This is a genomic window from Acinetobacter guillouiae, from assembly GCF_002370525.2.
Classification (GTDB): domain Bacteria; phylum Pseudomonadota; class Gammaproteobacteria; order Pseudomonadales; family Moraxellaceae; genus Acinetobacter; species Acinetobacter guillouiae.
Genome location: NZ_AP014630.1, coordinates 2,941,247 through 3,171,932, shown reverse-complemented (window position 1 = coordinate 3,171,932; position 230,686 = coordinate 2,941,247). Strand labels below are relative to the sequence as shown.

Below are 230,686 nucleotides of genomic sequence, written 5' to 3'. Positions count from 1 at the left end.
TTTGGTGAATATGGGGTGATGTACAAACGTGCAGGTACATTTGTTGCGCAAGATAACTTCAATGCAGCAGTTTACTATTCACCGAATTATCTTTTTGGTTCAGGCAACGAATATTATTTTAGTAGTGAATACAGCTTTCCTGTTGTTGAAAATGTACAACTGTTTGGTTCGGCAGGTTATACCAAGCAGGACAGTGTGGCTGAATTTCAGCTAGGCTCAGTCCCAGATAGCAAGAAAGACAGCTACTTTGATTATAAAGTGGGGGTACGTGGTGACTACAAAGGGGTAACCACTGAGCTGGCTTGGGTCGGCAATAATATTGACAGTCAAATGGATATATTTGATGACCGCTTATATGTCAGTGTGACCAAGAATTTTTAAACAATCGTATTGTTTTTTTAGGAGGTAGCGTTGTATCAATTTAGCGAGATCTGTTTTCATTTCTGCTAAGAAACTAATGTCACAAAGTATTGCATCAGTATTCAATATGGATTTAATGAATTAATCATCAAGCTGCATGAGGGCATAATCTATGCAAATAAAAGAATTCAATTATAGTATCTGTGGTACAGGTTTGACTGGTGAGTGATGTTGATCGACCAAGCGTGATTGATTGTATACCCAGTGGCAATACCAATGCACCCACGATTGCCATCGCTGAAAAAGGTGCTGATTTATTAATTCAGTCTCGCTAGATCCCAGACATGAACGGTTCATTTAAAACTGGAATATACGGTCGCTATGTGCTTACGCTGATAACGCCGTATATTTAAAAATTTATGCTTATTTGGGGTTTTAGTATTGTTCTAGATGCTCAACTTCTTCTCGTTGAATTTGGATTTCATCCACTTCGATTGAGTGATGCTTCGGTTTTGGAGATGAGACAATCGATTGAGTTAGATTTTTTGCAGTCTCCAATAAAATCTCAATAATGGTTTCTTGGCGTAATAAATTAAATTGTTGATCAGAGCCCACAACACAGACACTATGAGTCACTTCTTTCGAATCAAAATCTGAAAAAATCGGGGCCGCGATCCCGATATTGCCAACGTTTAATTCATTATTGGTTGCGCAATAGCCATTTTTACGAATGTTCTTGGAAATTTTTAATACATCTTCAAGTGAATAAATATTCAGTGGATCTTTGGAAATTTGGGTTTCATACAGTTGCTTAATTTTTTTTATACTTCGATATGAAGTCAAAACTTTGGCCTGTGCACCCCTAAACAGTGGCAGAGGTCGTCCACGTCCAAAACTAAAATGCATGTCATTATTGGGGCTTAAAATAAAAGTATTAATAATTTTACTGTCATAAAAAGCACTGACAAAAACAGTGAGTCCAGTAATTTGGCTTAAGTTTTCTAGATATGGACGGCCTGTACTTAGCACTGGATCATATTTTCTCATCATCCAGTCAAGCTCAATGACACGAGGGCCAAGGGCATAACCGCCCGGCCCACGTTTTACAATCAGCCCAGCATCACATAATTCTTTGATATAGCGATAAGAGGAAGTTCTTGATAAATCGAACTTTTGTGCGATGAGTTCAGCATCAATTTCTAATTGTTCAGGACCAAAGAGGTTGAGTACATTCAGTATTCTGGCCAGACTGCTATTCATATTTTCTCGATTAAAACGGCAAATTACTTTTTATATCTTTCACGAGTTATGCGATCTGGTCAATTGAAATATTAAAATTGTAAAAAATCCCGTATTATGAAAATAACTATTGAAATAATAAATTTTATGTTTTATAAATCTCTTAATAAGGGAATAACTAAATTTTTCTGGTGAAGAAGATGATCGGTGCGGAATATTTTGTAAAAACGGCTGCGCAACTTGGCTTTGAATATTGTTTTGCTAACCCAGGAACAACAGAAATTCCGATGGTTGCGGTGATGCAAGCGGAAACTAAAATCAAACCTATCCTTTCTCTATTTGAGGGTGTGTGTTCTGGCGCTGCTGATGGATATGGTCGGGTGGCGGCAAAACCTGCTTTGACCCTGACCCATTTGGGGCCTGGCTTTGCCAATAGCATGGCAAATTTGCACAATGCTCGCCGTGCCAATACACCGATCGTCAATATTATTGGGGATCATGCCTCATGGCATGTGAACTATGATCCACCACTTGCCAGTGATATTGAAAGCATGGCAAAAACCGTGTCAGGTTGGGTGCGGATGACCCGCAATGCCAACAGTATTGGTGATGATTTACAGGATGCAATGAAAGCCGCTTGGCAAGCCAAAGGACAAATCGCTACGCTGATCTTACCCATGGATTTTCAAGCCCAACAGATTCAGGGTGTTGGGAAGCATTTTCAGGTTGCCGCACCACAACGTCACTTTATCGCCAGTAAGGTTGAACAGGTTGCTCGGTATTATCAGCAGGGTAAATCGCTGGTGTTTATTGTGGGAGATACTGGTGTAAATGATGAGGGTTTAAAAGCAGCAGGACGTTTGGCGCAATTAGCACATGTGCGTATGTTTGCTGAAACATTCCCATGGATCAGTCATCGAGGTGGTGGTTTGCCAGATCTGGATCGTTTGCCCTATTTTCCTGAAAAGGCGATCGAGGTGTTGGATCAATATGATTATGTGGTGTGTGCAGGTGTTATTGATCCAATTAGCTATTTTGGCTATGAGGGTTTGCCATCGCGCTTGGCAGAACCAGATCGTTTACTTTATCTGGCTGATGTTGGTGAGGATGTACCTGCTGCACTCAATGCACTGGCGGATGAACTGAATGCGCCTGCCTTTGTACCTGTTGCGACGAATGCAATCGACTTACCACCCGCACAAGCAACCTTGAGTCCAGTATCTATTGCGAAAATTCTATCTGCAAGTCTGACCGAGGATTGTATTGTCTCGATTGAGGGCGGGACTTGTGGTTATCCATTTTTTACTGCTTCGAATGATGCGCTAAAACATCGGGTCATGACCAATACCGGTGGTGCAATTGGACAGGGCATTCCTGCTGGTTTTGGTGCTGCATTGGCTGAACGCGGAACACGGGTATTCTGCTTACAATCTGATGGCAGTGCGCAATATACCATTCAAACATTGTGGAGCATTGCCCGTGAAAATTTACCAGTCACAATTCTCATTGCTGCCAATCATCGTTATGCCATTTTGCAAAATGAATTAAGACGTTTTGGTGTCGAAGAATTCAGTGAAACGGCATTGTCTTTAACCGAACTCAATCAACCGAAAATAGATTGGACAGCCTTGGCTAAGGCATATGGCTTAGCATCTACTGTGACGCGAACCAATCAAGAATTACAAACTGCATTGACTCAAACCAATCAAGCAATGCAACCCCATCTAATCGTAATGGAATTATGAGGTGTATCCCATGGCTATAAATGTGATTTTTCCAGAAGTGCATCGTTTTTTAGCGAAACCACAACAATTATTTATTGGCGGTCAATGGACGGACTCAGTCAGTAAACAGACCTTTGATGTTGAAAATCCAGCAACACAAGAGGTGATTGCTCAAGTGGCAAAAGGCGCTGCAGCGGATGTTGATTTGGCAGTCGATGCTGCCAATCAAGCGTTTAAAACGTGGCGTTATGAGATCCCAGCAACACGTGCCAGATTGTTGTATCAATTGGCAGATTTAGTGGAAAAACACACTGAAGAGTTGGCCCAGATTTTAACACTGGATAATGGTAAACCATTATTGTATTCACGTCATGAGTGTGGCGGTGCTGCACATATTTTACGTTACTTTGCGGGTTTTGCGACCAAGGTTGAAGGTCGACAAGTACCAGTTTCAGGTGCACCACAAGGCGCATTTTTAAACTATACCTTACGTGATCCTGTGGGCGTTTGTGCTTTGATTGTGCCATGGAATTTCCCACTGACCATGTGTATTTGGAAACTTGCACCTGCAATGGCTGTGGGCTGTACCGCAATTTTAAAACCTGCTGAACAAACACCATTGATTGCAGTGCGCTTAATGCAGCTTTTTCAAGAAGCAGGTTTTCCAGCAGGGGTGGTTAATCTGGTCACAGGTACAGGGCGTGATGTTGGTGAACCGCTGAGTGCCCATATGCAAGTCAATAAAGTGGCATTTACCGGTTCAACAGTGGTGGGTAAAGCCATTGCCCAACAAGCAACCTCGAATATGAAACGTGTTACTTTAGAGTTAGGCGGTAAGTCACCCAATATTATTTTAGCTGATGCAGATTTGAGTAAAGCGATTCCTGGCGCAGCGCAAGCCATTTTTTATAACCAAGGACAGGTGTGCACCGCAGGTTCCCGTTTGTATGTGCATGAAAAAGTGCTGGATGAAGTGTTGGATGGTTTATGCAAACAGGCGCAGGGCATGAAGATTGCCAATGGTCTAGATGAAAGCTCAACCATGGGGCCACTGGTATCTGAACGCCAATATGCGACAGTCAATCGTTATATTCAGCAGGCATTAGCGGAAGGTGCTGAATTACTGACAGGTGGTCAACGTCCAGCTGGTTTTGATCAAGGCTATTTTGTTGAGCCAACCATTTTCCTTGATCGTGAAGAAAAAGCCTGTATTGCCAAAGAGGAAATATTTGGCCCTGTATTAACGGTGATGAGTTGGTCAGATACGGATGAGTTGATAGAGCGTGCCAATAATTCAATTTACGGTTTAGCAGCTGGAATTTGGACACAGGATCTATCACAAGCACATCAGATTGCAGCCAAATTAGAAGCAGGATCCGTATGGGTAAATTGCTATAACGTGGTGGACCCAGTTTCTCCATTTGGTGGTTATAAACAATCAGGTTGGGGACGTGAAATGAGCCATGATGTGATTGAAGCCTATACTGAAACCAAAAATGTTTGCGTGAATTTGTATTAATTAAGGTCCCTGTGAAACTCCCTTAAAAAAGGGCGTCACTTTCCCACTCAACGTGGGAATGGGGGATTTTTGACTCAAAAAAAGGACTAAAAAATGGATTTAGAATTAAAAGATCGAGTTGCAATCGTTACTGGTGGTGGGATGGGAATTGGTAAAGATGTAGCCCGTCTTTTATCGCAAGAAGGCTGTAAAGTCGTGATCTGCGCGCGCCGTATGAGTTATTTGAATGAGGCGGCCAAAGAGATTGCAACTGAAACGGGTAATGAGGTGTTGCCATTATTTTGTGATACCACAGATATGAAAGCGGTACAGTTTATGGTTGATCAGGCCGTGCAGCATTTTGGACGAATTGATATTTTGGTCAATGGTGCAGCAGCCCCGTCTGGTGTGGTACGTAATGATATTGAACATGCAGAAGATCATGAGCTATTGGGTGATTTAGATACCAAAGTTATTGGCTATTTCCGTTGTATCAAAGCGGTTACACCCTATATGAAAAAGGCTGGTTTTGGTCGGGTCATCAATATTGGTGGCTTAACAGGTCGTGGCAGTAAGGTCATGTCAGGGATGCGTAATCTTGCGATTGCCCATTTGACCAAGACCTTATCTGACCAACTTGGTCCATCGGGGATCACGGTAAATCTGATCCATCCAGGAGTTGTTGATACACCACATATCCAAGAGCTTTATGAACGTGAAGGGATCAAGCAGAACAAAACACCTGAGCAGGTGCGTCAGGGTTATATCGACAGCACACCAATTCGCAGGACACTTGCACCTATTGAAATGGGCTACTTGATTGGTTTTCTGGCTTCACCAAAAGCGGGTGCAATCACAGGTGAGTCGATTGGGATTGATGGTGGTTTGACCCGTGGCATCTTTATCTAAGGAGCAGGCATTATGTCAAATGGAACATTATTAGTGGCGACCGTTGGACAAGCGGTGATCCGTAGTGGTGATGATGGCAAGTTATGGCATCGTTTGGGTGTGGGGCAAGATCTAGAATTTGATGCGATTACTCGCGCTTTATCACAGGATCCTGAACAAGCCAACATCATCTATGCAGGTACAGATATTGGCTTATGTGTCAGCCATGATTGTGGTGGGACATGGCAGCAAATGGATACACCGTTTAAAGGTCAGACCGTTTGGAAAGTTGTTGTTGATCCGCAAAACCGACAAAGAATTTTTGCAGGAACAGGAGCACCTTCACGTGCTGTGCTTTGGCGTAGTTTAGATGGTGGTCAGACTTGGGATGCTGCGCCCGTAGAAATTCCAGAATTTTGTGCAGGGGTCAGTCGTCCACGCTTACTGGCTTTTGCTTATGATCCAACCGATGCCAATAAAATTTGGTTTGGTTTGGAAGAAGGCGGACTCTTTCATTCACAAGATGGTGGTGATACTTGGCAGCGGCTAGATGATCGTTTGCTTTGGGATTTTAATTCTGACGTGCATGCGATTGCGGTGTTGCCAAATCATGGTCAAAAAGTGGTGGTGGTGGTCTGTGTCAATGCGGTGTACCGCAGTTTTGATGACGGACAGACATGGACAGGAATTATTGCCAAAGAAACTTTTGGTTTGTATTACGTGCGTGCAATGTCAGCACATCATCACAGTCAAAGTACCGTGTATATCAGTATTTCGGACGGAACGCCGGGCACCACCAGTAAGATTCTGGTTTCTAAAGATGCAGCAGCAACATGGGAAGTCTTGCCTTTACCGCAACAACCCAACTCATGTATCTGGGCGATTCAGCAAAACTTTAACAATCCAGCGCAGATGGTTGCTGGCACAAAGTATGGTCATCTATTTACCAGTGAAAATGGCGGTAATAGCTGGATTAAACATTGGCGTGAATTTAGTGAAATTGCAGATGTGTTATGGACCCCTGCAAATACTGAGATCAAGGCGCTACATCAATCTGTGATCGAAAAATAATGCGAGCTAAAGATGAAAATAAAAGTATTACGGACGCATCTTTCACTCTTTGTCAGAGATCCTGAAGCATCAGCTCAATGGTATGCCGATGTCTTAGGGATGGTTGAGCATGCGCGTGGTCCAGCATGGATCATGATGAGTTTTGGTGTAAAGCATCATGACATTGCCTTGATCAAGGCGGCGCCTGATGCACAGCAAGGTGGACTCGGCTTGCAGCACTACGGTTTGGAAATAGAGGGAACATTTGAAACCCTGCAGAAATTGCATGGCATGCTGATCCAAAAAGGCGTGGAAGTGGTCAAAACCACAGACCATACCGTAGGCAATGGCCTGTATTTCAATGACCCAGATGGCAATCGTTTAGAGTTCTTTTTAGAAACCATTCATGATGATACAGAAGCGATTAAAGCTTTCCATGATGCTGGGGCTCCAAGCAATCCGATTGAAATAAAACCTATTTTTTAAAGGATTCTGATATGAAAAAAGCAAATTTTGAACAATATCATATTCGTAAATGGTACAGCTTTGTAGAAGAAACACTGGCAAATGAAAGCGGTGTGTTGGCAGATGGTGAACCGGTTTATAAATATGCGGTTGCTGTTGCGATCCATAATCCATTTGCGGGTCAGTTTCAGCAAGATCTCAATGCACTGATTGAAAAATCACCTGAACTGGGGCGTGAATTTGGTCGCCGTATACAGGCTTTGGCACAGGGTCGCGCCATTGAAAGTTATGGCAAAGCCATTTTGGTTGGTATGAATAGCGAATATGAACATGGCAATGCATTTTTAACCAATCCTGCGGCTAACCCAGTACGTGAGGCCATTGGTGGTGGTAAATCATGGGTGCCATCGACAGGTAAACGGGGTGTTGCAGGAACCATTATTGATGTTCCTTTAGCACATAAAGATGCGCTTTATGTACGTTCGCACTATGACACATTTTCTTTATCTTTTAATGATGCACCCAATAACGATGAAATTATCGTGATTTGGGCTTTTGCGACTCGTGGACGCTTACATGCCCGCTTAGGTGGCTTAAAAGCCTCTGAAATTAAAGGTGAAGATGGTCTGAATTAAGCCAGCGATAACGCAGCTCAATCTTAGGCATCGCGCATACATATAAGGATATGAGATTATGCGAATAGGAAGCCATTTTTTTAAAAACCGCAGTGGACTTGGTCTGCATTATTTAACTTGGGGCGAACCTGAGCAGCCTGTCTTAATCATGCTGCATGGATTGCGTTCCTACGCCGCAACATGGCACCTGCTTGCACCACTGCTTGCGGAGCATTTTTATGTGGTGGCACTGGATCAGCGGGGACGTGGACAAAGTGATTGGGCGGAATATTCAAGCTACCAAACTGAATATTATGTACATGATCTTGAAGATTTGATTGCTGAATTAAAGGTAGATCAAATCATCTTATTGGGTCATTCATTAGGTGGAACGAATGCACTTGAATTTACCCGTTTGCATCCTGAGCAGGTTCAGGCATTGATTGTTGAGGATATTGGTCCAGGCTCCTCGATACAAGGCGATGGTGCAGCGCGGATTCGACATGAAATGCAGACTACTCCATTATCTTTTGCTTCATGGGATGAGGCCACAGTATTTTGGCAAAAGCTTCGCCCATTGATTGATGAGCAGGGGATTCAGTCACGTTTGCAACATACCTTAGTGGAAAAAGATGGCCTGATTCATTGGCGCCATGATCAGGAAGGGATTGCCAAGGCACGTTTGAGTTTTCCATCGATCGACCTGTGGCCTGCGGTTAAAAGGTTGACTTGTCCTACGCTATTTATCAAGGGCGGCTTGTCAGATTTCTTAACCACTGAGATACTCGAAAAAATTAAGGAAAACAACAAACTGGTAAAAACAGTGGAAATTGCAGGGGCATCACATTATGTCCATGATGATCAAACTGAGCAATTTAATCAGACCGTACAGGATTTTTTAAGACAGTTTGCTTAGCTGTATAAGGAAGTCAAAGCAAGGGAGCAATAGGGATGAAGCAGGAACACACACAGGTTGTTATTGTTGGCGGTGGGCCAAATGGAATCGCGCTGGCGCATTATATGGGAATGTATGGAATTCAAAGCATTGTGCTTGAAATGAGTCCAGATATTTTACCGTACCCTCGTGCAGTGGGCATGGATGATGAGGCCTTACGTGTCTTGCAAACTATTGGCGTTGCTGATGAAGTTGTAAAAGACATGATCCAAAATGTACCGTTGCGTTATTACAATGCTCGTGGAATTTGTTTTGCTGAAGTGAAACCGTCTGTTGCTGATTATGGTTGGCCGATGCGCAATATCTTTATGCAGCAGCTTTTAGAAAAATCCATGCGGGAAATGTTGCAAGTCTATACACAGGTTGAATTACGTTCTGGGCATGAAATGCTCGATATTACTCAGAGCGAAGAATCGGCAACGGTCAAGGTTAAAGACAGCGATGGTGAAATTTACCAAATTTCAGCCAAATATGTGATTGGTGCAGATGGTGGACGTTCCTGTGTCCGTAAAAAGGCAGGAATTCAGCTTGAGGGCTTAACTCATCCACATAAATGGATTGTGGTGGACGCTGCGCATGATTCTCTGGATGCACCATATACCGCTTTACATGCAGACCCTAACCGCCCATTTGTCTGTATCTATTTGCCTTATCAACAGCGCCGTTGGGAATTTATGCTGTTTGATGGTGAAGACGAAGAAAGCATGTGTAAGGAAGACAACATTCGACAACTGATCCGTAATCATATTGGTGATGCTGTAGATGAACTGGAAATTATTCGAATTCGTGCCTATACCCATAATTCAAGGGTTGCCAATCGCTTTATTCAGGGACGAATTATCCTGATTGGAGATGCGGCACATATTACGCCACCTTGGGCAGGGCAAGGCTTAAACTCAGGTATTCGTGATGTAGGGAACATCGCATGGAAATTGGCTGCGGTATTAAAAAACTACGCCTCCGAAAAAATCATCGCCAGTTATGATGATGAACGCCGTACCCACGCGACAGAATTAGTTGCCTTGGCAGACAATATGGGCATGGTTTTGGGATTGACCAATCCACTTATGGCAGGGGTACGTGATTGGCTATTTCAAGCTTTTAACAATGTCGATGCCTTACGCAGCCATCTGGTTGAATTTAAATTTAAACCGAAACCCTTTATTCATAAAGGTTTGGTCTATCATCCACGTCCGCACATCAAAGAAACCGATGTTGTTGGGAAAATATTTATTCAACCCTATGTCGAAGATGCTCAAGCCCATAAGCTGAAATTTGATGAAATTCTCGGTCAATGGTATGCCGTGATTGCATTTCGAAAAGATCCACTAAAGCATTTATCCGAGCAGACGCGGCAATTTTGGCAAAGTCGGGAGACTCGCTTTATTCAGATCAATCGCGCTAAAAGTGGTCTAAATCGTAAGCAACCTTTAAACGCTTCCGAGCAGGTGATTTGTGTAGAGGATGTGGAGCGTAAACTCGAAGACTGGTTTGATCTTGCCCGTGATGAAGTAGTGATTGTACGTCCTGACCGCTTTATTGCAGCCACCTGTGCTTTGGAAAAGCTTGAAGAAACTCTGGAGAAATTGGCATGTCAGTTGATCAATTAACCGAGTTACAACATCGCTTACTCGATGCGCGTATTGTGCGACATGTATTGGATGCCAATGAGTTTGAATCTCTTGAAACCGATCAGGCTTATCTTAGTCAGGCTCAAATGATCCAACATTATTGTCAGGAAACTGACACTACAGTTTCAGGTTGGAAAGTGGCTCTTTCGGGTGCGCCTGCTCAAGCCAAATATGCTTTGCAACATCCTGTTTATGGTCATCTTTGCTCAGATATGCAATTGGAAAATGAAAGTTGTATAGCGCTGGCAAATCTGTACCAGCCGAAATTAGAAGTTGAATTAGCCTTTATTTTAAAACAAACCATCACCACTGCGGATTTAACCGATGCTGAATTGTTGGCAAAAGTTGGACAAATACGCCCAGCAATTGAAATCGCAGATACGCGCTGGCAAAACTGGCAATTTAATCTCGCTCAATTCTTAGCAGATAATGCTGCGGCACAGTTTTACATACTGGGTGATGAAATAGAGGTCGCTATAGCTGATTTAGATAATCACCCGCTTATAGAGCATACCAACCTAGATGTCACAGTGACCACACAATCTGAAGATCACCCAATCCGCAACTATCTTTGGTTGGTTCGTACCCTCTTGCAACAGGCTAAAAGCTTAAACGCAGGTGATGTGATTTTAACAGGTTCCATCATTCGTCCGATGGATTTAAACATAGGGCAATATGATTTTTCAGTGCTTGGTCAAAAACTCTCGTTGCAAGTGATTTAAATCGGGAAAGTATTGTTGAAGATGTAAAAAAGTTTGGTGTTTGGCACAAATTTAAAAAATAGGAAAACAATAAAATGGCACAACTAAACGACGTGGGTTTATTAAAATCACAGGCATTGATCAATGGTCAGTGGCGAGATGCTGACACGAAACAAACTTTTAATGTGATCAATCCTGCCACAGGTGAAATTATTAGCACTGTACCGAAAATGGGGCAGCAGGAAGCCTTGGATGCCGTTACTGCCGCTGAACAGGCTTTAGCGCTATGGCGTAAAAAAACTGCCAAACAACGTAGTCAGATATTACGTCAATGGTTTGATTTAATCATGCAGCATCAAGATGATCTGGCCTATATATTAACCTTGGAACAAGGAAAACCTTTAGCAGAAGCCAAGGGTGAAATTGCATATGGCGCAGCTTATATCGAATGGTTTGCCGAAGAAGCCAAACGGGTTTATGGCGATATCATTCCCTCTAATGCCGCTGATCAGAAAATTTTAGTCAACAAACAACCCATCGGGGTTTGTGCGGCAATTACCCCGTGGAATTTTCCCAATGCCATGATTACCCGTAAAGTTGCACCGGCCTTAGCGGCAGGTTGTACCATAATTGTCCGTCCAGCCTCGCAAACGCCATTATCAGCCTTTGCCATTGCTGAGTTGGCACAACGCGCAGGTATTCCAGCGGGGGTATTCAATGTCATCACTGGAAGCTCTAGCGAAATCGGTGAGGTATTGACTACAGATGAACGCGTGCAGAAGTTTAGTTTTACAGGTTCAACTGAGGTGGGTAAAAAGTTGATTGCACAATGTGCGTCAACAGTGAAAAAAGTGTCGATGGAGTTGGGTGGGAATGCTCCATTTATTGTATTTAATGATGCCGATCTTGATGCTGCTGTAACAGGTGCGATTGCAAGTAAATTTCGCAATGCAGGGCAGACCTGTGTCTGTGCCAATCGAATATATGTGCAATCAGCGGTCTATGATGTATTTATCGAAAAATTAGTTGCGGCGGTAAAACAGTTTAAGGTCGGTAATGGTATGCAGGCTGGCGTAGATTTTGGACCCGTCATTGACGCTGCAGCGATTCGCAAAGTGACAGAACATATTGACGATGCAGTAAGTAAAGGTGCCCAGATTGTATTGGGTGGAAAGCCTCATCCATGCGGGGCACTGTTCTTTGAACCGACCATTGTCAAAGATGTTACTGCTGAAATGAAAGTTGCCAAAGAAGAAACTTTTGGTCCATTGGCGCCTGTATTTAAGTTTGAAACAGAAGAAGAGGTCATCGCCTATGCCAATGACACTGAGTTCGGTTTGGCATCTTATTTTTATACTCAGGATTTAGGCAGGGCAATGCGTGTATCTGATGCCTTAGCGTATGGCATGGTGGCACTGAATACTGGAATATTGTCCAACGAAGTGGCGCCGTTTGGTGGGATAAAGCAATCTGGATTAGGACGAGAAGGCTCCAAATATGGAATAGAAGACTATTTGGAAATTAAATATGTGTTGTTCGCTGGATTAAGCAAATAATCAATTGTGAGGACTAAGCAAATGAGTAATGAAAAATTTGAAAAAGGACTGGCGATCCGTAAACAAGTACTCGGCGAAGAATATGTTAATCATTCTATGAACAATGCTGATGATTTTAACTGGCCATTACTAGAGTTAACCACTGAGTATTGTTGGGGTGCAGTTTGGGGGCGAGAGGGGCTGACTAAACCTGAACGAAGTCTGATTAATCTGGCTATGATCTCAGCACTTAACCGCCCAAATGAGCTTAAGTTACATGTGAAAGGTGCGTTACGTAATGGCGTCCCAAAAGACAAAATTCGAGAAGTCCTATTGCAAGTCACAATTTACTGTGGTGTGCCTGCTGGTGTAGATAGCTTCCGTATTGCCAAAGAAGCGATTGCAGAATATGAACGAGAAAATGGTTAGTGTTTATTTTAGATCGATAATCTAATTTGTTTTGATCTATAGGCATCTTTCAGAAGTCTTTTTTTAAACCATAAATCAACATAAAATTCCCCTCATCCTAGTCTTCTCCCAGCGGGAGAAGGAACTTTCAATACGACTATGAATCACTCCATATGATTGTTTTTTGATTTATAAAAGCGTTCTAATCAAATATTTAATTAATGACAATTTTGTAATAAAAATGCTTTATCGAATATTTACCAATATCTTGTTTCTTTTTTGTGTAAATGTAATTGTAAATTTAAAAAACTATTATATAAAATTAATCATTGACTTTTAAAATGAGTAGGATCGTGTAAGTTCACACAGATATGGAATCGCTTTAGTATTATTTTAAACTAATTTATTGAAATCTATTTTTTCATTTGTAGAGCAGTAACTTACTTGGTTGAGTTTTTAAATATCATGAATATTGTTTACAGAAAGTTGTAATGGGAAAGAAGCTGTTTTTTGTTTGGCTATTGGTGTTTCAATTTACATTTCAGAATGTCTGGTATGTTGTTGAATCTTTATGTCTTAATGAAATTTCAACGCAAACCCATATAAAACAAAATATCAATGATAAAGAATTACTTATAGCCATGAGCGATGTTGAAAGAAATATTGAAAAAATAAGATATAACAATGAAATAAATCAGTTTTGTCAAAATATTTGTTTAAATGATAAATGTAATTTCATATCGAACTTTGCTGATTTAAAAATTGAGCGTAAATTTGAAAATACATTCAACCCATTTTTTAATCTTCTGACTTTTCAGAGATACAGATGGTTGAATTTATATCAATCCCCTGAATTAAATAATTTATCTCCTCCTCCTAAATTCAAGCAGCTATACGGTGGTTAGCTAAAGCAGCTCCCACCATTTTATATTTTTTGTATATGCTGAGGAGTATTTAAATGTTTAGTCAAAAAAAATATATATGTTATTTTGTGAAATCATTATCTTTAAACTCTGTTTTTAAAATAAATATTTTACATTATTTAATTTTGATAAGTAACCACTTGGAACTTTATCTAAAAGATGATGTGTATTTAATTTATTGTGGGAGGAAATAAAATGAGTATTATATTTTCTTCCAGAATAAGGACCATGGGCTCAAGAGTTATTGGTTTTATATTGGCATTTATCATTGCTGTTAGTTTTGGTCTATGGCACGACACTTTCCCCTTGATTGAGCATCTTTTATGGTTACTCGGTTGGTTTTTAGTGGGGATCGGAGCAATGGGGCGGATATGGTGTAGTATCTATATTTTAGGCCATAAAAACGCGAAGTTAGTTATGGATGGTCCGTATTCCATCTGTCGAAATCCACTCTATTTCTTTAGTTTTTTAGCTGCGCTGGGGATTATGTTTTTAACCGAAACCTTGTTCTTTCCTGTGGCTTTTAGCGTGTTCTTTTTAGTTTATTATTACTTTGTCATTCGTCAAGAAGAGCGTTTTTTGAGGAAAAAATTTGATCAATTGTATTTGAATTATACTCAAACCACACCACGCTTTTGGCCGAGTTTTAAAAACTATTCTGAACCGCAATATTGTCAAGTCTCATCAAAACATTTTAGGTTGTTCCTCACGCAGGTGATCTGGTTTTTCTGGATTGCTGCGTTTGTACAACTGTTTGAAGAGCTTCGCTTGTTAGGGGTTTTCCCTATTTATTTTAATATATTTTAATCCGATTTTATTTTATTTTATTAACCTGAATTGAGGGCAGTTTATACTTAGAGTATCCAGTAAAAATCATGTTATTGGGTACGCTATGGTGAATATATTGGATGGATGATTTTTAAACTGAATATGCATAAATCCAGATAAAATCCCCTCATCCTAGCCTTCTCCCAACGGGAGAAGGGACTTTCAATACCGATATGATTTACTCCAGATGATCATTTTGTGATTCATGAAAAAGATCGAATATATTTTTATTCTTTTTTAATTTAAAGAAACTTTCTCGCTATTTTTCCCTATTTTATTTTTCTTTTAAAATGAAGAATTCAAGAGAGCCGATATTTTTAATCAATTTATCAAGGGTTTTCCTTCATCTGTCTAAGCAATGGATGAAGAATTAAAAGATCATAGTTGCTGGGTTCTTCTCATTTTTAATCGCTTTAAACACCAATAGTAAATGCTGTTGATCCATGTCAAAAAGCACTTTTTAAATAGATCAGAAAAAAACCGCTTGAAAATTAATCTAAGTGGATTATTATATTTAATCTAAGTGGATTAAAAGCCAGTCCATTTAAGTGATCAATTAAAATTAAAATGAAATCGCCATCGTTCTAGGATTGAAGGGCATGGTACATAGGAAACATAAGTTATGGAAAAGATGAATAAATTAAAAGTAGGGATACTGCTGACAACGGTTATGGGTTCAATCACTTTAAGTGCTTGTAACGACAATGATGATTCAGAACGTGTAACTCAACCGCCTAAAGCAGAACTGACGGATTGTATGTGGCAAAATGCTGTTTCGAGTAAGGATGGAACAGGTGGTGCCAATCCAATGAATTATGCGCTTCCAGACTCCAATGTAAATTACTGGTCGAGTGAATTTACAGTGCCAGAAGGTGCAAAAGTTTTTATCGATGGTGATTATCCTTACGCTCGTCACACCTCTCTGGTTAGCTATACAGCCAAAGGAGAGCGAGTTAATTCTCTGGTAGATGTCAATATTAAACCCAATCAAGGTGTGACCAATCCCTTCATTGTGGGTAATAACCGCTTAAATAAAGAAAGAGGATTTAAAGCTGAGTTGGTGTTAGGTGATCTACCTGCATCACCTAAAGAAAATACTTTATATGCGCCTAAAACAGACAGCAATGAAGTGGCGTTAATCTATCGTGTTTATGTGCCGAATAAAGGCTTTAATGAGAAAGGCGGAGTCAATTTCCCACGCTATAAAGTACAGTTAGCCAATGGTGAAATCAAAACAGGCGCTGAGGTCTGTACAGTCCTTAAAGTCAAAGAAAAAGCTTTGGATAATGTACAAACACCTTTGAGCGTGATTTTAAGTTTATACAATAAACAACCTTATGTGGGTTTCCCTGCGCAATTGAAGCCAACATGGTATACCGCCTATAACGGACCTGCGAATATTAGTTGTATTTATAAATATAACTTAGAGCAGTGTGAAGGGTTTAAAACAGAACGTAAGCTAAACCAGTGGGCTACGCCAGATAACGAATATACCTTCTCTGTGATTAGCCGCAAACTTGGTAAGGTGGTCGTGATAAAAGGTAAACTGCCACAAATCGCTGCAACCTCTGGTAACGAAACTACTTTAGCCAAAGGCGATATTCGTTATTGGTCGATTTGTACCAATGAACTGATTTCGACAGCAACCAACTTCTGTATTTATGACGAGCAAATGAAGCATAAAGACAAAAATGGTTTTTATACCCTTGTTGTATCATTACCCGAAGATCGTCCAAAGAATGCCACAGAAGAATGTGGGATTTCTTATTTGCCTTTAAGCCCGCGTGGTGATGGTTATACTGGTCCAGATGCTGTGGAGAAAGGGCATAATGATGTTGGTTTCTTGATTATGAGAAATTTATTACCGTATTCAAGCTTTAATCAAGCGATCCAGAACACGAAAGTTTGGGGAGATGAAAAAACGGTGATGGGTGATTATTTACCAGAGCTTAACTATACATCTAAAGAGGAATTTGAAGCCAAAGGTTGTTCGTAATTCATCCGTTAAAAATAAGCCAATCTGATTCGAGATTGGTTTATTTTTTATCATTTTTGATATAAAAGAGACCTCTCTTTTTATTTTCTCTATGGAATGTGATGAGTAATCAAACCAAAGAAAAGCTTATCGAGGCAGCGATTGTTCTGTTTTCGCAGAACAATATCGAAACTTTGTCTGTACAGAAAATTAATGAAACTGCAAAAGTAGCCAACAAATCAGCTTTATATTACCACTTCAAATCGAAATGGGGATTGGTTGAAGCTGCACTAGATCATGTCATGACACCCTATGTCAAAGACAGTCTAGCGCTATTAAATGCAATTCAACCTGAACAGGTACAAGTGTCTGATGTGGTAGATGCCTTGATGAAACCGATGGTGAAGATTCTTTTACAGGAAAATGGCATACATTATTTAAAGTTCTTTTCTAAAACCATTAGTGCTGGAGATGAAGGGCGGATCATTGTTGTAAAAACACTGGTACCTATTTCAGATAAAGCAGTCGAATTATTACAACTGGCTTTGCCCGATGCGGAGCCTGATGCGATTGCATTAAAAGTACTGTTTACCTTCAATACCATTCTCAATGTGGTTAGTGATATTGGTCTTGAGCATTTTTGGCCGACCAAGGTGAAAGATCACAAGCTACTGGGTAAATATTTAAAAGACTATATTGAAGGTGGAATTCGTTTTAAGGTAAATCAACATTATGATTAGCCTAAACTGATCATTGATTAAAAATGTTGCTACTAAAAACGATGTAAGTCAAAAATGATGTGAGCTAAAGACGAGCATGAGTTAATTAACGATCATGAATGAACTTATGGAGGAAAAAGGATTTTATAGCGAGATTAAGTCATCGTATTAGATGCCGAATGAAAAGAACAGTACAGATCAGAAAATCAAAAATTATGGATATTTTGAAGAAGGAACGACAATGAAAATTAAATTTTTAACGGTCTCATTGATGTTTATTTTGCCATTTTCTGTTTTTGCAGCAAATGGACAAGTCGAAAAAGCGGTCATTGAATCAAATAATGCGTATAAAACGAAATATAATTTAGACGATATGACTGAGTTTAATTATGCGCAAAAAGGCTTTATTGCCAAGCCAACAGGTCAAATTAAAAGTGAAAAAGGCAATGTAATCTGGGATTTTGATGCGTTTAATTTTTTAAATGATCCAGCACCAAATACTGTTAATCCTGCGCTATGGCGACAAGCAAAGCTCAACAATAATGTTGGTCTATTTAAAGTCACAGATCGAGTTTGGCAAATTCGTGGTTTTGATTTGGCAAATATGACCATTATTCAGGGCGATACTGGCTGGATTATTGTGGATACATTGACCTCGAAAGAAACGGCAGAAGCAGCACTTAAATTTGCGAGGCAGCATTTAGGTGAGCAAAAAATTTCAGCCATTATCTTTACCCATAGCCATATCGATCATTTTGGTGGTGCGTTAGGGGTTCTTTCTACAGAAGAAATTAACGCTAGAAAAACCCCAATTATTGCGCCACAAGGCTTTATGGAAGAAGCGACCAGTGAAAATGTGATGGCAGGTTCAGCCATGATACGTCGTGCGACTTATATGTATGGAACTTTTCTATCTAAAAATGCAGAAGGGCTGGTGGATACAGGTTTAGGTAAGGCTGTTGCTGTGGGGAAAATGGGCATCCTTGAGCCTACACAATTGATCACTCAAGCAGAACAGAAAATGAGCATTGATGGTTTGGATTTTGTGTTTTATAACGTGCCAGGTTCAGAAGCACCAGCAGAGTTAACCTTCTCTATTCCATCACTGAAACTTTATAATGGCGCAGAAATTCTTTCGCATACCATGCATAATCTTTATACCCTCCGCGGTGCTAAAGTCCGTGATGCCTTAAAATGGGTAGGGTATTTAGACCAAGCAATGCAGCATGCCAAAGCATCCGATGTATTGATTGCACAGCATCATTGGCCTGTCTGGGGCAATGACAATATTCAAGATTTTATTAAAACCCAGCGAGATGTTTATAAGTTCACGCATGATCAGACGGTAAGATATATGAACTCTGGTTTTAATGGTGCTGAAATTGCTGAGAAAATTCAGCTTCCAGCGGCACTTGATCAAAAACTATATGCGCATGGCTATTATGGAACCCTTAAGCATAATGTAAAAGCGGTATACCAATACTATATGGGATGGTTCGATGCTCATCCTTCCAATTTAGATCCATTACCGCCTAAAGCTGTTGCAAAAAAATATATTGAGTTGGCAGGCGGGGAGAACAATGCATTGAAAAATGCGCAGGATGCTTATGCTCAAGCTGACTATAGATGGGCTGCCGAGATTTTAAAACATATTGTATTGAATAACCCTCAAAACCAGCAAGCAAAAGACTTATTGGCAAATACGTATCGTCAATTGGGCTATGCTGCTGAGGCTTCAACTTGGCGTAATTTCTTTTTGGTGGGCGCTCAAGAGCTACAAAATAATATACCCCTACAAAATACGTCTGATCCGAGTGATTTATTGATTCACACGCCAACTGAAAGATTTCTTGAAGCCATGGCGACAAATTTAGATGTGGAAAATTTAAAAAATGAAAACCAGTGTATCAATCTGGTTTTGTCGGATACCCAAGAGAATTTTTCATTATGGATAGAAAATTCAGTCATGCAGTTTAAACGTCATGATGACAGTAATGGTTTGGCATCGGATTGCCCAACATTAACCGTAACCAAGCCCTTATATCTAAAAATGATTACAGGTCAAATAGAAGGGGTAAAAGTCCTGCTTTCTAAAGACAGTAAAGTCAAAGGTAATCCATTGAAAATTGGAAAATTCTTTGCAATGTTTAAACGTCCAGATTCAATTTTCCCAATTGTGACTCGACCAAATGGTTAGGGGAAAATGACGAAGCTTAAATGTTTAGGCTTGAATCAATAGAGCTGAATAAAATGGGAGGACTTATAGACAAAGTTCTCTCATTTTTTATATCAGTATCTCAATAAAAGCTCTTGTTTCATCAATCAAAAATGATGATGTGCAGTGAATCATATTGGTATTAAAAATTCCTTCTCGTTTTGAGATAAAGCTAGTATGGGTGGACGATTTTAGTATGAGGGGGATTTTATATTGCGCTATGCTTATAGCTACATTGATGTAATCAGTGACTCGTATTGGCTTGAATTGTGAATTAGCTAGGGCTCCTCTATAATTAAATTCTTGTGTGTAGAAAATAGAGAAGTATGTCATCACAATCTCAAGTCGCTTCTACTCAGGTGACAAAAAGGCAAACCAAGCCAGCAGAAGTCCGAATTGATGAGCTGATGAATGCTGCACAAACGCTTTTCTTAGAAAAAGGTGTGGAAGCTACCACCATTAGTGAAATTATTGCCAGTGTGGGCGTTGCTAAAGGAACCTTTTATCATTACTTTGAATCGAAACAGCATATTGTTGAAGCCTTAAAAAAACGTTATATCGATTTTTTTATCGCGGCCTTAGACAAGGCAGTTGCAACATGTGATGCTGAAGATTGGGTCAGTCAATTTAAGGTTTGGATCTCTGCCAATATACAAACCTACCTCGAAAGTTATCCTATACATGATATTGTTTTTGGTGCACATCACCATGAACGTAAAAATAATGAAAAAAATATGATATTGGAACAATTGCTGCAAATCTTAAATGGAGGGCAGCAGGCGGGTATTTGGCATTTAGAACAGCCAAGATTGACTGCGTTATTGATTTATTCTGGTGTGCATGGGGTTGCAGATGAAGCAATTGCCAATCAACTGCACGATAGCACAGATTTTTCTCAGCAAATTGCGCTGCAATATTTAAAAATGCTCCATCATGAAGGCTGACTTTCAGCATTATCTTGAATCGTATAAATCGCTTCTCGTCTGATATTCTTTTATTATCAGTTTTAATTAGAACCCTAAACGATGCATTTTAAAGCGAACTATTCTGCTTAAGTTGTGATCAGTAGTGATCTTTAAAAGCGCTTTCAAGACTGTCTATAAAAATGAAAGGTTTGGGTTTTGAGTAGGTTTTATACATTGACCGACCGTCGGTCAATGTATAATATAATGATTCTCATTTAAAAGATCTAGGTGATGTATGAATGCATCTCGCCAGCCGATTTATCTTATTTTAGCGCTCTATATCAGTACCTTTCTGTGTTTGGTGGATTTAAGCAGTGTCAATCTTGCACTTGGAAGCATTCAAAATGAATTTGATAGCGACATGGCAGATCTACAGTGGGTGATTGATAGCTATGCTTTAAGTCTATCGAGTTTAATGTTAGCGGTGGGGGCATTAAGCCAGCGTATAGGGCGTAAAAAATTATGGTTGCTAGGTGTGATCATTTTTATTGTGGGTTCATTGATTTGTGCAATGGCAAGCAATTTTAGTTTATTGATTATTGGACGAATGATTCAAGGGGTGGCTGGTGCAGTTTTAATCCCTTTGGCATTGGCGATCATGGTGCATCATTTTCATCAACCGCAAGACAAAGCACGTGAAATCGGTCGTTGGAGTTCGTTTAGTGCGTTTTCATTAATTGTCGGCCCATTGATGGGTGGGTTGCTGGTACATCATTTTGGTTGGCAAAGTATTTTCTGGCTCAATCTTCCTGTTGGGATTCTAACGATTTACTTGGGCTATTATGGTATTGAGGCAGATCAGAAATCGGTGCCTGTACCTTTTGATTATCTGGGTTTGCTTTACAGTGCAGTGGCGATCGTCACATTAACGTATAGCATTATTGCATTACAACATGTGCATTTAGCGTACTGGTTTATGCTGAGTATTTTCTTATTTATCATGGCAAGTATGGCGTTTGTATGGCAACAAAAACATGCTACCCATCCATTGATTCCCAATCATTTATTTAAAAATAAACGCTTTTTAGCCTATAACGCGATTTCTTTTATTTTAGGGTTTGCAGGATATAGTTCGTTATTTATCTTTGCTTTGTTTTATCAAAATCAGATTGAGTTAACTGCAGCACAGGCGGGCTGGTTGATTGCACCACAGTTTTTAACACAGGCATTTGTTTCCATTGCTTTTTCTAAACTACACCAACGTTTTACTGTGGCAAGCCTGTTAACGCTGGGCTTAGCAATTGCAGGCACAGCCTTGTTGGCGATGATGAGTTTTCAAACCGATTCATCTTTTGCGCTATTTATCTTTTGTAGTGGACTTATGGGAATTGGTATGGGATTGATCGTACCGGGCTCAAGTACATTGATCATGGGCAGTGTACAAGTGCAAGATGCAAACTTTGCCGCAGCTATTTTAAATACACTACGTCAATTGGGAATGACAATTGGGATTGCAGTATTAGGTACAGCGATGACCTTTGTGACGACTTTATCTCAACAGCAGGGCAATAGCTTACAATCTGCTGAACTGATGGCTTTCCATGTCACGGTCATGTTGATGGGCGGACTCTTTCTACTGTCTATTTTGTTTATGTTGTATAGCCAAAAACAAGCGAAATAGCCGAGTGGAGAGATGTTGAATATGACTTGGCGGATACGAAGCTCAAAAAAACTTATGTCTTTTTTTGGTGCTTGGGAATTTTTCGCAAACTACTCTATTTAACGTGAGTTCGACTTAACTATACCTTTAACTTATTGAAAAACAATGATCTTGACGGAGTCTTGCTAAACTGTCATTCAATTTCAGGATCAGCCTGCGGCTCGCCCTACTTTTGTTTCGGCATGAGGAGCTAAGCTCCGCAAGGGCAACCATCTTGCGCAGCTACATCGCTGCTCACCGCAAAACTCGACGACGACCAGCAACGCATTCAATGAATCGCAGAAACAATACTTTATGAATGAAGTCCTGCCTCAGACAGTTGCGGATGACGTTTCCGCGTATCATATTTCATCAAGAACTTATATCGAACTCAGGTTATTTAATTTATCTGTACCTAGAAGTTAGTTCATCGTTTTGGAAAGTAAATTATAAATTGATAGGAATTCGTTTGCCCTAGTTGACGGAATAACTTTATGGAATTCAATAGATTTCATACTCAAGTTGTGACTTAAACTTGAGTATGAAATCGTTGTACCTCCTTAAAGTTCATATAGTAAAGTCACTAAATCCTAAGATATTGTAATTAAATGACTTTAATCTAAATAAGTATTTACATATGTCCAGATAAATTTGACTTTTTTGTGTGTATAATGTCCAGATGAATAGCACTATTATGTATGTCGATTGATGAAGGAGAGTTTTATGCATAAGTCTTTTAAGCTTTCTGGTTCTTGTACTCAAAATGAACGTCAAACATCAAGTGTTGCTAAACAAGTTCAGTCACAAATCAGTAAATACCATGGTGGGCGTATATTCACTGCTGAGAATTTTAAAGTTGTAGGTTCGCATGATGCCATTCTACGTTCCCTTTCTAGATTGGTAGAAAAAGGCGAGATTAAACGTATTCATAAAGGCATTTACTATAAGCCTGAGATTAGTCATATCTTAAAAGGTAAAGCTTTACCTCCAGACCTGAATGAAACAATCAAGGTGATCAGTCGCTCGAATAAAGAGAAGTTGCAAGTACACGGAGCGATAGCAGCCAATACGTTGGGAATATCGAATCAAGTACCAATGACAAAGGTGTTTTATACCAGTGGAGCATCACGAGAGATCATTATTGCAGGATCTAGAGTGAAGTTTATTCACACTGAAAGCAAAATTTTATTGCAATCAAGTAGTACAGAAGTGGGCCTAGCAATCTCTGCTATGTACTTTTTAGGAAAAGAATTGGTTAATGAGAAAGTGATTTTTCAAATCAAATCCTATTTAACAGAAGAACAGTTTGAAGACCTAAAGAACTTAAAATTAACCAGTTGGATGAAATCAGCATTAGATAAGAAAGAATATAATCATTATGATGTCTACGCCTAAATCGTTCATGCACCTGACAGAAAAAGACCAATCTGAAATTTTTCGTGATTACGCTTCAATCACACCTAATCGGGGGATAGAGATAGCCGAAAAAGACTTGTGGGTATGCTGGGTACTCAAAATGTTATTTGAAATGCCAAATCACTTAGATATGGCTTTCAAAGGTGGGACGTCTTTATCTAAGGTATTTAATGTGATTGATCGTTTTTCTGAAGACATTGATATTACTTTGGATTACCGTCAATTTAAGGCTGTTGATGAGTTGCATTTAGGCGAAAATCAAACTGCTCCAAAACATATAGGTTCGGCTGTGAGTAGAAGGATTAATAAAAAACTTGAACTCGAAGTGCGTTCTTATGCTGCAGATGTTGTAGCTCCCTATCTGAGAGAAATGGTTGCCCAATTGCCAAGAAGTGAACTTTTTAAAATTGAACTAAATGAAAAGGGTGATGCTATTGAATTTACTTTTCCTTCAATTCAGAAAAGTGATCAAAGACAAGGCTATATGCTGCAATATATATTAATTGAGTTTGGTGGTCGTAATATCATTGAACCGAATGATATATGTCATGTTGCTCCTTATATGGCAGATTCTTACCCAGATTTTGAATTCCCTTCCAGTATGGTTACTGTGCTTTCAGCACATCGAACATTTTGGGAAAAAGCGACTTTGATTCATGTTGAGTGTCATCGTGGCGTAAGACAAGATGCGGCTCGACTATCAAGGCATTGGTTTGACTTGATGTCTCTTAGTAATCACACAATTGGCCAGAATGCCATTCAAGACGTTAATTTACTCAAAGATGTAGTCGAACTGAAAAATATTTTTTTCAATGCGGGTTATGCAAATTACCCTAAGTGTCTTTCAGGTGATTTTGTTTTACTTCCTGATGATTTGGGTATCCGTCAGCTTAGAGTTGATTATGAAAAGATGATTGAATCTAATTATTTAAACGATTCCACGATCAGTTTTGATCAAATTATTCAATCTACACAACTAACGCAAGATCTAATTAATCAGGTCATTAAAGATCATAACTTAAACGTATAAAAATGTTGCATCTATAGTTAACCTGTTGAAAAACTTAGATACAAGAATATAATTTCTGTTAATTAATATTTTTAATTAAATCAATTGCATGAGGCAATGAGTTGTTTGATTGTAAAAAGTTTGCAATGCCACACCTTACATTCAAAGTTTAAATAGCTTTGTGTAGGCGATGTAGGGGGAGTGCAAAGATAAGACAGTACAAAAGTGAGGCATTAGACTTCTTTCATCAGTCCTTTTTAAGACTATAAATCAACATAAAAACCCCTCATCCTAGCCTTCTCCCAGTGGAAGAAGGGACTTTCAATAGCAAAATGATTTAAGCCATATAATCATTTTTTGATTTATGAAAGATCAATTGTTTACGCAAATTAAATTTAAACTTTTCACTGTAATAAGTGGCTGTGCAAGCCCTTACCATCAGATGAAGTAACTTATCTGCAATAGAATTACTTAAGCTGCTCTAAATTGATTAAGGCATTGCCAAAATAATTAAATGCATCCAGTGCACCTTGAATAACCTCATCTTTCTGGCTAGGGCTGAGTTCGGCTTGATCTAAAGCTTGCACAAATCGTTTCCAGACCTTTGCTCGACCTTCAGGGTAAGCTGCCAAATTGCGCGCACCATTTTCAGCGCTTAAACCTAAACGTTGCTGCGCTTGCTTAAATAAGAATGCCGCGCCTAAAGTTGACCCTTCTGAAACGTAAATCCAGCCTAAAGCAGCAGGGAAAGTCACATTTAAACTTTCTAAAGTTTGACCTTGGGGGTGAATACCTAAATCCTGTAGATCTAACAGTGCTTGTGCAGAACGACCACGAATATCAAGGTCGGTAATATGTAAAGCCACTTGATCCTGTTGAAATAAATGTTCGATTTCCAATTGAAAATAATACTGAGACAGGGTGAATAAGGCGTATTTTTCTACACTAGAAAATACGTCTGCCTTTGCCATTAGCGCGTGCATTCTTTCATGCTCATCTGCGGTCTGTAATTTGAGGCGCATGGCTAAACTGAGTTCTTGTTGCGGATTGGGTTCAGTGATCAGTGCTTGATTCATGTAATTCTCTTATAAAAAAGTCTATGAAAAAATGGGTTATATGAGAGATGACGAATGAACTGGATAAAAACCGCAACAGCGCCTACAAAAAAAGTTCTTTAGGAATAGCATTTACAAATCACAAAATGTAAACGATAATTATTATTGTTTAGAAATTTTAATTTAATTCTATGATTCCAATTCTCCCCACACCGTCGCGGCAACAAATACTGCAAGAGATGTATTTGGATCACCATGATTGGCTGAAACAATGGCTCAACTCGCGTGTCAGATATCCTTTTACTGCCGCAGATCTGGTTCAAGATACGTTTGTTAAATTGCTGCAAAGCAAACAGCTTTTTTCAATTCAGGAACCGCGTGCATATCTGGTCAATGTGGCAAAACATGTGCTGATTGATAAGCATCGTCGCTATATTTTAGAGCAGAATTATTTAGAAACACTCAAACAGCATGCAGATGATCAAGATCTTTTAATCACTTCAAATCAAATTGAAGAGGCTGTAGTTATTTTAGATTTTCTGACTATCGCTTTACAGAATACGACGGCGCTGACTCGAAAAGCCTTTATCATGTATTACTTTGAAGGCTATAGTCAGAGTGAAATTGCCACTGAGATTGGTAAATCATTACGCACGACACAGCTCTATTTAGCCGAATGTTTACAGTTATGCTATGAGGCGAAAAACAATTTGCTTGAGCTAGGGCTAGATGAACGCTAAACAGCTACAGAAAGAAATGGCTTTATGGATTGTTCGTTTAAATACCGATGATTTGCATGAGCGCCAACAAGCGCAAATTGAGTTTGAAGCATGGCGAAGCAAATATCCTGAACATCACGATCAACTCGATCAGATGCTTAATTTTTCTGAAACGATGCAGCAGTTTTCGACAACGCATGGCATATCCAGTCAAAACGTTCGCAATTCAATGAAAGTCAGTCAGCAAAGTAAAAAACATATTTTACAATTATTTAGCAAAGTCTTGCTGTTTTGTGTGAGTATCGGTGGTGTTGTTTATTTCACTGCGAATTCAACAATGATGTCTTACTACACGGCTGATTATAAAACTGAGATTGGGCAAATGCATTCGATCACCTTGGAAGATGGTTCCAAAGTGACTTTAGCTGCAAAATCTGCCATTAAACTTGATTTTACTGCTGAAAAAAGACAAATCAATTTAGTTCAAGGGGATATTTATATTGATGTTGCCAAAGACCCACAACGACCTCTGATCGTTCATACAGCTCAAGCGGATTTTAAAGCGCTCGGTACACGATTTATAGTTTATCAGTACGCCAACAGCAGTGTGTTAAATATGTTGCATTCAAAGGTTGAAACCCGTTCATTGGCTAAAAATTCTCAAGTAAAAGTGGTTAAGCAAGGGGAAAAAATTAGCGCTGACGCACTTGGTTTAAGCCCGATTTCTGAGTTGGATATTGCATCGACCGAGTTTGCTTGGGATAAACATCAGATCTTGGCAGATCAACTTCCTTTAGCTGATTTACTGACCAACTTAGGGCGTTATCATCATCAATATTTAATATTTAATTATTCGACCTTAAAAGATTATAAGGTCAGTGGTGTGATTAATGCGAAGCAGGATTTAGATCAAACTTTACGTTTATTGTTAACTCAATATCCAATTAAAATAACCAAGCTTGGCGCTCATGTGATTTATATTACTTCAAAATAACAAAAATGTTATTTTGGTTGGGTTAAATATCTTATTAAATGTGGTTTATTTATGTTTAGTCACATTTTTATATGTTGGAAATACTGTTTAAAACTAAAATAATGACTTAAAATTTACCATTTAATTTATTTATAGTATTGAATTTAAATAATAAAATTTATACATGATTTTATGTAATGTGTTCGTATGATAAAAAGTCAACTTATAAACTATTGTGGTATAGATATATTTTTGTCAGCATAAGGTTTTATTTTAAATTAACTTAAATTTAAAATAAAAATAGATGTTGAGTGGCTAAATTTTTTAAATCAGCATAGGCTTAAAATAAACAGAAACATAGTTTACCCATATTTAGTTGCATTTATTTATATTGGAATTTTTTCCTATAATGTGAATAAGATAATATTTATCGCAAATTATTGATACAAAATTTATAAAGGGGTAATTCAATGAAGAAACTAACTTTAGCAACATTGAGTACTTTGGCAAGCACAAGTATATTTGCGCTAGATGGCACCATCACCGTTAATGGGGCGGTGACGGATCAGACCTGTACATTACAATCTGAAAATAATATTGGAGTAAGCGGTTTAAAAGATATAACAGTCACCATGCCGACTATGCCTAAATCATGGCTTAATCCTCCAAGGTCATTGGTGAGTGTTATAAGATTTGCACTAAAACTATCAAATGCTGAGGGTACTGGTCCTTGTGATGCAGCAACAACTCAAGCCTTTAAAGGGGTCCATCTCAGTGCGATTTCGCCAGATCACTTGGATACGGCCGATAAGACTTTATTAGTGAATCAAGCCAGTGGTGCTTCTACGAAAAATCCTATTTTTATGCGAATTCACGTTAGAGATAGCAACCTCAGCCCTGTAGATTTTTTAGCGCCTTGGGGAGATCAAGCGCAAGGTATAATTGGTTCTGGTGGGATAATAACATACCAAATACAGACTTTTACCAAGACTGGGATTGTAGATGCTCAGAATTACACGGCAAAGATAAATTATACATTGCACTATAATTAACTTTTGTGTGTTGGCTTAATGGGTGAGGCATAGATTTAATGATGATTGAGCAAGTTAAAAATAATTAAAACTTTATAAAGGGGTAATTCAATGCAGAAACTAACTTTAGCGACATTGGGTGCTTTGGCTTTCACTTTGGTATCTACCAACGTGTTTGCAGTAGATGGCACCATTACAGTTAATGGGGCTGTGACGGATCAGACCTGTACATTACAACCTTGGAGTAGTATTGGTGGGATCACTAGTGGCTTGAAGAATTTAACACTTACCTTACCCACTCTGTCTAAATCAAGCTTTACGCCTTCAAGTCTAAGATCAATGTTGTACATCTTTTCTTTGAAGTTAACAAATGCTACGGGTACAGATCATTGTGATGTAGCCACAACTCAAGCCTTTAAAGGGATACATTTTAGTGTAACCTCACCAGCAACTAACTTGGATGCAACGGATAAGACTTTATTGGTCAATCAAGCCACAGATGCTTCTATTACCAATCCTGTATTTATTCAATTTCTTGCTGGTGCTGGTGAAGGTAGTTTGCCAGTAGATTTTTCTGCACTTTGGGGAGCTCAGGCAAAAGCCCAACTTGATACTATCGGTATTATTTCACACGTATATTACGCTGTAAGGTACGTTTCCAAGACTGGAATTGTCGATGCTCAAACTGTGCAAGCAACTGTCAATTATACATTGCACTATAATTAATTTTTTTGTGTGTTGGCTTAATGGGTGAGGCATAGATTTAATGATGATTGAGCAAGTTAAAAATAATTAAAATTTTATAAAGGTGTATTTAATGAAGAAACTAACTTTAGCAACATTAAGTACTTTGGCTTTCACTTTGGCGTGTACAAATGTATTTGCAGTAGATGGCACCATTACAGTTAATGGTGTTATCGCTGATGGAACATGTACATTAAATGGTGGTGGTTTTGCAATGGGCTTAAAAGATATAAGCGTTGACGTGGGCACTATACCTAAATCAAAGTTTACACCTACACTTCCAGACCCAAGGAAGTATGCATTTACTCTGTACTTCACAAATGCTGCGGGTACTGGTGCCTGTGATGTAGCAACAAGTAAAGCCTTTCAAGGAATCCATCTCAGTGCGATTTCGCCAGATCACTTGGATGCAACCGATAAAAGGTTGTTGGTGAATAAAGCCACTGGCACCGGTGGTGCTTCTAGTAAAAATCCTATTTTTATTCAAATACATACTAAGGAAAATAGGATTGTCAATTTTTCTGCACCTTGGGGAGTTCAAGCAAAAAGTGCAATTTATACGCTTGGAGATGAAACGTATTTACAATACGATGTAGTGCCTGCTTCCAAGACTGGAATTGTCGATGCTCAGAATTACGCCGCAAAAATCAATTATACTATTCACTATAATTAATTTTTTTGCCTGTTGGCTTAATGGGTGAGGCATAGATTTAATGATGATTGAGCAAGTTAAAATTTAAAAAAACTGCAATTGATTGCGGTTTTTTTTGTCACTCGGCTTGTTGTATAAGTCCTTTTTAAAAGCATAGATCAATATAGAAATCCCTTTCATCCTTGCAAAGGGAGAAAGCACTTTCAATACAAATATGATGCACTCCACATAATAATTTTTGACCTATGTAAAGAAAGCGATTGAATATCATTTTATAAAAAGAAAAAAGTGGTTTAATTAATATTCAGTGAATGATGTTGATGGGTAACACTTTGGATGGGTATAGAAGATTTTAATAAGGAAGCTGGATGATAGGGTCATTTATATGATTGCAAAATGATAAAACATATTATTTTAGTCGGGTTAAATCGCTTATGAGAAAAATGATTTTACTGATGTTTAGTCATATTTTGATATGTTGTAAATGCTGTTTAAAATTCAAATAAAATTAAGTTTTTGATCATTTTTTTTACTTATATTGATGAATTTTAACAATAAAATCTATACATGACTTTATGTAATGAATTTGCATGATAAAAAGTAAACTTAAAAATATTGTGGTATGGAAATTTTTTTGTCAGCATGAAGTCTTATTTTAAATTGACAGAAATTTAAAATAAAAACATCTATTAAAATAGACTCCAGCTTGAAATAAGCAGAGGTTTAAAGTTAACAACAGCGTTTATATATTTGATGTATCTATTTTCGTTGAAATTACCATGTCTCCTAATGTGAATAACAGCATCGTTAAATTATCGCATTTATTAAAGCTTTATAAGGCTGATTCAATGAAGAAACTGAGTTTACCCACATTGAGCACTTTACTTTTAACTTTGGTATGTACAAACGTTTTTGCTGTAGATGGAACTATTACCGTCAATGGTCTTGTGACTGATGGAACATGCACTTTACAAGCTGGTAGTGGTGGAGTAAGTGGCGTAAAAGATCTAACAGTTAATATGCCAACGATCCCTAAATCAAGGTTTACTCCTCTATATCCAACATCAGTGGGTATCAAATTTAGTATGCAACTAACAAATGCTACAGGTAACGATGCTTGTGATGCAGCAACAACGAATGCCTTTAAAGGGATACACCTCAGCGCAATTTTACCAACTGACTTGGATGAAACCTATCAGAGCTTATTGGTTAATAAAGCCATGGGTGAAGGTGGTGCTTCTGCTAAAAATCCTATTTTTATTGGAATAAGCACAGAAGACTTTGAATATGTAGATTTTTCTGAACCCTGGGGAGATCAGTCGAAAAGTTTAGTTTCTAGTGATGGGCGTGTAACGTACTATGTAGTACTTATTTCCAAGACTGGGATTGTCGATGCTCAAAATGTCACAGCAACTGTCAATTATACATTGCACTATAATTAAATTTGCCTCTGTTGTTTTTAACATGGAAAGCATGCGTTTACTGTAAATTGTGCAATTTAAAATGATTAAAAATTTATAAAGGGGGGGATTCAATGAAGAAACTGACTTTACCCACATTGAGCACTTTGATTTTAACTTTGGTATGTACAAACGTTTTTGCTGTAGATGGAACCATTACCGTCAATGGAGTTATCACGGATCAAACTTGTACATTGCAAGGTGATGGTGGTTATGTAACTGGTTTGAAAGATATCGTATATCCATTAGGTATTGTACCTAAATCGTGGTTTACGCCTACACTTCCAGTGCCAATGCGTTATGGACTTACTCTACAGTTAACCAATGCAACAGGTACAGCTCACTGTGATGTGGCAACAAGTAAAGCATTAAAAGGAATACATCTGAGTACAATTTCACCAGATGATTTGGATATAACGGATAAGACTTTACTCGTGAATAAAGCCAAAGGTGCGGGTGGTGCTTCTGCTAAAAATCCTGTTTTTATTCAAATGCAGACTGAAAACAGTAGGCCTGTAGATTTTTCTGCGGCTTGGGGAACTCAGGAGAAAAGCTTAGTGCGTATCCGTGCTGATGGTGAAACATATGTATATTACATAGTCGCGGTTGCTTCCAAAACGGGGATTGTCGATGCTCAAAATTTCACGGCAACTGTAAATTATACAATGCACTATAATTAAATTTCGTGTGTTGGCTTAAGCGGGGAGAAGCTTAGGTTTATTGATGATTGAGAAAATTAAAACTTATTCAAATCTTATGAGATTTATTTAATGCAGAAACTGACTTTAGCCATATTAAGTGCTTTAGCTTTAAGTTTGACATCCAGTAGCGTGTTTGCTGTAGATGGAACCATTACAGTCAATGGTGTAGTGACTGACGGAACATGTATATTATATAGTGCTGGTGGTGATGCAAGCGGTACTAAAGATCTAACGCTTAATTTGCCCACTGTACCTAAATCAGAGTTTTATCCATATGTACCGTTAAGGAAAAAACTCATTTATATGGAGTTAATGAATGCTACAGGTACGGGTGTTTGTGATGTAGCAACATCTAGAGCTTTTAAAGGGATACATTTGAGTGTAATTTCACCAGATCACTTGGATGCAACAGATAAGACCTTATTGGTCAACAAAGCCTCAGATGCTTCCACTACAAATCCGATTTTTTTTCAAATTACGACTAGAAATGGAATACCCGTAGATTTTTCAGCACCTTGGGGAGCTCAGGCGAAAAGTCCTGTTTTTGAGGGTGCTTATGCTGCGGCATATTTAAGTTATTTTGTAGCATATATTTCTAAGACTGCAATTGTCGATGCTCAAAATGTGCATGCGGTCGTCAACTATACATTGCACTATAATTAATTTTTGTGTGTTGGCTTAAGCGGGAGAAACTTAGGTTTATTGATGATTTAGCAATTTAGAAAAAATTAAAACTTTATGAGAGGTAATTCAATGAAGAAACTGACTTTAGCAACATTGAGTACTTTGGCTTTAACTTTGTCATCTACAAGTGTATTTGCGCTAGATGGTACTATCACCGTAAATGGTGCTATCACTGATCAAACATGTACATTACGAGCTGATGAAAATAGCATTCTAAGTGGGTTAAAAGATCTAACGGTTAGCTTACCCACGCTACCTAAATCAACCTTTACACCGTCAAATCGCGTGCCATTTTTTATGGGCTTTAATATCTATTTAAGAGATGCGACGGGTTCAGACTTCTGCGACATAGCAACAAGAAGAGCATTTAGAGGTATACATCTCAGTGCGATTTCGCCAGCTTACTTGGATACAACCGATAAAACTTTATTGGTCAACAAAGCCTCTGGTGCTCCTGTTGCGAATCCTGTTTTTATTCAATTTTATACGTTGGATTCAGTACCTGTGGATTTTTCTGCGTCTTGGGAAGCTCAGGCAAAAAGTACAGTTCAGCATGTTGGTAATCATACATTTGTATATTACCGTGTACAGTATGCCTCTAAAACGGGGATTGTCGATGCTCAAACTGTGCAAGCAAAGATAAATTATACATTGCAATATAATTAAATTTGCCTCTGTTGTTTTTAACATGGAAAGCATGCGTTTACTGTAGATTGTGCAATTTAAAATGATTAAAAATTTATAAAGGGGGGGGGTTAATGGAAAAACTGACTTTACCTGTATTGGGTGCTTTGGCTTTAAGTTTGCTATGTACGCAAGTGTTTGCGGTAGATGGAACAATCACAGTCAATGGAGTGGTGACTGATCAAACATGTACATTAGAAGGTTATGTTTATGCAACGGGCTTGAAAGATATAAAGGCTAACTTGGGCGCTATACCTAAATCAACATTTAAGCTCGGTGAACCTACAATAGCAGGATATACCACATACATTCCCATGAGATTAAGAAATGCTACGGGTACAGATAACTGTGACTTGGCAACAAGTCAAGCCTTTCAAGGGATACATCTGAGTGTAACTTTGGCAACTGACCTGGATACAACCGATAAAACTTTATTGGTCAATAAAGCCCCTGATGCATCTACAACAAATCCTGTTTTTGTTCGAATTTCGACAGATGATGACATTATAGTGGATTTTTCCGCACCTTGGGGAACTCAGGCAAAAAGTTCGTATCGTAATAACAATATGCATTACAGCGCATATTTTTTTTCCAAAACAGGAATTGTTGATGCTCAAACTGTGCAAGCAAAGATAAATTATACCTTGCAATATAATTAATTTTTTGTTTGTTGGCTTAAGCAGGTGGCGCTTAGGTTTTTTTGATGCTTTCGAAAGTTAAAATTTAAAAAACTGCATTTCATTGCGGTTTTTTTGTTTCTGCTTCGTCATATAACTTAGAACACATGAAAACACAGATTATTTTAACTGAATGAAGTTAATGATTATCATTTAACCTTGGGTGGGTAGAGAATGTCTCAATCTTTATATCAGAATGCAATAAAGCCAGTTGCATTGGCTGTTGCAATCGCACTGTCTATGAGTGCAATCAGTATACAAACACATGCAAATAATGCTTCGCCTGTTGGTTTTTATCAAGTGCAAAGCGGTTCATTGACTCAAGCTTTAAATAGCTTGGCACAGCAAGCCAATGTGTCGTTGTTATTAGATCCTGCAAAAACCAATCGTTATCAGGTAAAGACGCTTAAGGGTAAATATCGCTTAGATCAAGCTTTTGCATTATTGGTGCAAAATACCCCATTTCAGATTCAAAAAACTTCCGCAGGCTATCTACTTATTGAAAAGCCTGTCACTGTGCAAACACCTGTAGTCAATATAGCAACAGGGAAAACAGCAACAGAAAAAACAGCAACATCAACCACAAATGCTGAAAACCAAATTTATCAGATGACTCCGATTGTGGTTGAGGCGGTAAAAAAAGACACTATACAGTTTGGTCAGAGCGTATTGAATCAAAAAGCGATTGATCGTTATCAGGCCAATAATGTTGCACAATTGCTCGATCATATGCCCAGTGTCGGTTCAGCAGGATCTCCACGTCCGGGAGGACAAACGATTAATATTTTGGGGATGGGCGGGGTCGCCGATGTACCCATCACCTTGGACGATTCTGTTAAAACCTTTGATAAATATCGACAAGGTTCAGTCTTTATTGAACCAGAGATTTTAAAGAAAATCACCGTGGATAAAGGCCCACATAACGTTGAAGTCGGAAATGGTGGTTTTGGTGGTAAGGTCACACTGGAAACTAAAGATGCCACTGATTTACTAGATGATGGTAAAAATCTTGGCGCATTCTTAAAATATTCGCGTTTTTCCAATAACAGCCAAAATACCTATACTGGCGCAGTATATGCTAAAGCCGACAATGGGCTGGTCGATGGTTTGTTTTACTATACCAACCGAGACAGTGGCAATGTAAAGCGCCCTGATGGCAGTGAGTTTTTATATTCTGGGCAAGAGCAAGAAACCTATTTAGCTAAACTGAATGTTTATCCTGCCGATGGTCACAAAATTTCTTTAAACGCCATGCGCAGTGGGCATGAGGGCTGGGAGCCTTTTGCTGCCATGCGTGATCAAGATGCAGTACCGACTGAGGCAGATATTGCCAAATATGGCTATGATGAAGCTTGGAAACGTCGTTTGGTCGACCGTGATCAGGAAGATACCAGTTACTCTGCAAGTTATGAATTCAATCCTGACGCTAACCCATATCTAAATTTAAAAGCTGTCGCATCCTATTCCAAGACTTATCAGCATGATTTACGTTTGCCAAGTGTGACAGGTTCAGCGGCACTATTAGGCAATGAAAGTTGGGTAACTTATACCAATACAGCATTAAAAATGAGTAATATCAGTGATATTGCAACAAAACTGGGGACGCATAAATTAAAAGTCGGCGCGCAATACCAGAAAATGGAACAAAACTCGCTGATTTACGACAAAAACAATGCCAAAAAGCCAGATTATAATTTTGGTTATTATGAACCGAACTATATGCCCGCTGGCGATCAGCAAATGCTGAGTGCATTTATTGAAGACCAATATCAGATTAACAATTTCGTCATTACCCCATCACTCCGTTATGATCATATTGAAAATAACGGCAAGCCAAATCGTGCATCACGATTTAATGATCCAGCGGCAGGGCATGATTATTCCAGTAAAACCTATACGGGTTGGTCTCCACGTTTGGCAATGTCTTGGAAACAGGCCGACTATATGACATGGTTTGCAAATGTCAGTAAAACATGGCGTGCGCCTCGTGTAGATGAACAATATTATGTGCAATCTGCAGCGACCACGGTTCCATCGACCAGTCGTTATTTACTGCCTGAAAAAATGTTGGCAATTCGTGTCGGAAATGAGATGAATTTTGATGATGTGTTTAGCAATGAAGATCATCTGCAAGTGCGTTTAACCTATCATCATAATCGCGGGGGCGATGAGATATTTCGCAATCGTTCAACATTTTGTCAAGCACAAGCCGAAAATAATGCCAACACTGGAAAAGGCAGCGTAGCAGATTGTAAAGGTAACTATGATCGTGGTTTTTATCGTAATGTGACCGATTACACCATCAAAGCCTATGAAGCCGAAGCTTTCTATAATCAGCCGACTTGGTTTGCTGGTTTAACCTATGCTTATATTCGCGGGCAACGTGATAATTCCCCTGTAAATCCGTGGTTTGATCAAAAAACATGGATGACCAATATTCCACCGAAAAAAGCCACAGCGACTTTAGGGGTAAATGTGCCTGAACATCACTTAACCATGGGATGGAGAGGGATATTTGTTGCTGCACAAGACCGAAGCCTTTCAGATAATGATAAATCGATCGCGGCATCTTCGTTTTCATTACCGAAAACCAAGGGCTATTCACTGCATAGCGTTTATGCCGATTGGCAGCCAATTGGTGTAAAAGGTCCGACGCTGAATTTCTCGATTGATAATTTATTTAATCGTGATTACAAAATGTATTTGGGTGAATATATGACAGGTACAGGTCGAGATTATAAGGTGAGTATTTCGCAGAAATTTTAAAGTTTCTGTATCCAATATTTGATATCCCAGCAAGATATCGCGAGAAGTCAATTTGATTTAAGGATTAAATTTTACTTCTCGCTTTTTTATAGAATAGTTTTCTTATAAAAGTATATTTTTTAGATGATTTCTAAATGAGGTGAAGTCTTATAAATCATGGAATTTATAGCATTTGATAAAAGATAATTCATAAGACTGAAGAATTTGCACTGCCACATCTTATATTCAAAATTTAAATAGATTTGTGTAGGCGATGCCTAACCTTGCGCTGCAAACAAAGCAGTGCTTTGTTTTTGCTCATGGGCGAGGGGTACGTCCTGTACCCCCGCCCAACAGCGACATCCATGTCGCCACACGGTAGGACAACTATCGAGGATTCAAGAATACAAAAACTTATTCATAGACAATAACTTCTAAAAGTTTATAAAAAAATAAGCTTCATTTCTGATCAATGACTTAATAGAAATCGCTTGTATGAATAATTAGGTGGTTTGACTATAGATGATTTCTAAATGAGGTGAAGTCTTATAAATCATGGAATTTATAGCATTTGAGAAAAGATAATTCATAAGACTGAAGAATTTGCACTGCCACATCTTATATTCAAAATTCAAATAGATTTGTGTAGGCGATGCCACACAATAGAACGACCTTGTATGATTCAACAATACAAAAACGCAGGTTAATTTATATAGTAGTCATGACATGGATTGATATTCATTGCTCATTTTCCCACTTAGGCAATGTTTAACAAATCACCATACATTCAAGTGGCTAAAATAATAATTTTTTATCAGCGATTTACCGATCTCGGTGCGATATATATCCATTTGGTTATGAATCCTCATCGAAAGATGATTGGACTTTGGCATCTATTCATTCAAAAAATACCTTCAGGCTAAACAGATAAATCACTGTTTATAAATGATCACCAGAGGATTGGTGTATTGGGATCTGTATAAAAGGGACGATGATGAATACAAATAAAAATAGTTCACAGAACGTAAATCAGGCTGGATCCACCATCGCACAAGCTGTAGAGGATCATGCATTGGTCAGTGTGCCCATGGCAGAACGCCAGAGTGGGTTTAAATTGGCGATGAGTCCAATGGGCGTTGCAACAGCGCTGGTCATTTTTGCCATAGGCGGTTTTACAGTATTACTTTCAGGCTTTTGGATTGGGCTACTGGCAGGATTTATCGCAACTCTTGTTGGTTATAGCATGGGTTATTACCTTGGAAAGATGACCTTTCAGACGGGTATGTCGAGTACGGTCACATCACGATTTTTCGGTTTTGGTGTCAAAGGTTCATCACTGGGGGCAGCTATTTTTGCCTTTATGATTCTGGGCTTTCTGGCATTGGAAAGTGCCTTGTTGTATGAAGGAACGCTGCTGATGTTCGACTTGCAAGATACCATACTGGTCAAAATATCCTTGTATGGAGTGCTGACCCTTGCATGGATTTTGCTGGCGATATTTGGTTTGCAACTTGCGTTAAGGGTTTCAAAATACATGATCGTGATTACGCTGGTGGTCACGTTCTATATGATTTATCACCTTTATGCTGTGCGTGGTATGGACCCGATGCTGGTTTTTAATTCTACGGGTTCAGTTGCTGGTGGGTTCTGGCCAAAACTCAGCACGGCACTGGTTTTGATGGGGGCAACTGCGGGCACAATTGCACTGGTCACGATAGATTTTGCTAGATATTGCCGTAATACTCAGGATGTTAAAGTTCTGGCGATGGCTGGGCCGATTATGCAAAACCTGATCATGATTGTATTGGGTGGGCTGGTGGTGATTGGTGGCATACCCGAAGTGGCTGAATACCTGATGCATCGTCAAGCGGGTCTGTCACCACAACAGGCGTCTGAAGCCGCTGCTGGTTTTGCCATGACCAATACCGGTGCATTTTTTGTGGTGCTTGCAGGCTGGGTTGGATTTGTCACCATTTATGCTGCACAGGCTAAAGCGCAAGCGATCAATGCTTATTCGGGCTCACTTGCATTGGTCAATTTGTTGGATGCGCTGACTGGGAAAAAACCAGGGCGCGCCTTTATGGTGGTGCTTGGTAATGTTTTTGCTTTGATGATGATCGGGGCAGGGATTCTGGGGCAATTTGTCGCTTGGCTCTCCTATCTGGGTTGTATGACCATGGGCTTGTGTGGCGTGATGCTTATTGACTATTACTATGTGAGGAAAGGGCAGTTTTCATTGCAGACGGCAAAGGTTGAAAGCTGTAATTGGGCAGGCGTGATTACTTTGATTATTGCTTCGGGTATTGGGATCGCATTGATCGCAAGTAAAATGTTTGAACTGGGTTTCTTTGTGACATTGGGCTTAACTTTCTTGTTGTATCCTATACTTAGAAAATTGATGCCAGAAGGAACAGCAACCCACTTTGTCGAGGCTGATGTTGCACTTGATGCAGCAGATTGACACTTAAAATATTTTATAGCTTACTTTTTATTAGACTTCTTTTATCAATCATCTTTAAAAGCATCATTCAAGATAAAACAATCCTCATCTGAGTCTTTTCCAAAAGGGAAAAGGCTCTTTTAATATCAATATGATAAAAAATAATATTAATCGCTTAAACACAAACTTAAAGACGGAATTTAGCCGCTGCATTTTAAAAATCACACTAAAAAGCTCATGCTGATTCATTTTGGATTTTTAAATCCTTCCTTTGCAAAGTTAATACTTCTCAGGTTTTTAGAAGGTGGGCTTTTTTACTGCTTAAGCAATAGAGCTTACGAAAATAAGCTTCGGGATGATTTTTAAATGTGGTTAAGCTCTATCAGCCATGAAACTTTTACCATTATATAGAAATTAAGTCTATGAATATCAAGTTTGCAATGCCCCATCTTACATTGAAAGTTTGAATACATCTGCGTAGGCGATGCCTCCCTTTTCATAGAAGATGCCAAATCTTGCGCTTCAAACAAAGCAGTGCTTTTTTTTTGCTCATGGGTGAGGTGTACGTCCTGTACCCCCACCCAACATGGCGACATCCATGTCGCCTCACGATAGAAAGACCATCTATGTTTCATCAATACTTAAAAGTAGGCATGTATTGAATACTTATTTTTGACCAACGTAAGAAGACTAATTTTTATTCATAATAAAAAGGTTATATATGTGAACTAAATACATGATTGGACGCATATAAATAACCTTGTTAACCTCATTTTATGCTTAAAGATTAGGCAATTATAAATAAAGTGAATATAAGGATATGGGACATGAATAGTAAATTAGATACTGAAAGTGTTGCAGTGAACAAGGACTATATTCCATTTACAGGACAGGAGTATTTAGACAGTCTCAATGATGGGCGTGAAGTATGGATTTATGGTGAGCGGGTAGAAAATATTACCGAGCATCCCGCATTTCGTAATTCAGCACGTATGATTGCCAGAATGTATGATGCCCTACATGCACCTGAAACCAAAGATATTTTAACCACACCGACAGAGTGGGGTGGTTTTACGCACCGTTTTTTTCGTGTTGCCCATAATGTTGAAGAGCAAGTGGCTTCTCGTGATGCGATCGCGGCATGGCAACGTATTTCATGGGGATGGATGGGGAGGTCGCCTGATTATAAAGGCTGTTTTATTGGCACACTGGGGGTAAATGCAGATTTTTATAAGGGTTTTGAAGAAAATGCCCGCCGTTGGTATCGAAAAGCACAAGAAAAAACTTGGTTTATTAACCATGCATTGATGAACCCACCTGTTGATCGTGGTCTTGGCGCTGACGCTGGTAAAGATGTCTTTATTCGTGTCGTTAAGGAAGATGAGCAAGGCATTTATGTGTCTGGCGCCAAAGTTGTTGCCACAGGCTCAGCTTTAACCCATTTCACCTTTATTGCACATGTTGGGCAGGTGATGTTTCAAGATCCAGCATTTGCCCCTGTATTTATTGTACCGACCAATGCACCGGGTGTGAAATTACTTTGCCGCACCTCAAATGAGTATCGTGCAGCGGTGCTTGGCAGTCCATTTGATTATCCATTGTCAAGCCGCCTTGATGAAAATGATGCCATTTTGGTACTGGATAATGTCTTTATCCCTTGGGAAGACGTCTTTATTTATAACAATTTACAACAAGCAAATGCGTATAACACCGAAGCGGGTTATTTAGAGCGAGCCTCTTTACATGGCTGTACACGTTTTGCGGTCAAACTTGATTTTTTAGTCGGTACTTTAGCAAAAGCACTCGAAATTACAGGTGCAGATAAATTTCATGGTGTGATGTCTCAGATGGGCGAAGTGATTGCATGGCGCAATACCTTTTGGGCCTTGTCAGATGCCATGGCGAAAAGTGCTGAGCCATGGAATGGCATGATTCGTCCAGATCCACATCATGCAGGTGCTTATAGAGTCATCAGCCAATTGGCGATGCCAAAAATCAAAAATATCATTGAACAAATAGTGGCAAGCGGCTTGATCTACCTCAATTCCCATGCCGATGATTTTAAAAATCCACAGATTCAGGGTTATCTCGCCACCTATCTTCGTGGATCGAATGGTAAAGATGCAATTGAGCGTGTCAAAGTCATGAAAATGCTCTGGGATGCGATTGGTACTGAATTTGGCGCACGGCATGAGTTGTATGAAATTAATTATCTTGGCAGTAATGATGTGACCCGTCAGACCAATCTGTTTGCGGCACAGTCTAGAGGGATGCTCGATTACTGTAAGGACTTTGCTCAAAAAGCCATGGACGAATATGACATTTATGGCTGGACGGTACCCGACCTGATCAACCCTGATGATGTGAGTATTTTAAATAAAAAATAATTCAGCAGCATGCGTCAATAGAAGGACCAAGCAAATGACAGTTGCGAACTTACAGCGAACAATACTGGGTGAAATGGTGAAGATCATGCAAGCAAACCAGACCGATGTGGATTTTACGCCACTTGAATTTCGCAAGGCGATGGGAAAATTTGCAACAGGTGTGGTGGTGATTTCTTCTTGTCATGATGGACAAACCCATGCCATGACAGCAAATGCTTTTATGTCAGGTTCATTGGAACCCGCCATGGTGCTGGTTTCAGTTGGCAATAGCGCGGCATCACATGAAAAAATCAATTTGGGTGAACATTTTGGTATCAGCATTTTGCATGAAGATCAAATACAGGTCAGTCATCATTTTGCTGGGAAGCACGATGAACATTTTAAGCCCGAATTTGAATATATCGCGGATTTTCCTGTAATCAAAAATGCTGCTGTTCAGGTGGTGACCAAACTACAGTTTAGCTATCCATGTGGTGATCATACCTTATTTGTTGGACTGGTCACGCATTTACAGCAACAAGATGGGCTAAAACCACTGGTATTTCACAGTGGGAAATACGCTCAGATTGCGGGCTAAAAGTAAAAGGAATTGAAATATGGTGAAACCTATTGAAATTGCTCAGGTGACGTATGCCGCGCCAGATTTGGCGGTCATGGAAAAGTTTATGACAGATTTTGGTCTGAGCTGTGTCAATAAAACCGATGAGGTGTTGTATATGCGGGGCAGTGGCGAGCAACACCATATACATGTGACCTATCGTGCGGAAAAGCAGCATTTTATTGGTGCTTCAATCGAGGTGTCTTGTCTGCAAGATCTGGCTGAATTGGCCAAACTTGAGGGATCTTCAGCAGTTCAGCTTTCATCTGAACAAGGCGGTGGCTATGAAGTGGTCATGCACATGCCAGACGGTTTTGAAATCAAAGCCATCTGGGGGCGAGAAAAACATGCTGATATCACAGAGCGTAAGGCTTTTGACTTAAACAATGCCACATCTAAACCACGTTTGAATGAATCTATACGGGTAACGTGCAAACCTTGTCAGGCCATCAAACTTGGGCATTTTGTACTGCATGTCAGTCATCATGATGCATCGGTGCAATGGCTTGAGCAACGTTTTGATTTGCTTCCCTCAGATTACTTTGTCCCACCCGGTGAAGACGGGCCGATTGTGGGAACGTTCTTGCGCTTTAACCAAGGTGCAGAAAAAGTAGATCATCACTCGATTTTGATTTTGCAGTCAGACTGGGTGGGTGTGCATCACTGTTCTTTTGAAGTGATTGATTTGGATGCGGTGATGACCGCACATGATTATCTTGTCACTCAGGGTTATCAACTGGATTGTGGGGTTGGGCGGCATATGTTGGGCAGCCAGATTTTTGATTACTGGAAAGACCCCTTTGGTTTTAGGGTCGAGCACTATACCGATGGTGACATGCTTGATCAGCATGCACAGCCGATGAAATTCAACGGTACTGCAACCGAAACCACGCAATGGGGCATGGCACCAGAACTGGAGTTTTTCCAGTAGGAGATCTTATGACATACGCGTTAAAGGCTCCGACCCGTGAAAAACTGATGCGGGTGGGTACGGCGAATATTGCCAACGTTTTACTGAAGCATGGTTTTAGTAACGTGATTATGCAGGGTATTTATCCCATTAGTACGACTCAAGAACAATTGGTGGGACCTGCTTATACCTTGCGCTTTATCCCTGCACGTGAAGATTTGAGCAGGATGAGCAATTACAGTCGTGATGACAATCTGCATCGGCGTGCCATTGAGGAATGTCCTGAAGGGGCTGTACTGGTCATGGATGCGTTTGGCTGCACTCGTGGCTCCAGTATGGGTGACATGATGGCAGCCCGACTGAAATACCGAGGTGTTGCAGGTGTAGTCACCGATGGTGGCTATCGTGATTCTCCCGCAATTTCTGCAGTGGGTTTGCCTTGCTTTCAGAAACACAATGCACCACCAGCAACGCCGATTGCATTGCATCCGATCTCTTTGAATGAACCGATTGGATGTGGTGGTGTTGCCATCTATCCCGGTGATGTTGTGGTGGGGGATGGGGATGGTGTGGTGGTCATTCCACAGGCACTGGTGGATCAGGTTGCGGATGCAGCATTGGACGCTTGCGAATATGAAGCTTTTGCTGCGATGCATATTCGGCAAGGAAGATCTATTTTTGGACTTTTCCCCGCCACAGCAGAAAGTCGTCTGGAATACAGCAGATGGAAATCTGAGCAAAAACAGGAGCAACAAGAATGAATATTAATACAGGAACATTTAAAAGTTTGGAAGTGCTACTCAATACCACTGAACTCAATGATGATGAATGGATTAATTTTCCTGAGTATGGATTTCGTCAGTATTTCCTTTGGAAGAATGTAGACACTGGTGCCACGATTGCACTGCTTGAATTTCAAAAAGGTGGTTGTATCCCGATCAAGCATATCCATGCGTCCAACCAGTTTATGTTCTGCCTTGAAGGTGAATACGAATATATCGATGTGGGTTTTATGCTGAAATCTGGCTGCTTTTATATGAACCCGGAAGACCATCCGCATGGCCCTACGCTGGCACATCAGTTTAGTCGACTGATCGAGATTTATGATGGTCCACATTATTACGAAAAGCCTGCATATCACACAGATGAAAGTATTGGTGATTTTGTAAAGAAAGAAAATCAAGAGAATAGGTTAAAACAATGATGAATATTGCACAAAAAAATTATGTAGAAAATGCACGGTTTGATACACAACAGGTGTTAAAAACCTTTGGTCTGGATCAACTGCATGCAGGTTCCTTTGGTGTAAAACAAGGCTGGTCTATGCTTGAAGGGCGTGAACTGATCCATGCAGTTTGTCCTGCTGATAATGAAACAGTGGGTCAGATTGCATCGTCTAGCGCAGAAGATTATGAGGAAATTATACAGGCAGCAGTGGCGTATCAGAAAACATGGCGTATGGTTCCAGCGCCGCGCCGTGGTGAATTGGTGCAACGTATTGGTCAGTTGGTACAGGAAAACATGGAGGCCTTGGCAGGTATCGTTGCGCTAGATACAGGTAAATCCGTGATGGAAGCCAAAGGTGAGCTCAAAGAAGTGGTCGAGATGGCAACCCTTGCGACAGGGCAATCCCGCATGATGTACGGTTTCACTTTACAGTCGCAACGAGTGAAACACCGAATGTATGATCAATGGTTGCCATTGGGTGTGGTGGGGGTGATCAGTGCCTATAATTTCCCCGCAGCGGTTTGGGCGCAGAATGCTTTCCTCTCAGCCATTGGTGGCAATACGGTGATATGGAAACCCAGCCCTAAAGTCCCTTTGACCGCAATTGCCTTACAGAAACTGGCCAATCAAGCCATGCTGGAAATGAATTTGGAAGGGGTTTTTTCTTTGTTTATTCCAGCGGATAGCGCTGTAGCTGAATTGATGATCCGTGATCGACGTATCAACATGGTGTCATTTACAGGTTCTACAGGTGTAGGAAAAAAAGTGGCAAGTATTGTGAGTGAAACATTGGGGCGTAAATATATGCTCGAATGCTCAGGTAATAATGGCTGTATTGTCGATGAAACGGCCGATTTACAACTTGCAGCGCGTGCCATTACTTTTGGGGCGATGGGAACCACAGGCCAGCGTTGTACAAGTACTCGTCGCCTGATTGTGCATCGCAGTGTCATGCATGAACTGATTGAATTGCTCAAACAGGCGTTTGAGCAGATTCGTATTGGTGACCCGCGTGAACAAGAGACCATCATCGGTCCACTGATTGACGCAACTGCTGTAGCGCAATATCAGGCAACGATTCAACGTGCTCAGGAACTTGGCGCTAAAGTGGTTTATGGTGGTCAGCGCATTGACCGTCCGGGGCTTTATGTCGAGGCATGTCTGATTACGGATGTCGAACCAGAATGGGATTGTGTACAGCATGAAACTTTTGCACCGATTGTTTTTGTGATGCCCTATGACGACCTTGAACAAGCCATTGCTATTCATAACAACGTTGCACAGGGGCTTGCTTCAGGTATTCACAGCTCCAACCTAAGCAACATCGAACTGTTCTTGTCTGCGGCAGGAAGTGATTGCGGTATTGTTCGGGTCAATATGGGCACAACCGGAGCAGATGTTGGTGCGGCATTTGGTGGCGAAAAGGAAACCGGTGGTGGGCGTACCGCTGGATCGGACTCATGGAAAGGTTATGTGCGTCGTCAGAGCGTATGCATTAACTGGAGTAATGAAAGTGCTTGGGATTCACACATTCATCTTTCATCAGGAAAAGCGGACTAGGAATATTGAATTAAAAAATATCGAGTTAGAAATATTGTGTCAGGAATATAGGGAAAACAACATGTTAAAAGAAAGGATTATTTCTCCAACAGTCAAAGAGCCAGCACCGGGCTTGTGGTCAAACTGCCTGAAAGTGGGCAATCAGGTATTTATCTCTGGAATGACCGCACGGCAGCCAGATGGCGAAACCGTACTGGGTGATGAATATGAGCAGTCGCAAGTGATTTTCCAGAAAATCAAGGATTTAATTGAAGCGTCTGGAGGCACGATGAACAATATTGTCAAAATGACCATCTTTGTCACCAATATTGCCAATAACACCGCCGTGTGGAAAGCGCGTAAGGAATTTTTTGAAGGTGATTTTCCAGCGTGTACGCTTGTGGAAGTGAAGGCATTAGCCAAAGCTGAAATTCTATTGGAAATTGAAGCAACTGCAATTCTGGGTTAATCCCTTGATTGGGGCAGTAACAAATGCCCCAATTGTTTTGATGAATTAAAAAATGAGGAATATCAGAATGTCAGTTGAAACTCTTTTTCCAGTTAAAGCACCTGTTCTTATACCGATCGTCAATCAATCCAAAAAATTTCCAGTCAACCGCATCTTTTGTATGGGGCGCAACTATATCGCGCATGCTGCGGAAATGGGGGTGAGTGTAGATAAATCGACGCAATCGCCTTTTTATTTTTTAAAAGATGCGGCAACTTATGTTCCATCGGGCAGTGAGATTCCTTATCCGCTTAAAACCCAAAATTATCACCATGAAATTGAACTGGTAGTTGCGATTGGTCGCTCTGGGGTAAACATTCAGGCTGATCAGGCTTTTGATCATATTTATGGCTATGCCTGTGGTCTGGATATGACACGCCGTGACGTACAACTTATCGCACGTGATCAAGGAAAACCGTGGGATCTGGGTAAAAATTTTGATCAGTCCGCAGTATTATCCGATATTGTTCCAGCGTCGGATGTAAAAGTGGATGTAAATGCGGTAAATATTGAATTAAGGGTAAATGGTCAAACGACTCAGCGTTCAAATACCCAGCATTTGATTTGGAATATTGCTGAGATGATTGAAGATCTTTCCACTTATTATGCGTTGCAAGCAGGAGATTTAATTTTTACTGGTACGCCAGAAGGTGTGGGGCCTGTGGTGGTAGGAGATCTGCTAGAAGGTTCTGTCGAGGGAGTGGCAGAGATTAAACTGAAAATCCGTTAAGATAAAAGAATCGTTAAAATAAAAATCCAGAATTTAGACAATGGATTCTGGTTTTTAATTGATTTGAATAGGTAGAAACAATCAAGTCATCACCAATGGAATGACTTGATTGTCGACTTAGAAAACGTAACGAGCTGCAATAAATGGAGCACTATGTAATGCATTTCTATAGGGATCTTTTCGGTTATCAACCTGATATTTGTTTCGGAAATATTCATAACCGAAACCAAGTTTAAGGCCGTCTTTAGCGCCAACATCGTACATATAATTCATCTGAAACAGAGTAGCAGGTTTGGCATCCTCGTTAAAATAACCTGGACCGGTACTGCCAATAAAGTCCACAAAACCATCGATAAAATCTTTGTCATGTAATGGAAAACCAAAGTTGGCCCACAGCGCATAGGTTGGATCGAAATTGAACCGACCATTGGCCAAATTATTATTTGCACTTTCATAATACCAGTCTGCACCGACTTCAAAATAACCTTTGGGAACATTGAAATCCATGCTTAAACCCGCACGAGCTTTAGTTGGGTTAGGTTCCATTGCTGAGTTTTTTAGCCCCTTATCTACTCTTAAAGTCAGGTTGATATCACGGAGAAGCTTGTTTTCAATTTTATGGTCAAAAATTGAATTATAGGAAAAGTAACGACGATAGAACGCATAGTATTCAGTCGCGCCACCATCACCATTCGCTTTAGGGTCTTTGTCATTGGATAGAAAAACGTTAGCAACCAATACATTGCGTCCAAACTTGTCACCACTTAAATGAGTGAAATTTAGAATGGTTTTAGATACTTGATCGGGGTTGGCAGGCTCTCGGTATTGATTACTCCATGAAACACTTGCCTGATTGCTTTGCCAGAATTCGGCATAGGTGGTTAAACTGAAACAGCTTAGGGTCACGCCATATAAAATATGTTTGGCGATATTATGCCTTAAATATTTAAAATACATAGATACATCCTTGATCTTTATATCTGAATTATAATTTTGACTGAATCTATTTATAGGTCTATTTATATTTAAAGATTGATTTATAATGAAATGGTTATGGGTTTAATTGGATTATTTGTATAAGTTATATATAGTGGGGTTAATCTAAAATAAATGGATTTTATATTAGGGAATAATATTATGGCAAAGATCGACCATTATTTACGCTCAAACCTGAAATTAAAACATTTGCAATTATTGGTGACACTGGATGAAATGCGCCATATTGGAAAGGTCGCAAATTATCTCAATGTGACTCAACCCGCGATTTCAAAAACGTTGGCAGACTTTGAAGAAGGGTTAACAATCAAACTCTTTGACCGCACCACAAGGGGAATGTTACCCACAGAAGCAGGTGTATGTTTGGTGAAATATGCTAAAAAAATTCTAAATGAAATTGCCTCTGCACGGGATGATCTGGTGGCAATCAGTGAAGGGCGGGCTACCCGTATTGCCATAGGATTGTTGCCCGCGGTTTCACTGTCCATTCTTCCAAATTTTATCGCAAGAGTGGAAAATGAAATGGTTTCCACAAGTATTAACGCACGAGAAGGCAGCTCAGACGTCTTAATTTCATTGCTTCGTACAGGTGAGTTAGATGTGATGATCGGAAATCTGGCCGCAAAGCCACTGGGCATAGAATTTAGAACCAAGCATTTGTATAAAGATCCGATTGTGGTAGTGGTCAAAAAAGAGCATCCACTGGTAACCAAGCAGGATCTCTCTTGGACAGATCTGTCAGAATTCCCAATGGTACTTCCACCTGAATTTGCCACTACTCGAATTGTGATCGAAGAATTCCTATTGTGTCATCAAGTCAATTTATCCAAACGTTATGTAGAGTCTTTATCCACACTGACCAATATCGGGGTGCTTCTGGCAACGGAATCGATTGGTTTTTTATCTTTTCAACTGGCCGATTATTTTAAAAAAGCCAATCTTGTGGAAATTTTACCTTTGACGATGAAAAATATTTATATTGATATAGGCTTAGTTTGGTATACGGAAAGAACATTAACCCCATCGCAATTGAATATTATTTCAATGCTTGAGGATACTGTTTGTATCAGTAACTTAAAATAATATAAATGTTCTATTTAATGATTTAATTTAAATTATAAATCACATTATTTTTTAGTGTTAAATCATCCTATTATTCAAGAAAATATTTTTTTAATGATGACCTATTTAGATTTAGCACAAAATAATAGGATGGCGTACAAGTTTCTTCAGCATCATGAGATTAAAATTTTACTTCTCGCTTTTTATAACCTATTTCCGCGCAATCAGTACATCAACCGGCGCAACAGGAAATTGCACATTCTCAATCGTTTCAATGTGCTGACAACCCAGTTGCTTTAAGCTGCGATAAATGTCGTCCTTTTGTGGAACGTAATTGCCTTGCATACGCATATTTAAATAATAGCTTTGAATACCTGCAGCATATTGAGATGGGTCAATTTCGGCATGACAACAAATCAATACGCCATTGGGTGATAGAGCTGCAAGCAGTCTTTGTAAAATTAAAGCATAGTCATCGACAAAATGAAGTACAGATGAGCACCAAATAATGTCGTATTGAGGTTGAGGTTGAGGTTGAGGTTGAGGTTGAGGTTGAGGTTGAGGTTGAGATTTTAAAGTTTGAAAGTCCAAAGTTTGAAAGTCTAAGCTTTGCAAGTCAGCAGCTAAACCATGTAAGCGTTGATGTGCTGGATGGTTTGCTAAAGTGGGATGAATTGCCTCGATGACCTGCGGAAGTTCTAAAAGTGTACATTCGAGTTGAGTAAACTTTTCAGCCAAATGCATCGCAACCCGTCCAGCGCCAGCACCGACATCAAGAAAATGCCTTGCTGTTTTAAATTCACGGACTACGTCGGAAAGCACATCTGCAATGTGAACTGTAACAGCGTTTTGTTCTTGGGAAATTTGTATTTGAGCCGCTTGCGCCCATGCGGATTCAATCGTTTCAGGTGTTCTGGTTTGAACTTGGAAATCACCAGAAAAAGACACAGAAAGTTGACCAGCAACAGACTGAATCACTTGTTGTCGATATAACAACGCATCAACACAATACTGATCTGATATTGGATCAAAGTAGTCTTTAAGTGTTGGTTTAATACGATAAAGCATAGCCTGTCTGTTTGGGTCAAACTGGGTATCTAACAGCTGTAAACTGGCCAAGAGCTGTAACAGATAATCGGTATTTTGCGGATGCAAAGCATGTTTTTCTGCCAATACTGTGGCATCTTCAAATTGAAATAATGATGCAAAGAGCTTTTTTTCAATTGAAAAATCTATGACTTGCGCCTGTATTTGTGACAGGTAAATTTGCCAAATGGAATGTAAAGGATGAGGTTGAGTCAGTATTTGTACAGCCTGATTTAAAGAAAGATTCATTAAAAGCACCTTTTAAAATTGCATAGAGAATGCCGAGAACATTCAGTCTAGACATTCGATCCAAAGATACGATATGATGGCTCAATAAGTGAGAATGATTATTATTTATTATATGAGAATTATAGAAAATACTATGCGGAATGAAGTTTTCGGCTAGATGGAGTATTGAGTGATGACACAATTACATCATCGTGTGCGGGTTGATGTAGCGCGTTCGGTTCAAGAGATCTCTTCACGGCAACAACGTATTGGCTTGCCTGAAGATTTTGGTTATTGCTATGCAGACACTTTACAGATTGAAGCTGGATTGTTGATTAACCAATTACACTATTGCCCTCAATATGCATTAGAAGAAGAAACCCAAGCAACACACCGAAACCCCGTGATGGTATTGACGGTTGGATTACAAGGGTGCTCAAAATATCAGAGTAAGAATGCAGAGCAGCTCAGTTTCAAAGCGGACCATATCAGTATCAACACTTTTCCAGCGATTGAAGGAATACGTCACTATCAAAAACAACAGACGGTTTCTCAACTTCGCTTGATTATGACTTCGGAATTTTTGAGTAAATATCTAAGCTCAAAACAGCTCAAGACATTATTTTTCCCAAACCATATCAATCCAATCGCTTTTCAGCCTGTTTCAATGACCAGTAAAGTCCATGCTTGCGCATTGGCACATTCACTCGTACAGCGCAACAACCAATCACAACATAGCTTACAACAACATATTCATGCCTTGAGTTTGTTATCAGAACAGTTGCCGTTAATTGCGCCTGATGAATCAGCAGTCTCATCTGCAAACTTGAGTATGCAGGATGTAGAAAATCTGGAAAAAGCCAAAGCTTTAATGATCAACCAATTAGATCAAGCATTGACGATGCAGTATATCGCCAGTGTGATCGGTATGAATGTATATAAATTTAAAGCCTGTTTTATCAAGCTATATGGGGTAAATCCGACTGAATATTTATTGCAATTGAGGATGCGAAAAGCCCATAGCCTCCTTGAGTCAGGTTTACACGTGGCTCAAGTGGCGTGGCAGGTGGGCTATCAATATCCCAATAATTTTACAGTTGCGTTTACTCGTTTTTATGGCAAATCACCCAAAGCTTTATTTGCAAAAAAATAAATCTAAATGACATGAGGAATGCTTAATGGAAAAAATATCGCTTAAGTTGCAAGATGACATTGCCGATACGCTACTGATTACCTTGTATGCCAAATCCGTTGAAACGCAGAAAAAAAATCCCTTAATCAATGATCGAACAGCCTGTGAGTTGGTGGAAAAAATTGATTATGATTTTTCCAAGTATAAAAATAAAAAGGCCACGTCTGTTGGTGTTGCATTGCGTTCCACGCATTTTGATCAAAAGGTTAAAGAATTTATTCAACTTCATCATTATCTTAATCATCAACCGATTATTGTATTTGTCGGCTGTGGTTTAGATACTCGTATACAACGTATCGGTCAGTATGCTAAACAAGCAGAATTTTATCAGTTGGATATTGCAGAAGTCATTGAACAACGTCAGCAACTGATACCAGCGCAAGAAAATGAACACTTCATTGCAAGTTCAATGTTATCGACCACATGGATGGATCAATTAAAAGACAGTCATCCCAATGGTAAATTTATGTTTGTGATTGAAGGGGTATTGATGTACTTCAATCAAGCACAAAATCAACAGGTGTTAACCGCTTTAGCTGAGCGTTTTTCAGGGGCTGAACTGCATTTTGACATGCTCAATGCATGGATGAGTACTAAGTCTGATTTACATGATACTGTAAGTAAAACCAAAGCCACATTTAAGTTTGGTTTGGATGATGAAAAAGACATTGAAACATGGCATCCCAAGCTTAAACATGTGCGGACTTATTTGTTTAATCAATTTAAAGGTTGGCATCGAATGGGGCTAATCTTAACGACACTGATGTCAATTGTTCCAAAACTGAAAACTTCTTCACGGATAGTCATATTTAAAATTAGCTAGTGTATTTAAATTTTTCTTGATCGAGCCATAGATCAAATTTAAAAGTATCAGCGTTCTATAAAAATGGATTTGTATGATTATAAAGCTTGCAATGCCACACTTTTCGTAAGGTATGCCAAACCTTGCGCTGCAAACAAAGCCGTGCTTTGTTTTTGCTCATGTTGAGCGAGGTATACCCCCGCTCAACGGCGACATCCATGTCGCCACACGATAGAACCACCATGTATGATTAAACAATACAAACAAAACCGCAGATTAATTTATATGTATAGGGGGGATTAACTGTTCATTTCTAGGCAACGCAAGATATGTTCATTTGAATCATTTTTCTTGGCTGTGCGTCTGTTAAATCGCCCACTAGCTCCAAAACATTTGGGCGCAAGACATAAGCCTCAAGTCTGTATGGCACCTGTCTCCATTATTGAAATAAAATACTGATCAAAACCAGCATGAGTAATAGGATATAACCTCGTTCATGCATTTGATTAGACAATTTTCCCGTCCATTGTATTGCCAATTTCATGCCTAAAAAGCCACCTATAATCAATGCAATTAAAGCAGGGTAGTAAAAATAACCAACAAAATGCGTGCCTAGATGTTGTGGTTGGATAATTTGCCCAATGATAAAGGTGATACAACCTGCTATGGCAACAGGCATACTCAAAGGATTGGCAAGCGCAACGGCTGAAGACATATCCAAGCCACAGCGACGGAACAGCGGAACAGTCATCACACTGCCTCCAACACCCAACGCTGAAGCAATCCCGCCGATAAAGATTCCGCCTAGACCTTGTTCTGTTTTGGTGAGTAGTCTTACAGATTGAGGATTTGAATGCGGCTGTTTAAATTGGCGAATAAGACAATCAAAAATTGTAAAACACAAATAGAGTGCAAAAGCCCATTTTAACACGTGTGATGAAATATTTAGGGCGAGTACAGTGCCTAAAATTGCGCCAGCGCCTATCCAATATGCGATTGGGAAGAGGTATTGCTTGTGTATTTTTCGCTGTTTATATTGCTGATAAGTTGCCAATCCAGAGTTGATCACCATCAATAATAATGAGGTTGCAACTGCACTTTTAAAAGCTAAGTCATAGGCGGTAGAATGAATTGGATATTGCATACGAATTGTCGAATAAACCAAAGGAACAACAACAAAGCCACCGGCAAAACCAAATAATATGGTGAGTATGCCACTGACAAATCCTGCAACCAATAAAATAAGATAGAGTTCCATACACAGAGATCTTTGAAAATAAATACCAGTTTAAGGATTTCTCGATCGATAAAATTTGTTATATTCCGCATTTAATTACTCAAATCAGACAGGGATATGAAACAAATCTCGATTCATAGTGTTGAGCATTTAAAACATAAAATGATTGCGATCGAAACGCAGTACGCTGAGTATTATGTGTTGAAGATGCACAGCCATAAACGAGCACAATTACTTTATGCAGCTCAGGGTGTGATGCATGTAGAAACACCACAAGGAAACTGGATCATTCCTCCTGAAAGGGCGGTTTGGATTCCACCGCAAGTTCCGCATCAACTGACTTTGTTTAATGTTAAAACCTGTAGTTTGTATATTCTTGCTGAATACGTCCCGAGGCAGATTGAATGTTGCGAAGTGCTGTCAATTTCGCCTTTGCTTCGACAATTACTTTTAAAAGCACCAGCGTTAAATGAACCGCTTTCAAGACATGATGAGTTGATTCAAGAGTTGATTTTAACTGAGCTGGCAATTTCCGAAAAAATTGAACTGCATTTACCTTTGCCAGCAAATAAAGCCATTTTAGAAATTTGCCAAAAGTTCTTAAAGCAGCCCAATATTCATTTATCACCTGAAGAAATTGCGACACAACTTTATATCAGCGAGCGGCATTTTAGTCGGCTGTTTAAAAGTGAAGTGGGGATGTCATTTTCAAAATGGCGACAACATGCTTGTGTATTGTTAAGTCTTGAAAAATTGATCCAAAATCAGCCGATACAGCAAATTGCCTATGATTTTGGCTTTAAAAATCCTGCTGCATTCACCACCATGTTTCACCGAGTTCTAGGTTTAAGTCCGACTCAATATATGAACCATCTACACGATAAAACATCCATATAAATTGCAACCTTGTTTTTTGACCGATCGTTATAAAAAATAAGAACAACTTATCAGTGCTGTGATTGATACAGTCGAATCATTAGAAAAATCATGTTTTATTTAAAGCGTGCTTCTTTTCAAACTTATATCATTAAAAGGAAAGCGTAAAAAATAGTGATAAATATAAATGAAAATGATTATAATTATGCTTCAAGTTTTTAGGTCATTGTTTAATGCAATTTAATAAATCCTCCCTCGCATTTTCAGTTTTTGCCATCATGCTATCCACCGCTCATGCTGAGTCAGAATCAGATATAACGCAAAATGCTGTAAGCAATAAATTGCCAACGATTACCGTACAAGCAGACAGTGATAAAAAAGCCTATGCAGCAAAAACAGCAAGTGCGGTATTGCGATCTAAAGCGCCTTTATTTGAAACAGCTCAGTCGATTAGTGCGATCACCAATCAGCAAATTGAACAAAAGCAAGCAAAAACAGTAGCCGAAGCTTTAGAAGGTGTGGCAGGTGTGACCTCTGGTCAATATGGACGAAGAGGCTGGGATGATTTTATTATTCGTGGACAAATATCCAGTTCACAAACTTATATTGATGGGTTGCGTATTCAAGCATCAGATAATGTTTTAAGAGCGGAAGATATTTCTGGCTTAGAGTCTATTGAAGTGGTCAAAGGCCCAACCTCAGTTGGTTTTGGTTTGGCACTACCAGGCGGTCTAGTCAACTTAACCACCAAACGGCCGCAAGCAGAAACCGCTTACAAAGGCACATTAAGTTATGGAAGCTATGGTTTAAAAGAAGGTACATTTGACCTAAATTATGCCCCTGATAATCGTGCAAAAGGCGCTTTTCGTATAGTAGGACGGATCTCTGATCAAGATGACCCGACTGACCATGTTTATTTTAAAAATCAATATATTGCTCCATCTTACAATTTTGATTTAGGCGATAAAGATGATTTATCCGTCATTGCCAGCTATCAACACCGTGAATACATCCGTCAACAGGGCATTCCTTATAGTAAAGGCGATTATAAAAAATACCCTTCAAGCCTATTCTTTGGTGAACCTGATCATGGTTATGATGTCGATGTTTATCGTCTTGGTGCAAATTATGCACACTACTTTGATAATGCTTGGGTGTTTAAACAAAACTTTGCGGTTACCAAAACTGATACCCAAGGCAATCCGATATTGGCATCAGGTACAAACACATTGCCAATCATTAAACGTTCTGTAAATAATCAAGATAAACAAGATACCAACTACACCTTGGACAGCAACCTGCAACGTAATTTTGATTTTGGAAAGATCAACTACGATGTGATGGTGGGTGTCGATATGATGCGAGAGCGTAGTGATTACTATCGTAGAAACGATACCATCAATTCTTTTAATGCTGACCATCCAGTCTATGGAATCACCAGTACCAAACTGGGGACGCCAACACAACAATTAACCTATAGCCAATTTACGGGTCTCTATCTACGCAATACAATTAAAGTAGATGATCACTGGATTATCGGGTTGTCTGGTCGACATGATTGGACTCAGGTTGAAATTGACGATGTATTAAAAAATAGCAGCAGCAAAAACTCAGACAATGCATTTACGGGCAGTGGATCGGTGATGTATCGTATCAACGATATGTTTGCACCATATATCAGTTATTCAACCTCGTTTATGCCTGTAACAGATGCCGGTGAAAATGGTCGATTGTTGAATCCTGAAGAGGGTAAACAGGCCGAAGTTGGGGTCAAGTTACAAGCACTGGATCAGCGTTTACAAGGCTATATTGCCTATTATGATCTGACCCGTAAAAATGTAACTGAAGCAGATATTTCTGGAAACTTCTCAATCCAAACAGGCGAACAAGTCACCAAAGGTTTTGAAGCAGAAATTGCGGCGGCATTAACCGATCAATGGAATGCCACAGCAACTTATAGCTATATCCCAACGGCAAAAGTCACTGAAAGTGTGATTGCTAGTGATATTGGCAAACGTACCAATCATGTACCTAAAAATGCCAGTTCGTTATCTACCCAGTACTATTTTAGCCCAGATAAATTAGGTTGGAATATTGGTGCAGGGATTCGTTATCAAGGTTCTCGAACAGCGCAACGTAATACAGATTTTGTCTACTTGCCAAGTTATGCCTTATTTGATGTAAATGCGGGTTATGAAGCCAAGAATTGGGGCGCAGGTTTAACAATTAAAAACTTATTTGATAGAGAGTATCTGGCAGGGACCACACCAAATGCACAATTGGTTAATTGGGGAGATCCTATGATGGTTCGTCTGAATGTGAAATTTAAATATTAACTGTAGCTTAGTTTAGATGTTGTTTTCACTATTTGAATTTAATGCTAAGACATAAGCTTTATGGGTATTGGAGACAATACCCATTTTTTTCAGTATAAAAAAGTTAAAATTAAAGATACTCGGATTTATTAAAATATTAGCGAATCGAGAGAATAATCATACGTATCGTGGTACAAAAAACCCGCCATTTGTAGGCGGGTTGCTTGTTTAGATTATAAGCTGGGGTTGTTTGCCTAAAGCTTTTAATGCATCAACAACAGTATCAATTTTTGTTGAGTGATGTAGATCTACAATACGAGTAATCTCTTGTTTAGGTTTATGGAGCAATTTAGCGAGTTCTACTTGAGTTACTTTTTTCTCAAGCATTAAGTTTAAAAGTAAAACTTTAGATGTAATACTTATTGGAACTTCAATAAATACTTCACCTTCTTCAAGGTTTTTACTCGGTAAAGGAATAGACCTCTGATCTTCAAAATAAAAGTCCATAGCGGTTATAAGTGCATCTTGAGCCATTTCTTTGGCTTCGTCTAAAGTATCACCTTGGGTAATAGCTTCAGGAATATCTCTAAACTCTACAACATAACCACCATCTTCTAGATCTGGTTTAAGTTTAGCTGGATAAAACATGTATTAAATCTCCGAAATAATGTGAACAACAATCTCATCTTAAGAAAGGTTTGAGGGCGAACTCTCAAATTCCTAGTTGCTTTCTTATTGCTTTTACCAGTCCTGTTTTTAACTCAGTATGGCGAGGTATAGTGCTTTGTTTCTCATTTAAATAAACCTTGGTGTGTTTACTACCTTCTACAAATGTTGCGCCCAAACCTTTTAACTCTTTGATGAAATCACTTCTCTTCACACTTAGCTCATTTTATTGAACATAAGCATATAGTAAACAAAAATGATGACCAAGTAAACAAAAATGTTTACTTGCCGGAGCTAAGCATTTTTATCAAGATTATTTTGAAAGCATTTTATGATTACAGCAATTCGTTTTAAAACATTCTATAATTCAGGCCTATTTATTTTGCTGTATTTATCTAAATTTTTTTATGTCTCAGCTTTCCCAATACTTTGCTCAAAACCAATTTTGTTGTTTGGTGGAATATTTGCCTTCGATGCAAGAGGTATTGCCTGTAGCAACACAACTGGCGGGCTTTCCTGTATGTATGACTTTGTCAGATCGAGTACGTTCAGATGAAGATATTGCACCATTAATCGCCGCACAATCTTATCCACAGCAGATTGAAAAAGTATTGCACTATGCAGGTAAAGGCCGAGATATTCATGATTTCAATCTGTTTTTAACGCAAGCCAAACAACACGGACAGCAAAATTTATTGTTACTGACTGGCGATAAGTTAAAACAACATCATGATGGACAAGGTAGCCACGCTCGAACACGCTATTTAGAATCGGTGAATGCGGTCATCGCTGCCAAACAACAGGGCGGCTTTCATATTGGCGTTGCTTTGAATCCGTTTAAATATAGCCAAGCAGAAAAACAAGCGCAGTATTTAAAATTACATAAAAAACTACAAGCCGGCGCTGATTATATTATTACCCAGTTGGGCTTTGACCTCGTGGCACTTAAACAAGCGCATGAGTTTTTAATTGAAGAAAACTATACACAAAAAATTCTTGCTTGTGTGATGCCGCTGACTTTAGCACGAGCGAAATTTATGCTGAAACATAACGTTGCAGGTATTGTGATTACACCACATATGCTTGAAGTGTTGGCTCAAGAACATGATTCTGATCAAACTGAAAATACTTATTTACGTTGTGCTTTGCAAATTTTGATTTGTCAGCATATTGGTTATGCTGGTGTGCATCTTTCTGCGTGCCATAAAGCCGATGAGCAAGCGATTTTAACTAGTTATATTGAACAGTATCGACATCTTGATCTTAAACAATGTCAACAATTATGGACTCAATTATGGCAGCTTAAAACGGGCAATGAATTACGTCCAGCTGTTGTAGAAAAGTCTAAGCTGAGTAATTTGCATCAGAAAGTGAAATATCAATTTTTAGATACCATTCACAGTACCATGTTTAATTCCAGTTTGGTCAAAGGGCTGGGTGCTTATATTTTTAGTGCGGGTTTTTGGAATAAAGCCCTTGCAGCAAAATTGCTGTTACAAGCGGAATATTTGAGTAAACATTTTATTGTCGGGTGTGAGAGTTGTGGTCAGTGTAGGCTGGCTGAAACCTTATATATTTGCCCTGAAACTTGCCCCAAAGGTCTGGCAAATGGGCCATGCGGTGGCACACATTTAGACCGTTGTGAATTTGGGGATCGAGAGTGTATACATTCTGTCAAAGCTCGATTGGCTGAAGAGGTCGATCAAATTCAGGTATTAAAAAAGCAGCTGATTCCAACTGTACCGATAGAAATACGTGGAACCAGCTCTTGGAAAAACTGGTATGTGAAGCAGTGATAAGGGGGAGGTGTCTGGATAAATTAATTTTCCTCATCCATCACGTTGGTATAAAACTTTTCACCTAATTTGATCCGGTCACGACCATTTTTCATGCGCCAGCGATTGGTATCTCGCAGTGAATAAACACAGCCACAGTATTCTTGTTGGTAAAATTCTTCACGTTTGCTGATTTCGATCATACGATGTGCACCGCCGCTTTTGCGCCAGTTATAATCCCAATATTCAATTTGTGGGTAATGTGCGGCAGCGCGGATTCCACAGCCGTTAATTTGTTGCATATCTTTCCAACGCGATATGCCCAATGAACTGCTGATTAAACTAAATCCATGTTCGTGTGCGTAGAGTGCGGTTCTTTCAAAACGCATATCGAAACACATGGTACAGCGGATGCCTTTTTCAGGCTCATTTTCCATACCTTTGGCCCGTTCAAACCAATTATCTGTATCGTAGTCACAGTCAATAAATGGAATATTATGCTTCTCAGCAAAGCGAATATTTTCTTCTTTGCGAATTAAATATTCTTTGACTGGATGAATATTGGGATTATAGAAAAAAATTGAAAAGTCGATGCCTGATTCAATTAAAGTTTCCATGACTTCACCTGAGCACGGCGCGCAACATGAATGCAGCAACAATTTGTCGTGGCCTTGGGGGAGTGTGAGCTTTTGGCGTTCCAGAGTCATGCTAAACAATATAAAAAATGAATAATATTCTATTGTAAAAGTTTTAACGTCTTGTGGTGTTTCAATTCACTGAAATGTTTTCAGTCTATGCTGAAAGTTTTTAAGGATGATATTTTAAATCACCAGATTTAGTTCATTCAAAAATGGAGTGATTCAATTGTATGGATGAGTAAGAGCATCCTCAATGTTTTGCGTATTATTTAAAAGTGAATAAAAATAACAAATTTGAAATTTAAGTGAAAATAATTAAACATAAACGTCATCAATCCGTTATGCTATAGCCAGATCACCTTTAACATATTAATTTGGTAATGACGGAATGTTAGAACTTCGACATCTAAAAACACTCACTGCTTTACGTGAACATGGTTCATTGGTTGCAGCAGCAGGAGATTTGTGTTTAACACCTTCTGCTTTATCACACCAGCTTCGAGAGTTAGATCAATGGTTTGGTGTCGAAGTGGTGAATCGTCGCTCTCGTCCAGTGAGTTTTTCTAATGTTGGTCAACGATTACTGAAACTTGCTGATGATATTTTGCCACAAGTGCAAATTGCCCAGTCTGATATTACCCGTATTGTACATGGGCAAACAGGCCGAATCGTTTTCTCTTCTGAATGCCACAGTTGTTTTGATTGGCTTATGCCATTGCTAAACCAGTATCGTCAACAATACCCAGATGTAGATTTGGATTTTGCCTCAGGATTTGAAGCCAATCCGCATGAGTTATTACAAACCGGTGAATTTGATTTGTTAATTACAGCAGATCCAATTGCGCTAAAAGGGGTAGAGTATTTTCCAATTTTTGAATATGAATCGAGATTGGTGCTCTCAATCACACATCCTTTAGCGCGAATGAAAGAAATTACGGTGCAAGAGTTGGCGGAAGAAACCTTGGTGACCTATCCAGTGGATAAACATCGACTGGATATCATGTCGAGATTATTTATTCCTGCCAATATTCAGCCAAAACATATTCGCACCACAGACTTGACCCAAATGTTGATTCAACTTGTGGCAAGTGGTCATGGTATCGCAGCACTGCCTGATTGGGTGGTTAATGAATATGAGCAAAAGGGCTGGGTGGTTTCTCGCCGTTTAGATTGTGTTGCGCCTGAAGGTTTACGTCGTACCTTATATGCCGGTTATCGTGTAGAAGAAAAAGAAAAAGATTATTTTGATGGTTTTCTTAAGCAATTGGATAAATTCTCGAAAAAAAGAGCAACGTATTATTAAAACATATTATTAATGATTCATCGTGTAGCACCGACTTGCTGAGTACGATGAATCATTTTAGCACGCGCTGACTCAGGCTGGTTTTGGCCTGAATAAGCGCGTGTTTCTTATCGTGTGTTTCCGCTATATCTCTGAATTATCTTCTTAAGCAGAATATGAGCAAAAAAAAGCTTGGCTTTGTTTGCAGCGCAAGGTTTGCCATGCCCTGCGCCAACCTATCGACGAACTTAAATATTTTGCGCCGTGTTGTTTCTTTGACACGTTTCTTTTAGAAAAGGAGTTTATTAGAGATGGCTTTCAATTAGAGACCGTTTTATTTAGAACAGGTTTTTATTTAGCACATCGCCATTTTTTAGCTCATTAATAACTCATTTTTGTTTTCTATGTTCTGAAATGCACTCTTATCGCACAAAATTAGTATTACTAAATCCTAAAAACGTAATATTCAATTGGCACATCCTTTGCATCAAATAAAATTATAAAAAGTGATCTAGGGTTCCGATACTTGTCTAAAAGAGTATGTCTGGACCGAGAGTTCGCGGTTCGAAAGAACTACACGGAGGGATAAAAGCCCGGGAGGAAGTCAATAAACTATCCGAACAGGAGTGGCTATGCATACGACAAATTATCATGATCAACAGGTCATTTGGTCTGAAAAATTACCCGGTGGACATCACTGGTCAGGTCGCATTCCCAAAGGAAGCGTACTTCGATTTAAAGCTTTATCTGCCGATGCCAATGTCTCTTTATTTTGCGTGAATGCCCATGACAGACTTGAGCGTTTTAATATGCCAGATAGTTTAAAAGGGCAACATACTGCTTTTTTAACTCAAGGTCATGTGTTGTATTCCGATTTGGGTCGGGTTATGGCCTCAATTATTCATGATGATCATGGCTGGAATGACGCTTTGTGTGGTCCAAGTCGTCCAGAACAAATCCAAGCTACTTTTGGAATAAAGACATTCCAAGATGCCCGAAATCAAATGATTCAAAATGGTCTAGATGGTTTGCTGATTGAAATGAGCAAATATTCACTTGGGCAAATCGACCTCAGCGCAACAGTGAATTTATTTTCAAAAGTGACCCCAGATGATGCGGGTGCATTGTCTTATATTGGCTCAGACAATACTGGGCAAATCATTGAACTGCGTTTTGAAATGGATTGTTTTGTATTCTTATCGGCTGCACCGCATGGCTTAGATCATTCAGCGCAATATGCCCCCGCTGATATAGAAATGGGTCTTTTTGCCGCATTGCCCTTAACGGATAAGGATATTTGTCGAGACTCATGTCCGCAAAATCAACGTGCATTTGACAATAACCAGCGTTATTACGCGCTGAGTTCATCTCACAACACACGCATTTAAGGACGATCATCATGAGCATTATAACTTCAATCGAAAAACCTATTTTAGATCAAGCCTTGTTAAATGAAATTTGTCCTGCGGGTGAAGCATGGATGGGCGAAGTAAAAAAAGGCCAATATTTCCGTATTGTTGATTTAGAAGGCAACCAAGCCGTCGATACCTTATTTATTTCAGCAGAGAACCCAGCAGAACGTTATAGCGCAACGGATACCTTGGCCATTAATCAGCATGTTTACCTTGAAAAAGGCACGACCTTATACAGTAATTTAGGCCGCCCAATTGCGGTGATTGTCGATGATAACTGCGGTCGTCATGACACCTTAGGTGGTGCCTGTTCATGTGAAAGTAATACTGTTCGCTATGCACATGACACCTATCCGATGCACAGTTGTCGTAATAATTTTATGTATGCATTAGCCAAGCATCCGATTGCACAAAAACATCAGTTAAACGTTCAGCACATTGGCCCCAATATTAATTTCTTTATGAATGTGCCTGTCAGCTCGGACGGCCATTTAACCTTTGCTGATGGTATTTCTGCCGCTGGCAAATATGTCGAAATTCAAGCCGAGATGGATTTGATCGTACTGATTTCAAATTGCCCACAATTAAATAACCCATGCAATGGCTATAACCCCACGAAAATTCAATTGCTGGTACACAATGGTATGGGAGCATAAATATGTTTAAAAAAGTTCTTATTGCCAATCGTGGTGCAATCGCTTGTCGTGTGATTCGTACACTTAAAAAACTTGGCATTGCTTCCGTTGCTGTCTATTCAGAAGCTGATCAGGATTCTTTACATGTGACTTTAGCCGACGAGGCATTTTGTATTGGTGCTGCACCAGCACAACAAAGTTATTTAAATATTGAAAAAATTCTTGAAATTGCCAAACAAACTGGCGCTGAAGCAATTCATCCGGGTTATGGTTTTTTGTCTGAAAATGCGGAGTTTTGTGACCTATGTGAAAATCAGGGTATTGCCTTTATTGGGCCAACCTCAAGCCAAATGCTGGATTTTGGTCTAAAACATACGGCGCGCGAACTGGCGATTAAAAGCCAAGTACCGTTGTTGCCGGGGAGTTCTTTGCTTTCAGGTGAACCAGAAGCCGTCATGGAAGCAGCACGTATTGGCTATCCTGTGATGTTAAAAAGTACTGCGGGTGGTGGTGGTATCGGTATGCGTTTGGTTTGGGATGAAGCTGAACTCAAAGAAGCTTATCAAACCGTTTCGTATTTGGCCCAAGCCAACTTTAAAGATGCAGGTTTGTACTTAGAAAAATTTGTACAGCATGCTCGACATATTGAAGTGCAAATTTTTGGTGATGGAAAAGGGCAGGTATTGGCTTTAGGAGAACGTGACTGTTCTGTACAACGTCGAAATCAAAAAGTCATAGAAGAAACGCCCGCACCACATTTAACCGATGAGCAACGTGACTATATTCAAACTGTCGCAATTCAACTGATGCAATCTGTGAATTATCGTTCAGCAGGTACAGTTGAGTTTGTGATGGATACTGAAACCGAGCAGTTCTATTTCTTAGAGGTGAATACCCGTCTGCAAGTTGAGCATGGTGTGACAGAACAAGTCTATGCTGTAGATCTGGTTGAATGGATGGTGACTTTGGCCAGTGGCGATTGGACAGCACCCACTGAAAAATTAGCGTCAAAAGGACATTCGATTCAAGTTCGTTTATATGCGGAAGACCCGATTAAACAATTTCAACCCAGCGCAGGCTTATTGACCTATGTGCAATTTGATCAAAATGCACGGGTCGAAACATGGGTCGAAACTGGTTCAAATGTATCTTCATTTTATGATCCTATGCTTGCCAAAATCATTGTGACGGCGTCAGATCGAGATGCAGCGATTCAAGCCATGCAATCTAGTCTGGCAGATACACAGATTGCAGGAATCGAAACCAATCTGGAATACCTACAAAATATTATTGCGAGTGAGGTGTTTAATTCAGGGACACAAACCACACGCTTCTTAAATAGCTTTGTATGGAAAACCCAAAAAATTGAGGTTTTACAATCGGGCATTCAAACCGCAATTCAGGATATTACTGGTCGTTTAGGGTATTGGGATGTGGGTGTACCACCATCCGGAGCAATTGATCCTTTAAGTTTAAATGTTGCCAACCAACTTTTAGGCAATCCTTATAATACTTCTGGATTGGAATGTACCTTACAAGGACCAAGTTTAAAGTTTCATTGTGATAGTCAAATTGTGATTACCGGCGGCGATATGCCATCTAAACTGGATGGCGTACTGGTTCCAATGTGGCAAACAGTGAATGTTAAAAAAGGTCAGGTGTTAAAGTGTGGCACAATGAGCACTGGATGCCGAAGCTATATTGGGATCAAAGGTGGTTTCCATGTTCCCGAATATTTAGGATCAAAAGCAACCTTTACTCTGGGACAGTTTGGTGGGCATGCAGGGCGTAATTTATTAATTGGGGATATGCTTGCGATTACCGAATATTCATCTGATCAAAGCAAAAGTTTAGCCGCAGATCAAATCCCTAAATTTGCGCGTCATTGGGAAATTGCGGTGATGTATGGTCCGCATGGCGCACCAGATTTCTTTACCAAAAACGATATTGATAGATTCTTTAGCAACCAGTTTGAGATTCACTATAATTCCAGTCGTACCGGTATTCGTTTAATTGGCCCAAAACCAGAGTGGGCACGTGAAGATGGTGGTGAAGCAGGTTTGCATCCATCAAATATTCATGACAATGCTTATGCAATTGGTGCGATTGATTTTACAGGCGACATGCCGATCATCTTAGGACCTGATGGTCCAAGCTTAGGTGGCTTTGTTTGTCCAGCAGTGGTGATTCATTCTGAACTTTGGAAAATTGGTCAACTTAAAGCAGGTGATAAAGTTAAATTTATTCCTGTCAGTTATGCGCAAGCAAAACCCTTGGATCAAACATATCATCAAAGTCTTATTGCTTCTGACACAGATCAGGTGAATTTTAATCCTATTTTCCACGCGGAAAATGACACATTAGAAAATGCTGTTTTAGCCACACGCGTAGGACAAGCACATTTACCAAGTGTGACTTACCGACCTGCGGGGAATAGCTATTTATTAGTTGAATATGGTGATCTGGTTTTAGACTTAAATCTACGTTTCCGTATTCATGCTTTGATGCAATGGGTAAAAGAGCAGAATATCCACGGAATTATTGATCTCACTCCGGGAATTCGTTCATTACAAATTCATTTTGATTCAATTCAAATCGATCAACTTGAGCTATTGGAAAAACTTCAAAACGCAGAAGCTGAACTGCCTGATATCCACAATATGCAAGTGCCTTCACGGACGGTGTATTTACCACTGGCATGGGAAGATTCACAAACCCAATTGGCGACTGAACGCTATACACAAATCGTCCGTCCTGATGCACCGTGGTGCCCTGATAATATCGAGTTTATTCGTCGTATCAATGGCCTAGCATCAAAGCAAGCGGTAAAAGATGTGGTCTATAGTGCCAATTATCTAGTCATGGGATTGGGTGATGTCTATTTAGGGGCACCCGTTGCTACGCCACTTGATCCGCGTCAGCGTTTGGTCACCACAAAATATAACCCTGCACGGACTTGGACACCGGAAAATGCTGTTGGTATCGGTGGGGCATATATGTGTGTTTATGGTATGGAAGGTCCCGGGGGTTATCAATTTGTGGGACGTACTACACAAATGTGGAGCCGCTATCGTAAAAATGCCAATTTTGAAAATGGTAAGCCGTGGTTATTACGCTTCTTTGATCAAGTTAAATTCTATGAGGTTTCAGAAGCAGAACTACTACAAATGCGTGAAGATTTTAAAGCAGGGCGTTTGCAGCTGCGTATTGAAGATGGTGTACTTAATCTTAAAGAATACAATGATTTCCTTGCTGCAAATCAGGACAGTATTCATGCTTTTAAACAGACGCAACAAGCCAACTTTGAAGCAGAGCGCCGTCGTTGGCATGCCGCAGGTTTACAAGAATATGTATCAGAAAGTTTAGATACTGTAGAGGATGGTGAAGCAGTCAGTATTCCTGAAGGCGGTTGTGCCGTTGAATCACATATGCCTGGTTCAATTTGGAAAATCGAATGTGCTTCAGGAGATATTGTTGAAGAAGGTGCAACCCTTGCAGTGATAGAAGCGATGAAAATCGAAATTCCGATTGTTGCACCTGAACGGATGAAGGTGGAAGCCATCACTATTGAAAAAGGCCAGACGGTTAAGACTGGACAGGTGTTGTTTACCTTGGCACCTGTAGCCTAATAAAAATCAACAAAGGAGCACCAGTCATGATGCTCCTTTTCTGTTTCAAACATAGATTTAATTTTTTCTATTTGCTTTACAGCCATAATCCTATGAAGTGTCATAAGTTATAAAGACTTTGCCGATTAAAATTAAAATAAAAGAGGCTTTTACTGTTAAACCTATATAACGCTTCGCGCTATGCTTGTGCATTTAATTTATTTTTGCCCAAAAATCATCCATAAATACACGCTAAAATCAGCAAAAACTTGGTTAAAAACTGGCACATTTTCTGCATTGTTATATCGGTAATACAAAAACCTAATTTGGTAATACTGAGATGGAGTTGTGCTATGAATCAGGTTAAAAAAACAGTCAAAAAAACACATCCACTGAAAGCATTTTTTATAGATTTATTCAGTGTACGCGCAGGCGTATATATCAAACAAAACATTCAAAACACTTCCGTCAACAAGGTAAAAGGATAAGTTTGTGGCTAAACAAAAGTTGGCTCGAATCAGCATTACTGTACCTGAAGCAACGCTAAATGCACTCGATCAGAAAATCGTTGATCAACACTACGAAAGTCGTTCTCAAGCGATTGTCGACATGATCAACAAACACTTGATTGCAGAACAGGCTCAGGCAAATGAAGTTATGGTGGGCACTTTGACCATACTTTATGATGCAGGACAAATGCCACTTCGAAATCAACTGATTGATTTACAACAACAGTTTTTAACACAAGTGATCAGTTCACTGCATATTCAACTTGATCAACAAAAAATCTTACAAGTCATGCTGATGCAAGGAGCCAGTTCTGAGCTACGGCATATTAGTCAACAATTTACAGCACTCAAGGGTGTGATCAAAGGGCATCTGGAGCTGATGGATGCTGTGATGCCACCAATTCTGCAAAATGATTAAATCGGGAGTCGGTGATGCCAAGATCAGGTCTGCAATGTGATGCAACAGGAATTTTAATTGAAGTTGCGGTTTGGGATATTCCATTGGCAAATTTTGGGGCAATCGTTGCAGAGCTTTCAGCGCCGTTGGGAATCGGTAATTTACAACTTGAAGATGGCAGTTGGCGAGTATATACAGTCGCTAAATCACACCAATACACAATTTAAAGGCGAGAAAATCGGGGGAGTTTCTGTATGATCCATAAATCTTTATTATCAGTATCACTATTATCTGCAATGTTGTTCGCTGGTTGTGATAACACGGCAAAAATTCCTGAAGCGAAAGAAGGCTCTCAAACTTCAGCAAATGTTAAACCAATCACCATTGGCTATAGTGATTGGCCCGGTTTTGTGGCGTGGCAGGTTGCGATTGAAAAAGGCTGGCTAAAAGAAGCAGGTCTCAATGTTGAGTTTAAATGGTTTGATTATTCAGCATCACTCTCAGCCTTTTCAGCCAATCAATTAGATGCGGTATTTGTCACCAATGGCGATAACTTGGTGACGGCGTCAGGTGGTACCCAAGGCATGATGATTATGGCGACGGACTATTCTGCGGGCAATGATGTGATTATTGCCAAAGATGGGATCAATAGTATTCAGGATTTAAAAGGTAAATCTGTTGGCGTTGAAAAAGGTTTGGTCGATCACTTGCTCCTTGCAACAGCAATGTCAGATCAAAAAATCCCAATCAATGAAATCAAATTGGTCAATTCTGCCACCAATCAATTACCACAAGTCCTCTCCAGCCCCGATGTTTCAGCGATTGCGGTATGGCAACCTGTTGCCAGTCAAGCATTGAAAGCAGTTGCAGGGTCCAAAATCATTTATACCTCGAAGGATAAACCGGGTTTAATTTATGACACCCTGACCGTAAATATGAGTCATTTAACTGCACATAAAGATGAATGGAAAAAGATCCTTCAAGTGTGGGACAAGACGGTGAAATACATCAATGATCCTGCGACACATGCAGATGCTGTAAAAATTATGGCAATTCGTTCTGGGGTCGATCCAAAACAATACGAAACAATGGTGAATGGTACCCATTTACTTGATTTAGAAGCCAATCAAAAAGTCTTTAGCAAAGGCAATGGCTTTGATTCGATCTATGGCTCGTCTTATCACGTCAATAAATTTAACGTGGAAAATGGGATTTATAAAACTGAACAAAATGTCGATGGTTTAATTTATCCAACATTGTTACAAGAGCTAAAATAGCGCTTTTAAAAGATTAGGATAGTTTGACAAATAGCCTAAGCATGTCTCGGGCTATTTTATTTTAGCTGCAAAAATATTATTTAGAGCTTAATCACATTAAAATATGATTATCCATTGATTATATTTCTGTGCTTTTTGAAAAAAGATGAATAATTAAAATTCCAATAATCATAAAGACCAAACCGATGATTGCAGCTAAATCTAAGTGTTGTTTGTAGTAAAAGAAGCCGACTAAAGACACCAAAATAATACCCGCGCCCGACCAAAGCGCATAAGTAATACCGACAGGAATCGTTTTCATGGTGAGTGATAAAAAATAAATGGCAACCGCATATCCGACCACGGTGATGATCGATGCAGACAACTGGCTAAAACCATCAGATGCTTTCATGGCAGAAGTGGCGATGACTTCTGCCACAATGGCAATGATTAAATATAGAAAAGACATTGCTTGAAAATATTCCTTATAAGGCTATTTTTGCATGATGGAAAAGGTGATTTTCTTCATGATCAAACCAACTTTGGCTAGCAGTTGAAGTGCCCGTAAGTGTTGTAAAACAAAAATCTGCCTGAAATACATCGAGTGTGAAATATAAACGGCAATGTTCACCATCGATAATTCGCTGTTGAACCAGTGTGTTGTGATCAAGCTGTTGGAAATTTTCAAGATCAATCTTGCTCCCAACTTTGTTGGTGACGGTGCTAAGATCAATGATCTGTTGATCAAAACTGATCGAAACCTCATAGTCTTGGATAGCTTCTAGACTGATCTGTTGCTGAGAAACAGCATCTGTTAAGGTCTCAGCGGATTTAAAAGCCTGTTGTATATCGGGATGTCGAGACTTGGCAAAGGCAATAAAATGATCACACAGGATCAAGCCGCCATCCGCAGGATAACTGCTATTTAACTCAGTATTTTCAATTTTAAATAAACGTAAGCCAAGATAAATTCCACGCGTCGCTTGTTGACGCCAATCCTCAACATAAGCATGGCTCGGTGAAAACTCGAGTATGGCATTACCAATCGAATATAATTTTGCAGGTTCAGGCCATTGGGTATGATTTTGATAATTGCTACTGAGATGCCATGAAAGCAATTGATTTTCAGCATCCCAAATCGTATCGCCAACCCAACCTTGTCGTTCTAAAACAGGTGTTGATCGAGGGTCTTTTAAGCGTAAATCAATGGTAAATGTCTTGGATTGAAACCAATAGACCAGAGTATTTTCATCAGTTAAACCATTGGCAAAGGTAATGCTCTTACGGCGAAAAGCACCCAATAAATATTGGGGCAATAAGCAGGTTGAATCATCCGTTGGCTTAAGTTGTGTACAGAGTTCTAATAAGTTCATCACGACTCCTCATTTTGGCTTAAACCAAATGAATAAAGCGGGCGGGCATTTTCAAGTTGAATTTCGCCTCGTGCCACTTTTTCTTTGAGATACTGAAAGGTTTGTGCGGTTTGATTAAAAAGATGTTCACCGCCTTTTAAAGGCGCATATTGTGCCGGCTGATCTTTGATCAAAGGCTGAATCACATAGTCATAATCACAAGAAAAGAAAAAGGGGAATGAATAGCGTTCTTCAGACACTTTTTTAACACGATGTTTGGTTGCCAAATATCGACCATTGGATAAAATTTCCATCATATCGCCAATATTCATCACCAATGTATTTTCAAGCAGGGGAATATCAATCCATTGCCCCGTTTTATCAAGCACTTGTAATCCGGGCGCTGTGGGTAATAGCAAAGTAAAACATTCATAATCGGTATGCGCACCGATACCTTCTTTATCCTGAATTTCAGGATGGTAAGGATAGTGAATTAGGCGAAGTTGGCTGGGGGCTTTGGAAATATGTGCATCAAAATAATGCTCATCTAGACCGAGTGCCAGTGCAAAACTTTGGAAAATTTCATGTCCAATCGCTTTAATATGTTGATAATAGGCTGAGACTTGTTGCTTAAATATCGGGTCATCAGGCCACTGTGTCGGGCCAACCAAGGGGCGACGATCTGCTTGGCTCTGGTGATCATAATTGACATCATAGGCCTCTTTGAGATCATAACTTGTTTCAACAAAGCGTTCTTCACCGATCGGCACATAACCACTATGATTTTCTGATAAGCCAATATAATGCTGCATCTTAATGTCAGTATCTTGGGCAAAGTATTGCTGGGCAGTGTGATAAAGCTTTTGAAATAACTCAGGTTTAAATTGTTCTCCTGTTAAATATAAGAAACCAACATCTTTACATGCCTGATCTAAAGCGTGTGCGACCGTGAGTCGATCTTGAAGCTCAGGGCTGGAGAGTAGAGAAATGTCCACAAGGGGTAAAACATATGTACTCGACATGAATATCACCAAGGTTGGCCGTCCAACAAAGAACTCAGCGATTTGGGTCGTCCCAAAGGCTATAAAAATTAATCTGCTTATTTATCTGTACTGACTTGGGTCATACGCGGTATTTTGGGTAAGTCTTGTAGTGATGGATCAAGCTCATCTTCATGCGCATGGACCAACTGATCCACTCGCGCTCTTAAATGTTGAAAAGCGGGCGTTGTCATAAGATCTAATGAACGCGGGCGTGGTAAATCTACTTCAATAATTTCTTTAATTTCACCGGGATTGGCTTTTAGCGCGACAATACGGTCAGCTAATAAGATGGCTTCATCCATATCATGGGTAACAAAAATAATGGTGATATCAATGTTTTGCCATAAATCCATTAAATGTTTCTGCATCTTCTGGCGGGTATGCGGGTCAAGCGCACCAAAAGGTTCATCCATCAATAAGATTTTTGGTTCATTGACCAAAGCTCGTGCTATGGCAACACGCTGTTTCATTCCACCTGAAAGTTGATGTGGATATTGGTTTTCGTACTTGTCTAAGCCAATAATATTGATCCATTCCCGTGCATGGGCTTCCGCAGTCATTTGGCTGGCACCTTTCATGCGTGGGCCGAACATGACATTTTCTTTAACGGTTTTCCATGGAAATAGGGTATATCCCTGAAATACCATGCCACGTTCAGGGCTTGGTCCTGTAATAGCTTTGCCATCCACCAAGATCTCACCACTATGGTATGGATCTAAACCTGCAATCACTCGGCTTAAGGTTGATTTTCCGCAACCTGATGGACCGATCACACAAATAAATTCACGCTTATGGATTTTAAGATCCAGTTGATTTAAAACGGTTCGTTCAGTTTTACCATGTTTAAATACTTGGCTCAGTCGTTTGGCCTCTAAGATGACAGGGCGTGCATAAATTTTTTGAAAATATTCAGCTGAATTAAAAGTTGAGTCATTCATTATTTTGCCCCTGCTTTCCATGCGAACATACGCTCGCCCAATTTCATTAATAACACGTCACAAACCAGCCCAATCACCCCGATAATCAAGATCGCGGAATAGACATTGTCAAAGTTTTGATAGCGTGCTTGTTGGGTAATAAACCATGTAATACCAGAGGTCGTACCAATCAATTCAGACACAATCAAATAGGTCCACGCCCAACCCAGCAAGACACGTAAATCACGGTAAATGTCTGGAAAAGCCGCAGGAATCACCACATTGAATAGGCTTTTAAGTTTATTGGTTCCAAGGGTATAGCCCGCTTCAATTAAGCCTTTATCAACCATACGTGTCGTATTGGCAATAATTAGGATTTGTTGAAATAGTGTTCCAACTACAATAATCGCAATCTTAGGCGCATCATTGATTCCGAGAATGGCAACAGCAAGCGCACCAAATGCAGGTGCAGGTAAATAACGGAAAAATTCGACAAAAGGTTCTGTAAGCAGCGATATTTTTTGTGAGAAACCACAGAGAATACCCAATGGAATACCAAAAATTGAAGAAATTAAAAAAGCTGAAAAAACGATTTTAATACTGTGCCATAAGCTTTGATGAAACCATGGTGTATCTGGTTGTTCTGGTGGTGTGGTAAATGCAGTAACCAAGGCTTTAGCTACTTCATGTGGTGCGGGTAAGTAAATGGGATTAACTAAAATACCTTGTGGTGGTGCAGAATGGTGATCGACCGCATTTTGTGCCTCACTATAGAACACACTTTTTTCAACACGGCTTCCGACCTGTAAATACGGAACACTACCAGAATCTGTAATTTGCACTTGAGGGTGCCAAATAAAAGGTAAATAACTGACCGCACACCAGAGCAATATAGGGATCAGAAAAGAACACAAGCTGAGTAATAGCTTGTTCTTTTGACCAATTTCCTTTGCGACATAACCCATATTTACCGCCCTCATTTTAGCTTGAGTATTACGATTATTGAAAAACGTAATATTTATTAAGCAAAATAAGTGCCATGAATAAACAGGGTGATTGAATTGATCTGAGTATTTCAGCAGCTCGCAAATACGAGGTGATCAATGATCTTTATAAGTGACTGATAAAACGCTCAGTAGAAGCTCAATAAAAGGGCAAGACAATCAAGAAACGAAAAAGCAGGAAGAACGAAAAGGAATAATCAAACAAGAGATCATGGGTGGTAAGCAGTTGATTCAATAGTTCAGTGCTTATGACAAACATTTAAACACAATCGATAGCATGATCAATTGAAAATTAAATCGTCGTTGTATCGAGGGGAATACAACGACATTTTAATCACGAAATACATATCAAATCATAAACTTCAGTTGAATATCACAGCATATCCAATTTTATTAGGTTGGTATCCGCTTAAAGTGGAAGAGGTTCTAAACCTTTAACAATATCACTAAATTCAGAACCATTGAGCCAAAATGATTTCTTTAAAAATAATGTGGTCATGATACTTTCAGCGATATCGCTATTGGTATTTTCACAAAATAAACCATATTGGCTACCTAATACATTATTGTCTTCAATCAAACGAATATAGTAAGCATGTTGTTCGTCTGCATAACCAAGAATTGCATCACGTTGAGTCGCCATTTTTATGTCTCCACATAGAAAATCAATCAATTAAGTGCTTAAGTGGGATCAGAGAACTTATTCAAAAAAATATCAATAAATTAACAAGATGTCTGTATTCTAAATTATTGATTTATGATAAGTATATTGATTATCTTTGTCGTCCTTGTTCAAATAGATGTATCAAAACTGATCGATAGAGTTATTGTTATTCAAAAAAAACTTGCCGTCAACTTGAATTTGTAACTTTTTCAAGCTATATTGATTTTACAGGCTTTTATGAAGCATATAGGATAAATAATGTCTAAGAAAGTAGAATTTGAACACGGAGGTGCGAGAGCCAATGCTGGGCGTAAGGCACAGTTTAGTGAACCGACCAAAGTCATCCGTGTCCCAGAGTCACAAGTTGATTTTATCAAAAACTGGTTACTGAAAAATTTCAAAAACGGCCAGCTTAGTGATTTAACCACTAGCATGAATATCCAAACCATTCAGCCAAAGAATGATAAGGTCTATCAGATTCCACTCGCGACAGAAAGGGTTGCAGCTGGTGTACCATTTTCTGTTCAAGATAGTATAGAACAATCTTTGGATATGAATGAATATTTAATTCGAAATGAAAGTTCGACCTTTATTGTCAAAGCAAACTCACTTTCAATGTTGGATGTTGGTATCGATATCGAAGACCCTTTGATTGTAGATCGTAGTATTTCTGCGAAATCTGGTGATATTGTCATTGCGCGTATTGATAATGATTTTACCGTGAAGCGCTTGATGATTGATAAACAGTTTGATCCACCGAAAGTTTGGTTAAAAGCTGAGAATCCAGAATTTAAAAATATTTATATTGAAGAAGGGCAAGAGTTTGAAATCTGGGGTGTTGTAACCTATAACTTAAAACGGATGCGTTGATTGATTGAAACAATATTTAAGTAAAACGCTGAAGTTGTATGTGTTTTCAAGCAGCATTTTTGTTGCTTTTTTTATGACCAAATTAATGGATTTAAGCAAACATTTAAATTTTAATGTGCAGGACTATTTTTTGATATCCAATTGTCTTAAATAAAAGATTCATTCACAATTGTGTTTAGCTTCCGTCTAAAAGCTATCTATAGCTGCTTAAGCTGTAATCATAAGATAGAAACCCAACTATTCACATTCACCATCAAAACACCTAAAAAAACCAACTTAAACATAACAAGAATTCGGCATATTTTTTGCTGTTATTAAATCAACAAATTGATCAAATGGTAAAACAATGAGCTATCAAATTTTCCCTTGTATCACTCAACAAGATGCAGAGATTGTTGTCTTATCTTCTGGTTTAGGTGGGCATGCCTCTTTCTGGCAACCACAAATTGAAACGCTAACCCAATATTTTCAAGTACTTGTTTATGACCAAGAAGGTTGTCATGCAGATTCTGAAGCATTGCCTAGCGTATATTCGATGAAGAATATGGCAAAGCAAGTTTTAGAGATTCTGCAACAACAACAGATCAAACAGTGTCATTTTATTGGGCATGCTTTGGGTGCGGTGATTGGGGCAGAATTGGCGGTCTTGGTTCAGAACACAGATATATCATTAACCAGTCTTACTTTTATTAATGCTTGGGATGCGCTTGATCCGCATACACAAAAGTGTTTTCAGGCACGTATTACTTTGTTAGAAAATGTAGGGGTTGAAGCCTATATACGGGTACAAGCTTTATTTTTATATCCACCTGCCTATATTTCAAAGCATATACAAAAAATTCAAGAAATCGAAAATTCAGGATTTAAAGATTTTCCACCGATTAACAATGTCTTGCTACGCTTAAATGCGCTAATGAATTTTAAAATTTTACCAGAACATATCGCTGCTTTAGCGAAAACTGACGTGTATTACATTGCCAACAAAGATGATTTTTTGGTGCCTTATCAAAAGAGTATCGATCTTAAAAAAGCATTGGGACATGGCGTATTAACATTGTTGGAAACAGGCGCACATGCATCCTCAGTAACGGAGAGTAAGACAGTCAATCAGATTTTAATTCAAAATTTAGTAGAAGAGGTGCTATAAACCACAACCTAAATATGGATTCACATCAATTGTGCTTAGCGGCCACAACCTACAATGGCTGGTTGGATAAAGCAATGACTTGCCAATCAAACTACTTTAACAAATAGCTCGATCCAAGCTGTATATCTGATTATGGTATGTCAACGTTTAGGCTTGGACACATGATCAATGACTGGACTTGATCCTAAGCAAGTAAATGAGGCTTTTTTTAAAGACAATGATTATTCGATTAATATAATTATTCATATAGGTTATGGTGAACATTCAAAAATATATGTAAGATTGCCTCGATTAGCTGTTGAGGATGCTTATAAAATATTATAAATATTGATTTTGTTATAGTTTTAATTGCGGTTTTAATTTTGATTATTAAGGGGTTATTAATTGTATTAAAATACTGGTTTATTAAAAGCCAATTGTTATGCCATCGAGCCGCATTTTTATGCGGTTTTTTATTTTTTGTTAAATCAGATTTTAGAATTTTCAATGATCTAAAATGATGCATTTATGCACTATTTTAGATTAATTTTTTTGCTTAAGAAAATCATAAATTTTACCAAAAGGTAAAATAAAAAATTATAATTAAAATTTAAACAATAAAAACAATAAATTAAATTTAGTGGCATGCAGTATGCATTATTAATCATTATAAGCTGAGTGAAGGTTTAAATTTTTTATCAGATATTTTTTAGAATATTTTTTGTCCAGTGAGGTTAAGCTATGAAAATTGGTGTGTTTTGTCCGATTGGAAATAATGGCTGGTTGCTTTCAGAAAATGCACCGCAATATAAGCCAACATTTGAGTTAAATAAACAGATTGTACAGCGTGCGGAATATTATGGTTTTGATTTTGCATTGTCGATGATTAAACTGCGTGGTTTTGGTGGGAAAACTGAATTTTGGGATTATAACTTAGAAAGTTTTACATTAATGGCGGGTTTAGCCGCAGTCACCAGTAAAATTAAAATTTTTGCGACAGCCGCGACTTTGGTGATGCCACCAGCCATCGTGGCACGTATGGCGTCTACGATTGATTCAATTTCAAATGGACGTTTTGGGCTAAATGTTGTGACGGGTTGGCAACCACCAGAATATACCCAGATGGGGCTATGGCCAGGGAATGATTATTTCTCTAAACGTTATGACTATTTATCTGAATATGTTGAAATTTTACGTGAGCTTTGGGCAACAGGAACATCTGATTTTAAAGGTGAGTTTTTCCAAATGGAGGATTGCCAAGTAAAGCCAAAGCCACAAGCTGATATGAAAATTATTTGTGCAGGCCAGTCTGATGCGGGCTTAGCGTTCTCTGCAAAATATGCAGATTATAATTTTGTCTTTGGGAAAGGGTTAAATACACCAACTGCCTACGCTGAAATTAATGACCGTTTAAAAGCACATACCGACCAAACTGGAAGAGATGTACAAACCTATGTGTTGTTTATGGTGATTGCTGCAGAGACAGATCAACACGCCATGGCGAAATGGGAGAACTACAACCAAGGCGCAGATCTAGAGGCGATTAATTGGTTAATGAACCAAGGCGGCAAAGATCAAACATCGGGTACAGATACCAATATTCGTCAAATGGCTTCAAGTGTTTCACCCGTCAATATCAACATGGGAACAATCGTCGGTTCTTATGAAAATGTGGCCAAGATGCTGGATGAAATTTCTACAATTCAAGGTACTGAAGGGATTCTTTTAACTTTTGATGATTTTATACAAGGGGTTGAGGATTTTGGACAACGTATTCAGCCCTTGATGAGTTGCCGGAAAGAGGTTGTTGCAAGCTATCAAAAACCAGCTCAACCCGTTTTGGAGAAAAGCGCATGACTATGATGAATGACGCTAAAGCTGTAGAACATCTGGTCTGTACAGATTTTACCGCGTATGCAGGAACGGGCAGAGTTTTAAAAGCAGAACCAGAATCGATTCAGCTTGCACCAGAACAAACGGCGCTTATCGTGATTGATATGCAAAATGCCTATACCTCAATCGGTGGCTATTTAGATTTGGCTGGTTTTGATGTTTCAGCCACTCAACCTGTGGTCGCCAATATTAAAAAAAGCATTGATGCAGCACATACCGCGGGCATTCAAGTGATCTATTTCCAAAACGGATGGGATGAGCAATATGTAGAAGCAGGTGGCCTAGGTTCTCCTAACTTTCATAAATCCAATGCCTTAAAAACCATGCGTAAAAACCCTGACTTACAAGGCAAGTTATTGGCAAAAGGGGGGTGGGATTTTGCATTAATTGATGAGTTAAAGCCTCAAGCTCAAGACATTGTGATCGAGAAACCACGCTATAGCGGCTTTTTTAATACAGCGCTGGACAGCATTTTACGTGCCCGTGGTATTCGAAATTTAGTGTTCGTGGGCATTGCCACCAATGTTTGTGTGGAATCAACCCTCAGAGATGGTTTTTTCTTGGAATACTTTGGTGTGGCGCTTAAAGATGCATGTTATCAAGCGGGTCCTCCAGCAGCGCAAGAGGCCGCCTTATATAACATTCAAACTTTTTTTGGATGGGTGTCTGACACGGAAGCATTTGTAAAGACTTTTAATACTCAACAGGCACAACCCAATTCTGTGACTTTCAGTCAATCGGCTTAGTGGTTTTCAACAGCTTATGTGTCTTTTGCCATCTCTCGTATCGAAGTCTTTGGTGAAGATACTTTCAGGAAAATTAAAGGAATTCAAAATGTCGAAACAAGTTGTGATCCCAGCAGGTACGGCTAAGCCGCTTGCACCTTATGTGCCAGCAACCAAAGCAGATAATATTGTTTATGTCTCAGGTACGTTGGCTTTTGATGAAAATAATAATGTGGTCTGTGTCGGTGATGCTGCAGGGCAAACCCGACACATTTTAGAAACCATTAAAAGTGTCATCGAAACTGCAGGTGGGACAATGGATGATATTACCTTTAACTCAATATTCGTCAAAGATTGGGCAGATTATGCCGCAGTGAATGTGGTCTATGCTGAATATTTTCCCAATGATAAACCCGCTCGATATTGTGTACAGGTCGGACTGGTTAAACCTGAAGCCTTAGTAGAAATTGCATCTGTAGCACATGTGGGATAAAGCATGTCTAGATTTGTCTATGCGTTTTAATCATTTTTTCAAAAAGAATTTTAACCTCGATGAACATTTGCGCATTGGGGTGGGAGCGTCATGATGCAAATGATCAAACAGGAAAGTGCACTTGCTGGTGAAATAATTGAATTTAACCAGCCGTGTGAAGCCAATGTCCATTTAGAAATCGATCAAGCTATCTTTAGACAAGGTATGTCTAATCTGGGTGCAGCGGTCAATGTGATCACCACCAAAGGTGATGCAGGGCAGGCAGGTTTTACCGCATCCGCAGTGTGTAGTGTAACGGATTCACCTCCAACCTTATTGGTATGTCTCAATCGGGCAGCATCGGTATATACGATTTTTTCAAAAAATAAAGTTTTATGTGTCAATACATTGGGTTCAAATCAAGCCGAATTGTCGAATCTCTTTGGTGGCAAAACACCGATGCAACAGAGGTTTGCACAAGCTGAATGGAGTGAACTGGTGACAGGTTCCCCCGTGTTAGATAACGCCCTAATTTCATTTGACTGTGAAGTGGTATCAAGTCAAGTGGTCGGCAGCCATGATGTATTGTTTTGTCAGGTCAAAGCAATTCGTCACAACCCAAGTTTAAATGCGCTTCTATATTTCAAACGCAGTTACTGTGAACCTCAAAATGTATGTTGATCTCTCAATATGGGGAATTAGAAAATGGCGACAAAAGAACCATGGTTTACATCATTTAAACCATACACAGGAAATTTAGATCAAACCCCTGTGCAAATTGATGAATATTTGCCTGCTGGGAAAAGTATTGTTTTGGGCTTGCAACATGCATTTGCAATGTTTGGTGCAACGGTTCTCGCGCCTTTGCTGATGGGCTTTGATCCCAATTTAACCATATTTATCACGGGTATCGGCACGATTTTATTTTTCCTGATGACCGGTGGAAGAATGCCGAGTTATCTCGGATCGAGTTTTGCATTTATCGGTGCTGTTGCAGCTGCAACGGGCTATGCAGGTGTGGGGTCAAATCCGAATATTGCCTTGGCTTTGGGAGGAACCATCGCTTGTGGTTTGCTGTATGCCGCGATTGGTTTAATTGTCATGAAGACGGGAACGGGTTGGATTGAAAAGTTGATGCCACCGATTGTTACGGGGGCAATCGTGATGATCATTGGACTAAATTTGGCACCTGTCACCATTAAAAGTGTTTCAGCAAATTCATTTGATACTTGGATGGCAATTCTAACCATTCTTTGTATCAGTGCGATTGCTGTATTTAGCCGAGGCATGATGCGTCGCTTATTACTGTTGTTGGGCTTGGTCTGCGCATATGTGTTGTATTTTATCCTTGCCAATGTAATGGGGCTTGGCAAAGCTATCGATTTTGCAGTCATCAGCAATGCAGCATGGTTGGGGCTACCACATTTTGTTGCACCCACGTTTAATGCCAATGTCATGCTGTTAATTGCGCCTGTGGCAATAATTCTGGTCGCTGAAAATTTAGGTCACTTTAAAGCAGTATCTGCAATGACAGGTCGTGATTTATCACCTTATATGGGACGTGCTTTTTTTGCCGATGGTGTATGTACCAGCTTGTCAGCTTCTGTTGGTGGGACAGGGATGACCACATATGCTGAAAATATTGGGGTTATGGCCGTCACTAAAATTTATTCAACCACTGTCTTTGTGATTGCAGGCATCTTTGCCATTTTATTGGGCTTATCACCCAAATTTGGTGCTGTGATCAGTACTATTCCTGTTGCTCTTTTAGGGGGTGCTTCAATTGTGGTGTTTGGTTTAATCACAGTGGCTGGTGCAAAGATTTGGATTGATAACAAAATTGATTTCACTAAAAACAGTAGCTTAATTATTGCTGCGGTCAGCTTGATCATGGGGGCAGGTAATTTTAGTGTACATATTGGATCATTTGATCTTGGTGGAATTGGTACAGCAACTTTGGCCGCAATTTTATTAAATCTATTTTTAAATCGTGGAGAAAAACAACCCGATGAGATCAAGCTAGAATCAAGTGATGCTGAAAAGTCCTTATCGCAGTCTTCTTAAGGCAAAGGGATAAGATTGTGACTTCAAATGATTAAACAGCAGATTTTACCGTGAAAAGCGTGGCATTCATTGGTTGTGGGGAATGGGATTACGTATAACATCTCATTGAGCAAAAGTTTGTACACGAGTGAAATATGCAATAGTGATTTTGCAAAGGCCAATCGTATGCACAAAAATTGGGACGCTCGCAGTGAGTTTGTAAGAAGCGCTACAAGCAGAGGTGATTTTTCCTTGTTTGGCTATAAGCACGAGAACAGCATATAGGGTATGAATTCAAGCTTGAATATTGCAATTTTAAAGCGATTGTCGGGGAAATTCTGATTCATATTTATGGATGAAATTTATACAGATATTGTGGTTTTTTATAGTGATGCCCTATGCGACAAATTTTGTCGCATATGGCATTTTTCTATCTAGCATTTAATTCTCCAATAAATATAATAGAACCTGTAAGCACGATGAGATTTAAAATATGAAAGACTGGATTAAGATACGCGAAATTTTAAAAAACATTCAAAATCGACAAAATAAAAATCAGGCTATTTACTTAGTCGGGATGGTCGACTTAAACGAACTGGATATTTCATGGTTGATTGATGAAGACTACATTGAAATTGATGATGCTATTTCTTACTTAGATAATAGAGATATTGTTTTTATTAAGGATTTAACTTTTAAGGGTAAGAAATTGCTCTATCAGCTCAGTATTTAAATCTATTTTTTATAACAACGAGTGAGGGCGTTTTATAACAATAATGAAGAATTAAAATAAATAATAATTTAATTTTTTAATTTAATAAAAAAAAATAAAAGATAAAGCTTTATTATAATAATTTAATAAGTATAAATAATAATAAAAAATATGATAATTAATAATTTTAATCCAAATCAATATTCAATTATTGGTTTGGATTTTTTATATTCTGTAACCCAAAAATTGATGCTTTAGTCGCCATTCACGAATTAAAACTTGTTAATTTGTTGAACTCTCGTTAAAAGTAATGATGTTTTATACATTGGCAATAAAAAGGATTTTAGGATGAAACGTCCAAAGCATATTGATAAGGCTGAATGGGAAGCACGTTGTCAGTTGGCAGCACTGTATCGTTTAATTGCACACTATAGAATGACCGATTTGATTGATACCCATATCAGTTTACGTGTCCCGCATGAGCCTGATCATTTTCTGATTAACCGCTATGGGGTGACATTTGATCAGATGAAAGCATCAGATTTGGTGAAGATTGATCATGAAGGGAATATTGTGGCCGACTATGACCAAGGGAAAATGGTCAATGTTGCAGGTTTCGTTATTCATTCTGCCTTGCACCATGCCAAAGATGATATTCACTGTGTTATTCATACCCATACGGCAGATGGGATCGCGGTGTCTGCACAAGAAAAAGGTTTATTGCCTTTGTCGCAACATGCACTGAAATTTTATAATAATATTGCTTATCATGAATATGAGGGCATCGCTTTTTCCACCGCAGAGCGAGAGCGTTTGGTTGAGGATTTAGGCAATTATCGTTGCATGATTTTACGTAATCATGGTTTGTTAGCCACTGGTAATAGTATTGCTAGAGCATTTCATGAAATTTATTTTTTAGAGCGGGCTTGTCAAGTTCAGATCAAAGCCATGAGCAGCTCAAAATTGCATTATCCGAGTAAGCAAATATGTGAATATACGGTGAAGCAATTTGAAAGTGATGCTGCTGAACCAATTATTCAGGCCGCTTGGAATGCTGCTCTATCATTGATTAAAGATCAGAAAAAAGATTATTGTGCTTAAACACTGCTGCTAACTTATTCAACAAGCTCGACATAAAAAAAACCTCCATATATTGTATACGGAGGTTTTTTATTGCATACGGATTAGCTGTTTAAATCAAACCAAATAAACTGGCTATCTTCATGTGCAGTGAGTGTTGAATCTTCGTCAAATAAATAAGCATCACCTGCTTTAACGACTTGACCCGCAATATCAATCTCACCTTCGATCATATGTACATAGTTAAATTTTTGGGTTGCTTTCACTTCAAGTGTGTGACCTTTTTCCAAATATGCCGCTTTAATTTCAGCATCTTGACGAATATGCATCGGCGCATTTTCATTTGGACCCACAATCAATTGCCATTCATTGGGTGATTTTTTAGGATCACGTTCAATTTGTTGATAATTCGGTTCAGCATCTTGAATATTTGGAATCACCCAAATTTGTAGCATATGAACGGCTTCATCACCTTGGTTGATTTCACTGTGTTGTACACCTGTACCCGCACTCATCAATTGCCATTCACCGGCATGGATATGACGTTCATTTCCCATGCTGTCTTTGTGTGAAATGGTACCTTTGAGCACACAGGTCAAAATTTCCATATTGTCATGTGGGTGAGTACCGAAACCTTTATGTGCTGCAATGGTATCGTCATTGATTACACGTAAAGAACCGACACCCATATATTTAGGATCGTACCAGCTACCAAAAGAGAAACTATGTTTGGTGTCTAACCAACCCATTTTTACGTGACCACGGTTTTCGCTGTGATGTAAAAAAGTATTCATCTCAAGTCTCCAATTCTTTATTTTTTAACATGAGTGAATATTAATATTTAAGTAATTGGGATGAAATAGCAAAATAGCAACATGTTGTTTTGTTTTTGGAACGATGGATATAGTCAACATCTCAAAAAACTTAGGTACAATAATATAATTTCTCTTAACTAATATTTTTAATTAAATCAAATATATGGGGGATAAATTGTTTGACTCTAAAAAAACTGGCAATGCCACATCTTACTTTGAACGTTTAATTCGCTTTGCGTAGGCGATGCCTCACTTTTCAGAGATGAAAAGTGACAAAAATCTTCAGTTGGGCGAGGGGTACATCCTATACCCCCGCCCAACGGCGACATCCATGTCGCCACACGATAGGATAACCACCTAGGATTCAAAGGTACAAAAAATGAATTGATAACCAACAGTTTCTATAAGTTCATACAAAAGATAAGCTTTATTGATGATCAATGACTTGATGAAAATCACTTGTATGAATAAATAGGTGGTTTGATTATATTTTTAGCTTTTGCAATAAAAAACCAGTGTATGCACACTGGTTTTCATTTCATCAAGTATAAGATTATTCTAAGAATTTAACCGTTACACCTGATTTAACTTTTTTACCTAAGTCATTGGCATCCCAGTTGGTCAAACGAATACAACCATGTGATGCTGTTTTCGAAATTGCAGATGGGTTTGGCGTACCATGAATACCAAATGATTTCTTACTCAAGCCAATCCAGATATTCCCTACAGGGGCATTTGGACCAGGTGGTAATGATAATGGTTTTAAGTTTTTACCTTGTACAAAGTTACTTGGCGAGTAGCTATACCACGGGTTGCGAGCAACACCGGTAACTTTATAGGTTCCTGTTGGTGATGGCGTATCAGAACTACCAATCGTGGCAGGGAATGAGCCGACCATTTGGTTTTGCGCATTAAATAAATACAATTGTTTCGCGCCTTTATGCGCCACAATTAAATGGATATTTTCAGGCAATTCGTTACGGATATTGGTGACAACGATCTTTTCACCAACTTTGTTAAATGTTGCTTTAGGATTAAGTTTCTTTAAGAACTCTTCATCCATATGGAATTTTTCACCCAACATTTCGGTGACACGGGTGTAATACAAACCAGGCATTTTTGCTTGTAAAGCATAATCACGTGGAATTGATTTTGCATACGGACCTTTTAGATCTTCAGCAGTTATCGTGTATTCCACAAAAGCAGGTTTATTGCCTTGTTGAGACACTAATGCATCCCAAGTTTCTCTGGTCAACTCACCCGTTGGTTTAATGCCATTCATCTGTTGGAATGAAGCAATGGCTTTTAGCGTATTCATACCGCTTGAACCATCAATTGCACCAGGTGAAGCATGTGCATTATTTAACATGACATGGGCACGAGCATAGACAGGGAATTGACCCTTGCCAATATTTTCATACCATTCTGCATTGTTGATTCCATCTAAAGACCAAGATGCTTTAGGTGCATTTGGATTGCTTACCGTTTTTGCAGTCGTGGTCTGTGGTGAAGATGGGGCAATAGCAGTACCTGAGTTTTTATCCTCAGTTTTTTCTAAATTTTGTAGCGTGTTTGCAGCTTTGTCTAAGTCTTGTTGCTCTTGCTGGCTTATCTGTGTTTCTACACTAGAAGCAGAACTGTCAATAGCAAGTGGATCAATAGGATCTTCAACGGGAGCAGCAACTTTTTTAGGCGTTAGAGGTTGCTCAGCTGTAGATGCAGCAAAAGCTGTACCTGTTAATAAACAGCTTAAACTCAAAGCAAGAATTGAGCGAACGAACATGTAGATCAACCTTAAGAATTATTCATAATTTATGACTAAAAATCTGTGTAAGTATTGCAGAAATTATAAGGTGTTGCAGTATTTGTTTTGTGTTAATCATTTTTTTCTATAGACATTTTCTCTGTCAGTAGGTTTTGTTTTATTTTCGTATACCAAACGAAATTTAAATCAAAGTTATAAAATCGGGTCTGTTGACAATTCGTCTACGTTTGCGACTACGTGTGTTTTTTAGGCGACACTAGGCGCGAAATACGAAATTTAGTCATTCTAAATGATGAGAAACATCGTTTCGCAAGGTAACGACGTAGCGGCAAAAAACACGCTAGTCCCCCACTGCGCCTTGCGCTGCAAACAAAGCAGTGCTTTGTTCTTGCTCAGGGTTGTGGCTAAAATTATCTCAGCCTGTGTTATGAAACTCGAAAATAGTCTCGCTATTTTCATTCATGCTTTACGACGTATACGTCTCATGCTCAATTTTAACCTACAACGCAAGCCATTTATGAAATGTCAACAGACCCTAAACTTTATTGAGAAAAATTTTCTAGAAATGGTTATGTAGCAGGCCTTTTTGCTATGATGGGGCGAATTTAATTTTTGATTGGGAAAGTAAATGACGACCTTAAAAAATGATCGTTTTCTACGTGCCTTATTGCGTGAGCCTGTAGATACGACTCCAGTTTGGATGATGCGTCAGGCTGGGCGTTATTTACCAGAATATCGTGAAACACGTGCGAAAGCAGGTGATTTTCTTTCTCTTTGTAAAAATACAGAATTTGCTTGTGAAGTGACTTTACAGCCTTTACGCCGTTATGAGCTTGATGCCGCAATTCTATTTTCAGACATTTTGACTGTTCCTGATGCTTTAGGTTTAGGGCTTTATTTTGAAACAGGCGAAGGCCCTAAATTCCATAAAACAGTTCGTACTGAACAGGATGTGGCAAATTTACCCAAATTCGATGCCAAATCTGACCTGGCTTACGTCATGAATGCTGTTTCAACCATTCGTTCAGCTTTGGGTGGTCAGGTGCCTTTAATTGGTTTTTCGGGTAGTCCGTGGACCTTGGCAACCTACATGGTGGAAGGTGGTTCAAGTAAAGATTTCCGTTTTACCAAACAGATGATGTATGCACAACCTGAAGTTTTACATGCTTTATTAGATCGTTTAGCCGATGCTGTAATTGACTATTTAAATGCTCAAATTGAGGCTGGTGCTCAAGCTGTACAAATTTTTGATAGCTGGGGTGGCGCATTAGCGCATCGTGAATATCTAGAATTTTCACTCAAATATATGCAGAAAATTGTTGCAGGATTAAAACGAGAGCATGAAGGGCGTAAAGTACCTGTGATCTTATTTACCAAAGGCGGTGGTCAATGGTTAGAGCCAATGATTGCTACAGGTGCAGATGCATTTGGCTTGGATTGGACAACCCCATTAAACGTGGCTCGCCAAACAGTCAATGGACGAGCAGCGCTACAAGGAAATCTAGATCCTGCAACATTGTATGGTTCAGCTGATTCTATTGAAAAAGCAACCAAAGCCATGTTGGATGATGCATATGCCAATGGTGAGAAAACAGGTTATATCGCTAACTTAGGTCATGGTATTACCCAATGGGTTGATCCTGAAAAACCAAAAGCATTTATTGACACTGTACACCAATACAGTGCCAAATATTTAGGTTAACTTATTGTTGTAAATGCATTTATGATCTATTTTAAATCATTATATGAATTTCTATTTAAGGCAGCATCGGCTGCCTTATTTGGTATTTTATTGCTGATTGCATTTGTCCTTACGGCAAGGATGGGTAGCCATGAATTTTATGGTTTGTTTCGTTATGACTGCTTATTGTTTTATGCGTTGATCATTCAAGCCTGCTTATTGTATTTAAGACTAGAATCCTGGGCAGAAGCGAAAGTTATTGTTTTATTTCATATCATGGCCATGGGGATGGAAATATTTTTAACACACCCGCAAATTGCTTCTTGGCAATATCCGCAACCTGCCGTTTTTAAAATTTTGACCGTGCCTTTATTTGCAGGATTTATGTATTCGGCAGTCGGTAGTTTTTTTGCACGTTCACTGCGTTTGTATCAGGTTTCATTTTTAAATTTGCCCAGTTTTGCCAATATGTTGAGTCTGGCACTATTGTCATATATCAATTTTATGAGCAAATTCTTTATTCCAGATTTTCGAAATGTACTATTCATTTGGAGTGTAGTGATTTTTTGGAAAACAAAAATTCATTTTCAATTACAACAGCATGAATTTCAGCTTCCGATATTGCCAGTATTGGTTGTTTTGGCATTTATAATTTGGGTAGCTGAAAATATTAGCACTTTTAATAAAATTTGGTTGTATCCAAGTCAAGTGGATGCATGGCATATGGTGGGGTGGGGTAAGCTAGGCTCGTGGTATTTACTGTTACTTTTAAGTCTAGTTTTGGTGCTTAAGATTCTTGGAGATCGTAATAAAAAGGGTGAATGGTCACTAAAAAAGTACAATAAATAATTTCGTAATTGTCACATTTAGATTTGCATATCTGAATTTATGTGATAAATCTAAATAGGTGTAATCAAACTTACACATAATGGAAAATAACAATTTACATATGTTGAATTAAAACAATGCATATGAAAATTCTGGAGAATTATATGTTAAAAAAAATCGCTTTAGCTGCTGTATTGGCTGCGGGTTCAAGTGTTGCTATGGCTGATCCAGATGTGGGTTGTGGTGTAGGTTCACAAGTTTGGGCTGGTCAATCTGGAAAAGTACCGAAAATTTTAGCGGCGACCACCAATGGTCTTTTTACTAACCAATTATTAGGTATTACGTTTGGTACTTTAGGTTGTAATGGCAATGGTAAAGTGACTGCGCAAGTTGTGACCTTTACCAATGAAAACTCAGAAGCACTTGCACGTGATATGGCTGTAGGTCAAGGTGAAAGCCTAAACGTACTTGCTTCATTGTTAAATGTTAAAGATGCAGATAAAGCACGTTTCAATGCTGTAGCGAAGTCAAACTTTGCAAGTATTTATTCAGCAGAAAATCAAAATTCTCTACAGGTATTAGCGTCACTTCAACAAGTGATGGCAAAAGACGAAGTGTTAAAAGCTTACGTTTAATTGCGTCAAAAACCCTGCCTTGTTGCAGGGTTTTTTTATTTAAATTTTATCAAATATACATTATTGAGAAATGAATCGAACATGAGTGAACATTGAGCGAACTCTTGTATTGAGCTGACATTTCTTAATTGCGCAGTTTTATAATATATCTATATAAATTGATGATTGAATGAAATATTTAGCACTTAGTTTAAGCTTACTCAGTTCATTGTTTACCGTTCATTTACATGCGGAATCCGCTTTAGAGAATCAGCATGCATTAGAAAATGCGTTAAAACTGGCACAACAAAAACAATTAGCCAGTCATATCACCTGGAAACGTTTACTTTATGCAGAAGATGCCTCTGCTAAAGACTTAAATCACAATAACACAAGTCACAAAAGCACAAACCAAAGCGAAGTCAGTTATTCAGGTTATTTCTTTGCTCAAGATGGTCGCCAGAACATCCAAAATGAAATGAATGCAGATATCACTGCACTGTTTCAAGTCGCCGATGCCAATCAATCCATTCATTGTAAATTTCCTGCACGTAGCCAATGGTTGATACAACAACTAAATATTTCACAACAACAATTACCTGTTGTGTTCTGTCCTGAGTTTGATCAATGGTATGCACAAATCAAACCCTACCAAGTGACCTTGATTTATGCGACTGATTTTATGGGTAATCCAAGCTCAATGTTTGGACATACCTTGCTTCGTCTCGATCCTAAAGATCAAAAGCAGCTCAACTTAGTCTCTTATGCTGTGAATTATGCAGCCACAGTAAACAGCGATGACAATTGGTCTTATGCATGGAAAGGGTTAGTTGGGAAATATCCTGGCGAATATTCTTTAATGCCTTATTATCGCAAAGTGAAAGAATATGGTGATTTTGAAAGCCGTGATCTTTGGGAATATGAACTGAATTTAAATCCTGAAGAGACCGCTTTTTTAGTCAAACATATTTGGGAAATGCAAAAGGTCAGTTTTCCTTATTATTTTGTCAGTGATAATTGTGCCTATCGTTTATTGGGGTTGATTGATTTAGTCCGTCCAAGCTCGAATTTACGCAAGCAATTTACATATGCAGCGATCCCGATTGAAACCATTAAAGCCGTAGAGCAACAAGGATTAGTACGAGAAGCGGTATATCGTCCAGCGTTAGAAACACAATTAAATTCGCAGGCCAAACAACATGGTCATGCATTGGCAAAAAAAGCTCATGCAATTGCGGTATTAGAACCACAACAGATGCAAGCGGCTATCGCTGATTATGATGATCAAGATCGTGCAAAAATATTAGAAATGGCCTATGACGATTTATATTTACAATTCGTTGCTCGTCAGGTCGATGCAAGCTTTACTCAACCGCGTTTTAGACAACTGCTAGGCTTACGTAGTCAAATCCCTATAGAGAAACAACGTTTAGCACCTGTGCGTCCGAAAGTTGATCCAGTCAATGGACATGATTCACGTAAGTGGTCCGTGGAAGCAGGTGAGGTTCAGGGTGAAAAATTTGTACAAATTGGTCATCGTCAGGCCTATCACGAACTAAAAGATCCGCAGGGTGGCTTCCGTACAGGCACGCAATTGTTGTTTCTGGATGGTGCTGCGCAATGGCGAGATGATCGACTTAAACTGGAACATCTCGATGTATTAACGGTAAACTCTTATAACCCCATCACCCCGTTTAAAATGCCAATAACCTGGGGGTTTACTTTGGGCTGGCAGCAAGAAGCCATTCAAAATGGACAATTTAGTGACCAGCAACAACATGGCGTGGTCAGTGCAAAAGCCCAATCTGGTTATACCCTTGCAGATGATGATCGTAAGCATCTTTGTTATGCAGAACTACAAACACAGCTTCAAGCAGGTATATCATTGGATAAAGGCTGGCGCGTTGGACTGGGACCAACATTAGGCTGCCAAAATGTATGGTCAGATCGTTTAAACAGTATTGTTCAAGTCGAATTACCCTATTGGCAAGATTCCAGTGAGTGGAATTTACGTATCCAGAGTACACTGCAATATTCGCTCAATCGTCAAAATTCATTAAACGTCAATTGGGAGTACCAACAACAAAACCAACTTGATTGGCAAAAAATTGGTTTAGGTTTTGTACATTATTTTTAAAGATAGATCTGGCAAATCGGATTTTGAGAATGTTATTTCGAGATAGAGCTTTGAGAATGACATGTTGAGATAGGTATTAATCGATCGCAAGCCAAGGAGGTTTATACAAGGAGATTATTAATTCTCATACGTAGAATCTGTTGCCAATTGTTTAGAAAAGGACTTTTGGTTTTTATAAAGAAATGACCTTGGTAGAGTTGCTTGACTGTATCAAGATAACCCGCATCGACAGCATCTTCCAACTCTTTAAAATCTGCGTGAATTTCTGCCTGTATCTGATAAGTTCTTGCACAGATTAATTCACCCACCTTATTTTTTAAATAAGAAATCTCAGATTTAAGCGTATTTAAACTGATCTGTTCATCGCCATAGAGATAAATATGTAGCTGTTCTAGGGTTAAGCCCAAAGGATTTAGAATCAAAATACAGATGATTTCAAACTGCCGTGGCGTTAAAAGTATCGACTGATCATTGATCATTATTTTCTGTGGTACTGAAAATGCATGGATAGTTAAACGATTGAAGGGCTGAGTATATAATTTTTGTGCAATGATCTCGGCGCATTGTGTAACAGCCAATTGTCCAAAAATATTTGCTTGATTTAAGCTGTGAAATAAAACCACTTCACCACATGCTTGCCCTGATGTTAAATCAAGAATAGGCGCACTATAAATATAGTGATCTGGCTTTGTTTCTAAATCTTGATCTTGCTGGAATTCGGCGCATGGATCTGTATTGGCTGAACACCACAGTAGATTTTTTTGCAGATCTCTGATTTGTATAACAACAGCAGCGAGCAGTGCCGTGTTGAGTAAATCCTGCTGACATTGAATCAGTGCTAATTGTAAAGCTTGCTGGGAACGTGAGTTTGCTTGAGTAGAGGTTAAATTTTCATTTTTGATTGTTGGCTTTTTAGCATGTGGTTTTGAGCCCATCGCATAATCCATTTATGCATATATACTAAATAATATCTTAAATTAAATAAACAAATAACAAAGTAAATAAAATATATAAATTTCATTATTTTTCTTTTAATTATTCAATTTTCAATAACTTTTTCCGATTCTCTAGTTTGGTGCTATTCAACTTTTCTCCTACCTTTGTTTGGTAGATTCATTTAAAAGCAGTTTTTAACAACTGACAAGACGTGATGTTCATGGGATTGAACAAAAAACATTGACGTCATCCAAGGAAAGGCACTTTTTTTGCTTATACAAAAGAAGGCAAATTAAAAAGGAACGATGATGGACGCTCGAAATGAACAATCAACTATCGTAAAAACAGAAGATTCCAAAGAATATTTTGCTCAACGAGAATTAAAAAAGGGTGCTGTTGGCTGGTTACTCTTGGTCGGTTTAGGGGTTGCCTATGTGATTTCAGGTGACTTTGCTGGATGGAACTTTGGTATCGCACAAGGCGGTTGGGGCGGTATGTTCGTCGCAGTGATTTTTGCTGCGATTATGTATCTATGTATATGCCTCTCAATGTCAGAAATGTCGACCATGCTCCCTACAGCAGGTGGTGGGTACAGTTTTGCCCGTATGGCTTTTGGACCATTTGGCGGTTATTTAACAGGAACAGCGATTCTGATCGAATACGCTATCGCACCGGCAGCAATCGCGACCTTTATTGGTGCATATTGTGAATCCTTATTTGGAGTGGGTGGATGGTTAATTTATTTAATCTGTTATTTGGTTTTTATGGGGATTCATTTAAAAGGTGCAGGTGAAGCACTTAAAATCATGTTTGTGATTACTGCGATCGCAGTGGTTGCAGTGGTGGTGTTCCTTGTTGCGATGATTCCTCATTTTAACAGTGCTAATCTATTCGATATTGCAGTTGATTCATCTAAAGCCGGTGCGAGTAGCTTTTTACCCCAAGGTTATTTAGGGATCTGGGCAGCAGTTCCGTATGCAATCTGGTTTTTCCTTGCTGTAGAAGGCGTTCCTTTAGCTGCTGAAGAGGCCAAAAATCCAGCACAATCATTACCACGCGGTTTGATTGGTGCAATGTTGATCTTGGCTGCTTTTGCCATCTTGATTTTAATATTGAGTGCGGGTGCAGCAGGTGCAAGTGTACTTAAAGATTCAGGTGCACCTTTGGTGGATGCGTTGGTTAAAGTATATGGGCACGGCATGTTGGCGAACTTTGTAAACTTTGTTGGCTTGGCTGGTTTAATCGCGAGTTTCTTCTCAATTATCTATGCCTATTCGCGGCAAATTTTTGCACTTTCTCGTGCGGGTTATTTACCGACGTCTTTATCATTGACCAACAAAAATAAATCGCCATATTTAGCCGTGATTATTCCGGGGATTATTGGCTTCTTATTGTCATTAACCAAACAGGGAGATTTACTGATTTTGATTGCAGTATTTGGTGCGACGATTTCTTATGTTTTAATGATGATGGCGCATATCAAATTACGTATTTCACAACCTGATGTATATCGTCCATATCGAACACCCGGTGGTATTTTTACTTCCAGTATTGCGTTGATCTTATCAATTGTCGCCGTGGTTGCGGGTTTCCTGGTTGATCCTAAAGTCTGGTTTATCGCTTTGGGTATCTATGTGGTCTTCATTGTTTATTTTCTTGTTTATAGTCGCCATCATCTGATTTCAGGCACACCAGAAGAAGAATTTGCCAGCATTAAGGCAGCAGAACAGGAATTATAATTATGAGTTATCGTTATAGCGTTGCTCAGCAACAATATATTTTCCAAGATTTAAAGACCTTAATGGCTAAGGCAACCCCATTACGTTCTGGTGATGAGTTGGCTGGTGTTGCAGCCAGTAATGCAACGGAGCGTGTGGCAGCACAGATGGCCTTGGCTGAAGTCCCGTTAAAAACTTTTTTAAATGAAACGGTCATCGACTATGACAAAGATGATATTACGCGTTTAATTATTGATGAACATCGTGCTGATTTATTTGCGCCAATTGCGCACTTTACTGTAGGTGATTTTCGCAATTGGTTGCTGAGTGAAGATGCAACTTCTGAAAAATTGGCCAATTTAGCCAAGGGTTTAACGCCAGAGATGGTTGCTGCTGTGAGTAAAATTATGCGTAATCAGGATTTAATTCTGGTTGCGAGTAAATGTGAAGTGGTGACGCAATTTCGCAATACGATTGGTTTAAAAGGTCATTTATCAACCCGCTTACAACCGAATCATCCAACCGATGATGTATTGGGGATTTCCGCCAGCCTATTGGATGGCTTGATGTATGGCAATGGTGATGCTGTGATAGGAATTAATCCTGCCACAGACAACTTACATAATTTGTCAGAGTTATTGAAGTTACTCGACCATATTATTCAAGAATATGAAATACCAACACAATCTTGCGTGTTAACCCATATCAGCTCAGGGATTCAACTTGCAGAACGTAATATTCCAATTGATTTAATGTTCCAATCCATTGCGGGTACGCAATTGGCCAATGAAGGCTTCGGTGTTACCTTGGATTTACTTCAGGAAGGATATGAGGCGACTTTAGCACTCAATCGAGGCACAATTGGTCAAAATGTGATGTATTTTGAGACTGGACAGGGCAGTGCCTTATCCAGTAATGCGCATCATGGTGTGGACCAGCAAACCATTGAAGCACGAGCTTATGCAGTGGCACGTAAATACAATCCATTATTGGTCAATACTGTGGTTGGGTTTATCGGTCCAGAGTATTTGTATGACGGGAAACAGATTATTCGTGCAGGGCTAGAAGATCACTTCTGTGGCAAATTACTCGGTGTACCTATGGGTTGTGATATTTGTTATACCAATCATGCCGACGCAGATCAAAATGATATGGATGTGTTACTCACGCTATTTGGTGCTGCGGGAATTAACTTTATCATGGGAATTCCAGGTTCAGATGATGTGATGTTGAATTATCAAACCACATCTTTCCATGATGCTTTATATTTACGTCAGTTAATGGGATTAAAACCTGCCCCAGAGTTTTCGGCTTGGTTAGATCAGCAAGGAATTTTGCACCAAGAACAACGGCAAATTCATTGGCCAAGCAGTATGCCAAAAAACTTTGCTAAATTATTATCATAAAAAGGAGAGTAAACCATGAAGCTCTCAAAACTTGAAACTTTTCCAAATGGTTTTCATGAAGATCCTTGGCATAAGTTAAAACAATATACTGATGCCCGAATTGCGATGGGAAGAGTAGGATGTAGCATTCCAACTCAGGAATTGCTTAAGTTTCAACTCTCGCATGCACAGGCCAAAGATGCTGTTTTTCACCAATTAGATACTGAAAATATGCAAGCTCGGCTTAGAGATTTAAAATTTGAAAGTCTCATTGTGGAAAGTAAAGCAACCGACAAAGAAGTATATTTAAAGCGCCCTGATTTGGGCCGCGAGTTATCGGATCAGGCTCAAACTCAACTCACGACTTATGTGCAACAGCACTCACAGAAATATGATGTATGTATCGTGGTTGGTGATGGCTTATCTGCACGTGCAATAGAAGAGAATGCTATTGCCTATATCAATGCCTTACGTGAACATATTGATGCTGAGGGCTGGAAACTGGCGCCAATTGTACTTGCTACAGGGAGTCGTGTGGCATTAGGCGATGAAGTGGCACAAAGTTTTAATGCACCGTTATTGATTATGTTGATTGGCGAACGGCCTGGTCTAAGCTCACCTGACAGTATGGGGGTGTATTACACTTGGAAAGCGCGAAAAGGCAGTATGGATTCAAGCCGGAACTGTATTTCCAATGTACGACCTGCAGGGCTGAGTATTCAAATTGCCACACAACGTTTAATGGCGTTGATGCGAAATTCATTTAAATTACAACTTTCAGGGGTTGATTTAAAAGATGACCACGTTGTTCCATTACAAAGCGATGAGCATCGCAAAAAATTATTATTCTAACGGCCAAATTTTTATATCTTGAACAAAGCAGTGCCTTGATGTTTAAGGCATTGCTTTGTAAATACTAGAGTATTTGTTCAAGCTTAAGTGTTGTGTAAACCTTCAAGTTTAAAAAATAAATTAAAAAACTAAGTGTACTTCTCTTAAATATCCTACATTTAATTCCAGTCATAGCTCAGCGTTTTTATTGAATATGCTTGATGTGGCATTTCAGCAAAGTCTATTTTTGAACTGAAAAAGACATTTAGACGATCCACTTTTTACACAATTTAGATCATGCTGTTGATGGTATCGCAAGCATATATCGACATACTTCGAGAGACTTATTCGATCAAAATATCATGAAATAGAGATGCAATGACATGTAAATGAGTCGAAATGACCTATGGAATTAAACCCAGTTAAGTAAAATTCTAATAAGCGCACAAGCTAAATTAAAAAAATGATAATCAGCCAGAGGCAGGATCAACCATGGGCATTTTAAAAAAATTTATTAAATCGAGTGTGTATCATGAGCCATTACCTATTCGCCGTGATGTCAGATTTAATTTACCCGCAGAGCGAATCGCAGATTGGCATACCGCCGCAGGTCCAATTTTTACCGCATTGCTAAATACGTTTTCTATTGTCTTGCCTATTGGCGAACGCTTCTTTATTGATGCTGTAAGGGCACATCGTGATTTAGTCCAAGACCCAGAATTACAAAAAGCGGTGACGGCTTTTATTGGTCAAGAAGCAATGCATGGGCGTGAGCATGAAGAATATAACCAAGCCTTATTTGCACGCTCACCGATTGCACCAAAATTTGAAGCATTGGTTTTAGAGATTTTTGGTCTGCTTAAACAGCATTTACCTGCATATTTTTGGCTCAGTGGAACAATTGCATTAGAACATTTTACCGCTTTATTGGCAGATTCTGTATTACGGACACCTGAATTATTTGAAGGAGCTGAAGAACATTATGCCAATATCTGGCGTTGGCATGCTTTTGAAGAAACAGAACATAAAGCGGTGGCTTTTGATGTATGGAATACCGCAATGGGGCATGGTCCTTATGCCTATGCCGTTCGTAGCTTTGGATTGGTGGTCGCAACGATTGTGTTCTGGGGCTTAGTCATCCCTGTATTCTTGACCATTGTGAAAGGAGAAGGGAAGTTAAGCGATTTATCCAGCTGGAAAAAGACCTATCATTATACCTTTGGTGGCATTGGTGTATTGAGAAAGCAACTGGGAAATTATATCGATTATTTCCGTCCAAACTTCCATCCGTGGGACCATGAGAACCGACAATACATGCAACAAATGGAACAATTGATTTATCAATTGGCTGAAAAAAAATAATCAAATATCATATTTAAAGGATTGGCTGTGTGTTTGTGATATATCGCACAGCACATGATTTTGAACAGCTTATCGAGCAGTTCATCAGGTGATTTGCTCGACTAGCTTTAAATCTGTATGAATTAGAAAAAACTTGAGAAAAATGATTCAGCTCAATCATTGATACAAACTATTTAAATAATTTGCCTGCTTGAGAAAGGATCTTTTTGCCTTTTTGAGTGACTTCTAAGGTGACATCTGGTGTTTCACTTGCACCTAAAACATTACGATAAACCACATATTGATATGTACCACTGTTAAAAATGTAGTGGTGATTACCGCCTGAACCATCCATTTCAACACGACCCTGATTTAAAATAAGATCAGGTTTTGTCGCTTGGGATTGTTTTGTTCCCCAAGATGCATAACGGTATTTACCATTGGGCATAGCATCTATACGAACTTGAAATTTGGCGGTTTTAAACTGTAATTCAGGTGTTTTAAAATTTTTAAGTGATGAATGTAATTGATTTTTCTGTTGTGAAATCAATTGCGCTTTATATTTTTCTTCAGCATCACTACTGTAGTTGATGGCTTTAATTTTATGACCATCTAACCATAGTGTGCCACCATTGAGCATCACACCACGCCAACCCATACTTTCCCATTGTGATGGTTTTGAGTTGGCGATCTCTTGAATAAGTTGAGTATCAAACACTTGGTTAAAGCGTTGTTTCATCTGGGTTGCATTGGCAATACTTGGGATGGGTTCTTCACGATGTAAGGGATAGACAACGTTGTTTGAAATCGCGGTGATATTTTTATTTTTAAATAATTTAATGACAGTTTGCACATCTTTTAATTCGTTGGCATTTAGATTGTCGGCAAAGGCGCTAGTGGCAGTCAACGCTGAAATAAAGATCACTAAATTTTTCATTTAAAATACGGTATAGGGCTAAGATAATTTAAATCATATAGTTTTAAGGGAAGAGTTAGCTTATATTTTACAAATATAAGCTATAGGAAAGCAAAAAATATAAAAAATCTTATATTTGAATGCGCTGATCATCAAAAAGATAATTACAAGTTTTGCTGACTTAAACTTCAACCACAACAAAATATTTTTTAACTGCTTCGAGCACTTCAAATGTACCGATAAATGAAGGTGGGATAATTCCTGCTTCACCTGCTTTAATTTCTACAAATGATGATGTGTTTTTATCATGCAAACGAACAGTACCTTGAATCACCTGAAAAAATTCCTGCTTATTGTCTGCAAATTGAATATCCCATGCACCGACCTCGCATTGCCAAATACCACAATTCATATTGGGATGTTCATATAAGCTTTGCGTGAGTCGTTTGGGATTTCCTTTAACTAAACGTTCTGCACGAGGATAATCGATAGTAGTTTCACTGCTCGTTAAACCATCACCTGCCAACCAAATTAAAGACATTGTAAAACCCTATCGTAAAATAAAGCCTCAATAAAATGAGGCTTTGATATTTATATTACTTACTGAATGATCAGTCTTAATGTGCTTCAGGCACGGCAGATAAAAACTCACGACGTGCTTCTTTATCTGTTTTAAAATCACCCACAAATGATACAGTACGTGTGGTCGATTCTTGTTTGCTGACACCACGCATCATCATACACATGTGCGCTGAATCAATGACCACCGCAACACCACGTGCTTGAGTAACTTCAGCCACTGCATCTGCAATTTGCTTGGTCAATTGTTCTTGAATCTGTAAACGGCGAGCAAACATTTCTGTAATACGGGCAAATTTAGACAGTCCTAAAACATTGCCTGAAGGGAGATAGGCAATATGTACACGACCATGAAAAGGCAATAAATGATGCTCACATAACGAATAAAATTCGATATTCTTTACCAAGACCATTTCATCATTATCAGAAGGGAAGACCGCATTATTGGTCACTTCTTCCAGCGTTTTGCTATAGCCAGACGTCAAGTACGAAAAAGCTTTAGCCGCACGCATAGGCGTATCTTTCAGACCAGGACGGTCTAAGTCCTCGCCAACGGCAGTTAAAATATTCGCGTAGGATTGCTGCATAGACATAAAACGTGTTCACTTATACGGTTTGAACAAGGACGGCATTGTATCAGAAAAATGAATAATATTTTCTAATTACAAGATAAACCGACACTTAAGAGAGTTTTGATCATTTAAAACAAATGATCATGGATTTCCATTTGATTTTGGATTTCTTTCAGCACGTTTCAGTAAAACCAAAACTGCGCCTGTGCCACCTTGTTTTTCAGGAGCACTGACAAAAGCTAAAACATCACGATGTTGACGAAGCCAGCCGTTCACATAAGTTTTCAGTATGGCTTCTGGACCTTTGCCATGGACAATTTTAATGACATTTTGGTTTTCATCTTTTGCCATTTGAATGATTTGCAATACAGCAGAGCGTGCTTCTTCAACAGTACAACCATGTAAATCAACAGCTTCAAACCAGCGTAGATTACCAGCTTTTAAGTCTTCAAAAACTTTATGTTGTAGTGTTGCGATGCGATAGCTTAAAGCCGCCTGACTTGCAACAGGATTTAAAATCGCTTGAGTATCTGACAATTCTGCATCATTAATTTCAAATGCACCTTCAGCTGCCGCGCGTTTGGCAAGGGTTTTTGCATCTGGTTTTTTGCGCAAATCACTACGCTCGATTTTGGCAATATTGCCGTTATCGAGTTTGGTTACACCGCCGAGTGCGGTTTTAAACAAATCAGCATCATCTAACTCTTCAGGTGCTGTTACTTGTGCATTCTTACTTTCAGGTTGCACTGCAACTTTTGAAGCATGTGGAGGAGTGATTTGTTTTTTGAATTGTTTTAATAAATCAAGCTGTGATTTAGAGAATGTGGAATCAGATTTACTCATAATTGCAAAAAACAGTAAATGGACGGTATTAGGCGCTCAGTATAGTCTGAATCTTGTCAAATTTGAACTGAATTGAATTCACACAGTTATATCTGCGTTGATCGTGACTTGAATGTTGGGAGTTGAAAAATTTATAGGGGGAGTGGGGGAAATATGAAAACAGGGTGAGCGAACTCACCCTTTGACTTTTAATTACACTGTTTCAGGCAGACCAAACAACGCATTAAATGCATGATCAGGGCGTGGTTGCTTCATAAAGCTTTCACCCACAAGGAACGAATGAATATCGTGTTCTTGCATCATGCGCACATCATCTGGTGTTGCAATACCACTTTCAGTGATCAGTAAACGTGATGGTGGAAGTAACTTCTTCAAACGCAATGAGGTATTTAAATCCACATCAAAGGTTTTTAAATTACGGTTATTCACACCCAGTAAACAACGCTCTGAAAGTTGCAATGCACGTTCCAGTTCAGCCTCATCATGAACTTCAACCAAAACATCAAGGTTCTGCTCAAATGCGGTCTTTGACATTTCTTCAAGTTGTTGATCTGACAAACAAGCCACAATTAATAAAATACAGTCGGCATGTAAAGCACGCGCTTCGATAACGCCGTAAGGATTAATCAAAAAATCTTTACGTAGCGCAGGTAATTCACAGTGACTACGTGCAATCTGAATATTTTCATCAGCACCTTGAAAGAAATCTAAATCTGTTAAAACAGATAAGCAGGCTGCACCGGCTTGCTGGTATTGTTGAGCAATTTCAGCAGGGTTAAAATTTTCACGAATGATCCCTTTTGATGGTGAGGCTTTCTTTATTTCAGCAATCACACCTGGGCGTTTACTGTATAAAGATTTGGCAAAACCACGCACAGGTGTTGCAGCTTGGGCAAGCGCTTCAACATCGTTTAAACTACGTCGTTTTAAACGTTGAGCAAATTCTTCGTATTTACGATCAACAATTTTACCCAACATTGTATTGGCAATATCCACCATGATAACGTCCTCTAATCCTTAAGCTTCATACTCTTTGAGTGTTTTTGTAAATTCAGACAAAATGCCCATTTTTTCTAAAGCTTGCCCACCATAGATAATATCATGTGCTAAAGCGACACCTTGTTTATAACTCTTGGTTAGACCTGAAACATAGATACCAGCTCCTGCATTTAATGCCAGCATACTGGCTGCTTTTTCACCTTTTGCTGATTTCTTCTTACCGAGCGCGTCTTTGATTAATGCTAGGCTCTCAGCAGCACTATCAACAGAAAGACCAGTTAAGGTTTGAGATTCAATATCTACATCTTCTGGCTGAATCATCCATTCCGTGATTTCACCATTTTTTAATTCAGCAACATAAGTCGAGGAAGCCAAACTGATTTCATCTAAGCCATCTTTAGAATGAACCACCATGACGTGTTCAGCCCCCAGTTGTTTTAAAACTTCGGCCAGTGGACGACACAATTCTGTTGAAAATACACCAATCACATAGCGACGTACCCCAGCCGGATTCGTAAGCGGGCCAAGGAGATTAAAAATACTACGGAAGCCCAATTCTTTACGTGGGCCAGCCGCATATTTCATCGCTTTATGATGGTTTGGGGCAAATAAGAAACCAACCCCCATTTCACGGATGCATCGTTCTGTCTGGTGCATATTTAGATCAAGGTTAATCCCGGCCTGTTCTAAAAGATCAGACGAGCCTGATTTAGAAGAAACACCACGATTTCCATGTTTTGCAATAGTTGCACCTGCTGCCGCAATAACAAATGAAGAGGCAGTAGAGACGTTAAATAGGTTTTGTCCATCACCACCAGTGCCAACAATATCAATTAAATGCGGGATATCACCCACATCAATTTTAATTGCAAACTCACGCATTACACGTGCCGCAGCGGTGATTTCGTCAATACTTTCACCTTTTAAACGAAGTCCCATCATAAATGCACCAATTTGGGCATCTGTGGCTTCACCACGCATAATGGTACGCATCACTTCCTCCATTTGAGGTTGAGTGAGTTCGATATTTTTAGTGATGTTATTTAAAGCTTGTTGAATATTCATTATCTTGTACTACGCATATTAAGCATAAATTTCTAAAAAGTTTTTAAAGATCTGATGACCATGTTGACTCAGAATGGATTCTGGATGGAACTGCACGCCTTCAATTGGCAATGTCTTATGTTTGACACCCATAATTTCTTCGATAGAACCATCTGCTTCATTGGTCCAGCAAGTAACTTCCAGACATTCCGGCACACTGGCTTGATCAATCACGAGTGAATGATAACGTGTTGCTGAAAATGGAGAAGGTAAGTTGCTGAAGATCCCTTGGTCACTATGATACATGTCAGATAAACGACCATGCATCACCGTTTTGGCACGCACAATTTCGCCGCCAAAAGCCTGACCAATTGCTTGGTGACCTAGGCATACACCGAGTGTTGGAATTTTTCCTGCAAAATGCTGAATTGCAGGGATAGAAATTCCTGCTTCAGAGGGTGAGCAAGGACCAGGACCAATCACTAAGTACTTTGGTTGCCATCGTTCGATATCCTCTAAGGTCACGGCATCATTGCGAACAACTTTAACGTCTTGGTTTAACTCGCCAAAATATTGGACAATGTTATACGTAAAGCTATCGTAATTATCGATCATTAGAAGCATATCAAACTTAACCTTTTGAAATATATCGCTTAATGTGTATACTGGATGTGAAGTTACTCACAATGTTACTCACTTTGCTAAGTGTCTATTTAAACAACAGCTTTTACAAAAAAGCCGCTATCTAAGCGGCTACTTTAGCAGATTTTTTACATTTTGTGGCTACAGCTTCATTAACATAACTATTTAGCCAAAAACTTAGCACACCATCCTTTTGTGGAGGGGTTAGGACGCCATTATTTATTCGATCCCAAAGGGTGGGTTCTGAATAGCCCATTCGTTGCGCAAACTCCTTCACGCTTACTCTGCGTTCATCCTTAATCGATAAAGATCGCTTTAATTCTTGCATCTCATTGAATATGGCTTGAAGCAGGTCATTGTCTCTTTCTGATTTCATCACAACCACCACGCCATTTTTATCAAGTGAAAGTAAAGTTTTAGGAGGGTCATGCTGCAACCTCCCACTTAAATCCGCGCTTATCCAACAACTCGCAAAGCATGTCTTGAGCAACACGAGTTTTATTAAGAAGTTGCTTTTCACGCTTCGCATCACGTTCGCGGAATAATGTTGTGATTCGAAGTTGAGGGGCTATATGACCAACAATGTGCCAGTCTTCAGGTTCATGCTTTTTGATTAAATGGCTTGGAGTATCTACTAAACCAAAAACCAATCCTGAATTGACAATATCCCAAAGGTGCATATATGTATCTAATTGCCATTCATACAGCTTTTTCTGACCTTCTTTTATTGTTAAAGGAAAGGTGTCTTTTGAGTAAGAAGACTTAACATCCAAAATTAAATCTTCTTCAATTTCGCAAATATCACACTCACCAGTGAACAAATCAGAAGTTTTACGAACCTTATTTTTGACATAAAAATTGCCAGAAACTTGGTTGTAAAGTGCAATTGTTTGATCTTCTACAACTCGACCTTTTTCAATTTCGAAGGTATTGAGATTAGGTTTCCATCCAAGCATGATTTGCTTTTCAAGCTCATAGATGTGAGTTAAAGCACCATCAGCCAATGTATCTTTTTCAGGGTAAGTCATAAGCTTACCCACACTTGAAGCTCTAAACTGAATCATGATCAAGCACCTCAGTTTGAGCGCGAACATAGTGTTCTTGCTCGTCTGTGATTTTGTAGTGAGCTTTCAGCGCTTCAAGATCACCTTGACCAGCTTTGATTTTGGTAATAGCTTTTTCAATTTGTGCGTCAGTTAGAGAAGGGCGAGAATCAGTCACTTTGGTTTCTTGAGCAACATCATTGCCAACAGTTATGATTTTTCCTTCCATTTCTTCCTTGGTGTACTCGTCACCAATTTCTTCAGGAAAAGCTTTACGAAGTGCACCAGCTTCAGCGCATTTTGACAATTGACCGCGCTTGCGCTTTGTCCACATGGAATTCAGGCCACCACCTTTTACTGTCGCGCATGCTTCTTCAAAATATTCTGTGTGAGAGAATGCGACCTTTTCGCCATGGATCATGCGATAAACAGTAACAGTACAGAACTCAGGAACAGTATGAGAAATCCCACCGAAATTAATATCAACCATTGGCCCAAACACTGGCGCTTCAATTCCTGCGTAACTGTTTGATCGAGAAGCAGTAATACGGTGTTCTGCAATTGATGGCATGATAATGTCACGCCATTCAGTGTTTCCTGTTTTAGAATCCTTCACATTCATTGGTACGATGTGACAAGGCTTTTTCATAATGTCGAGATTACGCGCTTTCGCATATTCAACTGCCATGACGATTGATTCAGGTTTCGCACCCGGAAAGATTGATGAGGTTAGGGCAGACCACATAGCTTGATCAACATCGTAATCTTTAAGCGAAACACCTAATTGATTTTCAACTTGAGCAACTGCATTCATCTTCTAATCCTCAAAACTTGATTGATACGTGTGGCACTTCACCTTTGTGAATCGCCTGTAAAATTTGTTTGCCTAATTCTTCCGAAATACCAAGATTCATAAGCCCTTGAAGTGCTTCATTACAGATTTTCTTTTTATGAGCTTTGTTGGCTTCGCGTGCTTGCTGCTCTTTAAGTTCAGCATCTGCCTTTGCTTTAGCTTCTCGCTCGATGCGTAAGCGCTCAGCTTCAACAGCCTTTTGGCGATCAATTTCAGCTTGCTTTTCACGCTCAATGGCTTGCTGCTTTAATTGCTGTTCGCGTAATTCGGCTTGTTCTTTTTCGAGCTTTAAGCGCGCTTCACGTTGTTCTGCTTCAAGTTTTTCTTGCTCAGCTCTCTTACGATCCGCAAGAGCTTTTGCTTCAGCTTCAACACGTGCTTTGTCTGCAGCTTCACGTGCAATTTTTTCGTCACGTTCTTTCTGTAAGCGTTCGATTTCAGCTTGACGTAAGCGCTCCAATTCAGCCTGCTCAGCTTCGTATTTTTCACGAGTAGCAAGGGCAGTGCGTAGCTTTTCGAGTGTTTCGAATTTTGCAAGTTTGGCTTGCTCTTCGTATTCTTCGAATGAGTAGTCAACATCAAGGTTTTCAAGATGCTCAATTCTGTTTTTCAATAAACTTGAAACAACATCCTGAACATCAAGTGCATGATTTTTTATTTCAATAATTGCTTGTTCATGCTTTGCAACACGATCTTTTTCAGCATTTTCCCAGTCTGTTAATGGCTGGCGAATGCGGTCACGCTCAGCATCCAATTCATCACGAGCAAATTTTCGATCAGCATCAATTTTGTTGGTAACAACCGTGTATTGCTCTTTGAGTTTCTTGCCTTCAGCATCGATTGCAGTTTTTGACTGAGCAACTTTATAAGCCAGTGAGGCAATTTCCTTACGACCTTTTGCAGTTGCAACATCGGGAACGATACTGCTTACTTGAGCTTTAATTTGATCAACGATTGCTTGAATGCCATTTGCATCATTGAATGCTGAAACAATCACATTCTGTTCTAATACTTGTAGTTCCATTATGCTGCAACCCCTTTTAATTCATTAACTTTTTCTTGTTCAAAATGTGCTTTAAGCATTTCATTAAGTGCATAAACTTGACTATTTGTCAGTGCAAATTGAAGCCCATGAGCAGCAAAAATATCGTCATAATCTTCAACAACAGGGCGGTGCCAAGTCGCTACTTCAAGCAAGTCATAATCCACATCAACATCATTTTGCGGATCGCTTGTATTGTTCCAAGCAAGTGAACTTGTGGTTTGATTTGCTTCAACAACAGCAGACACATAACAAGCGCTGTAGTTAGGTACAATCAGCGAGAAATAGACTTTTGAGTCTTGGATAACAAACTCATCAGCAACTACAAGATTTTGAAATGTAGGCGCTTCAGGAGCGTAATTAGAAAGCATATTCATTGTTGTGGCTCCTTGACTGCGTCATACAATTTGATTGCATGCACGATTGCGTAACAGCACCAGATATAATGAAAGGTGTAATCATTTGTGCTGTATTCCCAAAAATCATCTAACTGAACGCCATCTTTATTTGGCACCCAATTACGAATTGCATCTACAAATTCAAACTCTTCGTCAGTATCGATTTGATCCAAATATTCTTTTTCTTCAGCTATTTGTTCTTCATCAAAATCTGTACATTCTTTCCAGTTTTCAAATTCTTGATTAAGGGCCTCGCGTGCTTTTTCTGGTGAGTATCTTTTGAATTCGCCAGCCTCTATTTTTTCAGACCAATAACACGGATTAATCTCATCAGATTCACCACGGAAAAACTTAAACATGTCTGAAAGACGTTCAAACACATAACAACCCATATCACCACTAATCATTAATAATCCTGGGCGAGTAGTGATGTTGTAGTAATAACTACTTGTGTTAGGGCGCTTAATTGTTAAATCACGAAATAAGCCTTGATCTAAATTGATTGTGATTTCGTGATTTTCGGTGTCTTTGCTGAAACGCTCAAAAGTACAAGCTTCCATACTCACCCCCTTACCAAAGCGATATAGAACATCGCACCAATCAAAAAGATGATGATTGAACCAAGGAGTAAGCTTTGAGCCTTATCCCATAAGCGACGATTCGAAATCTGTTCGATCGTCAGTAGACGTTGTGGTTTTTTGTGTGACATAATTACCTCGTACTGAGTACAAGCCCACTTCTGATTTGCCGTCTAAGTGGGCTTTTGTTTGTGCATGAGGTAAATATAACTTTAGTTATTATTATAGTCAATACTATAGTTATAAAAAATATTCTTTTAGTTATATTTATGCTTTAATAGAATAAAAGAAAACCCACACAAGGTGGGTTAGGCTGGGTTTGATAATTTTATACAGCTATAGCTAATAACTTATCCGAGGCCTCTTCAGCAGTTTCAACCTTAATTAAGCTCACATTATGACTAGTTAGTAGTTCTGAAAAAATTATAATTTTTTCATCTAGGTTTTCTTTTTTTTGCAGTGACATTATATCCAAATCAAATTTAGTGGGCATCTGTAAAATTAACTCCTTATTTTTAACCTGACTATTATTTGATAACAATTGCATTTGAAGTATGGATGTTTGAGACTTTTGATTGTTTATACTTTTAAAATCAAGCAAGTTAGCGACAAAAGATTTGTAATTGAAACTGTATCTATATGAAACATTTTTAGCGATTGCGACCTCACGATCAAAATTAATGGCTAAACTAGGTTGAGATTTAACTACAAGATCACGAACATCTTCATACCAGCGATAATTGTTCTTGATTGAAGGTTTTAATGTTTCATCTACATGATTTACATATGTACTCAAACTCGAAGTTAGTGAAAGCGCTTGCTTTAGTACCCCCTCCAAAGAGAAATCCGCTGCACCAAACCAATTTCCCGGGTGTATCCCTTCAAAAGGTATCTCCCAGTCTGGGGCTTTGCTAATTATATTTTCTAAATATTCAATTAATCCATTAATCTGATTATATTTTTTTGCATACAATGATTTTAGAACGATATCCTCAATAGTTCTATGAATATGAATTTTACCATTAGTCTCTTTGATTATGATCAATATAGTGATTCTTTCACCAGAATTTACTATTGGTTCCAAGAAAATGGGTTGCCACTCTGCAAAAACAGGAGGGCTTTGAGGGAACTCTAAATTAGACAACATAAATAATGCCTCCTTTATCTCAATGTTAATTGCCCATTCTCTGCAACAACTACATTAAAACCAACTAAGTGGAAAAGTATCGGCAGCCTTTGCGTTAGAAATGATTGTATATTCTTATGATGATTATTTAAAGAATCTTGCTCAATTCTGCATGACTCTGGGAGTAAGTTTAATTGCTCTGGAGATAGTTTAGCTTTAATAAACTTGTTAACTTTGTTCATAAATAACTTTGTTTTAACATCATTATGTCCTTGGTAGTCCACAATCATTTCAGCAAGTTTATTACCACCCCAGTCACACTGGGTCATTGGGCTATTGTATGCTAAATCAGGTGGGAATGTACGCCCATGATCAATGAAATTATAAGCAATACCATCAAACAGTACATTCCCTGGATGCCTATCTGTATTTGCAATTAATTCATCAAAGGTGATAATTTCGTGGAGTTTTTCATAGTTAAGGAGTTGCTCTTCATTTAATTTATTGTTTACCATTAGTCTAGAAAAAGAGGGTGATTCACAATCTTCTGTGCCAAAAAAAAGTTGTTCACCATTATTAGGAATATCAGGATGATTTCTTTCAACTTTAACTATAAAAGGTTCAGGCGTGTCTATTCCTATTGCTCTGCCTAATAGTGAGCATAAAACTTCTTTAAATAATTCATTTATATTTCCGATTTGTTTTACGTATGCTTTTACAACTTTATGATCCGATGTAACAACATACCCCCTCCATAGAGGGTTAATTCCAGCATTTAACGAATCTCTTTTCATGCTTGAATTCTTAGAAACAAAAGCGGTTTTAACCGAAGAAGGCATTGATAAACTCATCTGTACCATTACTCACCCCTTAAAAATATCCCGATCATTTCTAAAGGACTGCGTCGGGTTCGCAGTTTTTTTAATGCAATTAAGTTATTGTATTTCTGAATACTTTTCTAAAAATTCATCTATCCATCCTTGTGCTACATCAAGATTTGTTATATCAGTCAGCTTTAGATTGGTTTCTTCTGCTTCGTTAAACCCCTCAATTATTGCTTCAAAGATATTTGCTTCAGTAATGACTTCATGCGCTATTTCCGCAGCATCATAGCTTTGTCTAGCTTTTTTGAGAGAGGCTATTTGTTTATCAATTCCTGCGCCAATTTTAGCTAAGGCCAATTTGAATTCTTGACGATTTATCGTTAGCGCAGTTTTGTATTTATTAAGTGTTGCGATCATAACATTCTCTTTTATTTAAGAAATTTAAATTATCCAGCTCGCCAAAATTGACGACCCATTATTTTAAAATTAGAACCGTTGTCCTCAGTTACCACTTTATCTCTATACTTCTCGTTTAAACTATGAAGAATCAATGAACCATCCGCTTCTTTAAATATCTGTTTAATCATGCCTTCTCCAGCAAAATAGAAAGCATAAATCTCACCATCAATGATCTCAGTTTGCGCTAAATTAATTCCAACTAAATCACCATCTTTAATGAAGTCAGCCATACTGTCGCCCTTAGCTTTAATGATCTTCATTGTTTTTTCTGTAACTCCTTTCTCCTTCATAAATGCTGGAGAAAAAGGGAATTTCCCATTTATAACATCAAAATGAAACTCAATTGATTCACCAGCACCGCAAGAAAAATTAGCCTCTACAACATCAATCCAAATAAATTCATTATCTGATCCATGTTCAACAACAGTTGGCTTATGTACATCTTTTGCTTCAAAAGAATCACTTTCATTCCCAGTGGTTAACCAAAAAGGGTCAACTCCCAAAAATTGAGCAATCATTGGTAGAAATGCTGACTTTTGGTTTCTGCCAGATTCAAGTGCCTGGTAAGCAGGCTGAGAGATTTTTACAGCTTCAGCTACTTCAGCTTGTGTTTTACCAGCTTTCTTTCTTGATTCTTTTAAACGATCTTTAAGCGACATAAAAACACACCTCTATTTTATAACAATATATAACCAAGGTTATAGGTAATCAAATAACTATAACTATTGACTATAAATAACTATAGTTATAATATTGGTTATATCCTTTGGAGATATAACTATGAGTAAGCAAACTAATAATAAGTTTCAGCTACTTGTTCAGCATTTTGGTAGTCAAGAAAGCACTGCAAATGCTTTGCAAGTAAAACAACCAGCAGTTTCAGCATGGGTTAGAGGCACAAAAAATATGTCTGAACTTGTAGCCATGCGTGCAGAAAAAGCAACCGATGGAAAATTTAAAGCAACTGAGTTGTGTCCATCTTTAAAAGAATTTCAACCTTTAAGCGCTTAGGAACCACCATGAGCAAAGTATTAAACGATCTACCTGCAAGCGCCAGAAATAGCATCACAAGGGTGTTGAGAGTTCTTGCAAGCAGCAATAACTCACAAATTGCAGAACAATTAGGACTCGATCCAAGCTCATTTTCCAGAATGAAAAATGATAAGAAATCCAACGGCTTGACGGACATTGAAAATGTTTGCGCAATGTTGGACTCCCTTGGATTAAAGCTTGTTCCAAAGAAATACAAAATGATTAGTGAGACCAGATTAGCCGCATTGCTTGAAATGGCAAAAAGCTGGATGGACAGAATTGATTCTGTTGATGATCTATTTCAGGACGAAATTGATGAACTGGGTATTGGTCAAGAACTTGGATACAAAGAAAAAGCCTGATGGTCAAGATCAGGCTTCATATATTCAAAACGAGATGGAAATGAATATGAAAACAAATTTAGCACATGAACCACCAGAGCCGCAAGGCGTGTTGGTTCGGTTTCCAACAAAAGAGCGACAAGCTATGTCAGAGAAATTCTCACAAGGCTATGTGCAATCAAGCCAGCTTTACAGAAAGGAGGTCTACCCATTTCTTAGTGATGCAGCACGTCATGTTTATTTTGAACTTGAAAACCGTATTAATGGATTTCAAAAAGATTCTGATTTCGTGAGCTATAGCCAGTTGCAAGGCAATGCTGAATTAGAAGGGGCTAGAGTTGTTGCTCGCGCTTCAATTTCTAAAGGCTTAAAAGAGCTAATTAAGCATGGTGTTATCACGGTTTTAGCAACAGGGAAAAAGGGTAATAAATACCAAATCAATGAAGTCTCATTACTTGGCAAGCAGTACACTAAGAAGACTAGTTCACCTACTGAACTAGTTCACGTAGTAGACCAGTCTAGTCTACCTAGTAGACCGCAACTAGTTCACGTAGTAGACACACAAAAGAAAGATTTAAAGAAATATATTAAAGAAACACACACAATAGAAAATTCGCCTGAAATTCTCGACGATTCTTGGAAACCAAATCTTACTTTCTTAAAAACAATTTTGGTTCAAACAAAATTCAGTCAACAAACAGATCAGATTTTATCACTCACTGATTTCAATTTTCACTTGGGTAATTTCAATGCGCATTGGGAAAACAAAATCAATTTGACTGAAAACCAACGTACAAGAAAATTTGCTGCATGGTTGATTCAAGAATTTGAAAAGCATTTGAACAAGGCTGAGCGAGCAACAAAGCAGACAACCAAGCCAAATCTGAATGTCAACGATGCATGGGCTGATATTCCACAATTCACTGGTCAAGTAGAGCACGTTGAAATACCAGAGGACTTCATATGAAAAACAGATTTTATCTGCCCTCATCTCATGGGAATCTTGGTTCAAATATGGTGTTTCATCGTCATGAAGGTAGAGGGTATTCAAGCGACTTAGATCAAGCACATGTTTACACACTTGAAGAAGCTCAAAAGGAGTGGGACTACGGTGATGAAGCCCCTGTATCAGCTGATCACATTGATTCAATGGCTGTTTGGAAGGTGGACCATCAATATATTCCAAACGAAACCCAGCCTTTCACTGATATTCACAATACCTACGTTGCATTCAAAAAAGGGATGTGGGATGGAAATGATGTTTATTGGTTAAATACTGATAAATGCAATATATCGACTGACTTTGATAGTGCATCAGTTTTTGGCTATCCAATAGCTAAAAAATTAGACTCAAGTTATGTGGTTATACCTTTCAACCTTGCTGACAAGGCTAAGCGTCGTACCTTTGATTTTATAAAATTAAATAAGCGCACCATGATTCAAGGCGCTGGGCTGCGTATGCCTGAAATTGTAAAAAAACAACGTCGCAGAGTTAACAATCCTATGACTCGTTTTAATTGTCCATCATGCGGTCGTATCTCTTGGCAAGACAATCCTTGTGACTTTATGGGGTGTCGTAATGTTCGGTGTGATGAGTGGAGTGTGCACATATGAACGCTATGACCTCAATGGAGTTTCAAAAAGTAAGTGCATATTGCGCTGAACACAATGTTCAAAAGGTACAAGCAGGGCCTAATCAAATTTGCCCAATATGTGCCAAAGCCTATGTAGATCAAGTGAACCAAGATCATCACAAAGAGGTTCACAAGATGGTTCGTGATAATCATTTTGCAGGTGCCATGATTCCTGATCGTCATAGAGATTCAGGATTTAAAAATTACAACGTGAATCCAGCATTACCTGGTCAAGATAATGCTTTATCCCAAAGTGTTGCTTTTGCCAAGTTAATGATTGCAGGTGATAAGCGCAATTTCATCATGTCGGGCAAAACCGGGACAGGAAAAACTCATCTGAGTTGTGCAACGGCTAGAACACTTCTGAACAAGGGTATTTACGTACGCTACATCACAAGTGAAGTCATGGCTCAGAAGATCATGAACGCATGGGATAGAGACACTAAAGATCAATCAGAGCAATCATTGATTTATGAGTTCACTCAGTACGATTTACTCATTCTTGATGAATATGGATTGCATGATCGTGAGAAGCGAAAAGAGCTTGTTCATAAGGTTTTGTACGCTCGTTATGACGCAATGAAATCAACAATGCTGATATCAAATTTCACTCTCAAACAACTCAAAGAAGATTTAGGTGATCGTCTGTGGTCAAGATTCCAACAGGGCGGTTTAACTCTAGTTGAGTGCAATTGGGGTGATCAACGGATGCAAGGGGAGCTGGTATGAAAGATTTACACGATGATAAGACTTTGGATTGGGTAGAACAAATTGTGAAATGCGTTGTTCCAATTTCTGGCGGTAAAGACTCTCAAACATGTCTCGCATTAGCAATAGAGCATTTCGGAAAAGAAAATGTAATTGGGTTATTTTGCGATACTCAATTTGAGCATCCAATGACTTATGAGCATATCGAGAATATGCGTGATCTTTACGAAGTTGAGATTATCACTAGAACAGCAGGTAGTGTTATTGAACAATGTTTGAAGTGGGGACGCTTCCCAACAGACAACGTTAATTTCTGTACTAATTATCTGAAAATCAATGTTGGAAAAGAATTTTATAAGCAACTAGCTGAACAGCAAGGATGTGGGTTTGAGGTTTGGTATGGGCTACGTTCGCAGGAAAGCCACCAGCGTGAGAAACGTTATGGCTCAAAGATTGATGACGAGCTTTATGCGCCTCATGAAATTATGCCGAGTAAATACCCAAAGTATTTAGAAAAGCTTGGTGTAATGATGCGACTGCCAATTATTAACTGGTCAGAGAGAGATGTTTTTGAGTTCCTTGGCAATAAAGTAAATCCACTGTATTCGCAAGGCTTTGATCGAGTGGGCTGTTTTCCATGTTTAGCTGGTGGAGACACTACAAAAGAAAAAGCATTTCAATTTGACTCGTTTGGTCAATCACAACTTAAAAAAGTTCGAGAGATTGAAAGGGAAATAGGTAAGTCAGTATTCACAAGCAAGGGTGCATCGCAAAGAAATAATGAAGCACAACTTTGTATGTTTTGTCAGATATGAGGTGGTGGTATGAGAAAAATCACCGAATGCTTTGATCAAATGTTGAGTGTTTTGATTTTCATCACATTCAACTCTCGTGCAGTGAACAGATATGACATTACTGAAAAAGTTTTAGATAAAGAGATTAGAACAGCACAACGGTATTTAAGAGATTTAGAGGAGCTTGGATTTATCCAAAGCAAGCGTCGTAAGGGGTATAACACAACGATCTTTTATGAACCTACCAAGAAAGCAAAAGAGTTATTTAAGGTGGCACTATGACAACTATAAACAACCTGACAAAACATGACAGTCCAGAGTTTAAGGTGGGGGATTTGGTGGTTTTAAACCAAAGCCACTCACAGAATAGAGTTCTTAAAATTCAAATGTTTCATGAAGATTTTATTAGAGCTTTTGTGAGGGATTCAATCAAATATTCTTTTGGGCATAAGATTAATTTCAGACACGCAACCCTTGAAGAAATCAAAGCAGGTCACCGCATTGATGACAACACAGACCACATCACAGACATTCGCAATCACGTTAGCCCGAGTACGATTGTCAAGGATTTGGAGGCAGAACGTCATGGATAAGTGCAGAGAAGCGTTTGAGAAAAATAGGTTTTGGATTGGAATTTTTAAAGCTGACGTTGTTTTTAAAAGTGAGATTGGTGAATTTGGCTTATATGAGGCTTTAAATTCAAAGGTCGAAGCTGAATATCTTGTTGAGTTTAATAATAAATGGGTTATTTGGTATCAGTGCTGGAAATCCCGACAGGCTGAGGTTGAACAACTCAAATGTGAGAATAAGAAAATTCATGGTCGCGAAATTAAAAAGTTTGAAGAAAACCTGATCCTAAAAGCTGAGATTGAAGAGAAAGACAAGCGGATTGAAACTCTAATCATGATATGGAGAAACCAAGCAAAAGAGCTTTGCAATGTGGACGACAAGCACGTGCGTGAAGCTCTTTTGAGTTGCGCTGATGAGTTAGAGGTAATGAGGGCTAACAATGCAAATTCCTAAAGGGTGGCAAACACAATCTAAGACTGTTGCGAGATCAGTTCTCAAGCCAAGACAAAAACATGAACCATCATTAGGTGAACGGCTTTTATGCCGTCACCTTGACACTTTGAAAATCGAATATGTGCAAGAGTTTAAGTTTCATCCTGAGCGGAAGTGGAAAGCTGATTTTCGTATTGAAGGTTATCCGATCCTAGTCGAAGTTGAGGGAGGTGTGTTTTCAGGTGGTCGTCACACAAGAGGCAAAGGTTATTCAGCAGATTGTGAGAAATACAGTGCAGCGGCAATCCTTGGCTGGGTAGTGATTCGAGGTACTACAGAACAGGTCAAAAAAGGGATTGTCGTTGGTTGGATTGAAGAAGCGATTAAGAAGTTAAAAGTTTAAGGGGCAATTATGAACGCAGTAGCAAATAGAAAACATTTCTCAGTTGCAATTAACTGGGCAGAAAATCCAATTGAGTGGCACTTAGAGCAATATGGTTCTTGGCTACTGCTTGATGAAAACTATGTGAGCTTAGGTGCTTCGAGTGTCTTAGGTCATCTAATTGATACAGCGAATGGCGTGTGTGTTGATAAGCGAGAGAGAGTTGCGCCACTATGCAAGATCAATGATGCTCACGCAGATGCTGTTAGCGACATGCTTTTAAGTTTAATGAAAAATGAAAACAACAAGGTTCAGAAATGGCTCAAGGTTGTAATCATGTTTTATGTTGAGTTTAAGACAGAGAAAACCATTGCTAGACACCTTGATATATCTGAATTTTCAGTCGCTAGAGATAAAATGCTTGGCTTGGTTAGATTGGCAACAAAGTATCAATTCAGAAGTCGCATCATAGGGGCTTGAAAGTCAGGGTGTATTGTGGCATATTTCTGTTATAGTGGACGAAGTTATGGTAATCCACTAGATATGAAGCTCACAGAAATGTGGGCTTTTTGCTTTTCAGGAGAACAACATGCTCCGAATCAAACAAATCTTCTGCCGACACGTTTGGGAATATTCAGATTTCTTTACGGTGAGAGAGTGTCGGAAGTGTGGGAAGGTGGTGGAAGTTTAAAGCTTTGCATAGCCTTTTTATTTCTTCATGCTAAAATATACAGACTTTTCCAAGAAGTTATAAAGAATGAATATTAAAGAAAAACTGGAACAAGCCAGAGCTTTATACCTAGATAAATATCCCTATTCACCTAATATCATTTTTATTGGTCGAGACTTAATAGAAGATTTGAGTTTAATGATTGGTGGGTATGATTTTTATGAGAAAACTCATACTCATTTATGGGGGTGTGATGTGATTCGCGTATTGAGTGGAGATACTCTTAAATTTGCTGAGCATTCTGATGTGCGTAAAGCCATAGTTAAATTTAATTTAGATAAATCTTGTAGTTCTTACCCAGTTCCTAAAACTCACACAACAGTAGGTGGTCGATCAAATGGCAATCTTATACCATCAAAAGTTATCGAATTAGAGCCAATAGAATTCACAAAAGAAGAAGTTGAAATATATTTAATGCAGAATTGAGAATGAAAAAGCCTAAAACCACCTCAACGGTGGTTTTTTAATGCCTAGAGGAAAGTGGGATGAACTTAAATGAACTGAATGTTACCCATATTGGTTTAATCATCATCCTAATTAGTGTCGTTTTGATTTATTTCCACTTATGGTACCAAGACTACAAAAATTGGAAGTTTCAGAAAAACAAACCAAGAGCTTTGAATCCTTGGTTGGATTGGTGATGTATGGATAGACAGGAAGCACTAAGCAATCTCAAGCGATATGAATCTGAGATCAGTAAGTACCAAAGCTTATCTCGCGGCCTTATGACTCGTGATGAAATGATTGTTATTGATCGAAAGATTAGTCAGTTAAAAGAATGGTCTAAAACAATTAGAAGTATGTTGAGTGATTGATCTTACTTGGATATGTTGATAATTTATTGTTTCTAAATTAATTATAGAGAAAGAAATAATGGATGAGTTTGAAGCGCAAACACTAAAAGAAATTGAGTTAATTAAAGCAAAAGCTGCAATTGCTGTTGCGGTAATAAATCATGTACAAACGAATTCGCTAATTGATCATGAAAAAGGTGAGTTTAAGCAAAATATGATCGACACAATTAAGCAAGTACAAGCAACCTTAGAATAATGTAGTTAAAACACAAACCTCCTTCGGGAGGTTTTTTATTGGAGATTCCTTTATGGAAGATATTGAGCTTCCGAAAGGGAGTGAGCCATTAGAAGATGACCGTCGCGAACGGTTGGCGCAAGAATATTTAAAATGCTTGAACATTGCCAAGGCAGGTGAATTGGCAGGGTATGCGGATAAGAGTACTTCTTGGAGAGCATTCGAACGTGATGAAGTTCAAGAGCGAGTCGCATATTTAAGTGCTCAAAGATTGGAGCGTACCCAAGTAGATGCGGATTATGTTTTAAGACGTTTGGTTGAGATAGATCAGATGGACGTTTTAGATATTATGGATGATTCTTACAACTTCAAACCAATTGGTGAGTGGCCTTTAATTTGGCGTCAATATGTTTCCAATATAGAAAATATTGAGCAATTTGAGGGCTTCGGAGAAGATCGTGAGCAATCAGGTTGGCTTAAAAAAATCAAATGGCCTGACAAAGTTAAGAACCTTGAGCTGATTGGTAAGCATGTTGCGGTAGGCGCATTCAAAGATAAGATTGAACATGATGTATCAGATCCACTTAAAGACCTTTTGATTAGAGCAAGTGGAAATACATTAAAACCTAAAGGATAAAACCATGACTTCGGATGAGCTTGAAAAAAACTTGTCTGATCCATGGTGGCGTCTAACAAGTGGTTTTTTATATCAGATTCTAATCAAAGGTGATGAAGAAACAGAGGGGTTAAAGGCTCCATTCATACCAAATGAACATCAAATCAACTTCATTGAAAACCTTCACTATAGAAATGTAATCCTTAAGGCTCGTCAGCTTGGCTTTACAACAATGATTGCAATCTATTACTTGGATTGCTGTCTGTTTGGTGAAGGCGATACGCGCGCAGGGATGATTGCGCAAGATAGACTGGCAGCAGAAAGTCTATTTCGAGACAAAGTTAAGTTTGCATACGAAAATTTACCTCCTGAGATTAAAGAAAGATTCCCGTTAGGTCGAGATAGTGCAAGTGAATTATTGTTTGCTCACAACAATAGCTCTATCAAAGTCGGAACATCAATGCGTTCAGGTACTTTGCAGTACTTGCATGTATCTGAGTTTGGAAAGATTTGTGCAAAATTTCCGGATAAGGCCAAAGAGGTTTTAACAGGTTCAATTCCTGCCGTATCTCCAAATGGAATCATAGTTATTGAATCAACTGCAGAGGGTGAAAGCGGTGCGTTTTATGATATGTCTGAAACCGCACGTAAGAATAAAGAATCTAATAAGGATTTATCGAAGAAAGACTATAAGTTTCACTTTTACCCATGGTTTGGGGCAAAAGAGTATGCTCTCGATCCATTTGGTATTGTAATTACTGAGAAAGATCACGCCTATTTTGATTCAATTGAGCAAGAGTGTGGTGTAACACTTTCGATTGAACAGCGCGCATGGTGGTGTGCAACTCGTGATACCGATTTTAGTGGCGAATCACAGTTGATGTGGCAAGAGTACCCATCAACTCCTAAGGAGGCTTTTAAAAAGTCTAAGGAAGGCTGCTGGTACACAGAACAATTTACCCGGATCAGAAAAGAAGGGCGAATTTGTTCAGTTCCATATCGTGAAGGCGTGCCAGTTAATACTTTCTGGGATATTGGTAACTCAGACGGTACAGCAATTTGGTTTCATCAAAGAGTTAGAATGCAAGATCTATTCATATCATTTGATGAGGGTTGGGGTGAACCTTACGCATATTTTGTTGAGCGCATGCAAAAGCGTGGCTGGATATGGGGTACGCACTACCTACCACATGATGGTGCTCATGCAAGACAAGGTGAAAGTGCTAATTTATCCCCACAACAAATGCTCAAAAACTTAGGTTTGCAAAATATTCAAATTGTGCCACGTGTAACTGAATTAATTCATGGAATTACCAAAACTAGAGAATCACTAGTAAATGATGTTTGGTTTGATGAGGTTAACTGTAAAGAAGGCTTGATTCACTTGGAAAGCTATACAAGAAAATTTAACAAGCAAACCCAATCATATACAAGTGAGCCAGTCAAATCAGATGGGCATTCTGAAGCATCTGACGCATTTAGACAGTTTGCACAATCAAGAGATTTGATTGGTGTTATTAAAAAACCAAAAGTAACAGTAATCCCTACAGCACATCGCTGGTAACTTAAGAGGTCAAGTTGTGGCTAAATCAAATGAACAACTTGCCAACATTCTCACTCAAGCAAAAACACAATTCGATAAGATTCAAAGCGCTGTACGTGAAGAACGTCAACAGTGTTTAGAGGATCGTCGTTTCTATTCAATTGCGGGTGCTCAATGGGAAGGCAAGCTTGGTGAACAGTTTGAAAACAAACCTAAGTTCGAAGTCAATAAAATTCACTTAGCTGTTATTCGCATCATTAATGAGTATCGTAACAATAGAATTAGTGTTGATTTCATTAGTAAAGATGGATCAAAGAATGATGATCTAGCTGAGACTTGTAATGGTCTTTATCGTGCAGATGAGCAAGATTCATGTGCTGAGGAAGCTTATGACAATGGCTTTGAAGAGGCTGTTGGTGGTGGCATGGGTGCATGGCGTTTACGTGCTTGTCTCGAAGATGAGGAAGATGACGAAAATGACTATCAGCGTATCGTGATTGAGCCTATTTTCGATGCTGATTCATGCGTTTTCTTTGATTTGGATGCAAAAAGACAAGACAAAGCGGATGCAAAATTTTGCTTCGTACTTTCTTCAATGACAGTTGATGCTTTCAAAGATGAATATGGTGAAGATCCAGCAACATGGGACAAGTCAATCAACAACACTGAGTTTGATTGGTGTTCGGGTGATGTGGTTTATGTAGCCGAATACTACAAAATCGAAACTGTGAAAGAAAAGATTCATATTTTTGAGCTGATTGATGGCACTCAAGAACGACACAGTGAAAAGGAACTGGAAGAAAATCCAGACCTAAAAGTAAAGCTTGATGCTACTGGCGCTCAAGAGTTCAGAATTAAAACAGTCTCAAAGCGCAAAGTTCATAAATACATCTTATCCGGGAGTAAGGTACTTGAAGACTGCGGAATTATCGCAGGAAAACACATCCCAATTGTTCCTGTTTATGGTAAGCGTTGGTTTATTGACAATATTGAGCGTTGCATGGGGCATGTACGCCTAAGTAAAGATGCACAGCGCTTGAAGAATATGCAGCTTAGTAAATTGGGTGAAATTAGTGCTTTATCTGCTGTTGAAAAGCCAATCATGGCACCTGAGCAGGTCGCTGGCCTTGAACACATGTGGGCTAACGATAATTTAGATAACAATCCATATTTATTGGCGAATGCATTAACAGATGTAAATGGCAATGTGATCGCTCAAGGCCCTATCTCTTATACCAAGCCACCACAAGTACCTCCAGCAATGGCGGCACTAATGCAAATATCAGACATTGATATTAAAGAGCTTCTTGGCAATCAAGAACAGGGCGAAAAAATCGCTTCTAACATTAGTGCAGAAGCTATTGATATGGTTCAGACACAGTTAGGCATGCAAGCTTATATATATGTGTCAAACATGGCTAAGGCTATCAAGCGCTCTGGTGAAATTTGGCTTTCGATGGCCTCAGAAATCTATGTTGAAGATGGTCGAAAAATGAAGACTGTTGGTGAACAAGATGAAATTGACAGCATTGATTTAGTTCAACCAAAAATCATTGACGGTGAGCAAACATATGCAAATGACTTGTCAAAGGCAAAGTTTGATGTAGCTGTTGATGTTGGTCCAACTTCATCAAGTCGTCGATCTGCAACAGTTCGCGCATTAACTGCCATGCTTCCAATGGTCACTGATCAAAACGACCAGCAAGTATTGTCCTCTATGATCATGTTGAACATGGAAGGCGAAGGCATTGGTGATGTGCGTGATTATTATCGTCAGAAATTACTACGCTTAGGTGTTGTCAAGCCAACTGAAGAAGAGCAGCAGCAACTTCAAGCCGAAGCGCAAAACCAACAACCTGATCCAAATTCATTGTATTTACAAGCTGCAGCAGAAGAGGCTTCTGCCAAAGCACAGAAAGCAAAAGCTGACACAGTTCTAGTAAGTGTCAAAGCGGAAGAAACGAGAGCGAAAACCGCAGAGACATTAGCTCGTATGAATCGAGAGGATCAACAAGCTGTATTAGATATGGTTCAGCAAATCAACCAAGCCGCATCGGTATCCGCTCAGCCTGAAATGAGTGAGGGAGTTCAAAATGTCTGATTATGAGCAAGAGCAACAAACTTTAGATCCTGAAAATAAAGATTTAGGTAATCAGGAAGAAGGTGGCGAGCATCGAGATGATGCAGCACAACCTAATACTGAGGAACAAAATCAAGAAGTTGAAGAATTTGTTGTGACTTACGGTGATGAAGAGCCAAAGAGTGAATCAAATGATGATGAATTCAATGGTCAGCCAGCGCCACAATGGGTAAAAGATCTTCGTCGTAAAACCAAAGAGGGTGAGCGACGAATCAAAGAGCTTGAATCGCAATTATCTCAGAATCAAAAACCACAAGAAGTGGTGTTGGGCGAGAAGCCCACACTTGAAAGTGTTGGTTGGGATTCAGAGGAATACGAAACCAAGCTTGCTGAATGGTATGAGCAAAAGCGCTCACATGATGATCAAGAACGCAAAAAACAAGCTGAACAGGAAAATGCAACTAAGGCTTGGCAAGAAAAATTGTCAAACTATGAAGTTAAAAAGAATGCAGTAAAAACCAAAGTGAGAGACTTTGATGAAGCTGAAGAATTAGCACGAGATGTGTTAAATGAAACCCAGCAAGGCATTTTAATTCATGGGGCTAAAAATCCTGAACTGATCATTTACCACTTAGGTAAAAACCCTGAAAAAGCGAAAGAATTGGCAGGAATTAAAGATCCTATTCAATTCGCATTCGCAGCTGCAAACATCGATGCTCAAATCAAAGTGCAAACTCGAAAACCACAAACAAATCCTGAACGAAAACCTAGTGGATCCGCACCTTTAAGTGGGGCTGTTGATGCTCGTGAAATTGAATTGGAAAAGAAAGCCAATCAAACAGGTGATCGTACTGAATTAATCAAATATAGAAAATCAAAAGGTAAATAAATATGGCTACAAGCTTTACTAAACAAGAACAGGTAATGTTTGACAAAGTGATTGATGGCTTTGAAGACTTACTTGTAATAGCTAAAGGCGCTGATCTTTACGACCCACAAACCGCACAAGAAGCAGTAAATTCACGTGATAAATTCTGGGTTCCTGCGCCAATGATTGGAGCTTCTTATGATGGCTTTGATCAAACCGCAAACTTTGATGGATTAACTCAGCTTAATGTGCCAGCATCAGTTGGGTATCATAAATCTGTACCTAAAGTGCTATCATCTAAAAACCTTCGTAATGCCTATGCTATGGAGCAATTCGGAAAGGCTGCCAAACAAAAGCTTTCTTCTGATGTTAATGCTGCATTATTCAATACTGCTGCGCTCTATGGTTCTATTGTGTCTAAACGCACAGGTGCACCAACAGGGTATAAAGATGTAGCTGATCTTGATTCTCGCATGACACGTATTGGTGTTCCTTTGGATGGTCGTCAAGCGTTTTATTCGCCTACAGCTATGAATGACATGGCTGGTGATCTTGCTGGTCGTTCTGAAGATACTGCTCGTTCTCGTAATGCATATGAGGAAGCTGTTATTCGTCACAATGTTTCAGGCTTCAAAGTATTTAAAAACGATCAAGAAATTCGTCTAGCGGCGGCAGCAGGTGGCGCAATTACAGTTAATGGTGCCAATCAGCGAACAATCCCATCAGCAACCATTACATCTGCTGGCTTAGAAGAAAACAAAGATAACCGTTACACTGATTTAGTGGTTGCTGGTGCAGGCTATGCAAGCATTAAGGTTGGTGATGCGTTCACTTTGCCGGGTGTATTTGAGCTACACCTAATCTCTAAACAAAACACAGGTCAATTAAAAACTTTCCGTGTTGTTGATAAACCAGCAGCTAATACAATTCGTATTTACCCTGCAATTATCGATGCTGCTGAAGGTTCAATTGGCTCTAAAGAATATGCCAATGTATCTGCAGCACCTGCTGATGCTGTTGCCTTGACATGGTTAAATACTGTTTCAGCCCCATTAAACCCATTCTTTCGTAAAGAAAGTTTGATTCTTATTCCTGGTTCTTTCTCTGTAGAAGCAGATGATGGCTGGCAAGTAATGCGAGCTACTACAGATTTAGGTATTGGTATTACATATACCCGCCAAGGGAACATTAACGACCTATCATGTAAAGCGCGTTGGGACATTGATTTTGGTACTGCTTTACTCAACCCAGAAATGGCTGGTGTGCAGCTATTTAATCAAACCTAAACTATAACAATATGACGACAAATGCCCGCTAATTGCGGGCGTCGTCATTTTTGGAGTATCAAAATGTCAAATAGCTATCCTCGCGCCTTATACATTGGCGACACCAAGAATAATGAATATGAGATTGCACATGGTGAGGAACAAGAAGCGCAACTTCGACAAAAAGGATATGTGCACTTTCTAGATCTACCCGAACATGTTCAGGATCCTAATGTTGATGATGACGATATTAAGTATTCTTCTGGTACCGAGCCAAATAATGAAGAACTAGACCAAGTCAAAACTGAACTCCTTGAAGCATTAAAAAAGAATGAATGGTATGAAGATCAACTTCAAACTGCTCAATCTGAATTCGTTGTAAAAGTAAATGAGCTTCAAAAAGAAAACTCAATCCTGAAATTCAATGCCATGGATGCAACAGAACTTAAAGTAATTCTTGATTCCAAAGATGTGAAATATGGTTCACGTGATGGCAAAGATGTTCTTGTTGGCCTAGTCATTTCTGCGGTTTACCCGGAAGAAGGTGAGTAGTCATGTGTTGGGAAGTGAGAAATTTCCTCAATCTAATCCATGTCATTCCCATTAACGACCTTAAGAAACACACCTACACCCATGATTGCATCTGTAATTGTAGCTATGAAGATGGTGTCTATATTCACAATGCTTTTGATGAGCGTGAATTAACTGAAAATTTACCAAAAAGTTGAGGTTCTTATGTCATGGACTAAGCGTCAAATTATTGAACGTGCTTATGAAGAAATAGGTTTGCCGGCTTATGTCTTTGACTTACAGCCCGAACAGGTCGAAAGCGCCAGACGAAAACTTGATTCAATGGTTGCTGGATGGTCTTCTAAAAATATTCAAATTGGCTATCCATTGCCAAGTGAAGCCAATTCAAGTGATGTGGATCAAGATACAAATGTACCTGATTACGCCATTGATGCGCTTGCATTTAATTTAGCAATTCGAATTGCACCGGGTTTAGGAAAGCAAATCTCACCCGATATTCGCATTACTGCAAAAGGTGCTTACAACGACTTACTAACAATGGCAGTTAAAAACCCACCACAGATGAAATATAGCTGTGCGCTTCCAAGTGGTGCGGGGCATAAACACCGCTGCGATAAATTTATTATCAACAAGCAAGACAATAACGTTTTATCACCAAATCAAGATGTGGAGTTCTTTAATGACTAAACGATTAAATACTGCTGACTCTTTGATGATGGGTGATCAATTTGTTATTTACCGTGGCAACTGCACTGATTTCAGAGCCTTGCCTCAAGAAGTACTAAAAGATTGGATTCAAGAGTTTATTCCCACTCAACCATCACAAGGTGTGCCATTAGTACAATACTATAATCCTAATGGTGACTTTAATCTTGTTGTAGAAAACCATGCGCAAGAAACTTATCTATTGTTAAATCCATCAATAGGAATCAACAATGGCACCTTAACGCTTCCAAACAATAGTGAAGTTATTGATCAGCAACAAATATTATTTTCTTGCTCACAGCAAATCACCAACCTTTCTATAAATGGTAATGGGGCTGCTGTAATTGGTGCACCTAATGCAATTTCAGCAACGGCATTTTTCAAACTTCAATATGACAAATTATCAGGTACTTGGTATCGAGTGGGGTAAATATGCAAATCCCTATTCTAGGTGGTATCTACACTGACCAAAACTCAGATTTTCGCACATCATATCCTCGCAATATGATTCCAGTTCCTAAGGAACAAGGGATTTCTCAAGGATACTTACGACCTGCAGAAGGGATTGAACAATTCTCTGAATTATCAGCCATCGATCGTGGCGGAATAGAGTGGAAAGGTGTTTGCTACCGTGTTTGTGGTGGTAAGCTCATTAAGGTTAATGCCAAAGGTGTTGTAACTGAAATTGGCGATGTATTGGGCTACGGTCAGTGTAATTTTGATTATTCATTTGATCACTTAGCAATTAATTCATACCCACATATGTATTTGTATGATGGTGAGGAATTAAAGCAAATCACTGATAACGACTTAGGTATTGTTTTAGATGTGACTTGGGTTGATGGTTATTTCATGACAACTGACGGTGAATTCATTATTGTTACTGAATTGAATGACCCATTTCAAGTAAATCCACTGAAATACGGTTCATCTGAAGCAGATCCTGACCCAATTAAAGCGCTTATTAAAGTTCGCAATGAGGTTTACGCGCTAAACCGCTACACAATTGAAATCTTTGATAACGTTGGTGGTGAAAACTTTCCTTTTGCTCGAATTGATGGAGCTTTGGCAACTAAGGGCTCACTTGGCACCAAGACATGTTGCAAATATTCAGAAGCGGTTGCATTCCTTGGTGGTGGTAAGAATGAGCCGGTAGCTTTGTGGATATCTGCAAACGGATCTACCAATAAAATCTCTACTCGTGAAATTGAGCAAATCATTCATCAATATGATGAGAAAACACTTTCAGATTGTTTAATGGAGACGCGCCTAATTGATGGGCACAACTGGCTTTATTTGCACTTACCTGATCAAACACTTGTCTATGATTCAGCAGCAACAGAAGCTACACAACAACCTGTATGGTTCACTCTGGGATCGGGTTTAGTGCAGAGTCGATATTTAGCTCAAAACTTTGTTTGGTGTTATGGAAAGTGGATTGTAGGCCACCCAAATCAAGCAAAACTTGGCATTTTCACTAATTCAAAAGGTGATCACTGGGGTGATGTTGTTTCATGGGAATTTGGGACCACAATTCTATATAACGAATCCCGCGGTGCTATTTTTCATCAAGTCGAGCTTGCTTGCTTAACTGGGCGAGTTGAATTCAGCAAAGATCCTACTATTTCCACTCAATATTCACTTGATGGTGTGAACTGGTCTAACCCAAAATTGATTAAGTCAGGGAGATCAGGGGATCTAAACAAAAGGCTTGTATGGCTTCAACAGGGCTACATGAATAACTGGCGTATTCAGAAATTCTCAGGCACTTCGGATAGCAGGCTTACAGTTGCTCGCTTAGAGGTTCAGATCGAACCATTGGGGGTTTAATGGCTAAGGAACAATTCAAGGTCTTACGACCAGATATTGAGCGTTTATGTAATGGTAATCAGCGCCTTGTCAAAGCATTTGAAAATCTATTTCGAATGCTGCCAATTGATACAGACCCAAATAGCGAAGCAATTGAAGCTGCACAAATCACAGCAGATAACGCAACTGCTCAAGCCTTGTTGGCAGTGGCACTTATAGAATTTCTAAGTCACATAACCGAGCTGGTTAGCACTGAACCAAAACATGTGTGTTCATGCGCATTAAATGAAGATTTAAGTCCTCGTTTTGAACATGTGCAACAAGACGTCATTCTTCCATCAGATCAGCTTACAGAGCCGATGAATCTATATTTAGAGGTCAATTAAAATGGCTGTAAAAGTAAAGAATATTATTCCTACAAAATACGCTGAAAATGCGCAAACAACTCAATTTACTGCTGCAACTGCTACGACAATCGATAAGTTCACAATCACCAACACATCTGCTGCAGTCGCAAAGTTTAGCTGCAATTTGGTTTTGGTTGATGGAGCTGTGGCAGATTCAAATCTTGTGATTAAAGAAAAGGCCATCAGTGCAGGTGAAACTTATGTTTGCCCTGAGTTGGTTGGTCATTCATTGGAGGCTGGTAGCTTTATCAGCACACTTGTTGATACTGCATCAGCATTAACTATTCGTGCTTCAGGTCGGGAGATTACTTAATGCAAATTATTCCACCTGATAATACAGAGCTTTTAGCAAAGCTGTTGAGTAATGAGCAAATGCTCAAGTATGTAGATTGTGCGGAAGCAATTCAAAGACAAGTTGGAGAGCTACCTCAAATTGATCTCCCTATATTTCATCACTTTGCGCCAAATGTCTACATGCGCCAAATGGATGCGCCAGCAGGAGTGATAGTTGTAAGTAAAATGCATCGTACTGAACACATGAATATTTTACTTAAAGGAAGCTTAACTGTAGTAACTGAGAATGGGATTGAATTTTTACAAGCACCATTAATTATCAAATCAGATGCAGGCACTAAGCGAATCGGGTACTTCCATGAAGACAGCTCATGGGTCACTGTTCATCCGACTGAATTAACCAATGTTGATGAAATTGAAGCACAGGTAATTGTTCCTGAAAGCGAGATCCAAGAGTTTCTCAAAACACTTCCTAGTAAGGAGAAAGCATTATGTCATGGGGAGCTGTAGCAGCAGTAGGTGGTGCAGTTATTGGTGGTGTAATGTCCAGTAATGCATCCAAGAATGCAGCAGGAAAAGCATCGGATGCACAAGTTCGTGCTGCCGAAATTGCCACTGAAGAACAAAGACGACAGTTTGACGCAATCCGTGAGTTGATGAATCCTTACGTGAATGCAGGCACACAAGGTCTAATGGGGCAACAAGACTTATTAGGGTTAAATGGTAATGAGGCTCAACAGAATGCGATCAACAACATTTCAAATAGTTCTGAGTTTCAAACATATTTAAATCAGGGTGAAAATTCAATTCGTCAAAATGCATCTGCAACAGGTGGTTTGCGTGGTGGGAATACTCAAGCAGCTTTATCGCAGTTTAGCCCACAATTACTTAACCAAATGATTGGTCAGAGATTTACAAATCTTGGAGGCTTGACTTCTCTAGGTCAAAATGCCGCTGCTGGTGTTGGTAATGCTGGCATGCAATCAGCTAATAACATTTCAGGTTTAATGCAACAGGTTGGAGCTGCTCAAGCTGGCAATGCTTTAGCTCAAGGCCAAGCAAATGCGAACATGTGGAACGGTATTTCAAACTCAATAGGCACTATAGGCGGTATGTACGCCAGTAAAAATTGGTGATTAAAATGGTTAGTCCAATCGATTACACGTTAGATGTAGCAAACCCATTTCAAGCGGCAATGCAAGGGTTTCAATCTGGTCAACAGGTTATCAACAATGCAGAAATTATTAAAGCGCAAAGAGCTGCTGAAGCTAGAAAACAACTTGAAGCAATGCAGCAACAGCAAATGAAGAAAGATTTATATGATTTTTCTCTGATGCCTAATAAATCTTATGATGACTATTCAACTATTATTTTGAAACACCCCTCACTTCAAGAGCCCATCTTAAAATCATGGGAACTTAAAAGTGATGGTGATAAAAAACAGATGTTTAGCACTGCTTCTCAAGTTTATGCAGCATTAAATAACAACCAAAATGCTATAGCTAAGGAGATTTTAGATCCCCAGATAGCCGCTTATGAGAATTCAGGCTACAAACAAGAAGCTTTAAATCTTAAAAATCTACGTGCTCAAATTGATCAAAATCCGCAGATGGTTAAAGACCGTTTGGGCATGACAATGCGAACTGTTGACCCTGAGCAATTTAAAAATGTTTCAGATGGTCTGAATACCCTTGAAATGCAACCGCTAGAAATGGCAAAAACTAAGGCTGAAACGGCAAAAATCAATGCAGAAGCTAATGACATTCCACTTGCTGCTGAGGATCGTAAACAAGGTGTAGTTAATCAGGGTACTAAAATCGAGTATGACAATCAGTACAATTATGACAAGTTGGGTCAAGATCAACAGCAATTTATTGCTGGCTTAGATTCTACAGAAAGAATTGCGGCAGCTAAACTTAGAGCTGCAAAAAATGAAACGTCAATTCAAAGGGTTGAGCGTTTAGAAAAAGTTGAAAACTTTGCTAATGCTGCACAGACAGCAGCAGAGGCATCCAAAAATGCAGCAAGGCTTGCAAATTTAGCAAATGAAAATTCTGGAGCATACTGGGATCGCCTTGTGCGACAAGTGCCTGGCACATCTGAGAACACTTTTGCAAAAGATATTGAGTCGCTAAAGTCTCAAGTATTTTTAGCTCAGGTTGAAAAGATGAGAGGATTGGGAGCGCTAACAGATAGAGAGGGTGACGCAATTCGCTCATCTATTGCTTCACTAGATATCAACCAAGGTCCAGAAGTAGTACAAAAAAACCTTTCTAAAATTGCTCAGCAACTTTCCTTGGCTGCTCAAAGCGCCAACCGCAAAGCTCAGCTTTACGCAACAAAAGGTCAAGGGTATTCGCAGGGCATTAAAGATGCTGCTAAAGAGTTGGGAATTTCAGAAGCTGAGGCACAATTGTTCGCTAATGAGAATGGATTATAAAAAATTATGATATTCTCCTCCTTATTAAAAAGGAGGGGATACATGAAAAAACTATTTTTTATATCTTTATTAATGTTTAGCACATTTTCATTTTCAGCAGAATGGACCTTAGTAACAACATCCAGCGATAATGAAAAATATTTTATTGATTCTAAATCTATTAAAACAAATAACCAGAAAGGAACTGCGCAGGCCTGGATAAAAACCGTTAAGCGATATAATGGCAAGGATTTAATGAATTCTAAGTTTCTTATGGAATATGATTGCAGAAACCAAAAGCATAGGTACTTATCCCTAACCCAATATAATTCCAAGGGAATTGTTAAGTCCTCAAGTAGCAAAGAGGATTATAATTTTAGGTATGTTGCTCCTGATACAATTGCTGAATCTCTTATGCTATTCAGTTGCAGAACTAACAAGCTGATTGATGCATATAATGAAAGTGGTTTAACTGATGACAACAGATAGGTGTTTAAATGAAGTTTATATTTTTCATTTTGATTGTCTCGACCCTTACTGCTTGTAGTAAACATGAAGACTGGATTTGTAAATCTAAGTTAAATACTAATGGAAAACCTATTCAGTACTCAGAAAACATTGATACTGGAGAGATTGGTGGGGCGGATAAGTGTCAAAATAAATAACATACATGATTAAGATAAAGCACCTAAGGGTACTTTTCTTTAAGTAATTGTTCAGCTATGCCAATCAACTCATTTAAAAAAATAGGCTAAGAAAACTAGTGAATTCTTGGTTAAGCCTATAATCCAAAACAAAACCACCTCCAGGTGGTTTTTTATTACCTAAGGAAAAGCCATGGCAAATAGCTATAAAGATTCAAAATGGTCTAACTTATCATCCATTACTGAAAAGCGCCTTGGATTACCTGAAGGATTGCTTAAAAATATTGTGCTTCATGGTGAAAAGTCTAATGCAGATCAAGTAAGTAGTGCAGGCGCGAAAACAGTTTTTCAGATTATCCCTGAGACACGGAACGCTATTCTGAAAAAATACAAAGTGGATGCCTATGAAAGCGATAAGAACTCAGCATTGGCAGCTGGATATTTACTTAAAGAAGCACTTGACCGAAATAATGGGAATGTAGAAGCAGCAATTGGCGAGTATCATGGTGGTACTGACCGTACAAATTGGGGACCAGTTAATAAGGCGTATCGTCAGCGCGTACTCTCGGCAATGGGTGGTCGTAATTTTCAAGATCAACCTGCTAATTCAGCACGAGATCAATACCAAAACCAATCTAAAAGCATTGTAGATGAATATCGCAAACAGCAAGCAGAGCGGCAAAAGGCAAATCAACCAAAACCAAATGCTGATGCAGATCGTTCGAAGAAAATCATTGCAGCCTACCAAAAAGCTCGCGAAGACGGAAAAATTCAAGATTCCACAACTCAACCCCAAGGTCTCCCTGATTTTGATGCGAATGGTAATTTTGTTCCTGAACAACCAGTACAACCTCAACAACCAAAACCTGAAGCATCATTAGGGCAGAAAATTTCTGGTGGGCTCGAAGCTGCTGCAACAGTAGGTAGCGGATTGATTGGTGCGCCAATTGGTCAAACTCTTGGGACTATTAAGGGCGCTGCGCAGGCTGTAATTGATGGTAATTTTGGAACGCCTCAAGGTGCACAAAATATTTTGAATACTGCTAATACTGCTGCTCATGCATTAACTTATGAACCAAGAACTGCAGCAGGTCAGGAAAATGTGCAAGGTATTGGTGAGTTTATTCAGGATGTTGGTTTGGATACTTTACCACCAGTAATGGGAGGTATTGGTGTAGCAGCTAGCACTCTAGGCGGGGCTTCTATTCCTGTTGTTTCAGGTGCTGCTAGAGATTTAGCACAGGCTACAAGTCAAGCCGTCCAAAGACCCATTCAAGCCACTACTAATGCCATTAGATCAGGTGTGGATGGTCTTAAGGATGCAGTAGGTTTGAATCGCGATACTGGCACTAACCCAGCACCAGCAAACGTTGGTGCGGCTCAAGTTGACCAAGCCACTATTCGTGATGCTTTAGCTCAAGATCTGCCTTACCCACCTCAATTAACTCAAGGTCAATTAACTCGTGATCCTGGTCAATTAAAATTTGAAACTGAAACCGCTAAGAATTCCAATCTTGGTACACCACTTCGCCAGCGTTATGAAGAGCAGCATGAGGTTATGCAGCAAAATTTAGAAGCTTTTATTGATGATACAGGTGCGCAAGCAACCAATATGCGCGAAGTCGGATTATCTGTTGATAGTGCGCTTCAAAAACAAATGAAAGCTGATAAGAATCGTGTCCGTGTTGCATATGCTAAAGCTGACAAATCAAATGAAGCTCAATTACCAGTTGATCTTACCCAGCCGGTTAGAAATGGCAATGACTCTCTAACGGTTCTTGATTATTTAAACTCTCAACCTGATCTAAAATCTACCCCTATTATTTCTGATGCAAAATCCATAGCTACTAAATTAGGAATTGCGAATAAGGATAGCAATGGAGATTTAATTCCTGCTAGCCCTACAGTTCAACAAATGGAGAAATGGAGATCAGAGATTAATCAAAACACAAATCTTGAGCCTACCAATGTACGTCAAACCGCAATACTGAAAAGTTTGATTGACCAACATGTTGAGCCTGTTGCTGGACCACTTTATCGAGCTGCTCGTGTTGAGAGAAAGCGAATGGCTGATCACTGGGAAAATCGCGCAATCATTAAGGACCTTACAACCAATAAAACTGGTAGTAGTGACAGGAAAGTTGCGCTTGAAGATGTACAGAAGCGAATTATTCATGATGGTTCACTTGATGACATGAGGTTTGCTAAACGCGCTCTTTTAACTTCCGGCGAAGAAGGTAAGCAAGCTTGGCGTGATATTCAGGGGCAAACACTTCAAGAAATTAAATTGGAAGCAACAAAAGGCGTGGCGCCTGATGCACGTGGAAATCAAATGATAAGTCCAGCAGCTTTGAATACAGCAATTAATAAACTGGATAAAAGCGGTAAATTGGATTTTATTTTTGGCAAGCAAGGCGCTGAAAAACTACGGGCAGTAAATGAAATATCTAAGACCCTGTTTACTGTTCCTGCGTCTGCAGCAATTAATCACAGCAATACTGCGGCAACACTTACAGCAGCTATGGATATTGCATTGTCAGGAATGTCAGGATTTCCAGCACCAGTGGCGTCAGCGCTTCGTTTAGCAACAAAACACATCAAGGACAACAAAGTGCGTGCAAGAGTGCAAAAAGCTCTCAATCCTCAGAGGACAACTTAATGAGCAATAGAGTCTCAACCCCTTTTCCTGTTTACAATGATACAGATGGAACCTCGCTAGATGCGGGGTTTATTTTTATCGGTGGTGTCAATTCAAATCCCATTAACAACCCAATTGCTATTTTTTACGATGCTGAATTAACCATGCCTGCTGAGAATCCAGCTCGGACAAGAAATGGATATATTGTAAAAAATGGCGCTGCAAGACAATTGTTTTGTGCTGAACCTATTATTTCAATTCTTGTGCTAAACAAAAGAAAAGAAACTGTTTGGAACTCAGCTAGTGTGAATCTAAATCCCGGCGTGACTACTGATGCTGTAATCGATACTGAAAGTGGAAAGTCACAAGCCGAAATCAATTCAAATACTTTGCGCATATCTGAAAACCTTGAAGATCTGAACAATAAAGAGCAAGCTCGATCCAATCTTGAAGTTTATTCAAAAACTGAGGTAGACGATAAAACTAAGCAAGCTACTGAGGAAATTCAAGGTACAGCCAAAGTTGCAACTGAAGATATTGCGAAAGCTTTGAGTGACGACACAACTTTCATTACCCCTAAAAAGATGAAAGCTATCCTTGATGAATATTTGTTTGGTCGAAAATGGCAGGATGTAACAGCTGAACGAAATACAGCCACCAAGTATAAAAATGATACTAAACAGTACATTGATATATCTATCATTATGTCGGGTAGCAATACTGATCCTACTAAAATTGTCTCTATTGATGTTATTCAACCAAATAGCATAACAACTGCAAGAGCAACCAATGCGCAACAGTATTCGCAAGAAAAAACGATTTCAACATCAGTACCACCAGAAGCCGAATATAGGGTAAATGGTGATAAGACTGGATTAATTTGGCTGGAACTTCGCAAACCTAATGTAATTTCAGCATAGGAATATATACATGAGTAATTTAGTATTAAGCCCACATTTACCTTTCACTGATATCGATGGAAGCCCTCTAAATGAGGGCTTTGTTTTTATTGGTGAGAAGGATAAAGACCCAGTATTATTTCCAATTAATGCGTTTTGGGATGAAGCCAAAACAAAGCTAATAACACAACCAATACGCACAAAAAACGGTTATGTGGTTAATGGTGGGGTTATTTCTAAAATTTATATTGAACAAGCAAATTGTTCAGTATTAATTAAAAATAAAAATCAATCAAAGATCTTGGCTGATAACAATTCTGTGCAATTTTCTAGCCTCTCTACGGTTCAAACGATTGTTCAAACTGAATCATCTAGAGCAACTAATGCGGAAGGAGCCTTACAAACAAATATTGATGCAGAAAAAAATCGGGCAATAGCGGCTGAACAAAATTTAGAAGTTAGAATTACTACGAGTGTAAATTCAATCAAGTACTTTGATACTGAAGCGCAACTTTTAGCATTCACGCCTACTGAAACAGATCCTCAACAAGCATATGCTTTCGATACAAAGAAAAATTATCTTTGGATTGCAGCAACTTCTTCTTGGAAAGATGAAGGGAAAAGTGTTCTTGCTTTAGCAGATGATGATGCAACAAGAAAGGTAAATGTCCTTGCCTCAGTAGAAAGCGGAGTAAAAGCATCTCAGCTACCAGATTCTGAAATTTCTATTTCCAGTAATGGTGTTGGATACGCAGTTGGTGTTGATTTAGAAAATACGGTAGTAAATTACATTGATTTTCTGCTTACTAACCTAAAAACAAGCACTGTTTTAAATTTTAAAGTATATGAGCGATCTGTTGATGGATCTGGAGTTTTACCAGGGGCTTCAACTGATGAATTGCTCTATAGTTTCTCGGAAACTGTACACAACCTAGTTGGTTATAATCTCATTGATAGTAATCTAATTAGAACAAAGATCCGATTTGAATATCCTGAACTTGTTTTTTCAGATAAGAAGCGAATTTTATTTGAAGTAACTTCTACTGATATCTTTGGTATTGCGACTAAAACAATTACACCACCAGATCCAGGCTTAACCAACTCATTGGGAGGTTTCTATAAAAATCAGACTTCTGGTTGGGGGCTTGCGCAACTCGGCGATCGTAGAATTGCTTATACATGTGGATTCGATGACAAGCATTTAACTGAATACGAAACTGTTGATTACAAAGCAACTAAGTTAAGTGAATCATTCAGCTCAGGCATTTTGTTCTACCACTCCACATCAAGAAATTGGACATGTTTTGGTAAGGGGTTTTCAACCTTTGCTAACCAGAAGTTTAATAAAATTAGCATGTGGTTTGCCAATTTATCTGATGTTGCAAAACTACGTTATCAAATCATTGCCCGACCAACCTCAATTGCTTCTGAAATCACTTGGATTGGTGCCAGTATTTATGACCGAGAGATCTATAAGTCTTATGTAGATGTAGCTGGCAAGTATGAAGCAAATGAAAATGAGCACTTAATTGATTTCGAGTTTGATGAAACATTAGTGCCTACTAGTCACTTTGTGATGATTCTTGTTATTGCGGAAAAAGCTGATGGATCAATAGCAACACTTGGCTCAGCAGCTCGAAGCGATATTTCATCGATGACGCGTGTTGATCGTGGTGTTTGGCTTATTGACAACAAAGATCCTGCATATTTATCAACTGACGTAACTTATCCATTTATTCTGTACTATGTAGATAAGCGTGGTGTTAATACTGTACTTAATGAGATGAAGCAGGAGATCAAAGACCTTGAATCATCTGTAGTCTCTGACAAAGAAGTGGGCACACCAATATTCCAGCCGATTCTCAAGAGTGAAGTAAATAATCTTAATGTCAGTCTAGATGGAACGGTGATTGTTCAGGCAAGCACTAAAACTACAATTTCAGCTTCATTTACACATGATCCTTCTACAATCGGAAGCACTATTGTAAGCAGCACATTAAACAAGTCTGATGCCAAAAACTGGATTTCAAATGTAAATCCATGGCTAGGCTATAGAAATCTAAGTAATGTTGTTGTTACCAATACAGCTAATAGCACAGTATTGACGGAAGGGGTTCACTATGAAGTAGATGCTTATGGGGGCAAATTAATAGGCCTGACTTCAACCACATATAATGTCTCTGTTTCATTCACATATGCAAAAGAGCGTTATGACATTATTCAAATCAATCCATTTACCTTAAATGTGACGATGGTGAAGGGTACAGAACGTATCTTTGATCCGGGTGAATGGATGGTTGAAGCTGCTGTACCTAATCGAGCATTATGCCGAGTTTTAGTTACTGGCACTAAAGCAGAAGTGGTTCCGCTTGATAAGTACATCTCTTGTGGTGGCAAACCTTATTTGTTAGGTAATGATTATGATGCACTTAAGCTTCACAATCAGTCATGTTTAAGACGAGTTCAAGCCAAACTAGAAAAGGGCCAGAATATCAACCTTATTGGATATGGTGATTCAATCACTGCAATGGGCGGTTTTCACACAGAAGATATTCCTAATGAAAACCATGATTACTATGGTTTTTTTGCTTCATTTCCGCAGGATTTGCGCGATAGAATTCCTACTTATCTTTATGACAGTGGAATAGGTGGTCGTATTCATGTAGGTTGGAACTGGACATTAAAGGCTTATCTTGAAAACATCTATGCCAATACTGTGAACTACTATAACTTTGCAGTTGCTGGCACAGACTCAACTGATGGAGCAAGAGACTCACGATTGCAATACCCGCTTTCTTATCATCCGGACCTAGTTGTCGTAGGTTTTGGTATGAATGACGCAGGAAGTTCAGTTCTCTATTCAAACCTTGTAAAGATTGTTAATACATTCAAAAATGCTGGTAGTGATGTTGTTTTAATGCCTGTCGTGCGAACACCAACTTTACCATATGGTATTTACCAAGGTGAAGACTGGCGCAAGATCAATCGATATGTTTATGCTGCTGCGCTTGATTCTGGTGCCGCTTATTGTCCAATTGACTGGTATGTTGACGATGCACATTATGGTGGTATTGGACTTAACTTTAAGCACTTATGTTCACAAAACCTATTCAATCATCCGGGGCCATATGAATATTCAATCTATGGCAAGATGCTAACAAGTGTCTTTGAATAAATAAAAACCTAAAACCATAACAAGCCCTGTGCTTCAATAGCTTAGGGCTTTTTTATTGCCAAAAATAGGGGGTTACATGCAAGAGCATGAAAAAACATTACTGACTTTAATTGTAATTGGAGGGCTGATCGGTATGAGTAAGCTTCTAGTTTCACCTGAAAAACTCACTTTCCGAGTAATTATTGGGCGAACCATTTTAGGATCTGCATCTTCATTGGTGGCTGGTTTGGTCTTACTTCAGATTCCCGAAATCTCACCATTAGCATTAGTTGGTATTGGGAGTGCTTTAGGTATTTTGGGTTCCACATTCATTGAAGAATATCTCAAGAAAAACGCAAGAAAGTGGGGTGCATAATGAAAATAAGTGCAAATGGAATAAATTTGATTTGTGGCTTTGAGGGTCTTGAGCTCAAAGCATATGATGATGGCGTAGGTATATGGACCATAGGTTATGGAACCACAGTAATTAATGGTGTCAAAGTTAAGAAAGGTGATACTTGTACTAATGAACAAGCTAAGTCATACATGGCACAAGATTTAAAGAAATTTGAATCTGCTGTAAATACTTCGGTTAAAGTTCCATTAAACCAAAATCAGTTCGATGCTTTGGTATCATTGACTTACAACATTGGCACTGGTGCATTTAAAGACTCAACACTACTCAAAAAGTTAAATGCTAAAGATTATAAAGGCGCTGCAGCTCAATTTGATCGATGGAACCGCGGAGGCGGTCGAGTTTTAGCTGGGCTGGTGAAACGACGTAAGGCTGAAATGGAGTTATTTTTAAAATGACACTATTCCTAATTATTTCAAAATAGCGAGAAATCTTAATCGGGCTTCTCGCTTTTTTATTGATTGTTTGTTTTGGTTTGCTCAATTGAAAAAAGTAACTTAAAAGTTTTCTATTTTTCGATTTTAATCTCTAGTTTTTAATTTCTTTTTTAAATGCTTTTGCCATTGTTGTCATAGTTTCCATAGCTTCTTTAGCAAAACTTAGGTCAGCATTTTTGAGCAGATAGGTTTCTGGCCATTTTATTTCGGAAGCCAACTGCTCTAAAAGTGTTGTAAAGTCTTGGTTTTCACTTTCTTTTGAAATAAGATAAATTAGCATATACTTATCAAATATTGATTTTATCTTAGTTAAATATGTTGATGTGTCAGAAAAACTTTTATATTGACGTAAATACCAGGCACTTAAAAACTCAATAAAAATAAAAACTAAAGATGATGAAACAATTCCATAAATATGATGTGTCTCAAATCCAACTTTATTTAAATAATATTGCCATCCTACAATTGAAATTATAAAATAAAAAATTCCTATCATTGAATAAAACTTTCCATTATCAAGTAATATCGATGCTTTTTTATCGGCATCAGATGATTTTGATTCTAAGTGATTAATTATATGTGTAAAATAATCATTGAAATTTTTGGTGGTATTTTTTTCCTTTAAATTATTAATTTTAATAAAAGGTATTATAGGAAAATCTAGTGGCTTAAATTCCAAAAATTTATTTTCACTTTTTTCATCAATTGAGGTTAAGTTTTTAGTATATTTTGTTAGAAAGATTATAATTGTATTTGCAGTTGGTAATACAATCATAACAAGACTAAAGAATGAAAATAGAAATTCTGTATAATCCAAATAAGGGAATATAATTGCTGATAGTTGAAAAGAATTAATAAAAATAAAAATGCCAACTATAATAATCACCATATTAAATGTTATTATTGTTTGAATATTATTTTTCATATAATTCCATAAGTCTAAGATTTAAAAGTAACTTATTATTAACAATTAATCACTTACAGTCAACAATCCCTCAAAACTAAAATAATTCTGCGTCAATTTCCCTCGACTCATGCTCCATTTTCTGTCTTTCAACAGACATGGCCCAATTGCCAATTTTTTACTAAATTTATCATTAACTTGTTCTAAAACGGCTTGAAGATTGTCATTCTTTTGAATGGCTTCATAATCCGCAAGTAGATCAGGCACATATCTCGATTTAGATTCAATGCAAGTCAGAATCACACCACACTTTTTGAAATCCACACCTTCTTTATAAACTCGATCCATTTGCCGAAGAATATTCTTAATTATTACAGCTGAACTATCCGTTGGTTCAGGAAAAGAAACACTCACACTCGCTTTGTAAAATGGCTTTTTAGTGTCAAAAGGGTTTGAATGAGCAAATGCAATAACACACCCGGTCAATCCATTTTGTCGTCTTAACTTTTTCACCGCAGCTTGTATATAGCAACTCATTGCTTCAGATAGGGCGTCTTTATCTGAGACACGTTGCCCGAACGATCTAGAAGATACTATCTGCTTCTTATCCGGTGCAACTTCTTCTAATTCGATACATGCTGTGCCTTGAAGCTCTAAAACAGTTCTTTTAATTACCACTGAAAACTGACTCTGAATAAACGCTGGATCTGCGATAGCTAAATCAAAAACAGTCTTGATATTTAATGAATGAAGCTTTTTACAATGCTTGCGACCAACACCCCAAATCTCACCCACATCGATTGCTTGAAATAATGCTTCTTTAGAACATGGGTCCATTTCTACTAGGTTGCAAATACCGTTGAAGTGCTTATTCTTCTTAGCAATATGATTTGCCATCTTTGCTTCTGTTTTTGACCTGCCAATACCAATACATACAGGCAAGCCAAGCCATTTAAGCAAGGCATCTTTAATCTTTCCCGTAAGTTCATTTAAATCTTGATTTGCATAGCTTGTAAGCTCAACAAACGTTTCATCGATAGAATAAACTTCAACATCTTTTTCACTGACAAATGATTTTATTGTCGCTGTGAATCTATGTGACATTTCTTCATAGACAGCATAGTTGCTGGATAGAACCACTACATTATGCTTTTCAACAATATCTTTGATTTGAAATAGGGGAACACCCATTTTTATACCAAGATCCTTGGCTTCCTGACTTCTAGCCACAGCACAGCCATCATTATTGGACAACACTATTACAGCCTTTCCATTCAACTTAGGCTGAAACAGGCGCTCACACGACACATAGCAATTATTAATGTCGATGAGCGCGATAATCCTTTCCTTCATAAACTTGATATCGTTACACAATCAAATTCATGATAATTTTCTTATAATTTAAATTCAAATTTATAAATTGTGGATAAACAATGGTGCGTCAGAATAAGACGTTTTGTTTTTCTTCGTCACGCGGAAAAGTCACAAACTCGTCACGCATTTCAAAGAAATATTCATGTGCATTTTCTTTATCAACATTCAACCAGTCTTTTCTATATTCTTCTGGAATTACAATGATCGATCTTTTCTCATCATTTGGTGCATGAAATTGCTTCATAAAAGGGTGGTTGTCTGAATTGATCGTAAGCATTGAAAATGATCTGACTTTTGAGTCTTTGATTACTGCATCATCATAAATCGCAGCGACTGTAAATGGCTGATCATCTGCTCGCTTGATTGTGTACCAATGTGGTTTACCATCAATATATTTTGGCTCATAGAACTCTTGCACTGGTACTAGACAAAATTTACTGTACTTCCATGCATGACGAAAACTCGGTTTCTCTGCGACAGTCTCAGTTCGTGCATTATAAGTATAAGAACTGAATTTGAAATCCTTTGCCCAGGCAGGCAAAAGCCCAAATTTACCAAAGTCCAAATCAAAGTTTTTCATGATAATTGGCGCATGATAACCGGGATAAACGTGTGGCTTTAACTCTAGATCTAACTGATCAACTTCGACATCAAGCAAAGCAAGGGCGCTTCGGGTTGGAATTTCGTAGTTTGAGCACATTTCTTATTCTCGACATGAAAAACTGAATGCTGTGTATAAATACCATAGCCTTTATATTTGTAGAAAGGTGCACCAATTTGTAGCGTTTGCTTAATGTAGAAGTAGAGCCAGTCTTTCATTTTAAATCTTTCCAACTATCTACAATATTCGCCCAATCTTGAATCATTTTTCTTCTTTCATCTAAGTTTTGAGCATGATTATAAGTACCACGTACAATGTTTTTATCGACATGAGCAAGTTGCATTTCAATCCATTCTGAACTGTAATTTTTTTCATGCAAAATAGTGGATGCTGTGGCGCGGAAGTCGTGAGCTGTGCAATTCAAGCCCATTGTTTTTAAGGCCTGATTAATTGTACTTTTGTTCATTACTTTAGACTTATTAAAAACCGAACAAAACACATATTCATCATTAGATTGAATTTTTTGGTTTTTAAGGATTTCAACCATCTGTCTACTTAAGGGAACCAAGTGCTGACGGTTCATCTTAATATTTCGCTCACCTGCAAGAAGTTGATCTCTAGATGCTGGTGGGATAACTATTAATTCTTTTTCAAAATCTACCCATTCCCATTTTAAGCGACAGATTTCAATGGATCTCAACATTGAGTACATAAGTAATCGAATTGAGTTTTTAACCATCTCTGTGCTTTTAGATTTAGAGAGTGCGGCATTAAACTTTGCACGATCCTCTATAGATAAAGGTTGTGCTGTTTGTTTTGGTGGTTTTTCGACAGTTTGCCCTAGAGAAATTGCAGGATTTTCTTCACATCTTAAATTAGCTATAGCGTAATTAAATATAGAGTTCACATACTGTCTATTTCTAATTGCAGTTGTTTCACCCGTGCCATGATTCATCTGTTTGCTTATACGCGCGATAGTGTCCTTTTGCATTTTCAGGACATCATAAGGCGAAATAGATCGAATGCTTTTATGTCCAAAAGCAGGGAATAGGTCCCTTTCAAAAGCTTTTTCTACATCGCGTCTAAATGACTCTGATCGTTTACTTTCTTTAGTGCTATACCACTCTAATGCAATTTCTTTAAAGGTTGATTCAGCAGCAAGTTTGGCTCTTTCTTTTTCTTCTAGTTTATATTTTGAAGGATCAATATTTTTATCAAGCAAAGCTTTTTGTTCATTTACTTTTTGTCTAGCTTGAGCAAGAGTTACAACAGGGTATTCCCCTAAACTCAACATTGAAGCCTTGCCAAGAAATCGAAATCTATAACGCCACAATTTAGAGCCATTAGTACGCACTTCCAAGCACAAACCTGAGTGGTCTGCGACTCTATACATTTTATCTTTGGCTTTTAATTGCTTGATTTTAGTATCACTTAACATGCTTGTGAGTAACTTTATTAAAATAGCTGTTACTCACTATCTTACTCACAAACCCTATTAATGTCACTTAGACCTATTTAATGCTATTTTATAAGATGGTGTTCTTTAAGATTTTGATTAAATTGTCGTTTTTATTCTATTTAATAGTATTTTATGAAATTGCTTCTTTTCGATCATTAGAAGCATATTGATATTAACCTATAGAAATTTATCAATTTATTTTGTTTGGTGGTTTTGGATACCCCTTAGGTTACCCATTTTGAAAAAAGTACCTAGTTACAGCACAAAATAAAAAAAGCCTGCTAGGTGCAGGCTATGATATCAGATTCTTGTTTAAATTCTTCCACTTTTTGCTTTACATAGGACTCATACTAGAATACATCTTTTTCAGAAATTCGATTCGGTTGTTTGATATTTCCTTTTTTAATTTCAGAGTAAAATTTTTTCTGACCATATCCGCCCAGTCTTCAATATATTGACCATACATTTTTTCAAGTGATTTGTAGTTAGTTCAGTTAAAAATCATTGGCTTTTGCATTGCTTAGACAAGCTACAGCATATAGGGTGTGCTTAATTGCTGCAGATCAAATGGGGGCAGATTAACTCTAATATTAATAAGCAACGGCAGTTGACTTTAGGTGTTGAATCTTACAAATGGCAAACTGCGAAGGATGATTAAACTAAGCAAGTCTTGATTTAATATCAAAGTTTGCTTTATAAACAGATTTACATATTTTGGGTTAGGGAGGCTATTTATTGGATGAAATATATATTTTTCTTAGCAATAATAGTGTCACTACTCATAATTATCTATAAACCTAGTATTTCCTCAGAAAATAAAGAGAGTAAAGAATATCATAGGCTAGGGACAGTACTAACGGAATGTCAGGGCATAGACCCACCCAAAGAGCTGGATAAGAGAAAGTATTACGATTATTGTAAATGCGTTAAGAATCCTGTTGATGCACGTAACAAGGAGGAAAAAGAGAAGAGTTGTATTGAAGATTTAAGAGGCCCGAATTAATTGTTTTTTTGTTTTATTTTCTGATTTTTTATAATACTCGGATCATAAGAATGATGAGCGTAGAGTAAAAAGCATCCTCATTACAAGATTATAAAGCTACAGGATATGAGGGGTGTTAGATCCAAATTTTTCATCAGAATCAAATTATATTAATTTTGACTTGAACAATAATTTTACTCATTTTATTAAATTCAAACCTCCTCTGGGAGGTTTTTTGATTGAGTGTTATTTATGGAAATAGTGAAAAACTATCTAAAACTTTTTTGATACTCTAACATCTGCAATTCTATCTTTGCAGCATCTTTTTTTATCTGTTCATTTAGTTCTTGATATTGCTCAAGCACCACTTGTTTTTCTTGATTTGGATGTTGCTGTGTATCTTCATATTTTGGATTAAACATTAGATCTTTAGTGAGATCAAGATATTGTAATTGTAGTTGAATGAGGTCATGCATTTCAGAAGTACGTGACTTTAGTTGTTGATAGCTGATTTTGTATTGCTGAAAATACTGCTTAAAATTTTGCTTAATTTGTTCAGAATAAGCTTCAACACTCTGATCATTTGGATCAATATTAGGATTTTTTTGTTGATTTAAGTATGCATCCATTTGGTATTCAATTAATTTATAATCAACCCAATCATCAATTAAATCCTGTTTTTCGGATTTCGATATTTTAGCTGTGCTTTCATTCTGAGCAAAACTTGACTCAAGTGAAAGACTAAAACAGGATAGGAGAATACTCAGAGTTAGTAATATTTTTTTCATAAAATAAGGTCTGCTAACATTTGCTGTAAAAATGGTGTTTATATTTAATAATTCCAAGAATAATTATAACAAGCTCAGAGCAATGTATCCTCCAAGTTAGTCTAAAATTGTCCAACTTTCGGGGTGCAGTTCATCTGGTGGGTTTTTGGACTCAATTTATGAGTAATGAAAAATTTACACATCTCTGTGATCTAGATAGAAATTCAGGCAAGCAAAACTTAAATATTTTGACTTCGAAATATGGCTATGGCTACGAGCAAAACAACTTAGTAAGGATCAACAATAGCAAGGAGATAGTGGTCATATCAGAGAACGTCAAGCAAAGATGAGATTATTTAAAACAAAGTCGTTTTTGATTAACATAAAGGTGCTGTTCGTTTCTTTGTAATTCTTCATTGGATGGAGAGGTGAGCGTTAGAGCAGATATAAGCTAGTACACTCTATTTTTATTTGAAGTCAACAACGTCATACCCCTATCACAGTTATTCCATCTACTTTATTTTCTAAAATATTTTTTAAAAAATTAACAATTTGATCCATCATTTCAATAGCATCATTTTTATATGATTCAAAGTTTTCAATAAAATTTAACTTACTTTCATTAAAAATGAATTGGATATCATCATTTTCATTTATTACTATTTTAGAATCCAAATACATTCTATAAGCTTCTAATCTCCCAATTATCACTTCAACTTTTTTTGAATCAAGATAAACATCTCTCCAATGCGCCCATTTATCTTCACCTTCAAAAAAAAACCTCTCGATTAAAGAAAAAGCAGTTTCGCCAATAACAATAGAATTTAAATAATTCCTATTATTTTCGATGCTTGAGGGAATAATTTGCATACAAAGCCCTGCACACAAACCATCACTTTTTATAACCTTAAAGTTAATTTTTCTAATCTCATTAGTCATTATTCGTAATATCCTCTTTCCCAAATGGAACAATTCTATTTTCAGGTACGATATCTATATATTGATTTCCTTTATACCATCTTACCATCCCCCCTCTACAGTTCCTAAAACTAGGTTGTCATTCTCAGTTCGTCTTAAATTTTTGTACCACAGTGAAATACTCGAAAACTGAATCACTAATTTATTTTTAAAACATTTTATATTACTTATTTAATAAGCAGGGTAAACCAATACACACTAAAAACATCTATTGGATGCATAGGAATATAAGATTAATTGATCAAATGAAAACAAATTTATTCATGTTATCGATATTAATATACAAATGTTATTAATATTTTTTAATAAAACATTTAGTTTTATTAAAATTGATTGGCATTATTACTAAGCTGAAGCATCATTAGTTTAGCTTAATTTTAAATTAAGTTATTGAAATTTAATAATATACTTTATTTTGTGTTATCTGGGTTAAATTTTACTTGAGTTTTTTTAATAACTATTCTTGTATTTTATACGCTTAATAGTATATTAAATTTGTACAAAATTTTTACAGCAAATATAGTGTTTTGTATTTTGTTTTTAAATAAAAATGATAAACTGTTCACACTCTATATGGGGCCATGGGGGCTAAATGAAAGAAGAAGTAAAAATCGCTATATTCGGTTTGAGTTTAAATGTGCTCGATGCAATTAAGCAAAAAATACGATCTATGTATGATGACTCACTTCAAGTAAGCTGGGCGAATATTGCTGACCCTCATTTAGATATTCTTCTTGTGAATGATATGTTTTTTAGTTCACCTACAATTCAAAATTTGGTCGGTGTCAAAAAAGTCCCTTATTTACGTCTGGTCAATAAGAATGAAAAATCAGGGCAAATAGAAGGAGATAAATTATATTTACCTTTTTCACCCTCAGATGAAATTCGAAAATGGTTTAAAGATCGCTATCTACATGTACCTGTCAGTGATAAAACCGTCAATATTGTCAATCAGATTTCTAAAAAAGCCGATTTAACTAAGGTGGTTCCTGAGCTTTTTAATGAGCGAAATGGCAATGTTCAAGTATTCGACTCAAAAGGCAACATTGCATTAGTCAATATACGTACACAGCAAGTTTGGATAGACCCGCTGCGAAAAGTACAAGGGACGGATGTTTCTTTAAATTTTACTTATGCAACTATGCAAATGGCACAGTCTGTGAGTACTTTTCAAGGTATAGAACTTAGATCTTGGGTGTGGAATTTATTGTGGTATTCAGATGATGTCAATATTCCAATCAGTTCTAACGATTGTTATAAACTGCTAGATTGGCCGCAACCGAATCATCAAAATGAACGGCAAATGGTTTTTAAAATCGCCGCGTGTTTTGAATTGGGAGCAAGTGTTTCCCAAGTAGCTCAGAAAACAGGCTATAGCAAAGAACAAGTCGCTAAATTTGTTTCAATTGGTGTGTTGACCAATGCGCTGAAAAAAATAGCGGTTGAAGATGCAAAACTGCTTACTGAGGAAAAACAATCTTCAGGCATTTTACGTGGTTTTTTTGGTAAGTTAAGGAAAAAATTAGGGCTTTAAGTGTGTAAAAACATGCAAATCTAATAAGGCTTGTAAAAATTAACCCTTAAATCAAGTTTGTTTAAACTGACACGATAAATAAATGCATAATCAGTTTATATGATGCAGTGATAAGTTTAAAAATAGGTGATGATGTGATCTTACAAAAGTATAAAATTGTTTTTGGCGGTAAAATGGGCGCTGGTAAAACAGAAGCAATCAAATCATTATCTGAAATTTCAGTCTTATCTACAGAAGCACAAAATACAGATGAGCAAGCACACAGCAAGGCATTGACCACTGTCGGGATTGACTATGGTGAAATTAAATTAGATGAAGGTGTTATTGTTGGATTATATGGAACACCAGGGCAGGATCGCTTTGATTTTGTTTGGTCAGTGATATGTAAAGGTGCAATCGGCGCGGTGGTGTTGATTGATCATACGCAAAAAGATGCACTTGAAGATTTAAAATTTTATTTTCAAAGTTTTAAAGAACATCTCAATAATATTGTGGTTGGTGTGACCCATATAGATGAAAATCCGCAGCATCTATTAAAACCGTATAAAGATTGGATGCAGTTAAATCAATTGACCATGCCAATTTTTGCAGTAGACGCCAGAAAAAAAGATGATGTATTGGTCATGGTTGAAGCGCTTATTGCAAGAGCAGAAGTTGAATTTGGCTAATTGTCGATATAGTAGATCGTAGATTATAAAATTACGTTATTTTATTAAGGGCTGTATAGAACAATGTTAAAGGCGTATACAGACTGAATACGCCTTATTTTAATGCTTTTGAAATAAAAAATTGCCATCATCTTAAAAAATAGTCGATAAAAAGTGTTGTTCGCGTAATATAAGCACCAAGATAAAACATTTTATTCAGTTTGCACAAAAATAGTGCGTTAAAATTGTGCGTAATAATTTTAAAATGAGAAGTGTGTTTGAATATGGTGCAATTCTATTTGCACTCAGTATAATAGATGGAATTTAATCGTTGCTAAGCTTATTTTCTGATAAGAAATTCAATATTTTAGCAATTATTTTAAAAGTTGGTATGCTACTTGCTATATAAATACCAACTACTAACACGCACTTCACAAGTGCAACAAAAATTCATTGGAGCAAAATGAGCATGGCGAACAAGGTCCTTCAACTCATACAAGAAAGTGGCGCAAAATGGGTCGATTTTCGCTTTACTGATACTAAGGGTAAAGAGCAGCACGTAAGCTACCCATCAGATACTATCGATGAAGATACTTTTGAAGATGGTAAAATGTTTGATGGTTCTTCAATTGCTGGTTGGAAAGGCATTGAAGCATCTGACATGATTTTACGTCCAGATCCTGAAACTGCTTTCCTTGACCCGTTTTTTGCTGAAGCAACCATCGTCGTTACTTGTGATGTTATTGAACCATCTACTGGTCAAGGTTATGACCGTGATCCACGTTCGATTGCTCGTCGTGCGGAAGAATACCTAAAATCAACAGGTATTGGTGATACTGCATTCTTTGGTCCAGAACCAGAATTCTTTGTTTTTGACGAAGTTAAATGGGACATCGATATGTCTGGCGCTCGCCATACATTAATCGCTGAAGAAGCTGCTTGGTCTACAGGTAAAGACTATGAAGCAGGTAACTCTGGTCACCGTCCTCGTGTTAAAGGTGGTTATTTCCCAGTTCCTCCAGTAGATTCTTCACAAGATATGCGTGCTGAAATGTGTGCACGTATCGAAGACATCATGGGCCCTGGTCGTGTAGAAGTGCACCATCACGAAGTTGCATCTTGCCAATTAGAAATTGGTGTAAGCTTCAATACGATGGTTCGTAAAGCTGACGAAGTTCAACAGTTCAAATATGCTGTATGGAACGTTGCGCATCAGTATGCGAAAACAGCAACGTTTATGCCTAAGCCTATGGTTGGTGATAACGGTTCAGGTATGCACGTTCATATGTCTATCTCTAAAGATGGCAAGAACTTGTTTGCTGGTGATGAATACGCTGGTCTTTCAGAAATGGCGCTTTATTTCATCGGTGGTATTATCAAGCATGCGCGTGCATTGAATGCGATCACAAACCCTTCTACTAACTCGTATAAGCGTTTGGTTCCTCACTTCGAAGCGCCAATTATGCTTGCTTATTCTGCACGTAACCGTTCTGCTTCGATTCGTATTCCATACGTTTCTAGCCCTAAAGGCAAACGTATTGAAGCGCGTTTCCCAGATCCAATGATGAACCCATACTTAGGTTTTGCGGCATTATTGATGGCTGGTCTTGATGGTATTCAAAACAAGATCCACCCAGGTGAAGCAGCTGATAAAAACTTATATGATCTTCCTCCTGAGGAAGAAGCTAAAATCCCAACAGTTGCGCATAGCCTAGATATGGCGCTTGAAGCACTTGAAGCGGATCATGAGTTCCTTCTTAAAGGTGGTGTATTCACAAAAGAAATGTTGGATGCATACATCGAGCTTAAAACTGAAGATGTACGTCGTTTAAATACAACGACTCACCCAGTTGAATTTGATATGTATTATAGCTTGTAATTCGTTTTCGAATTTAAGTGATGAAAAACCTGCCTTGTGCAGGTTTTTTTATGCATGAAAATTAGAAATTCAGCATTTTAATTTTAAAATTATGAGAGGGGAGAATTGTCAGTAATGGTGTGTTTGGATTTTGACGATGTTGAGTTTGAAGATGCTGAGTTTAATGATAAAAAGCCAGTTAAATAACTGGCAATGAATGAAATTTAAAAATATGCTTAGTGTGAACCCGTGATATTCTGTTGATATTTCACCATATATTGTTCACGAATTTCATTACGCTCATCAGATGTTGACGCTTTTTGCATTTTTTTACGCATTTCGTTGCGTTCAGCGGTGCTCATTTGCTGCCAGACTTCACGCATTTTTTGCTTTTCTTGTTCAGGAAGCTGAGTAAACCAATCCATGCGTTGTTGCAGTGCTGCACTTTGATCAGTCGGAATTTCTTTTAAATTTTGATAGCGCTTAATCAGTGCCTTTTGCTCATCCTCAGAAAGGGCATCCCATGTTTCATTGACTTGACTGTTCGCATCTTTAGAAAAAATCCAAAAACGTTCAAATCCAGCAAAACTTGTTTGTAGAAAACCAATAGCACAAAATGCCAAAGCTAATTTTCTAGCTGCCATGAGAATTTTTATCCTCACCAAATACCGATAACATGTCTAAATCTTCCATCATTTGAGGTGAAAGTTTAGGGCTAATCACCACTTGTTGTGGAACTTGCGATTCTGGAGATATATCAAAAGCATTGGGAATCACAACAAAACCAGTAATTGCCGCTGCAAGTGCAAAACCAGTCATTTTCCAGTGACCAAAACGTGAGGTTTGTTTATCTTGGATATGGTCAAGCACATTGTTCATCACCACTGCTTTATTGCGGTGATGACGTGCAGCTTCATCCAGTTTTGCCGTCACTTGTTTGGTGAAATCATCATTATTCATGTGATGAACCTCCATACGGATTTAAATGTGAGAGCGAAGTTCTTAGTCCTTGAATAGCTCTGTGATAATGAGTTTTTACACTACCTTCTGTACAGTTCATAATAGATGCAGTGGTTTGTGTATCAAATCCTTCCCAAGCACGTAACATAAATGCTTGTTGCTGGCGTACAGGGAGGCGGCTAATGGCTTCTTGAATTTCCTCAACGGTGACATCTTGATCTAGAAATTGAAGTGGATTAGGTGTGGATTCATCCACAATTTCCATGGCCTCTTCATCATCAGAATCTAAATCAATTTTTCGAAATAACGAAAATGGAGAAGCGCGTCGTGCTTCTTTGCGTCGCCAATCTTGTAATTTATTATTTAAAATTGTATAGAACAGTGGATACCATTCTTCGGTAGATTTCTCAGCATAAGATTTATGTAAGGAAATAAATGCTTCCTGTACCAAATCCATCGCAATCCCATTGTGACCTTGGGTTGCATTTTCCATCATCACTAGGGCACGACCCGTCACGTCCTGCATGAAAAAACGCAGGCGCTGCTCGCTCGTACTCGTTTGAGCACTTGCTGTTTCAGACTGTGACTTCTTTGGTGCTAAGTCCATAGAGATGGAAAATCCCGTCATGGGTACCCACCATTATTTTAAATTCATATCTCTATAACGTTAAAAAAATGGTTTGGGTTGACATGTAAATCAATTATTTTTTTCAGTTTAAATGATTTTTTCCAATAACGGGCAATATTTAAAATAAATTAACCTTATAGTCGTTGTCTAACCATTTCAAAGAAACAAATCGAGCCAGCAACTGCAACATTGAGTGATTCTTGACCACCGGGTTGCGGAATAGATACCGCTTCTGCGCGTTTAAGGGCGAAATCTGAAACACCTTGACCTTCGTTACCTAAAATCCAAACACATTGTTTGCGCAGGTTTTTAGTATAAAGACTTTCGGCCTGATGCGAACTGGTCACATACACAGGAATTTTAAATTGCTTGAGCAGATCTTCAAGGATCACGTTTTCATATGTGTGTAATGAAAAATGCGCACCCATACCGGCACGTAATACTCGTGGTGACCATAACGATGCAGAACCTTTGGTACAGACAATTTGTTCAATACCCGCAGCAGCCGCTGATCTGAGTAATGTACCTACATTGCCTGGATCTTGGACATTTTCAAGAATTAGCGTGTCTTCAGTAAAATTCAGTGCCTGAGTTGAACTTGGTAAATCCACAATGGCTAGACATGCAAGGCTGGTTCCAAGGGTACTTAAATCTTTGTATAAAGATTCACCCACCACAAACACGATACCTTGATATTGGTCAAGAATACTGCCTAAATCTTCATGATCTAAGGCATGTTCAGTGGTGAAAATTGAATTAATTTTTCGACCTTTTTCTAACCATGCAAGTGTAAGATGGGTTCCCTCAAGTACAGTTTGTCCTTGTTTTTTACGGTAAGTGTTTTGTTCAATTAAACCTCTGAGATGTTTAATTTTGGGATTGTCTTTTGACTCAAGGAAAATTGTAGGCATGGGAGAGTACGTCCAAAAAATTAAGTAGGGTCTGTGATCATTCTATAAAGAAATTGCAACAGACCCTAGCTGGCGTTACTCCCTAAATAGAGAGTAAGAAAAGAGAAGAATTAGTTGTGGTAGCTGGTAACAAGCTCAACTTCATTCTTAGAACCAATGATAACAGGAACACGTTGATGTAACTCAGTCGGTTGAATCTCTAAAATACGTGTACGACCTGTAGTCGATGCGCCGCCAGCTTGTTCCATTAACATACTCATTGGGTTGGCTTCATACATTAAACGTAGACGACCTGCTTTTTTAGGATCTTTAGTATCGTATGGATATAAAAAAATACCGCTACGACATAAAATACGATGAATATCACCCACCATACACGCGACCCAACGCATATTGAAATCTTTTTCACGTATAGATGTTTTACCCGCTTGTAGTTCATCGATATAACGTTTTACAGGCGCTTCCCAATGACGTTGGTTTGATGAGTTAATCGCAAACTCTTTGGTATCCGCAGCAACTTGAATATTTTCAGAAGTGAGCAAGAATTGCTTTTCTTCAGGGTCGTAAGTGAAGAATACAACACCTGCACCAACGGTCAAAGCCATCATTGTCGATGGGCCATAAAGTACATAACCTGCTGAAACTTGTTGAATCCCTGCTTGCATGAAGTCTTCAGCTTGCGTTACAGCATTTTGCGCAGGAAGGATAGAGAAAATTGTTCCTACACACATGTTAATGTCAATATTGCTTGAACCATCTAATGGATCAAATAAAACCAAATATTTACCATTGTCTTGAGCTGGGGTAAATTCATCTAATTCTTCAGATGCGAGTCCGCCTACATTTGGATTGGCTTTTAAAGCATCAATCAAATAATCATTTGAAATCACATCAAGTTTTTTTTGCTCTTCACCTTGTACATTTTCATGTTGTGCACTCCCCAAGACACCAGCTAAAGCACCTTTCTGTAAAGCCTGATCAATGGTTTTGCAGGTATTTGCAATTGTTTCAATTACATTGGCAAGTTCAGGTGTTAAGTTCCCTTGTTGTTGTTCTAAATATTGGGATAGGGTGCGATATGACATATCAGAGGTGCTCCAAAAGCGATAAATTTTTACAAACCAAATAATGGAGGCTATTTTAGATGAGTTCAGCACAAAATAGAAATTATCCTGTGTTATTTGTCGTGAAATTACCCTTGAAAGTATTTTAGAAAGTGTTATGTTGAATATACGTACAATAGCGTAAAGGAGCACTGACATGACAACGACAAAGTTTGAAGCGACTCCGACTCCAAATGAAAGCATTGATTTAAAAGATATTAGTGCTGAAAAAGTGAAAGAAGCATGGAAGAATTACGAAGCTAAGCCTGAATTCAAGGAATTCAATAAGCATGACATGATTGAATCTATGCAAAGCCCCAAGCCAGATGAGTCAAAGGCTTAATCAATAAAAAGCGTTCATTACTATATGAGCGCTTTTTTCTATTCATATATTTTATATTAACCCCGAACAATAACGCTTCATGATAGAAATTGATCACAAAACAGACATTATCATTCCGTTTAATAAAATTGGTGAACCGGAGTGGGATGTTAAAACTCGCCTAATTTTAGAATCTCTAGCTGATTTAAATGATGATGAGATTGCACCTGCAATTGATGATGAGCAAATTTTAAAACTTGAACAGCGTTTAAATTGTCGCTTACCTGAATCTTTAAAGATCTTCTATCAACATTTTGGGATTGCTGATATTGGTGAACAATTGCAGCAATTTGATGATATTGGCTACTTAAAAGATATTTGGGCTAATGCACCGCAATATGCACCTGAATTTAGTCAAGCCGATTTAGCAGTTTTACCTCATCTGATTACATTTAGTGATTATCTTGGTAATGGCAATATGTTTTGCTTTCATGACATCAGCAAAGAAATCTATTACTTTGATCATGACGACACGCCTTATTTAAGTAAAATATTGGAATGTGTGGATGACTATATTAAAGGTTGTCTGATTTTAGTACAGTCTGAGTTTTTTGCTGAAGCGCATCCAGATGAAGTGGATGAATGGGTAGAGGACAGGTTTATTGCGTTATTTAATGAGCAAACACTCAAGAAATGGCGTTATTAATATAAATTACCTTGAACATGCTAAGCAGTTTCTTATTTTACTGTACTAAATCAAAACTTTATCTTGAAATGGGAAAGCGCTGATAAGAATAAGCTCTGGTAAAAATGCCCAATTGAATTGGGCATTTTTTTATGGTCTATTTTAATAATGCAACTTTGGCATTATTTTAAAAGAGGAGGAACGGCTTCGTAGTTGATTTCAACACGGCGGTTTTCTTTCCAAGCCGCTTCATCATGACCAGCATTGATCGGCATTTCTTTACCGTAGCTTACTGCTTCTAATTGGTTTGCTTTAACACCATTGGTGATCAGGTAGCTTTCAACAGCTTTAGCACGACGCTCACCTAAAGCCATGTTGTACTCACGCGTACCACGTTCATCTGTATGACCTGTTAATGCCACTTTAGAGTTGGCATTGGCAATCAAGAACTGTGCATGTGCTTGTAGTGTTTGGTAGTCATCATTGGAAAGATCACTACTGTCATAATCAAAATGTACCACACGTTTTGCTAAAAATGCTTTATTGGCTTCAGTCACGCCTTTAGATGAAGCACCATTTAAATTTTGTGCATTTAAAGCAGCATCTTCACTTAAACCACTGGTATTTACTGTCGTCGCACTATTTGGATTGGTTCCTGATTCTACAGTGGCAGCAGGTTTACGGCTTGCACAACCTGTCATCACCAAGCTTGCTGCTAATAAGGGTAAAGCTAGATATTGAATTGACTTCATGTTGATCTCCGGTATTTCAATTTTAAATAAGTGATTTACATCTTGATTAAATTATTTAGGGGCCCAAGCAGGTTCACGTACTTCACCTTGTTCGCTTGGTAAGTTCATGCGGAAGCGACCATCTGTAGACATGATTGCCAATAAGCCACGATTACCCTCACGTGTTGCATAAACCACCATTTGTCCATTTGGAGAAAAGCTTGGTGATTCATCCAAACTTGTTGGTGTCAAAATATTGGTGATACCCGTAGAAATTTCCTGAATGGCAACTTTGTAGTTACTACCAGAAGGGCGGTGTACCAATGCCACATATTTACCATCGGCACTTAATGTACCACGTGCATTAAATGCACCACGGAAAGTTAAACGTTTGGTCGAGCCATCATCAAAACTATAACGGTAAATTTGTGCTGATCCACCACGGTCAGATGTGAAAATAAATGATTTTCCATCTGGAGCATAACGTGCTTCTGTGTCAATTGCGCTATCGTTGGTCATGCGCTTCACTTGGCGTGAATCTAAATCCATTTGATAAACTTCAGGATTTCCATGCATCGATGCAGTAAACAGCATTGATTTACCATCAGGAGAGAAACTTGGTGCACCATTTAAACCGCGAAATGCAGCGAGTTTTTCTCGTGCACCTGTGGCTAAGTCTTGGATATAAATAGCAGGGCGCTTGGTTTCAAATGAAACATAAGCAATTTTTTTCGCATCTGGCGTCCAAGCAGGCGAGAGAATAGGGTCTCTTGAACTTAATACCGTTTTAGGTTGCTCACCATCAGTATCTGCAATTTGTAAGGTATAACGAGTCTCTGGTGTTGCAGGGTTACGTAACACATAAGCAATACGTCCTGTGAAGTCACCTTGAATCCCTGTAAGCGCTTGATAAATTGCGTCACTGATCATATGTGCCGCAGAACGCACACGTGATGCTGGAATCGAGAGCAATTCATTTAATAGGAATTTCTGCTTTTCAACATCATAGAGTTGGTAATGTACTGCCAATGAACCATCTGCATTGGTTTTAGAGTCACCTAAAACCACATAAGGAACCCCAGCCGCTTTCCATGCTTCTGCATTTATATTGTTTATGTTTGCAGTTGCAGGAAGATTTTTTGATGAACTGGTAAAGCGCCCAGAGCGATTTAAATCTTGTTCAACAATAGGGTAGATAGATTGATCATTACTAAATGGAATGATGGCAATTTTAGGTGCAGATTCAGGTGCTTTGGCAATTTCTAATTGCAATTGTGCATATGATGTGGTGATCAATGCTGGACTAAAGGCAACAATAATTGCGAATCCTAATAGATGTTTAGGCATGATTTTCATTGGACTTCATGTACTCAAATATCAATTTTTAACTATGCTTAGCTTTGTAGCACAAAGACATGATTTTAATCTATATAAAGCATGTAATTGTGAACAAAAGATTATCATTGAACAGATTTACTAAAAAAATTAAATTCAAATTTATTACACCAATGAATTTCGGCTTGATCTTTTGGTATTTTAAATGGTGCAGCTGTAAAAATTACTTTTTTATAGATTTGACAACAATGCCATTTTTGCTGCCATTAAAATATATTATCTCGTGTTGAATAGAGACTTATTCAGCACGGAATTTGATGCGAATCACTTTTAATAATTGATTGAGCGATGACTGTTTAGACATTTCAAAAGGTGCTGTTTGCTGAATCGCCGTTTTGATTGCGTTTGAAAACGCTTCGCTGTCTTGTTCTGTGATTAAAATATCTTTTATATTCCCACTGTCATCTAAGTAAATAATAACATCGGCATTTTCTTGGATAATTGTTAAATTTTTCAACTTTTTAACAATCCGATTGACTCTAGCGGTATTTATCCGCTGAGCCATTTGACTTTGTTGAAGTAATGCTTCTGTTGTTGGTACAGACGGTTTGTTTTCGTATGACGCAGAAGGTGGGTGTTGTTGCGTATTTACTTCAAGCATTTTTTCTTGCTCGATATTTTTTGCAAATAATAATGCAGTTGGAAAAAATAATGAAATTGCTACAAATATGGGTTTAACTCGCATTTGATTTTTCCGAGTGATTGTTCTTGCATTAAATTACACCCTGCCAAGACAGGGTGTAATTTTAAAATTATTTCACTGTAAAATTTGCACTAAAACTTCGTGCTTCGCGTCTGGCATCTGGATCAGATGGCATTGGGAAAGGTGCAGCATTGCGAACTGCTTGTTCCACACTTGCTTTTACATCTGGGTCTGATGCATTGACAATGATCGAGGCCACAGAACCGCTATCCGTTAGTGTAACACGAGCTGTTGCCTTTTGACCTGTTGAGCCAGCTGGCATACGCCAAGCATTCCGAACTTTACTTTCGAAGTCCTTTTTCGCAGAAGATGCAACTTTTCTCGCTTCTGCCTTTTTATTTGCAGCAGCTTCTTTGGCTTTTTCAGCAGCAGAGGCTTTTTCTTCATCTAATTCGCGTGCTAGATCAGCTTTACGTTTTGCGTCCGCATCCGCTTTGGCTTTTGCAGCAGCATCTGCTTTAGCCTTTGCAGCAGCATCTGCTTTGGCTTTTGCAGCAGCATCTGCTTTAGCCTTTGCAGCAGCGTCCGCTTTGGCTTTTGCATTAGCATCTGCCTTGGCTTTTTCAGCAGCATCTGCTTTAGCTTTTGCATTAGCATCCGCTTTAGCCTTTGCAGCAGCGTCTGCTTTAGCTTTTGCATTAGCATCCGCTCTGGCTTTTTCAGCAGCTTCTGCCTTAGCTTTTGCAGCAGCTTCTGCCTTGGCTTTTGCAGCAGCATCGGCTTTTGCAGCAGCATCCGCTTTGGCCTGTTGGGCCTTATCTGCGGCTTCTTTCCTGACTTTTTCAGCAGCTTCTGCTTTGCTTTTTGCTTCGGCATTGAGTCTTGCGAGTCTGGCTTTTTCCGCAGCATCCGCTTTGGCTTTTTGAAGCGCCTCTTGCTTGGCCTTAGCTGCTGCATCTGCTTTAGATCTTGCTTCAGCTTCAGCCTTAGCTTTCTCAGCAGCATTTTTAGCCTGCTTTACTTTTTCAGCTGCCTCTTGTTTGGCTTTTTCTGCAGCATCTGCTTTAGCTTGAGAAAGTTTTAAGGCTTTTTCTTGTGCTGCTTTAGCCGCTGCCATAGCCAATTGCTGTTCTAATGCGGCTGCCTTGGCCTGTTCGGCAGCTTTTTGTGCATCTATCGCCTTGGTATCTGGTGTGTTATTTGCTTCAGTTGGAATTTCTGGTGCAGTTTGATCGGGTTCCGCTGTTTGCTGAGTATTTTCTGCAACCTTGCTATCTGCCGTTTCAGTGGCATCAGTTTCTACTAAAGGCTTGGGTTCAGGCGGTGGTAAATCTTCAGGTTTAATTAAAACGGTTTTAATTTGCTTGGGTGGCTCAGGTGGTTGACTTAAACCGAGAAAAAGTAAGCCAGTAATCGCCACCACATGAATACCTAGGGTAAATCCAAGTGCAATCGCTTTTTCTTTAGATTGTGGCTTTTGAATATTTTTCATAACTTACTTTACAGACTCTGTCAGTAAACCCACTTGGCTTAAACCAGCATCTTGTAGTGTAGACATGAGTTTCATGACTTCACCATAAGGGCGTGATTCACTACCATTGATCAAGACACTCAATTGCTTGTTATTTGCTTGAGCCTGTTGCTGATTTTCTGTAAGTACTGTTTTTAACTCATCTAAAGTTAAAACCTCATTTTTATGGTTTTTGTCTTCAAGTTTAATCGTACCATCTGCTTCTAAAGTCACGATGGCTGGTCGATCTTCAGATTGAATCGGATTATTGTTTGCTTGAGGTAAATCAACTTTAACACCCGTGGTAATCATGGGTGCTGTCACCATAAAAATAACCAATAAAACCAACATGACGTCGATATATGGAACGACATTCATATCACTTTTTAAAGGTTTTTTGACGCGTTCAAAACGTCCAGAACGTTGGATTGTCATTATTCATCTTCCTGTGTAGTTCCCACAGACTGACGTTGTAATAGCGCCACCATTTCTTCTGCAAATAATGCACGATCTGAATAAATTTCTTCGCCTTTTGCAGTGTAATGGTTAAATGCTAGTACCGCTGGTATTGCAGCAAATAAACCAATCGCAGTTGCAATCAATGCTTCAGCAATACCTGGTGCAACAGTGGCTAAGGTAACTTGTTCAACCTGAGCTAAGCCAATGAATGCACTCATAATGCCCCAAACAGTACCAAATAAACCAATATAAGGTGCGACAGAACCGATACTGGCGAGAGAGCTTAAGCCTTGCTCTAAACGACCTTGGTCACGACTGAGTCCTACACGCAAGATACGTTCAGTACCTTCAATCATCGATGCAGTTTCAGCATGACGTTTTTTAAGTTTTAAAAACTCACTTAAACCCTGATAGAAAATATCTTCTAAACCGCTTCGCTTAGAATTAAGCTGAGCATTGTTATATAAGGTATTGAGTTCAGCACCAGACCAGAAGATTTTTTGGAAATGCTCATCGCCTTGATGTGCTTTCTTATAGCCCATATGCAACTTGGCAATCAAATACCAACTAAAAACGGATGCGAGTACTAAGATTAGCATCACCAATTGAACCACAGGGCTCGCTTGTAAAATTAAATCAGAGATGTGTAAAGAAGATTCTAGTTGTGTTGCCATAGTTACATGTGCCAAAAGTATTTTTTATTCGTGAGCTAATTCTCGAAGAATTAAATCACGGATTTCGTCAGGAATTCTACGAGGTTTCATATCTGTACTTAAACATGCCAATTCCACCTCGCCAGAAGCAAGCATGATTTCACCACGATATATATTCTGTTGCAACACAAATGACGAAGCTTTACATGAAACTACACTTGCTGTAACAGTAATAAGATCGTCCATGAGTATAGGGCGAGAATATTTCAATGCAATTTTATGCACGACAAAATTGTAATCTTTTTGATGCCAATAGTGGTCAATACCGGATGCACGTAGCCATTCTGTCCGTGCACGTTCCATAAAGCGGATATGATTGGCATGGTATACGATACCGCCTGCATCTGTATCTTCGATATATACACGGATTTGGAATTCGAATTTATTACTCATGTTGCTATGCATTCCTGTGTTGTTTATTGCATATCTATCAAAAGGTTAGTGATTTTAAATTGTATATGAAAAGTTTAAGTTAATTAAAAAAATCATAAAGTAGACGCATAGTAGACCAAAATGTATACTGCTTACTAGCGATCGTTATAGCTTAATAGGGTTAAACAATGTCTAGGTCAGAACGCATAAAATTCACTAAAACTGCAATTGATACTCTAAGCGAGCCAGGCATTTACAGGGACAGTGAACTTATTGGTTTTGCTGTACGAGTTAATTCAACTTGTAAGACCTACATTGTTGAAAAAAAAGTCAAAGGTAAAGCGGTACGGTCTACTATTGGTCTACATGGCAATTTAACACTATCACAGGCGCGAATTTTAGCACAAGGTCTGCTTTCTCAAATGGCACAAGGTTACAATCCAAATGAAGAAAAGAAGGCTGAGCGTGAGCAAAATGAACATATTTTAAACGTATCGAGACAGCATCCAACTTTTGAGATCGCCTATAATGAATATCTTAAAAATAGAACATTAAAACCAAGAACACTTAAGGATTATGACAAGGTGGTTAATGATTATTTAGCTGATTGGAAAAAACTTAAGATCGGGGATATATCGCGAATTCAAGTCCAAGCAAAATACACAGAATTAACTGAAAGAAGTCCAGCTCAAGCAAATCTAGCAATGGCTGTTTTCAGGGCGATCTTTAATTTTTCTATAGAGCATTTTCTTGATGCCAAAGATGAGTCAATAATTACTGCAGTGAATCCAGTAGCAACTCTTAAAGCAAAAAGAACATGGAACAAAATTAAACGCCGCAAAGGATATGTCAAACAAGAACAGTTAACCGATTGGATTAACGCTGTAATGAATTTCACCGCCTTACGACAGGAACGAAATACAGTCAGAGACTTTCTTATAACTTTGATACTCACCGGGTTTCGCCGTGATGAATGCCAAACATTAAAATGGGATGCAGTGGATTTAAAGTATGGCTGGATAACTTCAAATGATCCTAAGAATGGTGAAGTTCATACATTACCTATGGGTGAGCGTCTTTGGGAGATCATGAAGAAAAGAGATGAGCAAAAGTTCAATGAGTATGTTTTTGCTTCCCCTAAGGCTAAGAAAAAAGGCTATACAACGAATTTATTTGAAGCTAAACAAAAAATAATTGATGCAACAGGTATTGAGTTCACTTTCCACGACCTTAGACGTACCTTTGGCACCATTGCTGAGAATCTTGATTACGGTCAGTACACGATTAAGAGATTATTGAATCATACGGTTTCGGGTGATGTAACTGAGGGTTATATCCAGATTAGCGATAAAAAGCTAAGGTTGGCCATGCAGGAAGTTGAGGACATAGTTTTTGAGGGATATAAAAAAGGAGGCTAAACCTCCTTTTTAAATCAGATTGTATTTGTAAGTTTTTGGCCTTCAAAATACTTAACGGCATCTCCTTTTGTGTACGAGATTTTTCTAGCGCCTTTAATGAATGGTATGCCTCCACCTTCACAGCGTTTAAGCTGTAACCAGGGAAGGGATACATTAAATACAATTGCTACCGTGGTAGGTGGGAATGTTGCATCTGAAGGGGATTCCCAAAAAATCTTTGCTGCCAAGAGTTTTTCTTCTTCAGTCATTTTTGTTAGTTTTGAAGTTCTACTCATTTGTTTACCTCATCAATCATTGTGCTTACTTGAAATGCCATATTGATAATTTTTAAAGCATCAATTGCTTTGTCAAAATTGGCTATTAATGAACCCCGATCAAACCCATACGTTTTTTGTAAGTACGACGCTCATAAGAAGGGATGTGTGATTTTTTTAAACCAATTGCTAAAGCCTTACGCTTTTGAAATTTGCGCTCTTTTTCAAAACTAAGACTAATCCAGGGCTTTTCTAAATGTTCCGCAAATTCAATAAGGAATAGATAGCCGGATTTACTCACTCGGTAAATCTCACCATTTTTTTGGATGTATTCAGATGAGTAGATGCGCATGCGGAATTCACCGTTTTCATTGCTGATGAATTCAGTTTTATTTGGGTTGGTAGAAATCATTATTTTGCCTCCACAAGTTAGTTACGCTCGATATAAGACACAATCATTTGATTGATGTTTCTATGGTCGTTGTAATCTGTGAAGTCATTCCAGTCTTTACCATTTACATCCGTGATTTCATCTATCGCGAGATTGGTAATGTCTACTGCAGTAAATTCTGTACCAGGAATTCCATCATTGTCTGGACGAGTATCAAAATCAAAACTTACTTTAAGTAGGAAGCTATCTAATTTAATTACAGCTATGCCTGAGGTGTCTGAGGTGAGTTTTAAGGCATCAATGTTATATGTGGATGATATGACGTTTGGAATGGTAACAGCTGGCTTGTATGGTGTTGCTGTTTGATCGTAAGCCAGTGCAATTGCACCAACTGTCAATAATCCAGTCACTAGGGCAATTTTGAAGCGACTAAGTGGCTGTACGCGATGTGTAAGGGTGGGATTGATTGAATTAGGCTTTGTGTTCATACTTATCTCGCTTAGTTGCAAAGCCCCGTCGCCGTCCAAAGTTTCGGGGCTTTTTTATACTTAGGAGATAAATATTACCTAAAAGGTAATTTATTGCAATCAATAAATTACCTTTTTAATTTATTTTGATCAGATTGAAGTATGTAGTCATCAAAATAGATGATGTTTGCATTGCTAATTTTATGATCAAAAGAATTAAGATTTTCGAAACTTGTAGTAAAAATTGCTTGACCTTGATTGGCAAAAATTTCAGAAGTGTGTTCGATTAAATCATATAAGCTTTTTGATCTTGCCTCATGCTGGCGAGGTTCATCAAATACAACAAATCCACCATGATTAATTTCGAAGTTTTCATCAGAACCTAATTCGAGTAATGCTAAAGTATATGCCCAAATTGTTCTGATATAATCACTTGCTGAAGTCTCAGCAATAATGTCATATCCATTTTGTTCTGGGCGAAGAGTTGATTTAGAAATTGAAATTTCATCAACTGATGATTCAGAAAATCCAAATAAATCCAAATTATTTTTCATAATTTCTTCTAATTGATTAATTATATTAGTAGTGTCTGATGACTCCATTCTCTGTTTTAAAATAATATATGAAGCATTAACAGTTTCCCATTTTCCTTGTATGTTTTTAAGGTTATTTTCATAATTTTCCACCTTGATTGTAAATTGATCTATTTTTTCAATTTTATTTTCAAGTTCAATTTTTTTTCTTATATTGTGGTGTATATTTCCAAATAGTTCAGAGTAATCTGATTCTAGTTTATTAAACTTTATTTCTTCTTCATTCAACAATGATTTTTTTATATTTAATTGATTTTGAAGTTCAGAAATTTGAGAACTATGTTTTTTAATTATATTGTTTATGAAATTATATTGATCTTTAATAAAGATAATATTTTGTTCTAATGTCATTGGATTTGATTTAGATTTTTTATGTGAAATATGTAAAAAATCAGAAAGTTGATTGTGACAAATAGGGCATTCGTCTAAAGTTACTCCAATATTGTGCTTTGAACCAAGTTTAGTTAATAAATCTAGCTGTTTGTATTTTTCTAAATCACTATTCAAAATTTCTGATTTATTTTTAGATTCATGTAGAACAATCTTTAACTCATCCTTTTGGTGCTCTAAGTCATTGATATCATCTAAAAGGCTTCTTAAAATATTTCTTTGATTAGAAATTTCATTTTCAAATTCTACATTAGAATCCTCATCTGAAATTTCTGACAGATGATTCTCTAGAGATAATTTTGCTTCAGATAATAAGATGTTCGCATTTACACCTATCATATAATAATTTATAGGGAAATTTTGGTTTGTTAAAGATTCAATTTTGGAACTACTAAAATCGAACGTGTCACAGAGAGATTCTATTGATTTAATATTAAAGTTCCACTGTTCTTCAAGAGTATCTAATCGACTTCTATATTGGTTTAGTTTATTTTCATTTTCAAAATTTGAAATATTTAAAACATATTCAATTGCAGTCTTTTTTACATTTCTAATTCCATAATTTACAGGAACATTTGCTTGTATTTCTGACCATCCCCGTTTTTGTTCAATAAAAAAAAGTGGAAAAATTGTTTCTAAATAGAGTTTTGTAGTTGTACCAGTTATATTTGGAACTAGTGGCAACTTCCAATCCATAAACTCCTCAAGCCAATTGTGGAAACCAAGTGATGATTTTGCTGAACCTAATGTTCCTGAAGATTTTAAAAAATAGTCTTGTAAATCATCATTTTCTTCAATAGTTATAAAGTTATTAGGATCCTTAATAGCTCGAGTCAATTTAGCAACTTCGCCGAACCTATTTTTAATTTCAAGTGAGACTGATGAAGAAGATACATTAAATACATTATTATTTTTCTTATTATCATTTATCACATCATATAGTGATCTCGGGAAAGGCTTTTTCTTTAGTGGTCCTAAAATTGATTCCAAACCAAGAGCGTAAGCTATAGCATTTACACATGTTGATTTTCCGGAAGTGTTGTCAGCTCTAATTACATTTAGACCTTTTGAAAAATTAATGTCAGCCCTAAATGTTTTACTTTGGAAAGTATTAACGACAATTGATAATTTAACTAATTCTAGAGCTAGCATTTTATTTTTTACCCATAATTTGATCGATTTTTACATTCGTAAGAGATGATGCATTTTGGTTGATGAAGTTTAACTCATTTGTAAATATTGAATTTTCTATGATGGAATTAAAAAAAATGTCACCATTTTTAGTGGTTATTATTTTTTCCATATCAAATTTTATTAGCTTCTTGTTGAAAGCTAATTCGATAGCAATATAATTTGCTTGATCAGAAGTGATAAATGGTGGATTAGTAGAATTAGAGTTTAAAAATATTTGGAAAATCTCCCAATCGTGACTTCGAATTAACATCCATAAAGTAACATTTAATTTTTTTAAGTCTACAGATTTTTTGAGAAGATTCATTCTCTTTACGATCAGTACTACTAAGCCAATTCTCCATAAAGGTCGCATTTCTACTGGGACTGGATAGGGTTTATTATTAATGGCAATTTTAATAGATTTATTGTTCATCATAAAAATCCATATTACATTCAGCAATCCATTTGGAAATGAAGCCGTAGGGTAATTCATTTTTATTAAAATTGGATATTATTTCTCCAAACAATTTATCAATTTCAAATTCATTTTGACTTTTAACTGCTTGAATAAAATTAATATTTGGTTCAAGTTCTTCAATTTCGATCATATCTTGCATTTTAGATAACAACATGCGTCCACATTCTTCGATCTCTTGATAAGTATCAGGAAATGAAAAACGTAATTTCTCTAAATAATTTGATATATTTAAATATTTTTCAGTCATATTTCTAGAAAAAACATCAGGTTTTCTGGAAATAAAGCTAGATTTTCTTTTAATATTTTTTTCAAAAATACTATCTTTGAAACTGGATATTGAATTTTGGATGTTTAGATTGGAATCAATATGAATCAGTTCATCTGAATACTTTAAAGCAAATTTTTTGGAAGATGGATAACTGTCGGCAGTTTCGATCTTAACTGTAAAATTTTCTTTATCTATGAAAGATATGTCTGCCTTAATTGTTTCTCTCTTTTTAGTATTGCAATACTTAATTAGATCTTTAGTTTTGTTTTCAGGAATAAGCAATACCCATTGTTGGATAATAATATCATCTAAAAATTCTTGAATTTGGTTTTCATATTTCTTTAGTTTTTTTAAATCAGTTCTTATTTTAGTTTGAACATGAGTTTTATAATCACTCATAGAGTATGTGGGATCAGGAAAATAACACTGGAAAATACTTCCATCTCGTGTGAAAAACTCAAGCCCACAATCACCGCGATCATTAGCAGGCACAGAAGTAAAGTATTGTTGAGTGTAATGATGCCTCATCATCCTTTCACAAAAAACTTCCCATTTATTACCATTGTAATTAAAAAAGATATCACTCATTAGGATTGCTCATTTAAATTATACATCCCTATATAAACCAACAACTTTACCTACCAATTTGCAGCCTTCACGCAGCTCAATGATTTTTCCAAGCCATTTTGGGTTTAAGGGTTCTAAATACATACCATTGCTTTCTACAATCAATTTCTTGAAAGTTGCTTCTGTTTCACCATCGCAAGCAACAATAACCAAATCACCTGTTTTTAAATCATTTATTTGAAAGTCAGGATTCACATAAATTTTATCGCCAGGGCGGAAGTCTGGCAGCATTGATTCTCCAGATACCTCTAGTCCATAGCCATGTTTTCCACATTTTGGGTTTGGTGGTAACCACTCATCAAACTGTGTACCCGAAGGCACAGCTTCAGCAGTAGTCCAAGCACCTGCCTGAACCCAAGAAATGACAGGAACAAACTCACCCTTCATTGGGATAGGTTCTGAAACATTTCCATCAGTTATATTTGTTTGCTCATCATGGAGTATGTCTAACCAACCATGTGGTTTATCGAATACTAATTCAATTTCACGAGCCACTTTATTGCCAATCCCTTTAATTGGATTCGTACCAGCAAATTGGCTAGTTTGAGATTGTCCTTTCCCAATTTTGTCAGCAAAACTGGACACGCCGCCAACTTGATCAACAAGTAAGCGAGTGTTTTTGTATCTGATTGATTTGCTGTCCATATATTCCCTAAATTTTTTGTGACAAGTCACATTTGTTAATTGTAGTTTCATCACCAAAAAGGTAAACAAGAAAAAAGATTGTATTTGTATTACCTAAAAGGTAATATTTGGATTTATACAAGAGGATTTATCAATGAATTTCAGCGATTTCATACAGCAGCAAAGCCCAGAAGAATTAGAAAAATATGCAAAAGATGCAGGAACAACAGTTGGTTATATAAAAACTCATTTGCTGTACCGCTATAAAGAACCACGAAAAAACCTTCGTAAAGCCTTGTCAGTTGCAAGCAATGGGAAGGTTTCTGAAACAGAAATTCTTCAGCATTTTGGTTTGTTTCCAACAAAACTTTTAGACAACCTTAATGGTAATTCATCTACGGTTTAACTAATTCAAAAGAGATAAAAATGAGTCTAGAAAAAGAAGATCTACGACTAAAGATGCTCCCTGACATGATGGAGCGTTTGAGATTGGTTGCGGATGTAAGAGGTAAAGACTATGCACATCAAGCGGTCATCCTATTAGAAAAAGCAATCATGGGTGAATTCCATGAAGTTAGCTTAATGCTTGAAAGAGCGAATAAAAATAGGAAGAAAAGGGAAAGCTTGGGACTCGTTGGGAGCCCTGATCAAATTGAACCAAATCAAATTTTAGACATTAAAAAAGCCTGATATCTGACATCAGGCTTTTAATTCATCAATTATGGGACCAATGAATATGAAATTAAATTTAGCACAAGAACTAAGCGAAAACAACCAAGCCAACTTTTTATCTGGTGATGTGGTGGTCTTAAAGAGTCTCAATCTTTTATATGTAAATGAACTTATTACTCTCCATGAATTCGATGGTAAGCATTGGACAACGGATCAACGCAGAGGTCGAGTAGCTGAAAGTGCTATTCGTACTGCAACAACCACTGAACTCATGATGAAGCGCCGTTTGAGTGCAATAGAGTTATCTCTTACGGAGGTTTCATGACAACTAACAAGTTATTTAAAAAAGCTCCTGAGCATAAACAAATGCAATGGACTCAATCCTGGTATGAGCCTGCATTAAAGTCCTTAAATACATTTCTTGAAATCCGAAAAGCAAATTTAAGAAAGATTAATCGTGATGAGAAAAATGCTGCAGTCACAAAACATGAGTTTATGGAAATGCTAATCAATGAACACCGCTTAACAGTGTATCAAGCTGGTGAAATTGTCGCTAGCTTACTTAAAGCTAAACAAATTTTAATGCATGGCAGTTTCATATATGAAATGCCTAAGGTCGGTGAAATATGAGCTTAGATGCAACCGTATGGGCATGGAAAACTACAGTCTCAGGTGCAAGTGAAAGACTTGTACTTTTAGCTCTTGCTGATCGAGCTGGGGATGACCATAAGTGCTTCCCAAGTTTAAAACGGTTAGAGAAAGACACCACGCTAAATCGCAAAACGATTATCAAAGTTTTAGACGAACTTGAGCTTAAAAAGTTGATTAAATTTACAGGTGAAATTAAAGGAAATGGCGTAAAAGTCTATCAATTGATTGGTGTCTTTGGACGTGAAGATAGTTCAGATACCAATACCAAAATGGGGACTAGTACCAAAAATGACACTGGTGTTGATTTAGGTACTAGTTCCAAAAACGGTACTAGTACCAATGATGGAACTGGAACCAGTACCGATTTTGGTACCGAGACCAGTACCAATTTTGGGACACAGAACCTCCCAAGGAATCTCTCATTAGAATCTAAAAATAAAAAAGACTGGCTTTGTTTGAAAAAACTTCGTTCTGAATTAGATCAAGCCGATCCCACGGTAGTACCGAAATCGGTTATCGAAGCAAGTTGGTTTGAACGCGAGAAAAAAGCATTCGAGCTTTTCAATGCTGGAAATAATCTTTGTGATGATCTTTTGATTTACCACTTCGCTGACACACTTTTGAGAAACCGTCACAAATACGACAAAGCGCAAAATGGAAAATCAATTGGTGAATCTGATTTAGTATTTTTCTCTTCACCTCAACAGATTTACGTGTTTGCAAACAAACTTGCTCAACTTCCTGATGTTATCAATCAATTCAGTATGCCAGGTGAATCTTTTGAAAAACTAGCAAGCCGCATTGCTGCAAAACTCTCTGATCCAAATGAACTCCAAAACTGGAAATCACATCTGCAGGCAGTTGGATTTAAACCTAAGGGTAGAGGTGCAGCATGAAAGTAAAACGAATTGTTTGCTGGTTCAGCTGTGGTGCAGCATCGGCTGTGGCAACGAAAATTATGCTTGAAAAGGCAGCTAAGATTTTTCCTAAAGTACCAGTAGTAATTGCGAATAGTCCAATTATAGAAGAGCACTCTGATAACGAACGTTTTTTTAATGAATGTGAGCAATGGTTTGGTCAACAAATTATTCGAATTTTTAATCCACGTTATCCTCAAGGCTTGAATTCAATATACGAAGTTTTTAAGAAAGGTTACTTAAAAGGTGTAAAGGGTGCGCCATGTACAACTCAGCTTAAAAGAATCCCACGTGGAATGTTCCAAAAAGAAGGCGATTTGCACGTATTTGGGTATGACATTGCTGAAATAGATCGTGCTCAAGATTTTGAAGAAAGAAATCCAAGTCTCAATTCATATTTTCCACTTATTGAATCAGATCTAAGCAAGGCGGATTGTCTTGGAATGCTTCAAGACGCAGGCATACGCATACCGAAAATGTATGAGCTTGGTTATTTGAACAATAACTGCATTGGCTGTGTGAAAGGTGGAGCAGGTTACTGGAACAAGATTCGCAAAGATTTCCCTGACACATTTGATCGCATGGCGAAAGTTGAACGTCAAATCGGGCATTCAATTTTAAAAAATGAAGATGGTCCAATCTTTTTAGATGAATTAAATCCCAAAATGGGTAGATACAAAGATGAGCCTGATATTGATTGTTCATTTAGCTGCTTAATCGCCAAAGAAGATAACAATTGGGAATTAGTTAAGTTTTATGATGTCGAAAAAGTGGGAGATTTAGCTTAAGTGGAAAGCATCTCAATTACTGAATACCAAAAACTTTACGGTGGTAGATCCAGAAAGAAAACTAATTTGAAACGCAGTACTCGAGTTAAAACTCATCAAGGTGAAAGTATCGGTGAATCGTTGTTGGCCAACCAATTACGAATTTTAAAAATTAGCTTTGAACAGGAATATAAATTCCATCCTAAACGTAAGTGGCGCGCTGATTTTTACATTGTTGGAAAAAATATTTTGGTTGAGGTTGAGGGCGGTGTTTGGAGCGGTGGGCGTCACACACGCGGAAAGGGGTACATTGGTGATATGGAGAAATACAATGCTGCAGTAGTGATGGGATTTCAGTTATTACGGTTTAGTACTGAGCAAGTGAAATCAGGTTTAGCGGTTCAACAGATAGAGACAATGGTGGGGGAGTAAAATGACAGCCACAGCAAACTTTGAGAAACATAGAAATGAGACAATAGTCCACGATTTACGCCGTTTATTATTTACTCCTAGCCGTTCAAAAGTCGATTTTACATTACTCGACTTAGCACAAAAAACAATGGATGGATTTAAGGATGGTGTAGCTGGACCATCTACATTTGGAAGTAAGGCAAATAGTGCAGCTCTAATGATGCAGGATATGAGTCCAGAAGTTTATTCATTATTGTGGGCATTAGTTCGTTCAATCAATCCTACAGATCGTCACTTTGCCTTACTTCACAATCTGCTCACTTCTGAAATTCGCTTAAAGTTTAAAGAAGATGGTTTTAAAACTAAACAAATAACCTCTAAAGAAGCTGCAGAAGGTGTGGCTCGTTCAGCGCTAATTCAATTTTTATTTAAACGAGGTATGTGTACCAAATGTAATGGAAAAGGGTTTATCTTTTCAAAAAATGATAAAAAGCATGTTGAGTGCAGTAAATGCGAAGGGAAAAAAGAAAATGCTTATAATCAATCAGAACGGCATAGAATTTCGGGTACGAATATAGCACGTAATAATTATATTAAAATTTATGATAAGTACGAGAAAAATGCTCTAGATATTTTGTGTGATTGGAGAATAGATCTGGACGCTCATTTAAGAGGCTATTTCTATATTGTGGCTGAAGAATACAATTTATGATTGCATAGGTACAAAAATAAGGGTATATTTTTCGATAATGGTCGTATTACGGTTTATCCGAGACCAAGATAAGAAAGCCTCGCATTTGCGGGGTTTTGTTTTTGGTGTGTGTAGGGCTGATCATTAATTGATTAATTTTTATGTGGTCAAACTAAAACTCTGTATATTGGGTTGTTTTTATATTTAAAAAATAGGAATCATATGGGTGGTATTTTATTATATCTTCATTTGAAACCTATTTATTAAGACTGGGAAAAGAGATATTGTATGCACCCACTATTATCAAAAATAAGTTATAAATGGCTTACAGTTGCAAGTATTATATCAGTACTCGTTTTGCTTGGTATTTTGTTTATATTTAAAGGGAATGTGGGTGATGTTGTTTACTCTACAGTGACTAATATTCTGGTGTCTATCTTAACCTGTATACTTGTTTCATTTTGGTGGAATAAATTATTATTAGATGCTAGTAGTCATTATAGTAAGTCGGGAATAAAGCACTACTATAGTGATTTTTCAGAGGTTGAGCCTATTATTAAAAAGAAGTTAGAAAAGGCAAATGAAGTAACAATTTTTTTTATGTATGGAAAAACATTTATTAATGGTTCTTCAAGCCAAATAAAGAAAATTCTTTCAAAAAAAGGAAATAAGTTAATATTTGTAGTAGGTTATGTAGATAATCCATTTATTGAACAATATGAAGAATTTTGGAATTATCCTATTAAAGAAAACATAAAAAATACACCTGATAATTTGTTAAAATTATTTAATGAGATAGATCCTGGAATTAGGGCTCATTTACAAATTTACCTATATAAGCAGGGCGGATATTGTTACAGTTACTTTAAAATAGATAATGAAATATTCTTGAGTCCAAATAAAATGGTTGAAGCAAAGTCTTTTAAGCCAATCACTTTACATGCTAAAAAAGTTCTTGGTAAGAAGTGTCTTTATAGAAAGATAAACCAAGAATTTAATTTTATGCTTGAGGCAAAGCAAATAGAGATATTTTTTGATTCTATGGAAAATAATAGTATCGAGGTGGCAGATTAATGTTGTGTTTTTTAGATCTAGAAACAACTGGTGTAAACTTATTCCAAGATCATACGTTAGAGATTGGTGCAATTTTAGTAGATAGTAGGCTTGAAGTTGTGAAAGAGTTTCACTCCTATATTAAACCAGATAAATTAGTTTCTTTCTCGAGATCATCAAAAAATACCCATGGCCATACTGAACAATTTTTCAATGATAAGTTCAACTCACATGATGTTTTGTTAGATTTTTTTAATTATATAGGAACGGATTATAGGTTTGTTGGTTGGAATATATCTTTTGATGTTGGTTTTTTTAGGAAATTATGCCATCTGAATAATATGACAAGTAAATACAATGAAATTAATTACAGACATATTGATTTACAGTCTGTATTTTATTGGTATTGTATACAGAATAATTTAAATAATTTATCTTCTTTAGATGATGCTTGTAAGCATTTTAATATTTCAAGAAGCAGTTATCATAATGCATATGAAGATGCACTAATAACTTATAAAATCTACAAAAGGCTTAATCTGTATAATAAAAAAAATATGTATTAGTTATTTCTAATAGCCTGTTATATCTTCAGTAAATGTACTTTTATCTCCTAAGTTGGTGGTTACAGGTTAGAGTCCTGTATAACGTGCCACAGTTCTGAAGCTCAACGGTAGAGCAGCGAGCTTATACCTTGTAACGATAGATAATCGGCTGATTTTGGTTCGAATCTAGTCAGAACTACTATTTTAATTCCCTCGAATTAGCTGGATTTGAAATTTCTATTTTTTTGAACTGATTTGAGAAATGTTTCTATTTTTAAGCCCTGTTTTTAGTGGGCTTTTTTAATGCCTAGAGGAAAGTGGGATGCACTGAATATGGCTCATCTTGGCTTATATATGAAAAATGAACAGTTGAGGTTGCTATGTTAAATATTCGATTTAATGTAGATGACCAGATTAGGAAAGTCAGTAGAGAACATAAAAGGCAAATTGATTTTGCTTTAGCTCAAACCGTTAATAAGCTGGCTAAGTTAGCTCAGGCAGAAGAAAAAAAAGGCTTAACGAGTCTCTTTGATACGCCTACACCGTTCACAGTTAATTCAGTTGCAATCAAAGCAGCTAGAAAAGGCAATCCCACTGCAACAGTGTATATAAGACCAATAGCAGCAAAGTATTTAGAGCCGTATGAATATGGCGGTAAGCAATACCTTGGGGCTAAGCCTGCCGACTTAGTACCAATTAACGCCGTATCAAACCAGTACGGCAACTTACCAAGAAACGCTATTAAGAAGTACATGAGTAGAAAAGATGTGTTCTTGGGTAAGGTGAAAACATCAAGCGGTGTGGTGTATGGCTTATGGCAACGTCCAGCCTCACAAACCCGCCGAAGTGCAAAGCGTACAAAGGGCGGAAGGTTAGCAAATACAACAGGGCATTTAAAACTGCTTGTCTCTTTTGCAGAGCCAGTCAATACACGTAAACGACTTAACTTTGGGCAACGATCACAATTAATAGTGCAACGTAATGCCGCCGTGTTGTTTAGAAACACATTAGCAAGTGCAATTGCTTCTGCTAGATAGAGAATAGATATGAATCCATTAACAGTTTTACTTTGGTTGTTGTGTGCTTTCCTAGTGATTGGCTTCTTTGGTGGCATTGGTTTGTTGATCTATATGATTAAAAGCCGAAGGAAAGCAATTAAAGAGTTCAATGACCGTCTGGTCGCTATGAGGTTGAAGCCACACAAAGCATTTACAAAAGGTACTTCCCACAAGATCCTATAGACACGGGGATTGCGCAGCGTGCTTTGTGACTAGCTACGAAATTTTTTGAAGTGGGTAACAGGGTAACGGGTAACATGAATCAAGCACAATTTGCTCGACTCCATGAAGTAAGCAAAAAGACTGTTACCTCATGGAAAAATAAAGGCTGGGTTATCTTAAACACTGATGGCTCGGTAGATGTAGAGCTAAGCAATAAAAATTTAGAACTCTACAGAAAAGAAAAAAATGCACCAGATGAAGTAATTGATTTCAAAGTTACCTTGGGTAACGAGGTAACGGATTCAGGTAACGATTCAGAGGGTAACCCTGATCCAAATGACGAGTTTTCAGGTTACCCAGAAACAAAGTTGCCTGCTAAGGAATTAAATCGGCGCTTAACTTTAGAAAAGCTAAAACTAGAACGTGAGCGGGCAAGAGCGGCTGAATACGATACAGCAATTAGAGAAGGTCGATTATTAGAAGCCGACAAGGTATATCAACACGATGCAGAAGTTGCAGCTCAACTACAACGAAAGTTACTTTCTTTGCCTTCTGAGCTTGCAGTTCGTCTTTCAGCAATTAACTCACCCGCAGAAATTGAAAGTTTACTGAGAGAGGAATTGACGTACTGCCTTAATGAGTTCTTAGATTCTTATGAAACTGAAAATTAGAGCGAGTTTTGCCGATGCATTAAGACCGCCACCATTTCTGTCAGTTAGTAAATGGTCAGAGCAATACATGGTGCTTTCTGCTGACTATTCAGCAAGCACTGGACGTTTTAAGGCATATCCATATCAAAACGGCATTATGGATGCCATGACAGATTCAAAAAATAAAACCATTGTCGTTATGAAGTCAGCGCGTGTTGGTTATACCCAGATTTTGAATAATGCTTTCGGTTATTTTATCCATTATCAGCCTTCACCGATTTTGATTGTACAGCCACGTAATGGCGATGCAGAGGATCATTCTAAAGGTGTTATTGCACCAATGCTGCGTGATGTACCTGTTCTAGCAAAATTAGGTGGTGATGCAAAAAGCAAAGATTCTAATCAGACTATATTGGCAAAAAAGTTCAATAATGGTTCAAGTGTAAAACTGATTGGTGCTGATTCACCAGGTGGCTTTCGTCGTGTCACAGTCCGAGTGGTAATGTTTGATGAGATTGATGGTTATCCGATTGGTGGTGCAGGTGCCGAAGGTGATCAGATTTCACTTGGCAAAAAAAGGGCTGAGACGTACTGGAATAGTGTAATTGTTCTGGGCTCAACTCCAACAAACAAAGGTGATAGTCGAATAGAGAAAGCATGGCTGAATAGTGATATGCGCCGCTACTTTGTTCCTTGCCCTCATTGTAATACTTTGCAAGTTTTGGAATGGGGCGGAAAAGATACTCCACATGGAATCAAATGGAAACGTGATGAACTTGGCGAGTATATAGAGGATTCTGCTTATTATTCTTGTATCAATGGATGTGAGATAACAGAAGATCATAAAGGCCGGATGATTCAAAATGGTGTATGGCAGGCAACAGCTCCATTCAAAGGGCATGCAGGTTTTCATATTTGGACTGGTTATTCATTACTTCCTAAAGCGGGTTGGTCAAGACTGGTTGAGGAGTGGTTGAATGTCCACAAAGATCCATTGCAACGTAAAACATTTTTTAACCTTGTTTTAGGTGAGCCATTTGATGATCTCGGTGAACAAGTTTTACCTGAGGGGCAATTATTAGAGCGGTGCGAAAGCTGGATTGATGAAGTTCCTAATGGTGTTGGTGTATTAACAGCTGGTATCGACTTTCAATATGATCGCTGTGAGATTGAAGTTGTTGGATGGGGCCGTTATGAGGAATCATGGTCTATTGCTTATGAAACAATTTATGGTGAGATTGATGATCCCAATTATTGGGCAAAAATAGATGCTTATTTGGCAAAACGATTTCGCAGAGGCGATGGCCGGCCTTTTACAATTTCCGCAGCATGCCTAGATTCGGGTGGTCAAGAAGGTCATACACAAAAGGTTTATGACTTTTGTAAGGAACGTCTTTCTCGTCGGATATGGGCAATTAAAGGCGAGTCAGCACGAAATGGTAAACGCTCACCTGTATGGCCAACTAAGAAACCAACAAACCGAACAAAGAAAAGTTTTAAGCCGATCATTCTTGGGGTGAATAGTGCTAAGGATCAGATCAGACGCAGGCTACATCTTGATGTGACTGGTCCTGGTTATATGCATTTTCCTAGTGATCGAGACATTGGATATTTTCAACAGTTATTAGCTGAAAGACTAATGATTAGAAAAATAGGTGCTGATACATATCGAGTTTGGGAGTTACCTGCAGGCAAGGCTAACGAGGCTTTGGATTGTCGTGTATATGCTTATGCTGCGTTATGTGGCCTCAATCACATGGGTTTAAAACTTAATAATCTATGTGAGCGATTGGAAAAGCTAGACTTTGTACCAATGCAAGAAATTGAGCGAGTTTTAGATGATCATGTTGATGTTAATGATCTTACTCAATCTGATCCAAACACGAATAAAGCTGTATCAGTTACCAAAGTTGAAGTGTCTAAGAAAAAATCACTGGCTGAGAGAATGGCTGAAATGAACAATTAACCCCTGCATCAAGCGGGGTTTTTTTTGGATAAAAATTTATGTTTGACCCAAATACCTCTCCACTTGCAGGCATGACAGTCCCTCAGTTGCAGGCAGCTTTGCAAACAGCTCAAGCGGCATATGTGCAGTTAATGACTGGATCTCGTGGTGTTGAGTTCTCTTATTCTCAAGGGGATGGCAACCGATCTGTTAAATACGAAAAGTTAGATCTGCAACAACTTTTGCAGTTTATCAATATGCTGAAATTGCAGCTTGGTATGCCTGTTCAACGAAGAAAGCCAGTACAGTTTAGATACTCTCGGAGGTAGGCATGACTGCAGCAAAAGATAAACCTCATGTAAGTATTCTTGATGTTCATGGTCAGCCGATAACGCAAAAATCAAAGGCATTGGCAGGCAATGAGGGTTTCGCAGCTCCGCCGTATGATGCAGCTGGTTATTCAAGTGAACACACTGCTGGCTGGTCGCCTTCTTTATGGTCACCTGATAATGAGATTAATAGTGGCCGCGACATTATTGTGGCTCGTGCTCGTGATCTAGTTCGGAATGATGGCTGGGCAAATGCAGCCATTACAAGAAACCTAGATAATGTTATTGGTCCTGAATTTAGACCTTTAAGTAAGCCAGATTATTACGCTTTACAGCAAGTTACAGGCAATAAAGGGTTTGATCATAAATGGGCAGAGGAGTTCGGTCGAGCAGTTGATGCTTATTGGCGACTATTTGCAAATGATGTTGGACGATATTGTGACGTTGAACGATGCTTAACGGTATCTGAAATGCTCTATTTGTCGTATCGACACAAAATTATTGATGGTGATGCGCTCGCATACATTAAGTGGCAACCTGAGCATGTTGGTTATGGTCGAGCTAATTTTGCAACTGCAATACAAGTGATTGATCCTGATCGGCTGAGCAATCCAAACAACCAATTCGATCTGAAAAACGTCCGTGGTGGTGTTGAAATTACAGAGGACGGTGCACCAATTGCCTATCACATAAGAAAAGCTCATCAAGGGGATTGGTTTAATGCTGACAAGTCGGTGATTTGGGAGCGTATCCCAAGAGAGACAGACTGGGGGCGGCCAATAATCGTACATGACTTTGATCATGATCGAGCCTCACAACATAGAGGAACAGGCATTTTAACGTCTGTCGTTGAAAGACTGAAAATGTTGATTAAGTACGATGGTACCGAAATGGATGCGGCAATTGTGAATGCAATTTTTGGAGCATTTGTCACCAGTCCTTACGATCAAAGTTTTGTTGAGGATGCGCTTGGTGGTACTGGTCCAGATTCCGCTGGATTGGGAGCTTATCAAGAGTTTCGCACTGAATTTCACAAAAATAGTCGGATTAAGCTTGGTGGTGTGCGTATGCCGATTTTGGCACCTGGTGAAACAATTAATACCGTTTCAGCGCAGCGACCAAATTCTAACTTTGCAAGTTTTGAATCTGCTGTATTGCGAAATGTGGCAGCTGGAACAGGCATGAGTGCTCAACAGATCAGCCAAAACTGGGCAGAGGTGAACTACTCATCTTATCGCGCCGCAATGTTGGAAGCTTGGAAAACCTTTAATCGTCGCCGTATCAACTTTGCTACAGGCTTTTGTCAGCCTTTATTTGCTGCATGGCTAGAAGAATGTTTTGAAGTGGGGAATCTTCCATTACCTGCAGGTTCGCCAGACTTTATCCAATATCGAAGTTTGTATGGTCGTTGTAGATGGATGGGGCCTGGGCGCGGTTATGTTGATGACGTTAAAGAAAAACAAGGGGCGATTCTGGGTATGGATGCAGGTCTAACAACGCTTGAAAAAGAAGCCGCGCAATTAGATGGTGCGGATTATCGAGAAATATTAGATCAAAGAGCGAATGAGGTAAAAATGTTTAAGGACAGAGATTTGCCACTACCTAAATGGACTGGTGAGGGGGAGGAGGCAAGCCCTCCCGCTAAACAGACAACTCAATTACCAGAGGTAGAATAATGAATCGTTTCGGTTTTTTGGCACAACGTTTATTTAATGTGCCTCTTGCAATTCACCCATCAAAAGCAGAAGTCGTTATTTCAGCATTATCTGAGCGCTTGGGTATTAGTCAGATCCAACGAGTTGCAATGATGGAAGATGATGATTATGAATTTTCTTCACCATCACGCAAAAGTAAAAGTGCTGGTTATGAAGTTGCAGGTGGTGTGGCAATTATTCAAATTGAAGGCACTTTAGTTCAAAAATTAGGTTGCTTAAAACCCTATAGCGGAATGACTGGTTATGACGGTATACGACAAAACCTCTATGCCGCAATAAATGACCCAGAAGTAAAAGCGATCGCTTTAGATATTTGCTCACCCGGTGGGGAAGTATCAGGGTGCTTTGATCTTGTTGATGCTATCTATGAAATCAGAGGGATAAAGCCAATTTGGGGCATCCTGAATGAATATGCATATTCTGCTGGATATGCAATTGCTAGTGCCTGTGACTATCTTACAGTCCCTCGTACAGGTGGAGTTGGCTCCATTGGCGTAATAACAATGCATGTTGATATGGCAAAAGCTATTGATAGTGCTGGTTTAAAAGTCACATTCATTACATATGGAAAACATAAGGCTGATGGTGCACCAGAAATACCACTCGCACCTGAGGCACTTGAACGATATCAAAAAGAAATTGATGCAATGGGTGAGCTATTTGTAAATACAGTGGCTCGTAATCGTAACTTGGATGCTTCAAAAGTTAAAAACACTGAAGCAATTACCTTCATGGGACAGAATGGTGTTGATATGGGGCTTGCTGATGCAGTTATGTCCACAGACGCAGCATTTAACGCCCTTTTTGAAAAAGTAAAATCAGGAGAGCTTTAAATGGCTAAGCCACTAACCAAAACCAAAAAGAAAACAATGCAACCGGCAGCGCCTTTTGCTAGTTTCATGAAACTTAATGCATCTGAACAAAATGAAGATGAACAAGCCCGCCGCGCTGAAAAAGAGGAAGAGTGGGCAAAAAAAGCTGAAACAGATCCAGACCGTGAACAGATGGAAGATGAATCTGATGACGACTATGCAGCTCGCATGGAAGAGCTGGACGAGGAAGAAAAAAAGGCAGATGGGGAAATCATTGAAGATGATCCTGATGCAGAAGAAAATGATGAAGATGACGAAAAGCCTAATGCAAAGGCTGCGCGTGCTTCTGAGCGTAAACGCTGTGCGCGAATTATTGCTCATGGCATTAAAGCAGGGAATGTTCATCAAGCAGCCGTATTCGCATTCGATACTGGTTTAACAGCTACTCAAGCAATTTCAGCAATGAATGCCGCAAAGATAGATACATCTCGCGGTGGTGGTCTAGGCGTGAAAATGCAAGGTGTTGGAAATTACCAAGTGGGTACAGATGTTGGTGGTAATAATCATAAAGGCCAAAACAAATCAACTGCTCAAGCAAATGACATTTTAAAGTCACTTGAAGCTGTTCGCGGTAAATAAAAGGAAAATGAAATGACAAATTATTCAAATAATCCTTGGATTCCAAGCATGACAACTGATGTGTTCGTGCCAGATCAGCTTGTTGCAGGTGATTTAAAGATTGTCACTGACACAGTTCCAGTCGGTGGCAGTGGGGTTTATGAGCGTGGCACTGTTATGGGGATGATTGAAGCCACTGGAGTGTGGATTCCTTCAATTAAAACTGCAGCAGACGGCTCAGAAAAACCGCGCGGTATTCTAGTTGATCAGGTTGATACAACTGTTACCTCACCACAAACAGGTGGTGTCTATGTGATGATTGAGGTCAATTTTAACAAACTTGTTTACGATTCAAGTTGGGGGGCGGCAGGCAGTGCAGCAGCTTTGACTGCATTAAAGGCTGGTTTTGGTGCGACAAGTATTTTCTTGAAAACACCGATTTCAGCAAACTAAATACAAATTAAATTTTTTAAAAAGGGTCACTTTTCAGTGGCTCTTTTTTTTGGAGAAAATTAATGCCTGGTCAAAACAATATGACGCCATTTACCACAGCAGCACTCGTGCAAGTAGTGCCAAACCTTAAACGTGCACAAAAATTTCTTTTGGATAAATTTTTCCCAAATATTGTTGAATCTCAAACAGAAGAAGTCGACATTGATGTTGATGTGGGTAAACGCCGTTTAGCTCCTTTCTGCTCTCCTAAGGTGGAAGGAAAATTGGTTGAATCCCGTACTTATCAAACAAACCGCTTTAAGCCCGCCTACATCAAAGATAAGCGCGCTCCTGACTTAATGAAACCTGTCCGCCGCCAAATCGGTGAGCGCATTGGTGGTGGTGATCTAACACCGCAACAACGTCAACAAGTGAACGTTGCTTTTGAAATGGAAGATCAGATTGATATGGTTGACCGTCGTCTTGAATGGATGGCCGCTCAGGCATTAACAACTGGTACTGTTACTGTCAAAGGTGAAGGATTTCCAGAGACCGTCATTAATTATGGTCGCGCTCCATCTTTGACTTTAACGTTGGCAGGTGCTGCTAAATGGGGGCAAGCAGGTGTGTCGCCTTCAAGTGACATTGAGAAATGGGCTCACGAGATTCTCAAGCAGTCAGGTGGTGTTGCAACTGACATTATTTTTACTGCGACCTCTTGGGCTCATTTCAAAAATGATGAAACAGTTAAGACTGCAATTTGGTATCCAGGAAATGGCGGAAGTGGCAACACCATCAATGTAGGTGCTCAAATTGAGCGCGGTGCTGTTTATAAAGGCCGTTGGGGTAATTACGATCTGTGGGTATATAACGACTGGTACGTTGATCCAGAGGATGACAAAGAATATCCGATGATCACAGATGGTACTGTGGTTATGTCTGGTCCAGATCTCATGGGAACTCGTGCTTTCGGCATGATCATTGATCCTGCCTTTAATTATGGTCCATTGGCATATGCGCCTAAGATGTGGCTAAACCAAGACCCAGCTCAATTATTCCTAATGATGCAATCTGCACCGTTAGTCATTCCTTCGCGTGTGAATGCTAGCTTCTCAGCTCGTGTTTGTGATCCAGTGTTAGGTTAAGGAGAATTTCGATGAAATATGCAGTTTGCACTGGCAATTCAATTGAATATGGCGCCACCAAAAAGTCAGGAAATGACACAACAGTTATCCTTAAAAACTACACTGCGGGTGATGTTATTGATTTTGATGACAAGCAGGAAATTAAACGCTTAGTCGATGCGGGAATTATTCGCCCTCTCGAACATCAAGCAGTGGTTGAAGAAGAAGCCACAGAAGGTAAATAAAATGAATGTGGATTGGCAAAGCAAAGTTTTGTCTCCACTAATGGCTGTCTTCGGGCAGCCAATTTTATATGCGTCTGTCAAAGATAAATATCTTGTAAAGCATAGCCTTAGTGGGGTTTTTGATGAAGCCTATATTGATATTCAAGTTGTTGATAGCTTGCATGTTACTTCTGTCAGTCCGTGTATTGGTTTGAATCTAAAAGATTTGCCAGTTACACCTCGTCAGAAAGATCAAATATTAGTAAAAGCTTCATTTGGTGCACCTTTGGTTGACACGCTGTATATGGTCAAAGAGGTGAGGCTTGATGGACATGGTGGCTGTCGCTTACTTCTAAATCTTGCACCTAAAGCATGCGACATTACATCTGAAAAGGGGACACAAGATCAATGATTCCTGTATTGCCGATATTGTTTCGCCGTCAGATGCGAATAGCTGTTGTTTCAGCACTCCAAAAAGCTGATTTATGGCTTGGTGATGATCCAGTTTCAATAGATTCACCAGGGAATTGGAATGTACAACAGGCACCAAATGATGGAGTTTTCCCCTGTATTTTTGTACGAACATCCACAGAAGGGAAAGCCGCGATAATGAAAGCGGGCATTCCTGAATTTGATACCTCAGTAAGTATTGATGTGATGTGTGTTGTTACGTCTACCACCGCTGAGAAAGCTCAAGATGATATTGAGAATCTTTGGTATAGGGTTGAGAACTTATTGCTAACCGATTACTCAATTGTTGGATCTGTGCAAAATGTTCAATCTGTTGATAGTCGATTAGAAATAGTCTCAAGCGGTAATAAACATATTGCGGCAATATCTGCAGCATTTGTTTATGAAGGTTTTGAAGTGTTTGACAGTCAGGCGACAGAGCCACCTATAACAGAGTTCCCAGTTAAACCATCAAAAACAGTGCCATTAAATAATGTTCATATTCATTTGGATTTAGTCAATGTTGCGGATCCAACAGGTACGTATCCCGATTCTAAATATCCCGATTCTGTAGTCCCAGCACCAAGAAAACATGGTCCTGATGGACGAGATGAAGCGGAATTAGACATTAAGTTGAGTCAATAAAATGTATGTCACCCCGAAACAAGGGAGTTGTATCCCTGACCCACAATTACAAGATTTTTTACCCATCCAAGGCCGTGAAGTAGAAAGAAATAGCTATTGGATTCGCCGATTACGTGATGGAGATGTAGTGGAGGGTAAACCACCAAAAACTCAAATCGCCAATTCTAATAAAACATCTTAAGAGGTTTAAACATGGTTCCTTTTTCAAATGTGCCTAATGATGTTCGAGTACCATTATTTTATGCGGAGGTTGATAACTCTCAAGCAAATTCAGCAATAACAGTACAACGGACCTTAATTATTGGTCAAATAACTAGCTTAGGAACAGCTACACCTGAATTGCCTCAGATTTGTGGTGGGATTGGTGATGCTCAAGCTAAGTATGGTATTAATTCTCAGCTTGCAGCAATGGTTGCGGCTTATCGTAAAAATGATGATTTTGGTGAAGTTTGGTGCTTGCCTCTTTTAGATCCAGGAGACGCGCCATCAGCTACAGCAACAATTACAATTTCTGGTACACCATTGAAAAATGGTGCGATTAGCTTATACGTTGGTGGGGGCGGCTACTGGGGGGATGGAACAGGTTTATATCAGGTACCAGTAACCACATTCTCTACTGAAACATCAATTGTTACCTCTCTTATCAACCTGATTAATTCAGATTTAAAAGCTCCTGTAAAAGCAACAAGTGCTGGGGCTGGAAAAATTAAATTAACGGCTGTTCACGGTGGGGCAATTGGTAATGAAATTGACCTTCGCTTAGATTACTTAGACACACTAGGCGGGCAATCAACACCATCGGGACTCTCAGTTCTTTTTGATTCACAAAAGTTAATTGGTGGTGCTCTAAACCCAAATTTAGAAGGTCCACTTTCTAGCCTTGGCGATACGACTTTTGATTTCATTGTTTGCCCATATGTGGATACCGCCTCTTTAAACGCCTTAGATAATTTTCTCGGCATGCAAACGGGGCGATGGTCATGGAGCCAGCAACTTTATGGCAATTACTTTGCTGTAAATAACGGAACTTTTGGTGACCAGACAACATTAGGTACAACTCGAAATAGTCCTTATGGTTGTATTTTAGGTGTATATGACTCTCCAACACCGTCATGGATTATTACAGCTCAATATGTTGGCGCGATCGCTCAATCACTAAAAAATGATCCGGGTAGACCGCTTCAAACTTTACCCATTGTCGGCATGTTTGCACCTCCAACAGCAAGCCGTTTTGCATTAACAGATCGAAATGTTCTTTTATATAACGGTATTTCGACTTTCACGGTTGGTGACGATGGGTTGTGTCGTGTTGAAGCAATCATTACAACCTACCAAAAAAATGCGTTTGGATCCCCTGACAATTCATACTTGAAAATCGAAACCATGTTTTTACTGGCCTATATTCTGCGGTATATGAAAACTCGGATTACAACGAAGTATGGCCGTATGAAGTTAGCAGCAAATGGAACTAGATTTGCTCAGGGTTCAGCGATCGTTACTCCAAATATTATCCGCTCAGATGTCATTGCTGCTTATCAGGAACTCGAATTTAACGGTCATGTTCAAGATGCGGATGCATTCGCCAAAGCACTTATTGTCGAGCAAAATTCTGAAAATCCAAATCGGGTTGATGTGTTGTGGCCGGGTACATTGATTAATCAATTAAATGTCTTTGCGCTTTTGGCTCAATTCAAATTGTAAGAGGTAAAACATGGCTAACAATACAAACCGTCAGGCAGGTATCGCTAACATTTCAGTAGATGGGGTGACCTATCTACTTAGTGGCGAATTGACCTATTCACCTGCAGATGTGGAAAGAAAAACACTACCTGGTCAAGATCAAATTCATGGTTATTCTGAAATGCCAAGAGCCCCTTTTATTTCGGGAACCCTACGAGATTCAAGCGGACTCACAGTTAAAGATTTTAATGCAATGACGAATGCCACGATTCACCTTGAATTAGCAAACGGAAAAAATGTCACAGGTCGCAACATGTGGACTGTAGATGCCCAAGAAGTAAAAACCCAAGAAAGTACTTTTGAAGTGCGTTTTGAGGGAATGTCTGGATCGGTAACGGAGAATTAATCAATGAGCAATGAAGAATTAAACCAAGAAAATGAACAGAAGTATTCAACTCCTTTTGCTCTACCTTTAAAAGCGCCTGTAGAAAATACTGATGGTGTAATGATTACAAATATCAATCTACAAGAGCCAACGATTGCAGAAATTGAAACACTTACGACCAATACACAAAAACATAATGCCATTAAAGCTTTTCAAATCCTCTTAGCCAATCACTCTGGTTTAGATGTACCAACCATTAAGAAAATTGGTGCACGAGATTTTGGGGCAATTCAAAAGTACTACGACTATTTTTTTGGCGAATAGGGCAACACGATACTGAAGGCATGATTACCTATGTAACATGGTGCTTTAAGTGGGGTCCTTTTGATGCGGAAAATTTAACTTTAACAAAATTGATAGTTTGGTTTGATCGTACAGAAAAACTAAAAGAGACGGGGGCAGTATGAGGCCAATTCAATACACAATTACCGCTGTGGATAGAGCGACAGCGGTATTAGACAGAATTAATAATTCAGTTGGACGTATGACTCAGCCCTTATCTCGATTAGGTAATTCAGTTAGGCGTTTGGGAGATACAACGGGGGTCAATCGTTTAGCTCGTGGGGTAGGCGATCTAAGTTCTAAAGTGCGATCATTAATTGGGTTTGTACTTAAACTTGGCACGCCTTTACTTGCTTTATTTGGTGGGGGTTCAATCGCTGGTCTATATCAAATGACTGAGGGGTGGGCTCGACTTGGATTTGCTGCCTCCTCAACATCACAGATCATCGGTATTAGTACGCAAAAACTAATGGAATTGCGTGGTATAGGAGATTTGACGGGCATCTCTGCTGAAACAATGACAAAAGGTTTTCAGAGTTTTGCTGATACTTTGCAAGATGCAAAATGGGGGCGAAATCAAGCAGTTTTTGGCATGATGCAAATGCTTGGAATAGGTTTAAAGCATACTCGAACTGGGGTGATTGATACTGAGGCCGTTTTATTAAAACTTGCAGATAAAATCAAAGTTATTCAAAAGCGAGACCCAGCCGCAGCTCGTAAGTTGGCTCAATCATTTGGTGTTGAAGAATTACTACCTGTATTAATGCAGGGTAGTAAAGCAATGCGCGGTTATCAACAAGAAACGAAAAAGCTTCAAGGAAGTATCACCCCTAGCATGATTGAGCGCGCTAACAATTTTACGCTTTCAATTAATAAAATGAAAATGGCAACGAATGGTACTAAAGCTGCCATTGCTGATAAGTTAATTCCTGTATTTCAGCCATTAATTGATAAATGGACTAAATGGCTGGTTGTGAACAGACAGGAGATTAGCGATAAAATTGCAAAATTAGCTGAGCGTTTAGCAAAGTGGCTAGACAAAATTGATTTTGAGAAGGTCCTAGAGGGCATTATTAAATTCATAGATGGCTGCATTAAGTTAGTGAAATGGGTTGATAAAACTGTTGAGAAATTTGGAGGCTGGGAGAATGTTTTAAAAGGGCTTGCAGTTCTAATTGGAGTTAGTTTTGTCGCAAGTATTGGTGTGGCGATTGGTAGTTTAGGCGGCATAATTGCCAAATTAGGCATAGCTACAGGTGCGATGGGTGCTTTGCGCTTAGCTGGTGGTCTTGCTATTTCTGCTTTAGCTGGATGGAAGATTGGAAGCTGGATTAACGAAAATTTTGTAGAGGGAACAAAGTTTGGTGATTGGCTCGGTGAAAAAATTACCAAAGGTTTAGCTTTTGTTGGTTTGCCTAGTGCTAAAGAAGCTGTTGCTAATATGGAAAAGTATGAGGGAATGTCAAAAACCCCCTCTCCAACAGTCTCAAACCCAACTTTTGCAAATTTCAAAAATAGTATTATTGCTCAAGAATCTGGACATAAATATTGGGAGGTGAACAAACGAACAGGTGCCATGGGTCTTGCTCAAATCATGCCCCAAAATATTGTGGGCTGGGGTAAAAATGCAGGGCGTAAAAATCACGGTTGGGATCATGACGCATTAGGCTATGACATTACTCCAAAACAATTTCTTTCTAGTCCAGAAATCCAGAACAAAATTATAGATTTTAAGCTAAAAGAAGCTTTTGATAAGTATGGCGCAGCAGGTGCAGCTCGTTGGTGGTATTCCAACAGTCCAAATCCCTCAGACCGGAAACCCACACCCAATGAGCCAAGTCCCAACAAGTATGCTTCAGATGTTTTGTCTAGAATGCAGAATATTAACGGTAACAACGCTAGTACACCACCACAGGTGAATCTAACAGTGCAAAATACCGTACATTCAAACACTGCGACAACAACAAAAGTAACTACACCTCAAGGAGTCAAAATCAAACATAACGCACCTGGTGTTATGGATTAGGTTGACTTTGTTTCTTCTTAAATATAGAAATACAGCAAGGATGCTGACATTTATAATTGAGATATAAATGAAAAAATTAATAATGTTTGGCCTAATTGTTATTCTTTCACATTCCGCATATGCAAATGAAGAAATAACAAAAAATGATTTAATAGAGGGGATATGCGGAGAGTCAGCTGATTATGCTTTGCAAGTTATGCACAAAAGACAAACGGGAGTAACTATCACTGAAGCTTTGAAAGAAGTAAATCAAATAGGTATGCCTGGTCCAAGAAGGGAATTTTTTAAGGCAATTGTTTATAGTGCCTACAAAGAACCGAGAATCACTGATGAAAAACATATAACTACAATTGAGAGTGAGTTTAGCAATAAAACCTATTTGTCTTGTGCTGAATTATGGGGAAGTTCCAAATTCTAATTTGATTAGTTTTTAATTATTTTTACCAAAATAGAAATCATAAATATGTATCTAACCCACGTCAGTGGGTTTTTTTATATCTGGAGAAAACATGAGTATCTCACTTCCATATTTTCAAAACTTACAACCAGCCTCATGGCGAAATATACCTTTTGGTATTACATCAACGTCTCTAAACATGGGCCGTAAATTAGCTATACATGATTATCCTTATGTCGATGGGGTTTGGGTAGAGGATTTGGGTGCAAGGGGAAAAACCTTTCATATCATGGGGTTTATTGTTGAGGGTGGCGGTGCTTATGGTGGTGCGGGTACATTAAAACAGCAAATTGAAGCATTTGAAAAAGCAGCTGAGCAGTGGGGTGAAGGTATTTTTTGTCATCCAACTCTTGGGACCCGAACAAAAATGTGCCTTCATGATTTTGAGATAGAGCAAGATCTTCAAGGCCGAACCGCATCAATACGTTTTACTCTCATAGAAAACAAAGTAAAACCAACATTAATGATTCTGGCTAACACTCAAGGCCAAACTATAGCTTTAAGTACTATTGCTAAAAAAGCAACAATACTCGACACACTGACCATGATTAAAGGTGCTGTTAGAAGTTATAGAAATGGTATTTTGACAATTGTAAATCGCTTTACCACTCAAGTTAGACAGGTCATTTTTACTGCAACAAGTTTGGTGACAATGATTACTGGTTTGCCGGGTGAAATCGGCCGTTATATTGGCTCAACGATTCCCTTAGGACAAAAATCAAATAAGACAGTTAATCAATTGATCGGCATAGGGTCTGCGAGTCGTGTCAATGTATTGAATGAAATTCAAAAACTGGCAACAGCTAGTGAAGATATGAATATTGATAATATCGTAAACAGCATTGCTGATACGGTTACAGCCGTTTTTAAAGCCAATCCTGACCCGCTACAAGCAATGAATGCAATGTTGCCCCTTATTAATTTGCAAAATATGCCGATAGGCACTGATGATGCAAAAGGCTTCAATTTATTGAATGATCTAATTCACCGAATTGCTGTTATATGTATTGTTCAGGCTGCTTCGGATAGACAATATGTTTCATATGATGATGCTCAAAAAACGAGAACATTAGTTTGTGAATACCTTGATAGAGAGCTGAAAATTGCAGGCGATCAAGGTCTAGATGACACTTACAATGCACTTGTGAATTTGAGGACCTCCGTATCCCAAGACCTAACAGCAAGGGGTGGTGATTTAGCCAAGATTGAGCAAATAGAATCTGCAGCAAGCTTACCTTCATTGGTTTGGTCGCAACGCCTTTACCAAGATAACAAACGTGAAATTGAATTGGTTCAGTCAGCTAATCCAATTCATCCTGCCTTTATGCCATTAAGTTTTCGAGCGCTCTCATCATGAACAATAATGAAGTGAAATTAATAATCGATAGTGGTGCTAATCAGTATGCTATAGCAGGTTGGACGCAGTTAAGTATCACTCGGGGTATTGAGCGGATACCTAATAGCTTCAATCTACAAATGTCAGAGAAAGTTCCTGATCTTGATTATGTTGAAGTTAGACCAGGTGACAAATGTACAGTTTATATAGGTGGTGATGTTGTTGTAACTGGGTACATAGACCGATTTACTAATACCGTCAATGCCAACCATCATATTTATCAAATTTCAGGTCGAGGCAAATGTTCAGATCTAGTTGATTGTTCTGCTGTTTGGAAAGGCATGCAGTTTCAAAATATGAACGCATTAAACATAGCTGAGTCACTGTGTGAAGATTTTGGGATTAAAGTTACTTCAGAAGTCGATACGGATGTCATTTCGACCCAAAACATTAATCTAGGTGAAACCCCTGCTGCGGTATTGGATCGAGTTTGCCGGGTTGCTCAAGTGCTTTATTATGAGGACGAGAATGGAAATCTTGTTCTCAGTCGAGAACGTAATGACAAGGTTTTAGGATCACTGGTTCAGGGGGTGAACATTGAAACAGCAGCATTTACAAAAGGTCAAGATCAACTTTATTCAGAATATATTGTTGTTAATCCCAGTGCCCCTTTAAATCTAGATCAAGCTCCTGATCAGAATGTTGGATATTACATAGTAACGGACAAGAAGATAACTCGTTATAGGCCACTCTACATCATTCCAGAAGATGGAGATGCTGGGTTTAAAGTTGCTGAAAAAAGGGCAATGTGGGAACAAAATAGACGCTATGCTCGCAGTAACATGTTAAACCTTACCGTTTCATCATGGCGCAATATTGAAGAACAGTTGTATAAACCAAACACACAAATTCAAATAAATATCCCCAGCCTTAAGGTAATCATGCAAAATTGGTTGATTAGTGAAGTTACCTATAGAAAAGATGAGATGGGCACACGTTGCGATTTAATCATCATGCCTATTGGCGCGTTTACTCCAGAACCAATTATCCCATTCAAAGGCCTGCCAACAGATGTTTTAAATGCAAATTCGGGGGTGATTCAATAATGATTGATAAACTTTACCACGGATTAATGAATCTTCTAGGGTTGGGATGGGGGGTGGTGGTGGATGACGAATCAGATACTCAAAAGATCCAAGTTAAATTTAATCAAGCTGAAACTAAAGACAACATACCGCGATATGCCGATTATGGTTTTCAATCATCCCCACCAGATGGTCATAACGCATTAGTATTGTTTTTTGGTGGTAATAAAAGCTCAGGTGTAGTTATTGCAACTCATCACGCTAAAAGCAGACGCAAGGGTCTGAAAAAAGGTGAAGTTTGTATTTCTGATAATCAAGGTCAGGAAGTTTTTATCTCACGAGATGGAATCACGCTAATTGATAAAGCAGGAACTAAAATTATGCTTACAGGTGATGGGAAAGGCGAAATAAGTAGTTCAGATTCGTTCATGATCAATGGTGTTGAATTTAAAGATGGTATTGCCAAGGGTATTGATTTTCAGGCTGGTGAAATATCTCAGATTAAGCATCACCATAAAGACTCACGCAACGGTGATACAACTTCACCACTCCCTTAAAAGAAACTTATAAGCCCCTTATTAGGGGCTTTTTTGTGGGCAAAATAATCATGACTGATATTCAGACCATTTGGGATGTTTCGACAGGAACGGGCGATTACGAGATTGAGAATGGTGAATTAAGTAAAGGCCATGATGTTAGAACATCGGTTTTAATAAGTTTATTCACCGATCGAGTAGCAGATGTAAATGATGAGTTACCAGATAACACACAAGATCGCCGTGGATGGTGGGGTGATACAGGGCAAAAATATCCGATTGGATCAAGGTTGTACCTTTTAGATCGATCAAAAGCACCGACAAATATTGAACTAGAAGCCATTAATTATGCAGCGGAAGCGGTCCAGTGGATGATAGACGATAACATTGTTGCAAAATTCGATATTCAAGCAAAATTTATTCATAACAATCAATTAAGAATGATTGTTGTTGCTTATCGTCAAGATGGCAGCATTTTAAGTGAAATTTCAGAGGAGCTTTGGTAAATGGCATTTGTTAGACCATCTCTAAGCGATTTGATTAAACGATCCCTTCAAAACATTATTTCAACTTTACCAAAAGCTGATGCATTACTACGTTTCTCAAACTTAAATGTAATAGGCACTGTTGTAGCTGGTATGACTCATCAACACTATGGGTACTTAGATTATATTGCTTTACAGGCCACCCCTTATACAGCAACAGATGAATACTTAGAAGCATGGGGGGCTTTACGAGGGGTTTATCGTAAGGCGGCTACACAAGCGATTGGTACTGTAAAATTTAGTGCGATTGCTGGTGCAATTATTCCAAATGGAACAAAAATAATTCGGAGTGATAGCCAACAATATACTGTTATAAACTCATCTCAAAGCGCTGATTTTATTGTTGTCACAATACAAGCGCTCGCGGATCCAAACGGCTTGAAAGGGGCTGATGGCAATAGCGAGGCTGAAACTCAATTTTCACTTGGACAATCAATACCAGGGGTAAATTCTTCTGGTATATCCGGGCCAATTGTTGGCGGTGCTGATATTGAAACCAGTGAAGACTTTAAGTCTAGAGTCATTGCCGCATATCAATCAACACCGCAAGGTGGCGCTAAAAATGATTACGAAGTATGGGCAACAGAAGTTGAAGGGGTTACTCGCGCGTGGTGTGTGCCTTTAGTTTATGGCGCTGGCACTGTAGGTGTGTATTTTTTGGTTGAAAGTAGTGATAGCAATCCTATGGGTTTGCCTCAAGGTAACAATGGGGTTGCAAGTGGTGAGGAACGAGATACACCAGCAACAGGGGACCAGTTAAGGATAGCGAATTATTTATACCCACTTCGCCCAACAACGGCATTGGTTTATGGACTGTCACCAACATTGGAATCGATCAATTTAAGTATTCAAGGTGTTAAGCCTGTAGACCGTGAGGCGGTTAGGTTGTCACTCCAACAATCACTTTTAAATAATTCTGCACCTGGCAGGAAAGTGTTGATTGCTTCAATTTGGGCAGCAGTAAACAAAGTCGAAAGTGTAAATGACTTTAGCATTATCTCACCGATTGCCGATGTACCTGTGGCATCAAGTTCAATCGCAGTTCTTGGGAACATTAATTGGAGTTAGCATGGCTCAATCAAGATTTACACTTGAGCAATACACCAAAGCGATTAAATCTCTATTACCAAGGGGGCGAGTATGGTCACGTGCAACTTCAGGTATTCAACATGATTTAATTGAAGGGATTGCTAAATCATTTCAACAGGTAGATGCAGATGCATCACAGCTTTTAATAGAGGCATTTCCAGCAACAACAACTCAATTAATAGACGAATGGAATTTGACAGTTGGAATACCTGATTATTGTTTTGGTGCTCCTGATTCAATAGAGCAAAACAGGCAATATATCGTTGCAAAACTAATTGCTGATGGTGGCCAAAGTAACGGTTATTACATCGCAATCGCTAAATCTTTGGGAATTGATATTGTCATTCGAGAGTTCACACCAACGCATTATGACTTAGACGCCCCAGAGGGTTTAATTATTAATCCAAGTGACTGGTGGCATACTTGGAAAGTAGTAATCGATGTTAATTCGCCTTCTTTGGTTGAGTACTCAGGTGATGAAGCTGCAATAAAAAATTCCAATTCCTATAAAGCCTTAATGTGCTTATTTGAAAGATATAAGCCCGCACATACGCAATTCTATTCAACTTTATTCGATTTTGTAGAAATTGATAGCGATCCTGTTTTTGGTTTTATGGAAGCAGAAGAAGATGCGGAGCCGTTTGGCCAAGGTCGATTCTATAAATGATTTTCGGGAGTATATAAATGCCTCTTTCTCAACCAGAGTTAAATGCAGTAGCATTTGCAGTAAACAGTACTTTAAAAAATACAATTCCTGCAACAACCAGTACCCGTGGCGCAGCTTCGTTTGATAAAGGCTTTCCGCCTGAAACAATGGTTAAAAAACTAGCAGGTGGTATTGCCCCAAGCGGTTATGATTTTAACGGTATTTTAAACTTTTTCGGTCAGCATCAAGTTTGGCAAAATGCAGGTGGTAAATATAAATTTAACTCTACTATTGCCAATGCTCTAGGTGGATATCACAAAGGGGCCGTTCTTAGTTCCGATGATGGTCTACGTTTGTACGTGAGTACTATAGATGGAAATATGAATAATCTAAATAATGTTTTAACTGGCTGGGCTTTAATAGCTACAAGCGAGTTTGAAAATATTATTAATACTGAAAAGAATGATCGAATTAGCAGTGATAACTTACTGAATAATAAAATTGATTATGAGATTTTACAGCGTGAAAATGCAGATAATTTGATTCGGCAAAGCTTGTTTCTTGGACAGGCTATTATCAATGCTGGAGATTTTATCGGATCAAGGGCACTATCAACTGTTTATATCAATAACACCCTATACCCAAAAGTAATAAGTATTACAAGTGATCAAAGCGTGGGAAATACAGAGTTAGGTGGTTTTTTTGGTAAGACACCTGGCGTTTTTACCAAAGTTGCTGGGGGGCGAATTAACTCTAACGTTACACCAGGCGGCTGCAACATCCTATTCATTGTTCCACCTCAGTATTATTACAAGGTGGAGGGAACTGGTTTAACGAATTGGTTTGAATATTAATAAAAGGTCTAAAAATGAAATATTTTAAAGATAAAGATGGTTCAGTTTATGCCTTTGAGGATGATGGATCTCAAGATGAATTTATTACCCCTACAATGAAAAAGATGACTAATTCTCAAATAGATCGTCATTTAAACCCACAGAAATATCTAAATGATGAAGAAAAAAATCTAATTTACCTTCAATCATTAAGACCTCTAACTCGCCGTCAATTTATGTTGGCTCTTGTAGAAAATGATCTTGATGAAGCTGTTGAAACTGCAATAGGCAATATTCAAGATGCCAAACAGCGAAAACAGATGAGTATTGAATATAACGATGCTCAAACTTTCGAGCGTTTCAGTGCGTCAATAATGACTATGGCCACATTAATTAATTTAGATGAAGAAAGCCTAAATTCTATGTGGGAAAAAGCTTTGACGTTGTAAGAGGGAAATTTAAATGATTCCATTTAATAAAATACCAAGGGGACTAAGAGTCCCTTTATTTTTTGGTGAGTTAGCAATTGATGGCGATGTGTTAGGGGGGAGTTCACAACCACCTCAACCAGGTATTAGTTGTGTTGGTGCATCTGAAAAAATGAACTTTGGAAGTTTTCGTGGTTATTGGGATATGGAACTAAACGGAGTTTTTTATCCATCATCAACAGACTTACTTCAAAACTATATTACAAATCATTTTAGTGACAAAATTTACGCTGATTATGATGGGTTTATTAATTTTGGCAATATCTCACACGATGATCACAGGATACGTCTTATACCAATAATGGATGCGGGTTATTCCAATCCTTATGGGAATGACACCTTTATGAAAAATGAGGATGGTAGTTTAACGTTTTGCTTGAAAGGAGTTGTTGAAAAACCCGTAATTTCATGTGACGGTGCAACAGCCAATTTACCTTTAAGTATTACCCTACCAATGCATGCAGCAGATGGTACTTTTACTATTAGAGATTCAAGCAAAACAGCTAATAATGAATTGGATGTTATTGTTGAAATTTTTGGATCAGACATTGTTGAGGGGCAAGATTTTGTAACTCAATTAAAGACTTTAGTAAATCCAGATTATGCAAGCTTAGTTTCATTTACCACACTTAATCCAACAGTTTTTGCTGGAGATGGTACGGTTACAGGTTATATCAATATCAAAGCAAACGTACCAGATTTGCGTATCTCAGTAGAATTGATTAAAGCAATTGATGTAAATCCTGAACTCTTATTTTTAAATATCCTTACACCAACAAATCCAGCTACACCTACATATTTTTGGGATACTCATGATCCTGAAAATGGTAATTACTTATTAAGTGCTTGTATAAGTGACAATAATTTAATTTCATGTGCAGGGGCAACTCAATCAATATTGTTTGAACCAGGACCTGCATTTAATGGTCAAATTAATTGGGCTGTTGAGTTTGATGGAGTTACTTACGATATTGGTAACGTTTGGGCTGGTGAAATTATCAGCAATATGCCTAGCAACATTAAAGATATGATTTTCATGGAATGGACTGGCTCATGGTTGGTGGAAAACAGAGATACTCAACCACACAGATTTAAATTAATACCTTCACCTAAGCCTGGTTATGATCCTATTCAAGCGCCATCATCAACTAACGAATCATTTTTGTTAAATGAAGATGGTTCATTTGCATTTTGTTTAGCTGGGGCTGAACCAGTTTTCCCACCATATGCAGTAGTGAAAACAAGTGCGCTTTGGGGCAGTAGCTTTCCTGCCAAAATCACTGTTAATGGTACAGAATATTCAGGCGATCTATTCGGCAATTTAGCTGACGTTTTAGCACATCAATACAATATCTACACAGGTTTTGAAAGAATCTATGGGGATTTTGAAGGTGATCCTGATTTAGTACGTGTTGTATTTGCTGGGGATGTCTTTGCTGAGAATGCAAGTGTCTCTGTTGAGTTTTTATCTGAAATCGCTATAAATATTGATGATAGCTTCTCGTACTCAGAAAATGATACGCTTAAAATTAATGGTAAATCAGCAAGTTTTAATATTGGTAAGTTGGTTTGTATTACTAAAGTCGCTCAATATGGCAGTATCAATAATTCCAACTTTTTACTTGAGTATGGTCAGCCATTTAATTTTAGAGTTGGGGATAAAATTAATACCAATATCCTCACAAATAGAATTGCTGGTGCTGGAATAGAAGATCCTGCAAGCTTTTGCGCTTCTGCAGCATCACCAGAGGGCTGTGTGCAAAGCAATCTACTTTCTAACTTGAGTGAGCAATGGAATCCCGAATTAAGGACGATTAATGTAAAAGTAAGTTGGTCAGGACTAAGTAGAGTTGTGATGCCATTAAATGCAAGCGATGATAAAGGTGTTGGTGACCCTTTTGCTACAGCAAAATTTGTAGTACAGCCAAACGATAAGACTCCTATCAATGATATGTATTTTCTTGGTTATACCATTCCAACATGTGATGATATGCCATCTTAAACAATGACCTCCTTCGGGAGGTTTTTTTATTGCTTGGAGAAAACATGAACTCATTAAGACCCAGTATTGTTTTAGGCGATACCTTGCATGGAACTTGGACCTATGTTGATTGTGACGGAAAGCCAGTAGCAATTACGGATGATTTATTATTTTTAAGCTCCGTAATGATTAAAGAAACAAAATATTCTGTTTTATTAACTGTGCTTGATCAGACACAAAATAAAGGAGAAATAGCTTTTATTGCACAGACAATAGATTGGTCAACCGGTATTGCAGAAATGGATATAAAGGTAATGTCAGATGGTTTTGTAAAGCATTCTGAAAAGCACTGCTTTAATGTTGTGCGAGGTATTTCTTAATGAGGTTCAAATTAAATTTTGGTATTTTACCCAATATCGGCAACATTATTCAGAATGTTAGAAGTGTTAATAGTAAGACTGGTGATGTTGTTCTGAGTGCTGCAGATGTTGGTTCAGAGCCTTTGGGAGCTGTTGAAACAGTAAAAAATCAACTCAATCAAGATATTTCAATTGTTAAAAATCTTGCCGAAGTGAATCAGCTTAATTTGACGAAAAAAGCTGATTTGTTTGAATTAGAACAGACGCAAATCCAAGTTGAATCAAACCGATTATTACTTTTAAACAAAGCAGATCTCACTGCTATTGCAATGCTGACGACTTTAATAGACACCAAAGCGGATCAACACTATGTACAAGAGCAAATCGCTAATCTTGTGAACGGTGATCAATCAATTATTAATGCAATTCAGGAAATTGCCACAGCATTAAAAGAAAATGAGGATTTAATACAAGCATTAGATTATACAGTTGCAAATCGGGTTCGCTTTGATATTGCAAACCAAGCTTTAACTGCTTTACAGAAGTTTAATGCTAGAACGAATATTAATGCTGAGGAATCAGGAACCGCTGCAATGCTCATTGCTCAAATTACAGTACAGACACTTGGTGCTGCAACAGCAGCTCAAGGGGCAAAAGCAGATACTGCGCTCCAAAGTGCAGATGTGGCACCAGTGGCGTTGTCTGGGCTATTTAGTAGTCTTACGGGGCAAAGCAAAATATTTGATGTTGTCTTTTCTGCCTATACAGAGGGACCTAATTCATTAGTCACCACCTCAGATTCACTTGGAGTGATGTTAGGTAAGTTGCAAGCTCAAATCAAAGCAGGCTTTAGTTCAAATGTTGAGTGGGTTAAAGCAGAGAATGTTGGTGTAATAAGTGACGGCTTTATTCCGTATGTGACCTTACAATCAAGAAGAATCGATTTAGAGTTTGCTAAAATTGATGGAATGCTCTACATGAGAGGTGGGTGTGAGCTAACTCGTGTAATTGACGCAACAAAGAATTTAATCAAATTAAATCCTGAATATTACGTCAGAAGTTATTTTTACAATAACGTTGCAAATATCACAGCTCAACCCAACTGCTATTTTAGAGTAGACCCATCAATAGAAAATGCTTTTGTAATTTTAGCATCGGGCATGGTTCTTACTACTGAGGACATTCCTTTTTACGATCAATCTATAAGGTGGTGGAGAAACGACGATAATGTTGGAAAAATAGGAAATTGGTTGATTGGGGGGCAAGGTGGGATTGTCTGCCTCGGGTCCCTGGTAACACCTTAATATTAACGTAAAAGTAATGAACGAAATTGAATGCACCAAAAGGTGTTTTTTTATTGCCGAAAAATGGGGGCGTTATGTCTGAAAGCGGTGTAACTGAAACGGTAACAGGGTTAACAATTAGCAAGGCTGCAACCTATGCTGGAAGCGCAGTAGGTGCTGTATCTGCGTGGCTTGGCTCATTAGATATTGCAGTTTTAATCAGTATCATTATTGCGATTATTGGTTTTTTAATGAACTGGTATTTTGCAAGAAAGAAAGACCGGCGTGATGAAATTGAACACAAAGCATATTTAGAAAGCTTAAAGGATAAATGCAATGTCAAACAAGACTAAAATCTTAGTAACATTAATGGCAGCCTCGGCTGCTTTTTTTGTGGTTGTGAAAAAAGACGAAGGCTATACAGCTTACCCTGTAATCCCAGTTAAAGGGGATGTACCAACTCAAGGGCACGGATCTACCGTAAAACCTAATGGTGTAGCAGTAAAAATGTCAGATCCGCCTATTTCACGTGATACAGCAGATAAATGGCTCAAAAATGATGTTTCAAAGCTTGAAGTAACTTATAAAAACCTTTTGAAGGGTGTGAAATTATCTCAAACAGAATATGACCTGTATCTTGATTTTTCTTATCAATACGGGATGAGAGCTTTTAGTAATTCATCAATGCTTAGAAATCTCAAAGCAGGGCAATACAAGCAAGCATGTGCATCACTTCTTAAATACAAATACGTTGCAAAGCGTGATTGTTCGGTACGGTCAAATGGATGTTATGGAGTTTGGACAAGACAAGTTGAGCGACATAAGAAATGTATGGAGGTGCAGTAATGCAAGCATTCTTAGCGAAATTTTATGAAACCGTCATTATTACAATGGCGGTTTTTTTATTGTTGGCCATAACTGCGTTAGGCATTCAATCATGGCGTGTAAATCATTTTAAAAGTGCATTCACATTACTGAATGCAAAATACAAAACAGAAGTTGCTGAAGCCAAAGCATTGGCAGAACAAGCCAAAGCCTTAGCAGCATTAAAAGAGAAACAATGGTCTGAACAACAGTTAAAAGCGGAGCAAAACTATAATGCTAAAATTAAACAAATTAAGTCTGATGCTGATCTTGCTCAGTCCAGCGCTGACAGCTTGTCAAAGCAACTCAAAATTGCAGGCAGTCGCTTGTCCAGTAGTTCCAAAGAAACCATTATTGAGTACACGAATACCAGTGGTGACATACTCGAAAACTGCATCATTGAATATCGAACAATGGCAGAAAAAGCTGATGGACACGCAGCTGATGCAGAAAAATTGATTGAAGCATGGCCCTCGGATTGAGGGCAATTATTAGATATTTAATTAATTTCATAATTGAATATCTAATACTAATAAGTTAATATTATTTTTTAATTAACAATATGCATATGAATATTGAGAAAATAAACATTAAAAAAAATCACCATTTTGTTAGTCAATTTTATTTAGAAAGATGGGCTAATGGTAGCTTATTGCGAATTAGCGATGGTCGGGGGGGTGTTTTTCATTCAGATGTTAAAAATATTGCATTCAAGAAAAATTTTTATAAAATAGTAATGTTTAATGAAGTTCAAATTGATTTATTTAAAAAATTATGTATTTCTAGTGGTTTTGGTGATTTTGATATATATAGATTGACTATTGAGCCAATTCTTGATTTTCAATTTTCTATACGTAATCTTGAAAAAAGAATATTGAAATTAAAAAATTTAAATATAAATGTAGATGAAGAATATAAAAAGTTAAACAAATTAAAAGATATCTATAAACATAATACAATTGAAGATAAGTTTAGTGATGAAGAGGCTCAATATAGTAGTGTTTTAAAAAAGGTAGTTAATTCAAGTGATAAAACTAATTTTACATTCAAAGAATACTGCACGTTAATTTTTTTTATAATTTTTCAGCTATATAAGACACCTAAAAAAATTATTAATATTGGTCTAGGCAATGATGATTGTAGTATAAAAAAAATTTGTGAAGATTTTAAGTTTGATAAGGATGAATTTCATACATTTAAAATTTATTTTCTTTTTTGTATCGCTGAACTAATTAACCAAACACGCATCAAAAGAGTTGATAAAATTAATATTATTTATAATAAATCTGTAATAGATTTTATAACCTCAGATGATCCTTGTTTTAATCAAAAATTTGAAAGTGGTGGATTTTTTATTAAATTGCCTGTTTCTCCAAGAGTTGCAATAGAAATTTGTGAAAATAATGATGAAAATACGAGCGAATTGTTTAATTTTTATAATACTGAACATAATTTTGATTCAGTAAGCGTTAGTGATTCTTTAATTAATTTTTCTGAAGTTGATATTAAATATGTTTCTGATTTAAATAAGGATATCTTAGCACATAAAGATAAGCATATTTATTGTAGAAAGAAAGTATAATAATGAGTTTAGATAATTATTTATTTACAACTAGCAGCCCATCCCAACTAAAATAATTCTGCGTCACTTTTCATTGACTCATGCTCCAATTTCTATCCTTCAATAAACATGGCCCTCTGAGTGAGGGTTAATTTGTATTAGACCTATTTGTTACATGAGAATTAGTTTAAATTTACTTAACTCTGTTTCCATTTTCATCAATTATTACTTCACCATCCTCTTTTTTAAAGGCACCCATTTGTGGATTTGGCAAAATATCTAAAACTATTTCAGATGGTCTACAAAGCCTTACTCCAATCTCAGTTACAACAAAAGGGCGATTAATTAAAATAGGAAATTCAATCATAAATCCAATTAATTGATCATTACTCCAAAGCTCTTTTTCTAATTCAAGTTTTTCATAAGGCTCAACATTCTTGCGAATAGCTTCACGAACAGTCAATCCTGATTTTTCGATTAATTCTATTAACTCTTGTTGGTTCGGTGGATTTTTCAAGTACTCAATAACTTCAGGTTCTTGTCCTGAATTTTGAATTAGTGCCAAAGTATTTCTTGACGTTCCGCATGCAGGATTATGGTAAATCTTAATTTTTTGTGACATGAGATTTCTCAATAAAAAAGGATATTGCATTTATATATGGATATGCGTATATTCGCAATAGTAAATATATAGAGTATTAAAAAATGGATCAAACAGATTTCTTTAAGTGTCTTTCTGACCCAACTCGTTTAGACATTTTAAAAATTGTAATTGCAAAACAAAATGTATGTGTCTGTGAACTAACAGAACAACTTGAACTTAGCCAACCTAAGATTTCTCGACATTTAGCATTGCTTAGAAATCTTTCAATTTTGCTTGACCAAAGACAAGGCCAATGGGTGTATTACCGATTGAATCCTAATCTTCCTGAATGGGCTAATTCCGTTTTAAACATCATCTCAATTCAAAATGACGAAATGATTAACACCAATAAAGTTAATTCGTCAATTTCAATTCATTGTGAGTAATCCCCATGAAATTTTTATTTTTATGTACTGGTAACAGTTGCAGAAGCATTCTTTCAGAAGTGTTATTTAATAGTCGTGCGCCTTCAGGTTGGAAAGCTTATAGTGCTGGCAGTAAACCAACAGGTACGCTTCATCCATTAACAATTAAAACTCTTGAAAACTTAGGACTATCAACGGAAGGTTTATCAAGTAAAACAGTTGATGATTGTGAACAATATCAACCTGATGTTGTGATTACTGTTTGTGATCAAGCAGCACAAGAAGCTTGTCCACTTTATCTAGGTGGAGCAATCAAAGCACATTGGGGGCTTGCCGATCCATCTCATTTAGATCTTCCAGAAGAAGAAAAGCTTAAAGCATTTTTAGTTACTGTGAATCACATCAATAAGCGTTTGGATGCTTTATTTACCTTAGATGTAAATAAACTTACACGTCCTGAACTTATTTCTGAAATCAATAAAATTTCAAATATTGAGTAAGATAATGATCACATCAAAACTGTCTTTTTTAGATCGCAATTTAACGTTATGGATATTCATTGCAATGGCGCTGGGGGTTGGGATTGGTGTGTTTTTCCCCCAAGCTTCAATTACTTTGGACAAGTTAAGTATTGATTCAGTAAATATTCCTATTGCGCTAGGTCTAATTCTGATGATGTATCCGCCGCTTGCCAAAGTAGACTATGCAACTTTGCCACAAGTTTTCAAAGATAAACGAACTCTAACTCTTTCTTTGGTTCAAAACTGGCTTATTGCACCATGCTTAATGTTTGTATTAGCTATTATTTTTCTGCATTCCTATCCTGAATATATGACTGGGCTAATTCTGATTGGTTTGGCACGATGTATAGCAATGGTTCTGGTTTGGAATGGTTTAGCATGTGGTGACAATCAATATGTTGCAGCGTTAGTCGCATTTAATAGTATTTTTCAAATACTATTTTTCAGCACCTATGCTTGGCTATTCCTAACATATTTACCACCATTTTTTGGCGTGGAATCACAAGTCATTGATGTGGATTTCTGGACTATTACACATGCTGTACTCGTTTATTTAGGAATTCCTTTTTTACTTGGTTTTTTAACTCGATTGATTTTAGTCAAACAAAAAGGTTTGGAATGGTACCAAACTAAGTTTATACCGAAGATCAGCCCTTTAAGTCTAATTGCGCTCTTATTTACAATTGTGGCCATGTTTAGCCTTAAAGGTGGAGAAGTAGTAAGCTTACCATTAGATGTAATCCGCATTGCAATTCCTTTAACAATCTACTTTGTTGTTATGTTCTTCATTAGTTTCTTTATGAGCAAATGGATGGGGAATGATTATCCTAAAACCACAGCAATTTCATTTACTGCGGCAGGGAATAACTTTGAATTGGCACTGGCTGTTGCGATAGCAACTTTTGGTTTAGCTTCACCTGTGGCGTTTACAACTGTCATTGGTCCACTAGTTGAAGTACCAGTATTGATTGGTTTAGTTAGCGTGTCCTTGTGGCTCAGAAAAAAGTTTTTTAAAGAAGAGGTGTAATTTTTATGACGCTCCCAAATCTAGATTTAAATCTTCTTGAACAACCAACTTTAGAAAAGGTTCAAGCAAAAGAAGTAAATCATGCTCCACGGATTTTACTGTTATATGGTTCAAATCGTGAACGGTCATTTAGTCGATTGGCAGTTTTAGAAGCTGGCCGAATATTGGAGTATTTAGGTGCTGAAGTAAAAGTTTTCCATCCAAAAGGTTTACCTCTACCTGAAGACGCTGATACAGATCATCCAAAAGTTAAAGAACTTCACGAATTGTTATCTTGGTCTGAAGGTATGGTTTGGTGCTCACCAGAACGCCATGGTTCTATGAGTTCAATTTTTAAAGCTCAGATTGACTGGATACCTTTAGCAGCTGGAGCAATTCGAGCTACTCAAGGAAAAACATTAGCATTGATGCAGGTAAGTGGTGGATCTCAGTCCTTTAACAGCTTGAATCAAATGCGTGTTTTAGGGCGTTGGATGCGTATGATCACTATTCCTAATCAATCTTCTATACCTAAGGCATTCCTAGAGTTTGATGAAAATGATCGAATGAAACAATCCTCTTATTACACTCGGATTGTAGATGTAATGGAAGAGCTTTATAAATTTACACTTTTAACTAGAGGGCAATCAGCCTATTTAACTGATCGATATTCAGAGCGAGTTGAAAGTGCAGAGGAATTATCAAAACGTGTAAACCAAAATGCGATTTAATTTTTAAAATCAGTGCATTTATTGAGTTTTAATATTAAAACTTGGAGTAAACGTTTTAGTGCTTTTTAGAGTCTTTTTAATTTTATAGTATGGAGTGTTGCATCTTAAAAATTATCATTACTAACAGATACGTACATTGTACATATCAAGTCTGACATCTCCATACTACAAAATTTAAGCAAGAGAGTAATATCACCAAGGGGCTGACTAATTGACAGGCCCTTTTTAATTTTTGTGACTTATAAAAAAGTTGAAAAATAAGTACAGAAAACCTGTTAAGTCTACAAATTATTAATTTTAAAAGTAGACCTATAGTAGACCAGAAATAGACTGCTAAATATTCCTAAATATTGCTTATTAAAGATAAATTGACATAACTTATTGAATATATTCATTTAATGTTTTGCCTATTAATTCTTATTATTGCTTGATATTGCTAGATTTTAAGTAAATATTAGAATTTGGAATTCGAATTTATTACTCATGTTGCTATGCATTCCTGTGTTGTTTATTGCATATCTATCAATTGCTTGCCAGTACTTACTTGCGCTGATTCAATTTCAAATCATTCAGTTGAAAAAACAAGAACTTTATCTTGCTGATCTGATTGCTTGATTGAATTTTACAATATTTATAAAGGAACCTATCAACTACGCCAAAAGCATCTATGAGATGTTTTGAGAGAAACGGAAATCTACATGAACAGCGGACTGGTTGCTTGAACAGTACGTGTATATAAGCTTTAGAGGCTATATTGTAGAAAAGTAAATTGATTTGCCCCACTTATAAATTTGCACAAGAGTTTAACCCTGACTTTGGCGCGAATTTTAGCACAAGGCATGCTTTCTCAAATGGCACAAGATTACAATTCGAAAGAGGAGAGTAGGGGCAGAAGGAGATTAGATTGGAGGGAGATTACCCACACTTAAGAGCCTCTGTAGGAACTGATCCTAGCTAAAATAATAAAAATTCAGTTCATCTAAAACTATAGGTTACTTTTATTTTTCTAAATTAATATAATACAGCTTATGCGCAAGGCCCAATTTATGAGCCTTTTGGTTATTGATTTAACATGTATGTTCTTATCTAAAAAACTAATAATATTTTTAAGTTATTTTTTAGTGTTCAATATTATTGAATTTGCTATTTCCATCATTTCATTTTTACTTAAATTATAAGCATTTATCTGATAATAATTTCTATCATTAACAAAAGTTAGCTTCTGTATCAATTCTGATGGTAGTTCTTCATAAATAGCTGGAGTATTATTCGACAGTGAAGCATTAAGAGTCTCTTTAACCAATTGTTGTGTTGATTTTTCTGGTTTCAAATTAATTTGTTCTATTTCGACTTTGCTCTTATTATTTTCATAAAGCTTATATATGCCATTCCAACCTTCGCCTTCATTATAGGCGCCAAAATTTTGAGCACCAGTCAATTTGAGATTATGTTTCTCTAATATTTCATTAGGTGTGCTTTTGAATCCATCAAGATCACTTATCATTTTCTCTAAAGTTTTTTCTTTTAAATTTTCTCTAGCTTTATCTAAGTCACTAAATTCTTTAACTTTAACCCCACCACTAAGGCTGCCTTTTTGGTTCAAATTTTCTAATGCTTGTTTAATGGAGTCTTTAGTGATGTCATCAAAGTCATTTAAAGATGTGTAAACAACTCCATTAGCAATTCCTTCTTTCATAATTTTATCATACTGCTCTGCAGTCATATTTAAAGGGGGCGGATTACTAGCTTTACTCAAATTTTTACTATTATCATCAACTTTGTCATTAATTTTTTCAGAAGCTTGTAACTCATTTTTTATGCTGGCTAGACTAATAATCTCTTGCTTTTCACTACTTTTATCACTTTTTGAAAAGTAGATATATCCTATGCAGAAAATCAAAATTACCAGTATAGCTACAATTAGTTTAAGTATTCGCATAATTCCATGGCCATCCTTGTAATTTATTACAATTTGTTGCTGAAGTATTACTACTATTTATGTTTGTTAAACTAAAGCGAGTGGAATGATTACCTGTTACTGACCAAAAGTGTTCTGCTGCAGTTGTACCAGATTTATCTACAAAAGATACATAAACTCGCCAGTCCCATAAATATCCTAACCCAGACTGTAATTGTCTTGTTTGTATATTTTTATTTTTAGGCACTTGAGTTGTTCTCACCCACATATCAGCTGAATCTCCAACATAATAGCTTAACGATTCATTATGATATCCAATACCAACAGGGGTTACAGCCCAACAATTTGCCCTACTAACCATAATTGGTAATTTTCCCATGGGAGCAGCTAATAATAACTCTGTAGAAAACAAACATGATATAAGAAGAAGTATTTTTTTCATTTCATTATCACTTTTTAAATAATTATATTTTATTCTTATAAATCATTTATAAAAATTTATCAAATTATTTTTTATGAAAAATTCACTCTCCCATACATATGACGATTTTATTTAATGAGCCTAACAGCTAGCCTTAGATGCAATTAAGAATGTTGATTTCTCAATTTTTAAAAAACAAAAATAATTCAGCTTATATGAAATATTAGATAATTTTTATACATCAATAACCGAATTATACCTCGCCCTAAACTCTTGAAACTTGTGTCAAGGCAGGACAAAGAAAATCTCGCTATGGATCATTGATACTGTTGCTAAATACAATGATTGTAGTACTTTGAATGATGTGAAGAATAAAGCCCTCACTTGATTGAGAACTTTGGTTTTAAATTTTTCAAGGTTATTTAATTAATTCAATATTAGTGAGAGGTTTTTCACTCCCATCTAATTGATATTCAAATATTTGGTAAATGCACCGTCTATTGTCTTTACGAATATAAGTACCATAATTTTTATTTGCCTCAAAATTGACTTTATAAATTCTTTTTCTGCAAGATGTTGTCACATTAACATTTCCTTGTAATTCTGAATATGAATAATGCAGACTTATTATAAAAGGACGTCCTGCTGGAACTTTATATTCAGCAAAAATTCGCTGGTTAGATGGAGTAAATGGCATACCAATAATTTTGGCCTCATAGTCAATAGACATAAGTCCCGAATTAAATCGCTTTGTAGCAACTGAACCACCATTTTTATCATTTCTTATATCAGCTAATTTTTTTGAGTTCGGATAAATATTTACTCTAGATGCATCACTATAAAATGCACGTAAATTAGCTGTTTCGCCTGTTGTTGGTTCTTGATATTTAGATTTAGTGTTAGCAATTACATTATGAACACTTTCCATAGCGATGCACCCACCCATAAATGGCATAATAGTCAAAGGAAGGTATTGAAAGAAACGCATTTACGACCTCTTTAAATTAAAAAATTTTTATTAATAAGTGTTTTTAATAAAAATATAATTATAAATTAAAGATTTAGGTTTAACAATGAGTATCTTGATTAAATAAATGCACATTAGCGGCCACACAATTGAAATACTCTTTTTCAACTTGGGTGATTTCCAAAATAGTTGGATTCTGTACCACTACACTATCCAGTTGCTAATTCTACTAATTAAGGATAACTAAAAAAGTAGATCCATATTTGACCAAAAATAAACTACTAAATATTGCTTAATAGTGATAATGATTTTAAATATATAGATATGAAGTCTTTATTTTCTATTATTACTATATTTTCATTAATTTTTTCAACAAGCTTATAGGTTTAGATGTAGCTGCATCATCAAAAAATATCTCAACTAATAAGTTTGATTCGCGAAAGATTCTAATTTTTTAATTAATTGCTTGATGCTTTTACCGAGTGTTACCCGCTTTGAAATTTTTGATTATTTATATCAATGCTTAGTGGTCGCCTTGCCCTAAATGCTAGAATCAGGGCAAGGAAGAAATATTACATCCTAAAAAGTAGGTGGCATATACGTTAAAGTACGACCAAGAATCCACAATAAGAATAAAACTAAGGGTAAATGAAAGACAAGCTGGGTAACCGTAAATCCAATGACATCTTTGGCCTTTAACTTTAAAATTCCCAGCATGGGTAACATAAAGAAAGGGTTAATTAAGTTGGGTAAAGCTTCTGCTGCATTATATATTTGAACAGACCAGCCCAAATGTACTTTCAGATCGTGTGCAGCCTGCATGACATAAGGTGCTTCAATAATCCACTTACCACCACCTGATGGAATGAAGAAACCTAAAATAGCAGAATATAGTCCCATAACAATTGCGAAAGTTTCCTTGGATGCAATCGATACAAAAAATTCAGCAATATAATGAGATAGAGATAAATCCTGTGCGTTCATTGCACTTGTCATGATAAAAGCAATACTTCCATAGAGTGGAAATTGAATCAGTACGCCAGAAACCGCAGGGACAGCTTTAGAAACGGCATTTAAAAAATTTCGAGGAGTTCCGTGTAAAGCAATACCGAGCATTAAGAAGATAAAGTTGTAAGTGTTTAAACTGGAAATCGCAATAATCGGATTGCTTTTTGTAAATTCATTAAACATCCAGATCAGGCCTAAAACCACAATTAAAATGCTAAGAATAGGGGAGTTTTCCAGCCAGTCACCTGGGCGTTTTTTGCATTGGACTTCGGTCTTTTCATCTTCAAAATGAATATCAAATTCATCAATGGTTTTTATGCTATTGCCTTTAGGTGCAGACCAGAATGCAATGGCAATTGACACGATAATCAATACGGCAGTCATAATCATCGACTGTGGTAAAAAGATTGTTTCAGTAAAAGGAATGATACCGGTTAAGTTATAAAGTGGTTCAGGTAAGCTGGCTTTATTTGCCTGTAATTGGGCAGCGGAAGAACTAATACCCAGTGCCCAAGTTGCTCCCATACCAATAATAGCGGCTGCGGCAGCTGCACGATAATCCATATTCAGCTCTTTACGCTTGGATAGTGCAATCACCAAAAGGGCAGTTAAAATTGTACTCATGGCCCAGTTAATCAGTGAAATTAAGAGGCTGACGGTCGCTACAAAAACGATAGCATTCCTTCCAGATGTTGGAATCTGAGCCATTTTTTGAATCAGCATTTCAACAGGTTTGGATACTGAAACCACATAACCAACAACAATCAACATACACATTTGCATCGTAAATGGAATCAAACTCCAGAAACCATTGCCAAATGAAATTGCGACATCCTGAACAGATGCTCCTATTCCAATCGCAGCAATGGCGACAATGATGACGCCTAACAGGGCAAAGATATAGGAATCAGGAAACCATTTTTCTGACCAATCACTGACTTTTATTGCAAATTTTTGTAATATATTCTGAGTGTTATCCATATTTAAATATCCTATTTATTCGATTATGAAACCAGTACATCCATGTTGAAAATATTGATTTTCGGGTGATAACGATCAATATCAGTGAGTTTGAATATTTGTATAAAAGACTCTCGAATGAGCTTTAGGGATATGCACTGTTAAATTTTTTTTAAACTCACATTCCATGCAAGTTCACTCAATTTGATTCCTTTTTTGTGTTGCTCAGTCAAAATTAGCAACTGTCCTTTTATTAAATTATTAACATTGAATTGGCTTTTTTATAAATTTAAAGTTTTAAACGTACAATAAGAAAAACTCATTAATCAAAAGAGTATGCCCATCTGCATTTGCAGCGTGAAATAAATGATGGCAATTGAATATCCGTTCTATATTTCATAACTTCAACTCTCGACAAAACCCGTTCATTCCAAAATTATTTTTTTGTAATTGTTTAAATAAGCAGCATGGTTATATGATGCTTTGATATTTTTTATCTTTAAACTACTTCCGAGCAGCCAATTGAGTGTAGGAGTTTATATCCAGAGCTGAGTGAAAAGGATGTATCGAAGAGAATTTTATAAAATAATAAAATTAAATATTAACAATAGCTTATTTGTTTAAATAACAAATTTTTAATGGGATGAATGTAATTAAATAAGTCTATTAAAACCAACAAAAGTTTTTTATTAAGTTTTAATTAAATTAATGTGTAATAACTCTTTACTATGCTCATTATTTTTTGTATGCTTTTTATTGCAAATGATAATTCTTATCATTCATATTTAGATGTTTTATTTGTTTTCAACTGTTTATGTCGTCCATCTACTGGAATTCTATTTATGAGTAAGTTTAACCTTCGTCCTATTTCAATCGCACTTTTAGGAATTACAACAACTTCAGCCTTTGCAAATAGCAAGACAGAATCTGCTACACAACAACTTTCAACAATTGTTGTTTCTGCAGCGGGTTATGAGCAAAAACTAAAAGATGCGCCGGCAAGTATTACTGTGATCACCGCACAAGATCTAAAAGATAAACGTATAAACTCAATTGCAGATGCATTAGTTGATGTTGAGGGGGTTGATATTAGCCCTGGTGGTGGGAAAACTGGCGGTTTAAATATACGTATCCGTGGGATGGATTCTGAGTATTCTCTGGTTTTGATTGATGGCCGTCGTCAGAACAGTACAGGGGATATCGCACCAAATGCTTTTGGTGAGTCAAATAATAGTTTTATTCCTCCAGTTTCAGCAATTGAACGAATCGAAGTGATTCGAGGACCTGCTTCTACATTGTATGGTTCTGATGCTATTGGTGGTGTGGTCAATATTATTACAAAAAAAGTTTCAAATGAATGGACAGGCTCCATCACATTAGAAGGGACGTTACTGCCAAACAGTTCAGATTTTGGTAATCAACGTGCTGCTGATGGATTTATTACTGGTCCAATTATCAAGGATTTGTTAGGAGTGCAACTTCGTGCTCGAAAAGCACAACGGAGTCAATCCAATGTTGGTTATCTCGATGTAAATGATAATTCAGTAGAGCTAAACATGGGGAATAACCCAACCAAATCAGATTTAGAAACCATTGGTGCTCGTTTAACATTTACCCCGACAAAGCAACATGACCTCTCGGTAGAATATGAAAAAACTGAACAATGGTATGACAATAGTAAGAGTCAACTTGGTACGCTTGGTGCAAATGGTGGTTATGATAAAACAAAAGAATTTAATAGAGATCGACTAGCACTTGTACACACATGGCGCAATAAAATAGGGACCTTGGAATCAAGTATTAGTAATATTCAAACCGAAACCATTGGTCGCCTTATTCCAGCACGTGCTCAAGCAGGTTCAAATGTGATCACACCACGTCTTTTAGAAAGTGAGGATACGATTTTTGATACTAAATTGGCGACTCAATATTTTAAAGGACACAATATTACCCTTGGTGGGCAATGGTGGGATGCAAGTATTAAAGATGGATTAAGGGTAAATAAAGAGGTTTCTTTTCAGCAATTGGGTCTTTTTGCTGAAGATACATGGGCACTTACCCCAGATCTAGCTTTAACCATGGGTTTACGTTTTGATAATCATGATACATTTGGTAGTTTTTGGACACCTAGAGCATATTTAGTTTGGAATGCAAATGACAATTGGACGTTTAAAGGTGGTTATAGTGAGGGCTATAAAGCACCTCGCTTAGAGCGCCTGACCAATGGGATTTATAATGTTGGTGGACAGGGGAGAATTCCTCTTTTTGGAAGTCCAGATTTAAAACCTGAAACCAGTAATAACTTCGAGCTGGGTACTTATTTTAATAATGGTTCTAATTTTGATGCCAACATCACAGCATTTTTCAGTCAGATTAAAGATAAAATAGTCAATGGACCAGTGGAAAGAACCTGTGATGCCAATCTTACTAAAGCTGACTGTGAAAAAGAAATGGCAAGACTTGGTACACCATGGCAAATGCGACCTGAAGATACTGGCAAACGCGCTTGGGATCTTACTCGCCCGATCAATGCTCGAGAAGCAGAAATCTATGGTGTTGAAACCGGCTTAAACTGGGAGTTTGTACCGACTTGGAAATTTGGCCTAAACTATACATGGACAGTGGCAGAAATTAAGGACAAAAAGAATGGTAATCCGCCTTTAAACGATACACCGAAACATATGGTCAATGCATCATTAAAATGGCAAGCAGATGATAAAATTCAATTATGGGCGCGAGGTGAATATAGAAGTGAGCGTGCGCGTTTTACACCAGATTATTATAGTAGTCTACCAGTAGTGAACCAAGCTGTTTATGATGCATTAGGTGATTATAAAGCATATGGTTTGATGCATATGGGATCAAATTTTAATGTAAATAATCAGTGGGATATTGGCGTTGGTTTATATAACGTTTTTGATAAAAACTTTGTTGATTATCAAAAAGTAGGTGCTGACTATTATAATCGATATAAAAATACTCAAGAAGGACGCCGTGTTCAATTGAGCACAACGTTTAAATTCTAATAAAGCTCAACTTCGATTAGCATTATAAAAGCCCTATTTGTATAGGGCTTTTATATATAAAATAATAATAAAAACAAAGGATTATTCAATATTTCCTTGAATTGATTATTTTGGTTCAGGTGGTGTCATCCCAAATTGTAAATAGGCTTGATTGGTTGCAATACGCCCACGAGCGGTACGCATAGCATAGCCTTGCTGAATCAAATAGGGTTCAATCACATCTTCTAAGGTGCCTGAATCTTCAGCCATTGCTGCAGCTAAAGCTTCAACGCCAGCAGGGCCGCCATCAAAACGTTCTAATAACATCGATAAATAACGACGGTCTAACGTATCTAAACCATCTTTATCAACATTTAACATATCCAATGCACGTTGTGCCATGTGTTGAGTGACTTCACCCGTGCCTTTAACTTGTGCATAGTCACGCACACGACGTAACAAACGGTTAGCAATACGCGGAGTACCACGCGCACGACGAGCAATTTCTTTTGCACCGTCTGCTGTTGTGGGAACATTCATTAATGATGCTGAACGCGCCACAATATGAGTTAAATCTTCAACTGAATAAAATTCTAAACGTTGCACAATTCCAAAGCGATCACGCAAAGGTGAGGTGAGTAGACCTGCACGTGTTGTCGCAGCAACCAAGGTAAATGGTGGTAAGTCTAATTTTATCGAACGTGCGCCAGGGCCTTCACCAATCATGATGTCGAGTTGGTAATCTTCCATCGCGGGATAAAGAATTTCTTCAATCACTGGAGAGAGGCGATGAATTTCATCGATAAATAGCACATCACCTTCTTCAAGATTGGTCAGCATTGCAGCCAAATCACCTGCACGTTCCAATACTGGACCAGAGGTGGATTTAAGATTCCCCCCCATTTCACGAGCAATAATATTGGCCAATGTGGTTTTACCTAAACCGGGTGGGCCAAAGATCAAGGTATGATCAAGTGCTTCACCACGACCACGAGCAGCACCAATGAAAATTTCCATTTGCTCTCGTACAACAGGTTGGCCTATATAATCATCCAAAGAGGTTGGACGAATGGCACGATCAAAGTGATCTTCGGGTTTTTCAGCCCCACTGATTAAACGGTCTTGCATGAGTGTCTTAATCTGTCTTATTTATTCATGGATTTAAGTGCAGCACGGATGATGTCGCTTGCTTCAGTATAGTCTGCTTTCACAGCATTAATCAGTTTTTGTGCTTCCAAAGGTTTATAACCTAAAGATTGCAATGCCGCTTCAGCTTCTGCAACAGCAGAATTACCCGTAAATTGTATTTGAGTTGAAGTCGAATTACTCGGTGTGGTACCTGTAGCAAAGGCTTTAAAGCGATCACGAAGCTCAATCATTAAACGTTCAGCTGTTTTCGCACCAACGCCAGGCACTTTAACTAAAGTTTTGACATCACCATTCTCAACAGTATGCACCAACATTTCTACACTCAGTGTAGACAAAATGCCTAAAGCCATTTTAGGGCCTACACCATTGACTTTTAGCAGGGTGCGGAAGATGGTTTTTTCTTGAGCGTTAGAGAAGCCATAAAGTAATTGAGCATCTTCACGGACGGCTAAATGTGTCCATAAGGTAACTTTTTGACCTTTTTGTAATTGGCAAAATGTTGAGAGTGGAGTGTCAATCTCATAACCCACGCCATTTACATTTAAAAGTACGGTAGGTGCTTCTAAAGCTAAGACTTCACCAATAAGACATCCGATCATTGAGTTTGTTCACTTATTTGTTAATGGTTGAATAGTAGATGCCATTTGCTCTAAACGCAAAATTGCTTTAAGAATTTCTTTGCGATTTCGGGCAGATTTTATCCAAGCAGGCAGTCGAGAAAAATAACTGGAATTTCCAGTACTTTGTGTCCTTTCACGTAAACCAGCATGTACAAAAGACTTTAATACTTGTAAATGCTCAAGATTATGTACATAAATATTCCCGAAACGAGTATGGGCGACTAAATAAAGCTTAAGCCCAAAGTGAGTATGTTCCAACCGATTCGCTTTTGAGAAAACAATTTTTTGAGATTTTAGCGCCAGTTTTGAAGTTTTTTTACATAAAGGGCAGACTGCTTCAAAATGTGAATTTGGGTTTTTAATATTCCGTATTTTTTCATTCACTGTTAGTTGAGCCCCTCCACAGAAGTGGCAACGTTCAGACAGATATACATAATAATAGCCATTAAATTCAATATTATATTGCGTGGAATGACTGTCTAAATGGCGATTGCACTTGCGACAGGTAAATACAAAATGAGCGCGACAATTACAACTATATAGAGTTGTATCTAGTGATTGATAATGGATAATTCCTGCTGTATCACAATCAGGGCAATGGACCCATTGATCGGCGTAAATAAATTGATATTTATAGATGCCATCATCAATATGCCGCGCAGTCATCAGAAAAAACCAACCTTATTACCTTGGAGTTCTTGCGCTAAGTTATAGGCTTGATGGTCTGAAAATTTACTCACAATATCTAAGACTTGCATAATATTGTCATAGTGATGATCACTAAAGCGTGCACCAAACCGTTCTAAAATAGACAGTAAACGACCATCTTTAAAACTTAATGTTTTATTCGGTGTGGTAAGGGGAATAAAGGCATCTAAAATATGCTGTAAACTTTGATGGGCAATAATTTCCAAACCTGATTTTTGCGGGTGTTCAAAGATTTTTTCACGAGCAAGATTTTTTGCTCGATCTATCCCAATCTCAATATCTTCAGCACAGTATTGCAATAACGAACCTTTTAGCTGCCCTGACAAAATTTGATAATGTTGTTTTGCGAAAGCGGTGGTTACTTCATCTACCAGACGTTTCATAACACGACCACGTAAGGCTGCAATTTTTTGTTGCCAAGTCATATATGGCATACTGAGTTCAGCGGGAACGCCATAATCTCCTAATAAATCAAGAAAAATAGGTTCAACTTCTTCATAGCTGAGCATATTGAGAATAATACCGTCTTCTAAATCAATTAAGGCATAACAAATGTCATCAGCAGCCTCTAATAAATATGTCAGCGGATGGCGACACCAATGATACTCACCCAATTGAATTAAACCGAGTTGATCTGCAATCTGTTTAAGAATTTCTTTTTCAGCTTGATAACAGCCAAATTTAGCACGTTTGCTTGCAGGAGTATTCCCTTGTGATTCGATGGTCTTAGAAAGCCAAGGATACTTTAAGTAAGCTCCTAACGTTGCATAAGTAAGGCGCATACCTCCATCATGAGGATGATAGTCAATTTTAGTAAGCAGTCTTAAACCTTGGGCATTACCTTCGAACTGTCGTACATCTGCTTGTTGTTCAGGGCTCAGGTCTTGTAAAAAATTTGTATGTGCAGCGTCATCAAACCATTCACGAATCGCGTATTCACCAGCATGTCCAAAGGGTGGATTACCAATATCATGTGCCAAACATGCAGCTTGAATAATTGCCCCTACATCCGCTGGGGAGATCCAAACGGGGAGTTCATTTTTGATTTTTTCAGCAGCGAGCATTCCCAAAGAACGCCCAATACATGACACCTCTAAAGAGTGCGTAAGCCGTGTATGAATACCATCATGTTGGGTTAGTGGATGGACTTGAGTTTTACGATTGAGTTGTCTAAAACTTTGCGAAAATATAATGCGGTCATAATCTTTATGAAATGGACTTCGTGCCTGTTCTGTACTTTGCTTTTTACTACCTAAACGAACTGTTGAAAGGAGTTCTAACCAACGCATTTGAGTCATTTATCATTATTCATTCTTTCGTTAATCGTATGATGCCAAATTTATTGAAAATGTACTAGGGGCAGGCGACGTAAGTTGTCTTGGTCGGTTTATATTTGAGAAATATTTTCCCAGTATTTTTTCACCCTTATATTTAAAATAATTCATAATGAGGTCATAAAAGTTGGCTTCAACACTAAACCAATCATCTCTCGCTATAATTGGATTCACGACAACAACAGAGCCATAATCAGGTTTTTCAGAATCAAGGTGAATTAAAAGCTGTTCACCATCATCTAAAAATTATCCAATAATACAATCGCCTGTTAATTTTTGATCTTTTCTATCCATTAAATATTGAGCAGTAAATTTTTAGAATGATCAGTAAACCAATTTATAATTTAGATAGTCCAAACACTAGGAAAATTTCCATGATTAAAGTTAATATGTTTAGACTTATAAACAGTTAAAATGAATAAACATTATCCTTGTATCATTAAAAAATAGAGTAAAGCATGAATAAAAAGTTCTTCTTATTAACTATGATTATTCTATTCGCAGCGTGTAGCCCAACTGATAAAAATCTATCCAATCAAAACAAAGAAATTGAAACACAGAAAAAGATTGAAGTGAGCAAAGCTGAAATCGAAGAAAGAATTCCTGCCAAGCCTGAACCAGTAGATCAAGCTTTGGCGACCTTTGCTTTTCAAGAAACGCCAGATGGTCATCTGACAAATAATTGTATTTGGACAGATGATCCAAATGCTCAAAATAAACAGTATTGGAGTATCTTACCGAGCAGTATGTTGAATGGAAAAGCTAAATTTACAATAGATGATCTTACGCCTAGCAAGGTGAAGGTTGGGCAACCAATTAAAAACTGCAACGAAGCTTATAAAAATGATACGGCAAACTATGCATATGCGATCAATAAAAGTGGTGATTTGGTCAATGCGGTGGCACTCAAACTCGATCGAATGACTCAAAATGCGGATCATACCTATACAATTGATCTGAATAAAAACTCGCATCCTGAAAAAATCTATGTGTGCTATAACATGGAAAGTTTAGATGTATTTTTCATTGACTCTGCATCTCAAAACCCATATTTAGAACATATCAATGTCCGATTATCCTATGATATTGATGGTGAAATCGATCCTGAGATTTCTTGTGGAAAAGTCTTTTATCAAAAAAGTGGAATCATTGTGAAAGAAGATCCCCAAACGGGTGAGTTTCATTATACAGCTCAATAATTCAATTGTTACGAATCATGTTTAAAGACGAAAGTCAAAGTAAATCGGATATTTAAAACCAAGATTTCAGCGTTTTTTAAGTGGGATATGACTAGCTGAAATCTTGCTTTCACAGTAGAATATGCGCTCTCTTCAAGTCACATTGAGGTAGGTTGCCAAAACCTGCCCGTGGAGCCAAAAACAGCATGTTTATCGTTGCCGGTGCACCTGCACACTCTTCTTTTAAGCAAACACAACTATTAACACGCCTTGCGTCGATCAGTTCTGTTCAATCAATAGAAAGCCAATGGGTTTACCTTTTCGACCAAACGCTCAACGAGCAACAACAGCAATCTGCTTTACAGCTTTTAAACGATGGCGCATCGTTTGAAGTTCGTCAGGCTGCAAGTGACGAAGTCCAGATTTTAGTCACGCCACGTGTCGGTACAATTTCACCGTGGTCATCTAAGGCAACCGATATTTTTGCCAACTGTAATACACCTGTACACCGCTTAGAACGCGGTGTTTTGTTTACTTTAAAGGGGATTTCTGAAATCTCTGATGCAGTAAAACAAATTTTACATGACCGTATGACAGAAAGCGTTTTCAATAAAATTGATGACGCAACAGCTTTATTCTCTGAAACTGAGCCTAAGCCTTTAAACTCAATTGATATTTTGGGACAAGGTAAAGATGCACTGGTTAAAGCAAACTCTGAGTTTGGCTTTGCTTTGTCAGATGAAGAAATTGACTATTTAACCGCAGCATTTAATAAGATGGGGCGTAACCCACACGACATCGAGTTGATGATGTTTGCTCAAGCAAACTCAGAACATTGTCGTCATAAAATCTTTGGTTCAGAGTGGACAATTGATGGTGAAAAACAACCATTATCATTGTTCCAAATGATTAAAAACACCTATAAAGAATCACCTACAGATGTTTTGTCAGCATATAAAGATAATGCTTCTGTAATTGTTGGTTTTGACACACAGCGTTTCTATCCGAAAAAAGATGAAGCTACGGGCCACCATATTTATAAATACAAGAGCCAAGCTGCCCACATTCTCATGAAAGTGGAAACCCACAACCATCCAACAGCAATTGCTCCATTTGCAGGTGCTGCGACAGGTTCTGGTGGTGAAATTCGTGATGAAGGTGCAACAGGCCGTGGTGGTAAACCAAAAGCGGGTTTAACGGGCTTTACGGTTTCTAACCTTAATATTCCCGGTTTTGAACAGCCTTGGGAAGAAAACTACGGTAAACCATCTCGTATGGCATCACCACTTCAGATCATGATTGATGGTCCTTTAGGTGGTGCAGCATTTAACAACGAGTTTGGTCGCCCTGCGTTAAATGGTTACTTCCGTACTTTTGAGCAAAATGTTAATGGCGAAGTAAAAGGTTTCCATAAACCGATTATGATTGCGGGTGGTTACGGGAATATCCGTCCTGACCATGTTGAAAAAGATGCAATTCAGCCAGGCGATTTACTGATTGTACTGGGTGGCCCTGCGATGCTCATTGGTTTGGGCGGTGGTGCAGCTTCTTCTGTAGATAGTGGTAAATTGGGTGAAAACTTAGATTTTGCTTCTGTACAACGTGAAAACCCAGAAATGGAGCGTCGTTGTCAGGAAGTGATTGATGCATGTTGGAGAATGGAAGACTTTAACCCAATCGTATCTGTACATGATGTAGGTGCGGGTGGTGTTTCCAATGCAATGCCTGAACTTGTAAATGATCACGAATTGGGTGCAACTCTTGATCTTCGTAAAATCCCATCGCTTGAACCAGGCATGTCGCCAATGGAAATCTGGTCAAATGAAGCTCAAGAACGTTATGTGCTTGCCATCAAACCAGAATCATTAGAGTTATTTGAATCGATTTGTGCACGTGAACGTTGCCCATTTGCGGTATTGGGTGAAGCGACTGAAGCACGTCAATTGACTGTAAACGATCCATTGTTTGAAAACAAAGCAGTGGATATGCCAATGCAAGTCATGCTTGGTGGCACGCCACGTATGAGCCGTTCATATGAAACGATTCAACGTAAAGGTGACGAGTTTGATGCATCTAAAGTCGATTTAAAAGATGCGATCTTCCGTGTATTGAAAAACCCGACAGTGGCTTCAAAATCATTCCTAATCACCATTGGTGACCGTTCAATCACAGGTATGGTATCGCGTGATCAGATGGTGGGCCGTTGGCAAGTTCCTGTTGCGGATGCTGCGGTAACCACAACAAGCTTACAAGGTTATACTGGTGAAGCAATGGCAATGGGTGAGCGTCCTCCTGTTGCATTGTTAAATCCTGCTGCTTCGGCACGTTTGGCCGTAGCTGAGTCCATCACCAATATCATGTGTGCCAATATTGAACAGATCAGCGATATTAAACTGTCTGCTAACTGGATGGCGGCCGCAGGTCAAAAAGGTGAAGATCAAGCATTATTCGAAGGCGTAAAAGCTATCGGTATGGAAATGTGTCCTGCATTGGGTATCGCAATTCCAGTGGGTAAAGACTCATTGTCAATGCGTACGACTTGGAATGACGAAGGCGAAGATAAATCTGTGACTTCACCAATGTCTGGTGTCATCACTGCATTTGCACCTGTGTTGGATGTTCGTAAAACATTGACACCTGAATTGAAAAATGAAGATTCAGTTCTGGTACGTATTGATTTATCTAAAGGTCAGTTCCGTTTAGGCGGTTCGATCCTTGCACAAGTGTATAAGGCAATTGGTTCTGTTACACCTGATGTTGATAACTTTGATGAGTTCAAAGCATTCTTTGCATTGGTTCAAGATTGGAATAATCGCGGTTTGATCAAGGCATATCATGACATCGGTGATGGTGGCTTATTGGCAACTGTTGCTGAAATGATGTTTGCTTCACGCTTAGGTGTAGCACTTGAAGATCAATCTAATGAAAGCTTATTTGCTGAAGAAATCGGCGCAGTATTGCAAATTTCTAAAGCAGACTGGGCAAGTTTGACAGATGAAGTTGCAACTTCTAGTTTAAGAGAAGCAATTCGTGTTGTTGGTACTGTCAATGATTCTGATAAATTGTCAGTGAACGGTTTGCTACTTGATCGTGCTGAATTGCAACAAGCTTGGACTGAAGTGTCTCATCAAATTCAACGTTTACGTGATAATGTAGAAACCGCTGATTCAGAATTTGCATTAATTGGTGATAAAAACCATAAAGGTATAATTGCATTACCAACATTTGATTTAAATGAGCCTGTTGAAGCACCTTATATCAATGAACGCCGTCCAAACATGATGATTTTACGTGAACAAGGCGTAAATGGTCATGTTGAAATGGCTGCGGCATTCGATAAAGTGGGTTTTAATACTGTTGATGTTCACATGAGTGATTTACTTTCAGGTCGTGTAGATTTAGACGACTTTGAAGGTCTGGTTGCTTGTGGTGGTTTCTCTTATGGCGATGTTTTAGGTGCTGGTGGTGGTTGGGCTAAGTCTGTACTGTTTAATCCTAAACTTCGTGATCAATTTGAGAAATTCTTTAACCGTGATAATACTTTCTCTGTAGGTATTTGTAATGGTTGTCAAATGTTGGCTCAGCTTGCGCCACTCATTCCGGGTGCAGACAACTGGCCACGTTTCCGCCGTAATACTTCAGAAGTATTTGAAGCACGTGTTGTGAATGTGAAAGTTGAGAAATCTCCATCGATTCTTCTAGAAGGTATGGAAGGCTCTATTTTACCAATCGCTGTTGCACATGGTGAAGGTCGTGCAGAAACTTCTGCTGAAAACTTTGCTGCGTTAAATGCGGGTAACCAAGTAATTTTACGTTATGTAGACAGCTTGGGTAATGCAACTCAACAATACCCATTGAATCCGAATGGCTCTCCTGAAGCGATTTCTGGGGTGACTTCAAAAGATGGTCGTGCAACGATTATGATGCCGCATCCTGAACGTAATTTCCGTGCAATTCAGCACTCTTGGAAGCCTGAAGAGTGGACTGAAGATGGTGCATGGTTACGTATGTTCCGTAATGCGCGTAAGTTTATTGGTTAATTAGACTAGACCAATGAATTGTAAAAGCCCCGTAAGGGGCTTTTTTGTTTTTAAACTGATCAATATTTTCATTATCTCCACTCAATGGTGAGATTTATGCTGCCACGTGATAGCGGCACTATGTATGATTAAATAATGAAACATCAAAATGAGTTGATTTATATCAAGTTAATTATATAGATAAGTATAAGATAATTTTAGTTACAGTTTTAACGTTGGTTTATTTTTTGCATGTTATACATTGTCTATTAAAAGACCGATGTTTTGCCCCAAAGATGTTCCATGATGTAGCAAGAATGAGGTGATAAAATGATAAGAACAGTCAATTATTCAACAGCAGATAAGGTCATCCTTCGCCAAAAAGGCTGGAAATGGTTTAGTGTTATTTTAGCTGTACAAATGCTGATTATTCTCAGTGCGTATTTAATTGCATAGCTAAAGAAACGAGTACGTTTTCTGATTGATAATTTTAAATGTTAATGACAAAAGCCACTTTATTGTGGTTTTTGTGTCTCTGATAACAATATGGTCATGAGATAAACTCAAGAGCAAGCTATTTACATGTTTACTGTAAATAGCACTTATATTTATTTTGATTTAGATGATTTTTCTGCTGCTTGTGCTTCTCGTTCAGCAGCTTCGGCAGCATCAGCGGCTGCTGCCGCTGCATCTGAAGCAGCGGTACTTGTTGAGATGTCAAAATCAACATTTTCAGGTTCTAAAGCTGCCTCTTGAACAGCATCAAAAGATACAATCTCAGCCTCTCCACCACTAGGAATGTATTCGGAAGATTGTGCAACATCCTCATTTTTAGCATTTGCTTGACTTAAAAATATGCTTGATAGCATGACTGCAATTAAATAGCTGTTTCTCATTGGTCTTTCTTCTATGAAATCTAAAAATATAAAGGTAGCTATTTAATAATTTAAAGTAAATATAAACCGTCTTATGTGGTTCGCTTTTTATGGGAATACAAAAATTGTCAGATGATGAAAATAAACAAAAAAAGTATTAATATGAGAGAATTAATTTAGAAAAATCAAAAAATTTAAATAGATGAGTTTATGAAAAGAAGCATATTTCTAGTACTAATCCTGGTTTCTTTATCTAGCTGTTATCCCATATATAAAACACAGAAGCCTCAAGTGACTGTGACTGTTGTAAATGAGCAGGGAGTAGCAATTCCTGATGTAAAAGTCGTGTTAGTAACGGCAGTACATCCTGCAAAAATAGATGATCAATATGATGAAAAGTTCACAAATAAATTGGGGATAGTGAATTTTGAAAAACGGGCCGAATGGAAAGTTGAAAGCTTAATGATTCATGGGGTGCAAGTTTACGATTGGAATGTATGTCTTGCAAAAGATGGTTATTTAACCCAAGAGTTTATTAAGATAGCTTCAGATTCAAAAATTAAAATAATATTGCTCAAAGGAAACAATCCATCAAGAGAGTTTCCTTATTTTTGTTAATTAATTAGAGAAAATCACAATTAATTTATAATAAAAATATCAAAATTACGGCTGTGTTGAACATGATATTGATTTTGCAACGGATCTAATTTTAAATCTCCCGCTTTTGCAAAGACGACCAATTTTTGCTTAGATTTTATTGCTTGGTTAAATTGTGAAAACTCCCAAAGATACTGCGCTTTGTTGGCTTCAAAAAGTAAGCCATCTTTAAGTTCAAGGGAGGAACTATCAGTATTTACTTTTGACCAATTTTTTACAACATAAACAGGATTTTTGAGATTCAATAAGAAAGGAACATCATAGAAATAATTATCATAAAAAACGATAGGTAGATTCTTTGGAATATCTTGAACAAAACTAACCTGATTTGAGTTAGATTTAACATCAAAGAATTGCACGCTACTACTTGCCATACTACATAGCACCATCATGCAAGCAACAATAAAGGTGAAAAAATCAATTTTATGTTTTTTAAACAAGACGATTAAGATACCGCAGAGAATCATCACAATTCCTGCAACTGCGAAAATTTGATTTTTCTCAGCGGAGTAAAAGCCAATATCTCGATGCATGGTAAATGGGGCAACGACTAAGCAAATCGCCAATACAAATAGTAATGTTGGAAGTGCATAAACTTGGAACTTGCTCAATTTATTTTCTTCAATGATTCGATTTGTCATAAGTGCGAAAATCATTGTAAATGGGGCTATTGAGGGTAAAATATAACCTGCAAGTTTCGATGGCGGGATCGAGAAGAACAACAAAACGGACAACGCCCACCAAATGAGTAAACTAAAAATAGGTTGGGTTGTTTGTGCGCGAATGGCGGTGCTCGAAAATTTGAAGCCATTAGCGAGTATGATTGGTAAAAAATTCACAAACAGTAAGGCAGCATAAAAATACCAACCTTGTTTATTATTAAATTCGCCAGAGTTAAATCGACTAAATTGTTGCTCAATAAAAAAGTAGTGTAAAAAGTTTGGATAATGTTGTTGAACGATAAATACCCAAGGCAAAGCAATTAGCGCAAATAACAAGAGACCAAACGGGTTTAAAACTGCTGGGATTTTTTTCCATTGTCCTATGTAAATCATCCAAGGAAGAATAACCATTCCTGGAATCAGTACACCAATTAATCCTTTACTTAAAAATGCACATGCACATGCAAAATAACCGAGGAATAAAATATTTCTTTTACCACTGAGGATGAAATCTGCAAAGCAAAATACTGTTAAGCTAATCCAAGATGCAACTAATATGTCATGATTAATGTATTCAGCGCAGCCATAAAATAATAACCCAGTTGCTAAAATAGCAGTCGAAATTTGGGCAATTCTTTCATTCACATGTTTCTTAGTAAAAACAAATAAACTGACCAACATGATAATGCCAGCAAATGCAGGAACTAGACGAGCAACCCAAACATGTGAACCAAATATTTCCATTAAACTTGCTGTTAACCAGTGTAGTAAGGGTGGTTTATGCATAAATGGAATACCATTTAATCGTGGTATTAACCAATCACCACTTTCATACATCCAGCGGCTAATATCCCCATAGCGTCCTTCATCTGGCACAGACATTGGGCGAATAAAAACTGAGATGAGTAACCAAAGTGATAAGCAAATCAGCAAAGTTTTAGATGAACGAAAAATAGGTTTCATGGCGCTTATCCTGAAAATTTAAAAGCAAAAAACTTGCTTAAAAAAAATGTAAAAATTGCTGTAATCACAATAGTTAAAATGATAAGAGTTGATAAATTTTCAGCATGGAAAAAATGCTGGGTCGTGAGTAGGAATGCTTCGTTAAAGATAAAACCTAGACAAGCAACAAGTAAAAATTTGGGTAATACATGTATATGTCGAGTTTTTTGTGCATTGAAGGTAATTATGCGATGCCCAAAGTAGCTCACCCAAAATGCAATGCTGAACGCGATTAAATTCTCTAACGCAAGTGTTATTGATGTGAGGTGGATAAGCAGCATTAACACCAAATAATGTGTTAATGCTGCAGCGCCACCAACGATACAAAATTTTGAAAACGCATAAATATTTGAATTAACCATATTTTTAAAAGATTTTATTTTTATTTGAAGGTGTGTAATGAAGGTACTTCGTATTGGAGTATTTATTGGAAACAATATAACGAGGTCGATCTTTTGTTTCCGTATAAATTCGGCTGATATATTCCCCCAATATTCCAATAAACAATAATTGAATACCGCCCAATAAGCTGATTTCAACAATTAATGTTGCCCAACCTGGGACTTTTATACCTTCGGCTAAAGTCTCAAAAATAATATAGAAGCCATAAGAAACCGAACAAAGTGCCAACAAAGCTCCAAATGCGATACACGCTCTTAAAGGAAGATTAGAAAATCCTGTAAGTCCTGAAAGGGCAAGGTTAAATAAAGCCTTGAAGTTAAAGCTTGATTGACCATTTTTTCTTTCTAACTCAGAGAAGTGAATACCAATTGATTTAAAGCCGACCCACGCATATAAACCTTTCATATAACGGTTTTTCTCGGGAAGTGTTTTAATCGCTTCTACGACTTTTTCATCTAATAAGCGGAAATCGCCTGCATTTTCAGGAATAACGACTTCTGAACTTAAATTGAGAATTCTATAATAAACATATGTAAATAAACGTTTTAGTCCGGATTCAGTATTTCTATTGCGAATTCCATAAACCATGTCATAACCATTTTTCCAAAGATTGATCATGGTGGGAATAGCATCAAGAGGATGCTGGAAATCAGCATCGATCATTAAGGTTAGATTTCCAGTTGTATGATCTAACCCTGCACTTAAAGCGGCTTCTTTACCAAAATTTCGTGACAGTTCTAAAATTTTAAGTGGATAGCGATCCAACATACTTTCAAGCACGGTCATGGTATTGTCTTTGCTACCATCATCAATCACGATGATTTCAAAGGAAACTTTTTGCTGTTCCAATGTTGCTGCAAGAGCTGGAATAAATGTTTTTAAATTTTCTGCCTCATTATATGCAGGCACAACACATGAAATAAATGGTTCTAATCTATTCATAGCATTTCTACTCATAGCATTTGGCCTATTGGTTGGAGTTCAATATTGAAAGTTTTACAATCTCGAAAAAATTGTTCAGAGTTGAAATATTGGTACTCATCAATACGAGCATCTTGGATTTCGTCAAATTCTTTTGGTTGAGCAGCAGCAGGGTGGCACATGATCAATAACCCATTTTGAGCAGATTTTAGCCATTCATAATTCAGTGCAGCATAATTTTCATTCTTGAAATCATAAATTCCAGCAAAATAAGTATTCGTTTTGAAATGATTTTTTTGACTAAGTTTTAGTGTCTTTTTAGCACCAAGATATTCTAATGTTTTGCTTTTGAACTGATATTTATGAATAGAAATGGTGTGATCTAGATTGCGAATCCACCCGTTAAAGTTTTTTTCTTTTAATACATCGATTAAAACTTCACGAATGACAGGAAATTGGTGGATATGTTGGTGTCCATCTACAAAATTTGGCTGTGTACCAAGTGCTTCAACAAAAAGTTCCCATTGCTGGATAATGCTTGTTCTTATTTTTTCTTTATTTAAAGTTCTTGACCATGCTCTTAACATGAGTTCATTAAGTGGATAATAAAGGAAGTTGCTATGGTCAAAATAATGGGTAAAGTTAAGATGTAAACCAATTTCAATTGGATGATTTATCTCCGCTTTAAGCGCACGTAATTTATTTGCGTGTTTATGCCAAATTGGTGATTGTGTCATACATGATGTTGCTTGCAAGGCATTTTTTTTAAGAAGTACACATACGGCATGACTGATTTCATCATTCAATGCAAAATCATCAGCACAATAACAAATCATTTTCATGTGTAGCACTTCCAATTGTTTATACTGATTGAAAATTAAACAAAATTGTATTCCACATGTTCTTAAAACATATTGGACTGCTACTATTAAAAATATGACTTAAAATAACCTGAATCGGAACTTAAAACGTTTTAAGTAAGAAAAGCTTAATCAATTGTTATAATCTAAGTTTTTGAAATTTATAAAAATATTAAAATAATTATTTATCTGCAGTTTAAGCAAGTATATGCATTTATTTTGTAAGTAAATTTACCGCTTAAATTTTGATAACTATAGCGTATAAAAAAACCACCCGAAGGTGGTTTCTCTGATCTTAAAAATTAATGTGTGGCATCAAAATTATAAGATTTTTGTTTTTCAGTATCGAATTTGCCTTCCCATTTACTAATCACGAGAACAGCAAGTGCATTACCAATCACATTTAATACAGTACGAGCCATATCTAAAATACGGTCAATACCTGCAATAAATGCTAAGCCTTCTAGTGGGATACCCACGCTGCCTAAAGTTGCCAATAGAACCACGAAAGACACACCAGGAACGCCTGCGATACCCTTAGAGGTAATCATCAGGGTCAAGACCAAAACAAGCTGTTGAGTGATGGTTAAATCAATACCGTAAAGTTGTGCAATAAAGATAGCAGCAATACTTTGATAGAGTGTTGAACCGTCTAAGTTAAATGAATAACCGATAGGAACAACAAAACTGGTAATTGATTTTGGCGCACCATAAGCTTCCATTTTTTCCATCATACGTGGTAAAACGGTTTCAGAGCTTGCAGTGGAGTAGGCAAGAATAAGTTCATCTTTTAAGATTTTGATAATTGTCCAGATACTGAAACCACAGAATCTAGCCACAAAACCAAGCACAATAAAGATAAAGAACAGGATTGCCCCATAAACTAAAACAGCAAGTTTAATTAATGGTAATAATGAACTAAAACCAAAGTTTGCTACAGTCGCAGCGATCAAACCGAATACACCAAATGGTGCAAACATCATGATCATGTGAGTTACTTTGAACATTGTTTCAGAAACAGCTTTTAACACGTCAATTAACGGTTGCTTGGTTTCTTTAGACAATGAACCTAGACCAATACCGAAAATCACTGCAAAGAAAATAATCGGCAACATGTGCCCATCACCCATTGCAGCAAAAATATTCGGTGGGATAAGTGAAAGAACTGTATTCACTAAGCCATGAGCTTCATGGCTGACTTCCTGTGTCGTTTCTTTATATTGCGAAATATCAGAGGTTGTCAGTGTAGACATATCAATGCCTGCACCAGGTTGGAATACATTGGCAGCAACTAAGCCTACAATAATTGCAACTGTCGTAATAATCTCAAAATAAACAATGGTTTTTAACCCAAGTTTACCGACACTTTTACTGTCACCCGCATTGGCAATTCCTAAAATCAGCATGGAAAGCACAAGTGGAATTACAATCATTTTGATCAGATTAATGAAAATCTTACCCAATGGTTGTAAAAAGTTTGCAATGATGTCACCGCGAATTTCAGGTGCGTTGTGCAAAAAAGCACCAACAAGAATACCTAAGAAGAGCGCAATAACAATTTGCCAAGCGAGGCTAATTCTCATTTTCTTCATACTGAGCCCTTAAAATTCAGATTTTGGCGAAAAGGAAAACTCTATCAAAAAAACACAAAAGAAATCCCGCTAAAGCATGTGGGTGCCTTAGGGTGGGAGATTCTGAGTATTCAGAGTATTTCGAAAATGGCCTATTCTGACGCTATTTGCGTCAGCAATACTAACTTTTTTATCAAAAACGCGTTCAAATGATTAAAAATAGTTCAGTTTGATTAAAATATTCGATTTTATTGTTAATTTTAATTCATTATATAAATTAAATTTCACACAACTATTCTTATTTTTTATATGTTTGCGTTAGGCGTATATATGCCCATATCATCAAAATTCCTGTTAAGCATACGAGATAAATTAACTTAGGAATAACCACCTGAATCGGTACACCCATTTGATTTAACTGAATAAATAAATTAATCCCTTGAGTGGACGGGAAGAGGTGAGCAAAATACTGCATCCAAGTTGGCATTGCTTGCAGGGGCCAAGCTGCACCTGAGAGTAAAAACAATGGAATTGAGGTGAAAACGATCAGATGTCCAGCACGTTCTGAAATATCTAGATAGCTGGCTAAAAGCATTGCCATTGCAATCACGCAGCTAATAAAAATTGGAACGGAAAACAGCATGCCCCAGAAATTGCCGCCTCTCGGATAATCATTGATCCAGTAAGTGAAACCAAATAGATAATAGCAGCCAAGGCAACCAATCGTGAGCGCTGCTAGATAAATTCCAAAAAACTCAGCGGTTGTGGCTCGCCATCGTCGTTCACGATACCCCGCAATCAACATGCACAGACCTAGAACAATAGTCTGGTGAATGATCAGCGGTGCAATTGCAGGAAAGATATAACTGCCATATCCTGAAAGTGTGTTAAACAACGGGATTTGATGGATCGGAAGCGCGACTTGGAAATGTGAAATTTTGCCAAACCTTTCGGCTTGCTCTGCAACAGCATTTTCAATTGCAGTGGCTAAGCCTAAACCAATCTGTTTGGTTTTAAGAAAATAAGCACTACTGAGATATAAACCAATACCACCAGCCTCACCTCGAACCACACTATTGGATAGGTTCTCAGGTAATAATAAAATACCATCGGCTTTTTGCTCTTGAACCATCCGTTTTGCTTGTTCAAAATTTCCAGTAATTTCAGTAATTTTTACATTGGGACTTTTGCCAACTTCAGTAATGATGGTATTGCTCAGATAGCTTTGTTCTTCATCTACAATAATAATCGGTAAACTTTCAGCCGTTTGCGCTTTATAGGCTGTAGGATAAAAAATGCTATAAAAAAATACTGAAAGCACCATGGTGGTCAAAATAGACGAGTTTTTCCCAATATTTTTAAAAGTGTCTACATAGTATCGAGCGAGCTCTTTAAAGAATTTAATCATGTTTTGCTCCCTTTAAATTTTTATTGAGGAGTAAACTTGATAATGCGAAATAGAAAATACAATATGCAGCAAGGATGGCTAAAGGAACCATCGAAATAAAACTAGGGCTGCCAACAACCCATTGCTCAGTTTGTAATTTTGCATAAGGTGTATAAGGAATAATATTGGCCCAAAATTTGGTAAAAATTGGTGCATTATTTAAGGGAAGCGTTACCCCTGCAAAACTCAGCGAAGAGCCACCATAAACTGCAATAAATCCAAAAGTTTTAGATAAATTTTTAGTTGCAAGAACGACGGTACTACTGATCAGTGCATAGGCTGAATAAAGTAAGAACTGTCCAAGTAAAATCATCCATAGACTGCCAGCAATGAACCAACCTCGGATCGCCACCAGCCAAAACAGCCATACCCAAGTCCAAAAACAGAAAATTAACACATAGACCATATTTTTTGCCAAAAGTGCATTCAATACAGATTTGTCTTGAACCCATTGATTTAAGGTGCCGTATTTCAATTCTTGACCCACTGCAAAAGCCACACAACAACACAGCAATAAGTGCAAAATTGCTGGAATCATAAAAGGTTCTAAATAGAACTCATAACTGAGATTGGGGTTGAACAGGGGAGAAATTTTTATATTTGCGGTGGAAAGTTCAACATAAGGAATTTTATTTTCAAAATATGAATTTTTGGCAAAATCAGCAATGGCTTCAACTGTAGAGAGAAGCATTGCTGAAGAAATTCCATTACCAATACTAAAATAGGACTGATTAAAAGCAATACTGATCTGTGCATCTTGTGCTTGAACCATGCGTTGTTCAGCACCTGCTGGAATATGCACATATCCCCAAATCTTGGTCTGATTGAGCAGATGCTCAACTTCATTGGGATTGTCTGATACTGTGTAGATTGAAAGGGTATGATTATGACTCAGATACTTTTCTATATTGCGACTCAGTTCACTTTGATCTTGATCAATAATTGCAATCGGTAAATGTTCAGCTTTTCCTGCATAAAACATACTACTGAATAAAATAATCACAAAGAGCGGGGCAAGTGTGACTAAGCATAAATCCCATTTATGCTTGAGCAAATATTGAAGCTCTCTTAACATGCCCGTCCACATGTTTATTGGCTCTCTTTTAATTTAAAGATCACACTCATGCCTACTTTTAATTCAGGCACGGCTTCAGCGGGTGTAAGCTTGACTTTAAAACTACGAATATCATATCCACCTGTTTGACGTGTGGTTTTAATGGTTGCAAACTCACCTTCAGCATCTATATTTTTGATGTTAAATGACACTGTTTTATTGAGTGCAGGTATAAAACCATCTAAGCTTTTTGCTTGATAAACTTGGGTGTATTGATCTTCACGGACATTTAAACTGACCCAATTTTCTTCATCTTGAATAATACTCACAACAGGGACACCAATAGCCACCAGTTCTGAGGGTTTACCATAAGTTTTAGATACAGTGCCGTTTACAGGAGAATATAGTTTGGTTTCTGCCTCTAAAGCATTGGCTTCCGCAACAGCGGCTTTTGCAATTTCGACTTGTGCATCAGCCCCAGATTTTTGTTCAGCGGTACTGCCACGTTTTGCACGTGCATATTGCTGATAAGCTGCTTCACTCATTTGCGTGGCTGATTGCGCAGCGGCATGCATTTCATCACGGCGTTGACGCGAAATTACCCCTTGTGCAAAGAGGTTAGCACCACGTTGATAGGTCGTTTTTGCAAGATTTTCTTGCGCTTTTACACTTTGCCAATTGGCATATAAGGTATCAATATTTTCTTGTTGAGAACCTCTGTCAGCAGTCGATTGTAAGGCTAAGGCGGATTGTAAACTTGCCAGCGCTTGTTGTTTTTTGGCAGCAATTTCTGGACTACTTAGGGTAACTAACAATTGTCCTTTTTCAATTTTTTGACCATCGCTGACAAAGATGCCTTCTATCCGACTTGGAACTTTAGTGCTGACATGTAATGTTTCAGCCTCAACACGTCCTTGAACATCGACTGTTTTAGGTTGATAACTTTTCCATAGACCAAACGCAATCAATCCCAATAATAGAATTAAAATTATTGAGCCAATGACCAGAATTGTTTTCTTTTTAGAAGGTTTTTGATCAGCGTTGATGTTTGTCGCAGCACTTTGTTCCTGTGCTGAGTCTCTGATTGGTGTCTGTTTTTCAGCTTCAATTTGATCGGCTGTAGGTTGTTGTGCTACAGCTGTATCAGATAAAGCAGTCGGATCTGAATTGTTTTGTGTATTCATTTCTGGATGAACTAAATTTTCATTTGATGAAATATCTGAGTTTGCATCAGCTTGCGAAGTTGAAGATGAATCATTTTGTCCATTGTGATGGTCATGCTGTTTTGTCATTTTATGCTCCATCTTAACGAATATAATCAGTATTAGTTTGATTGACGTAGTCTTTAAATTGTTCAATAGAACCATGGCTTTGTAGCAAAGTTGCTAGAGAGAGTACGTATTTATAGGCATTGAGTGCTTTTTCTGTTTTGAGTAGGCTGAGTTGATTCTGTGCATCGATGACTTGAGTGGCGGTGCCCATATCTTCTTTAAATGATAATTGTTGGATTCTTAAATTCTCTAATACGGCTTGTTCATTTTGTTGCAGTAATTGATTGGACTGCTGTGCTGTGGCGAGTTCACTATAGGATTTGTAGATAATATTCTCAATCTCTTGTTGGGTGCGCGCTGTCATAAGCTCTGTTGCATATCTTTGT

242 protein-coding genes, 1 tRNA gene, 2 pseudogenes and 1 riboswitch (2 of these 246 cut by a window edge) are annotated in these 230,686 nt (G+C 38.0%); of the genes and pseudogenes, 166 read left to right on the top strand and 79 right to left on the bottom strand.

Annotation, left to right across the window (positions count from 1 at the left end; genetic code table 11):
* Window positions 1-381: the 3' end of a TorF family putative porin gene (locus AS4_RS14895; protein ID WP_167468953.1), read on the top strand. 402 nt of this gene lie to the left of the window's left edge; the window shows 381 of its 783 coding nt (coding positions 403-783); its start codon lies beyond the left edge, outside the window; it ends in the stop codon at window positions 379-381.
* A 414-nt stretch (window positions 382-795) separates the two neighbouring features.
* Here AS4_RS14895 and AS4_RS14885 read toward each other — a convergent pair whose 3' ends face one another.
* The gene (locus AS4_RS14885; protein WP_096734678.1) at window positions 796-1,620 is read right to left on the bottom strand and encodes an IclR family transcriptional regulator; all 825 of its coding nucleotides are present in this window, start codon (window positions 1,618-1,620) and stop codon (window positions 796-798) included.
* Between the two features lie 179 nt (window positions 1,621-1,799).
* Between AS4_RS14885 and AS4_RS14880 the strand changes: the two genes are divergently transcribed.
* The 20 genes from AS4_RS14880 (at window position 1,800) to AS4_RS14785 (ending at window position 24,778) form a co-directional block, all read left to right on the top strand.
* A complete protein-coding gene (locus AS4_RS14880) occupies window positions 1,800-3,344 on the top strand; it encodes an acetolactate synthase large subunit (protein WP_096734677.1) in 1,545 nt (514 codons plus the stop codon).
* A gap of 10 nt (window positions 3,345-3,354) precedes the next feature.
* Entirely contained in the window at window positions 3,355-4,842 is a 1,488-nt protein-coding gene (locus AS4_RS14875; RefSeq protein WP_096734676.1) for an aldehyde dehydrogenase family protein, read from the top strand.
* Between the two features lie 93 nt (window positions 4,843-4,935).
* Window positions 4,936-5,730 carry an SDR family NAD(P)-dependent oxidoreductase gene (locus AS4_RS14870; RefSeq protein ID WP_004822873.1) on the top strand — a complete coding sequence of 265 codons (795 nt, stop codon included), beginning with the start codon at window positions 4,936-4,938 and terminating at the stop codon, window positions 5,728-5,730.
* Window positions 5,731-5,742: 12 nt separating this feature from the next.
* The gene (locus tag AS4_RS14865; protein ID WP_096734675.1) at window positions 5,743-6,780 is read left to right on the top strand and encodes a WD40/YVTN/BNR-like repeat-containing protein; all 1,038 of its coding nucleotides are present in this window, start codon (window positions 5,743-5,745) and stop codon (window positions 6,778-6,780) included.
* 12 nt (window positions 6,781-6,792) lie between these two features.
* Window positions 6,793-7,245, top strand: a complete 453-nt coding sequence (locus AS4_RS14860) for a VOC family protein (RefSeq protein WP_096734674.1) — start codon at window positions 6,793-6,795, stop codon at window positions 7,243-7,245.
* 11 nt (window positions 7,246-7,256) lie between these two features.
* Entirely contained in the window at window positions 7,257-7,859 is a 603-nt protein-coding gene (locus AS4_RS14855; RefSeq protein ID WP_096734673.1) for an amino acid synthesis family protein, read from the top strand.
* A gap of 58 nt (window positions 7,860-7,917) precedes the next feature.
* On the top strand, window positions 7,918-8,754 hold the full coding sequence (locus tag AS4_RS14850) for an alpha/beta fold hydrolase (protein WP_096734672.1): 837 nt from the start codon (window positions 7,918-7,920) through the stop codon (window positions 8,752-8,754).
* 35 nt (window positions 8,755-8,789) lie between these two features.
* On the top strand, window positions 8,790-10,403 hold the full coding sequence (locus AS4_RS14845) for a bifunctional 3-(3-hydroxy-phenyl)propionate/3-hydroxycinnamic acid hydroxylase (protein WP_096734671.1): 1,614 nt from the start codon (window positions 8,790-8,792) through the stop codon (window positions 10,401-10,403).
* Window positions 10,385-11,146 (top strand): 2-keto-4-pentenoate hydratase, encoded by a 762-nt coding sequence (locus tag AS4_RS14840; protein WP_096734670.1) that lies wholly within the window; start codon window positions 10,385-10,387, stop codon window positions 11,144-11,146. The genes AS4_RS14845 and AS4_RS14840 overlap by 19 nt, the downstream gene beginning before the upstream one ends.
* 74 nt (window positions 11,147-11,220) lie before the next feature.
* Window positions 11,221-12,681, top strand: coding sequence for an NAD-dependent succinate-semialdehyde dehydrogenase (locus tag AS4_RS14835; RefSeq protein ID WP_096734669.1), 1,461 nt, complete (start codon window positions 11,221-11,223; stop codon window positions 12,679-12,681).
* A gap of 21 nt (window positions 12,682-12,702) precedes the next feature.
* Window positions 12,703-13,089: a carboxymuconolactone decarboxylase family protein gene (locus AS4_RS14830; RefSeq protein WP_096734668.1), complete on the top strand. Its 387-nt coding sequence runs from the start codon at window positions 12,703-12,705 to the stop codon at window positions 13,087-13,089.
* 470 nt (window positions 13,090-13,559) lie between these two features.
* Window positions 13,560-13,973, top strand: a complete 414-nt coding sequence (locus AS4_RS14825; protein WP_096734667.1) for a hypothetical protein — start codon at window positions 13,560-13,562, stop codon at window positions 13,971-13,973.
* Window positions 13,974-14,186: 213 nt separating this feature from the next.
* Window positions 14,187-14,798, top strand: coding sequence for a methyltransferase family protein (locus AS4_RS14820; protein ID WP_096734666.1), 612 nt, complete (start codon window positions 14,187-14,189; stop codon window positions 14,796-14,798).
* Between the two features lie 643 nt (window positions 14,799-15,441).
* Window positions 15,442-16,815 carry a hypothetical protein gene (locus AS4_RS14815; RefSeq protein WP_096734665.1) on the top strand — a complete coding sequence of 458 codons (1,374 nt, stop codon included), beginning with the start codon at window positions 15,442-15,444 and terminating at the stop codon, window positions 16,813-16,815.
* A 101-nt stretch (window positions 16,816-16,916) separates the two neighbouring features.
* Window positions 16,917-17,534, top strand: a complete 618-nt coding sequence (locus tag AS4_RS14810) for a TetR/AcrR family transcriptional regulator (protein WP_096734664.1) — start codon at window positions 16,917-16,919, stop codon at window positions 17,532-17,534.
* Between the two features lie 220 nt (window positions 17,535-17,754).
* Window positions 17,755-19,710 (top strand): alkyl/aryl-sulfatase, encoded by a 1,956-nt coding sequence (locus AS4_RS14805; protein WP_096735541.1) that lies wholly within the window; start codon window positions 17,755-17,757, stop codon window positions 19,708-19,710.
* Window positions 19,711-20,054: 344 nt separating this feature from the next.
* The gene (locus AS4_RS14800; protein ID WP_096734663.1) at window positions 20,055-20,672 is read left to right on the top strand and encodes a TetR/AcrR family transcriptional regulator; all 618 of its coding nucleotides are present in this window, start codon (window positions 20,055-20,057) and stop codon (window positions 20,670-20,672) included.
* A gap of 256 nt (window positions 20,673-20,928) precedes the next feature.
* Window positions 20,929-22,314 carry an MFS transporter gene (locus tag AS4_RS14795; RefSeq protein ID WP_096734662.1) on the top strand — a complete coding sequence of 462 codons (1,386 nt, stop codon included), beginning with the start codon at window positions 20,929-20,931 and terminating at the stop codon, window positions 22,312-22,314.
* 741 nt (window positions 22,315-23,055) lie between these two features.
* Entirely contained in the window at window positions 23,056-23,727 is a 672-nt protein-coding gene (locus AS4_RS14790; RefSeq protein ID WP_096734661.1) for a DUF6088 family protein, read from the top strand.
* On the top strand, window positions 23,711-24,778 hold the full coding sequence (locus AS4_RS14785) for a nucleotidyl transferase AbiEii/AbiGii toxin family protein (protein WP_227548082.1): 1,068 nt from the start codon (window positions 23,711-23,713) through the stop codon (window positions 24,776-24,778). The genes AS4_RS14790 and AS4_RS14785 overlap by 17 nt, the downstream gene beginning before the upstream one ends.
* A gap of 446 nt (window positions 24,779-25,224) precedes the next feature.
* On the opposite strand, the gene AS4_RS14780 is transcribed toward AS4_RS14785, so the two are convergent.
* Window positions 25,225-25,833 carry a biliverdin-producing heme oxygenase gene (locus AS4_RS14780; protein ID WP_096734659.1) on the bottom strand — a complete coding sequence of 203 codons (609 nt, stop codon included), beginning with the start codon at window positions 25,831-25,833 and terminating at the stop codon, window positions 25,225-25,227.
* 170 nt (window positions 25,834-26,003) lie between these two features.
* Between AS4_RS14780 and AS4_RS14775 the strand changes: the two genes are divergently transcribed.
* The 20 genes from AS4_RS14775 (at window position 26,004) to AS4_RS14680 (ending at window position 47,221) form a co-directional block, all read left to right on the top strand.
* Window positions 26,004-26,552 (top strand): sigma-70 family RNA polymerase sigma factor, encoded by a 549-nt coding sequence (locus AS4_RS14775; protein ID WP_096734658.1) that lies wholly within the window; start codon window positions 26,004-26,006, stop codon window positions 26,550-26,552.
* Window positions 26,542-27,525, top strand: coding sequence for a FecR family protein (locus AS4_RS14770; RefSeq protein WP_096734657.1), 984 nt, complete (start codon window positions 26,542-26,544; stop codon window positions 27,523-27,525). Before AS4_RS14775 ends, AS4_RS14770 begins: the two co-directional genes overlap by 11 nt.
* A gap of 449 nt (window positions 27,526-27,974) precedes the next feature.
* Complete coding sequence (locus tag AS4_RS14765; protein WP_096734656.1) at window positions 27,975-28,556, top strand: fimbrial protein; 582 nt, start codon at window positions 27,975-27,977, stop codon at window positions 28,554-28,556.
* 90 nt (window positions 28,557-28,646) lie between these two features.
* Window positions 28,647-29,261, top strand: coding sequence for a fimbrial protein (locus tag AS4_RS14760; RefSeq protein ID WP_096734655.1), 615 nt, complete (start codon window positions 28,647-28,649; stop codon window positions 29,259-29,261).
* Window positions 29,262-29,352: 91 nt separating this feature from the next.
* Window positions 29,353-29,952 carry a fimbrial protein gene (locus AS4_RS14755; protein ID WP_096734654.1) on the top strand — a complete coding sequence of 200 codons (600 nt, stop codon included), beginning with the start codon at window positions 29,353-29,355 and terminating at the stop codon, window positions 29,950-29,952.
* A gap of 827 nt (window positions 29,953-30,779) precedes the next feature.
* The gene (locus AS4_RS14750) at window positions 30,780-31,373 is read left to right on the top strand and encodes a fimbrial protein (RefSeq protein ID WP_096735540.1); all 594 of its coding nucleotides are present in this window, start codon (window positions 30,780-30,782) and stop codon (window positions 31,371-31,373) included.
* 92 nt (window positions 31,374-31,465) lie between these two features.
* A complete protein-coding gene (locus AS4_RS14745) occupies window positions 31,466-32,071 on the top strand; it encodes a fimbrial protein (protein ID WP_096734653.1) in 606 nt (201 codons plus the stop codon).
* A gap of 90 nt (window positions 32,072-32,161) precedes the next feature.
* Window positions 32,162-32,755: a fimbrial protein gene (locus AS4_RS14740; protein ID WP_096734652.1), complete on the top strand. Its 594-nt coding sequence runs from the start codon at window positions 32,162-32,164 to the stop codon at window positions 32,753-32,755.
* A gap of 90 nt (window positions 32,756-32,845) precedes the next feature.
* The gene (locus tag AS4_RS14735) at window positions 32,846-33,442 is read left to right on the top strand and encodes a fimbrial protein (RefSeq protein WP_096734651.1); all 597 of its coding nucleotides are present in this window, start codon (window positions 32,846-32,848) and stop codon (window positions 33,440-33,442) included.
* A 92-nt stretch (window positions 33,443-33,534) separates the two neighbouring features.
* Window positions 33,535-34,119 (top strand): fimbrial protein, encoded by a 585-nt coding sequence (locus AS4_RS14730; protein ID WP_096734650.1) that lies wholly within the window; start codon window positions 33,535-33,537, stop codon window positions 34,117-34,119.
* A gap of 192 nt (window positions 34,120-34,311) precedes the next feature.
* Window positions 34,312-36,903: a TonB-dependent hemoglobin/transferrin/lactoferrin family receptor gene (locus AS4_RS14725; RefSeq protein ID WP_096734649.1), complete on the top strand. Its 2,592-nt coding sequence runs from the start codon at window positions 34,312-34,314 to the stop codon at window positions 36,901-36,903.
* A gap of 973 nt (window positions 36,904-37,876) precedes the next feature.
* Window positions 37,877-39,343, top strand: coding sequence for a purine-cytosine permease family protein (locus tag AS4_RS14720; protein ID WP_096734648.1), 1,467 nt, complete (start codon window positions 37,877-37,879; stop codon window positions 39,341-39,343).
* Between the two features lie 806 nt (window positions 39,344-40,149).
* Window positions 40,150-41,709 carry a 4-hydroxyphenylacetate 3-hydroxylase N-terminal domain-containing protein gene (locus AS4_RS14715; RefSeq protein ID WP_096734646.1) on the top strand — a complete coding sequence of 520 codons (1,560 nt, stop codon included), beginning with the start codon at window positions 40,150-40,152 and terminating at the stop codon, window positions 41,707-41,709.
* 34 nt (window positions 41,710-41,743) lie between these two features.
* Window positions 41,744-42,286, top strand: a complete 543-nt coding sequence (locus AS4_RS14710) for a flavin reductase family protein (RefSeq protein ID WP_096734645.1) — start codon at window positions 41,744-41,746, stop codon at window positions 42,284-42,286.
* A 19-nt stretch (window positions 42,287-42,305) separates the two neighbouring features.
* The gene (locus AS4_RS14705) at window positions 42,306-43,238 is read left to right on the top strand and encodes a VOC family protein (RefSeq protein ID WP_096734644.1); all 933 of its coding nucleotides are present in this window, start codon (window positions 42,306-42,308) and stop codon (window positions 43,236-43,238) included.
* Between the two features lie 8 nt (window positions 43,239-43,246).
* A complete protein-coding gene (locus tag AS4_RS14700) occupies window positions 43,247-43,978 on the top strand; it encodes an RraA family protein (protein ID WP_096734643.1) in 732 nt (243 codons plus the stop codon).
* Window positions 43,975-44,421 carry a cupin domain-containing protein gene (locus tag AS4_RS14695; protein WP_096734642.1) on the top strand — a complete coding sequence of 149 codons (447 nt, stop codon included), beginning with the start codon at window positions 43,975-43,977 and terminating at the stop codon, window positions 44,419-44,421. Before AS4_RS14700 ends, AS4_RS14695 begins: the two co-directional genes overlap by 4 nt.
* Window positions 44,418-46,004: an aldehyde dehydrogenase family protein gene (locus AS4_RS14690; protein ID WP_096734641.1), complete on the top strand. Its 1,587-nt coding sequence runs from the start codon at window positions 44,418-44,420 to the stop codon at window positions 46,002-46,004. The genes AS4_RS14695 and AS4_RS14690 overlap by 4 nt, the downstream gene beginning before the upstream one ends.
* A gap of 61 nt (window positions 46,005-46,065) precedes the next feature.
* The gene (locus tag AS4_RS14685; protein WP_096734640.1) at window positions 46,066-46,452 is read left to right on the top strand and encodes a RidA family protein; all 387 of its coding nucleotides are present in this window, start codon (window positions 46,066-46,068) and stop codon (window positions 46,450-46,452) included.
* A 67-nt stretch (window positions 46,453-46,519) separates the two neighbouring features.
* Window positions 46,520-47,221: a fumarylacetoacetate hydrolase family protein gene (locus AS4_RS14680; protein WP_096734639.1), complete on the top strand. Its 702-nt coding sequence runs from the start codon at window positions 46,520-46,522 to the stop codon at window positions 47,219-47,221.
* Window positions 47,222-47,338: 117 nt separating this feature from the next.
* On the opposite strand, the gene AS4_RS14675 is transcribed toward AS4_RS14680, so the two are convergent.
* Window positions 47,339-48,178 carry a hypothetical protein gene (locus tag AS4_RS14675; protein WP_096734638.1) on the bottom strand — a complete coding sequence of 280 codons (840 nt, stop codon included), beginning with the start codon at window positions 48,176-48,178 and terminating at the stop codon, window positions 47,339-47,341.
* 180 nt (window positions 48,179-48,358) lie between these two features.
* Here AS4_RS14675 and AS4_RS14670 point away from each other — a divergent pair, with 180 nt between their 5' ends.
* Entirely contained in the window at window positions 48,359-49,300 is a 942-nt protein-coding gene (locus AS4_RS14670) for a LysR substrate-binding domain-containing protein (protein ID WP_167468952.1), read from the top strand.
* Between the two features lie 189 nt (window positions 49,301-49,489).
* Here AS4_RS14670 and AS4_RS14665 read toward each other — a convergent pair whose 3' ends face one another.
* Complete coding sequence (locus AS4_RS14665; RefSeq protein WP_096734636.1) at window positions 49,490-50,614, bottom strand: class I SAM-dependent methyltransferase; 1,125 nt, start codon at window positions 50,612-50,614, stop codon at window positions 49,490-49,492.
* A gap of 172 nt (window positions 50,615-50,786) precedes the next feature.
* On the opposite strand from AS4_RS14665, the gene AS4_RS14660 reads away from it, so the two are divergent.
* Window positions 50,787-51,746, top strand: a complete 960-nt coding sequence (locus AS4_RS14660; RefSeq protein ID WP_096734635.1) for a helix-turn-helix domain-containing protein — start codon at window positions 50,787-50,789, stop codon at window positions 51,744-51,746.
* 25 nt (window positions 51,747-51,771) lie between these two features.
* Complete coding sequence (locus AS4_RS14655) at window positions 51,772-52,608, top strand: class I SAM-dependent methyltransferase (protein WP_096734634.1); 837 nt, start codon at window positions 51,772-51,774, stop codon at window positions 52,606-52,608.
* Window positions 52,609-53,026: 418 nt separating this feature from the next.
* Here the strand turns inward: AS4_RS14655 and AS4_RS14650 are convergent, their stop codons facing one another.
* Entirely contained in the window at window positions 53,027-53,845 is an 819-nt protein-coding gene (locus AS4_RS14650; protein ID WP_096734633.1) for a sulfite exporter TauE/SafE family protein, read from the bottom strand.
* 96 nt (window positions 53,846-53,941) lie between these two features.
* Between AS4_RS14650 and AS4_RS14645 the strand changes: the two genes are divergently transcribed.
* Both AS4_RS14645 and AS4_RS14640 read left to right on the top strand, forming a co-directional pair.
* Entirely contained in the window at window positions 53,942-54,721 is a 780-nt protein-coding gene (locus AS4_RS14645) for an AraC family transcriptional regulator (RefSeq protein ID WP_096734632.1), read from the top strand.
* Between the two features lie 212 nt (window positions 54,722-54,933).
* A complete protein-coding gene (locus AS4_RS14640; RefSeq protein ID WP_096734631.1) occupies window positions 54,934-57,036 on the top strand; it encodes a TonB-dependent siderophore receptor in 2,103 nt (700 codons plus the stop codon).
* A gap of 207 nt (window positions 57,037-57,243) precedes the next feature.
* Here AS4_RS14640 and AS4_RS14635 read toward each other — a convergent pair whose 3' ends face one another.
* On the bottom strand, window positions 57,244-57,663 hold the full coding sequence (locus tag AS4_RS14635; protein ID WP_096734630.1) for a type II toxin-antitoxin system HicB family antitoxin: 420 nt from the start codon (window positions 57,661-57,663) through the stop codon (window positions 57,244-57,246).
* Between the two features lie 64 nt (window positions 57,664-57,727).
* A complete protein-coding gene (locus tag AS4_RS14630; protein ID WP_016539635.1) occupies window positions 57,728-57,895 on the bottom strand; it encodes a type II toxin-antitoxin system HicA family toxin in 168 nt (55 codons plus the stop codon).
* A gap of 193 nt (window positions 57,896-58,088) precedes the next feature.
* On the opposite strand from AS4_RS14630, the gene AS4_RS14625 reads away from it, so the two are divergent.
* The gene (locus tag AS4_RS14625) at window positions 58,089-59,477 is read left to right on the top strand and encodes a methylenetetrahydrofolate reductase C-terminal domain-containing protein (RefSeq protein ID WP_096734629.1); all 1,389 of its coding nucleotides are present in this window, start codon (window positions 58,089-58,091) and stop codon (window positions 59,475-59,477) included.
* A 23-nt stretch (window positions 59,478-59,500) separates the two neighbouring features.
* Here AS4_RS14625 and AS4_RS14620 read toward each other — a convergent pair whose 3' ends face one another.
* The gene (locus tag AS4_RS14620) at window positions 59,501-60,163 is read right to left on the bottom strand and encodes an epoxyqueuosine reductase QueH (RefSeq protein WP_081401524.1); all 663 of its coding nucleotides are present in this window, start codon (window positions 60,161-60,163) and stop codon (window positions 59,501-59,503) included.
* A gap of 319 nt (window positions 60,164-60,482) precedes the next feature.
* Here AS4_RS14620 and AS4_RS14615 point away from each other — a divergent pair, with 319 nt between their 5' ends.
* From AS4_RS14615 to AS4_RS14585, 8 genes and pseudogenes are all read left to right on the top strand, one after another.
* A complete protein-coding gene (locus tag AS4_RS14615) occupies window positions 60,483-61,397 on the top strand; it encodes a LysR family transcriptional regulator (RefSeq protein WP_004724679.1) in 915 nt (304 codons plus the stop codon).
* Window positions 61,398-61,876: 479 nt separating this feature from the next.
* Window positions 61,877-61,978, top strand: a riboswitch (guanidine-I (ykkC/yxkD leader).
* 30 nt (window positions 61,979-62,008) lie between these two features.
* A complete protein-coding gene (locus AS4_RS14610; protein ID WP_096734628.1) occupies window positions 62,009-62,764 on the top strand; it encodes an urea amidolyase associated protein UAAP1 in 756 nt (251 codons plus the stop codon).
* A gap of 11 nt (window positions 62,765-62,775) precedes the next feature.
* Window positions 62,776-63,444: an urea amidolyase associated protein UAAP2 gene (locus tag AS4_RS14605; RefSeq protein ID WP_096734627.1), complete on the top strand. Its 669-nt coding sequence runs from the start codon at window positions 62,776-62,778 to the stop codon at window positions 63,442-63,444.
* Between the two features lie 2 nt (window positions 63,445-63,446).
* Window positions 63,447-67,052, top strand: coding sequence for an urea carboxylase (gene uca / locus AS4_RS14600; RefSeq protein ID WP_096734626.1), 3,606 nt, complete (start codon window positions 63,447-63,449; stop codon window positions 67,050-67,052).
* A 332-nt stretch (window positions 67,053-67,384) separates the two neighbouring features.
* Window positions 67,385-67,519, top strand: a complete 135-nt coding sequence (locus AS4_RS22130; RefSeq protein ID WP_264757321.1) for a hypothetical protein — start codon at window positions 67,385-67,387, stop codon at window positions 67,517-67,519.
* A gap of 4 nt (window positions 67,520-67,523) precedes the next feature.
* Window positions 67,524-67,958: a CopG family ribbon-helix-helix protein gene (locus AS4_RS14595; protein WP_004822751.1), complete on the top strand. Its 435-nt coding sequence runs from the start codon at window positions 67,524-67,526 to the stop codon at window positions 67,956-67,958.
* Window positions 67,959-67,975: 17 nt separating this feature from the next.
* Window positions 67,976-68,195: pseudogene (locus tag AS4_RS14590) on the top strand (allophanate hydrolase-related protein); the annotation flags it as partial.
* The gene (locus AS4_RS14585; RefSeq protein WP_096734625.1) at window positions 68,192-69,214 is read left to right on the top strand and encodes an ABC transporter substrate-binding protein; all 1,023 of its coding nucleotides are present in this window, start codon (window positions 68,192-68,194) and stop codon (window positions 69,212-69,214) included. The pseudogene AS4_RS14590 and the gene AS4_RS14585, both read left to right, overlap by 4 nt.
* Window positions 69,215-69,332: 118 nt before the next feature.
* Here the strand turns inward: AS4_RS14585 and AS4_RS14580 are convergent, their stop codons facing one another.
* The 6 genes from AS4_RS14580 to AS4_RS14555 form a co-directional block, all read right to left on the bottom strand.
* Window positions 69,333-69,662, bottom strand: a complete 330-nt coding sequence (locus AS4_RS14580; RefSeq protein WP_096734624.1) for a DMT family transporter — start codon at window positions 69,660-69,662, stop codon at window positions 69,333-69,335.
* A gap of 16 nt (window positions 69,663-69,678) precedes the next feature.
* On the bottom strand, window positions 69,679-70,566 hold the full coding sequence (locus tag AS4_RS14575) for a hypothetical protein (protein WP_096734623.1): 888 nt from the start codon (window positions 70,564-70,566) through the stop codon (window positions 69,679-69,681).
* The gene (locus AS4_RS14570) at window positions 70,566-71,567 is read right to left on the bottom strand and encodes an isopenicillin N synthase family dioxygenase (RefSeq protein WP_096734622.1); all 1,002 of its coding nucleotides are present in this window, start codon (window positions 71,565-71,567) and stop codon (window positions 70,566-70,568) included. Before AS4_RS14570 ends, AS4_RS14575 begins: the two co-directional genes overlap by 1 nt.
* A 77-nt stretch (window positions 71,568-71,644) precedes the next feature.
* Window positions 71,645-72,526: an ABC transporter ATP-binding protein gene (locus tag AS4_RS14565; protein WP_096734621.1), complete on the bottom strand. Its 882-nt coding sequence runs from the start codon at window positions 72,524-72,526 to the stop codon at window positions 71,645-71,647.
* The gene (locus tag AS4_RS14560; protein ID WP_096734620.1) at window positions 72,526-73,470 is read right to left on the bottom strand and encodes an ABC transporter permease; all 945 of its coding nucleotides are present in this window, start codon (window positions 73,468-73,470) and stop codon (window positions 72,526-72,528) included. Before AS4_RS14560 ends, AS4_RS14565 begins: the two co-directional genes overlap by 1 nt.
* 448 nt (window positions 73,471-73,918) lie before the next feature.
* Window positions 73,919-74,152: a hypothetical protein gene (locus AS4_RS14555; RefSeq protein WP_004724652.1), complete on the bottom strand. Its 234-nt coding sequence runs from the start codon at window positions 74,150-74,152 to the stop codon at window positions 73,919-73,921.
* 279 nt (window positions 74,153-74,431) lie between these two features.
* Here AS4_RS14555 and AS4_RS14550 point away from each other — a divergent pair, with 279 nt between their 5' ends.
* The 10 genes from AS4_RS14550 (at window position 74,432) to AS4_RS14510 (ending at window position 83,115) form a co-directional block, all read left to right on the top strand.
* Window positions 74,432-75,043, top strand: coding sequence for a LexA family protein (locus tag AS4_RS14550; protein ID WP_096734619.1), 612 nt, complete (start codon window positions 74,432-74,434; stop codon window positions 75,041-75,043).
* Between the two features lie 346 nt (window positions 75,044-75,389).
* Window positions 75,390-76,190 (top strand): pyrimidine utilization protein D, encoded by an 801-nt coding sequence (rutD, locus tag AS4_RS14545; protein WP_096734618.1) that lies wholly within the window; start codon window positions 75,390-75,392, stop codon window positions 76,188-76,190.
* 168 nt (window positions 76,191-76,358) lie between these two features.
* Window positions 76,359-76,514: a nitroreductase family protein gene (locus AS4_RS21815; RefSeq protein WP_167468951.1), complete on the top strand. Its 156-nt coding sequence runs from the start codon at window positions 76,359-76,361 to the stop codon at window positions 76,512-76,514.
* A 396-nt stretch (window positions 76,515-76,910) separates the two neighbouring features.
* Window positions 76,911-78,026 carry a pyrimidine utilization protein A gene (gene rutA, locus AS4_RS14540; RefSeq protein ID WP_096734617.1) on the top strand — a complete coding sequence of 372 codons (1,116 nt, stop codon included), beginning with the start codon at window positions 76,911-76,913 and terminating at the stop codon, window positions 78,024-78,026.
* Window positions 78,023-78,808: a pyrimidine utilization protein B gene (rutB, locus tag AS4_RS14535; RefSeq protein ID WP_406565183.1), complete on the top strand. Its 786-nt coding sequence runs from the start codon at window positions 78,023-78,025 to the stop codon at window positions 78,806-78,808. Before rutA ends, rutB begins: the two co-directional genes overlap by 4 nt.
* A gap of 88 nt (window positions 78,809-78,896) precedes the next feature.
* Window positions 78,897-79,280: a pyrimidine utilization protein C gene (gene rutC, locus AS4_RS14530; protein WP_096734616.1), complete on the top strand. Its 384-nt coding sequence runs from the start codon at window positions 78,897-78,899 to the stop codon at window positions 79,278-79,280.
* A gap of 90 nt (window positions 79,281-79,370) precedes the next feature.
* Window positions 79,371-79,940: an NADH-dependent FMN reductase RutF gene (gene rutF, locus AS4_RS14525; RefSeq protein ID WP_096734615.1), complete on the top strand. Its 570-nt coding sequence runs from the start codon at window positions 79,371-79,373 to the stop codon at window positions 79,938-79,940.
* A gap of 24 nt (window positions 79,941-79,964) precedes the next feature.
* Window positions 79,965-81,323 (top strand): pyrimidine utilization transport protein G, encoded by a 1,359-nt coding sequence (gene rutG / locus AS4_RS14520; protein ID WP_096734614.1) that lies wholly within the window; start codon window positions 79,965-79,967, stop codon window positions 81,321-81,323.
* 472 nt (window positions 81,324-81,795) lie between these two features.
* Window positions 81,796-82,035 (top strand): hypothetical protein, encoded by a 240-nt coding sequence (locus AS4_RS14515; RefSeq protein ID WP_004724636.1) that lies wholly within the window; start codon window positions 81,796-81,798, stop codon window positions 82,033-82,035.
* Window positions 82,036-82,362: 327 nt separating this feature from the next.
* Entirely contained in the window at window positions 82,363-83,115 is a 753-nt protein-coding gene (locus AS4_RS14510; RefSeq protein WP_056517856.1) for a class II aldolase/adducin family protein, read from the top strand.
* An 83-nt stretch (window positions 83,116-83,198) separates the two neighbouring features.
* Here the strand turns inward: AS4_RS14510 and AS4_RS14505 are convergent, their stop codons facing one another.
* Together AS4_RS14505 and AS4_RS14495 are read right to left on the bottom strand one after the other, a co-directional pair.
* On the bottom strand, window positions 83,199-83,888 hold the full coding sequence (locus tag AS4_RS14505; protein ID WP_096734613.1) for a pirin family protein: 690 nt from the start codon (window positions 83,886-83,888) through the stop codon (window positions 83,199-83,201).
* Window positions 83,889-84,462: 574 nt separating this feature from the next.
* Window positions 84,463-85,692: a L,D-transpeptidase family protein gene (locus AS4_RS14495; protein ID WP_096734611.1), complete on the bottom strand. Its 1,230-nt coding sequence runs from the start codon at window positions 85,690-85,692 to the stop codon at window positions 84,463-84,465.
* 610 nt (window positions 85,693-86,302) lie between these two features.
* On the opposite strand from AS4_RS14495, the gene hemE reads away from it, so the two are divergent.
* The 4 genes from hemE (at window position 86,303) to AS4_RS14475 (ending at window position 90,934) form a co-directional block, all read left to right on the top strand.
* On the top strand, window positions 86,303-87,376 hold the full coding sequence (gene hemE, locus AS4_RS14490; protein WP_034611784.1) for a uroporphyrinogen decarboxylase: 1,074 nt from the start codon (window positions 86,303-86,305) through the stop codon (window positions 87,374-87,376).
* A 21-nt stretch (window positions 87,377-87,397) separates the two neighbouring features.
* The gene (locus AS4_RS14485; protein ID WP_096734609.1) at window positions 87,398-88,204 is read left to right on the top strand and encodes a DUF817 domain-containing protein; all 807 of its coding nucleotides are present in this window, start codon (window positions 87,398-87,400) and stop codon (window positions 88,202-88,204) included.
* A gap of 143 nt (window positions 88,205-88,347) precedes the next feature.
* Window positions 88,348-88,818 carry a DUF3015 family protein gene (locus AS4_RS14480; RefSeq protein WP_004822723.1) on the top strand — a complete coding sequence of 157 codons (471 nt, stop codon included), beginning with the start codon at window positions 88,348-88,350 and terminating at the stop codon, window positions 88,816-88,818.
* Window positions 88,819-88,987: 169 nt separating this feature from the next.
* The gene (locus AS4_RS14475; protein WP_096734608.1) at window positions 88,988-90,934 is read left to right on the top strand and encodes an Lnb N-terminal periplasmic domain-containing protein; all 1,947 of its coding nucleotides are present in this window, start codon (window positions 88,988-88,990) and stop codon (window positions 90,932-90,934) included.
* Between the two features lie 101 nt (window positions 90,935-91,035).
* Here the strand turns inward: AS4_RS14475 and AS4_RS14470 are convergent, their stop codons facing one another.
* Entirely contained in the window at window positions 91,036-91,869 is an 834-nt protein-coding gene (locus AS4_RS14470; RefSeq protein WP_096734607.1) for a helix-turn-helix domain-containing protein, read from the bottom strand.
* A gap of 309 nt (window positions 91,870-92,178) precedes the next feature.
* Between AS4_RS14470 and eat the strand changes: the two genes are divergently transcribed.
* From eat to AS4_RS14450, 4 genes are all read left to right on the top strand, one after another.
* Window positions 92,179-93,609: an ethanolamine permease gene (gene eat / locus AS4_RS14465; RefSeq protein ID WP_004822717.1), complete on the top strand. Its 1,431-nt coding sequence runs from the start codon at window positions 92,179-92,181 to the stop codon at window positions 93,607-93,609.
* A gap of 2 nt (window positions 93,610-93,611) precedes the next feature.
* Complete coding sequence (locus tag AS4_RS14460; RefSeq protein WP_004724618.1) at window positions 93,612-94,994, top strand: ethanolamine ammonia-lyase subunit EutB; 1,383 nt, start codon at window positions 93,612-93,614, stop codon at window positions 94,992-94,994.
* A gap of 15 nt (window positions 94,995-95,009) precedes the next feature.
* On the top strand, window positions 95,010-95,825 hold the full coding sequence (eutC, locus tag AS4_RS14455; protein ID WP_096734606.1) for an ethanolamine ammonia-lyase subunit EutC: 816 nt from the start codon (window positions 95,010-95,012) through the stop codon (window positions 95,823-95,825).
* A 471-nt stretch (window positions 95,826-96,296) separates the two neighbouring features.
* Window positions 96,297-97,166, top strand: coding sequence for a metal-dependent hydrolase (locus tag AS4_RS14450; protein WP_004724615.1), 870 nt, complete (start codon window positions 96,297-96,299; stop codon window positions 97,164-97,166).
* A gap of 169 nt (window positions 97,167-97,335) precedes the next feature.
* Here the strand turns inward: AS4_RS14450 and AS4_RS14445 are convergent, their stop codons facing one another.
* From AS4_RS14445 to AS4_RS14365, 18 genes are all read right to left on the bottom strand, one after another.
* Window positions 97,336-98,082: a hypothetical protein gene (locus AS4_RS14445; protein WP_096734605.1), complete on the bottom strand. Its 747-nt coding sequence runs from the start codon at window positions 98,080-98,082 to the stop codon at window positions 97,336-97,338.
* A gap of 160 nt (window positions 98,083-98,242) precedes the next feature.
* On the bottom strand, window positions 98,243-98,602 hold the full coding sequence (locus AS4_RS14440) for a cupin domain-containing protein (protein ID WP_096734604.1): 360 nt from the start codon (window positions 98,600-98,602) through the stop codon (window positions 98,243-98,245).
* Between the two features lie 76 nt (window positions 98,603-98,678).
* Complete coding sequence (gene folE / locus AS4_RS14435) at window positions 98,679-99,227, bottom strand: GTP cyclohydrolase I FolE (RefSeq protein WP_171064926.1); 549 nt, start codon at window positions 99,225-99,227, stop codon at window positions 98,679-98,681.
* 126 nt (window positions 99,228-99,353) lie between these two features.
* Window positions 99,354-100,055, bottom strand: coding sequence for a Smr/MutS family protein (locus tag AS4_RS14430; RefSeq protein WP_096734603.1), 702 nt, complete (start codon window positions 100,053-100,055; stop codon window positions 99,354-99,356).
* A 192-nt stretch (window positions 100,056-100,247) separates the two neighbouring features.
* Window positions 100,248-101,054: an indole-3-glycerol phosphate synthase TrpC gene (trpC, locus tag AS4_RS14425; RefSeq protein ID WP_096734602.1), complete on the bottom strand. Its 807-nt coding sequence runs from the start codon at window positions 101,052-101,054 to the stop codon at window positions 100,248-100,250.
* Window positions 101,055-101,072: 18 nt separating this feature from the next.
* The gene (trpD, locus tag AS4_RS14420) at window positions 101,073-102,119 is read right to left on the bottom strand and encodes an anthranilate phosphoribosyltransferase (RefSeq protein ID WP_004724601.1); all 1,047 of its coding nucleotides are present in this window, start codon (window positions 102,117-102,119) and stop codon (window positions 101,073-101,075) included.
* An 18-nt stretch (window positions 102,120-102,137) separates the two neighbouring features.
* Window positions 102,138-102,722 carry an anthranilate synthase component II gene (locus AS4_RS14415; RefSeq protein ID WP_004724599.1) on the bottom strand — a complete coding sequence of 195 codons (585 nt, stop codon included), beginning with the start codon at window positions 102,720-102,722 and terminating at the stop codon, window positions 102,138-102,140.
* Window positions 102,723-102,843: 121 nt separating this feature from the next.
* Window positions 102,844-103,116, bottom strand: a complete 273-nt coding sequence (locus tag AS4_RS14410) for a helix-turn-helix transcriptional regulator (protein WP_096735538.1) — start codon at window positions 103,114-103,116, stop codon at window positions 102,844-102,846.
* Window positions 103,117-103,165: 49 nt separating this feature from the next.
* Complete coding sequence (locus AS4_RS14405) at window positions 103,166-103,804, bottom strand: hypothetical protein (protein ID WP_096734601.1); 639 nt, start codon at window positions 103,802-103,804, stop codon at window positions 103,166-103,168.
* Entirely contained in the window at window positions 103,791-104,597 is an 807-nt protein-coding gene (bet, locus tag AS4_RS14400) for a phage recombination protein Bet (RefSeq protein WP_096734600.1), read from the bottom strand. Before bet ends, AS4_RS14405 begins: the two co-directional genes overlap by 14 nt.
* Before the next feature lie 10 nt (window positions 104,598-104,607).
* A complete protein-coding gene (locus AS4_RS14395; protein WP_096734599.1) occupies window positions 104,608-105,660 on the bottom strand; it encodes a coiled-coil domain-containing protein in 1,053 nt (350 codons plus the stop codon).
* Window positions 105,660-106,055 (bottom strand): hypothetical protein, encoded by a 396-nt coding sequence (locus AS4_RS14390; RefSeq protein WP_096734598.1) that lies wholly within the window; start codon window positions 106,053-106,055, stop codon window positions 105,660-105,662. Before AS4_RS14390 ends, AS4_RS14395 begins: the two co-directional genes overlap by 1 nt.
* The gene (locus tag AS4_RS14385) at window positions 106,052-106,636 is read right to left on the bottom strand and encodes a hypothetical protein (RefSeq protein ID WP_096734597.1); all 585 of its coding nucleotides are present in this window, start codon (window positions 106,634-106,636) and stop codon (window positions 106,052-106,054) included. The genes AS4_RS14390 and AS4_RS14385 overlap by 4 nt, the downstream gene beginning before the upstream one ends.
* A gap of 2 nt (window positions 106,637-106,638) precedes the next feature.
* Window positions 106,639-106,785, bottom strand: coding sequence for a hypothetical protein (locus AS4_RS21810; protein WP_004725032.1), 147 nt, complete (start codon window positions 106,783-106,785; stop codon window positions 106,639-106,641).
* Window positions 106,786-106,982: 197 nt separating this feature from the next.
* Window positions 106,983-107,801, bottom strand: coding sequence for a hypothetical protein (locus AS4_RS14380; protein ID WP_096734596.1), 819 nt, complete (start codon window positions 107,799-107,801; stop codon window positions 106,983-106,985).
* A 14-nt stretch (window positions 107,802-107,815) separates the two neighbouring features.
* The gene (locus tag AS4_RS14375; protein WP_096734595.1) at window positions 107,816-108,640 is read right to left on the bottom strand and encodes a HipA family kinase; all 825 of its coding nucleotides are present in this window, start codon (window positions 108,638-108,640) and stop codon (window positions 107,816-107,818) included.
* A gap of 75 nt (window positions 108,641-108,715) precedes the next feature.
* Window positions 108,716-109,021: a hypothetical protein gene (locus tag AS4_RS14370; protein WP_096734594.1), complete on the bottom strand. Its 306-nt coding sequence runs from the start codon at window positions 109,019-109,021 to the stop codon at window positions 108,716-108,718.
* 29 nt (window positions 109,022-109,050) lie between these two features.
* Window positions 109,051-109,722: an XRE family transcriptional regulator gene (locus tag AS4_RS14365; protein ID WP_096734593.1), complete on the bottom strand. Its 672-nt coding sequence runs from the start codon at window positions 109,720-109,722 to the stop codon at window positions 109,051-109,053.
* Window positions 109,723-109,843: 121 nt separating this feature from the next.
* Here AS4_RS14365 and AS4_RS14360 point away from each other — a divergent pair, with 121 nt between their 5' ends.
* From AS4_RS14360 to AS4_RS14205, 33 genes are all read left to right on the top strand, one after another.
* Window positions 109,844-110,074, top strand: coding sequence for a Cro/CI family transcriptional regulator (locus AS4_RS14360; protein ID WP_096734592.1), 231 nt, complete (start codon window positions 109,844-109,846; stop codon window positions 110,072-110,074).
* Window positions 110,075-110,082: 8 nt separating this feature from the next.
* Window positions 110,083-110,457 (top strand): transcriptional regulator, encoded by a 375-nt coding sequence (locus tag AS4_RS14355; protein ID WP_096734591.1) that lies wholly within the window; start codon window positions 110,083-110,085, stop codon window positions 110,455-110,457.
* Complete coding sequence (locus AS4_RS14350) at window positions 110,411-111,403, top strand: hypothetical protein (protein WP_227548081.1); 993 nt, start codon at window positions 110,411-110,413, stop codon at window positions 111,401-111,403. Before AS4_RS14355 ends, AS4_RS14350 begins: the two co-directional genes overlap by 47 nt.
* The gene (locus AS4_RS14345) at window positions 111,400-112,050 is read left to right on the top strand and encodes a hypothetical protein (RefSeq protein WP_096734590.1); all 651 of its coding nucleotides are present in this window, start codon (window positions 111,400-111,402) and stop codon (window positions 112,048-112,050) included. Before AS4_RS14350 ends, AS4_RS14345 begins: the two co-directional genes overlap by 4 nt.
* A complete protein-coding gene (locus tag AS4_RS14340) occupies window positions 112,047-112,799 on the top strand; it encodes an ATP-binding protein (protein WP_096734589.1) in 753 nt (250 codons plus the stop codon). The genes AS4_RS14345 and AS4_RS14340 overlap by 4 nt, the downstream gene beginning before the upstream one ends.
* Complete coding sequence (locus AS4_RS14335) at window positions 112,796-113,593, top strand: phosphoadenosine phosphosulfate reductase domain-containing protein (protein WP_096734588.1); 798 nt, start codon at window positions 112,796-112,798, stop codon at window positions 113,591-113,593. Before AS4_RS14340 ends, AS4_RS14335 begins: the two co-directional genes overlap by 4 nt.
* A 9-nt stretch (window positions 113,594-113,602) precedes the next feature.
* Window positions 113,603-113,854, top strand: coding sequence for a hypothetical protein (locus tag AS4_RS14330; RefSeq protein ID WP_096734587.1), 252 nt, complete (start codon window positions 113,603-113,605; stop codon window positions 113,852-113,854).
* The gene (locus AS4_RS14325; protein WP_096734586.1) at window positions 113,851-114,165 is read left to right on the top strand and encodes a hypothetical protein; all 315 of its coding nucleotides are present in this window, start codon (window positions 113,851-113,853) and stop codon (window positions 114,163-114,165) included. Before AS4_RS14330 ends, AS4_RS14325 begins: the two co-directional genes overlap by 4 nt.
* A complete protein-coding gene (locus AS4_RS21805; RefSeq protein ID WP_096734585.1) occupies window positions 114,158-114,595 on the top strand; it encodes a hypothetical protein in 438 nt (145 codons plus the stop codon). Before AS4_RS14325 ends, AS4_RS21805 begins: the two co-directional genes overlap by 8 nt.
* Window positions 114,582-114,977 carry a hypothetical protein gene (locus tag AS4_RS14315; RefSeq protein ID WP_096734584.1) on the top strand — a complete coding sequence of 132 codons (396 nt, stop codon included), beginning with the start codon at window positions 114,582-114,584 and terminating at the stop codon, window positions 114,975-114,977. The genes AS4_RS21805 and AS4_RS14315 overlap by 14 nt, the downstream gene beginning before the upstream one ends.
* A gap of 9 nt (window positions 114,978-114,986) precedes the next feature.
* Window positions 114,987-115,436 (top strand): hypothetical protein, encoded by a 450-nt coding sequence (locus AS4_RS14310; RefSeq protein ID WP_096734583.1) that lies wholly within the window; start codon window positions 114,987-114,989, stop codon window positions 115,434-115,436.
* 277 nt (window positions 115,437-115,713) lie between these two features.
* Window positions 115,714-116,112, top strand: coding sequence for a hypothetical protein (locus AS4_RS14305; protein ID WP_096734581.1), 399 nt, complete (start codon window positions 115,714-115,716; stop codon window positions 116,110-116,112).
* Between the two features lie 447 nt (window positions 116,113-116,559).
* Complete coding sequence (locus tag AS4_RS21800) at window positions 116,560-116,736, top strand: hypothetical protein (RefSeq protein WP_167468950.1); 177 nt, start codon at window positions 116,560-116,562, stop codon at window positions 116,734-116,736.
* Between the two features lie 52 nt (window positions 116,737-116,788).
* A complete protein-coding gene (locus tag AS4_RS14300) occupies window positions 116,789-117,352 on the top strand; it encodes a terminase small subunit (RefSeq protein ID WP_096734580.1) in 564 nt (187 codons plus the stop codon).
* Window positions 117,353-117,356: 4 nt separating this feature from the next.
* Entirely contained in the window at window positions 117,357-118,895 is a 1,539-nt protein-coding gene (locus tag AS4_RS14295) for a terminase (RefSeq protein ID WP_096734579.1), read from the top strand.
* 16 nt (window positions 118,896-118,911) lie between these two features.
* Window positions 118,912-120,975 carry a portal protein gene (locus AS4_RS14290; protein WP_096734578.1) on the top strand — a complete coding sequence of 688 codons (2,064 nt, stop codon included), beginning with the start codon at window positions 118,912-118,914 and terminating at the stop codon, window positions 120,973-120,975.
* On the top strand, window positions 120,968-121,843 hold the full coding sequence (locus AS4_RS14285) for a hypothetical protein (RefSeq protein WP_096734577.1): 876 nt from the start codon (window positions 120,968-120,970) through the stop codon (window positions 121,841-121,843). Before AS4_RS14290 ends, AS4_RS14285 begins: the two co-directional genes overlap by 8 nt.
* A gap of 2 nt (window positions 121,844-121,845) precedes the next feature.
* On the top strand, window positions 121,846-123,108 hold the full coding sequence (locus tag AS4_RS14280; RefSeq protein WP_096734576.1) for a P22 phage major capsid protein family protein: 1,263 nt from the start codon (window positions 121,846-121,848) through the stop codon (window positions 123,106-123,108).
* 63 nt (window positions 123,109-123,171) lie between these two features.
* On the top strand, window positions 123,172-123,639 hold the full coding sequence (locus AS4_RS14275; protein WP_096734575.1) for a hypothetical protein: 468 nt from the start codon (window positions 123,172-123,174) through the stop codon (window positions 123,637-123,639).
* 183 nt (window positions 123,640-123,822) lie between these two features.
* A complete protein-coding gene (locus AS4_RS14270) occupies window positions 123,823-124,305 on the top strand; it encodes a packaged DNA stabilization gp4 family protein (protein WP_096734574.1) in 483 nt (160 codons plus the stop codon).
* Window positions 124,298-124,753, top strand: coding sequence for a transcriptional regulator (locus AS4_RS14265; protein ID WP_096734573.1), 456 nt, complete (start codon window positions 124,298-124,300; stop codon window positions 124,751-124,753). Before AS4_RS14270 ends, AS4_RS14265 begins: the two co-directional genes overlap by 8 nt.
* Before the next feature lie 2 nt (window positions 124,754-124,755).
* Window positions 124,756-126,153: a packaged DNA stabilization protein gene (locus tag AS4_RS14260; protein WP_096734572.1), complete on the top strand. Its 1,398-nt coding sequence runs from the start codon at window positions 124,756-124,758 to the stop codon at window positions 126,151-126,153.
* On the top strand, window positions 126,153-126,518 hold the full coding sequence (locus AS4_RS14255) for a hypothetical protein (RefSeq protein WP_096734571.1): 366 nt from the start codon (window positions 126,153-126,155) through the stop codon (window positions 126,516-126,518). Before AS4_RS14260 ends, AS4_RS14255 begins: the two co-directional genes overlap by 1 nt.
* Window position 126,519: 1 nt before the next feature.
* Complete coding sequence (locus AS4_RS14250; protein WP_096734570.1) at window positions 126,520-126,852, top strand: hypothetical protein; 333 nt, start codon at window positions 126,520-126,522, stop codon at window positions 126,850-126,852.
* Window positions 126,852-127,343, top strand: coding sequence for a hypothetical protein (locus AS4_RS14245; protein ID WP_096734569.1), 492 nt, complete (start codon window positions 126,852-126,854; stop codon window positions 127,341-127,343). Before AS4_RS14250 ends, AS4_RS14245 begins: the two co-directional genes overlap by 1 nt.
* On the top strand, window positions 127,325-127,969 hold the full coding sequence (locus AS4_RS14240; RefSeq protein WP_096734568.1) for a hypothetical protein: 645 nt from the start codon (window positions 127,325-127,327) through the stop codon (window positions 127,967-127,969). Before AS4_RS14245 ends, AS4_RS14240 begins: the two co-directional genes overlap by 19 nt.
* A gap of 5 nt (window positions 127,970-127,974) precedes the next feature.
* Entirely contained in the window at window positions 127,975-129,273 is a 1,299-nt protein-coding gene (locus AS4_RS14235; protein WP_096734567.1) for a hypothetical protein, read from the top strand.
* A 42-nt stretch (window positions 129,274-129,315) separates the two neighbouring features.
* Window positions 129,316-129,741, top strand: coding sequence for a surface-adhesin E family protein (locus AS4_RS14230; RefSeq protein WP_096734566.1), 426 nt, complete (start codon window positions 129,316-129,318; stop codon window positions 129,739-129,741).
* Window positions 129,742-130,089: 348 nt separating this feature from the next.
* Window positions 130,090-132,555, top strand: coding sequence for a transglycosylase SLT domain-containing protein (locus AS4_RS14225; protein ID WP_096734565.1), 2,466 nt, complete (start codon window positions 130,090-130,092; stop codon window positions 132,553-132,555).
* Window positions 132,555-133,454, top strand: a complete 900-nt coding sequence (locus AS4_RS14220; protein ID WP_096734564.1) for a hypothetical protein — start codon at window positions 132,555-132,557, stop codon at window positions 133,452-133,454. Before AS4_RS14225 ends, AS4_RS14220 begins: the two co-directional genes overlap by 1 nt.
* Before the next feature lie 10 nt (window positions 133,455-133,464).
* Entirely contained in the window at window positions 133,465-136,608 is a 3,144-nt protein-coding gene (locus AS4_RS14215) for an SGNH/GDSL hydrolase family protein (protein ID WP_096734563.1), read from the top strand.
* A 76-nt stretch (window positions 136,609-136,684) separates the two neighbouring features.
* Window positions 136,685-136,963 (top strand): phage holin family protein, encoded by a 279-nt coding sequence (locus AS4_RS14210; protein ID WP_096734562.1) that lies wholly within the window; start codon window positions 136,685-136,687, stop codon window positions 136,961-136,963.
* Entirely contained in the window at window positions 136,963-137,400 is a 438-nt protein-coding gene (locus tag AS4_RS14205) for a lysozyme (RefSeq protein ID WP_096734561.1), read from the top strand. The genes AS4_RS14210 and AS4_RS14205 overlap by 1 nt, the downstream gene beginning before the upstream one ends.
* 130 nt (window positions 137,401-137,530) lie before the next feature.
* On the opposite strand, the gene AS4_RS14200 is transcribed toward AS4_RS14205, so the two are convergent.
* The 4 genes from AS4_RS14200 to AS4_RS14180 form a co-directional block, all read right to left on the bottom strand.
* Window positions 137,531-138,364 (bottom strand): hypothetical protein, encoded by an 834-nt coding sequence (locus tag AS4_RS14200; RefSeq protein WP_096734560.1) that lies wholly within the window; start codon window positions 138,362-138,364, stop codon window positions 137,531-137,533.
* A 45-nt stretch (window positions 138,365-138,409) separates the two neighbouring features.
* Entirely contained in the window at window positions 138,410-139,696 is a 1,287-nt protein-coding gene (locus AS4_RS14195) for a Y-family DNA polymerase (RefSeq protein ID WP_096734559.1), read from the bottom strand.
* A gap of 88 nt (window positions 139,697-139,784) precedes the next feature.
* A complete protein-coding gene (locus AS4_RS14190) occupies window positions 139,785-140,417 on the bottom strand; it encodes an SOS response-associated peptidase (protein WP_096734558.1) in 633 nt (210 codons plus the stop codon).
* A gap of 115 nt (window positions 140,418-140,532) precedes the next feature.
* Window positions 140,533-141,756, bottom strand: coding sequence for a tyrosine-type recombinase/integrase (locus AS4_RS14180; protein WP_096734557.1), 1,224 nt, complete (start codon window positions 141,754-141,756; stop codon window positions 140,533-140,535).
* Between the two features lie 549 nt (window positions 141,757-142,305).
* Here AS4_RS14180 and AS4_RS22210 point away from each other — a divergent pair.
* Window positions 142,306-142,432 (top strand): annotated as a pseudogene (locus AS4_RS22210) (phage minor head protein); the annotation flags it as partial.
* A gap of 596 nt (window positions 142,433-143,028) precedes the next feature.
* Here AS4_RS22210 and AS4_RS14165 read toward each other — a convergent pair.
* The gene (locus AS4_RS14165; RefSeq protein ID WP_096734555.1) at window positions 143,029-143,547 is read right to left on the bottom strand and encodes a hypothetical protein; all 519 of its coding nucleotides are present in this window, start codon (window positions 143,545-143,547) and stop codon (window positions 143,029-143,031) included.
* A gap of 465 nt (window positions 143,548-144,012) precedes the next feature.
* Entirely contained in the window at window positions 144,013-144,465 is a 453-nt protein-coding gene (locus AS4_RS14160) for a hypothetical protein (protein ID WP_096734554.1), read from the bottom strand.
* Window positions 144,466-145,096: 631 nt separating this feature from the next.
* Between AS4_RS14160 and AS4_RS14155 the strand changes: the two genes are divergently transcribed.
* The 3 genes from AS4_RS14155 (at window position 145,097) to glnA (ending at window position 148,564) form a co-directional block, all read left to right on the top strand.
* Window positions 145,097-146,038 carry a hypothetical protein gene (locus tag AS4_RS14155; RefSeq protein WP_096734553.1) on the top strand — a complete coding sequence of 314 codons (942 nt, stop codon included), beginning with the start codon at window positions 145,097-145,099 and terminating at the stop codon, window positions 146,036-146,038.
* 134 nt (window positions 146,039-146,172) lie between these two features.
* A complete protein-coding gene (locus AS4_RS14150) occupies window positions 146,173-146,706 on the top strand; it encodes a GTP-binding protein (protein WP_096735536.1) in 534 nt (177 codons plus the stop codon).
* A gap of 442 nt (window positions 146,707-147,148) precedes the next feature.
* On the top strand, window positions 147,149-148,564 hold the full coding sequence (gene glnA / locus AS4_RS14145; protein WP_016539490.1) for a type I glutamate--ammonia ligase: 1,416 nt from the start codon (window positions 147,149-147,151) through the stop codon (window positions 148,562-148,564).
* A 215-nt stretch (window positions 148,565-148,779) separates the two neighbouring features.
* Here the strand turns inward: glnA and AS4_RS14140 are convergent, their stop codons facing one another.
* The 5 genes from AS4_RS14140 to AS4_RS14115 form a co-directional block, all read right to left on the bottom strand.
* Complete coding sequence (locus tag AS4_RS14140; RefSeq protein WP_004724554.1) at window positions 148,780-149,187, bottom strand: DUF3106 domain-containing protein; 408 nt, start codon at window positions 149,185-149,187, stop codon at window positions 148,780-148,782.
* Window positions 149,177-149,503 (bottom strand): hypothetical protein, encoded by a 327-nt coding sequence (locus tag AS4_RS14135; RefSeq protein WP_004822689.1) that lies wholly within the window; start codon window positions 149,501-149,503, stop codon window positions 149,177-149,179. The genes AS4_RS14140 and AS4_RS14135 overlap by 11 nt, the downstream gene beginning before the upstream one ends.
* A complete protein-coding gene (locus tag AS4_RS14130) occupies window positions 149,496-150,110 on the bottom strand; it encodes an RNA polymerase sigma factor (RefSeq protein ID WP_016539489.1) in 615 nt (204 codons plus the stop codon). The genes AS4_RS14135 and AS4_RS14130 overlap by 8 nt, the downstream gene beginning before the upstream one ends.
* Window positions 150,111-150,265: 155 nt before the next feature.
* On the bottom strand, window positions 150,266-151,042 hold the full coding sequence (locus AS4_RS14120; protein ID WP_004724547.1) for a TrmH family RNA methyltransferase: 777 nt from the start codon (window positions 151,040-151,042) through the stop codon (window positions 150,266-150,268).
* A gap of 110 nt (window positions 151,043-151,152) precedes the next feature.
* Window positions 151,153-152,127, bottom strand: a complete 975-nt coding sequence (locus AS4_RS14115; protein ID WP_096734552.1) for a class 1 fructose-bisphosphatase — start codon at window positions 152,125-152,127, stop codon at window positions 151,153-151,155.
* 175 nt (window positions 152,128-152,302) lie between these two features.
* Here AS4_RS14115 and AS4_RS14110 point away from each other — a divergent pair, with 175 nt between their 5' ends.
* Both AS4_RS14110 and AS4_RS14105 read left to right on the top strand, forming a co-directional pair.
* Window positions 152,303-152,488: an NF038105 family protein gene (locus tag AS4_RS14110; protein ID WP_004724542.1), complete on the top strand. Its 186-nt coding sequence runs from the start codon at window positions 152,303-152,305 to the stop codon at window positions 152,486-152,488.
* 79 nt (window positions 152,489-152,567) lie between these two features.
* Window positions 152,568-153,173, top strand: a complete 606-nt coding sequence (locus AS4_RS14105; protein ID WP_096734551.1) for an SMI1/KNR4 family protein — start codon at window positions 152,568-152,570, stop codon at window positions 153,171-153,173.
* Between the two features lie 161 nt (window positions 153,174-153,334).
* Here the strand turns inward: AS4_RS14105 and pal are convergent, their stop codons facing one another.
* The 7 genes from pal to ybgC all read right to left on the bottom strand — a co-directional run bounded on the left by pal (window position 153,335) and on the right by ybgC (window position 158,996).
* Window positions 153,335-153,904 carry a peptidoglycan-associated lipoprotein Pal gene (gene pal / locus AS4_RS14100; RefSeq protein ID WP_004822680.1) on the bottom strand — a complete coding sequence of 190 codons (570 nt, stop codon included), beginning with the start codon at window positions 153,902-153,904 and terminating at the stop codon, window positions 153,335-153,337.
* A 51-nt stretch (window positions 153,905-153,955) separates the two neighbouring features.
* Window positions 153,956-155,239, bottom strand: a complete 1,284-nt coding sequence (gene tolB, locus AS4_RS14095) for a Tol-Pal system beta propeller repeat protein TolB (protein WP_004724537.1) — start codon at window positions 155,237-155,239, stop codon at window positions 153,956-153,958.
* Window positions 155,240-155,516: 277 nt separating this feature from the next.
* Complete coding sequence (locus AS4_RS14090; RefSeq protein ID WP_096734550.1) at window positions 155,517-155,963, bottom strand: hypothetical protein; 447 nt, start codon at window positions 155,961-155,963, stop codon at window positions 155,517-155,519.
* Window positions 155,964-156,030: 67 nt separating this feature from the next.
* The gene (gene tolA / locus AS4_RS14085) at window positions 156,031-157,413 is read right to left on the bottom strand and encodes a cell envelope integrity protein TolA (RefSeq protein ID WP_096734549.1); all 1,383 of its coding nucleotides are present in this window, start codon (window positions 157,411-157,413) and stop codon (window positions 156,031-156,033) included.
* Window positions 157,414-157,416: 3 nt separating this feature from the next.
* The gene (tolR, locus tag AS4_RS14080) at window positions 157,417-157,866 is read right to left on the bottom strand and encodes a protein TolR (protein WP_004724530.1); all 450 of its coding nucleotides are present in this window, start codon (window positions 157,864-157,866) and stop codon (window positions 157,417-157,419) included.
* Window positions 157,866-158,564: a protein TolQ gene (gene tolQ / locus AS4_RS14075; RefSeq protein WP_004724528.1), complete on the bottom strand. Its 699-nt coding sequence runs from the start codon at window positions 158,562-158,564 to the stop codon at window positions 157,866-157,868. The genes tolR and tolQ overlap by 1 nt, the downstream gene beginning before the upstream one ends.
* Window positions 158,565-158,588: 24 nt before the next feature.
* Window positions 158,589-158,996, bottom strand: a complete 408-nt coding sequence (ybgC, locus tag AS4_RS14070) for a tol-pal system-associated acyl-CoA thioesterase (RefSeq protein WP_004724526.1) — start codon at window positions 158,994-158,996, stop codon at window positions 158,589-158,591.
* Window positions 158,997-159,163: 167 nt separating this feature from the next.
* Between ybgC and AS4_RS14065 the strand changes: the two genes are divergently transcribed.
* On the top strand, window positions 159,164-160,393 hold the full coding sequence (locus AS4_RS14065; protein ID WP_096734548.1) for an integrase family protein: 1,230 nt from the start codon (window positions 159,164-159,166) through the stop codon (window positions 160,391-160,393).
* Window positions 160,394-160,407: 14 nt separating this feature from the next.
* On the opposite strand, the gene AS4_RS14060 is transcribed toward AS4_RS14065, so the two are convergent.
* The 7 genes from AS4_RS14060 to AS4_RS14030 form a co-directional block, all read right to left on the bottom strand.
* The gene (locus AS4_RS14060; RefSeq protein WP_096734547.1) at window positions 160,408-160,668 is read right to left on the bottom strand and encodes a DNA-binding protein; all 261 of its coding nucleotides are present in this window, start codon (window positions 160,666-160,668) and stop codon (window positions 160,408-160,410) included.
* Window positions 160,669-160,753: 85 nt separating this feature from the next.
* Window positions 160,754-161,059, bottom strand: a complete 306-nt coding sequence (locus tag AS4_RS14055) for a hypothetical protein (RefSeq protein ID WP_096734546.1) — start codon at window positions 161,057-161,059, stop codon at window positions 160,754-160,756.
* A 17-nt stretch (window positions 161,060-161,076) separates the two neighbouring features.
* Entirely contained in the window at window positions 161,077-161,526 is a 450-nt protein-coding gene (locus tag AS4_RS14050; RefSeq protein ID WP_096734545.1) for a hypothetical protein, read from the bottom strand.
* Window positions 161,527-161,633: 107 nt separating this feature from the next.
* On the bottom strand, window positions 161,634-163,640 hold the full coding sequence (locus AS4_RS14045; RefSeq protein WP_096734544.1) for a coiled-coil domain-containing protein: 2,007 nt from the start codon (window positions 163,638-163,640) through the stop codon (window positions 161,634-161,636).
* A 1-nt stretch (window position 163,641) separates the two neighbouring features.
* Window positions 163,642-164,094: a hypothetical protein gene (locus tag AS4_RS14040; RefSeq protein ID WP_096734543.1), complete on the bottom strand. Its 453-nt coding sequence runs from the start codon at window positions 164,092-164,094 to the stop codon at window positions 163,642-163,644.
* Window positions 164,084-164,995: a hypothetical protein gene (locus AS4_RS14035; protein WP_096734542.1), complete on the bottom strand. Its 912-nt coding sequence runs from the start codon at window positions 164,993-164,995 to the stop codon at window positions 164,084-164,086. Before AS4_RS14035 ends, AS4_RS14040 begins: the two co-directional genes overlap by 11 nt.
* A gap of 18 nt (window positions 164,996-165,013) precedes the next feature.
* The gene (locus AS4_RS14030; RefSeq protein WP_096734541.1) at window positions 165,014-165,679 is read right to left on the bottom strand and encodes a LexA family protein; all 666 of its coding nucleotides are present in this window, start codon (window positions 165,677-165,679) and stop codon (window positions 165,014-165,016) included.
* 133 nt (window positions 165,680-165,812) lie between these two features.
* On the opposite strand from AS4_RS14030, the gene AS4_RS14025 reads away from it, so the two are divergent.
* The 44 genes from AS4_RS14025 to AS4_RS13815 all read left to right on the top strand — a co-directional run bounded on the left by AS4_RS14025 (window position 165,813) and on the right by AS4_RS13815 (window position 199,046).
* A complete protein-coding gene (locus AS4_RS14025) occupies window positions 165,813-166,064 on the top strand; it encodes a hypothetical protein (protein ID WP_096734540.1) in 252 nt (83 codons plus the stop codon).
* Between the two features lie 20 nt (window positions 166,065-166,084).
* Window positions 166,085-166,348, top strand: coding sequence for a hypothetical protein (locus AS4_RS14020; RefSeq protein ID WP_096734539.1), 264 nt, complete (start codon window positions 166,085-166,087; stop codon window positions 166,346-166,348).
* Between the two features lie 46 nt (window positions 166,349-166,394).
* Window positions 166,395-166,655: a hypothetical protein gene (locus tag AS4_RS14015; protein ID WP_096734538.1), complete on the top strand. Its 261-nt coding sequence runs from the start codon at window positions 166,395-166,397 to the stop codon at window positions 166,653-166,655.
* Window positions 166,652-166,960 (top strand): hypothetical protein, encoded by a 309-nt coding sequence (locus AS4_RS14010; protein WP_096734537.1) that lies wholly within the window; start codon window positions 166,652-166,654, stop codon window positions 166,958-166,960. The genes AS4_RS14015 and AS4_RS14010 overlap by 4 nt, the downstream gene beginning before the upstream one ends.
* Complete coding sequence (locus AS4_RS14005) at window positions 166,957-167,877, top strand: helix-turn-helix domain-containing protein (protein WP_096734536.1); 921 nt, start codon at window positions 166,957-166,959, stop codon at window positions 167,875-167,877. Before AS4_RS14010 ends, AS4_RS14005 begins: the two co-directional genes overlap by 4 nt.
* A complete protein-coding gene (locus tag AS4_RS14000; protein WP_096734535.1) occupies window positions 167,874-168,686 on the top strand; it encodes a hypothetical protein in 813 nt (270 codons plus the stop codon). Before AS4_RS14005 ends, AS4_RS14000 begins: the two co-directional genes overlap by 4 nt.
* 66 nt (window positions 168,687-168,752) lie before the next feature.
* Window positions 168,753-169,097, top strand: coding sequence for a hypothetical protein (locus tag AS4_RS13995; RefSeq protein WP_406565182.1), 345 nt, complete (start codon window positions 168,753-168,755; stop codon window positions 169,095-169,097).
* A 1-nt stretch (window position 169,098) separates the two neighbouring features.
* Entirely contained in the window at window positions 169,099-169,788 is a 690-nt protein-coding gene (locus AS4_RS13990; RefSeq protein ID WP_096734533.1) for a DnaJ-like cysteine-rich domain-containing protein, read from the top strand.
* Between the two features lie 267 nt (window positions 169,789-170,055).
* Window positions 170,056-170,841 carry a hypothetical protein gene (locus tag AS4_RS13985; RefSeq protein WP_096734532.1) on the top strand — a complete coding sequence of 262 codons (786 nt, stop codon included), beginning with the start codon at window positions 170,056-170,058 and terminating at the stop codon, window positions 170,839-170,841.
* Window positions 170,841-171,386 (top strand): 3'-5' exonuclease, encoded by a 546-nt coding sequence (locus tag AS4_RS13980; RefSeq protein WP_096734531.1) that lies wholly within the window; start codon window positions 170,841-170,843, stop codon window positions 171,384-171,386. Before AS4_RS13985 ends, AS4_RS13980 begins: the two co-directional genes overlap by 1 nt.
* A 90-nt stretch (window positions 171,387-171,476) precedes the next feature.
* Window positions 171,477-171,564 (top strand) — tRNA-Ile (locus AS4_RS21680).
* Window positions 171,565-171,745: 181 nt separating this feature from the next.
* Entirely contained in the window at window positions 171,746-172,402 is a 657-nt protein-coding gene (locus AS4_RS13975; RefSeq protein ID WP_096734530.1) for a hypothetical protein, read from the top strand.
* 278 nt (window positions 172,403-172,680) lie between these two features.
* Window positions 172,681-173,256, top strand: coding sequence for a hypothetical protein (locus AS4_RS13970; protein ID WP_096734528.1), 576 nt, complete (start codon window positions 172,681-172,683; stop codon window positions 173,254-173,256).
* Entirely contained in the window at window positions 173,240-175,201 is a 1,962-nt protein-coding gene (locus AS4_RS13965) for a phage terminase large subunit family protein (RefSeq protein ID WP_096734527.1), read from the top strand. Before AS4_RS13970 ends, AS4_RS13965 begins: the two co-directional genes overlap by 17 nt.
* Before the next feature lie 38 nt (window positions 175,202-175,239).
* Complete coding sequence (gene gpW, locus AS4_RS13960; protein ID WP_096734526.1) at window positions 175,240-175,509, top strand: gpW family head-tail joining protein; 270 nt, start codon at window positions 175,240-175,242, stop codon at window positions 175,507-175,509.
* 2 nt (window positions 175,510-175,511) lie between these two features.
* On the top strand, window positions 175,512-177,185 hold the full coding sequence (locus AS4_RS13955) for a phage portal protein (protein ID WP_096734525.1): 1,674 nt from the start codon (window positions 175,512-175,514) through the stop codon (window positions 177,183-177,185).
* Window positions 177,185-178,057, top strand: coding sequence for a S49 family peptidase (locus AS4_RS13950; protein ID WP_096734524.1), 873 nt, complete (start codon window positions 177,185-177,187; stop codon window positions 178,055-178,057). The genes AS4_RS13955 and AS4_RS13950 overlap by 1 nt, the downstream gene beginning before the upstream one ends.
* Window positions 178,058-178,675: a hypothetical protein gene (locus AS4_RS13945; RefSeq protein ID WP_096734523.1), complete on the top strand. Its 618-nt coding sequence runs from the start codon at window positions 178,058-178,060 to the stop codon at window positions 178,673-178,675.
* A gap of 12 nt (window positions 178,676-178,687) precedes the next feature.
* Window positions 178,688-179,107 carry a head decoration protein gene (locus AS4_RS13940; protein WP_096734522.1) on the top strand — a complete coding sequence of 140 codons (420 nt, stop codon included), beginning with the start codon at window positions 178,688-178,690 and terminating at the stop codon, window positions 179,105-179,107.
* 62 nt (window positions 179,108-179,169) lie between these two features.
* Window positions 179,170-180,231, top strand: coding sequence for a major capsid protein (locus AS4_RS13935; RefSeq protein ID WP_096734521.1), 1,062 nt, complete (start codon window positions 179,170-179,172; stop codon window positions 180,229-180,231).
* A gap of 11 nt (window positions 180,232-180,242) precedes the next feature.
* Window positions 180,243-180,455 (top strand): hypothetical protein, encoded by a 213-nt coding sequence (locus AS4_RS13930; protein WP_096734520.1) that lies wholly within the window; start codon window positions 180,243-180,245, stop codon window positions 180,453-180,455.
* Between the two features lies 1 nt (window position 180,456).
* The gene (locus tag AS4_RS13925) at window positions 180,457-180,846 is read left to right on the top strand and encodes a head-tail joining protein (protein ID WP_096734519.1); all 390 of its coding nucleotides are present in this window, start codon (window positions 180,457-180,459) and stop codon (window positions 180,844-180,846) included.
* Window positions 180,847-180,878: 32 nt separating this feature from the next.
* Entirely contained in the window at window positions 180,879-181,529 is a 651-nt protein-coding gene (locus AS4_RS13920) for a hypothetical protein (RefSeq protein ID WP_126606928.1), read from the top strand.
* A 1-nt stretch (window position 181,530) separates the two neighbouring features.
* Window positions 181,531-181,710 (top strand): DUF2635 domain-containing protein, encoded by a 180-nt coding sequence (locus AS4_RS13915; RefSeq protein ID WP_096734517.1) that lies wholly within the window; start codon window positions 181,531-181,533, stop codon window positions 181,708-181,710.
* 11 nt (window positions 181,711-181,721) lie between these two features.
* The gene (locus tag AS4_RS13910; protein ID WP_096734516.1) at window positions 181,722-183,230 is read left to right on the top strand and encodes a phage tail sheath subtilisin-like domain-containing protein; all 1,509 of its coding nucleotides are present in this window, start codon (window positions 181,722-181,724) and stop codon (window positions 183,228-183,230) included.
* 10 nt (window positions 183,231-183,240) lie between these two features.
* Entirely contained in the window at window positions 183,241-183,615 is a 375-nt protein-coding gene (locus AS4_RS13905) for a phage tail tube protein (protein ID WP_096734515.1), read from the top strand.
* A gap of 3 nt (window positions 183,616-183,618) precedes the next feature.
* A complete protein-coding gene (locus AS4_RS13900; protein WP_096734514.1) occupies window positions 183,619-183,918 on the top strand; it encodes a phage tail assembly protein in 300 nt (99 codons plus the stop codon).
* A 220-nt stretch (window positions 183,919-184,138) separates the two neighbouring features.
* Window positions 184,139-185,962 (top strand): hypothetical protein, encoded by a 1,824-nt coding sequence (locus tag AS4_RS13895; RefSeq protein ID WP_126606926.1) that lies wholly within the window; start codon window positions 184,139-184,141, stop codon window positions 185,960-185,962.
* 67 nt (window positions 185,963-186,029) lie between these two features.
* Window positions 186,030-186,380: a hypothetical protein gene (locus tag AS4_RS13890; protein ID WP_096734512.1), complete on the top strand. Its 351-nt coding sequence runs from the start codon at window positions 186,030-186,032 to the stop codon at window positions 186,378-186,380.
* Between the two features lie 91 nt (window positions 186,381-186,471).
* Window positions 186,472-187,776 carry a DNA circularization N-terminal domain-containing protein gene (locus AS4_RS13885; protein ID WP_096734511.1) on the top strand — a complete coding sequence of 435 codons (1,305 nt, stop codon included), beginning with the start codon at window positions 186,472-186,474 and terminating at the stop codon, window positions 187,774-187,776.
* On the top strand, window positions 187,773-188,861 hold the full coding sequence (locus tag AS4_RS13880; protein WP_096734510.1) for a phage baseplate assembly protein: 1,089 nt from the start codon (window positions 187,773-187,775) through the stop codon (window positions 188,859-188,861). Before AS4_RS13885 ends, AS4_RS13880 begins: the two co-directional genes overlap by 4 nt.
* The gene (locus tag AS4_RS13875) at window positions 188,861-189,397 is read left to right on the top strand and encodes a phage baseplate assembly protein domain-containing protein (protein WP_096734509.1); all 537 of its coding nucleotides are present in this window, start codon (window positions 188,861-188,863) and stop codon (window positions 189,395-189,397) included. Before AS4_RS13880 ends, AS4_RS13875 begins: the two co-directional genes overlap by 1 nt.
* A gap of 50 nt (window positions 189,398-189,447) precedes the next feature.
* Window positions 189,448-189,882, top strand: coding sequence for a phage GP46 family protein (locus tag AS4_RS13870; RefSeq protein ID WP_096734508.1), 435 nt, complete (start codon window positions 189,448-189,450; stop codon window positions 189,880-189,882).
* Window positions 189,883-190,989: a baseplate J/gp47 family protein gene (locus AS4_RS13865; RefSeq protein ID WP_096734507.1), complete on the top strand. Its 1,107-nt coding sequence runs from the start codon at window positions 189,883-189,885 to the stop codon at window positions 190,987-190,989. It begins immediately after the preceding gene.
* Window position 190,990: 1 nt separating this feature from the next.
* Window positions 190,991-191,677 carry a YmfQ family protein gene (locus tag AS4_RS13860; protein WP_167468949.1) on the top strand — a complete coding sequence of 229 codons (687 nt, stop codon included), beginning with the start codon at window positions 190,991-190,993 and terminating at the stop codon, window positions 191,675-191,677.
* 17 nt (window positions 191,678-191,694) lie between these two features.
* Window positions 191,695-192,510, top strand: a complete 816-nt coding sequence (locus AS4_RS13855) for a hypothetical protein (protein WP_096734505.1) — start codon at window positions 191,695-191,697, stop codon at window positions 192,508-192,510.
* Window positions 192,511-192,524: 14 nt separating this feature from the next.
* Complete coding sequence (locus AS4_RS13850; protein ID WP_096734504.1) at window positions 192,525-192,938, top strand: hypothetical protein; 414 nt, start codon at window positions 192,525-192,527, stop codon at window positions 192,936-192,938.
* A 13-nt stretch (window positions 192,939-192,951) separates the two neighbouring features.
* The gene (locus AS4_RS13845) at window positions 192,952-194,979 is read left to right on the top strand and encodes a hypothetical protein (RefSeq protein WP_096734503.1); all 2,028 of its coding nucleotides are present in this window, start codon (window positions 192,952-192,954) and stop codon (window positions 194,977-194,979) included.
* Window positions 194,980-195,023: 44 nt separating this feature from the next.
* Window positions 195,024-195,338 carry a hypothetical protein gene (locus AS4_RS13840; RefSeq protein ID WP_096734502.1) on the top strand — a complete coding sequence of 105 codons (315 nt, stop codon included), beginning with the start codon at window positions 195,024-195,026 and terminating at the stop codon, window positions 195,336-195,338.
* Entirely contained in the window at window positions 195,338-196,621 is a 1,284-nt protein-coding gene (locus tag AS4_RS13835) for a hypothetical protein (protein WP_096734501.1), read from the top strand. Before AS4_RS13840 ends, AS4_RS13835 begins: the two co-directional genes overlap by 1 nt.
* Window positions 196,622-196,695: 74 nt before the next feature.
* Window positions 196,696-196,953 carry a holin gene (locus AS4_RS13830; protein ID WP_096735535.1) on the top strand — a complete coding sequence of 86 codons (258 nt, stop codon included), beginning with the start codon at window positions 196,696-196,698 and terminating at the stop codon, window positions 196,951-196,953.
* Window positions 196,937-197,446 (top strand): glycoside hydrolase family protein, encoded by a 510-nt coding sequence (locus AS4_RS13825; protein ID WP_096734500.1) that lies wholly within the window; start codon window positions 196,937-196,939, stop codon window positions 197,444-197,446. Before AS4_RS13830 ends, AS4_RS13825 begins: the two co-directional genes overlap by 17 nt.
* A complete protein-coding gene (locus AS4_RS13820; protein ID WP_227548080.1) occupies window positions 197,446-197,946 on the top strand; it encodes an efflux RND transporter periplasmic adaptor subunit in 501 nt (166 codons plus the stop codon). The genes AS4_RS13825 and AS4_RS13820 overlap by 1 nt, the downstream gene beginning before the upstream one ends.
* Before the next feature lie 86 nt (window positions 197,947-198,032).
* Window positions 198,033-199,046, top strand: coding sequence for a DUF4238 domain-containing protein (locus AS4_RS13815; protein ID WP_167468948.1), 1,014 nt, complete (start codon window positions 198,033-198,035; stop codon window positions 199,044-199,046).
* Window positions 199,047-199,218: 172 nt separating this feature from the next.
* Here AS4_RS13815 and arsC read toward each other — a convergent pair whose 3' ends face one another.
* Complete coding sequence (gene arsC, locus AS4_RS13810; RefSeq protein ID WP_096734497.1) at window positions 199,219-199,647, bottom strand: arsenate reductase (glutaredoxin); 429 nt, start codon at window positions 199,645-199,647, stop codon at window positions 199,219-199,221.
* A gap of 83 nt (window positions 199,648-199,730) precedes the next feature.
* On the opposite strand from arsC, the gene AS4_RS13805 reads away from it, so the two are divergent.
* Genes AS4_RS13805 through arsH form a run of 4 tightly spaced genes read left to right on the top strand, consistent with a single transcriptional unit; the run spans window position 199,731 to window position 202,291 of the window.
* Entirely contained in the window at window positions 199,731-200,054 is a 324-nt protein-coding gene (locus AS4_RS13805; protein ID WP_096734496.1) for an ArsR/SmtB family transcription factor, read from the top strand.
* A 5-nt stretch (window positions 200,055-200,059) separates the two neighbouring features.
* Window positions 200,060-200,533 carry an arsenate reductase ArsC gene (locus AS4_RS13800; protein WP_096734495.1) on the top strand — a complete coding sequence of 158 codons (474 nt, stop codon included), beginning with the start codon at window positions 200,060-200,062 and terminating at the stop codon, window positions 200,531-200,533.
* Between the two features lie 4 nt (window positions 200,534-200,537).
* A complete protein-coding gene (gene arsB, locus AS4_RS13795) occupies window positions 200,538-201,581 on the top strand; it encodes an ACR3 family arsenite efflux transporter (protein ID WP_096734494.1) in 1,044 nt (347 codons plus the stop codon).
* 5 nt (window positions 201,582-201,586) lie between these two features.
* Window positions 201,587-202,291: an arsenical resistance protein ArsH gene (arsH, locus tag AS4_RS13790; protein ID WP_096734493.1), complete on the top strand. Its 705-nt coding sequence runs from the start codon at window positions 201,587-201,589 to the stop codon at window positions 202,289-202,291.
* A gap of 1,111 nt (window positions 202,292-203,402) precedes the next feature.
* Here arsH and AS4_RS13785 read toward each other — a convergent pair.
* The 4 genes from AS4_RS13785 to AS4_RS13770 form a co-directional block, all read right to left on the bottom strand.
* Window positions 203,403-204,230: a hypothetical protein gene (locus AS4_RS13785; protein WP_096734492.1), complete on the bottom strand. Its 828-nt coding sequence runs from the start codon at window positions 204,228-204,230 to the stop codon at window positions 203,403-203,405.
* The gene (locus AS4_RS13780) at window positions 204,217-204,651 is read right to left on the bottom strand and encodes a hypothetical protein (RefSeq protein ID WP_096734491.1); all 435 of its coding nucleotides are present in this window, start codon (window positions 204,649-204,651) and stop codon (window positions 204,217-204,219) included. The genes AS4_RS13785 and AS4_RS13780 overlap by 14 nt, the downstream gene beginning before the upstream one ends.
* 397 nt (window positions 204,652-205,048) lie before the next feature.
* Window positions 205,049-205,618, bottom strand: a complete 570-nt coding sequence (locus AS4_RS13775) for a hypothetical protein (protein WP_034611728.1) — start codon at window positions 205,616-205,618, stop codon at window positions 205,049-205,051.
* 558 nt (window positions 205,619-206,176) lie between these two features.
* Entirely contained in the window at window positions 206,177-207,586 is a 1,410-nt protein-coding gene (locus tag AS4_RS13770) for a short-chain fatty acid transporter (RefSeq protein ID WP_096734490.1), read from the bottom strand.
* A gap of 821 nt (window positions 207,587-208,407) precedes the next feature.
* Here AS4_RS13770 and AS4_RS13765 point away from each other — a divergent pair.
* Window positions 208,408-210,591 (top strand): TonB-dependent receptor domain-containing protein, encoded by a 2,184-nt coding sequence (locus AS4_RS13765; protein WP_096735534.1) that lies wholly within the window; start codon window positions 208,408-208,410, stop codon window positions 210,589-210,591.
* Between the two features lie 105 nt (window positions 210,592-210,696).
* Here AS4_RS13765 and ruvB read toward each other — a convergent pair whose 3' ends face one another.
* The 4 genes from ruvB to AS4_RS13745 all read right to left on the bottom strand — a co-directional run bounded on the left by ruvB (window position 210,697) and on the right by AS4_RS13745 (window position 214,345).
* Window positions 210,697-211,698 carry a Holliday junction branch migration DNA helicase RuvB gene (ruvB, locus tag AS4_RS13760; RefSeq protein ID WP_004724408.1) on the bottom strand — a complete coding sequence of 334 codons (1,002 nt, stop codon included), beginning with the start codon at window positions 211,696-211,698 and terminating at the stop codon, window positions 210,697-210,699.
* Window positions 211,699-211,715: 17 nt separating this feature from the next.
* A complete protein-coding gene (gene ruvA / locus AS4_RS13755) occupies window positions 211,716-212,318 on the bottom strand; it encodes a Holliday junction branch migration protein RuvA (RefSeq protein ID WP_004724404.1) in 603 nt (200 codons plus the stop codon).
* A gap of 9 nt (window positions 212,319-212,327) precedes the next feature.
* Entirely contained in the window at window positions 212,328-212,723 is a 396-nt protein-coding gene (locus AS4_RS22205; protein WP_227548079.1) for a hypothetical protein, read from the bottom strand.
* A 281-nt stretch (window positions 212,724-213,004) separates the two neighbouring features.
* Window positions 213,005-214,345: a deoxyguanosinetriphosphate triphosphohydrolase gene (locus AS4_RS13745; RefSeq protein WP_004724400.1), complete on the bottom strand. Its 1,341-nt coding sequence runs from the start codon at window positions 214,343-214,345 to the stop codon at window positions 213,005-213,007.
* 494 nt (window positions 214,346-214,839) lie between these two features.
* Here AS4_RS13745 and AS4_RS13740 point away from each other — a divergent pair, with 494 nt between their 5' ends.
* The 3 genes from AS4_RS13740 to AS4_RS22125 all read left to right on the top strand — a co-directional run bounded on the left by AS4_RS13740 (window position 214,840) and on the right by AS4_RS22125 (window position 220,034).
* A complete protein-coding gene (locus tag AS4_RS13740; protein ID WP_096734488.1) occupies window positions 214,840-215,580 on the top strand; it encodes a hypothetical protein in 741 nt (246 codons plus the stop codon).
* Window positions 215,581-215,765: 185 nt separating this feature from the next.
* A complete protein-coding gene (purL, locus tag AS4_RS13735; RefSeq protein ID WP_096735533.1) occupies window positions 215,766-219,599 on the top strand; it encodes a phosphoribosylformylglycinamidine synthase in 3,834 nt (1,277 codons plus the stop codon).
* A 309-nt stretch (window positions 219,600-219,908) separates the two neighbouring features.
* Window positions 219,909-220,034 (top strand): KGW motif small protein, encoded by a 126-nt coding sequence (locus AS4_RS22125; RefSeq protein WP_004822645.1) that lies wholly within the window; start codon window positions 219,909-219,911, stop codon window positions 220,032-220,034.
* Window positions 220,035-220,186: 152 nt separating this feature from the next.
* Here the strand turns inward: AS4_RS22125 and AS4_RS13730 are convergent, their stop codons facing one another.
* On the bottom strand, window positions 220,187-220,474 hold the full coding sequence (locus AS4_RS13730; protein WP_096734487.1) for a hypothetical protein: 288 nt from the start codon (window positions 220,472-220,474) through the stop codon (window positions 220,187-220,189).
* A gap of 270 nt (window positions 220,475-220,744) precedes the next feature.
* Between AS4_RS13730 and AS4_RS13725 the strand changes: the two genes are divergently transcribed.
* On the top strand, window positions 220,745-221,071 hold the full coding sequence (locus tag AS4_RS13725; RefSeq protein ID WP_227548078.1) for a hypothetical protein: 327 nt from the start codon (window positions 220,745-220,747) through the stop codon (window positions 221,069-221,071).
* 20 nt (window positions 221,072-221,091) lie between these two features.
* Here AS4_RS13725 and AS4_RS13720 read toward each other — a convergent pair whose 3' ends face one another.
* The 9 genes from AS4_RS13720 to AS4_RS13680 form a co-directional block, all read right to left on the bottom strand.
* Window positions 221,092-222,735, bottom strand: a complete 1,644-nt coding sequence (locus tag AS4_RS13720; RefSeq protein WP_096734485.1) for an ArnT family glycosyltransferase — start codon at window positions 222,733-222,735, stop codon at window positions 221,092-221,094.
* Window positions 222,736-222,740: 5 nt separating this feature from the next.
* Window positions 222,741-223,136, bottom strand: coding sequence for a GtrA family protein (locus tag AS4_RS13715; protein ID WP_034613645.1), 396 nt, complete (start codon window positions 223,134-223,136; stop codon window positions 222,741-222,743).
* 4 nt (window positions 223,137-223,140) lie between these two features.
* Complete coding sequence (locus AS4_RS13710) at window positions 223,141-224,118, bottom strand: glycosyltransferase family 2 protein (protein WP_034613749.1); 978 nt, start codon at window positions 224,116-224,118, stop codon at window positions 223,141-223,143.
* 11 nt (window positions 224,119-224,129) lie between these two features.
* Complete coding sequence (locus AS4_RS13705; protein ID WP_096734484.1) at window positions 224,130-224,939, bottom strand: ChbG/HpnK family deacetylase; 810 nt, start codon at window positions 224,937-224,939, stop codon at window positions 224,130-224,132.
* A gap of 320 nt (window positions 224,940-225,259) precedes the next feature.
* Window positions 225,260-226,549: a glutamate/aspartate:proton symporter GltP gene (gltP, locus tag AS4_RS13700; RefSeq protein ID WP_004822623.1), complete on the bottom strand. Its 1,290-nt coding sequence runs from the start codon at window positions 226,547-226,549 to the stop codon at window positions 225,260-225,262.
* Between the two features lie 277 nt (window positions 226,550-226,826).
* A complete protein-coding gene (locus AS4_RS13695; RefSeq protein ID WP_096734483.1) occupies window positions 226,827-227,936 on the bottom strand; it encodes an ABC transporter permease in 1,110 nt (369 codons plus the stop codon).
* Window positions 227,929-229,062: an ABC transporter permease gene (locus AS4_RS13690; protein ID WP_096734482.1), complete on the bottom strand. Its 1,134-nt coding sequence runs from the start codon at window positions 229,060-229,062 to the stop codon at window positions 227,929-227,931. The genes AS4_RS13695 and AS4_RS13690 overlap by 8 nt, the downstream gene beginning before the upstream one ends.
* A 2-nt stretch (window positions 229,063-229,064) precedes the next feature.
* On the bottom strand, window positions 229,065-230,321 hold the full coding sequence (locus AS4_RS13685) for an HlyD family secretion protein (RefSeq protein WP_096734481.1): 1,257 nt from the start codon (window positions 230,319-230,321) through the stop codon (window positions 229,065-229,067).
* A gap of 13 nt (window positions 230,322-230,334) precedes the next feature.
* A protein-coding gene (locus AS4_RS13680; protein ID WP_096735532.1) for a TolC family protein crosses the window boundary here: on the bottom strand, window positions 230,335-230,686 show its final stretch. 1,142 nt of this gene lie beyond the right edge of the window; the window shows 352 of its 1,494 coding nt (coding positions 1,143-1,494); its start codon lies beyond the right edge, outside the window; it ends in the stop codon at window positions 230,335-230,337.

Excerpts from the sequence above, each read along its gene's own strand:
- AS4_RS14885 (WP_096734678.1), bottom strand. The coding sequence starts at position 1,620 with ATGAATAGCAGTCTGGCCAGAATACTGAATGTACTCAACCTCTTTGGT.
- AS4_RS14880 (WP_096734677.1), top strand. The coding sequence starts at position 1,800 with ATGATCGGTGCGGAATATTTTGTAAAAACGGCTGCGCAACTTGGCTTT.
- AS4_RS14875 (WP_096734676.1), top strand. The coding sequence starts at position 3,355 with ATGGCTATAAATGTGATTTTTCCAGAAGTGCATCGTTTTTTAGCGAAA.
- AS4_RS14870 (WP_004822873.1), top strand. The coding sequence starts at position 4,936 with ATGGATTTAGAATTAAAAGATCGAGTTGCAATCGTTACTGGTGGTGGG.
- AS4_RS14865 (WP_096734675.1), top strand. The coding sequence starts at position 5,743 with ATGTCAAATGGAACATTATTAGTGGCGACCGTTGGACAAGCGGTGATC.
- AS4_RS14860 (WP_096734674.1), top strand. The coding sequence starts at position 6,793 with ATGAAAATAAAAGTATTACGGACGCATCTTTCACTCTTTGTCAGAGAT.
- AS4_RS14855 (WP_096734673.1), top strand. The coding sequence starts at position 7,257 with ATGAAAAAAGCAAATTTTGAACAATATCATATTCGTAAATGGTACAGC.
- AS4_RS14850 (WP_096734672.1), top strand. The coding sequence starts at position 7,918 with ATGCGAATAGGAAGCCATTTTTTTAAAAACCGCAGTGGACTTGGTCTG.
- AS4_RS14845 (WP_096734671.1), top strand. The coding sequence starts at position 8,790 with ATGAAGCAGGAACACACACAGGTTGTTATTGTTGGCGGTGGGCCAAAT.
- AS4_RS14840 (WP_096734670.1), top strand. The coding sequence starts at position 10,385 with ATGTCAGTTGATCAATTAACCGAGTTACAACATCGCTTACTCGATGCG.
- AS4_RS14835 (WP_096734669.1), top strand. The coding sequence starts at position 11,221 with ATGGCACAACTAAACGACGTGGGTTTATTAAAATCACAGGCATTGATC.
- AS4_RS14830 (WP_096734668.1), top strand. The coding sequence starts at position 12,703 with ATGAGTAATGAAAAATTTGAAAAAGGACTGGCGATCCGTAAACAAGTA.
- AS4_RS14825 (WP_096734667.1), top strand. The coding sequence starts at position 13,560 with ATGGGAAAGAAGCTGTTTTTTGTTTGGCTATTGGTGTTTCAATTTACA.
- AS4_RS14820 (WP_096734666.1), top strand. The coding sequence starts at position 14,187 with ATGAGTATTATATTTTCTTCCAGAATAAGGACCATGGGCTCAAGAGTT.
- AS4_RS14815 (WP_096734665.1), top strand. The coding sequence starts at position 15,442 with ATGGAAAAGATGAATAAATTAAAAGTAGGGATACTGCTGACAACGGTT.
- AS4_RS14810 (WP_096734664.1), top strand. The coding sequence starts at position 16,917 with ATGAGTAATCAAACCAAAGAAAAGCTTATCGAGGCAGCGATTGTTCTG.
- AS4_RS14805 (WP_096735541.1), top strand. The coding sequence starts at position 17,755 with ATGAAAATTAAATTTTTAACGGTCTCATTGATGTTTATTTTGCCATTT.
- AS4_RS14800 (WP_096734663.1), top strand. The coding sequence starts at position 20,055 with ATGTCATCACAATCTCAAGTCGCTTCTACTCAGGTGACAAAAAGGCAA.
- AS4_RS14795 (WP_096734662.1), top strand. The coding sequence starts at position 20,929 with ATGAATGCATCTCGCCAGCCGATTTATCTTATTTTAGCGCTCTATATC.
- AS4_RS14790 (WP_096734661.1), top strand. The coding sequence starts at position 23,056 with ATGCATAAGTCTTTTAAGCTTTCTGGTTCTTGTACTCAAAATGAACGT.
- AS4_RS14785 (WP_227548082.1), top strand. The coding sequence starts at position 23,711 with ATGATGTCTACGCCTAAATCGTTCATGCACCTGACAGAAAAAGACCAA.
- AS4_RS14780 (WP_096734659.1), bottom strand. The coding sequence starts at position 25,833 with ATGAATCAAGCACTGATCACTGAACCCAATCCGCAACAAGAACTCAGT.
- AS4_RS14775 (WP_096734658.1), top strand. The coding sequence starts at position 26,004 with ATGATTCCAATTCTCCCCACACCGTCGCGGCAACAAATACTGCAAGAG.
- AS4_RS14770 (WP_096734657.1), top strand. The coding sequence starts at position 26,542 with ATGAACGCTAAACAGCTACAGAAAGAAATGGCTTTATGGATTGTTCGT.
- AS4_RS14765 (WP_096734656.1), top strand. The coding sequence starts at position 27,975 with ATGAAGAAACTAACTTTAGCAACATTGAGTACTTTGGCAAGCACAAGT.
- AS4_RS14760 (WP_096734655.1), top strand. The coding sequence starts at position 28,647 with ATGCAGAAACTAACTTTAGCGACATTGGGTGCTTTGGCTTTCACTTTG.
- AS4_RS14755 (WP_096734654.1), top strand. The coding sequence starts at position 29,353 with ATGAAGAAACTAACTTTAGCAACATTAAGTACTTTGGCTTTCACTTTG.
- AS4_RS14750 (WP_096735540.1), top strand. The coding sequence starts at position 30,780 with ATGAAGAAACTGAGTTTACCCACATTGAGCACTTTACTTTTAACTTTG.
- AS4_RS14745 (WP_096734653.1), top strand. The coding sequence starts at position 31,466 with ATGAAGAAACTGACTTTACCCACATTGAGCACTTTGATTTTAACTTTG.
- AS4_RS14740 (WP_096734652.1), top strand. The coding sequence starts at position 32,162 with ATGCAGAAACTGACTTTAGCCATATTAAGTGCTTTAGCTTTAAGTTTG.
- AS4_RS14735 (WP_096734651.1), top strand. The coding sequence starts at position 32,846 with ATGAAGAAACTGACTTTAGCAACATTGAGTACTTTGGCTTTAACTTTG.
- AS4_RS14730 (WP_096734650.1), top strand. The coding sequence starts at position 33,535 with ATGGAAAAACTGACTTTACCTGTATTGGGTGCTTTGGCTTTAAGTTTG.
- AS4_RS14725 (WP_096734649.1), top strand. The coding sequence starts at position 34,312 with ATGTCTCAATCTTTATATCAGAATGCAATAAAGCCAGTTGCATTGGCT.
- AS4_RS14720 (WP_096734648.1), top strand. The coding sequence starts at position 37,877 with ATGAATACAAATAAAAATAGTTCACAGAACGTAAATCAGGCTGGATCC.
- AS4_RS14715 (WP_096734646.1), top strand. The coding sequence starts at position 40,150 with ATGAATAGTAAATTAGATACTGAAAGTGTTGCAGTGAACAAGGACTAT.
- AS4_RS14710 (WP_096734645.1), top strand. The coding sequence starts at position 41,744 with ATGACAGTTGCGAACTTACAGCGAACAATACTGGGTGAAATGGTGAAG.
- AS4_RS14705 (WP_096734644.1), top strand. The coding sequence starts at position 42,306 with ATGGTGAAACCTATTGAAATTGCTCAGGTGACGTATGCCGCGCCAGAT.
- AS4_RS14700 (WP_096734643.1), top strand. The coding sequence starts at position 43,247 with ATGACATACGCGTTAAAGGCTCCGACCCGTGAAAAACTGATGCGGGTG.
- AS4_RS14695 (WP_096734642.1), top strand. The coding sequence starts at position 43,975 with ATGAATATTAATACAGGAACATTTAAAAGTTTGGAAGTGCTACTCAAT.
- AS4_RS14690 (WP_096734641.1), top strand. The coding sequence starts at position 44,418 with ATGATGAATATTGCACAAAAAAATTATGTAGAAAATGCACGGTTTGAT.
- AS4_RS14685 (WP_096734640.1), top strand. The coding sequence starts at position 46,066 with ATGTTAAAAGAAAGGATTATTTCTCCAACAGTCAAAGAGCCAGCACCG.
- AS4_RS14680 (WP_096734639.1), top strand. The coding sequence starts at position 46,520 with ATGTCAGTTGAAACTCTTTTTCCAGTTAAAGCACCTGTTCTTATACCG.
- AS4_RS14675 (WP_096734638.1), bottom strand. The coding sequence starts at position 48,178 with ATGTATTTTAAATATTTAAGGCATAATATCGCCAAACATATTTTATAT.
- AS4_RS14670 (WP_167468952.1), top strand. The coding sequence starts at position 48,359 with ATGGCAAAGATCGACCATTATTTACGCTCAAACCTGAAATTAAAACAT.
- AS4_RS14665 (WP_096734636.1), bottom strand. The coding sequence starts at position 50,614 with ATGAATCTTTCTTTAAATCAGGCTGTACAAATACTGACTCAACCTCAT.
- AS4_RS14660 (WP_096734635.1), top strand. The coding sequence starts at position 50,787 with ATGACACAATTACATCATCGTGTGCGGGTTGATGTAGCGCGTTCGGTT.
- AS4_RS14655 (WP_096734634.1), top strand. The coding sequence starts at position 51,772 with ATGGAAAAAATATCGCTTAAGTTGCAAGATGACATTGCCGATACGCTA.
- AS4_RS14650 (WP_096734633.1), bottom strand. The coding sequence starts at position 53,845 with ATGGAACTCTATCTTATTTTATTGGTTGCAGGATTTGTCAGTGGCATA.
- AS4_RS14645 (WP_096734632.1), top strand. The coding sequence starts at position 53,942 with ATGAAACAAATCTCGATTCATAGTGTTGAGCATTTAAAACATAAAATG.
- AS4_RS14640 (WP_096734631.1), top strand. The coding sequence starts at position 54,934 with ATGCAATTTAATAAATCCTCCCTCGCATTTTCAGTTTTTGCCATCATG.
- AS4_RS14635 (WP_096734630.1), bottom strand. The coding sequence starts at position 57,663 with ATGTTTTATCCAGCTAAACTTAAACCAGATCTAGAAGATGGTGGTTAT.
- AS4_RS14625 (WP_096734629.1), top strand. The coding sequence starts at position 58,089 with ATGTCTCAGCTTTCCCAATACTTTGCTCAAAACCAATTTTGTTGTTTG.
- AS4_RS14620 (WP_081401524.1), bottom strand. The coding sequence starts at position 60,163 with ATGACTCTGGAACGCCAAAAGCTCACACTCCCCCAAGGCCACGACAAA.
- AS4_RS14615 (WP_004724679.1), top strand. The coding sequence starts at position 60,483 with ATGTTAGAACTTCGACATCTAAAAACACTCACTGCTTTACGTGAACAT.
- AS4_RS14610 (WP_096734628.1), top strand. The coding sequence starts at position 62,009 with ATGCATACGACAAATTATCATGATCAACAGGTCATTTGGTCTGAAAAA.
- AS4_RS14605 (WP_096734627.1), top strand. The coding sequence starts at position 62,776 with ATGAGCATTATAACTTCAATCGAAAAACCTATTTTAGATCAAGCCTTG.
- uca (WP_096734626.1), top strand. The coding sequence starts at position 63,447 with ATGTTTAAAAAAGTTCTTATTGCCAATCGTGGTGCAATCGCTTGTCGT.
- AS4_RS22130 (WP_264757321.1), top strand. The coding sequence starts at position 67,385 with ATGAATCAGGTTAAAAAAACAGTCAAAAAAACACATCCACTGAAAGCA.
- AS4_RS14585 (WP_096734625.1), top strand. The coding sequence starts at position 68,192 with ATGATCCATAAATCTTTATTATCAGTATCACTATTATCTGCAATGTTG.
- AS4_RS14580 (WP_096734624.1), bottom strand. The coding sequence starts at position 69,662 with ATGTCTTTTCTATATTTAATCATTGCCATTGTGGCAGAAGTCATCGCC.
- AS4_RS14575 (WP_096734623.1), bottom strand. The coding sequence starts at position 70,566 with ATGAACTTATTAGAACTCTGTACACAACTTAAGCCAACGGATGATTCA.
- AS4_RS14570 (WP_096734622.1), bottom strand. The coding sequence starts at position 71,567 with ATGTCGAGTACATATGTTTTACCCCTTGTGGACATTTCTCTACTCTCC.
- AS4_RS14565 (WP_096734621.1), bottom strand. The coding sequence starts at position 72,526 with ATGAATGACTCAACTTTTAATTCAGCTGAATATTTTCAAAAAATTTAT.
- AS4_RS14560 (WP_096734620.1), bottom strand. The coding sequence starts at position 73,470 with ATGGGTTATGTCGCAAAGGAAATTGGTCAAAAGAACAAGCTATTACTC.
- AS4_RS14555 (WP_004724652.1), bottom strand. The coding sequence starts at position 74,152 with ATGGCGACTCAACGTGATGCAATTCTTGGTTATGCAGACGAACAACAT.
- AS4_RS14550 (WP_096734619.1), top strand. The coding sequence starts at position 74,432 with ATGTCTAAGAAAGTAGAATTTGAACACGGAGGTGCGAGAGCCAATGCT.
- rutD (WP_096734618.1), top strand. The coding sequence starts at position 75,390 with ATGAGCTATCAAATTTTCCCTTGTATCACTCAACAAGATGCAGAGATT.
- AS4_RS21815 (WP_167468951.1), top strand. The coding sequence starts at position 76,359 with ATGACTGGACTTGATCCTAAGCAAGTAAATGAGGCTTTTTTTAAAGAC.
- rutA (WP_096734617.1), top strand. The coding sequence starts at position 76,911 with ATGAAAATTGGTGTGTTTTGTCCGATTGGAAATAATGGCTGGTTGCTT.
- rutB (WP_406565183.1), top strand. The coding sequence starts at position 78,023 with ATGACTATGATGAATGACGCTAAAGCTGTAGAACATCTGGTCTGTACA.
- rutC (WP_096734616.1), top strand. The coding sequence starts at position 78,897 with ATGTCGAAACAAGTTGTGATCCCAGCAGGTACGGCTAAGCCGCTTGCA.
- rutF (WP_096734615.1), top strand. The coding sequence starts at position 79,371 with ATGATGCAAATGATCAAACAGGAAAGTGCACTTGCTGGTGAAATAATT.
- rutG (WP_096734614.1), top strand. The coding sequence starts at position 79,965 with ATGGCGACAAAAGAACCATGGTTTACATCATTTAAACCATACACAGGA.
- AS4_RS14515 (WP_004724636.1), top strand. The coding sequence starts at position 81,796 with ATGAAAGACTGGATTAAGATACGCGAAATTTTAAAAAACATTCAAAAT.
- AS4_RS14510 (WP_056517856.1), top strand. The coding sequence starts at position 82,363 with ATGAAACGTCCAAAGCATATTGATAAGGCTGAATGGGAAGCACGTTGT.
- AS4_RS14505 (WP_096734613.1), bottom strand. The coding sequence starts at position 83,888 with ATGAATACTTTTTTACATCACAGCGAAAACCGTGGTCACGTAAAAATG.
- AS4_RS14495 (WP_096734611.1), bottom strand. The coding sequence starts at position 85,692 with ATGTTCGTTCGCTCAATTCTTGCTTTGAGTTTAAGCTGTTTATTAACA.
- hemE (WP_034611784.1), top strand. The coding sequence starts at position 86,303 with ATGACGACCTTAAAAAATGATCGTTTTCTACGTGCCTTATTGCGTGAG.
- AS4_RS14485 (WP_096734609.1), top strand. The coding sequence starts at position 87,398 with ATGATCTATTTTAAATCATTATATGAATTTCTATTTAAGGCAGCATCG.
- AS4_RS14480 (WP_004822723.1), top strand. The coding sequence starts at position 88,348 with ATGTTAAAAAAAATCGCTTTAGCTGCTGTATTGGCTGCGGGTTCAAGT.
- AS4_RS14475 (WP_096734608.1), top strand. The coding sequence starts at position 88,988 with ATGAAATATTTAGCACTTAGTTTAAGCTTACTCAGTTCATTGTTTACC.
- AS4_RS14470 (WP_096734607.1), bottom strand. The coding sequence starts at position 91,869 with ATGGGCTCAAAACCACATGCTAAAAAGCCAACAATCAAAAATGAAAAT.
- eat (WP_004822717.1), top strand. The coding sequence starts at position 92,179 with ATGGACGCTCGAAATGAACAATCAACTATCGTAAAAACAGAAGATTCC.
- AS4_RS14460 (WP_004724618.1), top strand. The coding sequence starts at position 93,612 with ATGAGTTATCGTTATAGCGTTGCTCAGCAACAATATATTTTCCAAGAT.
- eutC (WP_096734606.1), top strand. The coding sequence starts at position 95,010 with ATGAAGCTCTCAAAACTTGAAACTTTTCCAAATGGTTTTCATGAAGAT.
- AS4_RS14450 (WP_004724615.1), top strand. The coding sequence starts at position 96,297 with ATGGGCATTTTAAAAAAATTTATTAAATCGAGTGTGTATCATGAGCCA.
- AS4_RS14445 (WP_096734605.1), bottom strand. The coding sequence starts at position 98,082 with ATGAAAAATTTAGTGATCTTTATTTCAGCGTTGACTGCCACTAGCGCC.
- AS4_RS14440 (WP_096734604.1), bottom strand. The coding sequence starts at position 98,602 with ATGTCTTTAATTTGGTTGGCAGGTGATGGTTTAACGAGCAGTGAAACT.
- folE (WP_171064926.1), bottom strand. The coding sequence starts at position 99,227 with ATGCAGCAATCCTACGCGAATATTTTAACTGCCGTTGGCGAGGACTTA.
- AS4_RS14430 (WP_096734603.1), bottom strand. The coding sequence starts at position 100,055 with ATGAGTAAATCTGATTCCACATTCTCTAAATCACAGCTTGATTTATTA.
- trpC (WP_096734602.1), bottom strand. The coding sequence starts at position 101,054 with ATGGTGGATATTGCCAATACAATGTTGGGTAAAATTGTTGATCGTAAA.
- trpD (WP_004724601.1), bottom strand. The coding sequence starts at position 102,119 with ATGAATATTCAACAAGCTTTAAATAACATCACTAAAAATATCGAACTC.
- AS4_RS14415 (WP_004724599.1), bottom strand. The coding sequence starts at position 102,722 with ATGCTTCTAATGATCGATAATTACGATAGCTTTACGTATAACATTGTC.
- AS4_RS14410 (WP_096735538.1), bottom strand. The coding sequence starts at position 103,116 with ATGAAATCAGAAAGAGACAATGACCTGCTTCAAGCCATATTCAATGAG.
- AS4_RS14405 (WP_096734601.1), bottom strand. The coding sequence starts at position 103,804 with ATGATTCAGTTTAGAGCTTCAAGTGTGGGTAAGCTTATGACTTACCCT.
- bet (WP_096734600.1), bottom strand. The coding sequence starts at position 104,597 with ATGAATGCAGTTGCTCAAGTTGAAAATCAATTAGGTGTTTCGCTTAAA.
- AS4_RS14395 (WP_096734599.1), bottom strand. The coding sequence starts at position 105,660 with ATGGAACTACAAGTATTAGAACAGAATGTGATTGTTTCAGCATTCAAT.
- AS4_RS14390 (WP_096734598.1), bottom strand. The coding sequence starts at position 106,055 with ATGAATATGCTTTCTAATTACGCTCCTGAAGCGCCTACATTTCAAAAT.
- AS4_RS14385 (WP_096734597.1), bottom strand. The coding sequence starts at position 106,636 with ATGGAAGCTTGTACTTTTGAGCGTTTCAGCAAAGACACCGAAAATCAC.
- AS4_RS21810 (WP_004725032.1), bottom strand. The coding sequence starts at position 106,785 with ATGTCACACAAAAAACCACAACGTCTACTGACGATCGAACAGATTTCG.
- AS4_RS14380 (WP_096734596.1), bottom strand. The coding sequence starts at position 107,801 with ATGTTGTCTAATTTAGAGTTCCCTCAAAGCCCTCCTGTTTTTGCAGAG.
- AS4_RS14375 (WP_096734595.1), bottom strand. The coding sequence starts at position 108,640 with ATGGTACAGATGAGTTTATCAATGCCTTCTTCGGTTAAAACCGCTTTT.
- AS4_RS14370 (WP_096734594.1), bottom strand. The coding sequence starts at position 109,021 with ATGATCGCAACACTTAATAAATACAAAACTGCGCTAACGATAAATCGT.
- AS4_RS14365 (WP_096734593.1), bottom strand. The coding sequence starts at position 109,722 with ATGTCGCTTAAAGATCGTTTAAAAGAATCAAGAAAGAAAGCTGGTAAA.
- AS4_RS14360 (WP_096734592.1), top strand. The coding sequence starts at position 109,844 with ATGAGTAAGCAAACTAATAATAAGTTTCAGCTACTTGTTCAGCATTTT.
- AS4_RS14355 (WP_096734591.1), top strand. The coding sequence starts at position 110,083 with ATGAGCAAAGTATTAAACGATCTACCTGCAAGCGCCAGAAATAGCATC.
- AS4_RS14350 (WP_227548081.1), top strand. The coding sequence starts at position 110,411 with ATGAACTGGGTATTGGTCAAGAACTTGGATACAAAGAAAAAGCCTGAT.
- AS4_RS14345 (WP_096734590.1), top strand. The coding sequence starts at position 111,400 with ATGAAAAACAGATTTTATCTGCCCTCATCTCATGGGAATCTTGGTTCA.
- AS4_RS14340 (WP_096734589.1), top strand. The coding sequence starts at position 112,047 with ATGAACGCTATGACCTCAATGGAGTTTCAAAAAGTAAGTGCATATTGC.
- AS4_RS14335 (WP_096734588.1), top strand. The coding sequence starts at position 112,796 with ATGAAAGATTTACACGATGATAAGACTTTGGATTGGGTAGAACAAATT.
- AS4_RS14330 (WP_096734587.1), top strand. The coding sequence starts at position 113,603 with ATGAGAAAAATCACCGAATGCTTTGATCAAATGTTGAGTGTTTTGATT.
- AS4_RS14325 (WP_096734586.1), top strand. The coding sequence starts at position 113,851 with ATGACAACTATAAACAACCTGACAAAACATGACAGTCCAGAGTTTAAG.
- AS4_RS21805 (WP_096734585.1), top strand. The coding sequence starts at position 114,158 with ATGGATAAGTGCAGAGAAGCGTTTGAGAAAAATAGGTTTTGGATTGGA.
- AS4_RS14315 (WP_096734584.1), top strand. The coding sequence starts at position 114,582 with ATGCAAATTCCTAAAGGGTGGCAAACACAATCTAAGACTGTTGCGAGA.
- AS4_RS14310 (WP_096734583.1), top strand. The coding sequence starts at position 114,987 with ATGAACGCAGTAGCAAATAGAAAACATTTCTCAGTTGCAATTAACTGG.
- AS4_RS14305 (WP_096734581.1), top strand. The coding sequence starts at position 115,714 with ATGAATATTAAAGAAAAACTGGAACAAGCCAGAGCTTTATACCTAGAT.
- AS4_RS21800 (WP_167468950.1), top strand. The coding sequence starts at position 116,560 with ATGGATGAGTTTGAAGCGCAAACACTAAAAGAAATTGAGTTAATTAAA.
- AS4_RS14300 (WP_096734580.1), top strand. The coding sequence starts at position 116,789 with ATGGAAGATATTGAGCTTCCGAAAGGGAGTGAGCCATTAGAAGATGAC.
- AS4_RS14295 (WP_096734579.1), top strand. The coding sequence starts at position 117,357 with ATGACTTCGGATGAGCTTGAAAAAAACTTGTCTGATCCATGGTGGCGT.
- AS4_RS14285 (WP_096734577.1), top strand. The coding sequence starts at position 120,968 with ATGTCTGATTATGAGCAAGAGCAACAAACTTTAGATCCTGAAAATAAA.
- AS4_RS14280 (WP_096734576.1), top strand. The coding sequence starts at position 121,846 with ATGGCTACAAGCTTTACTAAACAAGAACAGGTAATGTTTGACAAAGTG.
- AS4_RS14275 (WP_096734575.1), top strand. The coding sequence starts at position 123,172 with ATGTCAAATAGCTATCCTCGCGCCTTATACATTGGCGACACCAAGAAT.
- AS4_RS14270 (WP_096734574.1), top strand. The coding sequence starts at position 123,823 with ATGTCATGGACTAAGCGTCAAATTATTGAACGTGCTTATGAAGAAATA.
- AS4_RS14265 (WP_096734573.1), top strand. The coding sequence starts at position 124,298 with ATGACTAAACGATTAAATACTGCTGACTCTTTGATGATGGGTGATCAA.
- AS4_RS14260 (WP_096734572.1), top strand. The coding sequence starts at position 124,756 with ATGCAAATCCCTATTCTAGGTGGTATCTACACTGACCAAAACTCAGAT.
- AS4_RS14255 (WP_096734571.1), top strand. The coding sequence starts at position 126,153 with ATGGCTAAGGAACAATTCAAGGTCTTACGACCAGATATTGAGCGTTTA.
- AS4_RS14250 (WP_096734570.1), top strand. The coding sequence starts at position 126,520 with ATGGCTGTAAAAGTAAAGAATATTATTCCTACAAAATACGCTGAAAAT.
- AS4_RS14245 (WP_096734569.1), top strand. The coding sequence starts at position 126,852 with ATGCAAATTATTCCACCTGATAATACAGAGCTTTTAGCAAAGCTGTTG.
- AS4_RS14240 (WP_096734568.1), top strand. The coding sequence starts at position 127,325 with ATGTCATGGGGAGCTGTAGCAGCAGTAGGTGGTGCAGTTATTGGTGGT.
- AS4_RS14235 (WP_096734567.1), top strand. The coding sequence starts at position 127,975 with ATGGTTAGTCCAATCGATTACACGTTAGATGTAGCAAACCCATTTCAA.
- AS4_RS14230 (WP_096734566.1), top strand. The coding sequence starts at position 129,316 with ATGAAAAAACTATTTTTTATATCTTTATTAATGTTTAGCACATTTTCA.
- AS4_RS14225 (WP_096734565.1), top strand. The coding sequence starts at position 130,090 with ATGGCAAATAGCTATAAAGATTCAAAATGGTCTAACTTATCATCCATT.
- AS4_RS14220 (WP_096734564.1), top strand. The coding sequence starts at position 132,555 with ATGAGCAATAGAGTCTCAACCCCTTTTCCTGTTTACAATGATACAGAT.
- AS4_RS14215 (WP_096734563.1), top strand. The coding sequence starts at position 133,465 with ATGAGTAATTTAGTATTAAGCCCACATTTACCTTTCACTGATATCGAT.
- AS4_RS14210 (WP_096734562.1), top strand. The coding sequence starts at position 136,685 with ATGCAAGAGCATGAAAAAACATTACTGACTTTAATTGTAATTGGAGGG.
- AS4_RS14205 (WP_096734561.1), top strand. The coding sequence starts at position 136,963 with ATGAAAATAAGTGCAAATGGAATAAATTTGATTTGTGGCTTTGAGGGT.
- AS4_RS14200 (WP_096734560.1), bottom strand. The coding sequence starts at position 138,364 with ATGAAAAATAATATTCAAACAATAATAACATTTAATATGGTGATTATT.
- AS4_RS14195 (WP_096734559.1), bottom strand. The coding sequence starts at position 139,696 with ATGAAGGAAAGGATTATCGCGCTCATCGACATTAATAATTGCTATGTG.
- AS4_RS14190 (WP_096734558.1), bottom strand. The coding sequence starts at position 140,417 with ATGTGCTCAAACTACGAAATTCCAACCCGAAGCGCCCTTGCTTTGCTT.
- AS4_RS14180 (WP_096734557.1), bottom strand. The coding sequence starts at position 141,756 with ATGTTAAGTGATACTAAAATCAAGCAATTAAAAGCCAAAGATAAAATG.
- AS4_RS14165 (WP_096734555.1), bottom strand. The coding sequence starts at position 143,547 with ATGAAAAAAATATTACTAACTCTGAGTATTCTCCTATCCTGTTTTAGT.
- AS4_RS14160 (WP_096734554.1), bottom strand. The coding sequence starts at position 144,465 with ATGACTAATGAGATTAGAAAAATTAACTTTAAGGTTATAAAAAGTGAT.
- AS4_RS14155 (WP_096734553.1), top strand. The coding sequence starts at position 145,097 with ATGAAAGAAGAAGTAAAAATCGCTATATTCGGTTTGAGTTTAAATGTG.
- glnA (WP_016539490.1), top strand. The coding sequence starts at position 147,149 with ATGAGCATGGCGAACAAGGTCCTTCAACTCATACAAGAAAGTGGCGCA.
- AS4_RS14140 (WP_004724554.1), bottom strand. The coding sequence starts at position 149,187 with ATGGCAGCTAGAAAATTAGCTTTGGCATTTTGTGCTATTGGTTTTCTA.
- AS4_RS14135 (WP_004822689.1), bottom strand. The coding sequence starts at position 149,503 with ATGAATAATGATGATTTCACCAAACAAGTGACGGCAAAACTGGATGAA.
- AS4_RS14130 (WP_016539489.1), bottom strand. The coding sequence starts at position 150,110 with ATGGACTTAGCACCAAAGAAGTCACAGTCTGAAACAGCAAGTGCTCAA.
- AS4_RS14120 (WP_004724547.1), bottom strand. The coding sequence starts at position 151,042 with ATGCCTACAATTTTCCTTGAGTCAAAAGACAATCCCAAAATTAAACAT.
- AS4_RS14115 (WP_096734552.1), bottom strand. The coding sequence starts at position 152,127 with ATGTCATATCGCACCCTATCCCAATATTTAGAACAACAACAAGGGAAC.
- AS4_RS14110 (WP_004724542.1), top strand. The coding sequence starts at position 152,303 with ATGACAACGACAAAGTTTGAAGCGACTCCGACTCCAAATGAAAGCATT.
- AS4_RS14105 (WP_096734551.1), top strand. The coding sequence starts at position 152,568 with ATGATAGAAATTGATCACAAAACAGACATTATCATTCCGTTTAATAAA.
- pal (WP_004822680.1), bottom strand. The coding sequence starts at position 153,904 with ATGAAGTCAATTCAATATCTAGCTTTACCCTTATTAGCAGCAAGCTTG.
- tolB (WP_004724537.1), bottom strand. The coding sequence starts at position 155,239 with ATGAAAATCATGCCTAAACATCTATTAGGATTCGCAATTATTGTTGCC.
- AS4_RS14090 (WP_096734550.1), bottom strand. The coding sequence starts at position 155,963 with ATGCGAGTTAAACCCATATTTGTAGCAATTTCATTATTTTTTCCAACT.
- tolA (WP_096734549.1), bottom strand. The coding sequence starts at position 157,413 with ATGAAAAATATTCAAAAGCCACAATCTAAAGAAAAAGCGATTGCACTT.
- tolR (WP_004724530.1), bottom strand. The coding sequence starts at position 157,866 with ATGACAATCCAACGTTCTGGACGTTTTGAACGCGTCAAAAAACCTTTA.
- tolQ (WP_004724528.1), bottom strand. The coding sequence starts at position 158,564 with ATGGCAACACAACTAGAATCTTCTTTACACATCTCTGATTTAATTTTA.
- ybgC (WP_004724526.1), bottom strand. The coding sequence starts at position 158,996 with ATGAGTAATAAATTCGAATTCCAAATCCGTGTATATATCGAAGATACA.
- AS4_RS14065 (WP_096734548.1), top strand. The coding sequence starts at position 159,164 with ATGTCTAGGTCAGAACGCATAAAATTCACTAAAACTGCAATTGATACT.
- AS4_RS14060 (WP_096734547.1), bottom strand. The coding sequence starts at position 160,668 with ATGAGTAGAACTTCAAAACTAACAAAAATGACTGAAGAAGAAAAACTC.
- AS4_RS14055 (WP_096734546.1), bottom strand. The coding sequence starts at position 161,059 with ATGATTTCTACCAACCCAAATAAAACTGAATTCATCAGCAATGAAAAC.
- AS4_RS14050 (WP_096734545.1), bottom strand. The coding sequence starts at position 161,526 with ATGAACACAAAGCCTAATTCAATCAATCCCACCCTTACACATCGCGTA.
- AS4_RS14045 (WP_096734544.1), bottom strand. The coding sequence starts at position 163,640 with ATGCTAGCTCTAGAATTAGTTAAATTATCAATTGTCGTTAATACTTTC.
- AS4_RS14040 (WP_096734543.1), bottom strand. The coding sequence starts at position 164,094 with ATGAACAATAAATCTATTAAAATTGCCATTAATAATAAACCCTATCCA.
- AS4_RS14035 (WP_096734542.1), bottom strand. The coding sequence starts at position 164,995 with ATGAGTGATATCTTTTTTAATTACAATGGTAATAAATGGGAAGTTTTT.
- AS4_RS14030 (WP_096734541.1), bottom strand. The coding sequence starts at position 165,679 with ATGGACAGCAAATCAATCAGATACAAAAACACTCGCTTACTTGTTGAT.
- AS4_RS14025 (WP_096734540.1), top strand. The coding sequence starts at position 165,813 with ATGAATTTCAGCGATTTCATACAGCAGCAAAGCCCAGAAGAATTAGAA.
- AS4_RS14020 (WP_096734539.1), top strand. The coding sequence starts at position 166,085 with ATGAGTCTAGAAAAAGAAGATCTACGACTAAAGATGCTCCCTGACATG.
- AS4_RS14015 (WP_096734538.1), top strand. The coding sequence starts at position 166,395 with ATGAAATTAAATTTAGCACAAGAACTAAGCGAAAACAACCAAGCCAAC.
- AS4_RS14010 (WP_096734537.1), top strand. The coding sequence starts at position 166,652 with ATGACAACTAACAAGTTATTTAAAAAAGCTCCTGAGCATAAACAAATG.
- AS4_RS14005 (WP_096734536.1), top strand. The coding sequence starts at position 166,957 with ATGAGCTTAGATGCAACCGTATGGGCATGGAAAACTACAGTCTCAGGT.
- AS4_RS14000 (WP_096734535.1), top strand. The coding sequence starts at position 167,874 with ATGAAAGTAAAACGAATTGTTTGCTGGTTCAGCTGTGGTGCAGCATCG.
- AS4_RS13990 (WP_096734533.1), top strand. The coding sequence starts at position 169,099 with ATGACAGCCACAGCAAACTTTGAGAAACATAGAAATGAGACAATAGTC.
- AS4_RS13985 (WP_096734532.1), top strand. The coding sequence starts at position 170,056 with ATGCACCCACTATTATCAAAAATAAGTTATAAATGGCTTACAGTTGCA.
- AS4_RS13980 (WP_096734531.1), top strand. The coding sequence starts at position 170,841 with ATGTTGTGTTTTTTAGATCTAGAAACAACTGGTGTAAACTTATTCCAA.
- AS4_RS13975 (WP_096734530.1), top strand. The coding sequence starts at position 171,746 with ATGTTAAATATTCGATTTAATGTAGATGACCAGATTAGGAAAGTCAGT.
- AS4_RS13970 (WP_096734528.1), top strand. The coding sequence starts at position 172,681 with ATGAATCAAGCACAATTTGCTCGACTCCATGAAGTAAGCAAAAAGACT.
- AS4_RS13965 (WP_096734527.1), top strand. The coding sequence starts at position 173,240 with ATGAAACTGAAAATTAGAGCGAGTTTTGCCGATGCATTAAGACCGCCA.
- gpW (WP_096734526.1), top strand. The coding sequence starts at position 175,240 with ATGTTTGACCCAAATACCTCTCCACTTGCAGGCATGACAGTCCCTCAG.
- AS4_RS13955 (WP_096734525.1), top strand. The coding sequence starts at position 175,512 with ATGACTGCAGCAAAAGATAAACCTCATGTAAGTATTCTTGATGTTCAT.
- AS4_RS13950 (WP_096734524.1), top strand. The coding sequence starts at position 177,185 with ATGAATCGTTTCGGTTTTTTGGCACAACGTTTATTTAATGTGCCTCTT.
- AS4_RS13945 (WP_096734523.1), top strand. The coding sequence starts at position 178,058 with ATGGCTAAGCCACTAACCAAAACCAAAAAGAAAACAATGCAACCGGCA.
- AS4_RS13940 (WP_096734522.1), top strand. The coding sequence starts at position 178,688 with ATGACAAATTATTCAAATAATCCTTGGATTCCAAGCATGACAACTGAT.
- AS4_RS13935 (WP_096734521.1), top strand. The coding sequence starts at position 179,170 with ATGCCTGGTCAAAACAATATGACGCCATTTACCACAGCAGCACTCGTG.
- AS4_RS13930 (WP_096734520.1), top strand. The coding sequence starts at position 180,243 with ATGAAATATGCAGTTTGCACTGGCAATTCAATTGAATATGGCGCCACC.
- AS4_RS13925 (WP_096734519.1), top strand. The coding sequence starts at position 180,457 with ATGAATGTGGATTGGCAAAGCAAAGTTTTGTCTCCACTAATGGCTGTC.
- AS4_RS13920 (WP_126606928.1), top strand. The coding sequence starts at position 180,879 with ATGCGAATAGCTGTTGTTTCAGCACTCCAAAAAGCTGATTTATGGCTT.
- AS4_RS13915 (WP_096734517.1), top strand. The coding sequence starts at position 181,531 with ATGTATGTCACCCCGAAACAAGGGAGTTGTATCCCTGACCCACAATTA.
- AS4_RS13910 (WP_096734516.1), top strand. The coding sequence starts at position 181,722 with ATGGTTCCTTTTTCAAATGTGCCTAATGATGTTCGAGTACCATTATTT.
- AS4_RS13905 (WP_096734515.1), top strand. The coding sequence starts at position 183,241 with ATGGCTAACAATACAAACCGTCAGGCAGGTATCGCTAACATTTCAGTA.
- AS4_RS13900 (WP_096734514.1), top strand. The coding sequence starts at position 183,619 with ATGAGCAATGAAGAATTAAACCAAGAAAATGAACAGAAGTATTCAACT.
- AS4_RS13895 (WP_126606926.1), top strand. The coding sequence starts at position 184,139 with ATGACTCAGCCCTTATCTCGATTAGGTAATTCAGTTAGGCGTTTGGGA.
- AS4_RS13890 (WP_096734512.1), top strand. The coding sequence starts at position 186,030 with ATGAAAAAATTAATAATGTTTGGCCTAATTGTTATTCTTTCACATTCC.
- AS4_RS13885 (WP_096734511.1), top strand. The coding sequence starts at position 186,472 with ATGAGTATCTCACTTCCATATTTTCAAAACTTACAACCAGCCTCATGG.
- AS4_RS13880 (WP_096734510.1), top strand. The coding sequence starts at position 187,773 with ATGAACAATAATGAAGTGAAATTAATAATCGATAGTGGTGCTAATCAG.
- AS4_RS13875 (WP_096734509.1), top strand. The coding sequence starts at position 188,861 with ATGATTGATAAACTTTACCACGGATTAATGAATCTTCTAGGGTTGGGA.
- AS4_RS13870 (WP_096734508.1), top strand. The coding sequence starts at position 189,448 with ATGACTGATATTCAGACCATTTGGGATGTTTCGACAGGAACGGGCGAT.
- AS4_RS13865 (WP_096734507.1), top strand. The coding sequence starts at position 189,883 with ATGGCATTTGTTAGACCATCTCTAAGCGATTTGATTAAACGATCCCTT.
- AS4_RS13860 (WP_167468949.1), top strand. The coding sequence starts at position 190,991 with ATGGCTCAATCAAGATTTACACTTGAGCAATACACCAAAGCGATTAAA.
- AS4_RS13855 (WP_096734505.1), top strand. The coding sequence starts at position 191,695 with ATGCCTCTTTCTCAACCAGAGTTAAATGCAGTAGCATTTGCAGTAAAC.
- AS4_RS13850 (WP_096734504.1), top strand. The coding sequence starts at position 192,525 with ATGAAATATTTTAAAGATAAAGATGGTTCAGTTTATGCCTTTGAGGAT.
- AS4_RS13845 (WP_096734503.1), top strand. The coding sequence starts at position 192,952 with ATGATTCCATTTAATAAAATACCAAGGGGACTAAGAGTCCCTTTATTT.
- AS4_RS13840 (WP_096734502.1), top strand. The coding sequence starts at position 195,024 with ATGAACTCATTAAGACCCAGTATTGTTTTAGGCGATACCTTGCATGGA.
- AS4_RS13835 (WP_096734501.1), top strand. The coding sequence starts at position 195,338 with ATGAGGTTCAAATTAAATTTTGGTATTTTACCCAATATCGGCAACATT.
- AS4_RS13830 (WP_096735535.1), top strand. The coding sequence starts at position 196,696 with ATGTCTGAAAGCGGTGTAACTGAAACGGTAACAGGGTTAACAATTAGC.
- AS4_RS13825 (WP_096734500.1), top strand. The coding sequence starts at position 196,937 with ATGTCAAACAAGACTAAAATCTTAGTAACATTAATGGCAGCCTCGGCT.
- AS4_RS13820 (WP_227548080.1), top strand. The coding sequence starts at position 197,446 with ATGCAAGCATTCTTAGCGAAATTTTATGAAACCGTCATTATTACAATG.
- AS4_RS13815 (WP_167468948.1), top strand. The coding sequence starts at position 198,033 with ATGAATATTGAGAAAATAAACATTAAAAAAAATCACCATTTTGTTAGT.
- arsC (WP_096734497.1), bottom strand. The coding sequence starts at position 199,647 with ATGTCACAAAAAATTAAGATTTACCATAATCCTGCATGCGGAACGTCA.
- AS4_RS13805 (WP_096734496.1), top strand. The coding sequence starts at position 199,731 with ATGGATCAAACAGATTTCTTTAAGTGTCTTTCTGACCCAACTCGTTTA.
- AS4_RS13800 (WP_096734495.1), top strand. The coding sequence starts at position 200,060 with ATGAAATTTTTATTTTTATGTACTGGTAACAGTTGCAGAAGCATTCTT.
- arsB (WP_096734494.1), top strand. The coding sequence starts at position 200,538 with ATGATCACATCAAAACTGTCTTTTTTAGATCGCAATTTAACGTTATGG.
- arsH (WP_096734493.1), top strand. The coding sequence starts at position 201,587 with ATGACGCTCCCAAATCTAGATTTAAATCTTCTTGAACAACCAACTTTA.
- AS4_RS13785 (WP_096734492.1), bottom strand. The coding sequence starts at position 204,230 with ATGCGAATACTTAAACTAATTGTAGCTATACTGGTAATTTTGATTTTC.
- AS4_RS13780 (WP_096734491.1), bottom strand. The coding sequence starts at position 204,651 with ATGAAAAAAATACTTCTTCTTATATCATGTTTGTTTTCTACAGAGTTA.
- AS4_RS13775 (WP_034611728.1), bottom strand. The coding sequence starts at position 205,618 with ATGCGTTTCTTTCAATACCTTCCTTTGACTATTATGCCATTTATGGGT.
- AS4_RS13770 (WP_096734490.1), bottom strand. The coding sequence starts at position 207,586 with ATGGATAACACTCAGAATATATTACAAAAATTTGCAATAAAAGTCAGT.
- AS4_RS13765 (WP_096735534.1), top strand. The coding sequence starts at position 208,408 with ATGAGTAAGTTTAACCTTCGTCCTATTTCAATCGCACTTTTAGGAATT.
- ruvB (WP_004724408.1), bottom strand. The coding sequence starts at position 211,698 with ATGCAAGACCGTTTAATCAGTGGGGCTGAAAAACCCGAAGATCACTTT.
- ruvA (WP_004724404.1), bottom strand. The coding sequence starts at position 212,318 with ATGATCGGATGTCTTATTGGTGAAGTCTTAGCTTTAGAAGCACCTACC.
- AS4_RS13745 (WP_004724400.1), bottom strand. The coding sequence starts at position 214,345 with ATGACTCAAATGCGTTGGTTAGAACTCCTTTCAACAGTTCGTTTAGGT.
- AS4_RS13740 (WP_096734488.1), top strand. The coding sequence starts at position 214,840 with ATGAATAAAAAGTTCTTCTTATTAACTATGATTATTCTATTCGCAGCG.
- purL (WP_096735533.1), top strand. The coding sequence starts at position 215,766 with ATGTTTATCGTTGCCGGTGCACCTGCACACTCTTCTTTTAAGCAAACA.
- AS4_RS22125 (WP_004822645.1), top strand. The coding sequence starts at position 219,909 with ATGATAAGAACAGTCAATTATTCAACAGCAGATAAGGTCATCCTTCGC.
- AS4_RS13730 (WP_096734487.1), bottom strand. The coding sequence starts at position 220,474 with ATGAGAAACAGCTATTTAATTGCAGTCATGCTATCAAGCATATTTTTA.
- AS4_RS13720 (WP_096734485.1), bottom strand. The coding sequence starts at position 222,735 with ATGAAACCTATTTTTCGTTCATCTAAAACTTTGCTGATTTGCTTATCA.
- AS4_RS13715 (WP_034613645.1), bottom strand. The coding sequence starts at position 223,136 with ATGGTTAATTCAAATATTTATGCGTTTTCAAAATTTTGTATCGTTGGT.
- AS4_RS13710 (WP_034613749.1), bottom strand. The coding sequence starts at position 224,118 with ATGAATAGATTAGAACCATTTATTTCATGTGTTGTGCCTGCATATAAT.
- AS4_RS13705 (WP_096734484.1), bottom strand. The coding sequence starts at position 224,939 with ATGAAAATGATTTGTTATTGTGCTGATGATTTTGCATTGAATGATGAA.
- gltP (WP_004822623.1), bottom strand. The coding sequence starts at position 226,549 with ATGAAGAAAATGAGAATTAGCCTCGCTTGGCAAATTGTTATTGCGCTC.
- AS4_RS13695 (WP_096734483.1), bottom strand. The coding sequence starts at position 227,936 with ATGATTAAATTCTTTAAAGAGCTCGCTCGATACTATGTAGACACTTTT.
- AS4_RS13690 (WP_096734482.1), bottom strand. The coding sequence starts at position 229,062 with ATGTGGACGGGCATGTTAAGAGAGCTTCAATATTTGCTCAAGCATAAA.
- AS4_RS13685 (WP_096734481.1), bottom strand. The coding sequence starts at position 230,321 with ATGACAAAACAGCATGACCATCACAATGGACAAAATGATTCATCTTCA.